The 230,686-nt window shown below is 56.1% G+C and carries 156 protein-coding genes, 3 tRNA genes, 1 other RNA gene and 2 pseudogenes (2 of these 162 only partly in view); 106 read left to right on the top strand and 56 right to left on the bottom strand.

What is annotated here, in order from left to right; all coding sequences use genetic code 11:
- Positions 1 to 1,034, bottom strand: partial view of a hexose-6-phosphate:phosphate antiporter gene (gene uhpT / locus OZX62_RS08820; RefSeq protein WP_277175813.1) — the 5' portion only. 379 nt of this gene lie to the left of the window's left edge; 1,034 of the gene's 1,413 nt are visible here — the first part of the coding sequence; its start codon is at positions 1,032 to 1,034; its stop codon lies beyond the left edge, outside the window.
- 335 nt (positions 1,035 to 1,369) lie between these two features.
- On the opposite strand from uhpT, the gene OZX62_RS08815 reads away from it, so the two are divergent.
- From OZX62_RS08815 to OZX62_RS08805, 3 genes are all read left to right on the top strand, one after another.
- Positions 1,370 to 2,404 (top strand): LacI family DNA-binding transcriptional regulator, encoded by a 1,035-nt coding sequence (locus tag OZX62_RS08815; RefSeq protein WP_277158192.1) that lies wholly within the window; start codon positions 1,370 to 1,372, stop codon positions 2,402 to 2,404.
- Positions 2,405 to 2,521: 117 nt separating this feature from the next.
- Positions 2,522 to 2,815: a phasin family protein gene (locus tag OZX62_RS08810; RefSeq protein WP_277175812.1), complete on the top strand. Its 294-nt coding sequence runs from the start codon at positions 2,522 to 2,524 to the stop codon at positions 2,813 to 2,815.
- A gap of 104 nt (positions 2,816 to 2,919) precedes the next feature.
- The gene (locus tag OZX62_RS08805; RefSeq protein WP_277175811.1) at positions 2,920 to 4,902 is read left to right on the top strand and encodes a lipopolysaccharide core heptose(II) kinase RfaY; all 1,983 of its coding nucleotides are present in this window, start codon (positions 2,920 to 2,922) and stop codon (positions 4,900 to 4,902) included.
- Positions 4,903 to 4,993: 91 nt separating this feature from the next.
- Here the strand turns inward: OZX62_RS08805 and upp are convergent, their stop codons facing one another.
- From upp to OZX62_RS08785, 4 genes and pseudogenes are all read right to left on the bottom strand, one after another.
- Positions 4,994 to 5,632, bottom strand: a complete 639-nt coding sequence (gene upp / locus OZX62_RS08800) for a uracil phosphoribosyltransferase (protein ID WP_277175810.1) — start codon at positions 5,630 to 5,632, stop codon at positions 4,994 to 4,996.
- Between the two features lie 1,005 nt (positions 5,633 to 6,637).
- A pseudogene (locus OZX62_RS08795) lies at positions 6,638 to 7,210 on the bottom strand (hypothetical protein); the annotation flags it as partial.
- A gap of 4 nt (positions 7,211 to 7,214) precedes the next feature.
- Complete coding sequence (locus OZX62_RS08790) at positions 7,215 to 8,702, bottom strand: NUDIX hydrolase (protein ID WP_277175809.1); 1,488 nt, start codon at positions 8,700 to 8,702, stop codon at positions 7,215 to 7,217.
- A gap of 21 nt (positions 8,703 to 8,723) precedes the next feature.
- Complete coding sequence (locus OZX62_RS08785) at positions 8,724 to 10,952, bottom strand: RNA degradosome polyphosphate kinase (protein ID WP_277175808.1); 2,229 nt, start codon at positions 10,950 to 10,952, stop codon at positions 8,724 to 8,726.
- Between the two features lie 314 nt (positions 10,953 to 11,266).
- On the opposite strand from OZX62_RS08785, the gene OZX62_RS08780 reads away from it, so the two are divergent.
- From OZX62_RS08780 to OZX62_RS08770, 3 genes are all read left to right on the top strand, one after another.
- Positions 11,267 to 11,617: a type II toxin-antitoxin system RelE/ParE family toxin gene (locus OZX62_RS08780; RefSeq protein ID WP_277175807.1), complete on the top strand. Its 351-nt coding sequence runs from the start codon at positions 11,267 to 11,269 to the stop codon at positions 11,615 to 11,617.
- 5 nt (positions 11,618 to 11,622) lie between these two features.
- Positions 11,623 to 11,898 (top strand): helix-turn-helix transcriptional regulator, encoded by a 276-nt coding sequence (locus tag OZX62_RS08775; protein ID WP_277158185.1) that lies wholly within the window; start codon positions 11,623 to 11,625, stop codon positions 11,896 to 11,898.
- 897 nt (positions 11,899 to 12,795) lie between these two features.
- Positions 12,796 to 13,884 carry a phosphatase PAP2 family protein gene (locus OZX62_RS08770; protein ID WP_277175806.1) on the top strand — a complete coding sequence of 363 codons (1,089 nt, stop codon included), beginning with the start codon at positions 12,796 to 12,798 and terminating at the stop codon, positions 13,882 to 13,884.
- A gap of 104 nt (positions 13,885 to 13,988) precedes the next feature.
- Here the strand turns inward: OZX62_RS08770 and OZX62_RS08765 are convergent, their stop codons facing one another.
- Together OZX62_RS08765 and OZX62_RS08760 are read right to left on the bottom strand one after the other, a co-directional pair.
- Positions 13,989 to 15,410, bottom strand: coding sequence for an MFS transporter (locus tag OZX62_RS08765; RefSeq protein WP_277175805.1), 1,422 nt, complete (start codon positions 15,408 to 15,410; stop codon positions 13,989 to 13,991).
- A gap of 118 nt (positions 15,411 to 15,528) precedes the next feature.
- A complete protein-coding gene (locus OZX62_RS08760; protein WP_277175804.1) occupies positions 15,529 to 16,245 on the bottom strand; it encodes a TetR/AcrR family transcriptional regulator in 717 nt (238 codons plus the stop codon).
- Positions 16,246 to 16,422: 177 nt separating this feature from the next.
- Between OZX62_RS08760 and OZX62_RS08755 the strand changes: the two genes are divergently transcribed.
- The 6 genes from OZX62_RS08755 to OZX62_RS08730 all read left to right on the top strand — a co-directional run bounded on the left by OZX62_RS08755 (position 16,423) and on the right by OZX62_RS08730 (position 23,815).
- Positions 16,423 to 17,310 carry a lysophospholipid acyltransferase family protein gene (locus OZX62_RS08755; RefSeq protein ID WP_277175803.1) on the top strand — a complete coding sequence of 296 codons (888 nt, stop codon included), beginning with the start codon at positions 16,423 to 16,425 and terminating at the stop codon, positions 17,308 to 17,310.
- Positions 17,311 to 17,581: 271 nt separating this feature from the next.
- Positions 17,582 to 18,580: an NAD(P)H-dependent glycerol-3-phosphate dehydrogenase gene (locus OZX62_RS08750; RefSeq protein WP_277175802.1), complete on the top strand. Its 999-nt coding sequence runs from the start codon at positions 17,582 to 17,584 to the stop codon at positions 18,578 to 18,580.
- A gap of 421 nt (positions 18,581 to 19,001) precedes the next feature.
- A complete protein-coding gene (locus tag OZX62_RS08745) occupies positions 19,002 to 20,204 on the top strand; it encodes an IS1249 family transposase (RefSeq protein ID WP_277175552.1) in 1,203 nt (400 codons plus the stop codon).
- A gap of 132 nt (positions 20,205 to 20,336) precedes the next feature.
- Positions 20,337 to 20,501 carry a hypothetical protein gene (locus OZX62_RS08740; protein ID WP_277175801.1) on the top strand — a complete coding sequence of 55 codons (165 nt, stop codon included), beginning with the start codon at positions 20,337 to 20,339 and terminating at the stop codon, positions 20,499 to 20,501.
- Between the two features lie 201 nt (positions 20,502 to 20,702).
- Complete coding sequence (locus OZX62_RS08735) at positions 20,703 to 21,851, top strand: D-alanine--D-alanine ligase family protein (RefSeq protein WP_277175800.1); 1,149 nt, start codon at positions 20,703 to 20,705, stop codon at positions 21,849 to 21,851.
- A gap of 131 nt (positions 21,852 to 21,982) precedes the next feature.
- Positions 21,983 to 23,815, top strand: a complete 1,833-nt coding sequence (locus tag OZX62_RS08730) for a type II CAAX endopeptidase family protein (protein ID WP_277175799.1) — start codon at positions 21,983 to 21,985, stop codon at positions 23,813 to 23,815.
- Positions 23,816 to 23,907: 92 nt separating this feature from the next.
- Here OZX62_RS08730 and OZX62_RS08725 read toward each other — a convergent pair whose 3' ends face one another.
- Positions 23,908 to 24,660 (bottom strand): mechanosensitive ion channel domain-containing protein, encoded by a 753-nt coding sequence (locus OZX62_RS08725; RefSeq protein WP_277175798.1) that lies wholly within the window; start codon positions 24,658 to 24,660, stop codon positions 23,908 to 23,910.
- Positions 24,661 to 24,718: 58 nt separating this feature from the next.
- Entirely contained in the window at positions 24,719 to 25,513 is a 795-nt protein-coding gene (locus tag OZX62_RS08720; RefSeq protein ID WP_277175797.1) for a TetR/AcrR family transcriptional regulator, read from the bottom strand.
- 495 nt (positions 25,514 to 26,008) lie between these two features.
- On the opposite strand from OZX62_RS08720, the gene OZX62_RS08715 reads away from it, so the two are divergent.
- From OZX62_RS08715 to rsmD, 11 genes are all read left to right on the top strand, one after another.
- Positions 26,009 to 27,289: a beta-propeller fold lactonase family protein gene (locus OZX62_RS08715; protein WP_277175796.1), complete on the top strand. Its 1,281-nt coding sequence runs from the start codon at positions 26,009 to 26,011 to the stop codon at positions 27,287 to 27,289.
- 1,441 nt (positions 27,290 to 28,730) lie between these two features.
- Positions 28,731 to 28,925, top strand: coding sequence for a 50S ribosomal protein L28 (gene rpmB, locus OZX62_RS08710; RefSeq protein WP_277158174.1), 195 nt, complete (start codon positions 28,731 to 28,733; stop codon positions 28,923 to 28,925).
- Between the two features lie 335 nt (positions 28,926 to 29,260).
- Positions 29,261 to 30,166, top strand: coding sequence for a glycyl-radical enzyme activating protein (locus tag OZX62_RS08705; RefSeq protein WP_277175795.1), 906 nt, complete (start codon positions 29,261 to 29,263; stop codon positions 30,164 to 30,166).
- A gap of 186 nt (positions 30,167 to 30,352) precedes the next feature.
- Positions 30,353 to 31,099 carry a DeoR/GlpR family DNA-binding transcription regulator gene (locus OZX62_RS08700; protein WP_277175794.1) on the top strand — a complete coding sequence of 249 codons (747 nt, stop codon included), beginning with the start codon at positions 30,353 to 30,355 and terminating at the stop codon, positions 31,097 to 31,099.
- 354 nt (positions 31,100 to 31,453) lie between these two features.
- Positions 31,454 to 33,880: a glycyl radical protein gene (locus OZX62_RS08695; protein ID WP_277175793.1), complete on the top strand. Its 2,427-nt coding sequence runs from the start codon at positions 31,454 to 31,456 to the stop codon at positions 33,878 to 33,880.
- Positions 33,881 to 33,928: 48 nt separating this feature from the next.
- Entirely contained in the window at positions 33,929 to 34,606 is a 678-nt protein-coding gene (locus tag OZX62_RS08690) for a transaldolase family protein (RefSeq protein WP_277175792.1), read from the top strand.
- Between the two features lie 292 nt (positions 34,607 to 34,898).
- Positions 34,899 to 35,915 (top strand): ROK family protein, encoded by a 1,017-nt coding sequence (locus tag OZX62_RS08685; RefSeq protein WP_277175791.1) that lies wholly within the window; start codon positions 34,899 to 34,901, stop codon positions 35,913 to 35,915.
- A 5-nt stretch (positions 35,916 to 35,920) separates the two neighbouring features.
- Positions 35,921 to 37,132: a PTS transporter subunit EIIC gene (locus OZX62_RS08680; RefSeq protein ID WP_277175790.1), complete on the top strand. Its 1,212-nt coding sequence runs from the start codon at positions 35,921 to 35,923 to the stop codon at positions 37,130 to 37,132.
- A gap of 311 nt (positions 37,133 to 37,443) precedes the next feature.
- Positions 37,444 to 39,021 (top strand): MDR family MFS transporter, encoded by a 1,578-nt coding sequence (locus tag OZX62_RS08675; RefSeq protein WP_277175789.1) that lies wholly within the window; start codon positions 37,444 to 37,446, stop codon positions 39,019 to 39,021.
- Positions 39,022 to 39,316: 295 nt separating this feature from the next.
- Positions 39,317 to 42,112: an ATP-dependent DNA helicase RecG gene (locus tag OZX62_RS08670; protein WP_277175788.1), complete on the top strand. Its 2,796-nt coding sequence runs from the start codon at positions 39,317 to 39,319 to the stop codon at positions 42,110 to 42,112.
- A gap of 28 nt (positions 42,113 to 42,140) precedes the next feature.
- Entirely contained in the window at positions 42,141 to 42,716 is a 576-nt protein-coding gene (gene rsmD, locus OZX62_RS08665; RefSeq protein ID WP_277175787.1) for a 16S rRNA (guanine(966)-N(2))-methyltransferase RsmD, read from the top strand.
- Positions 42,717 to 43,026: 310 nt separating this feature from the next.
- On the opposite strand, the gene trmD is transcribed toward rsmD, so the two are convergent.
- The 4 genes from trmD to rpsP all read right to left on the bottom strand — a co-directional run bounded on the left by trmD (position 43,027) and on the right by rpsP (position 45,662).
- Complete coding sequence (gene trmD / locus OZX62_RS08660; RefSeq protein WP_277177089.1) at positions 43,027 to 44,049, bottom strand: tRNA (guanosine(37)-N1)-methyltransferase TrmD; 1,023 nt, start codon at positions 44,047 to 44,049, stop codon at positions 43,027 to 43,029.
- A 223-nt stretch (positions 44,050 to 44,272) separates the two neighbouring features.
- A complete protein-coding gene (gene rimM / locus OZX62_RS08655; RefSeq protein WP_277177088.1) occupies positions 44,273 to 44,923 on the bottom strand; it encodes a ribosome maturation factor RimM in 651 nt (216 codons plus the stop codon).
- Positions 44,924 to 44,937: 14 nt separating this feature from the next.
- Positions 44,938 to 45,171, bottom strand: coding sequence for an RNA-binding protein (locus OZX62_RS08650; RefSeq protein ID WP_277142488.1), 234 nt, complete (start codon positions 45,169 to 45,171; stop codon positions 44,938 to 44,940).
- A gap of 2 nt (positions 45,172 to 45,173) precedes the next feature.
- Positions 45,174 to 45,662 (bottom strand): 30S ribosomal protein S16, encoded by a 489-nt coding sequence (gene rpsP, locus OZX62_RS08645; RefSeq protein ID WP_277175786.1) that lies wholly within the window; start codon positions 45,660 to 45,662, stop codon positions 45,174 to 45,176.
- A gap of 221 nt (positions 45,663 to 45,883) precedes the next feature.
- Between rpsP and OZX62_RS08640 the strand changes: the two genes are divergently transcribed.
- Positions 45,884 to 46,822: a 3-hydroxyacyl-CoA dehydrogenase family protein gene (locus OZX62_RS08640; RefSeq protein WP_277177087.1), complete on the top strand. Its 939-nt coding sequence runs from the start codon at positions 45,884 to 45,886 to the stop codon at positions 46,820 to 46,822.
- Between the two features lie 166 nt (positions 46,823 to 46,988).
- On the opposite strand, the gene OZX62_RS08635 is transcribed toward OZX62_RS08640, so the two are convergent.
- On the bottom strand, positions 46,989 to 47,219 hold the full coding sequence (locus tag OZX62_RS08635) for a DUF1778 domain-containing protein (protein WP_277175785.1): 231 nt from the start codon (positions 47,217 to 47,219) through the stop codon (positions 46,989 to 46,991).
- A gap of 578 nt (positions 47,220 to 47,797) precedes the next feature.
- Between OZX62_RS08635 and OZX62_RS08630 the strand changes: the two genes are divergently transcribed.
- Positions 47,798 to 48,580: a hypothetical protein gene (locus OZX62_RS08630; RefSeq protein WP_277175784.1), complete on the top strand. Its 783-nt coding sequence runs from the start codon at positions 47,798 to 47,800 to the stop codon at positions 48,578 to 48,580.
- 89 nt (positions 48,581 to 48,669) lie between these two features.
- Positions 48,670 to 49,113 carry a hypothetical protein gene (locus OZX62_RS08625; protein WP_277175783.1) on the top strand — a complete coding sequence of 148 codons (444 nt, stop codon included), beginning with the start codon at positions 48,670 to 48,672 and terminating at the stop codon, positions 49,111 to 49,113.
- 77 nt (positions 49,114 to 49,190) lie between these two features.
- On the opposite strand, the gene OZX62_RS08620 is transcribed toward OZX62_RS08625, so the two are convergent.
- From OZX62_RS08620 to cysS, 4 genes are all read right to left on the bottom strand, one after another.
- The gene (locus tag OZX62_RS08620; RefSeq protein WP_277175782.1) at positions 49,191 to 50,195 is read right to left on the bottom strand and encodes an endonuclease/exonuclease/phosphatase family protein; all 1,005 of its coding nucleotides are present in this window, start codon (positions 50,193 to 50,195) and stop codon (positions 49,191 to 49,193) included.
- 16 nt (positions 50,196 to 50,211) lie between these two features.
- A complete protein-coding gene (gene ffh, locus OZX62_RS08615) occupies positions 50,212 to 51,873 on the bottom strand; it encodes a signal recognition particle protein (protein ID WP_277175781.1) in 1,662 nt (553 codons plus the stop codon).
- A 141-nt stretch (positions 51,874 to 52,014) separates the two neighbouring features.
- Entirely contained in the window at positions 52,015 to 54,270 is a 2,256-nt protein-coding gene (locus OZX62_RS08610) for a BspA family leucine-rich repeat surface protein (RefSeq protein WP_277175780.1), read from the bottom strand.
- Between the two features lie 243 nt (positions 54,271 to 54,513).
- The gene (gene cysS, locus OZX62_RS08605; protein ID WP_277175779.1) at positions 54,514 to 56,355 is read right to left on the bottom strand and encodes a cysteine--tRNA ligase; all 1,842 of its coding nucleotides are present in this window, start codon (positions 56,353 to 56,355) and stop codon (positions 54,514 to 54,516) included.
- 102 nt (positions 56,356 to 56,457) lie between these two features.
- Here cysS and OZX62_RS08600 point away from each other — a divergent pair, with 102 nt between their 5' ends.
- Positions 56,458 to 57,186 (top strand): type 1 glutamine amidotransferase, encoded by a 729-nt coding sequence (locus OZX62_RS08600; RefSeq protein ID WP_277175778.1) that lies wholly within the window; start codon positions 56,458 to 56,460, stop codon positions 57,184 to 57,186.
- 217 nt (positions 57,187 to 57,403) lie between these two features.
- Complete coding sequence (locus OZX62_RS08595; protein WP_277175777.1) at positions 57,404 to 59,647, top strand: ABC-F family ATP-binding cassette domain-containing protein; 2,244 nt, start codon at positions 57,404 to 57,406, stop codon at positions 59,645 to 59,647.
- A 41-nt stretch (positions 59,648 to 59,688) separates the two neighbouring features.
- Here the strand turns inward: OZX62_RS08595 and OZX62_RS08590 are convergent, their stop codons facing one another.
- The 5 genes from OZX62_RS08590 to OZX62_RS08570 all read right to left on the bottom strand — a co-directional run bounded on the left by OZX62_RS08590 (position 59,689) and on the right by OZX62_RS08570 (position 63,271).
- A complete protein-coding gene (locus OZX62_RS08590) occupies positions 59,689 to 59,877 on the bottom strand; it encodes a hypothetical protein (RefSeq protein WP_277175776.1) in 189 nt (62 codons plus the stop codon).
- An 18-nt stretch (positions 59,878 to 59,895) separates the two neighbouring features.
- On the bottom strand, positions 59,896 to 60,321 hold the full coding sequence (locus tag OZX62_RS08585) for a type II toxin-antitoxin system VapC family toxin (protein ID WP_277175775.1): 426 nt from the start codon (positions 60,319 to 60,321) through the stop codon (positions 59,896 to 59,898).
- Positions 60,318 to 60,593, bottom strand: a complete 276-nt coding sequence (locus tag OZX62_RS08580; protein WP_277175774.1) for a DNA-binding protein — start codon at positions 60,591 to 60,593, stop codon at positions 60,318 to 60,320. The genes OZX62_RS08585 and OZX62_RS08580 overlap by 4 nt, the downstream gene beginning before the upstream one ends.
- Before the next feature lie 167 nt (positions 60,594 to 60,760).
- Positions 60,761 to 61,315, bottom strand: a complete 555-nt coding sequence (ilvN, locus tag OZX62_RS08575) for an acetolactate synthase small subunit (protein WP_277158158.1) — start codon at positions 61,313 to 61,315, stop codon at positions 60,761 to 60,763.
- Between the two features lie 21 nt (positions 61,316 to 61,336).
- Positions 61,337 to 63,271 (bottom strand): acetolactate synthase large subunit, encoded by a 1,935-nt coding sequence (locus tag OZX62_RS08570; protein WP_277177086.1) that lies wholly within the window; start codon positions 63,269 to 63,271, stop codon positions 61,337 to 61,339.
- A gap of 373 nt (positions 63,272 to 63,644) precedes the next feature.
- On the opposite strand from OZX62_RS08570, the gene OZX62_RS08565 reads away from it, so the two are divergent.
- Complete coding sequence (locus OZX62_RS08565; protein WP_277175773.1) at positions 63,645 to 65,750, top strand: leucine-rich repeat domain-containing protein; 2,106 nt, start codon at positions 63,645 to 63,647, stop codon at positions 65,748 to 65,750.
- A 101-nt stretch (positions 65,751 to 65,851) separates the two neighbouring features.
- Positions 65,852 to 68,092 carry a leucine-rich repeat domain-containing protein gene (locus OZX62_RS08560; protein ID WP_277175772.1) on the top strand — a complete coding sequence of 747 codons (2,241 nt, stop codon included), beginning with the start codon at positions 65,852 to 65,854 and terminating at the stop codon, positions 68,090 to 68,092.
- A gap of 11 nt (positions 68,093 to 68,103) precedes the next feature.
- Here OZX62_RS08560 and rnc read toward each other — a convergent pair whose 3' ends face one another.
- The 5 genes from rnc to coaD form a co-directional block, all read right to left on the bottom strand.
- Positions 68,104 to 68,901 carry a ribonuclease III gene (gene rnc, locus OZX62_RS08555; protein WP_277175771.1) on the bottom strand — a complete coding sequence of 266 codons (798 nt, stop codon included), beginning with the start codon at positions 68,899 to 68,901 and terminating at the stop codon, positions 68,104 to 68,106.
- An 85-nt stretch (positions 68,902 to 68,986) separates the two neighbouring features.
- Positions 68,987 to 69,181, bottom strand: a complete 195-nt coding sequence (gene rpmF / locus OZX62_RS08550) for a 50S ribosomal protein L32 (RefSeq protein WP_277142447.1) — start codon at positions 69,179 to 69,181, stop codon at positions 68,987 to 68,989.
- Between the two features lie 72 nt (positions 69,182 to 69,253).
- A complete protein-coding gene (locus OZX62_RS08545; RefSeq protein ID WP_277175770.1) occupies positions 69,254 to 69,877 on the bottom strand; it encodes a DUF177 domain-containing protein in 624 nt (207 codons plus the stop codon).
- A 62-nt stretch (positions 69,878 to 69,939) separates the two neighbouring features.
- Complete coding sequence (locus OZX62_RS08540) at positions 69,940 to 70,872, bottom strand: cell division protein (protein WP_277175769.1); 933 nt, start codon at positions 70,870 to 70,872, stop codon at positions 69,940 to 69,942.
- Complete coding sequence (coaD, locus tag OZX62_RS08535) at positions 70,872 to 71,366, bottom strand: pantetheine-phosphate adenylyltransferase (RefSeq protein ID WP_277175768.1); 495 nt, start codon at positions 71,364 to 71,366, stop codon at positions 70,872 to 70,874. The genes OZX62_RS08540 and coaD overlap by 1 nt, the downstream gene beginning before the upstream one ends.
- A 268-nt stretch (positions 71,367 to 71,634) precedes the next feature.
- Between coaD and OZX62_RS08530 the strand changes: the two genes are divergently transcribed.
- Positions 71,635 to 71,970, top strand: coding sequence for a DUF3039 domain-containing protein (locus OZX62_RS08530; RefSeq protein ID WP_277175767.1), 336 nt, complete (start codon positions 71,635 to 71,637; stop codon positions 71,968 to 71,970).
- Positions 71,971 to 72,085: 115 nt separating this feature from the next.
- Here the strand turns inward: OZX62_RS08530 and OZX62_RS08525 are convergent, their stop codons facing one another.
- Positions 72,086 to 73,408, bottom strand: coding sequence for a nicotinate phosphoribosyltransferase (locus OZX62_RS08525; RefSeq protein ID WP_277175766.1), 1,323 nt, complete (start codon positions 73,406 to 73,408; stop codon positions 72,086 to 72,088).
- A gap of 232 nt (positions 73,409 to 73,640) precedes the next feature.
- On the opposite strand from OZX62_RS08525, the gene OZX62_RS08520 reads away from it, so the two are divergent.
- The 3 genes from OZX62_RS08520 to rdgB all read left to right on the top strand — a co-directional run bounded on the left by OZX62_RS08520 (position 73,641) and on the right by rdgB (position 76,140).
- Positions 73,641 to 74,279 (top strand): Pr6Pr family membrane protein, encoded by a 639-nt coding sequence (locus tag OZX62_RS08520; protein ID WP_277175765.1) that lies wholly within the window; start codon positions 73,641 to 73,643, stop codon positions 74,277 to 74,279.
- A gap of 269 nt (positions 74,280 to 74,548) precedes the next feature.
- Positions 74,549 to 75,313: a ribonuclease PH gene (rph, locus tag OZX62_RS08515; protein ID WP_277175764.1), complete on the top strand. Its 765-nt coding sequence runs from the start codon at positions 74,549 to 74,551 to the stop codon at positions 75,311 to 75,313.
- A gap of 152 nt (positions 75,314 to 75,465) precedes the next feature.
- Positions 75,466 to 76,140 (top strand): RdgB/HAM1 family non-canonical purine NTP pyrophosphatase, encoded by a 675-nt coding sequence (rdgB, locus tag OZX62_RS08510; protein WP_277175763.1) that lies wholly within the window; start codon positions 75,466 to 75,468, stop codon positions 76,138 to 76,140.
- Between the two features lie 218 nt (positions 76,141 to 76,358).
- Here rdgB and OZX62_RS08505 read toward each other — a convergent pair whose 3' ends face one another.
- A complete protein-coding gene (locus tag OZX62_RS08505) occupies positions 76,359 to 77,360 on the bottom strand; it encodes an AEC family transporter (RefSeq protein ID WP_277175762.1) in 1,002 nt (333 codons plus the stop codon).
- Between the two features lie 299 nt (positions 77,361 to 77,659).
- Here OZX62_RS08505 and OZX62_RS08500 point away from each other — a divergent pair, with 299 nt between their 5' ends.
- From OZX62_RS08500 to OZX62_RS08490, 3 genes are all read left to right on the top strand, one after another.
- Entirely contained in the window at positions 77,660 to 78,325 is a 666-nt protein-coding gene (locus OZX62_RS08500; RefSeq protein ID WP_277175761.1) for a GNAT family N-acetyltransferase, read from the top strand.
- 184 nt (positions 78,326 to 78,509) lie between these two features.
- Positions 78,510 to 78,590, top strand: a tRNA-Leu gene (locus tag OZX62_RS08495).
- 291 nt (positions 78,591 to 78,881) lie between these two features.
- On the top strand, positions 78,882 to 79,358 hold the full coding sequence (locus OZX62_RS08490; protein WP_277175760.1) for a flavodoxin: 477 nt from the start codon (positions 78,882 to 78,884) through the stop codon (positions 79,356 to 79,358).
- A gap of 89 nt (positions 79,359 to 79,447) precedes the next feature.
- Here OZX62_RS08490 and OZX62_RS08485 read toward each other — a convergent pair whose 3' ends face one another.
- Positions 79,448 to 80,467: an aldo/keto reductase gene (locus tag OZX62_RS08485; protein ID WP_277175759.1), complete on the bottom strand. Its 1,020-nt coding sequence runs from the start codon at positions 80,465 to 80,467 to the stop codon at positions 79,448 to 79,450.
- A 236-nt stretch (positions 80,468 to 80,703) separates the two neighbouring features.
- Positions 80,704 to 81,249, bottom strand: coding sequence for a MerR family transcriptional regulator (locus OZX62_RS08480; protein WP_277175758.1), 546 nt, complete (start codon positions 81,247 to 81,249; stop codon positions 80,704 to 80,706).
- A gap of 135 nt (positions 81,250 to 81,384) precedes the next feature.
- On the opposite strand from OZX62_RS08480, the gene nhaA reads away from it, so the two are divergent.
- Positions 81,385 to 82,569 carry a Na+/H+ antiporter NhaA gene (gene nhaA, locus OZX62_RS08475; RefSeq protein WP_277175757.1) on the top strand — a complete coding sequence of 395 codons (1,185 nt, stop codon included), beginning with the start codon at positions 81,385 to 81,387 and terminating at the stop codon, positions 82,567 to 82,569.
- Positions 82,570 to 82,632: 63 nt separating this feature from the next.
- On the opposite strand, the gene OZX62_RS08470 is transcribed toward nhaA, so the two are convergent.
- On the bottom strand, positions 82,633 to 83,568 hold the full coding sequence (locus tag OZX62_RS08470) for an EamA family transporter (RefSeq protein WP_277175756.1): 936 nt from the start codon (positions 83,566 to 83,568) through the stop codon (positions 82,633 to 82,635).
- 78 nt (positions 83,569 to 83,646) lie between these two features.
- On the opposite strand from OZX62_RS08470, the gene OZX62_RS08465 reads away from it, so the two are divergent.
- From OZX62_RS08465 to OZX62_RS08450, 4 genes are all read left to right on the top strand, one after another.
- Positions 83,647 to 84,552, top strand: coding sequence for a LysR family transcriptional regulator (locus OZX62_RS08465; protein WP_277175755.1), 906 nt, complete (start codon positions 83,647 to 83,649; stop codon positions 84,550 to 84,552).
- Positions 84,553 to 84,727: 175 nt separating this feature from the next.
- Positions 84,728 to 85,207 carry a MarR family winged helix-turn-helix transcriptional regulator gene (locus tag OZX62_RS08460; RefSeq protein WP_277175754.1) on the top strand — a complete coding sequence of 160 codons (480 nt, stop codon included), beginning with the start codon at positions 84,728 to 84,730 and terminating at the stop codon, positions 85,205 to 85,207.
- 72 nt (positions 85,208 to 85,279) lie between these two features.
- Entirely contained in the window at positions 85,280 to 86,785 is a 1,506-nt protein-coding gene (locus OZX62_RS08455) for an MDR family MFS transporter (protein WP_277175753.1), read from the top strand.
- 368 nt (positions 86,786 to 87,153) lie between these two features.
- A complete protein-coding gene (locus tag OZX62_RS08450; RefSeq protein ID WP_277175752.1) occupies positions 87,154 to 87,492 on the top strand; it encodes a carboxymuconolactone decarboxylase family protein in 339 nt (112 codons plus the stop codon).
- 199 nt (positions 87,493 to 87,691) lie between these two features.
- On the opposite strand, the gene gap is transcribed toward OZX62_RS08450, so the two are convergent.
- The gene (gene gap / locus OZX62_RS08445) at positions 87,692 to 88,708 is read right to left on the bottom strand and encodes a type I glyceraldehyde-3-phosphate dehydrogenase (protein WP_277175751.1); all 1,017 of its coding nucleotides are present in this window, start codon (positions 88,706 to 88,708) and stop codon (positions 87,692 to 87,694) included.
- Between the two features lie 285 nt (positions 88,709 to 88,993).
- Between gap and OZX62_RS08440 the strand changes: the two genes are divergently transcribed.
- Positions 88,994 to 89,752, top strand: coding sequence for a LysR family transcriptional regulator (locus OZX62_RS08440; protein WP_277175750.1), 759 nt, complete (start codon positions 88,994 to 88,996; stop codon positions 89,750 to 89,752).
- Here the strand turns inward: OZX62_RS08440 and OZX62_RS08435 are convergent, their stop codons facing one another.
- The 6 genes from OZX62_RS08435 to OZX62_RS08410 all read right to left on the bottom strand — a co-directional run bounded on the left by OZX62_RS08435 (position 89,753) and on the right by OZX62_RS08410 (position 96,021).
- Entirely contained in the window at positions 89,753 to 90,898 is a 1,146-nt protein-coding gene (locus tag OZX62_RS08435) for an XRE family transcriptional regulator (RefSeq protein ID WP_277175749.1), read from the bottom strand. It lies immediately after the preceding gene.
- Complete coding sequence (locus OZX62_RS08430; protein WP_277175748.1) at positions 90,882 to 91,574, bottom strand: hypothetical protein; 693 nt, start codon at positions 91,572 to 91,574, stop codon at positions 90,882 to 90,884. Before OZX62_RS08430 ends, OZX62_RS08435 begins: the two co-directional genes overlap by 17 nt.
- Before the next feature lie 222 nt (positions 91,575 to 91,796).
- Positions 91,797 to 93,602: a hypothetical protein gene (locus tag OZX62_RS08425; RefSeq protein WP_277175747.1), complete on the bottom strand. Its 1,806-nt coding sequence runs from the start codon at positions 93,600 to 93,602 to the stop codon at positions 91,797 to 91,799.
- Entirely contained in the window at positions 93,599 to 95,137 is a 1,539-nt protein-coding gene (locus tag OZX62_RS08420) for a hypothetical protein (protein WP_277175746.1), read from the bottom strand. Before OZX62_RS08420 ends, OZX62_RS08425 begins: the two co-directional genes overlap by 4 nt.
- Before the next feature lie 67 nt (positions 95,138 to 95,204).
- Positions 95,205 to 95,759 (bottom strand): hypothetical protein, encoded by a 555-nt coding sequence (locus tag OZX62_RS08415; RefSeq protein WP_277175745.1) that lies wholly within the window; start codon positions 95,757 to 95,759, stop codon positions 95,205 to 95,207.
- A gap of 189 nt (positions 95,760 to 95,948) precedes the next feature.
- Positions 95,949 to 96,021: transfer RNA gene (locus OZX62_RS08410), tRNA-Thr, on the bottom strand.
- 281 nt (positions 96,022 to 96,302) lie between these two features.
- Here OZX62_RS08410 and OZX62_RS08405 point away from each other — a divergent pair.
- From OZX62_RS08405 to OZX62_RS08380, 6 genes are all read left to right on the top strand, one after another.
- Positions 96,303 to 97,727, top strand: coding sequence for a sugar phosphate nucleotidyltransferase (locus tag OZX62_RS08405; RefSeq protein ID WP_277177085.1), 1,425 nt, complete (start codon positions 96,303 to 96,305; stop codon positions 97,725 to 97,727).
- Positions 97,714 to 99,075, top strand: coding sequence for an acyltransferase family protein (locus OZX62_RS08400; protein WP_277175744.1), 1,362 nt, complete (start codon positions 97,714 to 97,716; stop codon positions 99,073 to 99,075). Before OZX62_RS08405 ends, OZX62_RS08400 begins: the two co-directional genes overlap by 14 nt.
- Positions 99,076 to 99,382: 307 nt before the next feature.
- Positions 99,383 to 101,077: a glucose-6-phosphate isomerase gene (pgi, locus tag OZX62_RS08395; RefSeq protein WP_277175743.1), complete on the top strand. Its 1,695-nt coding sequence runs from the start codon at positions 99,383 to 99,385 to the stop codon at positions 101,075 to 101,077.
- Between the two features lie 356 nt (positions 101,078 to 101,433).
- Positions 101,434 to 104,256 (top strand): DUF2207 domain-containing protein, encoded by a 2,823-nt coding sequence (locus OZX62_RS08390; protein WP_277175742.1) that lies wholly within the window; start codon positions 101,434 to 101,436, stop codon positions 104,254 to 104,256.
- A 245-nt stretch (positions 104,257 to 104,501) separates the two neighbouring features.
- A complete protein-coding gene (locus OZX62_RS08385; protein ID WP_277175741.1) occupies positions 104,502 to 106,715 on the top strand; it encodes a DUF2207 domain-containing protein in 2,214 nt (737 codons plus the stop codon).
- 259 nt (positions 106,716 to 106,974) lie between these two features.
- A complete protein-coding gene (locus OZX62_RS08380) occupies positions 106,975 to 107,553 on the top strand; it encodes a LemA family protein (RefSeq protein WP_277175740.1) in 579 nt (192 codons plus the stop codon).
- A 211-nt stretch (positions 107,554 to 107,764) separates the two neighbouring features.
- Here OZX62_RS08380 and OZX62_RS08375 read toward each other — a convergent pair whose 3' ends face one another.
- Complete coding sequence (locus tag OZX62_RS08375; protein ID WP_277175739.1) at positions 107,765 to 109,405, bottom strand: nitrate/sulfonate/bicarbonate ABC transporter ATP-binding protein; 1,641 nt, start codon at positions 109,403 to 109,405, stop codon at positions 107,765 to 107,767.
- 58 nt (positions 109,406 to 109,463) lie between these two features.
- Positions 109,464 to 111,227 carry an ABC transporter permease subunit gene (locus OZX62_RS08370; RefSeq protein ID WP_348519293.1) on the bottom strand — a complete coding sequence of 588 codons (1,764 nt, stop codon included), beginning with the start codon at positions 111,225 to 111,227 and terminating at the stop codon, positions 109,464 to 109,466.
- Between OZX62_RS08370 and OZX62_RS08365 the strand changes: the two genes are divergently transcribed.
- From OZX62_RS08365 to OZX62_RS08340, 6 genes are all read left to right on the top strand, one after another.
- On the top strand, positions 111,226 to 111,453 hold the full coding sequence (locus OZX62_RS08365; RefSeq protein WP_277175738.1) for a hypothetical protein: 228 nt from the start codon (positions 111,226 to 111,228) through the stop codon (positions 111,451 to 111,453). The genes OZX62_RS08370 and OZX62_RS08365 overlap by 2 nt on opposite strands.
- Before the next feature lie 535 nt (positions 111,454 to 111,988).
- Positions 111,989 to 113,596: a DUF2207 domain-containing protein gene (locus tag OZX62_RS08360; protein WP_277175737.1), complete on the top strand. Its 1,608-nt coding sequence runs from the start codon at positions 111,989 to 111,991 to the stop codon at positions 113,594 to 113,596.
- 371 nt (positions 113,597 to 113,967) lie between these two features.
- The gene (gene rplS / locus OZX62_RS08355) at positions 113,968 to 114,336 is read left to right on the top strand and encodes a 50S ribosomal protein L19 (protein WP_277158126.1); all 369 of its coding nucleotides are present in this window, start codon (positions 113,968 to 113,970) and stop codon (positions 114,334 to 114,336) included.
- Between the two features lie 195 nt (positions 114,337 to 114,531).
- A complete protein-coding gene (lepB, locus tag OZX62_RS08350) occupies positions 114,532 to 115,287 on the top strand; it encodes a signal peptidase I (protein WP_277175736.1) in 756 nt (251 codons plus the stop codon).
- Positions 115,288 to 115,441: 154 nt separating this feature from the next.
- Entirely contained in the window at positions 115,442 to 116,194 is a 753-nt protein-coding gene (locus OZX62_RS08345; RefSeq protein ID WP_277175735.1) for a ribonuclease HII, read from the top strand.
- Positions 116,195 to 116,350: 156 nt separating this feature from the next.
- Positions 116,351 to 117,466: a LacI family DNA-binding transcriptional regulator gene (locus OZX62_RS08340; protein WP_277175734.1), complete on the top strand. Its 1,116-nt coding sequence runs from the start codon at positions 116,351 to 116,353 to the stop codon at positions 117,464 to 117,466.
- 11 nt (positions 117,467 to 117,477) lie between these two features.
- Here the strand turns inward: OZX62_RS08340 and OZX62_RS08335 are convergent, their stop codons facing one another.
- Positions 117,478 to 118,446 carry a helix-turn-helix domain-containing protein gene (locus tag OZX62_RS08335; protein ID WP_277175733.1) on the bottom strand — a complete coding sequence of 323 codons (969 nt, stop codon included), beginning with the start codon at positions 118,444 to 118,446 and terminating at the stop codon, positions 117,478 to 117,480.
- A gap of 149 nt (positions 118,447 to 118,595) precedes the next feature.
- A pseudogene (locus OZX62_RS08330) lies at positions 118,596 to 121,025 on the bottom strand (DUF6020 family protein); the annotation flags it as partial.
- A gap of 220 nt (positions 121,026 to 121,245) precedes the next feature.
- On the opposite strand from OZX62_RS08330, the gene OZX62_RS08325 reads away from it, so the two are divergent.
- The 5 genes from OZX62_RS08325 to OZX62_RS08305 all read left to right on the top strand — a co-directional run bounded on the left by OZX62_RS08325 (position 121,246) and on the right by OZX62_RS08305 (position 139,023).
- Complete coding sequence (locus OZX62_RS08325) at positions 121,246 to 122,388, top strand: biotin--acetyl-CoA-carboxylase ligase (RefSeq protein WP_277175732.1); 1,143 nt, start codon at positions 121,246 to 121,248, stop codon at positions 122,386 to 122,388.
- Positions 122,389 to 122,603: 215 nt separating this feature from the next.
- Positions 122,604 to 124,571, top strand: a complete 1,968-nt coding sequence (locus OZX62_RS08320; protein WP_277175731.1) for a biotin carboxylase N-terminal domain-containing protein — start codon at positions 122,604 to 122,606, stop codon at positions 124,569 to 124,571.
- On the top strand, positions 124,571 to 126,178 hold the full coding sequence (locus OZX62_RS08315) for an acyl-CoA carboxylase subunit beta (protein WP_277175730.1): 1,608 nt from the start codon (positions 124,571 to 124,573) through the stop codon (positions 126,176 to 126,178). Before OZX62_RS08320 ends, OZX62_RS08315 begins: the two co-directional genes overlap by 1 nt.
- Before the next feature lie 144 nt (positions 126,179 to 126,322).
- Positions 126,323 to 135,754, top strand: coding sequence for a type I polyketide synthase (locus tag OZX62_RS08310; protein WP_277175729.1), 9,432 nt, complete (start codon positions 126,323 to 126,325; stop codon positions 135,752 to 135,754).
- 614 nt (positions 135,755 to 136,368) lie between these two features.
- Complete coding sequence (locus OZX62_RS08305) at positions 136,369 to 139,023, top strand: BspA family leucine-rich repeat surface protein (protein WP_277175728.1); 2,655 nt, start codon at positions 136,369 to 136,371, stop codon at positions 139,021 to 139,023.
- 188 nt (positions 139,024 to 139,211) lie between these two features.
- Here OZX62_RS08305 and OZX62_RS08300 read toward each other — a convergent pair whose 3' ends face one another.
- Positions 139,212 to 139,787: a hypothetical protein gene (locus OZX62_RS08300; protein WP_277175727.1), complete on the bottom strand. Its 576-nt coding sequence runs from the start codon at positions 139,785 to 139,787 to the stop codon at positions 139,212 to 139,214.
- Between the two features lie 2 nt (positions 139,788 to 139,789).
- Positions 139,790 to 140,278: a LytTR family DNA-binding domain-containing protein gene (locus tag OZX62_RS08295; protein WP_277175726.1), complete on the bottom strand. Its 489-nt coding sequence runs from the start codon at positions 140,276 to 140,278 to the stop codon at positions 139,790 to 139,792.
- Between the two features lie 331 nt (positions 140,279 to 140,609).
- On the opposite strand from OZX62_RS08295, the gene OZX62_RS08290 reads away from it, so the two are divergent.
- The gene (locus OZX62_RS08290) at positions 140,610 to 141,200 is read left to right on the top strand and encodes a hypothetical protein (protein WP_277175725.1); all 591 of its coding nucleotides are present in this window, start codon (positions 140,610 to 140,612) and stop codon (positions 141,198 to 141,200) included.
- A 13-nt stretch (positions 141,201 to 141,213) separates the two neighbouring features.
- On the opposite strand, the gene OZX62_RS08285 is transcribed toward OZX62_RS08290, so the two are convergent.
- A complete protein-coding gene (locus OZX62_RS08285; protein ID WP_277175724.1) occupies positions 141,214 to 141,822 on the bottom strand; it encodes a DUF3021 family protein in 609 nt (202 codons plus the stop codon).
- A gap of 2 nt (positions 141,823 to 141,824) precedes the next feature.
- The gene (locus OZX62_RS08280; RefSeq protein ID WP_277175723.1) at positions 141,825 to 142,313 is read right to left on the bottom strand and encodes a LytTR family DNA-binding domain-containing protein; all 489 of its coding nucleotides are present in this window, start codon (positions 142,311 to 142,313) and stop codon (positions 141,825 to 141,827) included.
- 664 nt (positions 142,314 to 142,977) lie between these two features.
- On the opposite strand from OZX62_RS08280, the gene OZX62_RS08275 reads away from it, so the two are divergent.
- The 23 genes from OZX62_RS08275 (at position 142,978) to leuA (ending at position 178,767) form a co-directional block, all read left to right on the top strand.
- Entirely contained in the window at positions 142,978 to 146,196 is a 3,219-nt protein-coding gene (locus tag OZX62_RS08275; protein WP_277175722.1) for a BspA family leucine-rich repeat surface protein, read from the top strand.
- 653 nt (positions 146,197 to 146,849) lie between these two features.
- The gene (locus OZX62_RS08270) at positions 146,850 to 151,109 is read left to right on the top strand and encodes a BspA family leucine-rich repeat surface protein (RefSeq protein WP_277175721.1); all 4,260 of its coding nucleotides are present in this window, start codon (positions 146,850 to 146,852) and stop codon (positions 151,107 to 151,109) included.
- A gap of 350 nt (positions 151,110 to 151,459) precedes the next feature.
- On the top strand, positions 151,460 to 154,471 hold the full coding sequence (locus tag OZX62_RS08265) for a BspA family leucine-rich repeat surface protein (RefSeq protein WP_277175720.1): 3,012 nt from the start codon (positions 151,460 to 151,462) through the stop codon (positions 154,469 to 154,471).
- Positions 154,472 to 154,726: 255 nt separating this feature from the next.
- Positions 154,727 to 155,326, top strand: coding sequence for a 4'-phosphopantetheinyl transferase superfamily protein (locus OZX62_RS08260; protein WP_277175719.1), 600 nt, complete (start codon positions 154,727 to 154,729; stop codon positions 155,324 to 155,326).
- A gap of 365 nt (positions 155,327 to 155,691) precedes the next feature.
- Positions 155,692 to 157,947 carry an exo-alpha-(1->6)-L-arabinopyranosidase gene (locus OZX62_RS08255; RefSeq protein ID WP_277175718.1) on the top strand — a complete coding sequence of 752 codons (2,256 nt, stop codon included), beginning with the start codon at positions 155,692 to 155,694 and terminating at the stop codon, positions 157,945 to 157,947.
- 186 nt (positions 157,948 to 158,133) lie between these two features.
- Positions 158,134 to 158,204 (top strand) — tRNA-Gly (locus OZX62_RS08250).
- Between the two features lie 149 nt (positions 158,205 to 158,353).
- Complete coding sequence (locus tag OZX62_RS08245) at positions 158,354 to 159,118, top strand: hypothetical protein (RefSeq protein WP_277175717.1); 765 nt, start codon at positions 158,354 to 158,356, stop codon at positions 159,116 to 159,118.
- Positions 159,119 to 159,240: 122 nt separating this feature from the next.
- A complete protein-coding gene (rpsO, locus tag OZX62_RS08240; protein WP_277142331.1) occupies positions 159,241 to 159,510 on the top strand; it encodes a 30S ribosomal protein S15 in 270 nt (89 codons plus the stop codon).
- A 313-nt stretch (positions 159,511 to 159,823) separates the two neighbouring features.
- Positions 159,824 to 162,574, top strand: a complete 2,751-nt coding sequence (locus OZX62_RS08235; protein ID WP_277175716.1) for a polyribonucleotide nucleotidyltransferase — start codon at positions 159,824 to 159,826, stop codon at positions 162,572 to 162,574.
- A 328-nt stretch (positions 162,575 to 162,902) separates the two neighbouring features.
- The gene (locus OZX62_RS08230) at positions 162,903 to 164,399 is read left to right on the top strand and encodes a hypothetical protein (protein WP_277175715.1); all 1,497 of its coding nucleotides are present in this window, start codon (positions 162,903 to 162,905) and stop codon (positions 164,397 to 164,399) included.
- Positions 164,399 to 165,388 carry an ATPase, T2SS/T4P/T4SS family gene (locus tag OZX62_RS08225; RefSeq protein ID WP_277175714.1) on the top strand — a complete coding sequence of 330 codons (990 nt, stop codon included), beginning with the start codon at positions 164,399 to 164,401 and terminating at the stop codon, positions 165,386 to 165,388. Before OZX62_RS08230 ends, OZX62_RS08225 begins: the two co-directional genes overlap by 1 nt.
- A gap of 22 nt (positions 165,389 to 165,410) precedes the next feature.
- Complete coding sequence (locus OZX62_RS08220) at positions 165,411 to 166,091, top strand: pilus assembly protein (protein ID WP_277175713.1); 681 nt, start codon at positions 165,411 to 165,413, stop codon at positions 166,089 to 166,091.
- Positions 166,092 to 166,326: 235 nt separating this feature from the next.
- Complete coding sequence (locus OZX62_RS08215; protein WP_277175712.1) at positions 166,327 to 166,974, top strand: hypothetical protein; 648 nt, start codon at positions 166,327 to 166,329, stop codon at positions 166,972 to 166,974.
- Positions 166,975 to 167,269: 295 nt separating this feature from the next.
- Positions 167,270 to 167,557 carry a DUF4244 domain-containing protein gene (locus OZX62_RS08210; RefSeq protein WP_277175711.1) on the top strand — a complete coding sequence of 96 codons (288 nt, stop codon included), beginning with the start codon at positions 167,270 to 167,272 and terminating at the stop codon, positions 167,555 to 167,557.
- A gap of 66 nt (positions 167,558 to 167,623) precedes the next feature.
- On the top strand, positions 167,624 to 168,196 hold the full coding sequence (locus OZX62_RS08205) for a TadE family type IV pilus minor pilin (RefSeq protein WP_277175710.1): 573 nt from the start codon (positions 167,624 to 167,626) through the stop codon (positions 168,194 to 168,196).
- A 227-nt stretch (positions 168,197 to 168,423) separates the two neighbouring features.
- Positions 168,424 to 168,891: an Rv3654c family TadE-like protein gene (locus OZX62_RS08200; protein WP_277175709.1), complete on the top strand. Its 468-nt coding sequence runs from the start codon at positions 168,424 to 168,426 to the stop codon at positions 168,889 to 168,891.
- Between the two features lie 230 nt (positions 168,892 to 169,121).
- Positions 169,122 to 172,121, top strand: coding sequence for a DNA polymerase III subunit gamma/tau (gene dnaX, locus OZX62_RS08195; RefSeq protein ID WP_277175708.1), 3,000 nt, complete (start codon positions 169,122 to 169,124; stop codon positions 172,119 to 172,121).
- A 3-nt stretch (positions 172,122 to 172,124) separates the two neighbouring features.
- Complete coding sequence (gene recR, locus OZX62_RS08190) at positions 172,125 to 172,727, top strand: recombination mediator RecR (RefSeq protein WP_277150168.1); 603 nt, start codon at positions 172,125 to 172,127, stop codon at positions 172,725 to 172,727.
- 276 nt (positions 172,728 to 173,003) lie between these two features.
- Positions 173,004 to 173,768, top strand: a complete 765-nt coding sequence (locus OZX62_RS08185; protein WP_277175707.1) for an aspartate kinase — start codon at positions 173,004 to 173,006, stop codon at positions 173,766 to 173,768.
- 170 nt (positions 173,769 to 173,938) lie between these two features.
- Positions 173,939 to 174,481 (top strand): ACT domain-containing protein, encoded by a 543-nt coding sequence (locus tag OZX62_RS08180; protein WP_277177084.1) that lies wholly within the window; start codon positions 173,939 to 173,941, stop codon positions 174,479 to 174,481.
- Between the two features lie 367 nt (positions 174,482 to 174,848).
- Entirely contained in the window at positions 174,849 to 175,919 is a 1,071-nt protein-coding gene (locus OZX62_RS08175) for an aspartate-semialdehyde dehydrogenase (RefSeq protein ID WP_277175706.1), read from the top strand.
- A gap of 147 nt (positions 175,920 to 176,066) precedes the next feature.
- Complete coding sequence (locus OZX62_RS08170) at positions 176,067 to 176,687, top strand: DUF5701 family protein (RefSeq protein ID WP_277175705.1); 621 nt, start codon at positions 176,067 to 176,069, stop codon at positions 176,685 to 176,687.
- A 169-nt stretch (positions 176,688 to 176,856) separates the two neighbouring features.
- Positions 176,857 to 178,767 carry a 2-isopropylmalate synthase gene (gene leuA, locus OZX62_RS08165; RefSeq protein WP_277175704.1) on the top strand — a complete coding sequence of 637 codons (1,911 nt, stop codon included), beginning with the start codon at positions 176,857 to 176,859 and terminating at the stop codon, positions 178,765 to 178,767.
- A gap of 223 nt (positions 178,768 to 178,990) precedes the next feature.
- Here leuA and OZX62_RS08160 read toward each other — a convergent pair whose 3' ends face one another.
- On the bottom strand, positions 178,991 to 181,339 hold the full coding sequence (locus tag OZX62_RS08160) for a transglycosylase domain-containing protein (RefSeq protein ID WP_277175703.1): 2,349 nt from the start codon (positions 181,337 to 181,339) through the stop codon (positions 178,991 to 178,993).
- A 285-nt stretch (positions 181,340 to 181,624) separates the two neighbouring features.
- Here OZX62_RS08160 and OZX62_RS08155 point away from each other — a divergent pair, with 285 nt between their 5' ends.
- Entirely contained in the window at positions 181,625 to 182,767 is a 1,143-nt protein-coding gene (locus tag OZX62_RS08155) for an inositol-3-phosphate synthase (protein ID WP_277175702.1), read from the top strand.
- A gap of 90 nt (positions 182,768 to 182,857) precedes the next feature.
- On the opposite strand, the gene OZX62_RS08150 is transcribed toward OZX62_RS08155, so the two are convergent.
- Positions 182,858 to 183,571 carry a hypothetical protein gene (locus tag OZX62_RS08150; protein WP_277175701.1) on the bottom strand — a complete coding sequence of 238 codons (714 nt, stop codon included), beginning with the start codon at positions 183,569 to 183,571 and terminating at the stop codon, positions 182,858 to 182,860.
- A gap of 121 nt (positions 183,572 to 183,692) precedes the next feature.
- Complete coding sequence (gene glf / locus OZX62_RS08145; protein WP_277175700.1) at positions 183,693 to 184,874, bottom strand: UDP-galactopyranose mutase; 1,182 nt, start codon at positions 184,872 to 184,874, stop codon at positions 183,693 to 183,695.
- A 279-nt stretch (positions 184,875 to 185,153) separates the two neighbouring features.
- Between glf and ffs the strand changes: the two genes are divergently transcribed.
- The 13 genes from ffs (at position 185,154) to OZX62_RS08080 (ending at position 215,035) form a co-directional block, all read left to right on the top strand.
- Positions 185,154 to 185,250, top strand: an RNA gene (gene ffs, locus OZX62_RS08140) — signal recognition particle sRNA small type.
- A 106-nt stretch (positions 185,251 to 185,356) separates the two neighbouring features.
- Positions 185,357 to 190,132 carry a PD-(D/E)XK nuclease family protein gene (locus tag OZX62_RS08135; protein ID WP_277175699.1) on the top strand — a complete coding sequence of 1,592 codons (4,776 nt, stop codon included), beginning with the start codon at positions 185,357 to 185,359 and terminating at the stop codon, positions 190,130 to 190,132.
- A gap of 1 nt (position 190,133) precedes the next feature.
- A complete protein-coding gene (locus tag OZX62_RS08130) occupies positions 190,134 to 194,780 on the top strand; it encodes a UvrD-helicase domain-containing protein (RefSeq protein ID WP_277175698.1) in 4,647 nt (1,548 codons plus the stop codon).
- Positions 194,781 to 195,022: 242 nt separating this feature from the next.
- Complete coding sequence (locus OZX62_RS08125; protein ID WP_277175697.1) at positions 195,023 to 195,727, top strand: GNAT family N-acetyltransferase; 705 nt, start codon at positions 195,023 to 195,025, stop codon at positions 195,725 to 195,727.
- A gap of 283 nt (positions 195,728 to 196,010) precedes the next feature.
- On the top strand, positions 196,011 to 197,369 hold the full coding sequence (locus OZX62_RS08120; protein WP_277175696.1) for an MFS transporter: 1,359 nt from the start codon (positions 196,011 to 196,013) through the stop codon (positions 197,367 to 197,369).
- A gap of 203 nt (positions 197,370 to 197,572) precedes the next feature.
- On the top strand, positions 197,573 to 198,025 hold the full coding sequence (locus OZX62_RS08115; protein ID WP_277175695.1) for a hypothetical protein: 453 nt from the start codon (positions 197,573 to 197,575) through the stop codon (positions 198,023 to 198,025).
- 113 nt (positions 198,026 to 198,138) lie between these two features.
- Complete coding sequence (locus OZX62_RS08110; RefSeq protein ID WP_277175694.1) at positions 198,139 to 198,429, top strand: helix-turn-helix transcriptional regulator; 291 nt, start codon at positions 198,139 to 198,141, stop codon at positions 198,427 to 198,429.
- Positions 198,430 to 198,498: 69 nt separating this feature from the next.
- Complete coding sequence (locus tag OZX62_RS08105) at positions 198,499 to 199,716, top strand: type II toxin-antitoxin system HipA family toxin (RefSeq protein WP_277175693.1); 1,218 nt, start codon at positions 198,499 to 198,501, stop codon at positions 199,714 to 199,716.
- 1,247 nt (positions 199,717 to 200,963) lie between these two features.
- Positions 200,964 to 209,774 carry a leucine-rich repeat domain-containing protein gene (locus OZX62_RS08100; RefSeq protein WP_277175692.1) on the top strand — a complete coding sequence of 2,937 codons (8,811 nt, stop codon included), beginning with the start codon at positions 200,964 to 200,966 and terminating at the stop codon, positions 209,772 to 209,774.
- A gap of 272 nt (positions 209,775 to 210,046) precedes the next feature.
- Positions 210,047 to 210,799, top strand: coding sequence for a 4-hydroxy-tetrahydrodipicolinate reductase (gene dapB / locus OZX62_RS08095; protein WP_277175691.1), 753 nt, complete (start codon positions 210,047 to 210,049; stop codon positions 210,797 to 210,799).
- A gap of 156 nt (positions 210,800 to 210,955) precedes the next feature.
- Positions 210,956 to 211,867 (top strand): 4-hydroxy-tetrahydrodipicolinate synthase, encoded by a 912-nt coding sequence (gene dapA / locus OZX62_RS08090; RefSeq protein ID WP_277175690.1) that lies wholly within the window; start codon positions 210,956 to 210,958, stop codon positions 211,865 to 211,867.
- 158 nt (positions 211,868 to 212,025) lie between these two features.
- The gene (locus OZX62_RS08085; RefSeq protein ID WP_277175689.1) at positions 212,026 to 214,050 is read left to right on the top strand and encodes a ribonuclease J; all 2,025 of its coding nucleotides are present in this window, start codon (positions 212,026 to 212,028) and stop codon (positions 214,048 to 214,050) included.
- Positions 214,051 to 214,192: 142 nt separating this feature from the next.
- Entirely contained in the window at positions 214,193 to 215,035 is an 843-nt protein-coding gene (locus tag OZX62_RS08080; RefSeq protein WP_277175688.1) for a phosphatase PAP2 family protein, read from the top strand.
- Between the two features lie 685 nt (positions 215,036 to 215,720).
- Here OZX62_RS08080 and OZX62_RS08075 read toward each other — a convergent pair.
- Entirely contained in the window at positions 215,721 to 216,011 is a 291-nt protein-coding gene (locus tag OZX62_RS08075) for a hypothetical protein (protein WP_277175687.1), read from the bottom strand.
- Positions 216,002 to 216,466, bottom strand: coding sequence for a hypothetical protein (locus tag OZX62_RS08070; RefSeq protein WP_277175686.1), 465 nt, complete (start codon positions 216,464 to 216,466; stop codon positions 216,002 to 216,004). The genes OZX62_RS08075 and OZX62_RS08070 overlap by 10 nt, the downstream gene beginning before the upstream one ends.
- A 240-nt stretch (positions 216,467 to 216,706) precedes the next feature.
- On the opposite strand from OZX62_RS08070, the gene pepN reads away from it, so the two are divergent.
- From pepN to OZX62_RS08055, 3 genes are all read left to right on the top strand, one after another.
- Complete coding sequence (gene pepN / locus OZX62_RS08065) at positions 216,707 to 219,319, top strand: aminopeptidase N (RefSeq protein WP_277175685.1); 2,613 nt, start codon at positions 216,707 to 216,709, stop codon at positions 219,317 to 219,319.
- Between the two features lie 239 nt (positions 219,320 to 219,558).
- On the top strand, positions 219,559 to 220,947 hold the full coding sequence (gene glmM, locus OZX62_RS08060) for a phosphoglucosamine mutase (protein WP_277175684.1): 1,389 nt from the start codon (positions 219,559 to 219,561) through the stop codon (positions 220,945 to 220,947).
- Positions 220,947 to 221,717, top strand: coding sequence for a peptide deformylase (locus OZX62_RS08055; RefSeq protein WP_277175683.1), 771 nt, complete (start codon positions 220,947 to 220,949; stop codon positions 221,715 to 221,717). Before glmM ends, OZX62_RS08055 begins: the two co-directional genes overlap by 1 nt.
- Positions 221,718 to 221,862: 145 nt before the next feature.
- On the opposite strand, the gene OZX62_RS08050 is transcribed toward OZX62_RS08055, so the two are convergent.
- From OZX62_RS08050 to OZX62_RS08040, 3 genes are all read right to left on the bottom strand, one after another.
- A complete protein-coding gene (locus OZX62_RS08050) occupies positions 221,863 to 222,855 on the bottom strand; it encodes a LuxR C-terminal-related transcriptional regulator (protein ID WP_277175682.1) in 993 nt (330 codons plus the stop codon).
- Positions 222,856 to 222,969: 114 nt separating this feature from the next.
- Positions 222,970 to 223,392: a hypothetical protein gene (locus OZX62_RS08045; RefSeq protein WP_277175681.1), complete on the bottom strand. Its 423-nt coding sequence runs from the start codon at positions 223,390 to 223,392 to the stop codon at positions 222,970 to 222,972.
- The gene (locus OZX62_RS08040; RefSeq protein WP_277175680.1) at positions 223,389 to 223,604 is read right to left on the bottom strand and encodes a type II toxin-antitoxin system HicA family toxin; all 216 of its coding nucleotides are present in this window, start codon (positions 223,602 to 223,604) and stop codon (positions 223,389 to 223,391) included. The genes OZX62_RS08045 and OZX62_RS08040 overlap by 4 nt, the downstream gene beginning before the upstream one ends.
- Positions 223,605 to 224,109: 505 nt before the next feature.
- On the opposite strand from OZX62_RS08040, the gene OZX62_RS08035 reads away from it, so the two are divergent.
- The 5 genes from OZX62_RS08035 to OZX62_RS08015 all read left to right on the top strand — a co-directional run.
- Positions 224,110 to 225,744 carry an FGGY-family carbohydrate kinase gene (locus tag OZX62_RS08035; RefSeq protein WP_277175679.1) on the top strand — a complete coding sequence of 545 codons (1,635 nt, stop codon included), beginning with the start codon at positions 224,110 to 224,112 and terminating at the stop codon, positions 225,742 to 225,744.
- 285 nt (positions 225,745 to 226,029) lie between these two features.
- Positions 226,030 to 227,547, top strand: coding sequence for an L-arabinose isomerase (araA, locus tag OZX62_RS08030; protein ID WP_277177083.1), 1,518 nt, complete (start codon positions 226,030 to 226,032; stop codon positions 227,545 to 227,547).
- Between the two features lie 518 nt (positions 227,548 to 228,065).
- The gene (locus OZX62_RS08025) at positions 228,066 to 229,409 is read left to right on the top strand and encodes an extracellular solute-binding protein (RefSeq protein ID WP_277175678.1); all 1,344 of its coding nucleotides are present in this window, start codon (positions 228,066 to 228,068) and stop codon (positions 229,407 to 229,409) included.
- 136 nt (positions 229,410 to 229,545) lie between these two features.
- On the top strand, positions 229,546 to 230,475 hold the full coding sequence (locus tag OZX62_RS08020) for a sugar ABC transporter permease (protein WP_277177082.1): 930 nt from the start codon (positions 229,546 to 229,548) through the stop codon (positions 230,473 to 230,475).
- A gap of 176 nt (positions 230,476 to 230,651) precedes the next feature.
- On the top strand, positions 230,652 to 230,686 hold the 5' end (the start) of the coding sequence (locus OZX62_RS08015) for a carbohydrate ABC transporter permease (protein WP_277177081.1). It continues 898 nt past the right edge of the window; only the first 35 of its 933 coding nucleotides appear in the window; its start codon is at positions 230,652 to 230,654; its stop codon lies beyond the right edge, outside the window.

Genomic DNA, 230,686 nt, shown 5'->3' with positions numbered 1-230,686 from the left:
AAGACCATAGGCACGTTCACAGCGGCCAGGCAGATCAGCGAAACCAGAGCGGGACGTCCCTTAAGCGCGTCGGAGACCGCTCCCCAAGTGATGCAGCCGATCATGGAGCCAAGACCGAAGTAGAAGATGGCCTGGGCGCCGGTATCGGCGCTGAAGCCGAGCTGCTCGGTAAGTCTCAGAGACGACCAATTATCGACGCCGGTACGCATGATATAGGCGAAGACGTCGGAGAAGCAGAGCATCCAGACCAACGGGTTCTTCAACAGATACTTGCGGAAGATGGTCCAGGTGGATTCGCCTTCGGAAGAGACGTCCTCTTCTTTTGCGGGCTCGCCGAAAATGGTTTCTGCGGATTCCCAGCCAAGGTCTTCAGGACGGTTCTTGCCGACGGTGAAGCAGATCATGCCCATGATGAAGGCGACGATTGCCGGGGCGATGAACATGCCGGCCACGTTGCCGTGGAAGAATGTATTGGCGCACCACAGGGAGAACATGCCTGCCAGACCGCCGCCGATATTGTGCGAGGCGCTCCAGATGCCGTAATAACGACCGTAGTTCTTCTTGGTGGTCCAGTTCATGATGACGCCGGAACAGCAGGGGCCGGCCCCGCATTGGAAGAGTCCGTTGATGGCCCAGAACGCCAGAAGCCAGCCGAGCGGTATGTTGTTGAAAGTCAGCAGGAAGCCGAAGCAGGCGACGATAAGTGAAGCCCCCATCAGCATGATGGAAGCGGCCTTCTTGTTGTCCTTGTCGGTGACGATGTAGCCGACGATGATTTTGCCGATGCCATAGGCCAGGGAGAACGCGGTGCCGATTAGGCCCAGATCAGTGGTCGTCATATGCAGCTGCGTTTTCAGCAGCGGCTGTGCGGCCTTGAAATCATCGCGTACGAAATACATGAAGCTGTAGAGCAGGACGCTGATGATGAACGGTTTCATGAACTCCATGAACCATTTCTTGCGCTGTTCGGAAACCGGCATATTTATTTTTGGTACATGTTTGTCAAAAGCAAGATTGAATGTATTGCTTGACATGCGACCTCCTTGTGCTGTGTTCTCTTTTAGTTAACTGGTGCCGGCATCTTTGAAGGAGCCACTTTGCATACTGCTCTGTTATATAAAAGCGCATTTACAAAATATAAATAGTACTTTTATTATTTCCTTTTAAAAAGCCAACAATTTTAATAATAGCGCTTGCACAACGATTGTCAAATACCTGCATTCCCGGTTATTTGAGTAAGCCGTATGGTATCGGTGAAAGGGAATGTACGCGAGTTGCGCGATCGGCTGACGGCCTTTCTTCTCAGAAGTCGGAAAACCCGGTTGTAAGATATAGGAATACCAAGGAATCAGGGTGTTTTCAGGAGGCAATGTTGGGCAGAGTCACCATGCATGATGTGGCGCTTGAAGCCGGTGTTTCGGATTCGACGGTATCCCGTGCCTTGCGCGGGCTGGATCGCGTCGATGATTCTACAAGGCTGAAGGTACAAGAGGCGTCGAAGCGCTTGCACTTCCAATTTTCACGCAATGCCTCTTCGTTGGCGAGCGGCAAAACCATGCGGGTCTCATTGCTGTTGGCGGACTCGCTCAACACGTGGTTCGACTCCTCGGTGCTTGAAGGGGCATATGAGATTCTTTCCCCGGCAGGCTATGACGTGGTGCCCGTTGTCGCGGGCACTGCTCAAAGACTCAACAAGTTTTTCGACAGATTGCCTTCTGACGGCAACGTCGACGGAATTATGGTTTGTTCGATCAACCTCAACACCGGCCAATCCGATATTCTTAAACGACTTTCCATCCCCTCGGTCGGATTGGATTCACGCACCATCGACGGATTCGATGCTTCCGTCCTGCTCGATGATGGACAGGCCATGAGCGATGCCATTGATTTGCTTAGGAATATGGGACACGAGAATATCGCCTTTGTCGGTTGGCCTGCTCCCGGCGATTTGCAGCTGAGTTCTCAATTACGCGCCGAAATGTTCATGAAGGCGGCGTTGAGCCAAGGATTCGATAAAAACCAGGTACATAATCTTGTGCTGGGTGAGGCGAACGATTATCGATCCAAAGACGACGCCCTGGAGGTCGCCGTCGCGCAGTTGCTGGCGTTGCGTCCGCGGCCCACGGCCATTTGCGTGGAGACCGACGATTTTGCCGTACCGCTGATTGGTCGGCTCAAGCGCTTTGGCGTCCGTGTGCCCGAAGACATGTCAGTTATCGGATTCGACGACAATGAATTGGCGCCCATTGTTGGTTTGACGACGATTCGTCAGAATCCGGTTAAAATGGCGCGTTTGGCAGGGCGGAAGATGCTGGCGCTGATGAATGGTGAGAAGCTTGAACAACGACATTCGCTGATACGTCCCGTACTGATGATGCGTGATACTGCATTCGCCGTCAAATAGCAACGAGACAGCAGAAAGGGTGTTTATTGGCTGGTATTGCCGAAGTTCGTCTCTTGGCTATTTCGATAGTAAAGGCTTAAAATAATTACAGGTATCACTACTAACGAAAGAGGAATCATGGCTGATTACAAACTGGGTGACGGGCTGCGCACCATATTTCTGGCCGGCATCGGAGCGCTGGCAACCACTGCCGAAAAAGGGCAGGAAATCGTTGACGAACTGGTCAAGAAGGGCGAGCTGACGGTGGAGCAGGGCAGGACGCTCAACACCGAGCTCAAGCACAAGGCGCAGGAAGTCAAGGACGACATGAAAGAGCAGAACGCCAAGGCTGAGGCGGATGACGTTGACAAGCCCGGCGACGACAAGCCTGCAGCTGACACGTCTGACGAAAGCGGCGACAAAGCCGAGTAATTTTAGCATTATTGCCTCTTGTTTTTTAGTATCTTGTTTCGGCGCTGGAATGGCCAAGGGCAGGTGGCAATGTGCCGCATAACTATGTTTGATTTCAGGTGACGATGGCCGATAAGGTTTCCAATACCGCTTTGAAGGGCAACTATGCTCAAAATGAGCCCGAGGATAATGCCGAGACCGAAAGTCGCCTCGCCGGAACTGGAAGCCCCGCTGAGACCGAAAAATCCTTCCAAACTGAGGATACCGTCGAAACTCAAGATGCAGCTAAAACCGGAAGTTCTGCCCAAGTCAAAGGTGCCGCTGGGCCAACTGAATCAAAAAACGCTACTGGGCCCAAAAACTCCGCCAAATCTGAAGAAAACTCCAAGTCCCAAGATTCCGTTGAGCAAGCAGATGCTCAGTTTGCCGGCCCTCCAAGCGACGACGAAATCAGCCTGTTCGGCCGACGTCGCGAATCGTTCGCGCAACGCTATCACCTGACCCGGCGCGGAAAGGTCAAGCGGCTTGGCGAGATTTTGCGTATCATGGGCGAATTCGACATCACCAAAGGCCTTACGCCGCGCAAAATGCGGTTGATGCTGGAAGCGCTCGGCCCGACGTTCGTCAAGGTCGGCCAGATGCTTTCGATGCGTTCCGAGATTCTGCCGCAGCAATATTGCGACGAACTGGCGAAGCTGCGCGCTGATGCCGACCCGATGCCTTACCAGACCGTTGTCGATACACTCGCGCAGGAATACGGGCGCCCCGTTACAGAAATTTTCGCTGACATCGATCCCAAGCCGCTTGGTTCCGCCTCGCTTGCCCAGGTTCACCGCGCGACGCTGCTTACCGGCGAGGACGTCGCCGTGAAAGTCCAGCGGCCGGGCGTGCGACAGACGATGGCGCAGGACGTCTCGATCATGCGTTCCGTGGCCAAAGCCGCAACGAAATTTATGGGTTCGAGCATGCAGGTCGTCGACCTCGGAGGTGTGGTCGAGGAACTTTGGGATACGTTCGAGGACGAAACGGACTTTTTGATGGAAGCCCGGCATCTTGCGGAATTCAAGCGTTTCTGCGACCAATATCGCTATATGGACTGCCCGAAGCCGTATATGGATCTCTGCACTCAGCACGTTGTGGTGATGGATTATATCGAGGGAATTTCGCTTAACCATACCGACAAGCTCATCGCCGAAGGCTACGATTTGAAGGAAATCGGCACCAAGCTGGTTGACAATTATGCTGCGCAGATTCTCGACAACGGTTTCTTCCACGCCGATCCACACCCGGGCAACGTCATCATCGCCAACGGCAAGATCGTGCTGATTGACTTGGGCATGGTCGGCCGTCTCGACCGCAAGACTCGCAAGCTGCTGAAGCAGATGATTTTCGCCGTCGGGGCGCAGGATTCACCGGCGCTCGCGGACGGTTTGCTGCGTTTCGCCGATACGCAACCCGATCCGGAGGATTATCCTCATTTGTTGAGCGACCTTGACGTCATCGTCGAGGAATACGGCAAAGTCGACCTGGCCGATCTCAACATCGCCGAATTCGCGTTGGCGCTGACCAATCTCGCCCAGCGGCATGGCATCGAAGTGCCCTCGACCATCACCACCATGAGCCGCGCGATGGTCACACTCGAAGGCACGTTGGACGAATTCATTCCCGACGTCAACATGATTCAGATCATTACCAACCATGCCGCCCGAAGCAAGCGCCTGGACGAGGTGGCGGTCGACGAGGCCAAGACGCTTGCCATCGAAGGCAAAAAGGCGCTGCATGGTTCGCTCGACGCGCTCGCCGAGAGCAAGATCGCCATGCGCATGCTGACGCGCGGCCAGTTGCGGATGAACATGGAGATCGTTGGCAGCGAGGAACCGCTGAAGCAGATTTCCGACATGACCAATCGTCTGACGATGGCGCTAATCGTGGTCGGCTTGTTCGTTGGCTCGTCCATCGTCTATTACGCAGGAATGAAACCCATCGTTTTCGGCATTCCTGTCGTTGGTTTCATGGGCTACGTCATCGCCTTCATCTTGAGCGTCTGGATCGTCTTCGACATCTATTTCAAAGGCCGCAAAGCCAAGAAAGCCGCCAAAAACAAGTAGCGCTTACAATAATGGTGATGATAAAGGGGTTCCTTCCAAACGTTGTTGGAAGGAACCCCTTTTAAAAATGACTTATCTGTGAAAGACAGTCTTAGTCGATCAGGCCATAGAGACGGTCGCCGGCGTCACCGAGGCCGGGGACGATGTAGCCGTGCTCGTTGAGATGGTCGTCGACGCCGCAGACCACAACCTTGAGGTTGACGCTGGGGTCGAGCGTATCTTCGACGCGCTTCAAGCCTTCAGGGGCGGCGATGATGTTGATGGAAGTGATGTCCTTCGCGCCGCGCTCGATTAAGTAGTGCGTCGCCGCGATAGTGGTGCCGCCGGTGGCGAGCATCGGGTCGAGCAGGAAGACCTGACGTCCGGTCAGATCTTCGGGCAGACGGTTCGCGTAGGTGATGATGTCGAGCGTGTCTTCGTCGCGGCGCATGCCGAGGAAGCCGACTTCGGCGGTCGGCAGGAGCTTGGTCATGCCATCGAGCATGCCAAGGCCGGCGCGCAGGATCGGCACCACCATGGGGCGCGGGGAAGCGAGATGCTTGCCGGTCATCTTGCAGATCGGGGTCTCGATTTCCTTGTCGACGACGTCGAGGTTGCGCGTCGCTTCGTAGGCTTCGAGAGTGACGAGCTCGCTGACGAGCTCGCGGAAGATGTTGGAAGGGGTGTTCTTATCCCGCAGAACAGTGAGTTTATGTTCGACCAGCGGGTGATCCAAAACTTGAAGTTGCATACTTCTAGGATATGCCCAGCCGTGGTTTTTTTAAAATCGAAAACTGAATATTGTGTGTGCCGTCACAACATTGCGGATTGGCAAGTTATTGGCTTTCGACCAGATTCTCTAGTGAATGGGTCTTTTCCAGCATTAAATGAGGTACATGTGCTGGGAAAGACGTATTTAACGTTGCTAGATACGTTGTTTGCAGCACATATACCCCTTGTGCTGCGGGGAAAGACGCATTTTGCAGTGTCTGTGACTTTTGCCTGCCTGATTAGCGTGATTATTCAGGATTCGTGATTCGCCTTACGTGTCGAAATCAAAGCTGAGTCGAAAGGCGATATTGAAGAGTAAAACGCTGAACCGCGAAAGCGCCTGTCGGCGCGAACGCCGCTCGCAGCGGCAAAAAATGAAGCCCGGGGCTTAAGCACGGTCCAGCGCGTCTCTAAGTATAACTGGTCATCCTACGTTTACACGCCGAGCGCGTAAAGTGCGGGTTTTAGGCGTTTGCGCGGTGCCGGATTACTCGAGTTTGCCTTGGCGCCAGAGGCTGGCTCCGTGGCGGAAATCCGCGGAGGTCGTCATCAGATTGCTGCCGGTGTGCAGCAGACGAGCGGCGACGGTACGCGGGTCATTGGATGCCGGGCCGGCCGAGCTCGCCGGGCCTTTGCCTGCACGGTAACGGTTGTCTGCGTCGTGCAGAGCGGAGTTGTAGCGATTGGCGGCGGGGTCGTTGCGGTCACTTTCGCCATAAGTCGTGCCATGGTCGCTATGGGCATTGTGGTGATTATGCTCGTCGTAATCGGCGGAGTTATTGCCATGCGCATTGTTGGCGGCTACCTGATTGGCCGCATTCGTGTCATTGGTGTGACCAGTATCGCTGTTTTCTTTTTCACCATTATCAGCGGCTTCGTTGGCAACACGTTGTGCGGCTTCGGCTGCTTCGACTTCGTGCTGCAAATCACGCATATGCGCTTCGCGGCGGGCTGCTTCGGCAGCTTCTGCCTTGCGTGCCTTTCCGGTCAGCATTTTCGCGCGAATCGCGAGGCCCTTGGCGATGACGTCGATAAAGGCGGAGGCGCGTTCGAGTGCGACGGCGAAATCACCGGTGAACGCGCCGGAAAGTATGGAATCGGCGGTATGCACGATGTCTTCGGCAGTCGGGGGAGTGTCGACGCCGGCAATGGCAGAAGCGGCCGTGTCCTCCGGCTCGGCGATACGGTACAGGCTCGCCAGCGACCGCTGGTTCTTGCGCATCCACGTGCGCAGCAGGTAAAGCCGCCAAAGGATGCCGGGCAGGGAATCGGGTTCCGACCTGCTCCACAGTTCCGCGATGATATCGACACCTTCGCGGTCGACCAGAGTCAGTACGCGCTGCACAATTTTCGGGTCCTGCGTGTGGTGCACGCGGTCAAGCATCGCCTGCGCCGAAGCATGGCTCATCTCGTTGATTTCCTCAGGGTCCATGCCTCCGGCCATCTTCTCGGTCAAAGCCGGGTCGAGCTGAGCAGGGCGTGCCGGGCGTGAGGAACCCGTTCGTGCGGGTGCGAAGCCGGGATGGGCGGAATTGACGGAACCGGAACTATAATGCACTGGATTAGTAGACAACTGGAGCCATTCTTTGAATATCGATGATGCGCGGGCCTTCCGCGTCTTTCACGATAAACAATGCTACCGCATTACCTGTCGGCATATAAGGTGACTTAGCGATGAGCTGTTTGGCCAGCGATTTCGAGGCGCACATGGTACGTAGATGTTCGAAAATCCCGCCGATGACAGGCCGGTGCATACAGATGGCGGTCGCACGGCTGTACTGTTTCGACGTGCTTTCAGGTGTAGAAGCTACTGTTTGGCTCCCAGCTGGGAGAGGGACTGCATTATCGGTGCCGTCTTTTTGGCTGGACAATTGGGAATCATCCGTTGATGCTGTTGAATCCTCTACATTCTTATCTGAATCGGATATCGCAGAGGCAGAGTTTTTGTTCTTGTCGGCGTTTGCCGATTTGTCGGTATTATCGCCAGATTGATTGCCGGAATCGTTGGTATCACTGATCTTGACCACGGCTTTGGTACCGACGCGTACGGCGCTTTTGGCAACGGATAGGCCATCGGTTTCAGCAAACAAATCGTCGATGACGTCTGAAACACACTGCCAGGATGCGTCGGGATCCGCCGCAAAGGCGTCTTCGGTCAGCGCCGGCAGCTGCTCGACTTCAAGCCCGGTATGCCAAGCGTAAGGTTCGAGCGTTTCCATGCAACGCAGCCAAGGGGAGGAAACCAGCTTTTGCGGGGCATAGCACCCCAGCTCCTGATTCAGCGCGAAACTTGCCGCTGCGCCGCGTGGGATGATGGGGCGATTGGCGTCGGTGCCGTTCCACTTTTTGCGTGCGACCGCCTTGCTGTGGCGCACGATAATCAGCTTCTGCGCCTTGAGAGCGCCTTCCTGGATACGGTCGACAAACTGGTCGAGAATATCGCGGTCGAGCGGGTGGGAAAGCAGCTTGCGAGCCTGCGGGATGGTCAGCCATCGTACTTCGTCGATTTCGCTGGTTTTCGCGGGCTTGATAGTGCCGACGGCCTGCTCCCGACTTTTTGCCGTTTCCGGCGAAATCGGATACGCCATCCAGTAGACGACATGCTTGGTGTAGATTGCCCCGCTGGTTTTGTTGTGTTTCGAGTTCTTACCCTCGGAATTGAGCGGATATTCGACCTCGCCGATGCTCGGGCCCAGCGCCACCGGTATGCCGGTTTCCTCTTCCATCTCGCGTATCGCGGCATGACGGCTGGATTCATGCTCTTCAAGCTTGCCTTTCGGCCAGCTCCAATCATCATATTTCGGGCGATGCACGAGGCAGACTTCCAGCTGCGTGATGATTGCGCGGAAATGAATCTCGGCTTCGGTCAGCGGCAGTTTGTGCTTCCGCCGCTTGCGTTTGCTGGTGTTGTGGGAAGCGCGAGCCTCGGCGAACTTGCTGGCCTTTACGGCACGTTCGTCGACGCTCGTAGCCTTGCCCGCTGCAATCCAACGGTAGGGAATGCCCCCCGCCGATTCAACGATATGTGATGGTTTAATCTCGGAGGTCATTTATCGCCCACTTCTTGATTGTTATTTACGGCCACGCTGGTGGGTCTTGATCAGCAATTCCTGGCAATCGACCAGAGGCTTGCCGTCTTTATCGTGCGAATGGCGGATATAGGTACCGTCCGGCTGCATATGCCAGGACGAGGTGGTATCGGCCATCTGCAGATCGACGTAGTCAATCAGCGAGGTGATTTCCTCGGGGTCGGTGATGCGCACCAGCGCCTCCACGCGACGGTCGAGGTTGCGGTGCATCAAATCGGCCGAACCGATCCAGACTTCCGGGCCGGAAGCCGGACCTTCGCCGATTTGCGGACCCGCGGAATTCGCGAAGGCGTAGATGCGGCTGTGCTCGAGGAAACGGCCGAGGATAGAATGAACGCGGATGTTCTCGCTCAAGCCCGGAACCCCTGGCTTCAGACCGCAGATACCGCGTACGACGAGGTCGATTTTCACTCCGGCCTGGCTGGCGCGATAGAGCGCGTCGATGGTCTTTTCATCGACGATGGAATTGACCTTGATCTTGATCCAGGATTCGTGACCAGCGCGTGCAGCGTCTTCCTCACGGCGAATACGCTGGATGAGTCCGCTGCGGCAGGTGCGCGGGGCGACCAGTAGCCGATGGAAGCTGGAACGCGGCGCGTAGCCGGAAAGCTGGTTGAACAGGCGCGTCAAGTCCTGCCCGACCACCGGATCGCAGGTCAGCAGGCCAAGGTCGGTGTACTGACGGGCGGTCTTTGGGTTGTAATTGCCGGTGCCGACGTGGCAGTAGCGACGCAGTCCATCCGCTTCCTGACGCACGACCAGTGAGAGCTTGCAATGGGTCTTCAGGCCTACGATGCCATAGACGACGTGGACGCCTGCACGCTCGAGTTTGCGGGCCCAAGCGATGTTGGCATCCTCATCGAAACGAGCCTTGATTTCGACCAGCGCCAAGACCTGCTTGCCGGCGTGCGCGGCATCGACCAGCGCGTCGATGATCGGCGAGTTGCTGGAGGTGCGGTAAAGCGTCTGCTTGATGGCCAGCACCTTCGGGTCGGCGGCGGCCTGCGCAAGGAAGGCCTGCACCGAAGTGGAGAACGAATCGTAAGGATGGTGCAGAAGGATATCGCGCTCGCGGATGGCGGCGAAGATGTCTTGTGCGCGGCTCGACTCGACCGTTGCGATCTGGCGGTTCGTGGTCGGGATGAACGGCTTGTTCTTGAGATCCGGCCGATCGATATCCTGCAGCTCGAACATCAGCTTCATGTCGAGCGGTGCGGGCAGACGGAAAATCTCGTCTTCGCTAACGCGCAGACGGCGCGCGAGCAGCTGGGAAAGGAACGGGCTGGTGGCGTCGCTGATCTCGAGACGGATCGGCGGTCCGAAACGACGGCGCAGCAATTCCTTCTCCATCGCATTCAGCAGGTTTTCGGCATCATCCTCTTCGACGTCGATGTCCTCGTTACGGGTGACGCGGAATGAGCGCGCTTCCTTGATGATCATGCCGGGGAAGAGCGATTCGAGGTGGGCGATGATGAGGTTCTCCATGGTGATGAAGCCATAGCGTTCCTCGCGGCTTTCCTCGTCGGTCAGGTCGTCGACGGGAACCAGGCGGTTCAGGTTGTCGGGAACCTTGACGCGAGCGAAATGCGTTTTGCCGCTGTTCGGATTCTCCACCAGCACGGCAAGGTTCAGCGAACCGCCGGAAATGTAGGGGAACGGGTGTGCGGGGTCGAAGGCGAGCGGCGTCAAAACAGGGAAGACCTGCTGACGGTAATAACGCGAAAGCCGTTCCTGCTCGGCACTGGTGAGCCTGTCCCAGCTCAGCAAGACGATGTGTTCCTTCGCCAGCTCGGGAAGGATGTGCTTGATGGCTTCGTTGGCGTGCTCGGCCTGTAGCTCGTGCGCGGTCTCGCTGATTGAACGCAGCTGTTGGCGCGGGCTTAAGCCCGAGGCCGATGTCACCGCGATGCCGGTGTCGATACGACGCTTGAGGCCGGCGACGCGAACCATGAAGTATTCGTCGAGGTTCGAGGCGAAGATGCCGGCGAAATTGGCGCGTTCCAGCAGCGGAACTTCGGGGTCCTCGGCCATCTCGAGTACGCGTTTGTTGAATTTCAGCCAGCTCAGCTCGCGATCGAAATAGCGGTCTGCGGGCAGCGGCTGTTCTTCCGGCAGCGCCTTGCGCTTGTCGGACTTCTCGGTTTCAGCGATGTGCTCGGCGATCTGACTGCGGAGCAATGCCTTCGAGGGTGCGTCAAAAATCTGTGCCATATATCTACTCTAAGCATTGCCATAGAGCTATGGAAGCCAAGAAACGCAGAATTCATCATATTGTGGATAACTAATTTTTCTTACACCGTGATTTGCCCTAAATGTGTATAATTTCTCGACTCAAACCGCGACACGCCTCAAATGTGGATAACCCCTATCATCCGACCACAGTGCCCGTTTTAGCTTGCTTTTCGGCGTATAGCAGTGTTTTGCTGGAAATGGAATACAAAACGGACGAAAGAGGTGAATGAAGTGAATTTGCAAAACATATCAAAAATGATAATATCAAAATTGATAACTGAATAGGTGACGTCATGGAAAATTTTGAAGTTGAGTTCTATGCGTTGCCTAATGGCAAGGAACCAATGCAAGAACTGCTGAGCTCGTTGGATGAAAAATTAGCGCGGAAATTGTTGGATGACATCGACATGTTGAGGGTATATGGCAACCATTTGCGTGAGCCATATTCAAAGCGCGTCTCTGACGGTATTTTTGAGTTACGCGTTCGGCAGTCGAGGAATGATGTTCGTGCTCTGTATTTTTTCATGGAAGGTCGTCGAATCATCATCACCAATGGTTTTGTGAAAAAGCAAAATAAACTGCCGCTTGTCGAGTTGTCTAGGGCAAAACGGTATCGCAAAGATTGGTTGGAAAGGAAGGCGTAATAGCGATGGATGATTTGGATAGGTATATAGCCGAGCGCAAAAGCCGAGACCCGAAATTTGCGGAGGAGTATGAGCGCACCAGGCCAGAGCACGAAGCCGCGATAGCGATTATGGGTGCTCGGATTCAGGCTCATATGACGCAGGCTGAAGTGGCGAAAAGGTGTGGTATGAGGCCTTCGAACTATTCGCGCATCGAAAGGGGAAATTCCATTCCAACGGTCCGAACGCTTGCGCAAATCGCCAAGGGGCTGGGTCGCAAACTCAAGATCGAGTTTGTGTGAGTTTTGCATCGCCATTTTGCGGGTACCGGTGCCTCGTTACGCTGCAGGAATAGCGAAACGACAGAAACGCACAATCGGCTTTTCTCAGGGACCAAAATATGACATTTCATGTGCATAACAGGCTTAAAGGAAACGTTAGTTACCATTAGCGCACAAACGTCGTTTTGGGTTTGTATTAACGAGGCGGATGGTACATAATATGAATTACAAGCACAATTGAACAGAGCAGATCCACAAAAAGACAAGGTCTCGATGACTATTACGTTGAACGGGCCGATGATAAAGCTTACCGTTACGACGATGGAGTTGTGAAGTTATCTGCTTTTCAGTTGGACTTGTTGGGAGACCCGCTTCGGCGGGTCTCCTTTTACGTTCGGGGCAGTTTCGCCTGCCCTGCGAGCTCGAGTGGCATCTTGCCGCCTAGTGCCGATATATTTGACGGACTTGTAGATATTCCGCTTTGAGATTTGCAAGGACCCGTCCTCGTAGTCTGTGCCATCTAAACTGAAAACCATGACTGACGATTCCACTGGACAGGTTCCACAAGCAGCACAGGCCGGCAATTCCGGCGAACCCGCACCGCGCAATCAGACCAAAGTCGAGATCCCTGCGCCTCCTCGAGCCCAAGCCGAGGCTCCGGCTCCTCCCCAAAGTGCTGCGCCGGCACCTGCGGGGGCTTCGACGGGGTCGTCTTTGAAAGGCCAATCCGTTGGTAATTCAACAAATGTTCCTACTGGAAGTTCGGCAAACGTACCCGCCAGTAATCCAGTAAACGCAACTGCCGGTAATCCGGCAAATGCCGTTGCAAGTCAACTGTTAAATGGCCCGGTAATCCAGACTCAACCAGTAAATCAGCCGTCAGCTATGCCGCCAATTGAGAATGAACCGGTAAGTTTTGTGGCTTTCGGCAGTGAAAGCGCCACGTTTGACGATGACGACAATGCCTTGCCAAGCGGCGTTTTCACGGCAGGTACGAGTACAGGCAAGTCCGGCATCAAATCTGCCGACGAAGCCTCAAACGAGACCGCTTCCGAGGCCGTTGACGACATCGAAAAAGGACTCGCTCAAATCGATCCGCTGACCATCCGTCCGCGTGTGTCCAGCTGCGTTCTCGCCGTCGTCCTCGCGCTGCTCTGTTTTGCCTCGGCCGCCGCGATTTATTGGTTCGGCGTGCACACCATGGAGGGGCAGAGCTTCGACGAAATTGTATGGCAAAATTTTAACATGAGTGCCCCAAGTTGGATCATCGCGGTTGCGCATGTGCTTAATCGTGGCGTGGTGATAGTGGTGACCAGCCTGACGATCGCAGTGATTGCTTTCATCATCGCGGTGGTCCGCAAACGCTGGTGGCTGGTTGGCCAGATGGCCGTGTTCGGTGGCGTTGCTTACGCTGCAGCGTGGCTCAAACGGCTTTTGCCGCGGCCAATGATTATCCGTGTCCTTTCCACGCACGAAAACAGCGCGCCTTCCGGGCACACCTTGCTTGCGGTGGGGTCGGTGCTGGTGCTGCTTATTGCCGTTCCGCGCGTCTGGCGTGCGCTGGTCGCAGTGCTTGGAGGAACGTATAGCATCCTTGTTGCTGCGTCTGTGATTGTCGGTCGCTGGCACCGCCCGTCCGACGTGCTGATGTCGCTGTTCATCGGTGGCGGGCTGGCGATGCTTACGCTCGCGTTCACGCGCAAGTCCGGTATGGACAGCCCCGGAAGTCGCATGTCGTCGGCCAGCATACAGATTGTCGGCAGCATCATGATCACGTTCGGCATGGTCTCCTGCGTCTACGCTGGCTACATGCTTTGGCAGATTTATCCCGGGCTTGACATCATGGCTATTTGGGCCAAGAATGGCGCGTGCGCGTTGACCATGGCCGCCATCATCGGCGTCGGCTGCCTCATGTCCGGTCTCACGCTCGCCCTGCGCCAGTTGACCGCATCCCCGCTGACACGTCTGGGCTTGGTTGGGGCTCCTCCGGCCCCGCCGCAAGAGTAATAGCGCGGTTGCGTTATTCGTCAATGCGCGGGTGGCACCTTCTAAGCAAAAGGCACATTTAACTGCCGGTCACGTTGGGAAAGTGAAAAATTCGGTCGGTTTGATTACTGCCTCGCTGCTTCTTCACGCCCAAATCTTTTGCACATCGGCGTGAGCATGAATGCGCCAATTGCCAAGCAAACGCCGGTGCCGACCATAATCGGCGCAACCGCGAGCCGATCGAACAGCAGGCCGTAGGTCATCTGTCCCAGCGGTGCGGCGCAAAGGCTGGCGGCTGAAATGAATGCGCCGATTTTGCCCATCAGCTCGTCGGGAATCAGCGTCATAAAAGTCGGGGTGGCGATGATGTTGGTGAAGTCGATGGAAAGTGTGACCAAGCAAAACGCGACAATGAACGTGACCAATTTCGTCCACCTCCCCATGGGTAGCGCAAAAACTACAGCAATCGGCGCGAAACAGAGGGCGGCGGCGTAAATGGTTGCCGGCATGTGACGCATGAACAGTTTCGCGGCCAGCGCGGTGGTCAGCAAGGTGTCAAGCAGCGAGACGATACTCATGATTCCGTCGCAATAGCCGTAGATGTCGGCTCCGAAATGCAGCGCTGTGCGAATGATATAAGGTGAACCGACGGATGAGACCCCGTTAAGAAAGAAGTTGAGGGCGGCGGTGACAGCAACGAGTTCGAGCAGCGTCGGGTTGGCTCTGAGAAACGCGACGGCATCGCGAATGTCAGCCAGAAAAACCTTGAAGATATGGTGGTGAACAGTTGGCTTGGTATTTTGGAATTTTGATAATTCTGAATCGTTCATTCCTGCTGTATCAGAGAATATCACCGTTGCAGATGCGCAACCTGGGTTGGTTTGTTTGTCTGATGGCGGTTCGTTCTTATTCCCATTTGTAGCTTCATGGTGATGCACTGTATCGAGTTTGATGAAGCATTCCAATCCGGCGGTGACGAAGAAACAGACAGTGGTGGTGGCCATCATGGTGCGGATGCCGATCAAAGCGTATAGCGCACCGCCGGCGAAGGTTGGGATGATTTGCATGATGGAGTTGACCTGGCTGGAAATCGCTTGGGCGCGCCGCAATAATACGGTGTCTTTTCGGCCGAGCATCTGGGGGATGGCGGCGCTGACGGTAGGGGATTCGAGTGCGTCAAGCGCTGAGAGAGTAATGAGCAGCATCGCGATTGAGACGATGGTATGGGTTTCCATAACACCGAACGCGAGAGTTGCAACCAATACGACGCTTCCACTGACGGCATCGAGCGCGACCATCATGGTCCGTCGGTTGACGCGATCGGCGACAACTCCGCCGAATGGCATGAGCAGAATGGTCGGGACAATGGAGACGGAGAGCAGCGTCGCAAAAACGGTGGCCGAACCGGTTTTGTCAAGCACCCACATCGACATGGCGAAGCGCAGCATGGTGTTGCCGAAGAGCGAAAGTCCTTGTCCGGCAATGAGCAGGATAAAGTTGCCGGAACGTAGCGGTGAAACAGTCGGTTTGTAAATCTGTTTGTTCATTGTTTCTTAACGTTTTCTTAAATACATACCGACCGACGGTATGTAAATTTGGTAATGATTGATCAGTATGTTGTCAGTGAGAAATTGTTTCGGTTGTTGAGGTCGTGGCTAAGTGGCGTTATTTTTGGGCTTTCTTACGGTCAGCCTTTTGAGGTTTCGTTTCTCCGTTTTTGGAATCGTCTACGGGAGCAGGAATCTGAATCTGCGAGTAGAAATCGGCCAGCTGGTCGACCATGTCGTGTGTAATCGCGGGCACGCCGATGGAGACGCAGATGGTGGCCAGGCATTGTGCGCGGTGCCGCAAAACGCTCCGGGTACCGGGGTAGAAATTCGGCATGAACCATATATTCATCAGCAGCGTGAGCAGTTCGGCGGCCTCCTGCGGATAGTCTGTGATGATGGAACCATCCTTGATGCCACAATCGATGAGTTTGCGCATGCCGACCGGCAACGTGTGCGTCCATGCGCCGACACTTTCGCTGAGATTCTGCGGGTCGTCGGCTGTGGGGAGCGTGCCCTTGAGCCTTTCGACATGTTCCTGGTCGGTCATGGTAGCCAAGAAAAGCTCGCGGATTTTCTGCAGGCCGTTCAGGTCTTTGCGCTCCAGAAGCGCGTCGTATTGGGCATAGGATTTCTTGTTGTCTTCGTCGCTGATGGCATCGAGAATGTCCAGTTTGGACTTGAAATGGTGATATATCGCGCCTTTGGAGAGATCTCCTAGTTTGTCAAGAATGTCCTGCACTGACGTGTTTTCGTAGCCTTTGGCGGCGAACAGCTTCTGTGCGGCGTCGAGTATACGGCGTCTGGTCACTTCAGGGTGTGCGTTGCGTGCCATGCTTTGCCTTCTTTTGTGATATCGATGGACTGGCGGTAAGTGGAGCGTAAGCCTAACCGATTGCATGCCTCGTTCGTAACCAAGCTAATCTTGTAATCAGTATACATACCGTTGGTCGGTATTGTATAAGGTGTGTCGCTATAAGGGGAGTTCGCAGCCCCGAGGCACAATAGGGGCATGACTTCCAAAGGAAAACCGTCGCCGCGTTCGAGCGTTTTGCCCTTGAGCGATGCGCAAGTGGAGCTGCTGGGCAAGCGTCACCATTTGGTGGATCCGACGCAATACCTCCCGACTGGCCCCCGCAAGGTAAACACCGCCGAAATCGAGGCGCAGAACCCCAAGGGTACGAAACGTTTGCTCGACGCCGTTTCCACGGTGCTTCGTGCGCACAGCAAGGTCTATGCGTGGGGGCTTGAACACGTTCCTGAAACCGGCCCGTTCATCACGGCCGCTACGCACGTGACGATGTATGACGTTTTTATTCCCATGGATGCACTGTTCCACATGGGCCGACGCCCGCGCTATATGGCCAAAGCCGAGATGGCGCACTGGCCTCTCATCGGTAAATGGTTCCAGCTGGTCGGCATGCAGCCGGTGCCGCGCCGCAGCGGCAAGGCCATTGAAATCGAGAAGGAATCCATCGATATCCTCACATCGGGCCGCCCGCTGACCGTCTGGCCGGAAGGCACGCTCTCTCGTGACCCGTTGAAGTGGCCGATGAGTCTCAAAGACGGCATCGGCATCATCGCGCTCGAGTCCTCACGACGGCTCGGCTATCAGATACCGCTTTATTGCTCGGTGACGTGGGGTGCGGCGAGCATCAACCATTGGTGGCCGTGGCCGCGCAAGAACGTGGTGATGTGCTATGACGATGCACTGGATTATGGCGACCTGCTCAAAGACACCGACTCATGGGGCGCCGAGCCGCCGATGGAGCTGGTCACAGAACTCACCACGCGCATCCGCGAACGGATGGAGACCATTATGGCCGAAATCCGTGGAGAGCAACCGCCGGCTGAAGGATATTGGGATTTCCGGACGATGAGCCGCAAGCCGCGCCGTTAAGTTCAAAGTGGTCGAAGCGACAAACGGTTGGTGAGGGGCATTTCGTGCGGAACCTATCGATGATTGTGCCTATCAAAAGTGACGATTGTCGGAAATTATCTCTAATAATCTCGTATAGATGCAATGAGACGAGCCGCGGAATTGACGAATCCGACAATGCTGCGGCACAATGGTTGAGTTCTTGACGGAAAGCATGCGTTCGATGAATCCATAACGGAAGGCGATGATCGTCACTATTATGGAAGAAGCTATCGGCGCAAAGGAGCAGATTATGAAGGTGACGGTACTCGGGGCAGGCGCTTGGGGAACGGCGTTCGGCCAGGTGCTTGCGGATGCAGGCAACGACGTGACGATGTGGGCGCGCGAGCCGGGAATCGTCGCAGGCATTCGCGACAACCATCACAATGAGGCGAGGCTCCCCAGCGTCAAGCGTCTTCCCGACAATATGACCGCCACCGGCGATCGGGCAGAAGCGGTAAAAGACGCGCAGATTGTCGTCGTTGCCATCGCGGCCCAGCACGCACGTGAGGCGCTGGAACTTTTCGCGCCGCTGATCGGCTCGCAAGCCATCGTCGTTTCGCTGATGAAAGGCATTGAACGCGCCACCGGAGAGCGTATGGATGAAGTGGTGCGTGAGGCGCTGGGCGGTTTGCCGGTTGAGCGTTTCGTCGCGATTTCCGGGCCGAACCTGAGCAAGGAAGTGGCCGACCGCCAGCCGAGTGCGACGGTGGTCGCCTGCGAGGATATCGACAATGCCAAAATCGTCGCGCAGGCCTGCAAAACCCCGTATTTCAAGGCGTTCGTTACCACCGATGTCATCGGTGTGGAAATGTGTGGGTCGCTTAAAAACGTCGTGGCGCTCGCGGTCGGCATGGCTCGCGGTGCCGGTTACGGCGAAAACACGGCTGCAATGATCGAGACCCGCGGGCTTGCTGAACTTGCCGCACTGGGCAAGGCCGCACACGCCGAATCCAAGACATTCCAAGGACTTGCGGGTGTCGGGGACCTGATTGCCACTTGCGGTTCGCCGTTGAGCCGCAATTACACTTTCGGCGCGAATCTTGGCCGCGGCATGAGTGTGGAAGAGGCGACGAACGTCAGCAATGGCGTGGCCGAAGGTGTGCCCACGACGGAAGCAGTGGTCCGCATGGGCGAGCAGCTCGGCGTGCCGACCCCGCTTGCCAGCGCGATGAACGATGTATTAAAGCGCGGCCTTACCTGTGAACAGATGCTTCACGAGCTGGTGAAAGGCGATGTCACCGAAGAGTGACGCTTAACCCCGTTACGCGCAAAACTAACACGAGATAAACCTCGGCCCCGGTGTTTACTTGCAAAGCACCGGGGCCTGTGGCATGTAGAGAAGGGGCTCATAGAATGTCCCTTATCGGTTGCGGCCTCATTAGATAAAAGCTTTAAAGGCCACCAAATTCTGATGATTCGTCCTGCCTCAACCAATGGAATCAGTATACCACTTATCAGGATATATGTCTTACGCGATAGGATGAGTTTGTTGCCAAGCTCTCTAGTCCGGATCTTGGAGTTAAGTAAACAAAGGTGTGTCTTATTTTCGGGGTTTGGTGTTGCGGGAGTAGGCGTGCGGGCCTGTGTTTAACGCCCGTGGTGTTAAACACGGGTCTTTTGCTTCCCGGGTTGACTTTCGTGCGGTTGTGTGCTGGCTGTTGCATGGCGGTATGGCCAGGAGGAGATCATCGAGGGCGAGGCGCTGCCCGCTGTGCGGGCTGCCGATGCGCAGGAACGGATACACGAAGGCCGGGCGGCAGCGCTGGAGGTGTGACGCGTGCTCGGCGAGCGGGGTCGCCGCAAGGCCGGACGCCACGCGCCTGGCCGAGTTCCGCGCATGGCTGCCGTGGGTGCTGGGAAGGACGGACGTTCTGCAGGCCGCCCGGGCGATCGGGGTGACCAGCCGTCAGGGGTTCGCGAAACGCACCGCCTGGTGCTGGAGCGTCAGGCCCAGGCTTCCGAAACCGGCCAGGGCGCATTGCGTGGAGGTGGACGGCACGTACCTGAACGGCTGGTGCCTGCTCGTGGCCGTCGACGCCGGCGACGGCAGGCCGCTGGCGTTCCAGTGGTGCGACACCGAGAAGAAGGCCGCCTGGCTCGCCCTGTTCAGGCGCATCCCGCGGCCGGACGTCATCGTCTGCGACGGCGGGCGCGGCTGCCTCGCCGCCATCGGCGCGCGCTGGCCGGGCATGAGGGTCCAGCGCTGCCTCGTGCACGTGCTCAGGAACACGAGGACCGACCTGACCTCCAGGCCGCGCACCGAACCCGGCAGGGCGCTCTACCGGCTGGCCAAAAGACTCGTCGACACGGAACGCTGCGGCACCCCGGAACAGGCGCGGCAGTGGCTGGCGGACCTGAACGAATGGTACCGGGAGAACCGCGACTGGCTGGGCGAGCGGACCGTGGCCAGAGACCCCGACACCGGGTTCCACCGCACCTGGTACACCCACCAGCGCGCCCGCGACGCCTACCACCGGCTCGCCAGGCTCAACGCCGCCGGCATGCTCTTCACCTGGCTCGACCCCGCCCTCAATGCCGGCGGGCCGGTCGCGTGGAACACGAACATGCTCGAGGGCGGCACCAACAAGCCGATCAAGGACGCCATGCGACGCCACAACGGGCTCAGCCCGGAGCACGCCAGACGCGTCTGCGAATGGATCCTCTACATGCGCACCCGGGACCCCGAACCCGAACGGCTCGCCAAAAACGCACTCCGCCGCGGGGAACCGGAACCAAGGAAGGCCGGCGACGCCATCGCCCTGCCCGGCCTCGACCGCCGATCTGTGCAACAACCGGCCCCCGACGACCCCGGCGTCGACCCCTACGAATCAGGATTCGGCATCAGAAAAGGATGGGCCGGACAGTCAACATGACCACCATCCGGACAGAATAAGACACACCTTTGTTTACTTAACCCGGATCTTGTGCAGCCGTGCGGCTTCCCGGCCGTATCGTCCTCGCCACGCCTCTAGTGGCGTGGCACGTAGAGAAAGGTAGGTATTCCTATGCCTACTAATAGAAAGGGCTTTGACGGCACGGAAATCATTCAGGCCTTCGCGGTAGTTGCAGTTGCGTTGGCAGCCAAGGCGGATAACGCTGTAGCTGACGTGCTGCTCGTGACCTTGACTGGTTGCGTAGTGGTGACCTGCTGGATGCATCGACGGGAGTAATCGTTGAAGCCTGCCTGGCTCGGAGCGATTCGGGCCAGGCGTTTCTGTTTTTGCGCTGGTTCGCACTGTCCGCCAATCGGCATGCTTGCGTCGGGTCTGCATCGGCTTTGTGAATGAGCAGTATACGTATCGGAGTGTCGCTGCTTTGCCGTGTAGGCTTGGGGTTCAGGTTCGATTTCGGACGAGGTAAAGCGAGGAAATATGCGTAAGCAGCGTGTGGTGGTTTTGTATGGTGGCAGAGCGGACGAGCATTCGATTTCCTGCCTTTCTGCGGCCGGGGTTTTGAAGGCGATGGACACTGAACGTTTCGAGCCGATTCCCATTGCCATCACCAAGGCAGGCGAGTGGGTGATGGGCGGCACCGATCCCCGCGATTTCGAAGTTGCCAACGGCGCGATGCCCGTGGCCGAGGGGACGGAAGCGAATGAGGCCGTCAAACCGGTCGTTCTTGATATGTCCCGCGGCAACAATGGCTTCTATGTTCGCGAAAAGAACGGCAAACTCACTTCGCTGGGCTATGTCGATGTGGTATTTCCGGTTTTGCACGGCCCGTACGGCGAGGACGGCACGGTGCAGGGCCTGCTCGAGATGATGGGTGTGCCGTACGTCGGCTGCGGCGTCTTTGCTTCGTCCGCTTGCATGGACAAGGCGTTCACCAAGATTATTTTGAGCGAGGCCGGCATTCCGGTGGCTCCCGGTGTGACCTTCGATACCCGCGATTTCGACGGGTCTGACAAGTTCAAGAACGATGCTGCAGAAGCGATGAAAAGTATCAAGTCGGCTAAGCTGCGTTATCCTCTGTTTGTCAAGCCATCCCGCGCCGGTTCGAGTTTCGGCGTGACCAAGCTGGAACGTGACGGGGACACGGAAGAACTCGCGGCGGCGCTTTTCGAGGCGTCGCATCACGACTGGAAGGTGTTGGTGGAGCAGGGCATCGACGGCCACGAGATCGAGTGTGCTGTGCTCAACCCGGTTGCCGGTGAGGAGCCGAAGTGCGCGTTGCCCGGCGAGATCGTGCTCGACCGCCGTGACGCCGATGACGACCAGTTCTACGATTTCGACAGCAAATACACCGATTCCGAAGCCTCGCACGTTGAGGTTCCGGCGAATCTGCCCGATGAGACGCTGAAGCGCGCGCAGGAAGTCGCGGTTCGAGCGTTCAAGGCCGTTGACGGGGCCGGGCTTTCGCGTGTGGATACGTTCGTGACCCCGCGCGGTGAAGTGATGGTCAATGAAATCAACACCATCCCTGGATTCACCCCGATTTCCATGTATCCGAAGGCTTGGGAAGCCACCGGCGTGAGCTATACAGAACTGATTACCAAGCTCGTCGAAGGTGTGGTACGGTGATTCTATATATCGAAAATCGCTGAATTTAGTTTGAAATAGATAAGTCGCTTTATATTATTTATTATCACGATTAATATAATGGATAAATATAATTGGATTGATCAATAACTTGAGAGGGTATGTGCCGCACTATGAATGACGATAACCGTCCTGAAAAGCAGACTTCGCAGTCGGACGAGCACGAAGAATCCAGTGCGTCGCAGCCGCCACAGCATCAGCAGCATTCGGAGTATCATGCGTTGCACGCCAAAGCGCAAACAGAGCAGAAGTCGCAGGAAACTCCGCAATCTGAGCGTTCGGAGGGTTTCTCTGTATTCCATCGTCATGCTTCGTCTCAGACTCAGACAAATCAGGCGGAATCCAGATCTCAATACGAACCGCAATCGGCCTATCGGACATTGAACGAGCAAGTGCAGGCTCGCTCTGAGCCGCAGGCATCGCAGCCGCAGTCTTGGAGAGCTGAAGCCGCGCCTTCGCCGCAATATCAAGGTCAGCCTTACAACCCTCAGACCCAGCCGAATCAACAGTCTCAGCCGCAGACGTACCAGCAGACTGGCCAGTATGCATCGCAGCAAAATCAGCCTCAGGCCAGTTATCAGCAATCCCAGTACCAGCCCTATCAGCCTCAATACCCACTGAACCAGCAACCCCAGTCGCAATATCAGCAGTACCAGCAGTCTGGTCTATATCCGCAGCAGTCCGGCCAATATCCTCCCCAGCATTACTCGCAGCAGCAATACCTGACATACCAATACCCGTCGTATCCGCAGCAACAGTTTGGGGTGCAACCGCAGTACCAGCAGTACGGTCAACCGCAGTACCGGCAGTATCAACAGCCCCAGCCTCAGTACCAATACCAGCAGCCCGGCATAGGTTATCGGTATCCTGCGCAGCCTCAATACGTCCAGCAGCCTGTGCAATTCGCGCGTCCGGCCTTCAACGGCGGTTACTTCTACCAGCCGAACCCCGCGTGGCAGACCGCGATGTCCCGCTGGCTTTCCGCGGTCCGCAAGCGTTTCTCCAACATCGGCTTCATCTTGGCCATGGTCATTCTGGTTTGGAATGTTCTTGCGTTGGTTATCTCGCGCATGTCAACCTTATTCATCGACCCGAAAAAACTGCCGATGTGGGCTGTGCTGCTGATGGGCAACGGCCCACTCTATGTGATTGCCATCCCGCTTGCCTTGCTTATTTTCCGCACAATGCCGCAAGTGAAGCGCAAGACGAGCAATATGAGTATCGGCATGTTCCTTGCGGTGATGGCCATATCGTTCCCGCTGGCGGATATCGGCAATTTCATTGGCAACATTCTCTCAGCCATGTTTTCCAGCGGGCAGGCGGAGAACAGCGTCAGTGAACTGACGCAGCGTCTTGACCCGGTGAGTCTCCTGCTCTTCACCGTGATCATCGCCCCGATTTTCGAGGAATGGCTCTTCCGTCGCCTGTTGATCGACCATATCCAGCAATTTGGCGAGAAAACCGCGATTCTGGTTTCCGCCTTCGCTTTCGGTCTGTTCCACGGCAATCTCTTCCAGTTCTTCTATGCCTTCGCTTTTGGTCTCCTGCTGGCCTACGTTTATGTGCGTACCGGCAAGCTGCGCTACACCATCGCCATGCATATGACGTTCAATTTCTTTGGTGGTTTCCTGCCGCAGATGGCATTTTTGGCGATGAGCAAGTCCACTCTGGACACGATCGGTACATCCGGCGGGATGAGGCAGATCCTTGCAACCGGCCATGGTGCGGAAGTTGCGCCATACCTGTTTTATCTGGTATTCAATGGCGTGATGTTCATTGTCGGCATCGTGGTCGCCATCCTGGAGCGCAAGAAACTCGTGTTCTATTCCGCGCCCGAGGAACTGCCCAGAGGCGCGCGTGCCAAGACGGTGCTCGGCAATCCCGGAGCCATCGTATTCATCGTGCTATGCGCGCTGGAGATGATTGCCGCGCTGTTCAACATATAAAGGTCGCGGATTAAAGATTCGAGATTACCGTTACCGCGGAAGTTGTCTGGAATATGACCATTGCCGCGGTAACGGATTTTAAATAGCGAAGCCTAGATAATGAAGTTTTCCTTCGCCAACGCACGTACGGCGCAATCGCGCACCCGATCCTGGCTGATGCCGGTATTGGCGAACAACAGGGCCTCGCCTTGCACTCCGTCTGGTGAGAAGCCGGTGAAGTTGATTTGCGGCGGGTTTCTGCGGTCGGTGATGTTCGCCGTCGCCGTTTTGAGCACGCTAGCTATACGTTTTGCAGCCATTTTGATATCGGTACCGGGTTTCACCGCAAAAGCCACGCTTACGCAAGCCTCACCCTCCCGGGTGAGACGTTCCAGTGAAGAGGTGTTGAGCACCGAATTGGGAATGATGAGCTGATTGCCGTTACGCTCGCGCACCACCGTTTGCCGCCAGGTGATGTCTTCGACGGTTCCGGTGATGTTTTGGATGCGCACGTGGTCGCCCGGGTGGATGACATGGCCGATCATCAGTCCGAATCCGGAGATGATATTGGCGATGGTGTCTTTCAGACCCAGCGAAATCGCAACGCCGCCGACGCCAAGCGCCGTGACGATGGTGGTCGGATTGATGCCGAAAACCGGCTGGAGCACCATGGCCACGGCAATGGTCCAGATCGCCACCAACGAAAGGTTGACGAAAATCGACACATTGGGAATGCCGGAATGATTAAGCAGTTTTTTGAGCCATCGCGAAACGACTTTTGTAGCCACAAAGGCGACGGCGAGCACGATAATCAGAAATGCGATGCGACTATCGTGCGCCTTGAGCCAGTCCAGCAATGTTTCCATAAGGCTTTAGCTTACCCCCGTAGGCCTAGACCTGTTGGACCGGCTTAAAATCCGAAAATCAAGCAGAGTGACTAATGCCACCCATAAGCGCGGCGTTTCCCCTGAAGCCGTCGGTATGTTGATGCTGCATAGCTTGAAGGTCCTCAAGCAAGGCATCAACCTCGTGCTTGAAGTCCTTGTCTTGACTTTCGGCTTCGGCAATGCTCTTGAGCAGGGAACCGTCGCCATTCTCCAGCGCGCTGCGGAACATCTGCACCCAGAAACCGGGCATGCTGTCCCCGGAAACGGCCATGTAGAGCGTGCGAGCGACCACTGCCGCATCGAGATTGCTCCACTGTTCGACGCTCGTCTCCTTGGAGAGCTTGGGCCACATCGCAGAAATCGAGAGCAGACCACCCACGGAGAACTCCAAAAGACAATTCTGGGTGATAGTCATATCGCGGTCAAGATGCTGCCATTCAATGAAGCTGTCGCGAATCGCGTCGTGCACCGTGAAAAGCAGGAACGGGGAGCCGTGCTCGCTGACCGTCAGCGCAATCCGGTCGAGATAGACACGGTTGGCTGGCACGCCGATGAGCTGCATAACGATGCCGTTCCAGGCCTTGGCCGGGTCGATGGTGAACTCGGGCATTGCCCTGTTGATTCCTTCGACGGCATGCTGAATCGCGGTTTCGGCGAGATTGTTGAGCTTGCAGTAATGGTAGTAGAAAGAGTTACGGTTGACGCCCGCCAGGTTGACTATGTCAGTGACGGTGATTTTGGGATAATCCCGCTCCTCAAGCAACTTCCAGAACGCATTCTCCATGCGCGTCGTAGCCGGCAATTGATTTGAGTCTTGTCGGGGTCTAGACATTCTGATGCCTCCTGATGATTGAGAAAATTCTATGTGAAGAATTTCTGTATTGATTCTAAAGGATAACGGTTGACGATTTTCGTTAAATCGCGATTATCGCGTAGAGAAAACTTTTCGGCGGTTCATTATACAGAGAGTTGTGCATATTAAACTAGATGAAATTATTATTTAAATCTAGTTCTTTATGCGTAACTTTGTAAATTTATAAATTAAAATGTGATGTAAATCACAATAATTAAAAATTCGCTTTTAAATTTGAGGTGAACATTCAAAGCGCGATAGATTGAAAACATGGATATTCAAGCTTATCAGCTGCTAGTTGGCGGGTTCGGGGCAATACATCACGAACAAAGCAAAGGTGTCGAGCGATATTTGTTGATGTTGCCTAATTCGATAGACATAAAAACGTTTGACATAAAAGTCCGTTCGAACGAGTCGATAAATGTCAAAAACGGTGAAAAACTATCTGGAGATGATATAGCGCAGGAGTTGCCAATGATCAAGGCCGCGGGTGTGGCTTCGGATGTGCCATCACCTTCGTGGCTTTTGCGTGAAGGCGATACGGTTTTCGCGGTTCTCGAGGATACCGATGAAGTCGCTTCGTTGCGCATTGTATATAAAGGAGCGAATTCGGATGGGCAGGCCGGCGATAAGTCTGGTGGATTTGCTCGTGGAAGCATCGGCGGCAATTCGGATGAGTTGTCTGGCAATGACTCTGCCGATACGTCCAGCGCAAGTGCGCGCGAAAATGTCGACAATCGGTTCGGCGAAGTGACGCTTCGCGAAATATCCCGAGTGAAATTGCCTGCGAAATCCGGTCCCACTCATGCCGCCATTGCGGTTGATTCAGTGCTCGGACGCCATTTGATCACCGCCGATTATGCGGATGGCACGGTATGTGTTCTGCCGATTGGCGCGGGCGACGTGCTGGGTCCGGTGGCGCAGGTGCTGCACGGCGACCCGGAGCACCACGGACCGTTGCCGGCGCAAGAGGCGCCTCATGCCCACTGGATTCTTCCCCTGGCCGACGGCCGTGTGCTGACCACGGATTTGGGCGCGGATCGCATCTATATCCATCGTTGGCAGGGTTCGCGTCTGGTGCGCACAGGCTTTGTTTCTTTGGCTGACGGCACCGGCCCACGTGATATGCACGTTTTGCCCGGGCCATCCGGCAAATTCGGGGAGAGCGGCGACTGGCGTATAGCAGTCGTCGATGAATGGGGTTGTACGGTGACGATTCTCGAACCGGTCAGACCGGACGTTGAAGGTTCTCGAGATGTTGGGGACGATAATAAGGACGATAAAGATAAAGGAGCGAAAGGCCGGTCGGAGGAATTCCGGGTGGCCCAAACCGTCAGCCTCGGTGGCGACAAAGGGAAACACCCGGATCAGGCTGCGTCCTTGGCCTTTGTGCCCGATGCCCTGCGTCTTACTGGTTCAACGGAAGACCAAAAAAACACGGCGGTCTCGCCGTTCTCGCGTGGTTTTGTCTACGTCGGGCTGCGGGGGAGCGAGCGCATCGTGACCCTGTATTGGGACGGTAGCAAGCTGAGTCGCTTGGCCGACGAAAGCGAGCCGGGTTGGAAAGGTCGCGGCGTGCAAAGCGGGGGCAAGCGACCGCGTCATCTCCTGGCTGTCGGCAACATGTTGATCGCAGCCAACGAGGTGAGCGATAATCTGAGCCTCTTCCGTGTGGCAGCCGACGGAGAACCGGTGCATCTCGGTGACTACCCGGCCGGTTCGCCGACCGCGGTGCTGCCCCTGACCGGAATTTAAATCTCGTTTTTCATCTACAATGCAAAGGTCGTTTGCCATATCCATAATGCTTCAGTGAAATTTTGATCGTGTTTTCGTTTATGGTCTATCGGTTCGTTTGCTGTTGGGGCGACCTTTCATCGGAATCTTGATGATGCCCCTTTATTTCCGGGCCATCGGCTTGCCAACCGCTTGACATGCTCTTGACTGGTGACTAAACCGCGTTTTTCCATTTACAGTTCATCTGCTCGACTGAGGCCGAGATGTCCTTTCATTGGAGTTTTGATGGAGTTTTTGCGTTAAATAAGGTATTCCCAAGAAGTTAATTAGGCAGTTGTGTAATGGGGTATTTCGTCGTTGCGCTTTAAAATCCGTTATTGTCTTTTATCGGGTTTGGACTGTATAGAATACACTGATCCAAAAATATCGCTTCATGATATAAAATAACTTCCTATGTCAAATCGTAATCAAGCTGCGCTGGTTTTTGTTGACGTTGCCGAAGTTTTAGTTGACGTAACGAGTGTGTAAAAATTGTTGTGAGTGGTTAAAATTGGGGGTTAAGCGGTTAAAAAGACATGGTGAATTGTGAGACCTACCCACTTCAGCAGGTAATTTGTGCCTGGTCCGCTGGCTGCTTGCGATGCTCTAAGCGGGCTTTCGGGTCCGAAATGCCGGGCTGCAGGCGTTTTTGAATGCCGGTTGCATATCTGAGGTTTTTGGGATAAGTAGGATAAAGTCATATAGCTGAATATTATACATGCTAAATTTATAAAAATTGTATAAATATTTTTTGAAAATACTTTCCAGGATATATGCTGTAAGCAAAATTCTAGATAGATTTAGACAGCCGAAATGGCAAATAAATTTTTCGCAGCCGTAAAAGTGCCGTTCGTCGTCATATTACAACCGGATAGCCATAAATGTGTTTGTAGTGCATTTGCTGCCTTTGACTGCTCCCGGATGTACGACTCGGCGAACTATACATTATTGTTATACATTTTTATCGATGCTACCGAAGAGTTGCGTCAAGTCATCGGCAGGTCGTCTTCAACCCATCGTCATCCATAACGATCTGTCGAGAGCATCATTGAACGTCACGATTCGTCATGAGCTGTCGTCAAGTCGTCACGAAACTACAGAGATCCAACGTCGAAGTGTAACGAGACCGCTTCGGGTCGTCGTCAACTCGCCGCAAGATATCGCCAAGCCCCCGCCAAGACTTACGGCCGACCGTATTGCCTACCTAGTTTAAGGTGACAATATGTATGAGTGGATGTCATTTGATGAGTGTTGAGGGGTTCGTGCGAGCCAATCATCTGCTTTCGCTGGATCATGGATAACCCAATCTTGCCCTTGGTCGGCCCCGGTTGTATACTTGATAAGTTGTGTGTCGTTGTTGTGCGCCAAAACGCAGGATAACGGCATCAAGACTTGCAAGTCAAAACAGTATAGGGAGTCCATTATGGCAGCTCGTTGCGCAGTGTGCGGCAAGGGACCGCAGACCGGTTACAGCGTTTCGCATTCACATATTCGCAATAAGCGCACCTTCAGCCCGAACCTTCAGTCGGTTCGCACCACTATCGACGGACAGAACGTTCGCGTTCGCGTGTGCGCCAAGTGCATCAAGGCTGGCAAGGTTCAGCGCGTGGCCGCGTGAATCGCGAGTAGCAAACAGCAATTTAAAGCCTCCGTACGTCGTTTGGCGTCGGAGGTTTTTTCATACCCGGGCTGCTCGCATTTTCTATAGCTCATGGTGAGGTGCCGGGGAATGGCGAATGGACTATCTGATGGCTACTTTTGCGTAGTCGGCAACGTGACGTATGCAGAAAGTGACATGTAGTCGAATCGCATGGTGGAAACAAAGATATAAAAGTACAGATTTAAAACTCTCTGCTGTAATCTTGATTTATTTTCGAACGTAAGTTATATTTATTTTGAACGTAATTAATGATGATGTAATGCGTTTGTATACACCGTTCGAAAGAGGCAACGTTGGAATCCGCGATTGTATTCAATGTACAGAAATTCAGTCTGAACGACGGCCCCGGCATACGTACCGTCGTCTTCCTGAAGGGGTGCCCGCTGCGGTGCGGATGGTGCTCCAACCCCGAAAGCCAGAAGAAGACACCGGAAATCGAGTGGGACGAGCGTTCTTGCGACGGGTGCGATGCCGATAATGCTCTTGCCGGCAAATTTGGTTTCATCAAGACGGGGTCGCGCCGGGGCCCGGACGTGACACACCTGCGAATAGGGGATGCCCAAGTCGATGCCGCATTGAAGGCCTGTCCCGGTCTCTCCGTGGTTGGCGTCAACCGAACGACTGACGATGTGCTCGCAGAATGCCTTCAGGACGAGCCGTTTTACGAGGAAGGCGGCGGAGGGGTCACACTTTCCGGGGGCGAGCCGCTGGTATGGGGGCATTTCTGCGTGGAATTGCTCGACAAACTGAAGACCCACGGTATCGATACCAGCATGGAGACCACCGGCCATGTGCCTGAAACAACGTTCAGGGCTGCTATCGGGCATCTCGATCATATTTTCATGGATCTGAAACAGTACGACACGAAGCTGCACAAGCAGGGTACCGGCGTTGGTAACGAGCTGATCCTTAAGAACATGGCTTATGCTGCTTCTACCGGAAAGGATCTTCTGATCCGTACGCCGGTCATCCCCGGTTTCAATGATTCACTTTCCGACGCCAGAGGCATGGCCCGCAAACTCAAGGAAATCGGGGTCGGGAAAGTTCAGCTCCTGCCTTTCCATAACTTCGGTGAATCAAAGTATGAGTTGTTGGGGCGCGAGGACTATGCATTCAAAGGCGTGCCCAACACGCATCCCGAAGAGATCGAGGATTTCAGACAGGTGTATCTCGATGAGGGTGTGGACGCCTTTTTGTAACGATGGTTCCCTAGCTCTGTCCCCGAGATGAGTGGTCGCTGCTTTCTCGCAGCCGGGATTGACAAACAGTTTGGTTTGATAAGACAGATGCTTCCGTTTGAAAAGTAATTTGCTTGTGATTGCAGGACACAAGGTGTTAGGCTTGCAATATAGGCAAGTGCGGATCTCACTACGGAAGGCATACAGATGAAAACGAGGACGAATCGTATTCTCGAGCTTCTTACCGAGCATAAACGCATAGAGGTCACCGCACTTGCCGAAGATCTCGGGGTTTCTGAAGTCACCATGCGCAAGGACCTGAGCGAACTTGAAAAGCGCGGCATCATCGATCGCGAGCACGGGTTCGCGGTGCTGAAAAGCGCCGACAACATGGAAAGCCGACTCGCATACCATTACGAGGAAAAGCTGAAGATCGCCAGGCGCGCGGCCGAGTGCGTCCATGACGGCGATACCGTGATGATCGAGAATGGCAGTACCTGCGCCTTGCTGGCGGCCGAACTGGTTTCAACTAAAAACGACCTCACCATCATCACCAACAGCGCCTTTGTCGCCGGTTACGTACGCGGCAAATCCCAATGCCAGATCATTCTTTTGGGTGGCATATACCAGCAGACGGCACAGGTCATGGTCGGGCCAATGGTTGAGCGTTGCTTGAAAGGGATGTACGTCGATATTCTCTTCGCCGGCACCGACGGCTACAGCGAGGAGACGGGATTCGCCAACCGTGATTCCCTGCGTGCCGAGACTGTTCGCGATATGGCACAGCATGCCGGCCGCGTGGTCGTAGTCACCGAAAGCAGCAAGTTTTCGCACCGTGGCACCGTTCCCCTTGATTTTGGGCACAAAGATGTGGCGACGTTTACGGATGAAGGTCTTTCCGATTCAGCCAGAAAAATGTTGGATCGGCATGGTGTCGAGATCGTTACGGTCTGATATTTCGCTGTAAGGAAATTTTTACTTACATTTTAATTCTTTGATGCCAGCCTCGCGATTTTATGTCGGGGTTTCGGTCGTATCCAAAATGGATGTCTGCTGGTGTTGGCGTCAAAAGCACAGAACGATAATTTTTAATGGTTTCAAGGTATTTGTGGCAGAGTGATTTATCTTTGCCTTTTCGATAGCAATCGTTTTATGGATTTAAGCGTAAGTTGTCGAGAATCAATCAAATCGAAAGTAATTTATTTACGAACAAAAGATAAAATAGTTACGAAGTTGACAAAAAAACTTCCTTTCGTTATTCTGAAGCTGCGTAAGTGATGTAGCTTACATTTATGAAAGGAAAGTACGATGAGTGATTCACATTTTGGAAAGCTCACTGACAGGATGAACTCTTTCCGTGATCAGCTGCTCGACGCAGTGCCGCAGATCGATGTCGATCGCGCGATGATCACGACCAAGGTCTATCAGGAGCAGCAAGATCAGCCCTTGGCCATCAAGCGTGCGATCATGCTCAAAGAGATTCTTGAGCAGATGCCGATTTTCATCGAACCCGAGACGGTCATCGCCGGCAACCAAGCTTCAAAGAATCGTTCGGCGCCGATTTACCCCGAATACGCCATGGACTGGGTGATTGACGAACTTGACCAGTTTGAAAAACGTGATGGCGACGTATTCACCATTACCGAGGAAAACAAGGAAAAGCTGCGCTCCATCTATCCGTTCTGGAAGCACAACACCCTTCAGGACCGCGGACTGGCGGCATTCCCTCCCCATTCCAAGCTGTTCTATGATCTCGGCATCATCAAGTCCGAGGGCAACATCACTTCGGGCGATGCCCATTGCGCGGTCAATTATGGTGGTTTGCTGAAGCTCGGGCTGAAGGATTACGCCCGTCGTGCACAGGAGAAGCTGGATGCGCTCGATCTGACCGATTATCGTAACATCCACAAGAGCTATTTCTACCGTGCGATTCTCATTGTGGTCGATGCGGTCAAGGAATTCGCTGGCCGCTACGCCGCATTGGCGCGCGAGCAGGCTACGGAGTGCTCGCAAAAGGGTGACGAGCGCCGTGCTTCGGAACTCCGCGGAATGGCCGAGGCCCTTGACCATGTGCCGTATGAGCCAGCGCGCACCTTGCGTGAGGCGGTGCAATCTGTGTGGCTGATTCATCTCACCTTGCAGCTCGAGTCCAACGGGCATTCGCTTTCCTACGGGCGCATGGACCAATATCTGTGGCCGTATTATGAAAACGATCTGAAGACCGGTCGGATCACGGCTGATGAAGCCGATGAGCTGATGTGCAACCTCTGGCTCAAGACCTTCACCATCAACAAGGTCCGTCCGTGGAGCCACACTCAGTTCTCTGCGGGTTCGCCGCTCTATCAGAACGTAACGGTCGGCGGCCAGAAGCTGGTGGATGGCGAAGCTAGGGACGCCACCAACCCGATGAGCTGGCTCATCCTGAAGTCCGTGGCACAATGCCATTTGACGCAGCCGAACCTCACCGTTCGCTATCACGAGAACCTTCCCGACGATTTCATGAACGAATGCATCGAAGTGGTGCGTTGCGGTTTCGGTATGCCGGCGTTCAACGATGACGAGGTCATCATCCCCAGCTTCATCGAAAAGGGTGTGGCCCGCGAGGATGCCTACAATTATTCGGCCATCGGTTGCGTGGAGACGGCGGTGCCCGGCAAATGGGGCTACCGTTGCACCGGCATGAGCTTCCTCAATTTCCCGAAGGCGCTCCTGATCGCGATGAACAATGGCGTCGATCCGCAAAGCGGTACGAAACTTGTGGAAGGCACCGGCCATTTCAAGGACTTCACGAGTTTCGACCAGGTTATGAATTGCTGGGATAAGGTCATCCGCGAGATGTGCCGACAGTGCGTCATCATCGACGCGACCTGCGATATGGTCCTTGAACAGGACACGGCCGACATCCTCTGCTCCTGCCTGACCGACGATTGCATCGAACGTGGCCTGAACATGAAGGAAGGCGGAGCCGTCTACGACTTCATCTCCGACTTGCAGGTGGGCATCGCCAACCTCGCCGATTCCCTCGCCGCCATGAAGAAAGTGGTCTTCGAGGAGAAGAAGGTTACCCCCGAAGAGCTTTGGGATGCGATGCAGGCCAACTGGCAGGGCGAGAAGAACCAGCATATCCGTGAGCTGATGAAGGCGGCGCCGAAGTACGGCAACGACAATGATTATGTCGATTCGCTTATTCGTCAGGCCTATGACATCTACATCGATGAGATGAAGAAGTACCACAATACCCGCTACGGCCGCGGCCCGATCGGTGGAATCTACTACGCCGGCACGAGCTCGATTTCGGCGAATGTGCCGCAGGGTGCGGGCACGTTGGCCACCCCTGATGGTCGTGCTGCAGGTGAGCCGCTCGCCGAAGGTTGCAGTCCTTCTCATTCCGCGGATCAGCACGGACCGACCGCCGTGTTCAAGTCGGTTTCCAAGCTTCCTACGGAAGACATCACCGGCGGTGTGCTGCTCAATCAGAAGATGACGCCGCAGGTGCTTTCCAAGGTCGAGAACCGGCAAAAGCTTGCTTTGCTGACCCGGGCGTTCTTCGACAAGCTCCACGGATACCATGTGCAATACAATGTCGTTTCCCGTGAAACATTGCTTGATGCCCAGGTCCATCCGGAAAAGCATCGCGACCTGATCGTTCGCGTCGCCGGCTACAGCGCGTTCTTTGTCGTGCTTTCCAAGGCGACTCAGGACGACATCATTGAGCGGACCGAACAGACCTTGTGATTCGCAAATCGCGATTTTCTTAAATGTTGGCAATGAAAGGAAATAACCATGAAACTCATCATTGATGATGCGGATACCGAGGCCATCAAACGTTTGGTCGAGTACTATCCGATTGATGGTGTGACGACCAATCCTTCGATTCTGGCGAAAGCCGGGCGGCCTCCCTTCGAGGTGCTGCACGAGATTCGTTCCATTATCGGGCCGGACCGCGAGTTGCATGCGCAAGTGGTCGCCAGGGACGCCGAGGGTATGGTTGCCGACGCCCACCGGATTGTCAAGGAACTGGGAAACAACACGTTCCCCAAGGTTCCCAGCATTCCGGAAGGATTCAAGGCAATCAAGCAGCTGTCCGCCGAGGGCATCAATGTCACTGCGACGGCGATCTATACTCCGCTGCAGGCGTTCATAGCGGCCAAGGCCGGCGCGGTTTATGCGGCGCCGTACATCAACCGCATCGACAACATGGGTTACGACGGCATCGACGTCGCGTGCAAGATCCACGACATCTTCAGAGCCAACAATCTGCACTGCGAGGTTTTGGCGGCGAGCTTCAAGAACTCCGAACAGGTCCTCAAGCTGGCGGTCCACGGTGTCGGTGCTGCCACGATTGCGTCTTCGGTCATCGATTCGTTGACCAAGAACGCAGCCATCGATGCAGCGGTGGATGATTTCACCGCTGACTTCGAAGGACTTACGGGCGCAGGAAAGACCATGGCGACCGTATAGGCTCGTCGGTTTTATACTCCGGTCAAAGCGGTTCGGTGACTTTCAGCAATAATCTGTGTCATCGTGGTCATCGAACTGTTAGGGTTAAACCAGTGGGTTTCAGAGTTTTGTGATACTGAAATCCACTGGTGAGGCCCGACGATAAATAAAAAAATACGATGATTCAATTAATGGTAATGTAATCGTTAAAGCTATGTTGCTTTCACGATTCGATAAAAAATTCGATTTTTTGATGGAATTCAAGGTTGAACTCTGCCTCAAAGTTCCAATAAAGATATCGCAAGGAAACATCATGAAAATTTTGGCTATTGATATCGGCGGAACAAATATCAAATACGCATATATGCTCGAAGACAGCTCAATTACCTCACGTGGCTCGATTCCCACCCCGCAAACGGGCCGCGAGGAATTGATCGCCGCGCTGACCCAGCTTTTCAAGCAGGAGCCTGGCGTGCAGGGCATAGCGATTTCGATGCCCGGCATCATTGATGCGGATGAGGGATACTGCGCCATGGGCGGCGCGCTGCGCTACAATGACGATTTCTATCTTCGCCATGAGCTTTTCAGCCATTGCCCGGTGCGGATCGTGATGGACAACGATGCGAAGTGCGCCGCGACAGCAGAAGCTACCGTCGGCGCGCTGAAAGATGTCAGCGACGGGTTCGTTCTCCTGTTCGGCACCATGATCGGCGGCGGCATCATCAAGAACCACATGCTTCATCGTGGTCCGCACTTCTCTGCCGGAGAAGTGAGCTACATCATCACTTCGCGCGATGAAGGCCCGACCCGTGAAGGCGTGTGGGGCAACCAATGCGGCACTCCTGCTTTGTGCGCCAACTATGCAAGCGTCAAGGGCGTCGATCCGGCTTCCATCGATGGCGTGAAATTCTTCGAGGCCGTCAACGCGGGAGAGCCCGAGGCGTTGGATTGCCTGGACCACTATGCCCATGACATCGCGGTTCAGATATTCAATATCCAGAACATCGTCGACCCGGAACGGTTTGCCATCGGCGGCGGCATTTCGGCCCAGCCCGCCTTCATCGAGGCCATTCGTGCCAATCTGCAGAAACTCTATGCGACCTGCCCGTATTTCGTCTCCCAGGCGGAAGTGGTCAGCTGCAAGTTCCAGAACGACGCAAACCTGGTAGGTGCGCTGCAGTGCTACCTGCGCGGCGTTGACGAGCGTGAATACTTCGTCAACAAGGAAGACGTGGACGGCTCAATCAAGAAGTCGGAAGAGCAATCCGACGACGAAGAACAAAAAGCGCCTGAAGGCAAGGTGCTGGTCAACAACTTTACCAAGGAGTGAACGGTATGGCCAAGAAAAAGAGTCTGCTGAATATCGTCATCGACGGTATTTCCGGCATTTTCCTTCCCATTGTGAACCTGCTTTCGGCAGCCGGCATCATGAAGGGCGTGCTGATCATTCTGACTAGCTGCAAGGTGCTGGATGCTTCTGGGAATACGTATCTGGTGCTTGACGCGATGGCTTCGTGCGTGTTCACGTTCCTTCCCGTCATGCTCGCTTACACTTCCGCCAAGCAATTCAAGACCAACCCGTATATCGCCGTCGTCATCGCTTGCCTGCTGCTGTATCCCGCACTCGTAAAAGTGCAGGAAAAGGGCACCACCCTCTCGTTCTTCGGCATACCGATGCTGGGCGTCAAATATGCCTCGAGCGTGCTGCCCATCATTCTGGCGATTGGTCTGCTCAGATTCGTGCAGCAATGGCTTGACAAGGTCCTGCCGGAAGTGATTCGCGGGTTCCTTACCCCGCTGATCTGTGTACTGTTCGTCGGCTCGGTGACGTTGCTGCTGTTCGGTCCGTTCGGTAAGGTGGTCGGCGACGGACTCGCCGCCGGATACGAATGGGTGTACGCACTTTCTCCGATTATCGCAGGTCTGCTGTTGGGCGCTGCGGTGCAGCCGATGGTCATCTTTGGCTTCCACTGGAGCCTGATTCTCATTGGCATGAACAATCTTGCGGTATCCGGACATGATACGGTACTCGCCCTGATGGGTCCTCCGGTGTTCGCCCAGGCCGGTGCTGCGTTGGCCGTGATGCTCAAGAGCCATGACGCTCCGTTCAAGACAACCTGCATTTCCGCCAGTATTTCGGCTTTGTTCGGTATCACCGAACCTGCGATGTTCGGCGTGAACCTTCCGCGCAAGATGCCTCTTGCCGCCGTGTGCATCGGTGGTGGTGTCGGCGGTGCGATAGCCGGATATTCCGGGGTCCAGGCCCATGCGTTCGCTCTTCCCAGCATCGCGACATTGCCCGTGTTCTTCGGCCATGGCTTCGTGACCTACGTTATTTCCTGCGTGGTCGCCATGGTGGTCGCCTTTGTCTTGACTCTCGTGTTCAAGTTCCCTGTGGACGATCTGAAAGTCGAAAAGGACGAGGTTCGTTCCGAAGAGGATCGTGAGCTGCTTGAGGAAAGCTCTGAAACCGAAGCCGCTTTGAATACCGAAGTTGGTGTTGCCGTCGACGAAAAGGCGGCGGCCGAAGCTGCGGCAACGGCTTAGTCGTGTAAAAGCGAATAGCCAATAGTCAATAGCAATTTAAAGCCTCCGTACGTCGTTCGGCGTCGGAGGCTTTTTCATGTTTTGTGTAGCTATGTCTGTGTACTTGTCTTCGCAGTGTTGTCCAGTGAGGTGCTAATAATAAGGTTTCGCTTTGGGAATTGAGGGGTTCCTGCCAACATAAAGTGGGCGCGTTCGGCGCCACCCTTGCAATGGAAGCGCGCTCGAAGGCGCGATGCACGAATGTCCTGTGCGACCGTAAACGGCGATAAGACGCAGGAATGAAATGGAGAAAGAAAAACATGGGCTCTGCCATGTCTAGGTCAACTGCGCCTGAAAATGGGACGTTGCGGGAAAACAGAAACGGAAGCGGTGCTTCGGTAGCGCTCAACGCCGGGGCAGTATCAATGCCTCTCGGAAGCACCAAAGGAAAGTCGAAGCGCGCGGAAGAAGACCCGACATCACCGCACAAACCGTTGAAAGCGCGTATCGATGTCAAACATCCGAACCTGACGATGCTCGGACTGTATCTCGGTGCGTTCCTTGGAATGCTCAGCGAGACCGCGATGAATATCGCGCTGCCTGACCTGATGGTCAGTTTCCATATCAGTTCCGGCACCGCGCAGTGGATGGTGGTGGGCTACATGCTCGTCATCGGCATCGTGTTGCCGTTCACCAGCCTTCTGCTGAAGTGGATTCCGTCGAAGCCGCTGCTGCTGTTCGCGCTTGCGATGTTCTTCGTCGGGTCGCTGATTTCTGGCTTCGCACCGGGCACTTCGTTCGGCGTCCTGCTCGCGGGCCGTATGATCCAGGGCATCTCGACCGGCCTGGTGCTGCCGATGATGTTCTCCGTCATTCTTGAAGTGTTCCCGCTCAATAAGATCGGTGCGGCCATGGGTATGGCCGGTCTCGTAGTGATGTTCGCTCCGGCCATCGGCCCGACCCTCGCCGGTGCGCTCATCGGTGCGTTCTCGTGGCGTGCGATTTTCTTCTTCTTCGCTGCAATCGCGCTGGTTGCGCTGGTCTGCGCCTCGATCTGGATGGTCAACGCCTACAAGCTCACTAAGCCGAGCATCGACGCGCTTTCCTGCATCACCTCGATTGTCGGTTTCGGCGGCTTCGTGCTCGGTGTCAGCCTGATTAGTGACTTCGGTTTCTCACTGCCGGTTATCGCCATTCTGGTCGTCGGCATCGCTGCCATTGCTACGTATAGCTACCGTCAGCTGCACATGAACAACCCAGTCATCGACCTGCATGCGTTGGGCATTCGCCAGTTCACCGTGGGCGCGCTTATCGTGATGATGAACTTTGGTATTACGTTGGCGACGATGTACTTGATGCCTCAGGAATTGCAGAACGGCCTCGGCGTGAAGGTCGCGCTCACCGGCCTGGTGATGCTGCCTGGCGGCGTGGCCAACGCGGTGGTCTCCATGTTCGCCGGACGCCTCTACGATGTCGTTGGCGCAAAGTGGCTCGTACGTGGCGGGTTGGTGCTCTCCATGATCGGTGTCGTCCTGCTGATGCTGGCAGGCCCGTCGACTTCTGTGGGCTACATCATCTGCGCACATGTCATCCTGATGATCGGCATCCCGATGGCCATGAGCCCGGCCCAGTCCTCGGCGCTCGCCTCGCTGCCGCAGCACCTTTCGACCGATGGCTCCACCATCCTGAACACCATGCAGCAAGTTGTCGGCGCGGTCATCACCGCCGTCGCCACCATTCTGCTCGGCGCCGGTCAGGCTGCTTCCCATTCCGGTGGCAAGGCGATGGCTTTCGTCACCGGTTCGCGTTGGGGATTCACCTTCGCTCTGGTGCTCGCCATCATCGCGTTCATCATCTCCTTCGGTCTTTCCAAGCAGACTTCGACGGATGACGCCTCCAAGCGCCAGTAGTCGGTGAATCGAGGTCGGGAAGTCGTTGCGTAAGCGGCTTCTTCCGATCAATCCCGCACAAGTAGACAAATAGGTTTGGCAAATTGGCTGAATAGAGCCGTTTGAGAAATGTATTTGCTGGTTGTGCGGGATTTCCGTATTGGGAAAGTCATTTCAGCTGTTTCGCGATACGAATGAATGTGTATGATCTCATATTCATATTACGGCTCGCTTCCATGTATCTGTGTTGGAAAGATGCAAGGTCGGATTTGTCAACGTTTTCAAGGCGTTCGTCGGCCTTCAATAGAATAGAGATATGAGCAACACCGTCACCCTTACCACCCCGATTTCCGCACTAATCGCCAACAAACGGCGAGTCAGCGCGCTCAAGGGGCTTGGCATGGTGACGGTCGGCGACGCCTTGACCTACTACCCGTTCCGCGTCACCGAGCCTGTGCCGCTGCGGGCGATCCGTGAGGCCAAAGTCGGCATGCCGATGGCGTTCGCGGCCGTGGTGCGCTTTGCGCGGGTCATTCCGATGGGCGGCAGACGCGGGTACCGACTGGAAGCGGTTGTTGACGATGGTGCGTTCGCCGCAAGCCGCCAGGTTCCGGCGTCGAATTGCCGGTTGGTCTTTTTCTCGCATAAAAAGCAATATATGGACTGGATGAGCGGACGCTTGCATTCGGGCGCCGACGTCGTTCTTGCAGGCACGCCCACGGAGTTCAACGGCCAGTTGCAATTCACCCATCCCGAAGTGCTTACCGTGATGCCGCAAGGCGCGAATGTATTCGCCAACCCGGCAGCAGCGTCGGGCTCCGCAAGTACTGGTGAACTTTCTTTCGACGATATTTCTAATCACTCCAATACACAGTTGGAACCGCAAGGTGTCGTTTCAGCCAGTGTTGGTGCTCCCACTTCGCATTCTCAGCCGGTTCGGGCTCCCAATGCCTTGAAATTCGACGCTTCCACCGCTTACGAAGCTCTGCGGCACGTCTGCCGCCCGCGCCCTGTCTATCATGCTACTTCGCGCATCTCGACCGAACATATCCATGAATCCATTGTCGCGATGCTTGATGCCTTGCGTGCCAGTGGGGAAGCGGCGCTCAGAAGGAGTGATGATGCTGGCAATGGTTCTGCTGAGCAAGATGGCGGGTTATCGGAAAGTGATAGCGAAGATAATAATGTTGGCTCTGTTCCCGATAATACCATAAATGATGACGGCGGCAATGGTCTTGCAAATAATAAAGTAGATGACCTTGCCTTGCGTGCCGCGATTCCCGACGTGCTGCCACAGGATGTCATCGATTCCAAGCATCTTATGCACCGAGCCGATGCGTTTGCGGCCATTCACGATCCGCAATCAACCAAGGCGTTTCATGCGGCGTTGGCAACGTTGCGCTATGAGGAGGCGTTCGTCTCCCAGATTTCCGTGCTGCAGGAACGCGAGGACGCGCGTAAGGCTGAGACGTTCAAATGTAGGGATGCTGGGTTGCGTGATAGGTTTGTCGCCTCGCTGCCGTTTACCTTGACCAAAGGCCAGCAGGATGTTATCGATACCATCTGCGAGGACATGGGACGCAGCTATCCGATGCAACGGCTGCTTCAGGGCGAGGTCGGAAGCGGCAAAACTGTGGTGGCGCTCGCAGCCATGCTGCAGGCCGTGGGTTCCGGCAATCAGGCCGTGTTGGTGGCGCCTACGCAGGTGCTCGCCGAGCAGCATTTCGAGACCGTCAGCAGTATGGTTGCCAAGATTTCCGGTGGCAATGACGATAGAACAACGGCTTTTGACCTCGATTCCGATGGCAAAGACAACAGCAAGGATAAGGGAAAGCTCGATAATCAGTCTTCGACTATTCCGGTGACGCTGTTGACTGGGGGGATGAAACTGGCGGCACGGCGCAAGGCGCTTGCGACGGCGGCCAGCGGTGAACCCGGCATTATCATTGCCACGCATGCCGCTTTTTCCAAGATGTTTCAGGCGCCAAACCTCGCGCTGGTGGTCATTGATGAGCAGCATCGCTTTGGTGTCGAGCAGCGCGAGATTTTGCGTTCGAAAGGCGAGAAGACCCCGCATCTGCTCGTCATGACGGCGACACCGATTCCGCGCACCGCGGCGATGACATGGTTCGGCGATCTTGATATTTCATGGCTCACCGAGCTGCCCGGCGGACGCAAGCCGATTCGCACGTTCATCGTGCCTGAAGCCGATGGCAATATGATGGCCCAGATGTTTGTGCACATCCGCCGGCGTATCGACGCAGGGGAGCGGGCGTACGTCGTCTGTCCGAGGATTGACGCGGACGAAGCCGATGCGGAAGTGGCGGCTGCAGCTGCAGGCAAAGCCGGGGGAGCTTCTGCGGGTGTAGGTTCCGACACTGGCGGTCGACGGAAATCTTCGGCGGCTGGCTTGGGCAGCGATGATACCGAAAGTGGATTCGTGGAAGTCGATGATTACGGTGACGAAAACGATGATGGCACGCCGCGCGAGCCCAAGCCACCGCTGCATGCCGTCGATGAAATCGCCCAGCGGCTTTCGTCGCTGCCGCAATTTGCCGGCATCAAGTTTGCGACGTTGACTGGCCGTGATGATGACGAAACCAAGCGACAGGTGATGGCTGATTTCGAATCCGGCAAGACGCCGATTCTTGTGGCGACCACCGTTATCGAAGTCGGTGTGGACGTGCCGCAAGCAAGTTGCATTACTATTTTCGATGCTGACCGTTATGGACTTTCCCAGCTGCATCAACTGCGTGGCCGCGTGGGCCGAGGCGGCACCGATTCTTGGGCGTTCCTCATCTCGCGCGCCGAACCGGGGAGCATCGCCGAGCAGCGCTTGAAGGTCATCGAAGGCTCGCTCGACGGTGCTGAAATTGCGCAGGCCGACCTTGAACTGCGCGGTGCCGGCGATGTGTTGGGCGACGCCCAGTCCGGTGGCAAGTCAGGCCTGAAGCTGCTGCGTGTGGTCAAGGATGCCAAGATTATCGCCGATGCCCGCGAACAGGCGGAAGCTTTGCTTAAGCATGATCCGACACTTGCCGACCAGACCCAGCTTGCCGGTGCCGTTTTGGACTTCACCCGTGGCGGCGAATCCGAAATCTTGAGCAACTGAGCTCTTTATATAGCTATAAGGTGGAATTATGCGTGTGATTGCGGGACGATTCAAAGGGTTCGAGCTGGCCAAGGCCAAGCCGGGCACTCGACCGACGACAGACAGGACAAAAGAGGCCATTTTCTCCAAGCTTGATGCGTGGGGAGTGCTGGATAATGCCCGTGTGCTCGATTTGTTCGCTGGAACCGGAGCTCTAGGCATTGAGGCGCTTTCGCGTGGTGCCGACGAGCTGGTGGCCGTGGAGTCAGCAGGGCCCGCCGCTGCGTTGATTGACAAGGAACTGAGCAATCTCAAACGCAACCGTGCGTGGGATTCACGCACGATGAAGGCCCGCGTGATGCGCAAACGAGCCGAACGTATCGCTTCCGGCTACGATGGCCCTGCCTTCGACGTGATTTTCGCCGATCCGCCTTACGTACTTACGACCGAAGAGTGCAACCAGCTCATTGCCGACTTGGTCGCGTCCCCGGCCGCAGACGAGCAGACAGTCCTGGTTTTCGAGCGCTCGACCCGCTCAGACGCACTGACGATGCCGGAAGGCTGGCAGGTCTCCGACCAACGTCACTACGGCGAAACCGAGGTCTACTACATCGATCACAGCTAAATGGCCGCTGGTAAGAGGTTCATTGCAGATTTGCCTAATACTGAATTAATAGCTGTATAGCATAGCTAGCTGTGAATGTTATTTATAAATAACAAAATACCTTAAAATCGCCGTTTATGTTATTTATAAATAACATTGAGGGGTCAATAGGGTGGTTATGTTATTTATAAATAACATTTTCTTGTTGGGTGTGTTGAAAATCATTCTTTCTGATTATCGAGAAAGTATAGAAGGCTTGTTTGTATGAAGTCCAAGTATTGGCTAATTCTAGTTTGAAACCGGTGATGAGGTAGAAGGAATTGTTCTGCGTCTAGGCGTCCAACTTGCGCGGGTGGAAACCAGAGACCTCCCAGCCTAGGGACATCAGGGTTTTGCGGTCGGCCTTGTCGAGGGACTTGCAGTCGAGCTGTTGGATGAGGTCGGGGCGGAGCTGGGCGGTGTGGGCAATGGCCTCGTCGCGGCGGAAGCGATCGACCTTGCCGTGGTCGCCGCTCGTGAGCACGTCGGGGACGCCCATGCCGCGCCAGACGGCCGGCTTCGTGTACTGGTAGTGCTCCAGAAGCGCGTTTTGGCCGGTATAGGATTCCTCCACGATGGAGTCGGGGTTGCCCATGAATCCGGGCATCAGGCGGGTGATGGCTTCGAGCATCACTGAGACGGCTACCTCGCCGCCGTTCAGTACGTAATCGCCGATGGAATATTCGCGTACGTCAACGCCCTGCGCACGGTAGTAGCGGGGGATACGCGCGTCATAGCCTTCATAGCGTCCGCAGCCGAACAGAAGGTGGCTGGCTCGCGAAAGTTCGGTAGCGTCGCGCTGGGTAAACAGCGGTGCCGAAGGATTCGGGAAAATCAGAACGGGCTTGGTGACGGTTTGGCCAGTTGTCACGGAAGTAGTCGTTTCGTCATCTGAATCGTTCTGTGCGTCGTCGGAAGTGCCATTGTGAATTTGGAAAGATGATGCTGCGTTTTCTGCCATTACATTATCTGCAGCCAGATCCGATTTATCGAATGAATAGGGTTTTGACTCGGAAAATGATTGAGAATTGTTGATAGCTGCTAAAGATTCTTGGGTGTTGTTGCCATCACTGATTTCAGCAGGTTCCAGATTAAGCAAGTCGTCCAAACATTCGGCCCAGACCTCGGGTTTCATCACCATGCCGGCGCCGCCGCCGACCGGTGTATCGTCAACGGAATGGTGCACGTCGTGGGTCCAGTCGCGCAAATCGTGCGTTTTCACGTCAAGCAGCCCACGTTCGATGGCCTTGCCAAACAGGCCGACTTTGAGAGCTTCAAAATACTCGGGAAATACAGACACGATATCAATCTTCATGCTTTTAACCATATCGTGACCCCATCCATCTGGGTAACCACCCATTTCGGTAACCGCCCAGATGGGTAATAGATGAAACTTCTAATTGGATAATGCATACCTGATAAATGGCATCCAAGGCATGAGGTCACTTCTGTGATTGGAAATATTGTCGAACAAAAAGGTGTAGGCATCAGACGAATTGTCGCTGATACCTACACCTTATGTGAAGGTTGAAATAGCTTTACAAATCTGGAATCAGACCAGTTGGCGGATCCAGAGTGAGATAATGTTCGTCAAGATTGATGTCTGGCACTAATTCATCAACGAATGGAACTAACACTGTTTTTATGATTTTAGTGTCATTGTTCTCGTCATTCTCGTCAGAAGATGCAGGAATATAGCTGCCGTCTTTTTGCTCGATAACCGGCGTGGCCAAGCGGATTTTCAGCAGCGATTGCGCAGGTCCGTCGATGACGTCCACGACCTTGCCGATGACGTTACCGGCTTTTCCGCTTTCGATTCCGTTAGCAGGGTTGTCGGCGACGCGAGCCTCAAGTCCGATAAGATCCTTGGGGTACCAAGCATCTTCCTCGGCCATTTCTTCGGGATCGTCGGCTTCGACGTAAAGTTCCAAGCCGTTCAAAGCCTCGGAAGCGTCACGGTCGTCAACGCCTTCAAAATGCAGAATCCAGCGGTCTTTAAACGTGCGGGAACGGGCGATGGTGTACGTCCGCGAGCCATCTTTGGTATACAAAACCGAACCAGGGGCAAACCGCAGCTCCGGCTCGTCGGTGAACGTGCGGACGGTGACCTCGCCCTTGAGCCCTTGCGCACGCCCGATACGGCAGACCCTCAACAGTTCACGCTGCTGAGGGTCTGCCTGCTGCGAAATTGTTTCGTCGCGATTCACTTGCGAACATCCATGATGTCGACGCGCACCTTGTGGTCAGACAACGCCTGCACCACGGTACGGATCGCATTGGCGGTGCGGCCGGAGCGGCCGATCACACGTCCGATGTCTTCAGGATTCACACGCACCCGCAACAGTTCGCCGCGGGCGTTTTCGTGGGACTTCACCGACACATCATCGGGAAAGTCGACGATATTGGAAATGAGATGTTCCACAGCTTGCGCGAGCATGATTACTCAGCCTTCTCGGTCTCAGCAGCTTCGGCCTTGGCCTCTTCAGCGCCGGCTTCCTCTGCCTTGGCTTCGTCGGCCTTGGCGGCTTCCGCGGCCTTCTCGGCCTCGGCCTTTGCCTTGGCTTCGGACTGCTTGGCCTTGAGCTTCTGGGCGTCAGCCTCAGCGGCTTCGACGCGAGCAGCGGCATCTGGGCCGTCTTCAGCGGTCTTCAGCGTGCCCTCGGCACCCGGCAGACCCTTGAATTTCTGCCAGTCGCCGGTGATCTTCAAAAGATTCAGGACCGGTTCGCTCGGCTGTGCGCCGACGCCAAGCCAGTACTGAGCACGATCGGAATCGATCTTGATCATCGAAGGCTGTTGGTTCGGATCGTACAGGCCGATCTCCTCGATCGACTTGCCGTCACGCTTCTTGCGCGAATCCATGACGACAATGCGGTAGAAGGCATAGAACTTCTTGCCCATGCGCTTCAGACGAATCTTGGTAGCCATTGTGGCTCTCCTTGTTGGTTCATTGCGGTTTCGAACTCGTATGTGGGGCATACTTGCTTGAATCCGCGTTGTCCCTCACGGCCTGCGGGATTGAGAGGGCCCCGCACCCGTGAATAACTTTTCAACTATATCGCGCCCGCTGGATAGATTCCGGTGCCGGTCTATCCTTGAAAAATGAAGCTGCACCATGATGCCGCTTTCAAGGAGATATATCTATGGAAATGACGGATATCAAGAAGATTGGCAATCTCGGCGCAGGCACGATGGGTCACGCTACAGCGCTGCAGTTCGCGATGAAGGGCTATGAGGTGACCGTGGTCGATACGGCTCAACCGGCGCTGGACCGTGGCCGCAAGCTCATTGAGCGTGACCTCGATACGTTCATCAAGTCCGGCATGGTCAAAGCCAAAGATCGGGATGCGGTACTTGGCCGTATTTCGATGACCACCGACTATCAGGCGCTTGCCGACGTCGATTTCATCATCGAATCGGTGCTTGAGAATCTTGAGGTCAAACATGATGTGTGGGAAAAGGTCGAGGGTATCGTCTCCGACCAGACTATTCTGGCCACCAACACGTCAGGGCTGAGTCCGTCCGCAATCGCGAATGGTTTGCAGCATCCCGGCCGTTTTGTCGTCGCTCACTTCTGGAATCCGGCCCAGCTGATGCCTTTGGTCGAGGTGGTGCCAGGTGAGAAGACCGATCAGGCGACCGTGGACGTCACCGTCGAGCTGATGAACCACATCGGCAAGCACGCCGTGCCGCTCAAAACCGAATCGTTGGGATTTGTCGGCAACCGCATCCAGTTGGCGGTCGTCCGCGAATGCCTGAACATCGTCAAGCGTGGCATTGCCACTCCGGAGGCAGTCGACGACATCGTCAAATACAGCCTTGGCCGTCGCTGGGCGATTCTTGGCCCGATCGCCAGCATCGACCTCGGCGGGCTTGATGTTTTCGATAATATCTCCAAGTACCTTTACGACGATCTGGCCAACGAAACCGGCGAGGACACTGTTCTCAAAGCCAAGGTCGATGCCGGTGAACTTGGCTCGAAGAGCGGCAAGGGGTTCTATGACTGGCAGGGCGAGCAGGCTGCCCAGACCGTCCAGTCGCGTGACGATCAGCTCCTTGAGGCGCTCAGCCGCGATAAGGACGAGTAATAGTAATCCAGATATTCGAGTAGGAGCATTCGGGTATACGAAAAGCGGGAAACAGCTATAAGGTTGTTTCCCGCTTTTCGTGATGCTTATTAATATAATCGGATTCTGCGATTTCGTACGTATCGGTGCGGGGTCGCAGAGTTTCGGTAACCGTTCAAAAAAATTATCAGACGTTCGCAGGCGCCTCGAACGTCGCAAGGATCTTGTCGAATTCCTCGTTGACCTCCTGAAGCGTCACCTCCTGCTCCACGCCCATGCTTGCGGCCTCGAGCAATTTGTCCATCGCCCAGTCCTTTACCGGCCTTTCCTCAAGCGCCGCAGCCCGTTTCATAAGCGTGAGCTGTTCTTTGCTGACGGGAATATTGAATTGAATGTCTGCATTTTGTGTGTCGTTCATAATATGTCCTTCTTTGCATTCGACATTGAATTCGTACTTTTAGTATCGGTTCAAGTCGTCTACATAGCAACCAAATGGACAGCATATGGACACTCTTATGGAAAGTCAATAGACAGTCATTTTATGACTAGTTTTATCTTTTTTTGATTACCTTTTCGATGAAAGCGATACGTCGGCAAAAGCCTTGCGCTGCTTATGTTATGAAATGGTTTTAAAGGTAAAAGACAGCCGAATTGTTCTCTGTCTCACCTTTCGTGTTTATCTTAGAGCGCAGTAATACAATTTGCGGCAAACAAGCTGCATCGGCTGGCGAGCAGTGCAAAATGATCATCCGGGAATGGGTGTGAAACTGTTTGGTTATTGCGCTTTTGTCTTATTGTGAACGAGCTGTGGAACCTTACGTGAAGAAGCGATGAAAACGTGGATATGGGGTGTGGGCTTCGTCGATGCCGTGAATCTTTACATTTGGTGACGCATAGTGGAATTTATCAAACAATGTTGATTTGATCGTTGCCGGGTGACGTGTCCCGTGCTTCATTCGACAGACCCGGTGATGGGTCGGTAAGGGGAGTTGCCCAATGGGTGAGCGTTATGGCTACCAAGCGACGGGTGCTGGTTATCTTCCCACGAGTCAGCCGGCGGGACAAGGCGGGTACGGGCCCGGCAACGGATACGTGCATGCTGAGAATCGTCCTGGTAATGGTACGATCCATGGTGGTTGGAAACCACGGAGCCTTAAGGGGGCTCTCGAACTCGTCGCTGCGGTTTGTGTGATTGTCGCGCTGTGTTTGTTCGTCTTTGGTCATTACTTCCCGGTCCTGCTGCTGGGGAAGATCTGTCTGAATGTGAGTATCATCGCCTTCAACCTCTGCGGGGTGGCGGTCGTTTTGGTGGTTGTCGCTTTGATTGTGGCAGGCGTGATGCCACGGGAGAATGCAAAACCGTTTTCTCGGCTGCCTCGCTGGGGTCGCGTGACCGCATGGACCTTGGTGTGGGCTATGGGCGCGGTGTGGCTGCTCGGGTCGCTCTTTGCGGTTCGGGTTCCCCGCTATCAGATTCTCGATTCAGCCGACGGGCCGGGCTGCCGTGTGGTGGTCGCGTACACAGGATTTGCCGATGAAGATGTCATGGATGGCAACACCTACGCTTATCGCGCATATGTGGGTAAGCCGGGGTCGGTTCTTCTGCACGATACCCATATCCGATGGGCTGGTTTCAAAGCACGGGACACGTTCCAGGTTGTCTGGCGCGACGGGGAAGGCCATATCAAGTCACCTGATGACTCGATACTGACCGAGAATTCGACCATGGATTTCAATAAGGATTATCGTCCGCCGGCCATCACCTGCGAGGGGACATGAGGCGATGGCCTTGCCTTGTGTGAGGTTTTGCTGAACGGTTGGGGCGGTTGGCTGGCTGCTTACTGACCGATGAAAGGAGGGTTATCCCGATGACCATGGGAAATCGGATGCCGAATGTAGGTATGGGCTATCTTCAACGGAATGATATCCAAGTGGAGATATGGCGTCGCCAAGGCTCGCCGAACCTCAGTGGCAGGCCGACGGCGCTTCAGTGGTTTAGGTTCATCATGCCTTGGATGTGGGTGCTGAGTCTGGTGGTGACGGTCGTCTCTTGCCAGTTCGACGTTGCCTCCCCGCAGTTTTGGGCGGACACCGACGGTTTAGGATTGCCGATCTGCGTACCGCTTCTGATCTTTACCTTGGTGCTTGTGGCTCTTTCGGGCCTGCTGTGTTTCTCGACGCCTGCTGTGCATCTCGAGCGGGTGCCTATGTGGCCGCGTGCTCAGGATTGGGTTGAGAACCTGGTGCTTGCGTTCGTCTATGCGTTTCTCATTTTGCTTTTCATTGGCATTCCGATATTTTTGAGTTTGTGAGACAGGTTTGCAGGCATTTTCGAAGTAGTTCGAGTGGCAAGGAAAGCGGAAAAGGGGAACCCAAACTTACGTTCCAGCTAGGCGAGCCGGGCAATTAAGGCAAGATGGTCGCTGCCGGGAATGTTAATGGTCTGTATCGAAGATATAGCGATTTCTGAGGTCACCAGAACGTGATCAAGTTCCAAACGGGGCCAACGCAACCAGGTCGGGAAGCTCGCGGCGCTGCCGTGCGAGATGTCGAGACCGGCATCGGTGAAGCCGGAGTTGAGCAGGCTACGGAAACTGGGATGGTCGACGTTTGAATTGAGGTCACCCATGATGACGGTTGCGCGTGTGGGGGCGGATGGCGCTGTCGTTGCGATAGCGAATACGTCTTGGTCGACGAGTTCGCCCAGTTTCCTGATGCCGAGCGACCATTCTCGGCACCCACGCATCGGCGATTTGGGGTGCGCGCTGAAGTACGCCACGTTTCCCACGGTGATGCTCGGCACGTCGGTGGCGGCGATGTCGACGGTACGCTCGGTTTGCGCCCCGGGCTGGATGCGTGCCCAGATGCCGTTGAATCCACCGTTGTCGCTTTCCTGCGCCTTACCCAGCTGACGATAGGGGAGCAATGCGTTCATTCCGGCTTTGTCGAGCGCGTCGACGAGGTCTGGCGTAAGTTCCTGCAAGGCCAATATAGATACGTCATTGTTACGTACGGCGTCGATGATGGCTTGAGGGTCAGCTAGTCCGTAACGGCAGTTTAGCGTCATTACATTATAGTAATTATCGCTATTTTGGATTACTGAATTATCGGCTGTTTGCCTTGTGCTGCCAGAGTTGGCGGGAGTATTGCGCTTCCTGTACCAAGGCGAAGCGAATACGCCGGTAAGCAATGTCAGCATTGCGGCAAAAATGGCGATAATCCAATGCTGGGAAACAAGCGTCGCCGCCAAAACCAGCGCTGATGGCATCCACAGAAAGCGGACGAACGCGATGAGATAGGGCAGCGGTCCGTGCCCATCAACGCCCGCCGGCAGGAAACGCAGCACCCACCACAGGGCGATGAGGCCCAGCAGTATGGAAAGAGCTATAGCCATGGGACCTATTCGCGGTTCAGCCGAGCAGACCGGCAAGGCCTCCGCCGAAGTTGGGCGGAAGGTTCGGGGTGCCGTTTTCGTCGGAGCCGGCTGCTTCCATGGCTTCCTGCAGACCGGCCGGAAGGGCGGGATTCTGTGGCTTCTTGGCGAAGGCCGAACCGCCGGAGTTCTTCTTGCCGGCAAGCTTCTGGCGCAATGCTTTTTCTTCTGCCTCGCGCTTCATCGGGTTACCGGACTTGGACTTGCCCTTCTTCTTGCCTTTCTTGCCCTTTTTGCCGCCGTAGCCTCCGCCCATTGCCGGGCCGCCCATACCGGGGATGCCGCCGCCGACCTTATTGGTCATGCGCTTCATCATCTTGGCCGCCTGCTCAAAGCGTTGCAGCAGGCCGTTGACGGAGGAGACCGTGTTGCCGGAACCGTAGGCGATGCGGGCGCGGCGGGAGCCGTCGATGATGGAGGGGTCTCGGCGTTCAGCCGGGGTCATTGAATGGATGATGGCTTCGGTGCGGTCGATCTCGTGTTCGTCAAGAGCCTCGAGTTCCTTGCGGTGTGCGGCCATGCCGGGGATCATGCCCAGGAGGCTTTTCATCGAACCGAGCTTGCGCACCTGCTCGAGCTGCTCCATGAAGTCGTCGAGGCCGTAGGTGCCCTTCGCCATCTTCTTGGCGGACTGAATCGCCTCCTGCTCGTCGAATTCCTTCTGCGCCTGCTCAATCAGGGTGAGGATATCGCCCATATCAAGGATGCGGGAGGCCATGCGGTCGGGGTGGAAGACCTCGAAGTCCTTGAGCCCCTCGCCGTTGGAGACGAAAAGAATCGGTTTGCCGGTCACGGAGGCCACGGAAAGCGCCGCGCCGCCTCGTGCGTCGCCGTCGAGCTTGGAGAGCACCACGCCGGTGAAGTCCACGCCCTTGTTGAATGCCTCTGCGGTCTGCACTGCGTCCTGGCCGATCATCGCGTCGATGACGAAGAGGATTTCGTTGGGGTTCACGGCGTCTCGGATATCGCGGGCCTGCTTCATCAGCTCCTCGTCGACGCCCAAACGACCTGCGGTATCGATGATGACCGTGTCATACAGTTTGTCTTTGGCATACTGAATCGAGTCGCGCGCGACCTTCACCGGGTCGCCGCTGGTCTGGCCTGGAGCCGCGACGGCCTCGCCGCCGTCGGACTGCACACCCTTTTCTGGAGCATAAACAGGCACCTCAGCTCGCTCGCCGACCACCTGCAGCTGGGTAACGGCGTTCGGGCGCTGCAAATCGGCCGCGACCAGAAGCGGGGTATGTCCGGCGTCTTTCAGCCAATAGCCAAGTTTGCCTGCCAACGTCGTCTTACCGGCACCCTGAAGGCCGGCTAGCATGATAATGGTCGGCGGGTTCTTGGCGAAGTTGAGCGGGCGGTCAACGCCAGCACCGAGAATCTGCGTCAGCTCGTCGTTGACGATCTTCACTACCTGCTGCGCGGGGTTCAGCGCCTGCGAGACCTCTTCGCCCAGCGCACGTTCGCGCACGCGGGAAGTGAAGGAGCGCACCACGTCGAGCGCCACATCGGCGTCAAGCAGGGCGCGACGAATCTCGCGAATCGTCCCGTCGATATCCGCCTCGGAAAGTTTGCCTTTGCTCTTCAGGTGCTTGAACGCGTTGGAGAGCTTGTCTGTCAAAGAACTGAATGCTGCCATAATGACCCAATTCTAGCGGTTCGTAAGGAGAAAAAAGAAGCTCCGACTCAGTTCAAAACTGGTCGGAGCTTCTTTTTAGCGGGGGCGCAACCTTCTGTTATTCGACGTTGGCCTCTAAATCAACGCCGCACTGGCTGACTGTCAATCAGTGGTTGCTGCGGCGCGGTGTTGCGCGGCGAGGAATGCATTGTGGCGCTGGTAGAGGAACATGGCCACGAAGAACAAGACGGCAAGCACGAACATGAAAAGCCATGCCGGGGCTGGTGCGGTCTGGGTGGTTGCGCTGGGTACTGCGCTCACGACGGACTTCTTGTTGTCGTTCTTGCAGATTACCGCTGCAGGTGCCACGGAGCCTTCGCCGTAGTAGGTGATCTTGCAGATCTTTTCTTTCGGGGTCTCGCCGGAAGCGTTCGGGGAAGCACCGTTGAGGGTGTGGTCACCAGTGCCGGGAGCTGCAGGGCCGGGGGTGCCAATGCCAGGGGCCGCAGCAAACAGACGTGCGGCGGGTGCCAAGGTGGGCGTTGAAGGCGATGCGACATTGCTGGCTGCGGCAGGAGCCGGGCCCTGGGTGGCAGGATGGGAGATCATGCCGTTCGCGCTGCCTGTGCTTGACCCGGAAGGCGAGGTGGATGAGCCTGAAGGGCTGCTTGACCCGGAAGGCCCGGAAGGTGAGGAAGACCCGGAAGGCCCGGAAGGCCCGGAAGGTGAGGAAGACCCGGAAGGCGAAGTGCTGGGAGGCGTGACGTGGATGGGCTTGGCGTCTTTCTTCCAGATCGCGTAGAGCGTTACGTCAGCGCTGGCGAGGCTGATTGCGTCACCGCCGTGATGGTCGGCGCCTGTCGCACTTGGCGTGGTGTTCCAGCCCATGAAGGTGTATGTGTCAGTGGTCCCGGGCGCTGCGGAAAGCGTGTACGGGTCTGAAGCGGGCAGGGTCAACGTGGACCCGTCTGTTCGGGTGATGTTGCGCTTGCTGCCACGATTGGTCAGAACTTGCGTGGCATCGTAAGTCGGGAACGGCACGTTCTTGGCGCTCGTTTCAAATGCGCTCTGTGAAAGATTGCCGCTGCCATCGTCGGTATATCCGCTGGCTTCAGCGCTTGCCGTGTAGCCTGCGGGAAGGTTGGCGTTGAGGTTGAGCGAATGGCTCTCGTTGTTCGCGCGCGTATAGGTGCCTGCGCGGGAGGGATCGGTGGTCAGACTTGCCTGGAATTCCGCCGTGGTCTGCGGGGTGGAGTCGGTGACTTCCTGTGTGGTTCCGGAGGTGCCGGCAGACAGATGGGTGACTTTCAACCAGTTGGCATTGCCAAGATCGCTCAAATCGATGACGCTGGTCTTGGGGCCGACAGCCAATGTTTGAAGTCCGCTTCCCATGAACATATTTCCTGTATCGGTCACATTGCTGGTGTCCCAGCCGCTAAGATTCAACGTCTTGAGCTTGGTCGTGTTATAGAACGCCTGATGCATCTGCTTCAGGGAATGGGTGTCCCAGCCGCTCAAGTCCAAATCGCTGAGGCCGGTGATATCGAACATCGAGTATATGCTTTCAAGCCTGCCGGTGTTCCAGCCGCTCATGTCAAGATCCGTCAGATTTGTTCCGGCTTGGAACATTCCTCGCATGTTGGTGGTTTGGCTGGTGTCAAGGGCGTTATTGCTCTTGAAGCTTTTGAGGGTGCAACTGGAATAACCGCTGCCGTCGCATCCCCAATCGCCGAACATGAATGCTGCATTTTCCGGAAGCTTGGTTTTGCCTGGGCCTTCGAAGACGATATGCTCGGCCTGTCCGAATTCCTTTACCCGTGAGGGGTTGAGCATATAAACTGTGCTTTCGGGAATTCTTGTTCCAAAGTGCTTGTACGGGCCTGTTAGACTGCCGGAGCTTGTTATGGAGGCAGCCGCTGAGGGGGTGTAGGATTCCAAACCTGCGAAATCGTTTTCCTGCAAGGGGTCGTTGGCCGTGAAAGTCAGCGTACATTCTCCGCCGTATTCGACGCCAGGAGCCAAGGTCCAATAGCCGTGGCTCATGGTTCCAGTGTCACTGCACTCGCCGCCTTGGGTGCTGGGTTCCAGGCCCCGTGTCGCTATGCTGGCGGTCTTGTCGCTGTGGAGCCGCGAAGAGGGTAGGGTCGCAGATGAATGCGATTTTGATTTGGGTGTTAGAGTTCCGAGGGCGGGCGTCGCGCTTGTAGACGACGACCCCGATGCGCTGGTTCTGCTAGTTTCAGGAGCGGATGCCGAGGCGCCTGGGGCTGAGGTTGTGGCTCCTGAAGCTTGTGTACTGCTCGTGCTCTCTTGTGGCTGCTCGCCGGGTTGGGCGGGATCGGCTTGCGCGATGGCAGGTACCAATAGCGTCGCCGCGGCCACCGCAGTTGCGAATATCGTTTTAATCTTGCGATTCATTATTGCTTCCCCTGTCTCTTACTCTCAGTGTCGTCAAATAATCCTCAAAATATATTTATAAATAGAAATTATTATATTCGAATAACTGTAAGCAACTGTACGACAAAATCGCAGGGTATGCAAGTCAATTGCAATAATTGATATTACTTTTTAATAAATCTGGTTACGAAAATAAAAGGTGAATAATTTATTGGAAAGTAACCGTCATTTGTAATATCTGCCGCACTTTCGGCGGATGCTACCTCAGGACTTCAGACTCCAGGTGGAACCGGTAGGCTTGTCTTCGACTATCACGCCCATGGCAGCAAGGGCATTGCGGATCTTGTCGGCCTTCTCGAAGTTCTTGGTCTTGCGGGCGGCGTTGCGGGCGGCGAGCTGATAGCCGATCAGGTTGTCGAGCAACTTGCGTTCGGCTTCGGTGCTAGAGCTGCCGTTGGCGTTCTGAGCACCGGGGCTGCTTTCGGAGGTCCCGGCGTTCCAAGGCTCGGCCAACGGATCCAGGCCTAAAGTATCGAGCATCGCTCGCACCGAGAGCAACGTCTCCTGCAGAGCTACCCGGGAAGTCAGCGCGTCGATGATTTCGGAGGGAACATTGCCGTGCGTGAAGGCGAACCGAGCCTTCGCGTCGTTCTGAATGGCCTCTTTGGGCATGTCGGCATAGCGCTCGCTGGTCTCTTCGAGAACCCGGCGGAATTCGTCGGTCAAAGCGGTCATATCGGCATCGTCCAACATGTCGGTGTTTTGGTTGCCCTGCTCCGACTCAAGCTTGTCAGCCAGGGAATTGCCGTGTCGGATGGCGGTGAAAATTGCGGCGGTGGCACCCGAAACGTTGATGTCTTCGTTCATGGCCTCCACGAAATCGGCCGGCAGCTGGTCGGCCCTGACGGCTTCGACTTCCTGACGGCTTGGCTGGCCGTCGGCACCCAGAGCCTTGCCAGCGCGGCCGATGAAATTGCTGATGCGCTCGTAGGCAGATTTCGCTTCAGCGAGCGTCTGGTCGCTCCACTCGAGCATCGAACGATACTGCACGCCGCCCAACGCGTAACGCACTACCCACGCTGAATTATCCGCTAGTACGCTCGGCACGGAAAGGCCGTTGCCCAGTGACTTCGACATCTTCTCGCCCTTGGCCGTCACCCATGCCGAGTGCATCCACACGTTGGCGGATTCGTAGCCGGCCGCGCGAGTTTGCGCCATCTCGTTTTCGTGGTGGGGGAAGCGCAGGTCGAGCCCGCCGCCATGGATGTCGAACATGCCGTCGAGGTAGCGGTGACTCATCGCGGAGCATTCGATATGCCAGCCCGGACGGCCGGTGCCGAATGGCGTTTTCCAGCGGGCAGTCTCGGGGTCGCTCGGCTTCGAAGCCTTCCAAAGCGCAAAATCGCGCGGATCGTGCTTGTCGGGGGAGTGGTCGGCCGGGTCGAGCGGATTGTATTTGTCGTCGCCGGACTGGTCGACGCTCGGGCCCATTTCGTCGGCCACAGCCGCCGCGGAATCGAAATCGGAAGTCTGCTTTTGATGGGTCAGTTCGCCATAATGCGGCCAGCTGGCCACGTCGAAGAACACATTGCCAGTCGGTTTGCCGTTGGCATCGGTAATGACGTAGGCGTGACCGCGGTCAACAAGACGCTGGATTAAATCAACCATGTCGCCGATATGGCCGGTGGCACGAGGCTCGTAGGTTGGTGCAAGCACGCCGAGCGTGTCGTAGGCGCGAGTGAATTCCCGCTCATAATAATAGGCGCGCGCCCACCATTGCTGGCCGGCAGCTGCTGCCTTGTCCAAAATCTTATCGTCGATATCGGTGACATTGCGGATGAAAGTGACTTCGTAACCCAGCTTTTTGAGCCAACGACGGACAATGTCGAAGGCGACGGCGGCACGAATATGGCCGATATGCGGCGAACTTTGCACCGTGGCACCGCAGACGTAGATGCCCACTTTACCAGGCACAATCGGTGTGAACGCGGACACTTCGTGTGTGGCCGTGTTGTAAAGTCTCAGATCGTTGGCAGCTTTAGAGAGAGCCTTCGGCTGGTCTGTTCCGGAAAGGTTGGAATTCTGCGGTTTCGTGGCGTTTTCCATAATAATCAAGAATATTGGGTTTAGCCGACAAAAATGGATAAGTTCCGTTCGCTGGAAGTCAATCGTTATAAATTTGGGGTGGCGAAATGCCACAATAGAATCATGACGATGCCGAAAGTGCTTATTCTGCAACATGTCCCCTGCGAGAAGCCAGGACGAATCCTTGATAATCTTGACGATCTTGGCATGGCCAGCGAGACGTTGAGCATTGCGGCTGATGCGAACCCTGACGTGCCGAAAAGTGAGGAGATTGCTGGGCTCGTCGTGATGGGCGGGCCGATGGGGGCCCAGGATTACAAGGAGTATCCGGGGCTCAAAACCGAAGCGAAACTGGTGCGCAAGGCCGTGAAGGCCGGTAAACCGGTGCTTGGCATCTGCCTTGGCCACCAGATTATTTCGACGGCGCTCGGCGGCAAACTGCAGAGCGGAAAGTGCTCGGAAATCGGGTTCGCGCCGATCAAACGTGTCGCCAAAAACGATTGGTTCCCGATGTGGACCGACCAAATCAATGTGCTCAACTGGCATAACGACGTCGTTTCCGTGCCCGAAGGCGGGCAGCTTCTTGCGTCGTCGAAATATACTGAAAACCAGGCGTTTTGCTACAAAAGCGCGCTCGGGCTGCAATTCCATCTCGAGGTTACCCCGACGCTGCTGGACGAATGGCTCAGCGAGCCTTCCATGGTCGAGGGTATGAAGAAAAGCGAGATTGCGAAGATTCGCGAGGACTTCAAGCGCTACGACGTCGAACTGCAGCCGCTCGCCGAGCAGGTCTTTTCCTCGTTCGCCGTGCGTTGCGCCGCCAGCGCCCGCGCAATGAGTGAACAATCCTGACACCGAGCTTGCAATAGAAATCAAGGAATCGCACTATAAAGGCTGATTTTTAATCGCATCTCCAATCGAGGACGCGATAGAAATCAGGAAAATGAGGCCAAAATTGTGATTTTTGTCTCATGTCCGAATTGGTGTGCCCGTAATCGTGAAAATGTGCGGGACTCGATTTGGTTGCTGGCTAAAGGGTGTTGATAGGCGGCGGTACCATCGAATCACTATGCCGACTTATGACTTGGGACTTGAACACGTTTCGCTTGATTTCGCCACCAAAACCATTTTCACTGATGTGACGCAGGGCGTCTTCGAGGGCGACCGTATCGGCATCGTCGGCAAAAACGGCGATGGGAAGTCCACCTTGTTGCACTTGCTGGCTGGCACGCAGCAACCTGATTCCGGACGCGTGACCACCCATAACGGGCTGACTTTTGGCATGCTCGATCAGCGTGATCCGCTTGACGATAACGCTACCGTACGTGAAGCCGCGCTCGAAGGACGTGAGGATTACCAGTGGGCTTCCGATACCCGTTCGCGCGAAATCGTCGAGGCGTTGCTCGGCGGCCTGAGCCTCGACGCCAAGATTGGTTCACTTTCCGGCGGGCAGAGGCGTCGTGCCGATTTGACGCGTTTGTTGCTGAAGGATTGGGATATTCTTGCGCTCGACGAACCTACGAATCACTTGGATATCGTCACTATTCACTGGCTTGCGGAACACTTGAAGAACCGCTGGGCCGCGGGGCAGGGCGCGTTGCTGCTGGTCACCCACGACCGCTGGTTCCTTGATGAGGTTTGCGAGTCGATGTGGGAGGTGCACGACGGGGTGATCGACCCGTTCGAAGGCGGCTACAGTGCCTATATGCTTCAGCGCGTCGAACGCGACCGGCAGGCCGATATCCGCGAGGAACGTCGTCGCAATCTCGCTCGCAAAGAGTTGGCGTGGCTGACCCGCGGTGCTCGTGCCCGCGCCACCAAGCAGAAATTCCACGTGAAGCAGGCCAACGAGCTCATCGCCGACGTGCCGCCGATGCGTAACACCTTGCAATTGAAGCAGATGGCGACTTCGAGGCTCGGCAAGCAGGTTGTCGATCTTAACGACGTGACTCAGATTTTTGAGCACCTTCAAGGTGAATCTCCCAACTCGTCAGATTCTGCGAATAATGCAGAAAATTCTGCGTCTCGCGTCGATGTGGTCCCTGCTTTGTACGAGGAACCGAAAGTCATGGGCTCCGTAGAGCTGGCCGTTGATGACTTGGATGATGAACGGTTGGTGGATGCGAAGGCGCAAAAAGCCGAAGCCGCAAACTCAAAATCTGAAGTCGAGGCCAATAACGCTATCGCCAATGATCTTGCTGAGACGACTTCCGATAGCGGCAGCCAGGCAGACGGCATAGAGCATGATGCGGAATCTGACGAACAGGCGGTCCCTGCTGTCACCTCTTCGGCGCAAAAGGTGACGGTCAGTGGACGCAAGATTCTTGATGACGTGACTTGGCTGATCGGACCGGGAGACCGGTTCGGCATCGTTGGGGCGAATGGTGCAGGCAAATCAACGTTGCTGAAGATTATCGACGGCACGTTGACGCCGACGGCCGGGCATGTCAAAATCGGCAAAACCGTGAAGTTCGCGGTGCTTTCACAGCGGCTCGATGAGCTGGAGAAGCTTAACAAGTACAAAATCAAGGAAGTGCTGAGCCGTTACAAGCCGACTTATGAGGTCGATGGCAAAGAGGTTTCGACCAGCCAGCTGATGGAACGGCTTGGGTTCTCGGCGGCACAGCTAATGACGCCAATCGCCGATCTCTCTGGTGGTCAGAAGCGCCGCATGCAGCTCTTGCTGATTCTGCTGGACGAGCCGAACGTTCTGATTCTTGACGAGCCGGGCAATGACCTCGACACCGATATGCTGGCTGTGATGGAGGATTTGCTGGATTCCTGGCCCGGCACCCTGATTGTCGTTTCCCACGACCGTTACTTGCTTGAACGCGTGACCGACGAACAGTTCGCGCTGATTGGCGGGAAAGTCCGTCATCTTCCTGGTGGTGTTGACGATTATCTCGAAATGGTTCGCAAAATCGAAAACGGCGAAACACTTGATGAGGTTACCGGAGGCGATCGTCGCGGAAAATCATCAGGCAAGGGCTCGTCTTCAAGTAGTGCGTCTGAATCTCAATCGTCAAATGTGGATGCAAATGCTAATGGCAACAATGCCGATTCCGATTCGCAATCCGGCGAGACTAAGCTGACCGGCAAGGCCTTCCACGACGCTACTCGTCGTCTCTCAGCCATCGAGCGCAAACTCGCCAAACTCGAGACCGAAAAGTCGAAAATCGAGCAAAAAATGGCCACTCACGACCCGTCTGATTACGTCGGCCTAGGCAAGCTCAACGAGCAACTCTCCGCCAACTCAGCCGAGTCCGAGTCCCTGGAATCCGAGTGGATGGACCTCTCCGATCAGGTCGAATAAGTCTTCTTGATTTATTTGATTATTGTCGAAGTGCTTCACCGTTACGATTGCTTATCTACTCGAACCAGTTTTCCGCTTGCGTAGTCTTCGATTAGAGAACGGGCTTCATCTTCGGCAGTTTTGCCGTCGGCATGGGCGATATTCGTAAACTCGGCCAAGATATCGTCATCGATATCGAGCAGTAAATCATTGGATCCGCATTGTTGATTGTTGGGTAGGGTTTGAGTCATAAGTACCTTCTTCGGTTTTTAATTTTCGTATTCCCAAGGGTTGATGATTTCCACTCCTGTATCTTCAAAATCTTTGACATTCCTTGTCGCGACTTGCATGCGATTTGATTTTGCGATTGCTGCAATCATGAGATCTGGTGTACTCACCTTGCGACTGGCGTGATATCTCCGTGCTGCCATCGCCGCGTAATAACCAGTTGCAGAGGTGGCGAATGGCAATGTTCGTTGTTGGAATTGAGTGAAGAGCGGAGAAAGAGCACTCTTTAATTCGTCTTTCCGGTGTCCTTCAGGCAATAGTGCAATGCCATATAAAAGTTCTGCCAAAGTGATGGTAGAAATATACATATCCGTTAAGGAAGTTTTGAAAAACCACGACAATACATGAGTGTCTGGTCTTTTTTTACTCGAAATCTCACTGATAACGTTGGTGTCTAGCAAGATCATGATTCACCACCGAAATCGACTGGCCTTGCATCGTCTTTTTCGCGCGGAGGAACCAATTCCTCATCGTCTTCAAGTCCGCCATCTCCAAGAAACTCGCGCATCTCGGCATATAAGTCAGCTGAGGTCATTGTTTTATGTGCCACCCATGCTGCTGTCCACTGTGCTACATTGGAACGCATTTCAGCTTCCATTGAACGGTTATGTGCTTTCGCAGCCTCTTTCACAATGTCAATCTGCTCGTCAGGAACATCGCGAATCATCATTGTGCCCATCAGTACCTCCAAGTTTGACACGTCAATTATCAAAATGCTAGCAAAGTGCTAGCAGAATGTCAATACGACAATGACTTGCTGGGAATTCATAAAGGCCAAGATGAAAAGGTGGATATGGCTTGAAGCCATATCCACCTAGCAAATTGTGATGTTAATGAATTACTTTGTCACCTTCCAGTGATCTCGCTGCCGACCACCTTTTCGCTCAACGCGTGCGGGCCGCGGGTCACGGCGACAGCGCCGGAGCGGACCAGCTCGATGACGCCGTAGTCGTCCAGCAGGCCGAGCAGCGCGTCGATCTTGCCTTCGTCGCCGGTGGCCTCGATGGTCAGTGACTCGGGGTGCACGTCGACCACGCGCACGCGGAAGAGGCGGACGATCTCCAGCACGTCGGAACGATTCGTCTCGTTGGCCGCGACCTTGATGAGCACCAGTTCGCGCTGGACGGCGTCGGTGTTGTCGAGGTCGACGATTTTCAGAACGTGAAGCAGTTTGTTGAGCTGTTTGATGATCTGCTCGAGCGGCACTTGCTCGACGTCGGCGGTCACGGTGACGCGCGATATGTCGGGGCGTTCGGTGGGGGAGACGGAAAGCGAGTTGATGTTGAAAGCGCGGCGGGCGAAAAGGCCTGCTATGCGGGCCAAAACGCCGGGGCGGTTTTCGACTAGAACAGACAGGGTGTGACGCTCGCTATGCGGAGTGGATGCAGGATAGATTGCCATGATATTCCTTTCGCCTTGTCCTTACTTTTCCGCGGCCGCAGCACCGGCGGCTTCGGATTCATTATTGTTATCGCCTTGTTCGTCATCGGCAACGCGATCCGTCGAATCATGATGCAGGAGCGGTTGCACGCCAGGCTTGTAGGTCACGGTGTCATTGGACTGTCCGGCGGCCACCATCGGCCAGACCATCGCGTCCTTGTAAACGCGGAAATCGATCAGCACCGGCCGGTCGTTGATTTCGTTTGCGCGCTTGATGGCGGCCTTCGCTTCGTCTTGCGTTGTGGCGCGGATGCCGACGCAGCTATACGCCTCGGCCAGTTTGACGAAATCGGGGACGTTGACGATGTCTTCGGTGTTTTCACCGTCCTGGATGCTGGTCTGCGAATAATGCTTGTCGTAGAAGAGTGTCTGCCATTGGCGGACCATGCCGTAAACGGAATTGTTGAGAATCGCGATTTTCACCGGCGCGTTGTCGATGAACGCGGCTGCAAGTTCTTCGGAGGTCATCTGGAAGCTGCCGTCGCCGTCGATGAGCCAGACCGGCTTTTTGCCGCCGAAATCACGGGACGAACCGACGCGCGCGCCGATGGCTGCAGGCAGGCCGAAGCCCATGGTTCCAAGCCCGCCAGAGGAAATCCAGGAGTGCGGATTTTCGAAATCGATCAGCTGCGAGGCCCACATCTGGTGCTGGCCCACGCCTGAAACCCAGATGGTGGAAGGCGCGGCCTGGCGCGAAAGTTCCTCCACGACCCATTGCGGGGAAAGCGAACCATCCGGCGTTTTCTCGTCGTATTTCATCGGGTACTTTTCGCGCCACGAGTTGATGAGCCTCCACCAGGCCGCGAGATTCGGCTTGCCTTGGATGGCTTGGTTCCGCTTGATTTCGGCGTTTAGCGCGTCAAGCACTTCAGCCACGTCGCCGACGATCGGTACGTCGGGCTGGCGGCGTTTGCCGATTTCCGCGGGGTCGATGTCGATATGAACGACGCGGGCTGCGGGGGCGAAAGCCTCCATCTTGCCGGTCACACGGTCGTCGAAACGCGCGCCGATGGCCACCAGCAGGTCGCATTTCTGCGTTGCCGCCGTGGCAGCTAACGTGCCGTGCATGCCGAGCATTCCCAACATCTTCGGATCGGAATCCGGCACGATGCCTCGGGCGGGAAGCGTCGTGACGATTGGGGAATCGGTCAGGTCGGCGAGTTCTTTGACCTGTGTCCCAGCGTTGGAACGCATGGCGCCGCCACCGACGTAGAGCACCGGACGATACGACTGCTCAAAGAGTTTCGCTGCCTCGCGCAGCACGTGGCCGTGCGGTTTGGTGGTCGGGTTATAGCCGGGAAGTAGCAGTTTTTGCGGCCATGTGTAATACATGTCGCCGATCTGCGCAGTCTTCGAAACGTCGACCACCACAGGCCCGGGACGGCCGGTGCGCGCGATATAGTGCGCTTCGGCGAGCACGCGCGGGATGTCCTGCGCGTCGGTGACAAGGTAGGAATGCTTGACGACCGGGTAGGTAATACCAACAGTATCGGCCTCCTGGAAGGCGTCCGTGCCGATGGCGTCCACGCCGACCTGCCCGGAAATGACGACCAGCGGTACCGAATCCATATTCGCGTCCGCGATCGGGGTGACCATATTAGTCGCTCCCGGCCCGGAAGTGACGATGCATACGCCCACGCGCCCGGTGGCCACGGCGTAACCCTCGGCGGCGTGCCCAGCCGCCTGCTCATGGCGCATCAACACGAAACGGAACTTGGTGTCGTCGTGAATCTGATGATAAACCGGCAGAATCGCACCGCCCGGAATACCGAAAACGTCCTGTACGCCCAGATCTTCCAGCGTGCGGATCAGCGCCTGCGCGCCGGTCATCTTCTCGCCGTTTATGAGAGTCTGTTTGTTGCTTTTCGGTGCTTTCGGCACCGCGCTGAATGCCTGTAAAGGCGTTGGTGACACCATCATTCCTCTTGTCTCTTCGGGGTTTATAAGGATTGTCGGTGACCTGCTGCGTATGGTGTACGCCCGCATGGCTGTGACGTTCGGCGTTCGCATCGGCCGTTCTTGGCAGGCCGCGGCGCTATGTCGATGTGGTAGATATGATAACGCCTGACTCGCGGCAAACCTGTTTATTGCCCAAATATTGGCGTCGAGACGGCGATTTATTACTTATAACTCGCAAAAAATACGCGCCCAAGGCTGTTGTCATTGTTCTGTGCGGATGATTCTTATTGTTCGTGATACACGTGTGTGTCTGGTTTACGGTTATACGTACGTACGTTGCGAGTGGCTGTTGTGATAACCGGGAATATCAAAGCAAATAAAGGAGCGGACTATGGTCAAGGAAGACGTTGCGGTGATGGCCGATCGGTCTGTTTCGACGGCAACCAAGCGACCGGTTCTGGCGTTCCTGCAGACATTGTCGGTTGCGCTCCTGGCATTCGTGGCGATTGCATTGGTATTCGCGCCTTGTTCCGTTTCAGCCGCGCAAGTGCGGCACGATTGTAAGGTCGGCAGCGACAGCATAGCCGATTGTTTCCCCGATGAGGCTCTTGCCAAGGACGTCGCGAGAGCCGAGCACGTCAAGACCACTAATGTCTTTACCCAGAAAATGGTTGATGCCACCACGAAACTCAACGCTTTCAAATCGCTTAGCGGAGAAGTCGAAAGTCTTAAGGGCATCGAGAATCTGGTGAATCTCACCTATCTCAATATTGACGGTAATGATATCCAGAGCCTCGCAAGCCTAGTTAATCTCACCAAACTGCAAACGCTGTATTGCAACGGGAACGAGGTAACCGATTTCTCACCGCTTTCCAAGCTCACCTCGTTGCAGGTGCTTTCCCTGAATACTCAACAGGATAATTCTGGTTCAAATCCTGACTCCCGCTCGTCGGTTGATCTTGCTCCGCTGGCAGGTCTTACCGGGCTCAAGGTCCTTCGGCTCAATAACCTTAGGTTCAAAAGCGTTGCTCCGCTTACCGGGTTGGTCAATCTGAACGAACTTGATATCGAGAGTGCAGGCATCATCGATGGCTCGCCTTTGGCCGGCTTGGTAAATCTCACCCGGCTCGACATCAGCAGGAATGATCTCGGTTCGATTGATATGGTGCGGGGCATGACGAATCTGCGCAAGCTGTACGCGGGGCAGCAAAACACCGGGGGCAGCCTGCAGATCCGCGATGTCTCCGCGCTTGAACCGCTCGTAAACTTGCAGGAGCTGGATTTGAGTGGCAACGCGATAGCCGATATTTCGCCGTTGCGTGGAATGGCCAATATGCATGTGCTGTGGATCGGCGGTAACCGTATTTCCGACATCAGCCCGATTTCCGGGATGACGGCGTTGACGTCGTTGTCGATTGACTACAACGAGATCCAAAGTCTGGAGCCCTTGCGCGGTCTTACGCAGCTGCGCACACTCAAAGCCGACGACAACAAGATTTCGGACATCTCCCCTCTAGCCGGACTTACCAAGCTTGAAGAAGATCTCGATCTTTCCGACAACCGGATATCGGATATCTCCCCTCTCGCCAATTGTGACAAGATAAGGGACTTTGAGGCTGAAAACAACAAAATCAGCGATATCTCGGTTTTGGCGAAGATGTCAAGCATCTGGATCGTGGAGCTCGAGGGCAATGCGATACGTGACGCCACTTTACCTGCCAAAGTGAGGGATGCGGCGGCAATAAATTTGAACAGGGAATATACATTGCTTGACGACGCCGCCCCCGACCAGTTGACACTGCAGACCGGGAAGGATTTTGACGGTAAATATATCAAACCGAAGATGTATCCGAAAAACGGCCATTACGACCCGGCGACCGGGGTGGTGACATGGAAATCCGTGGGGGATGCCGACCATATATCCCTGACTTTCTGGGATGCCAAAGATATGCATGACGCCGACTTCATCGGAATGGTCTCGCGGCATATTCAAGGAGTGACGCCGAAACGGATGCACACGGTCTCGTTTACCAACGGATGCGGCCTTGATATTCCCGACCAGCAGGTGCGTGACGAAGATGTGGTGAGCGTGCCTGATGTCCCGATGACGTGCGACGGACGGGGATTCAACCGATGGCGGGTGAAAGACAGCAAGGACGAGGGTAAAGACATCTCATTTGGGCCTGAGGCTATCAATGAGCCCGTCACTGAGGATATGGAATTGAATGCCAGGTGGGATGAGGATCCGTCCAGCATCTTCTACAACGAGGAAAGAACGCGGAGCGGGAAATACTGTGATGGTCCGGCCGACGAGGATGAATATGTGGGTACCCATCCCGACGGTGGTGACGAGGGCGGCAGCTGGGATTTTTCATGGCGTGAATTGGCTTTGTTCTTTTGGCCGATTGTACTTGGGGTAATCGTTATTGTTCTTGTTGTGTTGGCCTGTTGCTTACGTGCTAAAGAGCCGAGCACTGTTGAAGACAAGGTGCAATAGGTCCGGGAATCTCATGAATTAGGGTATATAGGGGTTTTATGGATGGAGGGTTTATGGTCGATAGTGATTACGGTCGTCCGATGAACCGATGCACTGCCTCATTGGTCAGGCTGGCGTTGGCAGTATTGGCATTGTTTTCGCTCTTGCTGGCTCCGGGCGTCGCTTTGGCCGACGTGCAGCACGATTGTGTGGTCGGTCAAGATAGCATTGCCGAGTGTTTTCCCGATGAAGCGCTTGCCAAAGATGTCGCGAAGGCTGAGCACGCTAAGACCGCAAATATTTTTACCCAGCAAATGGTAGATACTACTACGAAACTCAACGCATTTGGTGAGTTGAACGGCAGGATCAAGACGCTCAAGGGCATCGAGCAGTTTGCCAACCTCACCTATCTCAATATCGACAACAACGATATCCGCGATATCAGCGACCTGGCCAAGCTCATTAAACTGCAGACGCTCTATTGCAGCCACAATCAAATCAGCGATCTATCGCCGCTTGCCGGCCTTGTATCGTTGCAGACGTTGTCTGTGACACGGCAAAACAGTTCTGCCCAGATTCTCGATTTGGTTCCTTTGGCTGCGCTTACCGCCCTTACCCACCTCAATATGTCAGGTAATATCGTAAAAAGCGTTGCCCCTCTTTCCGGTCTGATCAACCTCAACAAATTGGACATCAGCGAAGACAATGTCAGCGATATTTCGTCGCTTTCCGGTCTGGTCAATCTCACCAGTTTGGATGTTACGGGTAACTCTCTTGATTCCATCGAAGCAGTGCAGGGCATGACGCATCTGCAGGAGCTGTATGCCGGCGAGCAGCATAATGAAAATTTTGCAGAGAGAAGTATCGAGGATGTTTCGCCTCTCAAAGATCTCACTGATCTTCGTAAACTTGATTTGAGCAGCAACGCGATAAAAGATATTTCGTCGCTGCAGGGGCTGGTCAATTTGCGCGAACTATGGGTTGGCTGCAACCATATCGCTGATATCGGAGCGTTGGCTGGCATGCGTTCGTTGACGTTATTGTCGATTGACTACAACCAGATTCAAAGTCTGGAGCCGCTGCGTGGCCTTTCGCAATTGCAAGAGCTTGACGCGTGCAGGAACGAAATTTCCGACATCTCCCCGCTTTCCGGGCTTACCAAGCTTGAGAACACGCTCGATCTTTCCGACAATCGGATATCGGATATTTCGCCCCTTGCCAATTGCCACAAGCTGGAGGAACTTGATGCTGAAAACAACAACATCAGCAATATCGCGGTCCTGGCGAAAATGCCCCATACTTACAACGCACAGCTTGATGGCAACTCGGTTCGCGACGCTTCGTTGCCGGCCAAATTCAGGGACTCTCCCTTGTTGCGAAGGCAGTATGTACTGCTTGCCGATGCCGACCCGAGCGATCTGAGCTTACAGACGGCGAAAGATTTCGATGGTACCTATATCAAGCCGACAATATATCCGAAATCGGGCCATTACAATCCTATGACGGGTGTGGTGACGTGGAAGTCTGTGGGGGACGCCGACCATATATCCCTGACATGGTCTGACGCTTCGTCCAAATTGCCTACCGCAAGAATGGCGGGTACGGTTTCGCGGCATATTCGCGGAATACGGCCGGTGAAGATGCATAAGGTCTCGTTCGTCGCCCGATCTAACTCACATGTTTACGGGCATATTCCCGACCAAAAGGTGCGTGACGGCGATATAGTACGTTTTCCTAAGCTTCCGATGACATATGACACGCACGGATTCGATGGCTGGTGGTATGGGCGTGATAATTATCCGGAAGATGCTTTCAACACGCCAGTGGTTTCCGATATGAAATTGGAAGGCCGATGGGATGAGGTGTCGGCTCGGACCGTGTCAAGTATCGAAAATGGCGAAGTAGCAGGAATAGGTGATTCCCCTGCTGACGAGCAGGAATATATACAAAAGCATATGCACCAAGGGAGAGGCAATTGCGTGATTTCGGGGCACAAAGTAATAGACATCGGGTATCCGGTATTGGCCGTTTTCACGGCTTTGGTGACACTCGTGGTGACGGTTTGCTGCGTGAGGCGCGTCCGCAAATGTTTCGGATACTGGCAAACGGCTACTCGGATTATGAGGGATATTGGTATACCCGAGTACGTGGTTTCTGGCGAAGGGGTAGGAGGCGACTCCCGGATTGCTTTGGGTGATTCTGGAGAAATGGACTTGGGAGAAGAAGATACCCAGCCTGCGTTGAACGAACTTACGGAAATAGGTGAAGGAGAAGAGGGTCCTCAGACCGTGTTGGACGAATCTGCGAAAGAAAACGGAGGAGAGGGTACTCAGACCGCTTTAGGAACGAGTGAAGCAGAGTGAAGTGGTGGCTCTTAGTTTGCTTTAGATGAGTCTGCGCCAGAATTATCACGATGATGGTGCTTTTTCGCCTGATGTTTGCTCGGGTGGTCATCGAGTTCGTGCCAGGCTTCGCGGGCAGCGGCAAGTTGGGCCTTGCGTTTGCTGGAACCGGTGCCGACGCCGAGCACTTCGTCATCTTCGCCCACGACGGCGCGGGCAGTGAAGACTTGCGCGTATTCCGGGCCTCCGACCGACATGCGGTAACGCGGGTCCTCAAGTCCCATGCCGTGCGCCTTGACGGTCAGCGAGGTCTTCCAATCGAGCGCTGGCCCTTCGGTGGCGACTTTCTTCAGTTCATCGTCGACCAGATGATGCACGACTTTGCGCGCCTCGTCGATGCCGTGCTCCACGAACGTCGCGCCGATCAGCGATTCGACGATGTCGCAGAGAATCGAGCTTTTCTCGGCGCCGCCGGATTCCGCTTCGCCATGGCCGAGCAGAATATATGGCCCTACTTGAAGTTTTTCGCGCGCGATCTGCGAAAGTGCCTTTTCAGAAACAGCCATCGCCCGCATCTTCGCAAGCTGGCCCTCGTTCATGTCTGGATGGACGCGATACAGCGTTTCGGTTGAGACGAACTCAAGTACCGCGTCGCCCAGGAATTCCAAGCGCTCGTAGTTCGGCGCACCCTCGTGCTCGTGCGAGAACGAGCGGTGGGTGAGTGCCTGCACCAGCAGATCCCGTGAAAGCGTAGTGCCCAGGCGCTTGAGCAGTTCTTGCTGCGGCGACGATGTTTCTGAAGTGGTGTTGGTATTGGTATCTTGAGGCATAATTCCTTATTTCAAAGATGCAAAAGATTTTAGAGATGCAAAAGCCCCGCCACCCGTCGATGGCAGGGCTTTTATTGCTAGCGTTTCACTTGCTCAGCGACTTGCTGATAGCCTCGCGATAGACGCGGCCGCGGAAGGATCCGCAGCTCGGGCAAGCCATATGCGGCAGGGTCGGCGCACCACAATTGGGGCAGGCGACGGTCTTGGCCGCGCTGGCCTTCCAGTTGGAGCGGCGCGAATGCGTGTTGGCTCGCGAAGTCTTGTACTTTGGCAGTGCCATGGTATTCCTCTATTTCGTTCGAACAATTTGAGCTTAAGCGTAGACAAGTCTAACGCCATCTCGGTACAAGCTCTATTTGCTTTGTTCCTCTTCCTTTTCCAGCTCGGCTTTCAGGCCGGCCAGGGCGGCGAAACGGTTGTCGACCACGTCGTGATGATGGTCGGGATTGTCGTTCAGATTGATGCCGCACTGCGAGCACAGGCCCTTGCAATCCGGCTTGCACAGCGGTTGCAACGGCAGGTTCTCAACCAACGTGTCGCGCAGCAGGGCTTCGAGGTCGGCGAAATTGCAATCCGCGCTCAGCGGGTACGTGTCTTCCGACTCGTCTTCGCCGGCGATAATGTCGATATCCTCGTCGTGCTTGCCGCGTCCGTTATCTTGGTTGATGCTGGTTTTGGCAGAATCGTAAGGGAAGAACGCGGTGACGTCCATATTCCAGTCACGCTTGATCGTAGTGAGGCAACGCACGCATTCGGCGTGAACCGGCGCATTGAAACGGCCGGTGAAAATCAGTCCGTCGACGATGGAATCGAAGGAGCCGCTTACCTTGACCGGCGCTCCCTCTTTGACGCCGATGACATTGTCACCGATGCCGCTCGGGGCGGGAAACTCGGCGTCAACGGTTTTGCTTTGGCCGGGACGGGAGATAATCTGCCCCACGCTCACGGCCCATTGCGAATCTTCAGGTCTGCTCATATATCGTTATCGTTCTTTCGAATCTGGCTGTTTATTGCTGTGTAATACTACAGCTGTTTACGTTATTCGGTTTTCTGGGCCGAAGTCTGCGCGTGTGCGAGGGCGTCGGCTTGGGTTGCTTCCAGTTGCGCCGCGGCCTCGTGCTGGCGTTTGTCGATGACGTCGATGCCGTTGCGGATGTCGCGGTCGTAGGTGGTGACCTGGTCTTTCAAGGCCTTCATCACGTCGGCGCAATAGGCGTTGGCACCTTGCACGAGCTTGGTCGACTTGGCTTGCGCATCGTCCAGGATCACGCGGGCCTTCTGCTGCGCAATGTCAACCACACGCTCCTGCCCGGCGAGAATCTGGGCCTGTTCCTCGGCGTTCTGCTTGATTTGTGCGGCCTGGCTTTGCGCCTTGGTCACGATGGCCTGTGCTTGGCTTTGTGCGTTCTGCAAGCGGCGCTCGGCCTCTCGCATCAGAGAGGAGGCGCGTTCGAGCTGGACGGGAAGCATGGCCTTCAGCTGGCCGAGCTGGTCCAAGAACTCGTCGCGGTCGAGGCGCACCATGCCGGGCGCAAAAATGCTCGACTTGGTCTCCTCGATGGAAGCGCTCATCTGGTCGATGATGTCATAGACCGTGGTGAATTCGTCGCGGCTTTTGCTTTCGGCGTCATCCGCGGCATCGGTGTCGGCCGAATCGTCGATATCGTCATCGTCGGCAGATGTATCGTCATGGTGTTCCCGCAGGTCGGGGAGTTCGGAAGGCGAAACGAAAAGCGGCTTGGCGGTTTTCGGGGAAGATGAATCATCGTTCTCGTTGGTTTCGTCGGTTGTGTTCTCGCTCGCTTCGACGGTTTCGTCGCCGACGTCAACAGAAGCGCTGGAAGCGCCGGAAGCCTCTTGATCGCCGTCCTCTTCATTATGGTTATTATGGTTCGACGAGAGATTGTCGACCGGAATGACCTTCGAAACGGTATCGTCTTCCTCGTCGCTGAGGTTTTTGTCTTCGGCCATCATTGACTCTTTTCTTTCTGAAGTTGCTCGGCGAGCATGCCGACCACGCAATCGGGCACCATGCCGGTGACGTCGCCGCCGTGACGCGCCACATCCTTGACGATGGTGCTGGAAATATGTTCAAGTATCGGGTTCGCAGGCAGGAACATGGTCTCGACGCCGGAAAGCTTGCGATTGACCAGAGCCATTCCAAGTTCGGCCTCGTAGTCGCCGTTCTGGCGCAGACCTTTGACGATAACCGATGCCCCGACCTTGGTGCAGTAGTCGGTGATCAATCCGTCGGTCGAAGCGACTATCACGTTAGGATAACCGTCTTTTACCAATGCCCGCTTGATGACGTCCACGCGGGTCTTTTCCGAAAACATCGGGGTTTTTGCGGAATTTACGGCCACGACGACGTGAACCGTTTCGAAAATACGCGCACTTCGTTCAATAACGTCCAAATGCCCTGCCGTGACTGGATCATACGAGCCCGGGCACACTGCAATAGTCATATTCACAAGAATAACGCCTGACGCTGATTTTTAGGCTTTATTCGGGTCTATAGTGCTGCGCTGAAATTTCTTGTCGAGTGATTTTTCGTTGAAACCGATAACATATGAATCCGTTGTGATGCCGAGAGATGAATGACGGATGAATCGTCACCTGCGGTAAAGCGCCGACGTTATGATATATGCAGTATTCCGATGTGTGATGTATAGCTGGATGGCCGGATAGTCGGATTTGGATGGTCGGATCCGGATAGCCGGACGAGGAGACGTTATGGCTGACTTTTTCGATAGGTTTGATGTTGCGGGGCTGCGCGACGTTTGGCGCGACGCGGCCGGATTTGAGAATCCCTCGCAAGACCCGGATTCCGGCGCCGGGACGGCGGTTTTGGAACGTCCAGAAACCGATGAGGAGACCAAACGCAGCGACAACGGCGACGCCGACCGCTTCGCCCACTATGTTTCGCGCGACCGCATGCGCGAGTCCCAGCTTACCGGGCGGCCCGTGGTGGCGTTGTGCGGCAAGATCTGGGTGCCGAAGCACGATCCCTCGCAATATCCGGTTTGCCCGGATTGCAAGCGTATCTACGAGGAAATGACCGGCAAGTAAAGCCCACTCTGGCTTTCGTGGCGGCAAGATTGCTCATCGTTGCTAAAGGCTGTATATACCAAGGAATGAATGGTATATACAGCCTTTAGCAACGATTATGTGTTCGTCTTGTTTTCTACAGCACGTCGATTTGCGTGGGGATGGACGGATCGCCTTTCATCAACGACTGCGCGGTGATGGGCAGCTCGGCCAAAGCCTTGGCGTGGTAGTCGTGCGCGGCGGTGATGGCGTCGTGGCCCTGATATTGCGAATCGGCCTTGCCGTGGTCCATGTAGTTGACCATCAGATCTTTCCAGCCGGCTTCGGGCCGGAACTGGGCCAACTTTTCTTCGGAACCGGAGATGACATGCTCGGCGTCGGCCAGACCGTATTCATAGGAGCGGAATGCGAGCTTGCGGCCGGGGACGGTGGCCTTGTTCTCGGAGTGCTTGGCGACCGGCACCATTTCGCCGTTGTCGCCTTCGCGCTCGGTGAGCTTGTAGACCATTGCGCAGGTCGGAGCGCCGGAACCGGTGACCAGCATCGTGCCGACGCCGTAGGAATCGACGGGTGCGGACTGCAGCGCGGCCAGGGCGTATTCGTCAAGGTCGTTGGTCACGGTGATTTTCGTATTTTTGGCGCCGAGGGCGTCGAGCTGATTGCGCACGCGCTGGGCCAGGGCGGCGAGGTCGCCGGAATCGATGCGTACGCAGCCGAGGTCGGGGCCGGCCACTTCGACGGCAGTCTTGATGGCCTTCTCGATGTCATAGGTATCGACCAGAAGAGTGGTGTTTGGGCTCATCGCGGCTACCTGCGAGGCGAAAGCGTCGCGCTCGGAATCGTGGACGAGGGTGAAGCAGTGGGCCGAGGTGCCGATGGCCTTCAGACCGTAAAGCTGCGCGGCGAGCAGGTTCGAGGTGCCCTGGAACCCACCGACCACTGCGGCGCGTGCTGCGGCGACGGCGGCCCACTCGTTGGTGCGGCGTCCGCCCATGTCCATGCAAGGACGATCGCCGGCGGCGCTGACCATGCGCGAGGCGGCGGAGGCAACGGCGGAATCATAATTGAGGATCGAAAGCAGCAGCGTTTCCAGCAGCGTGCATTCGCCGAACGTACCCTCGACTTCGAGAATCGGGGAGTCCGGGAAGAACATCTCGCCTTCGCGATAGCCCTTGATCGAACCGGTGAACTTGAAGTTTTCAAGCCATTTGATGGTCTCGGTGCTCACGATCTTGCGGTCGGAAAGGAATTTCAAATCGTCGTCGTTCAGGTGGAAACGCTCGAGCGCGTCGAGAATGCGTCCGGAGCCGGCGACCACGCCGTAACGGCGGCCGAGCGGAAGGTGTCGTGTGAACACTTCGAAAACGCACTTGCGGTTCGCGGTGCCGTCCTTGAGCGCTGCGTCCAGCATCGTGTATTCGTACATATCGGTCATCAAAGCCGGTGAATAATCCAGCATCACATGCCTCCCTGAGGTGTGTTTTTCGTGCCCCTTGCGTTGCCGGTATTGCCGGCGCAGCCACGAGATTTGCGTCGCCGGATTTCCCGGCCGCGTTGCTTTCCACCTTGAGTCTAATCCGACACGGCGATTAATAGTAATAATGACTATAAGTAGACATTTCGGCATCGAATTCATGAAGAGATGTCAGCGAATCGAATCGTTTTCGCGCGCTATCCATAGACTTGAACGCATGAAATATTTTGTTGGAATCTACCGTATCGTCATCGCCTTCCTGTGCTTGGCGTGGACGAGCGTGGCCTGGGGCGAGACCAGCTACTGGGTTTACTTCACCTACGAAACCAACTTCCTGTTGGGCTTGGTGATGCTGTGGGCCGGCATTGCCTGCCTTATCGACGGCAAACAGCCGCCCGCGTGGCTCAAAGGCGTTCTGACACTGTATATATTGATTACCGGCGTTGTCGCCGCAACGCTACTGCCCCCGGCCAATCCCGCGACCGCGAAGTATGTATTCGGCATCATGACCAACGTCATCCTGCACCGGGTCGTGCCGATTCTCGCGGTGATAGATTTCATCCTTTTCGACGCACATCGCCGCTTCAAATGGCACTATGTGCTCACGTGGCTCATCTATTTCCCGTTCTATCTGGCGTTCGTGCTCATCCGCGCCCATCTCTGGCCACATTCCGGGCCCGAAGCCGGCGGCAACCCGTACCCCTACGGCTTCATCGACGTCAACAAGATCGGCTGGAACCAGATGTGGCTCAATATCCTGATGTGCATCGTCGCCTTTGCCATCATGGGGCTTGTCATCTTCCTCATCGACCGCGTTCTGCCGAAGAAACCGTTGATTGGAAGCGTGCGCAACTGAATAAATGCGCTTTTCCCGCACTCCACACACATTTGTGCGGGAAAAGTCCTAAATAAAAACTTTAAATGCGCTTTTCCCCGCATAAAACTGTGGGGACTGCGGGAAATGTCGCATTTAGGTGCGTTTGCATTTGTATTTAGGGGTATTGGCTGCTTCTGAAAATGCCAAAAGCGCTGAAGGTTACAGCTGGATTGTCTTGGCATGGCGCTGCTGCCGTGCAAGTGGCCAAGTTTACGGTCGACGTGACTGGCTGATGGTAGGTTGGCGGTATGGCTGAAATCAAAGATTTATTGGATAGCAATACCGTGGTGCGCCCCGACGGACGTGCCGTCGACGAGCTGCGTCCCGTCAAGATCACCCGTCATTTTACCGATGCTCCCGAGGGCTCTGTGCTTATCGAATGCGGCAACACCCGCGTGATGTGCACCGCGACGTTCGCGCCTGGCGTGCCGCGTTGGCGCAAGGATTCCGGGCTCGGCTGGGTCACCGCGGAATACGCGATGCTGCCGCGTGCCACTTCAGAGCGAACCCCGCGCGAATCCGTGAAGGGCAAGGTCGGCGGACGCACGCAGGAGATCAGCCGTCTGGTCGGCCGTTGCCTGCGCGGGGTCATCGATATGAAAGCGCTGGGCGAGAACCAGGTGCAGCTGGATTGCGACGTGCTGCAGGCCGACGGTGGTACACGCACCGCATCGGTGACTGGCGCTTACGTTGCGTTGGTCGATGCACTTCACTGGGCCGAAAAGCACAAGCACATCCGTTCAGCCGAAAAAGCCATCAAAGACCAGATTTCTGCAGTTTCCGTCGGCATCATCAACGGCACCCCGATGCTCGACCTGCCGTATATCGAAGACAGCCAAGCCATGACCGACATGAACGTCGCCATGACCGGCTCCGGCAAATTCATCGAGATCCAGGGCACCGCCGAGCATCGTCCATTCACACGCGACGAGCTCAACGTGCTGCTTGAGCTGGCCGAAAAGGGCAACAAGGAGTTGCAGCGTGCGCAGAACGAGGCGCTCGCCAAGGACTAAGTTCGTTCAGGAGAAGTTGGGCTAGAGAGCTTTTCCGTTTAAAGGCGTGGCGTCGTTTGATGATTTTGACACCACGCCTTTTATTCATGATCTGCATATGTAATAAACGCTACTATTGCAATCAAGAAACTTGAAAGTGAGAAGGAAACGCCATGAAAATCGTCGTTGCCACGCATAACGAAGGCAAGCTGCCGGAAATTCGCACCATCATCGAGGAAGAGATGGGCGAAGCCGCGCAGCACGTCGAGCTGGTTTCCGCCGGTTCGATGAACTTGCCGGACCCTGTTGAAACCGGTGTGACGTTTGAAGAGAACGCACTGATCAAGGCGCGGGACGTGGCGAAACGGACCGGACTGCCGGCGCTCGCCGACGACAGCGGGCTCATCGTCGATGTACTTGGCGCGGCTCCCGGCATCCTTTCGGCGCGTTGGGCAGGTGCTCACGGCCACGACAAGGCCAATAACGCCTTGCTGCTTGCTCAGCTTGAGGACATTCCTGACGGCAAACGCGATGCGCGTTTCAATTGCGCGGCGGCGCTTGTGGTACCAAAGCACTGCGGCGAAGAGCGCCCGGATGGAACGACGCCGAAAGCCGAGGAAACCGTTAAGCTTGGCGAGATGCGCGGCACGGTCATTCGTGAGCCGCGTGGCGAGAACGGTTTCGGCTACGATTCCATCTTTGTGCCCAACGACCAACCTGGCCGGTTGAACGATGACGGCGAAAAGCTCACCAGTGCCGAAATGAGTGCCGAGGAAAAGAACGCGATTTCCCACCGGCACAAGGCTTTCGTCGCTCTCGCTCCCGCGATCAAGGCGCTTATCGGCTGAGCGACATCCATAAGCTGCCGAACGTCCGGCCAGAAAATGGTGCTTTTCTCCATCGCGAAACAGCAAACCAGTGAGAAAAGTACTATTTCGGCCCTGATTTGGTGCTTTTCCCACTGGTTTAAGGTCTTACTGCGGTGAAAAGCACTTTTTCGGCCCCCTTTTGGTGCTTTTCGCACTGGTTTGGGACGCTGGTTGCCGGTCGACGATGACGGCACCACTTACATGTGAATGATGAAGTGGGCAACGGTCATCAGAATCGTGCCGACAACGGCGGTCAGGCAGAGGATGAAGCCCGCGAGTTTGGCGTTGCCGAGCACCTTGTCGGTGAACATTGTGGAGAAAATGGCCGTCGGTGCGAGGCAGCACATCGCCGCGGTCTCGCGAACGAGCGGGCTGAACGGCAGAATGTACCATGCCAGCAAAGCGAAAATAATGCCGCAAGGCAAGCGCCAGGCCATGACCTCGCCGACGAATTTAAGGTCTCGCTTGGAACCGGGCAAGTCGGTCAGCATGCCGACCATGACCATCGAACAGAACGCGTTGGCCGCCGAGAACGGCTGCGACACCTGCGCGATCCAGGTGGGGAAGTGGAAATTGAAGAGCATCAATACCAACATCAGAATGTAGGTGTCGAATGCCGGCGAGGTGACGAAGCCCTTGACGATGTTGCGGATCAAAGCACGGCGCTGGAACCGGCGTGCATCGCGGTCGGTCGCCTTGATGCGGGGCAAAGTTGGCGCGTCACCGGCGTTCTGCTCGGCCAGTGTTTTGCCGGGGGCGATGTGCAGGAGATTCTGCGTCATTACGTTCGTTCCGGCCGCGACCATGATGTCATTGCCGATGTCGAACATCGCGGCGGGAACCAAAGCCGCGGGCCCAAGAAACGCTTGGACCATTGGGAAGCAGAAGCAGCCGATGTTGAACCCGCTGCCGTTGAGCATCAGAAATGCTCGGTCGGCGACGGGGCGGTGGCGTGTGGCCACGAAAATCAGCAGCGGCGGAATCAGCGCGGCGAAAAACGAGAAGCAGGAGAGCAGCAGAAGGTTGAGCTGATGCGGATTCGTGGCGAACGAATAGATGATCGCCCCTGGCAAGACGATGTCAAACTCGAGCACCTGCACCACGCGATAGTCTTTCGGTCCCAAAATGCCGGTCCGCTTGAAAAGGTATCCCAGCAGAATGATGAGCAGCAGCGTAGCCGGTTGAATGAGTGCTGACATAGACTTGATTCTCTCTCTTTCGTACGTCGCGATATGGCCGATTGGTCGCTCTACTCTGACATATCATAGACTTCGGTGCTGCCTTGACGGCGCGAAATGTCTATAAAATGTTGCTGATTTCAATATTAGGAATGCTTGACGTTGCGATGGTGCGTCTTTTGACTTTTGTTTATGTGGTCCATTTAATGAGATGATTTTACGGTATTTGTTGGTTTTGCCGAGATTGTCTGAATTCGCTGGGCTGAAAAGTCCGCAGAAACCGTAGGATATGGAGAAGGCTGAAACAAGGAGATTATCTGATGGGGAATGCGGCAAATTCCGATTCGCGGGTTTCTGGGGCTATCCGCAAGTGCGGCATTGACGATGCGGCGATGTTGCATCAGTTGAGCGTCGAAACGTACGTTGACACTTTCGACGGCACGAGCTCGGACGAGGATATGCAAAAATTCCTTGAGGAGACGTATTCCGAGCCGATTCTGCGTGAAGAACTGGCGAATCCGAATTCGGTATATTTCGTGATTTCGATGCCTGCGGGTGCACGAAACGGAGTGCGACAGCGGAATAAACAAAATGGCGGCGAGGCTGCCGGTTTCGCTGATTCTGATAACGCTGATGATTCCAATAATTCTGATAGTTCTGCCGTTTCTGCAGGAATCCCCGCGGGCTATATCAAGCTGAATTTCGGCGACGCACAGATTGAGGATATGGGCCCGGATGCTATGGAGGTCCAGCGACTCTATATTCAAAAGGCGTTCAAGGGCTGTGGGCTGGGTACTCAGCTGATGAACAAGGCGTTCGATTTGGCGCGCGAACGCAAGCTTAAGAAGGTGTGGCTCGGCGTGTGGGAGCACAACGAACCGGCCAAGCGTTTTTACGCAAGTAAGGGTTTTGTGCGCGTTGGCCAACATGCGTTCTGGCAGGGCGATGACAAACAGACCGACTACCTGATGGCTCGCGATTTGTGACGGCCGCACGGTGCTGTTCGGGTTGTGGACGAGGTCTGGCACTGCGATAGAGACTGCGTCTTCGTACGTCAAAATGTGTGCAATATCAAGCTTTTGGCCTCATTGTCCCGGGTTTCGTTGTAACTCGCTTTGACGCTTTTACCGCAGGATTGTGCGGGACGTCTGATAGATTGAATCTCGTTACGCGAGCATGGCGGAATTGGTAGACGCGCAGGATTTAGGTTCCTGTGACTTTGTCGTGAGGGTTCGAGTCCCTTTGCTCGCACTTTTGAGTAGTGTTTGAATGCTAATTGAAAATGGATTTAGGCGCACTCCCGACTGATGTTTCGGTTGTTTAGCGCCGCTGCTGAGTTTGTAGTGAATCGCGTTAAATCTTTTTGAATAACGGCAAAATAAATTCCATTATTCATGGTCAAATTCTGGTCGGTATTCCGGTTTTTCATCACGGAACAGAAAAATGTGACCCTGATTACATTATTTGTCCGGCACGGTTTAGACTGTTCTTTGACGTCATTGATTTACAGATGGTCAATGATTAGCGGAGAAAGGGAACTTCATGGCTGACAAAGTTTTGGTAACGTATTTTTCTATTACCGGGAACACACGCGCCGTGGCGCAAAAACTGGCAAATGCCACTAAAGCCGATCTCAAGGAGATCAAGCCGGCGGCGCCTTATGCCGGATCTGATCTCGATTACGAGGATGAGAAAAGCCGCGTGAGCGTGGAGCATGCCACCGATGCCCGCCCTCAGATGGCGGCTCCAGTTGACGTTGGCGCTTACGACGTGGTGTTCGTGGGCTATCCTCTTTGGTTCGGCGTGGCGCCGCAGATTGTGCGCACGTTCCTGGAAAGCCAGGATTTCACGGGCAAGACCATCGTGACATTCGCTACTTCCGGCTCAAGCGTGGAGGGTGCGAACGGCGAGCATTTGCATGGTTATGCTCCCAAGGCGACGTGGAAGATGGGTCGTCGCTTCACGCCGGACGTGAGCGAGGAGACGCTGGCGGCTTGGGCTAAGGAACTTGGGCTGTAAGAACCCCTGAAATATAAAAGAGCCTCGCCGCGGATAAAGATGTTCGCGACGAGGCTTCTACATTCTCAACTCAGTTGTTGAGGCTCAACCTACTTGGTTTCCGGGGGAACAGTGGTGCCGGCCAGCGGCTTTTCGCCCGGACGGGCCAGAGGACCGACCAATTCGTGGGCGATGTAAGGCTCTTCGAGGTAGTTGACTTCTTCGTCGCTTAGCTTGACGTCGAGTGCTGCTACCGCTTGGTCGACGCGCTTGGGGGAGCTGCAGCCGACGATCGGGGCGGATGGGCCGTGGGCCCAGTGCCAAGCCAATGCGATTTGCGACATGCTCACGCCGCGTTTTTCGGCCAATTCGGCAACGCGGTCGACGATGGGTTGGTCGATGGTGCGGTCGCGGTCGTATTTGCTGTGCTCGACCTTGTCGGTTCTGCTGCGCAGGGAGTCCGAATCCCAGGTCTTGCGCGCGAGATGGCCGGAAGCCAGCGGGCTATACGGAGTGGGAACCGCGTTGTACTGGCGGGCCACCGGGATGAGTTCGCGTTCGTCTTCGCGATAGATCAGATTGTAGTGGCATTGCAGCGTCGAGAGCTTCGTCCAGCCGTTCTCTTCGGCGATGACCTGCAGATTGTGGTACTGGTAGCCGAACATTTCACTGGCGCCGATGGCGCGGACCTTGCCGGCGCGCACCAGTTCGTCGAGCGCTTGCATGGTCTCTTCCATCGGGGTGGTGTAGTCGAAACGGTGCAGGATGTAAAGGTCAAGATAGTCGGTCTGCAGACGCTTGAGGCTGCCTTCGATTTCGCGCTTGATAGCGGCTGCCGAGGAATGGCCTTCATTGAAATAGACCTTGCTGGCGAGCACGACCTGGTCGCGCGGAACGTTGAGGTTTTTGAGCGCCTGGCCGATGTATTCCTCGCTGGTGCTGCGTGCGTAGCAGTTCGCGGTGTCGATGGCATTGACGCCGAGTTCGAGTGCTCGCGCGATGACGGCCTGCGTGCCTTTCTGGTCAATGGTCCAAACGTGTTGTTCCGGGTCGGGTTCGCCGAATGACATCCCGCCGATGAACATCGGCGAGACTTTGACGCCGGAATCTCCTAAAGTGATGTGTTCCATGATGTACTACTTTCTGTTGCTTGATGATTGTTTACGATGCTTTGCGCTTGATTACGTCTTGTGTTGGTATTGGATATGGATTGTTGAATTGAGAAGTGGGTGCAGTCGCGTTGTGTCGCTGATTGTTTGACCGATTCTGCAAAGATTATCCGTCAATTACTAAGCGTTTTCGATAACTGCTGCTAATCATCGGCATTCGTCGTCTCCGAATTGGTTCACGACTTTTCTGTGCACAATCAGGCTGCTGCTCTTTCTGTTTTGGCATGTGGGCACATCGGTTGCGCAAGTTTCAGCGGATCCGAATCTGTGTTTGTTTCCGTTTTGCCGCCTTGGTTATCATGCCAATGGCTGAGTTCCTTGACTTTCTGCTCGGCTCGGGCTCCAAGGCTGGTGGCCTGCGCGTCGTCGCCGTCCGAAACCGCTTGCCAATACTGGATTTTGAGATTGACGTATTCCTCGCGGGCCATAAGGAATCGCCGTTCTTCGTTCAGCCGTCGTTTTTGGTCGCGCAGCAGGTCGATTTCGGTTGGTGCGCCTTCGCTTCCGCGCTTGCGATTGGCCATATATTCTTTCATTTTGGCCAATGGCATGCCGGTTGCGGAGAGGCAGGAAATAATCAGCAACGCCTGCAGGTCATCGTCCGAATAGGCGCGGTGGCCGCTTTCCGGGTCGCGTGCAATCGGCGTAATGATGCCGACGTCTTCGTAGTAACGCAGCGTGCTTTCCGGCAGCCCGCAATACAGCGATGCCTCGCCGATCGAATGCCAAGTCTGAGTGTTCATGCCCCTCACTCTATTGACTTAAAGCACTTGAAGTCAAAACGAGTTACGTTATTTCTTGGCGTAAATCCTCTGCGTTGATTTACCATGGGAATGATGGGCATTTTAGAGAGAACAGAACGACTGAGGCAGGCTTTGTTGCGTTTCGCGCGGGATGGCAGAAAATCCGGTGCGTTGATGCTGGCTGCTGCAATCCTAGGCCTGGTCTTGGCGAACTTGCCGATGTCGGCTGGCATCTATCGTTTTCTCTCCGAATATCGTCCGCCGATTGCGTTGCCTGGGCTGACGATGAGCGTTGGCGATTGGGCTCGCGACGGGCTTTTGGCGATATTCTTCCTTGTGGTCGGCCTTGATCTGAAGTGCGAACTGACTACGGGTTCGCTTTCGCGGGCGCGTGATGCGATGGTCCCTGTTCTGGCGGCAATCGGGGGAGTCGCCACGCCTGCTCTCCTTTATTTGGCGGTGAACGCCGGCTCACCTCAAACCTTACGAGGCTGGACGGTGCCGACCGCGACTGATATCGCCTTTTCCGTTGCGGTGCTTGCCATGGCAGGCGGTGCCGGTGCGCTACGGCTTCGGCCGTTTCTTACGACGTTGGCTGTGGCCGATGACGTGATTGGCATTCTTTTGATTGCTGTGGTCTATGCGCATAGCGGCAGTGTTTGGGCGTTGCTGGGACTTGCCGTCTGTCTCGCTGTGTGGTTCGGATTGGTGCGTTGCCGTCGTGTTATATGGATCGTGGCCGTGCCGATTGCCCTGTTGGCTTGGCATGCGGCGCTTTTGGCCGGTATTCATCCGACCATCGCCGGAGTTGCCTTGGGGCTGCTGGTGCCGGGGCGTCCGGTTCGTGGAGAAGTTCGGGCGAGAACGGAACGTTGGTCGAATTTTATCGGTCCCTTCTCGTCATTGCTGGTGTTGCCGATTTTCGCGTTTTTCGCGATGGGTGTCTCTCTGCAAGGCATGGGCATCGGCTCGTTGGTTGGTCCCGTTTTTCTGGGCGTGTTCCTCGGGTTGGTTGTGGGTAAGCCGGTCGGGGTTTCCATCGTTGTGGGAATCTGCCGTTTATGTGGTCTGGCCACTTCCTCCGACCAAGATTCGCAGGCCGCCGCTCCCAGTCGGCTGGAACGTTTGGGCGTGGCCCAACTCTGCGGTATCGGTTTTACCGTTGCTTTTCTGATGGCCGATTTGGCGTTCGCTGATCCCGTTCACGCTGGTATCGCTAAAACCGCTGTTCTTGCAGGTTCCGTTGTCGCTGCACTTATTGGCAGCGCCGAATTGATAATCGCCAGAAGGTCTTGCAATCATCAATCCGCTACGGCGTGAAATGTTGCCGGTAATCGGTAATCGAAAACAATATCGATTTGTGTGCCTAAAGAGTGGCTAAAATCAGCCGATATCCTTCTTGCTTTGCGTTGTCGATTGCCCGAAAAGCATGGCCGCAAGAGCGATGATGAAACCTAGAATCTGAATCGGCGTAAGGGTTTCTCCGGCGAGCAACACACCGAGCGCCGCGGCGGTAAGCGGGGAGAGCAGGCCGAGCATGCCGGTGGAAGTGACCGGAAGGCGGCGGATGCCGGCCGTCCAAATCGTATATGTGGCCAATCCTCCGATAAGCCCCAGCCAAAGGTATCCGCAGACGGCTTTGGTCCCAATTCCCGAGGGCACGCCGTCAATGCAGAATGCCGGGATGAGCAATACGATACCCGCCCAAGTCAGTTGCCAGCTGGTCATTGCCATGGCCGAGGTGTTTTCGGGTTGGCCCCAGCGTTTGGTGAGTGTGATGCCGGCTGCCATGCCTGCGTTGGCGAGTATGCCTGAGATTATGCCGATGACATCGAGTTTGGCTCCCGGTCCGAGGACGACGCAGGCCACCCCGGCAAGTCCCGCAAGACCCCAGACGAAACCGCGTTTTGAGAACGATTGGTGCAGCAAGGGTGGGGCCAAGAGAGTGATGAGAATTGGTTGCGCCGCAGTGAACGTTGCGGCGACGCCGCCGGGCAGGTGTTGCGCGGTGACGAAAAGCAGCGGGAAGAACATGGCCATATTGAGCACACCCAAGATGAGGCTCTTCCACCACCACGAACCGTGCGGCAGGCGGCGGGTGATGATCAGGCCGATGATGCCTGCGGACAGTGAACGCATCAGGCCCGAAAACAGCGGGTGACCGGCTGGCAGCAAAGCCGTGGTACTCAGGTAGGTCGTGCCCCATACGATTGGCGATAGCGCCGTCAACAATGTCCATTTGATTTCACTGCTTGGGCGGCTGCGATGGTTGCTTGGTTGCGTGCCGGTTTGGGACGAAGACGGTTTTGATATGCTCATAACTGTAATAATGCATGATAAAAATTGATAATTCCAAGCGTTGAAAACGGTCTTAACTATGAATTAAATTCATTAATTATGCAGTTCCAGCAATTGAAGTATGTCATTGCGGTGGCCGAAGAATGTAATTTCACCCGTGCGGCCGAGCGTTGCCTTGTCGGCCAATCGGCGCTCAGCCATCAGATTCGGGCTCTTGAGGAGGAACTGGGCGTCGAACTGTTCGCCCGCACCAGCCGCAGGGTCGAACTGACGCAAGCCGGTGAAGCGTTTCTGCCTCATGCCAAGGAATGCCTCAAGCAAATGAGCGCGGCAAAACGTTCCGTCGCTACGAAAGCCATAGAAGGTTCCTTGACAATTGGCGTGATTTCAACGGCTACCGCGATTGATTTTCCGGAAGTCCTCAGCCGCTTCCATGCGGTTCACCCGGCTGTAGGGATTAGCCTGCAATCCGGCGGTTCCGACACTTTCATCGAACAGATTAGGAAAGGTTCGATGGACGTTGCTCTGTTAGGGGTGTCGGCGGATACCGACTTGCATGGGTTGCGCAAGCATGAACTCATGCGCGAGCGGCTTGTCGCCGTTTTGCCGGTTGGCCATCGACTGGCTGGCAGAAGAAATCTGCACCTTTCGGAACTTTCGGGGGAGCCGTTCATCGATTTTCCCGCGGGTGGTCCTGGGCGCAGGCAGACTGATTTGGCGTTCCGCAAGGCCGGCCTCACCCGCACCGTGGCGTTTGAGGCGATGGAAGTCGGGCTCATGGTTGAGCTGGCCGCGCATGGCTTGGGTATCGCCCTTTTGCCGCCGGGTTCCGTCCCCGCTTCGCCCGGCATACGCGCGGTGCAGGTAATCGACGGGCCTACGCGGGTGCAATATCTTGCGTGGAGCCAGTACAATTCCACTGCTGCCGCCCAGGCGTTCGTGGATGATTGCATCTCCTTCGCCGACCCGCTTCTCTCGCTCTCCCGTTCGCCAAAGCGCGACTAGAGAATGACCAAACGGCCGAAACTTTGATAGTCGTTGATTGTATGGGTGCTCTTAGTTACACAACTTGCCGAGGAAGTGGTTGGCTTGCTCTGCCGAACAATTCCCGCAGTGCGCTGTAAATAGCAACACATATAAATTTAGGATAAGTCGGGAGAAGCGATTAGTGTAGCAAGCTATGGATATGAAAGATGCGGAAGTCGACGTGACCGGAGCTGATAGTTTGGGGCCTCTGATCAAGGTGGCGAATACTTTGATTGAGAAGGAACTCAATAACCGTGTCGCTTCGATGTTCGAGGGATATAGCCTCACCGGGCCGCAGATTACATTGATGGTGTACCTGCACGACGCGCACGGGCATACAGTCACCCAGCGCGAGATTGCCGATCGGTTCGTGTTGAGCCATCCTACGATTCGGGGCATTGTCAAGAGGCTTGAGAGCGCGGGGCTTATCAAGACTTCTCAGCTGCAAACTGACCGGCGGCAGATTCTCCTCGAGCTCACCGCCGAGGGGCGGCGGTTGATGGATGCGCATGTCGACGATATTCACACGGTGATGAGGCAGATCAACACGAAGATTACCGATGGCTTGGGGAGCGCCGAGCAGAAGAAATTGGTTGCCGCGCTCAAGAGAATCGTCGCGAACTTCTCTGAATAATCGCGATGTCGTTCACCCAGTTAGTTTTATTTTTATTCAAACTGTAGCTTGCTATAAATAAGGAAGGTATCAATGGTAGATCAGCAATCGGCAAAACAGAAGGACGGGGAGCAAGATACTGCGTCTTCGCAACCTGAACCCGGGCAGGAAGGCGGCGGCTTCACTTCGTCGATCACCTCGAGGCAGCGCGGGCTGATGATGGCGGTGCTGCTGTTGGGATCGTTCACGGCACTTATGGCCGAGACGTTCTTGAACAACGCGCTGCCGACGATTATGAACGCATTTTCCGTGAGCCAAGCGACCGCGCAGTGGCTCACGACCGCCTATCTGCTGGTGGTCGGACTGATGATTCCGATGTCCGCGTGGGTGTTCGAGTCTTTTAATCTGCGCACCACGTTCGTTACTTTGATGGCCGTCTTCTTCGTCGGCTCGATCGTCTGTATTTTCGCGCCGAACTTCTGGGTGCTGCTCGCGGGCCGCATCATCGAGGCGATCGCGGCCGGCGGGCTCATGCCGTTCATCCAGAACGTCATTCTGATGATGTTCCCGCCCGAGAAGCGTGGCATGGCCATGGGTATCACCGGCCTGGTCATCGGTTTCGGACCGGCGGTCGGCCCCACCATTTCCGGCCTCATCCTCAAAGTCTCCAGCTGGAAGATGCTCTTTATTATTCTCGCCATCGCCAGCGTCATCACCGCGATTCTTGCCGTTCCGCTGGTGCGCAACCTCACCTCGCCGCACCACAGCACGACCGACGTCATCTCTTTCGCCGAGTCCATCTTCGGCTTCGGCCTCATCCTTTACGCGCTTTCCGAAGTCGGCAACACCGGCCGCATCACGGTGACGCTCGCGGTGCTCTTCATAGTCGGCGTGGTCATTATGGCGCTCTTCTGCGTCCGTCAGTTGAAGCTTTCCAAGCCGTTGCTCGACATCCACGTCTTCGGCAATGCCCGCTTCAACCTCTGCACCCTCTTAAGCACCATCAGCAACATCGCCATGGTCGGCATCGAACTGGTACTGCCGCTCTACCTGCAGACCACACGTGGCGAATCCGCGTTGGCCAGCGGCCTGGTGATGATGCCGGGCGCGCTCGTGATGGTGATCTGCAACCCGATTTCCGGCACGCTTTACGACAAGCTTGGTATCAAGAAGCTCTCACTCTTCGGCTTCCTGATGCTCCTGATCGGCTCGGTGCCGATGCTCTGGTTCAGCGCGAAAACAAGCCTGTTCGTGATCGGCCTCTGCTACGCGCTGCGCATGGTCGGCATCTCCTTCACGATGATGACCACGTTTACCGCCGGCATCAACCTGAGTTCCGCCCATCTCACCGCGCACGCAAACGCCGCTTCGTCCACGGTCCGTCAGGTCGGCGGTTCGCTGGGCACAGCGCTTGCGATGCTCGTCATCTCCTTGGCCGCGACTTCCCAAGCTTCTGCCGGCAAGGCCGCAGCCCAAGCCATCGGCTATAACTGGGGTTTCATCCTCATGGTCATCTTCGCCGTCATCGGCCTCGTCGCGTCGTTCTTTCTTCCCAATGCCGACACCGAGCGCGAGGCCATCGCCGCCGAGAGCAAGTGATGCTGTGGGAAACCACATTTCTGAGTAATTCGACAACCTAGCCAGTCATGTGTTACAGTCAGAAAATCAGTTGAATTCGTCTCGTATCGAGATAAATTTGTGGACTTGAACTTTATCTCGTTGGGTTTAGCTGAAAGGTGCCATCTCTGGTCTCTATTAATTAAAGGTTTGTGTGGGCCGTCGGTTTCGGCCGGTGACCCGCACAAGTTTTTATTCGGGCCGCAGAATCTGGTTTATTTCTAGATGATTGTTCTCTTCCTGTGAGCTTGAAGGTAGACCTATTTCGTTTTGACCTCAAGTGCTTGAAGTCTTTAGGATTTAATGGCGACGACGATGTCGTAATAGACCATACGTGAAAGGAATCGATTATGGCCAAGAAGCAGACAGCAGGACATGAGCAGCTTGGCGAGTTCGCGCCGCAGTTCGCGCACTTGAACGATGATGTGCTTTTCGGTGAGGTGTGGAGCCGCGAGGACGAGCTTTCCGCGCATGACCGCTCGATGATTACCGTCGCCGCGATCATCGCGATGGGCGCCACTGAGCAGATGGACGCGCACCTCAATATCGGCAAGGCCAACGGCATCACCAAGGAAGAGATCGCCGCCGAAATCACTCATCTCGCCTTCTATGTCGGCTGGCCCAAGGCATGGTCCGCATTCAACCGCGCGAAGAAGGTGTGGTGCGATGACGAAACAGCTGAAAAATAACGTTTGAAGCTTTAAAGATTCGTTTTCATCTATCTGATTTTGATATGAAAATCGGTGTCATGACGGGTAAAGTCATGGCACCGATTACTTTTATTTTTTTGGGAAAAGATTACGTGAGTTTTATGTAACTTTTAGGTTGGATTTATGCTGTGCAAAATTCATCCGGATTCATCCTGATACCTAGATGTCGCGCCCGAATTTACAGCCTCACGAAGTGCAGCAACGTGCGCACCATGTTGCAGGTGAAGCCGTATTCGTTGTCGTACCAGGCGTTGACCTTCACCAGTTCGCCCTTGCCTTCACCCAGATTGATGACCTCCGTCAAGGTCGGATCGAAAATCGCGCCGTGGGTGTCCCCGATCATGTCGGAGGAGACCAGACCGGTGTCGTCGTAGCCGAAGGAGTCGTTGTCGCGCGTGACCTCGCGGAACATCGCGTTGATTTCCTCGGCTGTCGGTGCCTTCTTAAGTACCAGCGAAAGCTCGGTAAGCGAGCCGGAACGAACCGGCACGCGGCGGGCTTGGCCCTTCAACTTTCCGTCAAGTTCAGGCACAACCAGGCCGATGGCTTTCGCGGCGCCGGTGGAATGCGGAATGAAGTTCTCGGCGGCGGCGCGGTTGTTTCGTGCGTTCTTGCCCTTCGGCCCGTCGGTCAGGCTTTGCGAGGCGGTGTAGGCGTGGATCGTGGTCATCGAGCCGGCGCGGATGCCGTAGTGGTCGTTCATCGGCTTGGCCAGAAGTGCGACGGACTGCGTGGTGCAGGAACCGGGGAAGATGATGCGGTCGTCGGCGGTCAGGACATCCTGATTGACTCCATAGACGACGGTCGGCATGTCGCCGGCCGGTGCCGAAACGAGCACCTTCTTGACCCCGGCCCGCAAATGCACCGCGGACTTTTCGGTATTGGTGTAGAAACCGGTGGATTCCACCACGAGCTCGACCCCGTCGTTGGCGACCCACGGAATGTTCGCCGCGTCGCGCTCGGCGTAGACGGTGTAATGTTTGCCATCCACGATGATGCCGGTCTCGTCGCTGGAGACTTCCGCCGGGAAGCGCCCTTGTATGCTGTCGTGCTGCAGCAGATAGGCGAGCATGGCCGGGTCGGTCAGGTCGTTGATGGCGACGACTTCGACCTCGTCGCTTTTGAGTTCGAAAAGCCTGCGGAACGTGAGCCGGCCGATGCGGCCGAATCCGTTAATACCAATCTTCACTGTCATAATGGCTCCTTGCCTTATCTTTCGTTTTCTAACAGCTTCAAGATACGACTTCGAGCCAGTCCTGCATAGTATCTGAAATAGATATAGATATCACTAAATATGATATCTATCGTAAATTATGAGTAGACAGAACCATTGTGTCTACTGGGTATTTTATTTGTTATTTACTAATAGCATATCAATACAGCAGATATAATAAGTTGATTATCGTAGATGATTTGACGGAAGTCGATCCATAGCGACAACGGTGCTATGGCCATCGCTGGTACAAGCAAGGGGAGTGCGATGAATCTCAACGATCTGGAGATTTTCGAGGCCATTATCGAAACCGGTTCGCTCAACAAGGCCGCAAAGGCGCTCGGCTACGCGCAATCGAATATCAGCGCCCGGCTCAAATCGCTTGAGCACGAGTTTCATACGACGTTGGTGGAGCGAAGCGCGAAAGGTGTGGAGCCCACGAAGATCGGCAAGCGGCTTTATCGTGCGTCGCTGCGCATCACCGCTGAACTTGACGACGTGAAACGCGAGGCGGCGGGGGCGCCGGGAGACCTGCTGATCACCGAAACGCTGTTACATTACATGATGACCAACGTGCCGTCCTTCCATCCGGAAAGTTACGGCACCATCGTCGTACGGCGCCAAAGCGATATCGTGCCCGAGACGCGGCGACACCAGTACAAATCTGTAGTGGCATTTGTGGATATGGGTGAACTTGATAATTACCGATTGATATGTAACGAGACGCTGGAAGCCGCTTATCTCGCGGCGAAAGATGGATTAGAAGGTTTCCCTGGCGATGTGCCGCTTCTGATTAATCACGACAAAGAATGCGCCTTCCGCAAGCGTTCGTTGCGCGACCACATGGCGACTCACAATTCGCGCCGCCTGATGGAGGTCGATTCGCTCGAGACTATCGTCACCATGGTGGAGCAGGACAAGGGCATTGCGTTGCTACCGTCGTATCTCACCGCACAACGTAAGTTGCGCAAAATCAGCACAGAGCCCATCAGGCTGCCCTATCGCGTATACAGCGAAGTGGAGTGATTATTGGAAATCGAAGTCGTTCCAATCGTTCTTTTCCGGGGTAAGGCCGTCCGCCCACGCGGAAACCATGTCAAAGGGAAGACCGAGGTATTGCTCGACAGCGGGCGGTGCAACAGAGACTTCCGTGGCGGTTTTGATTGTTCCCAAGGCGCTGCCAACAAGCTGCTTCAAATAGATGGGATGCTCTTGTTCCACCGTTACGGGTTCTGCCCGTCTCCAGTGCATCTGATTAATCTGGATTTGCAATGACTTATAGCGGTCGGGCGTGATGATGTCCAAGTCCCTTGCTCTTCGCACGGCTGCAGCGATGGAGATTCCCCATTGCGCCTTGACGTCGGCATATTCCATAAGTTTCATGGAAGGTCTAATAGCCGCGAATGCGTCATATTTGGGCAGAAGGAACGCTGAAGCAAACGCCGATGCCTCAGCTTCGGTAACTTTCCCGGAAACCGGGTGCCGTTTGCGTTGAAGGATGGCATGACCGAGTTCGTGTGCGATGGTGAACCTTGTGCCGTCTCCAGGTCGCGCCCCGGGGAAATATCCGATGGTTAACGGAGCGTTCGTTGACTGCGGGTGGGTGACACCTTCCATTTTCGCGTTTTGCGTGGGATCTTCGCTGGGCGCTGTGGCCATGGCGGCGATGACGATTCCGCCTTTTTCAAGAGAGCGAATGACATTATCGACACGACCTCTTGCCGTAATCCCGAGTTGCTTTCGAGTCGCTTGTGCGAGTTCTTCAATGTCCGTCGAAGTAGGGCTCGTGTTTGGCGCGAGATTGTCTATCCAATCCGCCCTGCGGTCGGTACGGCACATCTTCCCTAAGGATGTCACGGCGCTTTCCATAAGGGAATATTCAGCTGACATTGATTTAATACGTGTACGGCTGACGTTGCTCGTTTTTCGGAACGTCAGTTGGTCGGGTGATATGGCTTGGCTAGGCAGCACAAAAAAGTTCAGAGGCAAGCCTGTAGCCATGCTTGCCGTTTCCGCATGGGCAGTGCTGAATGGAAGTTTCGCATTCATGATGAGGCTCAGGGTGGTGGATGTGATGTCCATTTTCGCGGCCAGTTTTTTCTGCGTCCACCTTTTTAGTTCTAGAGCGAGCTTCAGTCTCTGCGGGTTGAACTCATTATTTTGCGTCGGCATGTTGTATAGGATCTTTCTCGATTATGCGTTCCTCGATGAGGTTTGACTTGGGAACCAGTATGGGTTCTTCAGTACTGTTGTCTGGCTCGAATCTCTTGCCGAAGAGGGAACTACTAACGCCAATGGGAAACATCATGCTTGATTTCGGTGCGCGTGTGAAACTCCCTGCGTTTAGTGGTTTCCAAGCTGCCATTTCAAAATGGCCGTCGGCATAACGGTTCCAAGTAATGAACAGTGTGTCGTCCGCCAACAAATCGGTAGTGAGGATATGCGGTATCGCTTCCAGCTCTTCCTGCGTGCGCAACCTACCTTGTGTATATGCTTCCTGTCGTGCAAGATTATGGCCCGCCGGAGCCAGTTGAAGCCCTTTTGCAAAAGCGAAGGATTTATTGAGTCTTACATGGAATCCGTATTCCTTGTTTAATAAATCAATTCGATCAGTATGTGGGTCCAGCGTGAAATCTTCAATTGGACTGTCTTCGAGAAGTTCATGGATGACGGACATCAGATTATTGGCATATTGCTTTCGGAATTTTTGCGGCTTCCGCAGCATCGTCTTCATGCCTTTTTCAACTTTGGAGGAAGCTTCTTCCATGATCGATGGGAGTGCAAGGTTAATAGGCGCACATCCGTCGTGCAGCAGATTTTCCTCGTAATTATCTGACATGATAGCCATAGTAGCGTTCCTTTATTCTGAGTTAAATAGTATTCATAAATTTAAATTTTCTCCATTGATTTAAATAATATACCATAAAATTAAGTATTCTGGCATGAAAATCGTGAACATATAAAGCAGAATCTGCTGTTCTGTATCTATCTTCGTATCGATATAAATTGATAAAGTTGGACAAGATTTTCTTATTCTTTTCCGTTACCAATTTGCGCATCAAAATGTTGTTTATAGGGCTTTCTTTGTTGTTTTTAACTTCGTTCTATCGATATGAAGTAACTTATCCATAAGCGTATCAAGAGTTGTTTTAATTTCCTCTAAATACTCTTGATCCTGATTTCCTTTATCTTCTTGTTCATTAATCATTTGATTAAACAGCTGGAAGTGCAAGGATATAGGATCTTTCAGCAATTCTTGGTTAGAAAGTTCTTTCGGAGTTGTAACTCTGTCTTTTTCTTGACCTGGACGTTCATATTCACATGTAGGCTCATTGAAAACCTCATTAAAATATTTGCAATATTCAGCAATATTTGAATATGAAAATTGGAATACTTTATTTTTAGCGAATCTTCCAAGGAGGCTCAGAGTTTGCCAGTCTAAAAGATTATTACCGTCGTTTGTTGAAGATTCAGTCAGATTAGCATCTGTCTTATTGCTGTTCGTTGCGTTTCTTAGTTTTTTCCAAAGTTCCAAAAAGCCTGACAAGCTGTATAACCTATCAAAATTCTTATCGTGATGGCTGAGGATTTTATTAAATTCATCATTCGCGAGGAATTGTGTGACGTTTTGAGGTAAGTGATTTAATAAGTCATTAATAATTTCTACAAGCTCCGCAGTGTTGTCTTCCTCTGGGAGTCGAGACAGTGTTTTTTCTCCATTTTTGCTGTCATAGCTTGAAGTAACTTCCAGAGCATAATTATTAATTCTAGAATCAGCAGTAACTGTTTTGTTTTCTGTTGAATCCAAAATCGCAAGATATTGTGGAAGGCTGCACAGTAAAGTGTCATAAATTGAATATTGAGATTCGCTTAGATCCTTGAGTCTAAGGAAGAAATTCAAAGAATGTTTGACTGACTTTTTTGTTGAGTCGTATATAGCTTCTAAAGCAATAGAAAGATTTTTAGCATCAACACTAAAAAGTCCGCTTAAAGCTAGTGATTTATCTGTTTTATCAGGATCGAGACGATAGATATGAGATTGGTAAAGTTTGATAAGCTTCCATTTGTAAGTGTTGTCATTTTCCGCTGTTGTATTGCCGATTACGAAATGGGCCAGGCTGTAGACATGTCTATAAGTGATTGTCGATGATTGGTACTTAAGGGCTGTTTGTACCATTCGGTACTTTTCGTCATCGGGTAATTGATTTTCAAGAATAATTGCAAAAGTCCAGTTGCTGTTAGCTTGATTAATGCTGGAATTATGTGCTAAAAGTTTTATTGCTTCGGTTCTAAAAGAGTCATCGTATTTTCTTAATATTTCTGGTAAGAAACTGCGTCCCCATTTAGAGTAGTTATTTGCTGAGGTGATGAGCATCTGCTGTGCTTCATCTGGCAATCCATCTTTCTTGGTACGCTTTAGAAAGTCAAATAAGTCAAAATTAATTGAATATGGTTGAGTAAAATCAATATCAGCCCACTTGTATAAATCCTTGATTGCTTTTTCCCCAGATTCGTCATTTCTACTGCTGAAGGAAAAATGTAAGGACGGAATTTGCGTGTCAATGATTTGATGAATAAAAAGAGCGGCTTTGGGATTAATATCGTTAATATGTAATGCATATATAGGATATTCTTCATCTATGTAGCCATTTTTAAGAAAATCTTTAAGCAGGGAACTTATTACAAGGGAATTAGGGTCTGATCCAGTGAACGCTGTAACTGCGTCAGAAAAAGTTTCTTTTACATTTTGGTCATGTGTCGTTGTGTTCTCGTCAAGGGTGCCATTCAACCCGATTCGATTGGAATCGGGATTAGCTTTGTAGTCCTTATAAGGTGCCTCAGTCATCAACTGTTGAAATGTGAAATCAGAATTCATCGTGAAGAAGCTTCCTTCTGGAGATTGAATGATTCGACTATTTTATTTCGGAATTGATATAATTTATCTAGATTGCTATTATTGGCAGCTATCTTTTCGAAATCATCTGCGGCCACAGCGTGATAAATACACATGGCAAGAATTTTGGCATTTTCGCATTTTTCTGATTTCGCTGTGCTATTTTCGAAGGAGGCAGGTTTCTTGTAAAGATTATATTCTGTTACGATTGCCTTAAGCTGTCGCATATCAGATAAGTATTTTCCAGCTATTTTTGCCACTTGTAATAGTTGCTTATCTTCCTCGGTTACTTCTTGATTGTTCTCTGAAGAAATGTCATTGATATTAAGATGAAGCAAATATGCTAGTTGTTCATATGCTGAAAGTGTTGAGACGAAGGGCCGGACAGGAATAATAACGTCAAAGAATTTTGTCCTGGCTGTTCCTGGCTGTGCAAACGTAGAATCAGTAGTTTGCTGTTTTCCTTCGATGTCAGTGAATAAACTGTCCCGGACAGCATAGATGAATCGTATGTCCTGCCTATTTGCGTTTTTGAGAGTTGGAGCATTGTTCAGTATCGTATTGAGTTCACGTAAACTATCGAATATTTCTGTGTTTTTAAATCTATCAAGGTCTTCAAAAACGATAATATCTAACAGCGGATTTGTTTCGAAAAAATAAATGATTTCGTCTAGATTCATATTGAAATATTGTTGTCGATTTTCGAGTTTTATATTATTCTCTCCTTTCCCGAGGGAAGCGCTGATATTTGAAAATCCAATTTTAACGGTTGAATTTTTAATGATTTCATATGAAAGCCACCAGAGCATCGCGAAGACGAAAACATAAAAAATAAAAGATAAGCAAGAATAAGTATAGGCAAATATGAAAGATCGTATCTGTTGGTCTATTTTTGGGTTTGTAAGCTTGGGGATCAAATAAATTAAGACGTTCCATTGTGTAGAAGAATTCGCAATATTCGTTATCAATTTTTGTATCTGTTTACTTAGAAATAGTGTGAACAATAGAAATATGCTAAGACCAGTGAAGAATGAAGCAATCCATAGACGACTTGAAATTGGCTTATGTAATTTACCAAATCTTGATTTTGGTGCCTCATGCGAATCGTTACTATAAATCAATTGAGTTACAATCGTTTTTTGCAGTAATTCATTGATATGCCTATTATGTTTGTTTTTCGCTTTCTTGCCGGAAGGCTCTGAATACGTAGCAATAGTTGACATCGATAATACCCGTATTCGGTTTTCATATTTGGGGTCTTCGCTCAATCCTAAGATAATGCTGCTTTTGCCTGATCCGTAAACACCTGAAATTGCTATATTGCGATTATGGCGAGGGTTGATATGCTCGTCGTTTGGTTTCATAGTGTCATCTAATACCGATTTAAGAGCCGCGAGTGCTTTATTGTTAGTCGTATCTTCGGGGTTATAGCAAGGTTTTAAACTATAGATTTCGCCAGTTTCCTCAGCCGGTATTTCTGAGTCTTGGTTTGTGTTTGTTCCACTTTGAACGCTCATAATTGCCAATCTTTCTATGACCGTATCAGATAAAAAAATAAATATAGATATTGCGTTACTCTAATAATCAAGTTTGATCGATGACCTTTTCCCAGTGGTTGTAGCAGGGAGGTAGAAGCTGCTCTGACCTTTTATTTTGTCGTTCGTCTTTTACTATTTCAGGTTTGTTGGGATCTTGATTTAGATAGAACCATAGAACGCCGTTTTTATCTAGTCCGGGGGTGCCCCTTTTTGTTGTTAGAATTTTTCGCATCTCAGAATCTCTGAAAATAAAGAATTGAGGTATGTGGAGGGAATCTTCAACGCTAAGAATGTAAATTTTAATTGTTGAATCAGAAAGGAGCTTTTCGCTGAAGGTGTTCCATGAGCTTATTTTCCCCTCTTCGTCTCTGCCTGCTGAAGATGAAAGATAGATGTCAAAAGTTGCATGCGAATTGGTGGTGCGAAATCTATTGCGTCCATGTGGAGAAGTTTGGATACTGAACGATGCTAATACGGATTGGAGAGTTTCTTTGGCCCAAGTTAATGTATTATTGTGATCACCGGTTAGGGATGCAGTTTTTGCCAACCACGAAGCTTCCATTTTTAGGGCTTCACTTAAATTTGGCAGTTTGTCATTCATGGATGCCACCTAATACCGTTAAAGGAGACTGAAGTTTTAAGCTTCAGATTCATTTTTAAGTTAACTCATATTATATTATGTAAAGAAAAGTAAAAGATGATATTTCCACTATCCAATCAATAATATATTGATTAATTTGTGTAAAGATTTTTCTTCAAAAATAAGAAAATTTCAATAGCATTAGATGAGAGCCGCTTGACAGAATCGAACTGTCGACCTTCTCATTACGAGTGAGACGCTCTACCAACTGAGCTAAAGCGGCAATGCCCGGGCGGTATGCACCACTCGCGCACAAAACAATAATACTACTGGATGATTTGCATTTTGTCCACGAGCCTCGCGTCCGGACGTGTCTCGTCGGACGGTGCGGGCTGGAATGACGCGGTTGGGTCGGCAAAATGGCGGAATCGTAGGAATCTGAATCTGTCGTCTTGCCGCTCGGAAAGAAGGGGCGCAGCTAATGACAACGGGATGCGCGACAATATAGAAGAATCAAACAGGCTGGAAATCGCGCGAAAAGGGATGGGCAACTTGGAAAATACAATGCCGGACGTGTTGACACCAAGCGACGGTTTCGAGGACTTTTATGCCATCATCCCGGCCGGGGGCACCGGTTCGAGGCTCTGGCCGCTGAGCCGTGGGGCCAGACCTAAGTTCCTTTACGATTTGATGGGAAGCGGGCGGACGCTGATTCAGTCCACGTTCGACCGGCTTGCACGTCTTGCAGGTCCGGACCGCATCGTCGTAAGTACCGGCTGGCGGCACGTTGCAGCAGTTGAGGCACAGTTGCCGGAATTGAAGGAATCCAACATTTTCGCAGAGCCGGTTCCGCGCGATTCGACAGCGGCCATTGCACTGGCAACAGCCATTCTTGCCCGTCGTCATGGTGAGCATATCGTGGTGGGATCGTTCGCTGCCGACCATGTTATTCGCGGCAAGGATTCGTTTGCCGATGCAGTGCGTCAGGCAGTGGCCGCGGCACGTGCTGGATACGTGACCACTATTGGCATCGCGGCTTCTCGGCCATCGACGGCTTTTGGCTATATCCATCAAGGCCGTTCGTTGGGCGGCGAAATTCAGGGGGCTCCTAGCGCTCGTTTGGTGGAACGTTTCGTGGAAAAACCCGATTCGGCCACGGCTCAGGCCTACCTTTCCACGGGCGAATATCGTTGGAACGCTGGCATGTTCGTGATGCGTGCCGATGTGTTGCTCGATCATCTGCGCGAATACAAGCCGGAAATGTATGATGCGATTTCGCATATCGCCGATGCCTACATGGCCGTGGATCATGAAGACGGCGCCGACACCGCCGGTAACGCGGAAATCGCTGCGGCGCAGTACGTCGGTCAGGAAACTATGAGTGGTGCCGCCGACGCTTCCACTTCCCTGCAAAATATGAATAATCGTAATGTCAAGAATTCTGAAAATGCTGTGAGTAACGCCGGGAATGATGACGATGCTAATGAGGCATCGGAGTACGGGAGCGAGAAAACCGCAGAAAATGATGGCGGCGACATCAGCAATACTGTTGACGATGATGTCGATGATGATACTGCTGATAATGACGTGATCGATGAGGCTATGGCGACCTACTGGTCGGGCATCGAAAAGATTGCGTTCGATTATGCGGTGGCCGAGCCTTTGAGCGTGGCCGGAGGAGTGGCAATGGTTCCCGGCGATTTTGGCTGGGACGATATCGGCGACTTCAATTCCGTGGCGGCGCTCCTGCCCAGTACCGGTGCTCGCAATATCAAGATTTTGGGCGATAGCGATAAGGTCGTAAGCCTCGACAGCGCAGGCGACGTGGTGATGCCCCTTTCCGAGCGCACCGTCGCCTTGCTCGGTGTCAATGATATGGTCGTTGCCGACACCCCCGACGCGCTGCTCATAGCCCCGCGCGCCCGTAGCCAGGAGGTCAAGGATTTGGTCGCATACCTCGACCGCGAAGGCCGTGATGACATCCTCTAGTGTTTCTGTCTCCGGACCAGCGATTCCGGCACGTTCCGCACATCGGCGCCTGCGCATTTTCGCTGTCGAGTTGCTGCGTTTGCTGGCCATCGTCGGCATCGCGGTATTTCATACGTTTCTACTGACCTTCGAACAGGTCGCGGTCGCAGGGCCGCATGCGCTTTCGGCAACCACCCAAGCCGGCGCGCCCCCTACGTTCATCGCCATTATTTCGTCGACCCCTCTGGCGGTGTGGTTGATTGCGATGCTCATGTTCCTAGGCGCTTGGGGCAACCACATCTTTTTCATGATTTCGGCGTTTTTCCTCGTGCCTCGCTTGGCCGAGCGTTCGTATCGTAAAGGATTTGCCCGCGATGAATGGAAACCTACCGTAATCCGTATCGTGAAAATCCTTGCGGCAGTAGCGTTCTACGTTGTCATATTGGTTGTGGTCAACCGCTGGGTGGTGCCGATTCAGACGGTCGGTGGCTTGCGCGAAGTCATGTTGAGCCTTGAATTCGTGTGGCTTTATGTCTTGTTTGTATTACTTGCACCTTTCATTGGCTGGTGTATCGAACGTTGCCGCAAAAGATGGTGCGTGGCGTTGTGGGTTGTCGCGCTCGCGGCGGTTTACGGTCTCAATGTCTATGTAGCGGTAAGCGGGCGCAACTTTTTCAATTCGTTGAGCGTTCTGGACTGGCGCAAGCAGATGAGTGCCGTCACCTATTTCGCCTCGTATATCTGCGCGGGCGCTCTGGGTTGCGCATGGCAGCGTTGGTATGGTGAACGAAACTCTTCTGCCCATAATGATGTGCCGCGTTGGCTGACCCGTCGTTTCTGGGCCATCGCCTTGGTCACCTTGGTTGCTGTTACTGGTTGCGTTGTCGCTTTCGCCGCGTTTGGCGGCCATTACGGCTTCCTGACCGTGCTTTCGTTCAAGTCGACTTCGGCCATTTCGTTCTTGCTTGCGGTCTGCTCGTTGATGTGTGCCGCGTGTCCGAGTGTGCGTGTCCGAAGGCCAGATGAAGCCATACCGAGTCGTGGGGGCAGTACAAAAAGAACGTTCTGGACAAGTGTGAAAGCCTTCGGTCGCCGTGCTGTCGGAGCGCTCGCTTCCGGCATTCTGGGCTTCTACATCGTGCAAGCGCTCACCTATTATTCTTGGATAGCCGTTCAGAACCACTTCTCCGCCCCTGTTATTTCTCATATTATTAGCACCTTCGCAGCCGGTGGCATGTCTGCTTGCACAGGGTGGCTAATCGCTTGGTTTTTGGTCGAGGTCGTTTTCTCGCTGGCGTTCGTACTTGTAGTCTGTCTCGTCGATCGTTTCGTCCGCCAGCCTTTGCTACGGTTGGTCAAGTTGGCGTAGGTAAATCCAAGATTGACTCGAAAGAAGCCGTTGATGGCACCGCTCAAGTAGCGGGCTCAAGGTGCGATGTGAACGCTCTCTTTCCTTTTGACAAGCAATCAAGGATTTCGGGAATCGTTCTGATTGCGCTGTTTTGATATCAAATATCGTGTTATATCAACGTTGACAGGCACGACGCTTTTTGTGCTGTTGTGTCCGCTTTTGTGAGTAAATTGATATTTGTAGCAAGCGGCGGGAACAGCACCTTCAGATAAGACTGACGAGACTACGAAACCCCCGCGGCACTGATGAAAGGACCTTAAGAATTATGGCCATCAATCCTCCTGTCGACGCCACGAAGACCCCGGAATGGGCGGCGTTGCAAAAGCATTTTGACGAACTGAAAAGCGAAGGCATCGACCTCAAAAAGTGGTTCGCCGAGGAACCCAACCGCGTTGAAGAGCTGAGCTTCGACGCCGGCGACCTGCACTTCGACCTCTCCAAGAACCTCATCAAGCCCGAAACGCTCAAGTTGTTCGCCGACCTCGCCAAGGCCGTGCATCTCGAAGACCGTCGCAAGGCCATGTACGAGGGCGTTCATATCAACAACACCGAGGATCGCGCTGTGCTGCATACCGCGCTGCGCCGCCCGAAGTCCGATGAGGGCAAGCTCATCGTCGACGGTGAGGACGTGGTCAAGGACGTGCACGCCACGCTCGACAAGATCTACGCGTTCGCGGACAAGGTGCGCAGCGGTGAATGGCGCGGTGTGACCGGCAAGAAGATCAAGACCGTCGTCAACATTGGCATCGGCGGCTCTGACCTGGGTCCCGTTATGGTTTACGAAGCGCTGAAGCCTTACGCGGATGCCGGCATCTCCGCCCGTTACGTCTCCAACATCGACCCCAACGACATCACCGAGAAGACGAAGGATCTCGACCCCGAGACCACGATGTTCATCATCGTCTCCAAGACCTTCACCACTCTTGAGACTCTTACCAACGCGCGTGAAGCCCGTACTTGGCTGCTGAACGGTCTCAAGGCCTCCGGCGCCATCGACGGCTCCGACGAGAAGCGCGCCGAAGCCATCCGCAAGCACTTCGTCGCCGTCTCCACCAACTTGAAGGGCGTCGAAGAATTCGGCATCGACCCGCAGAACGCCTTCGGCTTCTGGAACTGGGTCGGCGGCCGTTATTCCGTCGATTCCGCGGTCGGCACTTCGCTCGCCGTCGTCTTCGGGCCGAAGCGCTTCGAGGAATTCCTCGCCGGCTTCCACGAGATGGACGAGTACTTCGCCAACACCCCGCTTGAGCAGAACGTCATCGCGATGATGGGCATGTTGAACGTCTGGTACCGCAACTTCTTCCACGCGGCCACCCACGCGGTGCTGCCTTACGACCAGTATCTGCACCGCTTCCCGGCCTACCTGCAACAGCTCACCATGGAATCCAACGGCAAGTCCGTGCGCTGGGACGGCACCCCGGTGACCACCGACACCGGCGAAGTCTTCTGGGGCGAGCCCGGCACCAACGGCCAGCACGCCTTCTACCAGCTAATCCACCAAGGCACGCAGCTCATTCCGGCCGACTTCATCGCCTTCGCGAACACCCCGAACCCGGCCAAAGACGGCGACCAGGACGTGCACGAGCTCTTCCTCGGCAACTATCTGGCGCAGACCAAGGCGCTCGCGTTCGGCAAGACCGCCGACGAGGTTCGCGCCGAGGGCACGCCCGAAGCCATCGTTCCGGCCCGCGTCTTCTCCGGCAACCGCCCGACCACCTCGATCTTCGGCGACGCGCTGACCCCGTTCTCGCTCGGCGAACTCATCGCGCTTTACGAGCACATCACCTTCACCGAGGGCACCGTCTGGGGCATCGACTCCTTCGACCAGTGGGGTGTCGAGCTCGGCAAGCAGCTCGCCCGCCAGATCACTCCGGCGATCTCGCAGGACGACAACGCTCTGGCGCAGCAGGATGCTTCCACGCAGAGCCTCATCCGCTTCTACCGTGCGCATCGCAAGTAATCGCGCAGCGGGCTTGAGCTGATGCTTGGCTGAACGCAACGATAGAAATGGGCACTCCCCGTAAGGTGGGTGCCCATTTTGTTGTAATTGGCATGCAAAAGTTAATAAACCAGCGAGAAAAATACCATTTCAGGCAAGGGAAAGGTGTTTTCCTCTAGTTTGTGGTTTCAGGCGTGATGAAGCGCCGAAAATGCCCTAAAAAGATGTTTTTACCCGTGGCATTCGCAACATTCCGTCAGTACATTCGACAGCATTGTGTGCAAACGGATACTTTGGGTTTGCTACGATGAACGCGAAGAAGAGACGGTGTGTGGAACGCAGTGACGCTGCGATTGCCGTTATCGGGGGAGGAAGCCATGAAGTTAAGTCAAGGTCTGAACCCTGGGCGGATTGGCAGGGCCGCGGTATCGGCACTGGTCGGTACGGCCGTCGTCATCGTGTTTTTCGCTTTCTGCGGTTTCCAGTCCGGCGATATCGGTTTTCACCGTGCCGATATGACCTATCGGTCCCTTGATTATGATGCCACGGTGCGGCCCGACGGCGACCTGCGAATCACGGAACATGTCGATATGAAACTGGGCAAGCGTGCGGGCGGCAAGTTGTGGCGTCAGGTATTCCAGCGCTATACGCTTCGCAATGGTGTAGGCAGTGACGGCGTGCTCAGTGCTATCACCGACGTGTCGGTCACCAATGTTTCGACAGGGCAGAGGTACCGGCATGGCAGCGGCATGGCCACGCGTGATCTTGATAATCTCAATTGGAACATGAGATATGCGGGTCAATGGTATGCGACCGCTTTGGCCTCCGCAAACGATGATGAAGGTGACGAATACCTTCCTGCCAATATGAACGACAGCCAATATGGGCAGAAAAAGGCGGAACTGAATCAGTCAAAGAAAAGCGGTGCGACGGGACCTCAGGCGCAGAATGGTCAAGCGCAGGCCGCGTCAAGTCAATTGCTCGATGAAAACGGCGCATCGGCAAGCATGGGCAAGTCCGGCGACACGGTGGAGATCGGTTGGAATATCCCCGCCACGCGGTCTGCGGAAAGCATCAAATTCGACATCTCGATGACGTTCAAGGACGTGGTAAAGGTCTACAACGACGTCGCCTACTTCAAGTGGGAGCCGCTTGGTGATACCAATGGCGTGCCGATTGACGATTTCCATGTGAAGGTCGCCCTGCCCAAAGGTGTGAAAAACGCGGATTGCCGGCAATGGATGCATTATGCGGGCAAAGGTTCTGTCGTCAAGTCCGGAAGCCGGGAACTGACGATGCAGGCGCAAAACGTGCCTTCGAGCGAGCATATAGATCTTGTCTCGATGTTTTCGGCCTCGCCAATGAATAAAGACGTGGTGTATCGCATCAAAAAAGACGGCAAAGACGCGGTGATTAAGCACGAAGAGGCGGAGCGGCAGAATGCCGGAGTCGATGTCGCCATGCGTCGCAAGGTGATTCTGCAATATGTGCTCGGCGAAGGCGCGGTGCTGCTGTTCGCGCTACTTGCCGTAATCGTTACCAATTGGCGGGCGTACTATCCGGAGGAACAACGTCCCAGCCATGCCAAGGCTGGTTCGAGACGTCGGAAGAAAGCCGCTCAGAAGAAAACCGGACAGAGAAAAACCGTGAAATCCCCGGGGCAGGTGCCGTATTCGCAGGCCATCCCTGACATGACACCTGCATGCGCCGCGAAGTTCAGCGATTTTCTCGATTGGGGCGAATATTCCCACGATTATCGATTTCGCCAGATGAGTTCCACATTGCTTTCGTTGGTTGCCAAAGGCGTTATTTCGGTCTATCCCGGCCAGGCAAAGTGGTTCCGTGGAATGGATCTTTCGCAAGCCAGCGACGAAGAGGTCTCGCAGCGGCTTCGTGAGGTGAGCGAGGCGCAAGAGAGAGGTGATGTTGCGTTCCAGCCGTCTGAAGAAAGTGAGAGTGAAAAGGCGGAAAGGGAAATCGAGGAATCGCGAGATGAAGCATATGTTAAGCGCGCCAAGGCTCGAGGAGTCGCCGAAGGCAAGGAGGCGGAGCAGGAAATTCTCGCCGAAGCCGCGGAATATAAGAAGCACGGCAAACCGACTTCGACGGTGGTGTTGTTGCCCGCCGCGTTTGCCGAAAATGTCGATCAGGCCCACAGTCTCACTGCTACCGAACGGGCATTGCTCAATTTGTTGAAAGCTATGTCGCTGAAACTGGACACTCCGATTTTCGATTTCCGCACTGTCGCCCACGAACTGGACGGCTGGTGGAAGGTCGAATGGTTGCAAACCCTCTTCAACTGGACCGCCGATTACGAATACCTGAAATTGTGGGTGGTCACCCCGCTGTTGCTCGGTTTTACGGCCGCCGCGGCGATTGTGGCCGCCGGAGTGGTGGGAGCGCTGTGGGCTCAGGGGCTTGCGTTCAGCAAGATCGGCACCGGCACCGACGATTACGGGCATGTCTGCGATCAGCTGCATGGGCAGTGGGGAGTTTCGCTGCTGCTCGGTGCGCCGGTGATTTTCCTGCTCATCCTTCTGTTTAAATTGTTGCGATATCGCGGGCTTACACGCAGGGGAATGCGGCTGGTCACGCCGATGCTGGGCTTTAAGGCGTATCTTTTGAGCGGCGGTGACAACGCTGACGGCAGTGAACAGAAAGTTTCAGGTCGGCATTCATCGCCGGTTTCGCCATCGTCGGTATCCTCGGCGGCATCTCCTGCCGCTGTTTCAGCATCGCCTTCCGTACCTGCTTCCGCTGTGTCTTCCGACACGGCTTCGAACGTTTCGAATACGGTCTCGAACGCTGCGTCTTCCGGCACAGCCGCAACTGCCGCGTCAGCCCCTCTTACTGCGCTGCCGTCAGACAAGTTCGACGAGTACTACATTTATGCCAACGCGTTGGGGTTATCCGATCATCAGATGCAACGCTTCAGTGGGCTGTTCTCGTGGCTTGGTGATGAAGGCGATGATTCGTTGAGTTATTGGTATTGGTACCCATACGATCTTGGCGCTTCAACGGGGTTGGGCTCCGATTCGTCGTTGACCGCTCAATTCAGCGATCTGGCTGCCGGCATCAGCAACGGCATGGATACTTTGGAATCCTCTTTCGCCATTTCCATCGGTTCGGACGGTGGTGCCGGCGGCAGCTTCGATGGTTCGGGCGGCGGTTCCGGCGGCGGCAGCTTCGGCGGCCGTTGAGCGCCTGCTGCATCGGTCCGAAGCGCTTAGGGGAATTCTTTGCTGGCTTTCACGAGATGGATGAAGCTGGAGGTGAGGTATTTTCGGTAACGTGGCAATCCGCAATAAAAACGCCGGCTTGTCTAATATACGATTGGCTTTTTGGTGCATAGACAGCCGACAGGTATGATTTGATAGCAATGATTATCCAAGGTTGATAGTTTTCTGAAAGCAGTAAAACGCCTTCGAGACGGATGGGTTGGGCAATGCTGAGTTTGAGAAGAGTGGCGAGAGCTGTTGCCATATCCTTGGCGGTTACGCTGGTGCTGGCCCTCACTGTCGTCTGGGGCGCGGCGCAAGGCGGTACGTTCCGGCAGGATATGTCGTATCGTTCTTTGAAATATGATGCGTCGGTATCTACGGACGGGGATTTGCGATTCACCGAGCACATCGACATGAAGCTCAACCAGCGGCCAAATGGCAAGCCTTGGAGGCAACTGTTCCAGCAATACAAGATCAACGATACCAAGCTCACGGCAATCACGGATGTGTCCGTCAAGGACGTGACCCACGGCAAGACCTACCGGCTCGGTACCGCCAAATCCACGAAGGCGCTGGATGACGAGAGTTGGGACGACGATTACGCAGGCACGTGGTACGCCATGGATACTTCCGATAACGACCAGGACTATGCCCCGGCGGCCAAAGGTGAAACCGCTGCCGACAGTCCCGCCGCCAATGATGGCAAAACCGAAAATGACGCCAACGGGCATACTGTCGAAATAGGCTGGAATATTCCTGCCACCGAAAGTGCGGGCAGTCTGCGATTCGATATTTCCATGACCTTCAGAGGTGTGGTGTCGGTCTATAACGACGTTTCGTATATGCAATGGGAGCCAGTGGGTGACAACAATGAGATTCCCATCGATTCCCTTCAAGGCCACGTTTCGCTTCCCAAGAGTGCCGCAAGCGGCCAGACCTGGCAGTGGCTGCATTACGATGGTAACGGCAGCGTGCATAAAAGCGCCAACCACGGCGTCGATTTTTCCGCAAAATACGTAAAGGCTCATCAGCATGTGGATTTGGTGTCGATGTTTGGCGTACAGGGAATGAAGCAGCCTTTGGTGAAGCTGCCTGACAACATCGACATGAAAAACATGGTTTTGAACGATGAGCGGATTGAGGCCGAGAACTATCAGCGTCAGCTGCAGAAACGTGACGATGAGCTGAAAGACGCGGTGGCGCTCGCGTTGATTGCCATGGCGGTGGCCGTTGCCATGGTGATATACAACAACCGGAAGATTCGTTACCGCGGAACTGTGGATTATTTCCGCGATATACCTCCGATCAGTCCTGCCGCGGCCGCCAAATTGATGGGTGTGCTTGAGCCGATGGGCAATCACGCCATGCGTTCGCGTCGTATGTCGGCGACCTTGCTTTCACTGGCCAGCAAGAAACTCATCGCCCTTTACCCCGGCCGGATGCAATGGTATGAGGGCATCGATATGGGTGCGTCCAGCGTCCAGCAGATCGACGCGGCGGCCAAAGACCAAAATCGTCCTCGTTCCCGGAAGGCCACGGGCGTCGTCAAGATTCTTCCGTTGGCTTATGCGGACAGCTCGGCTCAGCCCGAATTGGCCGACTCCGAACACGCGTTGCTTGACTTCCTGACCAGTGCTGCCGTTCAACTTGGTGCGAAGGTCTTCGATCTGTCCCAGCTCAACGATTGCTTAAAGGAATGGAGTGGCGGCATTGCCGCCAAGCAGCGCTTTGACGACGCCGCCGACGCCGAGTTCGATCAGATGCAGCTGACTCGTTTCCAATGGCAATATCTTCTCTTCACTGCCATCGCAGTGGGTCTGATCGTCTTGGCTTTCGTCGGCAACCTCGCGCTGGTGGTCTATGGGGGTATCGCTTGGATGGTGGTGTTCGGCATCCCGCTGATGTTCTTCTTCGTTCTCGCGATTGCGCTGATGCAGAATCAGGAGCTCATCGGTTCCGGCCAACAGGCTGCGGCATGGATTCTCGGATTCAGGAAGTATCTGGAGGACTTCAGCAATTTCGTGAATCGCGACATTCCCGACCTCGTGTTGTGGGACAAGTATCTGGTATATGCGACCGCGTTCGGCATCAGCAAACGATTGGTCAAAGAGCTTTCGAAGGCTTTCGCGGAGGTACCACAAAATGTCCAGTTCAGCGACGATTCGAATGATTCGCTGACGTATCGGTACTCTGTCGGCGCCTCTGATGCGGCGAACACGGCATATGGGAGCGGGCTCGGTGATCTGGGTTCGCAATTCGCTTCCGGTTTTTCGGATATTCAGGCCACATGTTCCAGAATCTCGGCCTTCTCGAACAATGGTGACGGTTCCGGTGACGGCTCCGGAGGTGGCTTTGGCATCAGCGCCGGTGGAGGTGGTGGCGGTAGCTTCGGGGGCTCTGGCGGTGGTTCCGGCGGCGGTTCGTTCGGCGGCCGGTGAGTACTCGCAATATTGCCCCCCTGCTGTCCTAACTAGTGGGAAATGCATCTTTAACGACTCTTTTTAGTGCTTTTCTCACAGGTTTCGTGCGAACTGTTGTTAGCTGAGTGGGCAGCGATGCTTGCTGTCATGAGATGTCAAATCTCAGTATCGTGTGAGTGTGGAATAATAACGTTTAACCGACCGGAATCGGGCGAATCGTACAAAATGGGTCTAAGAAACCTCGATTTCGGATGAGCCCAAGTAAGAAGAGAAAATAATGAGTGTAACTACAACCGTATTGCTGGTCATATTGGCCATCGTCGTCATCATTGTGGTGTGGGGCGTGGTGGCGTATAACCATCTGGTCACGCTGCGCAACCGTGTGCAGAACGGTTTCTCGCAGATTGACGTGCAGCTCAAGCGGCGCACCGACCTGGTGCCGAATCTGGTCGAAACCGTCAAAGGATACGCGACCCACGAATCGCAGGTCTTCCAGAATGTGACCGAAGCTCGCGCCGAAGCCGTCAAGGCGGCTGGCAGCAGTTCCGCCACGACGGCAGATCGCGCCCAGGCCGAATCGACTCTGAGCAACGCTTTGATGGCACTGCAAGCCACTGCCGAAGCCTATCCTGATCTCAAGGCCAACCAGAACTTCCTGCAGCTGCAAGAGCAGCTTTCCGATCTCGAACAGAAAATCGCCTACGCCCGTCAGTTCTACAACGACGTCGTCCAGAAGCTCAACACCAGCATTGAAACCTTCCCGTCGAATATCATCGCCGGTATGTTCCACTTCAATCAAGCCCAGTATTTCCAGGTTCCCGAGGCCGAAAAGCAGGTCCCGCAGGTCAAGTTCTGAAAAAGCCGCAACTATACGGCTTTATAAGGTGAAACGTCGAAAGAGAGCTGTTTGTAATGAGAGATTCTATGGTGTCGTCTGTCCGTCGGCGAACCATGGTGTCGGCGGTAATCGCTGCGTTGGTGGTTGCCGCGATTACCGGTTTGGTGCTTTTCTCATTGGCTTTGTCCGATTAATGAAACGTGACTAATATCTGGCGACTACAGACGGCCTACTTATTGGCCTCGTCGAGGGTGAGCTGATCGTCGTCGGCGTCGTAGTCGAAAAGTTCGCCGTAGCGGCCCCAGGTCACGGCAATGTCGAACTGCTGCTGCGCCTCTTCGTCAGTGTGCTGGCTGCGCAAGAGGTCGAGGATGAGCTCGCCGCGCAGACCGCGGTCCGGGTGGTTGCGCAGCGCCCGGTCGATGGTGCGCACCAGCGGGGCGTGGTCCATGATGAGCTGGGCGAAGAGCTTCTTGGCTTCCAATACGTCGGCATGGCACCAGCGGTCACCTTCGCGGGTGATGGTGCAGTGGCCGTTGTTGACGGTCAAAAGTCCCAGCATCGTGCCGGCGTCGATGAGCGGGAAGAGGTCATCGACTTCGAAGGAAAGGTCGGCCGCGAGGTCTGCCAGATCCACGCCTCCCTCGTAATTCGACACAACGTCGAGCAAACCGGCAAGTCCACCGGGGGTGGCGTTCGGGAGCAGTTCGGTGCGTGCGTTGTTGTCTTTGACCTTGGTATCGTTCTCGTGCGCTGCCAGCTTTTCGTTGGCTTTGGCCTGTGCTGCGGCATGGTCATTGGCCGTGCCGGATGTCTGACCGGAACCTATGCCGTTGCCTTGGTTATCGCTTGATTTGCTCGAATTGGCCGATTTATTGCCGTTATCGGATTTGGATGACGATGACTGGGTTGTCGGGTTCTGTGCGGCATCCGAAGTCGCACCCGCAGCATTTTCGGCCTTCTTCTGGGCAATTTGCCGGCTACGTTGCGACTCCTGACCGGTCAGGATGGCGTAGAGCTTGTCGACCATCGCCTCGAACTCGGGGGAGTGCTTGTCGCGCGGACGCGGCAGGTTGACCGGCACCTGTGCGATCAGGTGGCCGGGGTGTGAGCCCAAGACGACAACTCGATCGGCCATCTGCACTGCCTCTTCGATGTTATGAGTAACGATCAAAATGGACTTCATGCCGCTCTGGTTGTTGTTCCAAAGATTCAAGACTTCCTGACGCAGGTTCTCTGCGGTCAAGACGTCCAAGGCGCTGAACGGCTCGTCCATAAACAGGGCGTCCGGGCGCAGCACGAGCGCACGGGCGATGCCGATGCGCTGCTTCATGCCGCCGGAAAGTTCCTTCGGGTAGGCGGATTCGAAGCCGTCCAGGCCGATGGCATCGATGGCTTCGAGCGCGCGCTTGTGACGCTCCTCGCGCGGCACCCCGCGTGCCTCGAGTCCAAGCTCGACGTTGTCTTCGACGGTGAGCCATGGCATCAGCGCGAAGGTCTGGAAGACGAGCGCGACCCCGGGGTTCGGCCCGTCCAGCTCCTTGCCTCGATAAGAGACCTTTCCGCTGGTCGGCTGGATGAGCCCGGCAAGAATGCGCAGGAAAGTCGACTTGCCTGCGCCGCTGCGCCCGAGGATGGCGACGATTTCGCCTTCGTGCAGGTTGAAGGAGATGTCGTCGAGGACGGTGGTTTCGTTGCCTTTTTCGGAGGTGAAGCTCTGGCTGATGTGGCTGGCCTCGATGACGGTGTGGGTGCCGTTGGCATCGAGGTCGGCGTACTTCGGATTGTGGCGGCTATGGGTGCGGGTTGCGGTTGCGGTTCCGGTTTCCGTGCCGCTGGCGACGGTCTTGTAGAGTTTGTTGAAGTTCATCGTGACTTCCTTTAATTAAGTATTGATATATTCCGATATTGATAGATGATGATGGGTTTCATCCGACGACGAAACGACGGTCGGCGAGACGTTGCAGCGGGTTCCAGAAGAGACGGTTGACGGCGACCACGAAGATGGCCATGACGGCCACGCCGATGATGGTCTTCATGCCCTCAGCATGCGCGGTGGCTTCGGCGATATATGAACCGAGGCCTTTGGCGACGAGTGTATGCCGTCCGTAGCTGACGATTTCCGAAACGATGGAAGCGTTCCATGCCCCGCCCGCAGCGGTGATGCCGCCGGTGACCCAGGAGCCGAAGACTGCCGGTAGGATGAGCGTCTTCCATTTCATCCATCCGGTGATGTGGAAGTTCTTGGTCATTTCGATGAGGTCGTCGGGGATGGCGGATGCGCCGGCGATGACGTTGAAGAGGATGTACCATTGCGTTCCCAGCGCCATCAGGAGGATTGAGCCCCAGTTGATGTCGACGCCGCAGGCGACGAAGACCATGACCACGAACGGGAAGATGAAGTTGGCCGGGAAGCTTGCCAGCACCTGCACCAGTGGCTGGACGAGGCGTGAGATCTTCGGGTTCATGCCGATGATGGCGCCGAGCGGCACCCAGATTACCGAGCAGACCACGGTCAGCAATGCCACACGGAGGAAGGTGATGCCACCGAGACCGAAGGCCGTGCCGAGTTCGCCCAGGCCGGTGGTCTTCATGATGGTGACAATGAGTTCTGCGGCTCCGGCGATGACGGCAACGCCTACGATGACACCGAAAACGACATCACCGGCGCGGCGACGGCCGGGCTTGGCGCCCCACTTCGAACCGGTTTGGCCGAGCGGACGGGTGATCCAGTTGAGGAATTCGCCAACGGGCCGGAAGATGCGGGCGACGAAATCATCGATATGTGACTGGCGAATCAGCGTCAAGACCGCGCTGCGCTTGGGTTCCGAGGACTCGCTTTGCGTGATGCGGAACTTTTCGGCCCATGCGGTTAACGGCTTCCAAACCAACACATCGATGGCGAGCACGACGATGACCATGGTCAGGATGGCCCAGCCGATTTTGCCGGGATTTTCCTCCGCGGCCGCAGCTTCGACGTAGCTGCCGATGCCGGGCAGTGCGTACGTCTTGTTGTTGACGGAAATCATCTCGGAGGCGGTCAGGAAGAACCAGCCGCCGCCGACGCTCATCATCATGTTCCACAAGAGCGGAATCATGGAGTTCGGCACGTCGAGCACCCAGAAGCGCTGCCAGTGCGAAAGCCGTAGGTTGCGTGCCGCCTCGTCGAGCTCCTTGGGTTCGCTTTTGAGCGACCGGTAGAACGAGAAGGTCATGTTCCATGCCTGCGAGGTGAAGATGGCGAAAATCGAGGCGGCCTCGACGCCCATCATAGAGCCGGGGAAAAGTGCGAGCCAGATGGTCACGGTCGCCGAAAGGAAGCCCAAAATCGGTACAGACTGCAGGATGTCGAGTAGCGGGATGAGCACCTTGCCGAGCCTGCGCGAGCGTGCCGCGGCCAGTCCGTAGACGAAGGTGAACACCAGCGAGAAGAACAGCGCTATGGTCATGCGGAAGACCGAGCGCAGCGCGTAGTAAGGCAGGTTGCGCGGGTCGGTGGAGACGGTGGAGGGGATGCCTTTCGGCCCCACCGGCGCGTTGATGGCGGGCAGAACCCAGGCGATCAGGCCGAAGATGGCGAGGATGCCGACGGCCACCACGCAGTCCGAGACCACGCGCTTGGTGAAGCTGGTGTCCCGGCCGGCGTCCGATGTCGCCGGTGCGCGGTTGAAGTTGAAGGAGAAGTTGGTCATGATGATTCCTCATGAACGGCGTATCTTGACGCTCGCGAATTTTCAGGGCAAGTTTCGCTGCGGTTGCGGCGTGTATCGGGCTCGGCTGTTGGACTTCAGCTTGGTGCTGGGCCATGGAGTTCATATTGCGAGCAACAGCAGCCGTGCATCAGAAATGTACGATTCCTGCAATGCCGACCTCGATTTTGGCCAGTCAGGTGCAGACTATGAATTGCGAATCGTATAGCCTTGATGCGTGGGCACCGATATATCTGCGGGTTTGCGGCACGTTAGGATACGTTGAATTGAATTTAAAATGGGAATCTCGAAATCGGAGTCATCTGCATGCCGGAAGAATCGTTTCACATCGTCTTACGCTCGTAGCGTGACGGGCCAGAAAGCGAAGGTGGAATTTACATCCAGCGCCGAGTCATCGTGTCGAGATGAGGTTGCGCACAGCTGCACAAATGATGCAGATCGTTGATACTACTAGGAAGATCGTCAGCCATGATCCCCACCCCCTTCGACTCGGTGTGCCAAGCACAGGAATTATTACCGCCTCTAAAATAAGGGCGTTGCGGCCGTTTGTCAACTTGGTTTGTTTCCGGCGGGTGTCTTCTTATCTTTATTGATTTGGCTATCGCGCTTTCAGGTATTTTGCGTCGTTGAAAGGTTATTGGTGTTGCTTTTCGGACATTGCTGAACGGCCACCACGTAGTTGGCCGACAGGCTGGGTAATCTAGGTAATTTAGTTGGATAAATATTTTTCGCAAGGAGCAATCATGAAGCCGTTGAACCTGAAGCGAGTCCTGAACGCCCTTCTCGTCTCCTTTGCATTCACCTTGGTGTTCACCGTCTTCCTCGTCGCTTTCTACGCTTTAGTGGGAAGTTCTGACGACGACGCGTCGAGCAGCGATGCGATGGTTTACGTTGAACAGGATCGCAACCAGTTCCTTGTGATTCTCGGACTGTATACGCTCGTGGCGCTCGGCGTGGTCATCGTCACGAATCTGGCGGCGCGCCTTCCCGGCGATATCGATTACTTCCGTGACACGCCCGCGATGAGTCCGGCTTGCGCCACGTTCCTCAACAATATCGTCGATCCGGCTCCTGAAGGATTCTCGACACTGGATGATGTCGCGGTGTCGTCCATGGCCGCCACGTTGCTCGCCTTGCAGGAGAGGAACATCATCGCCATCTACCCGGGGGCCGTCGCCGATTACGCGGGTTTTGACCTGCGTCGTCCCGATGACGCCGGTTTGCAGGGTCGCGCACGTGAGGTCGCCGAAGCGCAACGTTCGGTTGCTGCCGCGCAAGTTGCCGCCGGAACCGCAGCCGAGACGACAAACGAAAGCAATACTGAACTATCCTCACGTCGTGCTCGTGCTCGCGCCCATCACAAGCGTCCCGCACCGATGGCCGGCGTGCGGGGCATACTGTTGTGGAACACGCCGCTGGGCCCGGGTCTGCGCATGAATCGCAATGGGCAGGATTCGCGGCGTGATGTCAGCCAGAAGTCGGGCCTCGTGAGCACGATTTCCCTGTTGCCCGTGGCGTTCGAAAATCCGCGGACGTCGAGCGATCTGGCCGGCCTTTCGCCCAGCGAGCAGGCCTTCCTCGAGTTTCTGAAGGATTTTTCGCATTGGCAGGGGAGCACCGTCTTCGATCTGAACCAGCTTCGCGCCGCCTGCGCCGCCGAGGATGAGGCGTTGGCGGAAAAGAAAAGTCAGGAGGAAGACGACAACCGCAAGCTGAGGGTGTCGAAAGGGTTGGAAGCGCCGGTCTCCCTCGATGGCCTGTTCCGCGGTTATGCTCCCCAAGCCCGCTTTTTCCGCCGGATGCGCGATGAAGCGAAGAAGCCGAAGCTGGTCGACTATCAAATGGGTATCCTTCTTTTCCTGCTCTCTGCCGCGTTTCTGGCCTTCTTGATCGGTTGGAGGCCTTTTACGGATTTGTGGGACCGCCATAATGGCTATACCGCGATTGAGTTGGGGGCGTTGGGTATTTTCATCGGTATCGCCACGCTGTTTTGCACGCAGCCCTACGCGTTGACCGCGGAAGGCAAACGTGCAGTGATTCAACTGTTGGGTCTTAAAAAATACCTCCGGGATTTCAGCGATTTCAAATCCCGCGGCGCCGATGCCGTCGAGGTGTGGGGACAGTACCTCGTCTATGCCACCGCGCTTGGGCTGAGCAGGCAGACGTGCCGCCAGCTTTCGGTCTATGTTTATTATCCCGCGGCGATGGAAGCCTACAATTATTACAATTACGATTACGAAGGCATGGTCACCGGCGGGTCCTCGAATTCAGGCGGCTCCGAGACTTCCGGCGCAGCATCCGGCAAGGTGGCGGACAGCCCGTTCTTCCATATGACGTCTGACCTCGGTTGAGAAGCGTGGCGCAGCCATTGTGTCCGATTGTCTTCTGTCCATAACTATGGTCATGCATCAACTCTTATCCTCATTTATCCTTTCCTGCCCTTGTCTGTATTCATTTCTTGTTTTCTGTCTCCGTATTTCGCTAAAATAAAAGTTTGTTATGCCAAGAGGCGGGCTGCCGCATGGGTCCGCTTCTTCATTGGGTTCAGCCTTGTGGCCGCGTCTGTTGGTTCCGACGTCCCCGCAATGGCGAATCGGCAACATTTCGCCGGGTTTCGGCGGAATACGATAGTGGGCGCGTTCGGCTCCATCAGCCGCTGGGCACGAAAGTGCGGCGCCGCCCCTGACATGTACGCTGATATGCGGCAGCGACAGGTGAAACAATGGTTAACGCTATTGAGGCATTTGATGCCAAGCACATGAAGTCCTCGGACTCGATTCCGGAGTTCCGTCCCGGCGACACCGTCGAGGTCAACGTCAAGATTCAGGAAGGCAACAACTCCCGTCTTCAGGCGTTCACCGGCGTGGTGATCGCGCGTTCGGGCGCGGGCCTGCGCGAGACGTTCATCGTCCGCAAGGTCAGCTTCGGTTGTGGCGTAGAACGTCGCTTCCCGCTGCACTCCCCGTCGATCGATTCCATCAAGGTACTGCGTCACGGCCGCGTTCGTCGTGCCAAGCTCTACTACCTGCGTGCCCTGCGTGGCAAGGCCGCTCGTATCACCGAGCGTCAGGACAACAGCGCCAAGGCGTGAATGCAGGCCTAAAGGCTATGTGCTATGCGGCAGTCGGGATTCAATTCCGGCCGCCGTTTTGCTTTATTCGGTGATTCGGTCGCATATGTCGTAATGCATGACATTCCTGTACGGTGCTGCATACTATGATGGTTTTCGGTTATCGTTGGATTGTCGTTTGGGGCGGCAGGGATATGAACATGGCGGGAGGCCCGGATGGTGGGAGACGATACGCGCGACGATGAACGGCGCGAGACGGATTCGCATATCATCGAGGTCGCGGATTACGGGGTAAGCCAAGAGCCCAAGCCGCGCAATCTCTACGCCAATCCGGAACATGCCGACCCGGAATCACAAGGCTATACATTCCATGATCTTTTGAGCTTTGTGGTGCCGTTTGCGGTGTTTGTGCTGGTCTTGGTGCTGCTGCGGGTATTTGTCATCGGCGTTTACGAGATTCCTTCCGGCTCCATGGAAGACACCATCCAAATCGGCGATCGCCTGGTCACCAATCGTCTCGCTCGGCCGATGAACAAACTCAAGCGTGGCGACGTCATCGTTTTCAAGGATCCGGCGCACTGGCTTGCCGGCACCGACAACCACGGCTCCGACGACCTCATCAAACGGCTGATCGGCATGCCCGGTGACGTGGTGGCATGCAAAGGCAGCGGTTCCCCGGTCACCGTCAACGGCGTGGCGATCGACGAGACCTCGTATATCAAGCCCGGCACCGAGCCGAGCAATTTCGCGTTCAAGACCAAGGTGACTGCCGGCAACGTTTTCGTGATGGGTGATAACCGTGCCAATTCGGCCGATTCGCGCTACCATGCCGACGACGGCAATGGCGGGCTGGTGCCGATGGCCAACATCAGCGGGGTTGCGATGTTCACTTTTTGGCCGTTCAGCCATTTCAAGGCTATCAAGTCGTATCGCGAGGTTTTCTCCGCCGTCCCGGGTGTGCCGAAATCGTAGGATTATAAACGGCTGGCATTGGTTTCGTTGCTTCGTAAAGGTGCTTCTTAAAGTTGCTCCATAATAGTGTATTACGTTACGGATATTTGAGATGATTCAGGCATGATGGAGTATCCTCGTTTTAGTAATGGAAAATCGCTGAAAGGCAACGTATATGGGCGTCAAAGCGACTCCGGAATTTCAAAGCGCGGTTACTGAGAGGCAAAGCCGTGCCGTTCGCCATTTCGTCGCGCCGACTCTGGATTTGGAACGCGAGCTGGCAGGTCAGGGTTTCGATTTGATTGTCGGATTTGACGAAGTGGGGCGTGGTGCGCTCGCCGGGCCGGTGATGGTGGGGGCGGCCGCAGTATGGGCCCGCGATCTGGAAGGGCTCGACGTGCCTGACGGCGTGGCCGATTCCAAACTGCTGACGGAACACAAGCGCGAGGCTATGTTCGAGAGTCTGCGTTCGTGGTGCACGGCCAGTGCGGTCGGGCAGGCCAGCAACAAGGAAATCGACGAGTGGGGTATTTCCTACGCTTTGGGCATCGCGGCCCTGCGCGCGGTCAATGAGGTCGAGCGTGAACTCAAAATCGACTCCGGTCAGCTTCGCGTCGGTGCGATTTTGGATGGACCGAATGACTATATTTCCAAGGCTGCTGGGACGTTTGACGCGCCTGCTGTTTCCATTCTGCCGAACGTGACTACCAAGGTGAAGGCCGACCAGAGCTGCGCGCTCGTTTCCACGGCCTCCGTCATCGCCAAAGTGACGCGAGACCGGCTGATGGTCGCACTGGCGCAAGGCAACCCGAACTACGCGCCTTACCAATGGCAACACAACAAGGGCTACGGATCCGCCGCCCACCGTGCCGCCATCGCCAAGTACGGTCCGACCCCGTTGCATCGCGTCAGCTGGCACTTGGTCTAAGTGCTTCTGTCCCGTTGATTCAATGTCTAAAGGCTTGGAACAGAACATGCGAAGTGAGTTGAAACCTCCCCGATAGGCAAGGTCGAGTAGACTTGTGAGCGTTCACTATGGAGTGTGTTTCGCGTAACGCACGCGAGCTGGCAAGAGGAGGCAGGAATGAGCGCTCAACGCAATTCGGGCAAGCGGCCGTCAATGTTCGAAGTAGCCAAAATGGCGGGGGTCAGCCACCAGACGGTTTCGCGCGTCATCAACCATTCCTCCGAAGTCTCCGATGCGACGCGCACCCGCGTCCAGCATGCCATCGACGTGCTCGGCTATCGCCCCAGCAATTCCGCGAGAACACTGGCTTCTCACCGTTCGCGCACCATCGGGCTGATCGCCGGGGGTCTCAATTTTCTCGGTCCGATTTCGGCGATCGGTGCCATCGAAACCATTGTGCGCCGTCATGGCCTTTTCCTCATGGTCTCCATGGTGCACGAGGCGCGCTGCACGCAAAGCGAGTTCGAGAACCTCTGCCGTACCTTCGAAGAGCAGAACGTCGACGCTTTCATCTTCCTGACCCCGACGGATATCATGTTTTCGGCGGCCTGCCGCACCAAACTTCCCGAGCCGCGCGTCCTGATTACCTCCACACACGGCAATCTTTCGATGAGCCGGGCGGGCGGGCTGATGGATGCCGAAGGCCGCGGTCGCACGGCTTTGGTCGGTATCGATCAGTGGGGTGCGATGCATGAGGTGGCGCGTCTGATTGCCCGGTTCGGTCACCGTTCCGCGCTTTATTTCGTCGGTCCGGTGCAATGGCGCGATGCCGTGACTCGTTTGCTCGGTTGGCGCAAAGCGGCCAAGCAATATCACATCGACTCGCGCGAGATACAGTGCAATTCCTGGGATTCCTCCGAGGCCTACGCGCGTATGAACCACGAGTTGGAAAGTCTCGGTTCGGCCGGAGCGGAGAAGCCCACCGTCATCGTCACCGCCAACGATGCACAGGCAATCGGCGTGACCCGTGCCCTGCATGAGCACGGTTTTCGCATTCCGCAGGACGTCAGCGTGGTCGGTTTCGACGATATGACCGGTGTCAACGATATGTGGCCGCCGCTGACGACGGTGCGTCCCGATTTCGAGGGGCTTGGCACAGCTTCGATGCGCGAGACCTTGCGGTTGCTCGGAGAGGGGCTCGAGACCACGTTCGCAGCCAACGCTCACGGTGCCGGCCTTATTCCCGCCGAAGTCATCCAACGCCATTCGTTGGGTCCGGTTCCGCGGCTTTAAATATACAGATTTCAGGAGTTAAGGTGGCTTTCGGCGTCGCGGATGGCGCCGATGGTGATGGCGGTGCGCAGCACGTAGGCATCGCGCGGGTCATTGGCGTCCCAGCCGGTGGCATCGGCGGCGCGCTTGATGCGGTAGCGCACGGTGTTCGGATGCACGTTCAAGGCTTTGCCCGTGGCATCGAGCGATCCGCCGTAGGTGAGGAACGCGGAAACGGTCTGAAGTGTCGGGTCGTTTTCGTTCTCGCTTTTGAGGCTCTGATAGACGGTCTGATAAAGCTCATCGATGGCATCGATGTCGCCGACCAGCGCGCGTTCGGGCAGCATGTCCGCCGCTCTGGCAGGCCTGGGCAGCGGGTGAATCGCCGGAATCACATGGAACGCGGAAAGCACAGCGCCCAATGTCCGCGCGGCTCCGGTTACGTTGCGCCGAGTAGGCCCGAGGCACATGGGTTGTTGCGCGTCGAACGCCTTCATCACCGCTGTGCAAGTTACTTCCGGCGTTGCCGCGCTTTGGACCACGACAAGGCTGATCGTCAATCCGTTGCTGCGCCCGACCAGGCAAAATTGGCTGCCGAGGTCGTGGGCGCCTTTGACGATGATGGATTTCGCCGTTTCAAAAGTGAGTGCAGCAGCGCCCCCGATGGCGAAGCAGCTGAATGTTTCCGGCCAGCCCAGCACGTGCAGCAGCGAAACGACGCGTTTGTCGTGGATCCCATTGGCCAGACACTCGAAGGCGATGGACTCAAGGTTTTCTTGGCTGCCTAGTTTTTCGAAGATTTTCGTCTGTTCGGCGTCTTTTTTGTTGTCGTGTGTATCGGCGATGACGGTGATGCGCCGTGTCTGGTTTTCGCCATCGGCAAGTCTTTGATCACTTGTTTTTTCTTGGTGCGCGATATCGGCCGCCCCTTCGGCAAGGCTCAGAAAATCGGCCTGCTGTGCCGATTCCATGCCTTTGTTGTCGTTGTCGTGCATGCTCATACTTATGATTCTAGTCCAGCGACTTCGCGGCTACCAGTGACACCGGTATTCGGTTGATCGGAGAAGCTGAAAGCCGTTTGCCTGTCTGTTTTATCTGTATCGCTCAACTTACCCGAGGAACCGCCGGCCCTACGCAAGCGTGCCTGCGTGCGCTGCGTCCGCGAGTCCTGCCAGAAGGTCAGGAGCACAAAGCCCAGCACGAAGACCAGCGGAAGCATATGACGTTCGAAATTATTGGCCGGCGAGGTGACCATGACTCCCATCAGAAGCAGCAGCGGGAGGTGCGTGGCCAGCGTTTTCCAGCGGCGCAGAATGACTTCGGCCGCGCCCAAAAGCAGCGTGATGATGACGTAGGTATTGCCGTGGATGAGCCAGCCGAACAAGGGTTTCGAACTCCAGTTTTCCACGAAAGTGGTGATGGATTTTCGCCAGTCGGCGCACCAGTTTCCGATCCAATCGGTGAAATTCCCGTTGCCTGCGTAAACGACGTAATAGGTCATGTCGATATACGGCGGATCCATGATGTCGAAATAACCGTAGCTTTTGGCCAGCAAAGCGTCTAGCGAGATGCGCGGATTGGCTTTGACTATTTCAAGCCATGCGGAGTTGAAATTTTTCATGTCCGTTTTGGTAACGGTACGCCAGCGGTAGCTGACACGTTTCGTTTGGATTCCCGATGATTTCACCGGGTCGGCGTCTTGCTGGGAGTAAGCTTCGGCCATTTGGTCGAGGTTGAAAATCGATGAGAGCTTGTTTCTGGCGTCCTGCGGGATTCCATTTGGGTTGAGAACGGCGACACGGGCGATTTGCTGCAGTTGCACGCCGTGGCTTTCGATGGGGTCGCCGTTGATGATGGCTCCGTCGCGAGTGGCCAGACCGACTGCCCCCTCAAAGAGGATGACCGGCAGCAGCATGCCGATAATGTAGGTTTTCCAACGTTTGTGGTCTGCGAGTATGGCTATCAAAAGCTCGAAAAGGATGATATACAGTGCGTATTTCGCCGAAATCATCATCACGACGGTCGAAAGAAGGAGCGCGATGAATGTGCGTTTGCGCAGGTGCAGGACGATCCTGTCATAGGAAGGGACGGAGCCGTGGTTCGCGGTTGCGGTGGTGTTGCTGTCGCTGTACTTCTTTATGCCATTGTCAGATTCAGTGTCTAATTTTTGCGTTGTGTGTGATGTTGTTGATTTCTTACGTAATGATTGTTGCCGCAGTTTCGCGGTGCAAAGCACTTCGTAGCCCACGCCAAACCACCAGACGAACGCGAAGGCGAACAACGGTGATTTCGTCAGGCTTATCGTCGAAAACAGGACCAGCGGGCAGACCAGAAACAGCAGCATGATGAAGAAACGGGGGAGAGGGCCGACGAATCTCGCAGCGTCGGCTTTCTGCGACGCTGAGGCGGGAAGGTCCTTTTTCGGCGTCGGGGCTGAGAGGAATTCGATGAGCTTTCTGCGCGGCTTGAGCCAGGGGTGATTGAAGAAGCGGTTTGCGGTGGCGGCAAGGCAGAAAGCGGCGAACAGCAGCTGGCCGGCAGCGAGCACGGCGATGCCCCAGTCGTTGGCACCGGTGAAATAGCGCGAAATCGTTCCCGCACCGCCGTAGATGAGCGTGAGCACGATGTTGTGTTGGTCGGTCAAATAGGTCGGTTTGCTCGGCCACAGATAATGTGCGGTGGGGTAGATATCCATCGGAACGAACGAGAAGAAGCCAATATAAGGCTGTTTCAGGCCGGTCCATTGGTTCCAGGCCCAGCTGAACTCGCGGAACTGGCTGCGAATGTCCGCGCCGAACGCGGCCACCAGTGTGATCGGGATCCAGAGCCAACCGACGATGAGGATAAGCGCGATTTTCCACCATTTATCGGTGATGGCCATGATGCCGCGATGTGCCCCGGAACGGATGCTCGAAGCGATGCGCCGTAAGCGTTGCCAGATTCTGGTGCGCAGCCAGATCCTGTTGTCTAATTTTGCATTGTTTTCGGTAGAAGTCTGGCTGAATGACGCACCAGCAGAGGAAGTATCTGGTTTGTTGGTGTTCCTGGTTTTCTTATTTGCGCTTACCGTCCTACGGGTTCGCCGATGCTCGTGCCAAGTCCTGTATTTTGCTCGAATGCCGAAATCATAGGGGATCAGCAACTGTCCGCGCCCGAAACGGACGAGTTCGATGATGACAAGCAGACAGACGGCGAACGTAAAAGCGAAGATGGCCGCGTTGTTCCATGAAAACGCTCGGATTGTGGCAACCGCGGGATTGAACTCGTATTGCCGGTAGAGCGGCCCCAACGAAGTGCACAGTGCGATCCACAAGCACGCTGCCACCGCCAGCGTCCAGCGCAGGAACGCGAAAAACTTGCTGAAATGCGTTGGCGCTGCGGACCTCGTTAAAGTGTCTTTATTATTAATGCCATTAGCTGAGGAATTACTGGTTTCGCTATTGGCGCTCGTGGTGGCAATGGTTATCTCGGTTGTTGAAAGTACGCCGCCAGATAACCGTTCATCCCTTTCCGTCCCCTGCGGATACGCTTCGCCGTCATTTTGGCGGCTGGTTTCGTCCGCAGGATTGGGATTGCTCATAACGGGCATTCTATCGTCTTCTATCAACCTCGCCCGTGTCGTCCGCCGAACGATTTGTAGGAAACGACAAAGTTTGACGAGGAGTCAAATAGGTTGATTCCGCACTAGTCCCCAGATAGGTTTTGGGGAATGTCAATATTTCGCCATTCTTAAAAACCTATCTGCCGAGTTGTGCGAAAAGACAAAGCGAAACGGCGAAGTTACGCATACAGTGGGGTGTATGGATAACGAGACTGATTCCCCAATCGCGCAGCGCGTCAAGCAAATCGAAAAGCAATATGCCGATTTCGCCAAGAAGGTCGGAGCAAGCAAGCCACAGATGCCGGAAACCGCTGGAGCCGTGGACGAGTTGATGGCGTTTGCCACGCTCGATTCCACCAATATTCTGGCGCGAAAGATGCTGGCAGAGGGGGAGTTGGGCGTTATTGATGCGGCAGGCAAACCCCGAATGGCTGCGATGTGCGCCGATGCACAGACCGCGGGCCACGGGCGCCTCGGCCGGCAATGGAGCGACAAGGCCGGCGGTGCTTCGTTCCTTGTTACTTATATCACCGCGTTGCCGAAACGTCTGGTGACCGATTCACATTACAATGGCTGGTTCACAATTATCGCCGGGCTTGCCGCGCTTGACGCTTTGAACGACGCTCTGGCAAAGTGCGGTGCCAAGCCGCTTGATCCCGAGCATGGTCTCGAGCTCAAGTGGCCGAACGACATTTTCTACAACGGTCACAAACTTGGAGGCATCTTGGCCGAACTGGTCCAGTTGCCGGAAGGTTTGAACCGTCTGGCAGTACCGCAATCCCAGCTTTCTTCGCTACTTCAGGAACAACGTGGCGACGGAAAGATTACGCCGGCAGCTTCGGTGCCTAATCCCGATAACACCGCCAATTCGTCTGATACTGTTTTGCAAAGCAACGATGCGGAGTCTTTCGCAGGAAATGCTGAAGAAAATTCCGATGACACCGGCAAACCAGCCGTCGGCGTGATGTTCGGTATCGGTATCAACCTCGACCTTGCCGCAGAAAGTCTGCCGACCCCGATTTCCACTTCCCTTCAGTTGCTTTATGCTCCATTGCCTGATCCGCCGACGATGCGCGACATGGTCGCCGCACGCCTGGCCATGGCGTTGAAGCGCCGTCTTGCCTCTCTCGTCGCCGATCCGGAAACCGAACTTCCGAAATTGCTGGAAGAGACGCGAGCCAAATGCTGGACGTTGGGTCGCCAGGTCGAGGCGAAATTCACCGACGGCTCGACGCTCGCCGGCCAGGCCATATCGCTCAATTCCGATGCCTCGCTGACGATTCAGGACGCGCACGGCGCCCCTCACGTCGTCAAAACCGGAGACGTTGGAGTCTTGGCCTGAGCCAAAGATCATCTTCATTTTTCACTGTGAGGCGAATGGTTACTGGGAAATAGGCACTGTCGGGACGTTGTTACCTAAGGCTAAGGCAAATCTGCGCGATATGGTCGAATATTTTTCCCGGCTTTCGGGATTTGTGCAAACCTACAAAAGCGGTCGGGCGATTTTGTCGATTTACGTGGTTTCATAGGTGGGGGATAGGCGATAGGTTGGAACCTATGGTCAAAAATGTCAATAAACTGCTGGTGGCGAACCGCGGCGAAATCGCGTTGAGGGTCATCCGCACGGCCCACGAAATGGGAATTCCGACCGTAGCGATTTACGCCGAGCAGGATAGAGATGCGCAATATGTGGAGATGGCCGACGAAGCCTATCTGCTGCATGGAGATTCCTACCGTTCCTACATGGACGAGGACTTGATTATCGACGTGCTGCACCGCAGCGGCGCGGACGCGGTTCACCCGGGATACGGCTATCTTTCCGAAATCGCTTCGTTCGCCGACAAGGTCATCAAAGCCGGCGCGACGTGGATTGGCCCGAGCCCGACGGCGCTGACCGACCTCGGCGACAAGATCACCGCCCGCCGTGTGGCCAAGCGCGCCCACGTTCCGCCGGTCCCGGGACTTTCCGAGCCGGTCAGCAACATGCGTGAGCTCCTGACCTTCGCTCAGATCAACGGTTACCCGGTGATGATGAAACGCACCGACGGCGGTGGCGGCAAGGGCATCACCCTGATCCACAACGACGACGAGCTGCGCAGTTTCTATATGAACCACGATGCGCTCGAAGGCGGCGACCTCAACGAATACTTCGTCGAGCTGTTCATCGACAGGGCGCGTCACGTCGAAACTCAGTCCGGCCGAGACAGCCACGGCAATTTCACTGTCTACTCCACGCGCGATTGCACCGTGCAGCGCCGCAACCAGAAGCTCATCGAGGAGGCTCCGGCCCCGTTCCTTACCGACGACGAGCGAGAACAGCTTGAGCGCTACTCCCGCAGCCTCTTTAGCGCCGTCGATTATGTCGGCCTGGGCACCTGCGAGTTCATGGTTACCGAGCAGCACAAGGTCTACTTCCTTGAGGTCAACCCGCGTCTGCAGGTCGAACACACGGTTTCCGAGCAGGTCTCCGGTCTTGATTTGGTGCGCGAGCAGATCAATATCGCCAACGGAGAGGAATTGACCAAGGCCCCGCAAAGTCATGGCCACGCCTTCGAGCTGCGTATCACCAGCGAGGATCCCGATAAGAACCTCACCCCGAGCGGCGGAACGCTGACGCGCCTTGATTGGCCCAGCGGCCCCGGCATCCGCATCGATTCCGGCGTGAAGGTCGGCGACGTGGTCTCTCCGAAGTTCGATTCGATGATGGGCAAGCTTGTTGTCACCGCGCAGGATCGGCCCACCGCCGTTGCCCGCGTGCGTCGTGCGCTCAAAGAGTTCAAGCTGGAAGGCGTGCCTACGCCGAAAACGCTGTTCGAGACGATTTTCAACGACCCGGAATTTACGGCTGAGGACCATCCCTTCTCCGTGTATACCAAGTGGCTTGAGCGCAAGTACTTGAACCGCAAGCCGAATACCGCTGGCAGTGGCCAGCCCGCCTCGCTTTCAGGCGGCGAAGAAAAGCCAAAGAAGCAGGAAACCGATTCCTTCGTCATCGAGGTCGATAACAAGCGTGTCAAACTCACCGTTCCGCGCGACATCGTCGACAACCTCACCGGTTCGGCCCGTGCCCGCGGTTCGCGCCGACCGACCCAGCCGCTGCGTGGTTCTTCCTCGGGAGCTGTCGAAGAGCGTGCGAAAGTCAATGACGGCAAGTCCGGTGTTATCGATTCCCCGATGCAGGCCATCGTCACCCGCGTCAATGTCGCCGAAGGGCAGAACGTCAACAAGGGCGACCTGCTGGCCGTGCTTGAGAGCATGAAAATGGAGAATTACGTCTACGCGCCTGTCAATGGCACCGTGCAGAAGATTTTCGTTGGCCCGTCCGATTCCGTGGATGCCGGAACAACATTGATGAAGATTGACGTGGACGGAGCTGCGAGCCGCGAGAAGTCCGGTGCGAATGACGCTTCGGATAATACGGATAACGCTGGTAACGACGGTAATAAGCCAGCCGATACCGCTTCTGCCGCAGGCGCCGCGCCTCCAACATCAGCCGCTGACACCGAGAAGGAAGGGGAGCGCTGATGACTGACATCATGACCACCACGGCCGTCGAAAAGGCCATGTCCAGCGACAAACCCCTCGACCAGCAGCCCATCCGCGCCTCCGTCGCCCGTGCCGCCGAACTGGCTCGCGACGCCGAAAACCACGCCCATGCCCGCCAAAGCGCCAAAGGCAAATTCACCGCCCGCGAGCGCCTCGACCTGCTCTTCGACACCGGCACTTTCCAAGAGATTGGCCGTTTCTCCGGCGGCAATATCAACAAGGGCATCGCCGGCTCGGCCGTCATCACCGGTTTCGGCGACGTCTACGGCCGCAAGGTCGCCGTCTACGCGCAGGACTTTTCCGTGCGCGGCGGCACGCTCGGCCATGCCGAAGGCGAGAAGATTTGCCACTTGATGGACATGGCGCTTGACCTGAAGATTCCGGTCGTCGCGTTGATCGATTCCGGCGGCGCCCGCATTCAGGAAGGCGTGGAAGCGCTGACCCAATACGGCCATATCTTCCAGAAGACCTGCGAGGCGAGTGGCTTCATCCCGCAGCTTTCGCTGATTCTCGGCCCCTGCGCGGGCGGCGCGGTTTATTGCCCGGCGCTCACCGACCTCATCATCATGACCCGCCAGAATTCCAACATGTTCGTCACCGGCCCCGATGTGGTCAAATCCGTGACCGGCGAGACGATTTCCATGGAGGATCTCGGCGGCGGCAAGGTGCACAACACCGTTTCAGGCGTGGCCCACTACCTCGGCGAGGACGAGGCCGACGCAATCGATTACGCGCGTACCGTGCTTGCCTACCTACCTTCCAGTTCAGATGCGCAGCCGCCGGTTTACGCCTACGCGGCCACCCGCGCCGACCGTTCCACGGCCGAGCGCCTGGGCACCATCGTTCCAGACAACGACCGCCAGCCCTACGACATCAACGAGGTCATCCGCTGCATCGTCGACTACGGCGAATTCGTGCAGGTGCAGGAGCTTTACGCCAAGTGCGCCGTGGTCGGCTTCGCCTGCATCGAAGGCCATCCGGTGGGCATTGTGGCGAACCAGCCCAACGAACAGGCCGGCATTTTGGACGTCGATTCCAGCGAGAAGATCGCCCGCTTCGTCCGTCTGTGCGATTCGTTCAACCTTCCGGTGGTCACCTTGGTTGACACCCCCGGCTACAAGCCCGGCAGCGATCAGGAGCACGCTGGCATCATCCGCCGTGGCGCCAAGGTCATCTACGCCTACGCCAACGCGCAGGTGCCGATGGTTTCGGTAGTCTTGCGCAAGGCCTTTGGCGGTGCTTACATCGTCATGGGTTCCAAGGCCATCGGCGCGGATGTCAATTATGCCTGGCCTTCCAGCCAGATTGCAGTGCTCGGTGCGGCCGGTGCGGTCAACATCATCCATCGCAAGGACCTGCACAAGGCCAAGGAGCGCCGTCAGGATGTCGAAGCGCTGCGTCAGCAATATATTTCCGAATACGAAAGCGAGACCTTGAACGCCAACCTTTCGCTGGAAACCGGCCAAATCGACGCGATGATCGACCCCGAGCAGACGCGCGAGGCCATCGCCGAATCCCTGCGGCTTTTGCGGGGTAAGAAACGCGTTCGCCGCACCAACAAACACCATGGAAATCAACCCATGTAACGTTTGAGCCAAAAGAGCGATTCCGCCGTGGGGCAGCTAAGATTGTCACCGGTTGCCTCGCGCCGGTTTCGCTCGACATTGATAATTTTAAGTTTTGTGTAATATCTGTATCCATGAGAATTTCAACCAAATATAAGGAAGATAATGACTGAAAACACCTTCTTCTTGAACCGCCTCAGCACCGAGCCCCACGCGCTCGTTTTCGGCGGCCAGTCCACGCCGTGGGTCAGCTCGCTTGCGGACGAATGCACCGACCCGACGCTCGCGGAAAAGCTCAAGGCGCACGCCGACGCTTCGTCCCGCCTGCTCTCGGCGGTCACCCCGGATCTCCTGGCCACGATGGGCGGCACGGTCGACCTCTTCGGCTTTACGGCTAACTCCGCCAAGCTCGGCCCTGCTGCGGACGCGGCGGCGAGCGTTCCGGGCATCGCCTTGGCTCAGCTGGGTGCGTTGATCGACGCGGAAGGCCTTGGCTATAGCGTTGCCACGGCCAAGCCGGTCGCTGTTCTCGGTCATTCCCAGGGCATCATCGCCGAGCATATGGTCGACGCCATCGAAGCCGCTGGCTCCATTGATGCGGCCAGCGACGCCATCGACGAAATCCTTGCCATCGCGCGCCTGATTGGTGCCGCAGGCACCCGCCAGTCCCGTCTGCTTCCTGTTTCCACGAAGTTCGGAGAGGCCACCCCGATGCTCTCCGTTCGCGGAGCCACCAAGCGCCAGATCGAGGTTCTGGTCGACCGCGTGGTCAAACCCCGTGGTCCGATTGCGTTTGCCGTCACCAACGCCACCGATAATTATGTCCTTTCAGGCCATCCCGAGGATCTTGCGGCCTTCGCCGTTGAGGTTGGCAAGGAGCATCGTCGTCAGGCCAAGTTGCGCGCCGACAAGGTTCGCGGCGGCGAGGTCTTCGATCCGATCCTCGAATATCTTGAGGTCACTGTTCCCTTCCATTCCCCGCTGATGGCCGAAGCCGTCGAGTCCACCGTCAAGTGGGCGCAGGCTTGCGGCCTGGACGCCGAACGCGCCCGCACGCTGGCCAGTGAAGTGCTGGTCAATCACGTTGATTGGGCCGCGCGTACCGACGCGTTGCTCAAGAGCAACGACCCCACCAAGCTGTGGATTGTGGACATGGGCCCGGGCAACACCGTCGGCAAGCTCGTCAGCGCTCTGGTGCAGGGCACCGGCGTCGGCGTGGTCGAGGCTGACAGTGAAGAGGCCCGCGCCGCGCTTTCCACGATGGAAGAAGACCCCGTCCGCACGCAGGATTGGCGCAAGTTCGCTCCGAAGGTGATCTCTACTCCCGCAGGCGACAAGATTCGCACCAAGTTCAGCGATCTGACCGGCAAGCCGCCGGTGCTGCTGGCCGGCATGACGCCGACCACCGTCAACGCGGACATCGTTTCCGCTGCCGCGAACGCCGGTTATTGGGTTGAAATGGCCGGTGGCGGCCAGGTGACCCCGGCCGTCTTTGACCGCAACGTTGCATCCCTCGACAAGCAGCTCGAAGAGGGCCGCACCATCGAGTTCAACGCCATGTTCATGGATCGTTATCTCTGGAACATGCAGTTCGGCCCTGCCGGCATCGTCGCCAAGAAGCGCGCCTCCGGCACCCCGATTGACGGCGTGGTGATTTCCGCCGGCATCCCCGAGCTCGACGAAGCCAAGCAGCTCGTCGCCTCGCTTAATGAGCAAGGCTTCCCGTATGTCGCCTTCAAGCCCGGCACCATCGATCAGATCCGCCAGGTCGTGCGCATCGCCAAGGCCGTCGCCCCGGTCTCCGTCATCATGGAGGTCGAAGGCGGAGCCGCTGGTGGCCACCATTCTTGGGAATCCCTCGACGTTCTTCTGATGGACACCTATGCCGATGTGCGTGCCTGCAGCAATCTCGTGCTGGTCGCCGGCGGCGGCATCGGCACTCCCGACCGCGCTGCCGACTACATTTCCGGCCAGTGGTCCCGCGTCTACGGCAAGCCAGATATGCCTGTCGACGGCGTCTTGATCGGCACCGCCGCGATGACGGCCAAGGAGGCCCATACCAACCCCGACGTCAAGCGCATGCTCGTCGCGACCCCCGGCATTTCGCCGAAGCCCGACGATTCCGACCCGTTCGCTCCTCTCGGCGAGAACTGGGTTCCGGCCGGTCAGGTCGCCAAGGGCGGCGTCGCCAGTGGCCTGAGCCATCTGCATGCCGATATCTACGAGCTCGAGAACGCCTCCGCCCGTTGCGGCCGCCTCCTGGTTCGCGTCATGAAGCACCCGGAAGAGCTGGAAAGCCGCCGCGGTGAGATCATCGAAGCACTCGACAAGACCTCACGCCCGTACTTCGGCGACCTCGACAAGATGACCTACGTCCAGTGGGCGCAGCGTTTCGCCGAACTGACCTTCCCGTGGGCCGACCCGACCTACGCCGACCGTTTCCTGCACCTCCTGCAGCGCGCCGAAGCCCGTGTCTGCGATCAGGAATCCGGCGAGTTCGCTTCGTTGTTCACCTCACGTGCCGACGTCGAAAACGACCCGCAGGCCGCCATCGATAAGCTGGAGCGCGCGTATCCGCGTGCCGCCGAGGTCACCGTGACCCCGACCGACGTGGCTTGGTTCCCGACGCTGATTCACGAGTATCACAAGCCGATGCCCTTCGTGCCGCAGATCGACAACGACCTGTTGCGCTGGTGGGGTCAGGATCAGCTTTGGCAGTCCGAAGATCCGCGTTATTCCGCCGATTCCGTGCGAGCCATCCCCGGTCCGATTTCCGTGGCAGGCATTACCACCATCGACGAGCCCGTCGGCTCCATCCTCGGTCGCTTCGAAGCCGCCGCGCTCGACCGCACCCGCGAGATCAACAGGGGAGTGGAGCCGCAGCCCGCTTACGCCGAGCTCGATGCCGCATCCACTGCTGAGGACTTCATTCGCAAGTCCCCGAACATCTCCTGGGTCGGCCACCTGATGACCAACCCCGCTTTCGGCACGCCGAACGGCGATAAGTATTACGAAATCCGTGAGGTGGGCCAAGAGAACGGCACCCAGATGTTCGATCTGGATATCCACCTCGACACCTTCTGGGACAATGATCCGGATGGCGGGCTTTCCAAGCACGCGGTGCGCGATATCGTCATCCCGCTCAACGTCCGTCCCTCCGAAACCGGGCTTTTCCCGGTGGTCGACCGCGAGCGTCTGCCCAAGCACGTCTACGCGATGCTCTCCGACACCGCCGGTATCGGCAACACCGCCATCACCGGTGACAAGCTCACCGCGATGCCGGAAATCGAAGAGATGAGCGACAAGGTCGCCTTCCCGTATGGCCAGGCGCACACCAGCTACACCCTTTCCGCCAATCTCGGTTACGATCACGAAGCCGCCACCGCCGGCAATATGCCCGGCTCCCTGAACGCCTCGCGCATCGCCCCCGACGCCTTGGTCGGCCCGGCTTGGCCTGCGATCTACACGGCGCTTGGCTCCGTGTACGTCCACGGTTATCCGGTCATCGAAGGCCTCCTGAACGCCGTCCACCTCGATCATCAGATGGAACTCGAGGTCACCGAGGATGAGCTTCTGACTCATACCGGCGAGAAGATCGACCTGACCAGCTGGGCCGACGCCTACGCCGAGTCTGCTTCCGGCCGTATCGTTACGATTCACGTCACCCACACCGCCATCGACGGCACCGTTCTGGCCCACGAGGTCGAGCGTTTCGCGGTTCGCGGCCGTTCCTATTCCGACGAGCTTCCAGCCGACGTTCCCGATTACGGCGACTACCTTTCCTATCGCAAGAGCCATAAGGGCGCTGGCACGCCGTTCGACGAGAACGAGGATAAGGGACTTGACCCGGTGGTCGCGACCCCGCGCCGCATGCTCCGTCGCGTCACGTTGACCGCCCCGAGCGAGATGACCGCGTTCGCCCGTACTTCCGGCGATTTCAACCCGATTCACACCTCGCATCGCGGTGCCGCGGTCTCCGGCCTGAAGGCCCCGCTGGTGCACGGCATGTGGCTCTCCGCCGCCGCCCAGCACGTGGTGCAGGCGCGTGACGACAAGGGTGCGCATTACGAGATTGTCGGCTGGACCTACAACATGTACGGCATGGTGCAGCTGGGCGACAAGGTCGAGATCAGCGTCGAGCGCATCGGCAAGCTGCGTCACGGCGGGATGACCCTCGAGGTCACCTGCCGCATCGACGGCAACATCGTCTCCCGTGGCACCGCCGCGGTTCGCGCCTCGCGTTCCGCCTACGTCTACCCGGGCCAGGGCATCCAGCAGCAGGGCATGGTTTTGGACGAGCGCGCCAAATCGGCCGCCGCCCGCGAGACCTGGGAGCGGGCCGACAAGGTCACCCGCGAAAAGCTCGGCTTCTCGATCCTCGCTATCGTGCGTGACAATCCGAAGACACTGACTGCCAACGGCGTGACCTACCATCACCCCGACGGTCTGCTCGACCTTACTCAGTTCACCCAGGTGGCGCTCGCCACAGTCGCCTATGCCCAGACCTCCCGCTTGCGCGAGGCCGGCAGCGACATCTGGCCCGCCTACTTCGCCGGCCATTCGCTGGGCGAGTACAACGCGCTGAGCTCCTTCGCCGGCATCATCCCCTTCGAGACGGTGCTTGAGCTGGTCTTCCAACGAGGGTCGGCGATGAACAGCCTCATCGAGCGTGACGAGCAAGGCCGTTCCAACTACCGCATGGCCGCTTTGCGCCCGAACCAGTTCGGCGTGGGCGACGACGGTGTGGATGACTACGTGAAGTCCGTGAGCGAAGCGAGCGGTGAGTTCCTGCAGATCGTCAACTACAACCTCTCGGGTGCTCAGTATGTCATCGCCGGAACCATCAAGGGCCTCGAGGCCCTGAAGGCCGATTCTGCACGCCGCGTCAAGGAATACGGCGGCAAGCCTGCACTCATGTATGTGCCCGGCATCGACGTGCCATTCCACTCCATGCTGCTGCGCAAGGGTGTGCCCGACTTCCGCAACAAGCTCGACACGCTGCTTCCTGCGCATATCGACTACCAGCGCTTGGTCGGCCGTTACATCCCGAATCTGGTTGCATCCCCGTTCGAGATGACCAAGGAATTCGCGCGTAAGATCGTCGCGGTCGTTCCGTCCACCCGCATCCAGGAAGCCCTCGACAACCCCGAGATTTGGGATTCCTACGCTGCCGATGAGCAGAAGCTTGGTCGCCTGCTCTTCACCGAGCTTCTGGCTTGGCAGTTTGCCTCCCCGGTTCGTTGGATCGAGACGCAGGCCATCATGTTCGGCGACCCGGCCCAAGGCGGCCTCGGCGTTGAGAACTATGTCGAAGTCGGCCTCGGCAACCAGCCGACGCTCGCCAACCTCGCCACCAAGACTTTGCGTCTGCCTGACTTCTCGGGCAGCGAGGTTGCGGTCTACAACCTGGGTCGCGACGAGCAGCGCGTCTATATGACCGATTCGGATAGCCTCGTCCCCGAAACGGACGATGATACCGAAGAGGCATCGGCCTCGGCTCAACCAACCGCTGCGGCTTCGGCCCCAGCTGCACAAGCTGCAGCCGCTCCTGCTGCTTCGGCACCGGCAGCGCAGTCCGCCGCTCCTGCAGCTCCGGCTGCACCTGTCGCCGCTTCCGGTGAACGTCCGGCTGATCTGCCCTTCAAGGCATCCGACGGCATCGAGATGCTTCTGGCTTATGCAGCCAAGGTGCGCCCCGATCAGATCGGCGACAGTGATACCACCGATACCCTGACCAACGGCGTCTCCTCACGCCGTAACCAGCTGTTGATGGACATCAGCTCCGAGCTTGGCGTGGCATCGGTCGACGGCGCCGCCGAGGCGTCAATCACCGACCTTTACGCTTTGGTCAACAAGGTGGCTCCGAACTACAAGCCGTTCGGCCCGGTGCTTTCCGACATCGTGCGTGACCGTATCCGCGGCCTCTTCGGCGCTTCCGGCGTCAAGCAGGCTCAGGTCGTCAAGCGCGTCACCGACACCTGGCAGCTTGGTCAGGGCTGGGCTGATTATGTGCTTGGCACGCTGGTCCTTGAAACCCGTGAAGGCACGTCTTCGCGCGGTGATGATCTCGCCAGCCTCAGCACTGCCCAGGTCTCCAATGCCAACGACGCCAACGCGCTTATCGATGCGGCCGTGCAGAAGGTCGCCGCCGATCACGGCGTTGCCGTGGCGCTTCCGAGCGCCGGTGGTGCCGGCGGTTCAGTGGTCGATTCCGCGGCGCTCGATGCCTTTGCGGAAAAGGTCACCGGTGCCGACGGTGTGCTCGCCAAGACCGCACGTTTCGTGCTCGATGAGCTTGACATCAAGGCTCCTGTTCCCGATGAAGATGAGGACGAGGATGCCGCTGTGGTCGAAGCCGTAGAGGCCGAGCTTGGCAGCGACTGGGTCGATCAGGTCGCCCCGCGCTTCGACGAGCGCAAGGCCCTCCTGCTCGACGACCGTTGGGCCACCGCTCGCGAGGATCTCGCCCGTCTTTATTACAACCACGACCAGAAGGTCTCCAAGCTGAGCTTTATCGGCGCAGGCCATGAGGTCGCCGACCAGGCTACTTGGTTCGCTTCCAAGGCTTCAATGGATGGCGACACGATTCTGGCCTCCACCTTCAACCGCATCGCGGTCGAGGCTCGTAGCAATGCCAAAAACGATGCGAAGGCGTCCCGCTTTGCCGGCGACGTCGCCGTGGTCACCGGCGTGGCTCCGAACTCCATCGCAGGCCAGATCGTCGAAGGCCTTTTGGCTGGCGGCGCGACGGTTATCGCGACTTCCTTCAACTTCACGCAGCCGGTACGTGCGTGGGCCGAGCAGGTCTATCGCGAGTACGCGGTCGGCGATGCCAAACTCTGGGTGGTTCCGGCCAACCTTTCCAGCTATCGTGACGTCGATGCCTTTGTCAAGTGGGTCGGCGGCGTAAGCAAGAAGACCACCGGCGCCACCACCACGATCCTGAAGCCGGCCTACGAGCCGAGCCTCTTCTTCCCGTTCGCGGCACCTCCGGTGCACGGCACCATGTCCGATTCCGGCCAGCTCTTCGAGTCGCAGGCTCGCCTGATGCTCTGGGGCGTCGAGCGCGCAATCACCGGCTTTGCGGCCATCGGCGGCGACACCGACGTGCAGCACAAGCTCCACGTCATCCTGCCTGGCTCCCCGAACCGCGGCGTTTTCGGCGGCGACGGCGCGTACGGCGAGGTCAAGGCCTCGTTCGACGCCATCGTCAACCGTGCCCGCGCCGAAAAGGATTGGTCCGGCCGCGTCACTTTCGCCCATCCGCTGATCGGTTGGGTGCGTGGCACCGGCCTGATGGGCGGCAATGACCCGCTGGTCGATGTGGTCGAACGTCACGGCATCCGCACCTATTCCACCGCCGAGATCGCGCAGCAATTGCTCAACCTGGCCGACGCCAGCGCCCGCAAACAGGCCGAGAAGGCCCCGCTTCGCGCTGATCTGACCGGTGGTTTGGGCAACGAGCCCATCGATATCTCTGCGCTTCGTGCCGAAGCCGAGGCCGACAAGGCCAATTCTGCTGCGGCAAACGCAGATGAGAATACGCAAGCCGACAGCTCCAGCAACAATTCCGGCAAGGCGACGCTTATCAAGGCGCTGCCCACCCCGAACCCGCCGCGTCAGGCCGAGGTCAACCTCGCCGACTGGCGTAACGTCACCGTCAAGCCCGAAGACGAAATCGTCATCGTCTCCATTGGCGAGCTGGGTCCGTGGGGCTCCGGCCGCACCCGCAGCGAGGCCGAGCTGGGCATCCATCCCGACGGCAGCGTCGATCTGTCCGCAGGAGCGGTGCTCGAGCTGGCTTGGAACATGGGCTTGGTCACTTGGCAGGACAGCCCGAACGCCGGCTGGTACGACACCGACGGCAACCTCGTGCCCGAAGAGGACATCGCCGAGCGCTATCACGACGAGGTCGTAGCCCGCTCCGGCCTGCGTCCCTTCGACAACGGCATGGGCAGCGGCGACTATCAGGACGGCACCGCCAGTGGCGAGGTGGAGATCTACCTCGACCACGAGGTCACCTTCAGCGTGCCCACCGAAGAGATCGCCCAGCAGTATGTCATCATGGACGCCGAGCATACGCAGATCGTGCAGGACGAGGAGTCCGGCGAGTGGAGCGTCACCCGCCAGCCCGGTTCGATGATCCGCGTGCCCAAGCGCTTCGCGATGACCCGCACCGTCGGCGGCCAGTTCCCGCAAGGCTTCGACCCGGTCAAGTGGGGCATCCCCGCTTCCATGGTCGGCGAGGTCGACGAGATCGCGCTTTGGAACATCGTCACCACCGTTGACGCTTACCTCTCGGCCGGCTTCAGCCCTTCAGAGGTCTTGCAGACGATTCATCCCTCGATGGTCGCCTCCACGCAGGGCACCGGTTTCGGTGGCATGGCCAGCATGCGCAAGCTTTATCTCGACCGCTTCCTCGGCCATGAGATTCCGACCGACATCCTGCAGGAAGCCCTGCCGAACGTCGTCGCCGCGCACGTCATGCAGTCCTACATCGGCGGCTACGGCAACATGGTTCAGCCGGTTTCGGCCTGCGCCACCGCCGCGGTTTCGTTGGAGGAGGGCGTTGACAAGATCGCCCTGCACAAGGCGGACTTCGTGGTCACCGGCGCGATCGACGACATTGGCGTGGATTCGGTGATCGGCTTCGGCAACATGGGTGCCACCGCCGATGCGAACGTGATGTACGGCAAGGGCATCTCCGACCGCTTCTTCTCCCGTTCCAACGACCGTCGCCGCGACGGCTTCGTGGAATCCGAGGGCGGCGGCACGATGCTCGTCACCCGTGGCGACATCGCGCTGAAGATGGGCCTGCCCGTCGCGGCCGTGGTCGGTTACGTCCACAGCTTCGCCGATGGCGCGCACACCTCGATCCCGGCTCCGGGCCTCGGCGCCCTTGCTGCGGCTCAGGGTGGTAAGGATTCTCAGCTGGTCCGTCAGCTGGCACGTCTTGGCGTTGCCCCCGACGATATCGCCGTGGTCTCCAAGCACGACACGTCCACCAACGCCAACGATTCCAACGAATCCGAGCTGCACAACTCCATTCAGCACGCTATCGGCCGCAACGACGGCAACCCGCTGTTCGTCATTTCCCAGAAGAGCCTGACCGGCCATGCTATGGGCGGCGCCGCGATCTTCCAGATCGATGGCCTGACCCAGCTCTTCAAGTCCGGCGTCATCCCGGCCAACGCGGCTTTGGACTGCGTCGACCCGAAGATGCGCAAGGACGACCATATGGTCTGGCTTCGCAAGCCGCTCAACATCGGCTCCGTCAAAGCCGGCCTGGTCACCTCGCTCGGCTTCGGCCATGTCTCCGGCTTCGTCGCCCTCGTCAACCCCGGCGCCTTCGAGGCTTCGGTAGCCAACGAGTACGGCCAGGACGCGCTCGACAAGTGGCGCAAGCGCGCCAACGAGCGTCTGGCCCGCGGCGAGCGTCGCCGCCTGATGGGCATGATGGGCGAGGCCCCGCTCTACGAAGAGATCGACAACCGTCGCTTCCATGAGGATACGAAGGTCTACGATTCCCACGAGGCCGAAAAGGCGATGCTCCTCAACCCGGACGCCCGCCTCGGCTCCGACGGTTACTTCGCGTAACCGATAACTCAAGCAAACAAGAGATTCCGCCGCCTTCGGTAAACGAATGGTGACGAAAAGCCCGCCGCTGGTATGCAATCCAGCGGCGGGCTTCTTGTTGTTGTGGCCGGGAATTGCGAGGGTTGTCTCAAGAAAAGCAAAACCTCGAAGCGAGCAAGACAGCCATGGGCAGTTTGCAGAATTATCGATACGCAACCTTCCACCGACGAAAGTGTCGAGATGTATGCCTGATTGGGTTATGCTGTGAGAAAAATTATCCGATTTGATTTTCATGTCGAAGGTTTTTACAATTCTATTATGTTACCTTTTGTTAGTTATCATCGCATTATTAAGAAAAGACAGGGGTTCCGTAACTCTTACTCCGGCAAGGGTTGTAAGACGAGACATTAAATTTCAGTTCATTTTGTCGCGCTGAGATGGTTGGTTTTGTTGCTTTTGGTGCTTGGAAAATCGTCGAAAACCGGTTTTTTATAGAAACGTTTGTAGTAATGCATTGTTATACTAATAATTATTACTTCGGAATATTTTTGAGCTGTGTAATAGCGATGGATGAGGTTCGCCGGTTGGAATGGAAACGGCGGACGGCATAAACCGCAGGGAGAGGAAGAGAAGCAATGAAGTCTTGGAACAAAGCGATTGTCGGTATGCTTGCCGCAGCCGCGATGATTGCCGCGCCATTCGCCACAGCGTCCGCCAGCGAGGGCGAGTCGCAGTCCGCCGCTGCACCGTCCGCCCAAGGACTTGCGTCGTCTGATCCTTCGGCCGCGTCGGGCAATTCGGCAGCCGGTCAGGCCCAATCCGCAGGCCAAGGCGGCAGTGCGGCTCAGTCTGGTGCACAAGCTGGAAACGGGAATGCAGCGCCGTCGTCCGGTGCCGCCCAGCAAGGTTCCGCAGCCGCCGGCAAGGATACCTCAGGCGCCCCACAGCAAGGCAATGGTAGTGCGCAGCAAGGCAGCAGCAGCGCAGCGCAGTCGGAGACCAGCGAAACCGCGCAGTCCCCAGATCACAAGGCGCAGCCAGCCCCCGCCCCGAAAATTCCGCAAATACCTCAGGTTCCGCAGGTTCAGGACGACGCTTGCCGGGGCGGCGGCTCGTGGGGCATTTATGGTGACTCCAGAGACTCGACATATACGTTCCAGAAAGACTCCGAGGGCGCCTGTACGGTCTATATCCATGGGGGGATTTTCGGTTACTACAACGTCGCTCCGTACCGTGACAACGACATGGTGACCCACATCGTCTTTGACGCGCCTGTTACTCCCGCTCAGCCCGATCTTTCCTCTATGTTCGGCGATTTGCCGACCGTTACCAAAATCGAAGGCCTGCATTATATTTCAGGCGTTACGGGTGGGGCCATGATGTTTTATGGCGATCCCAACCTGGTGAGTGTCGATGCCTCCGGTTTCGATACATCGGGGATTAAGGATATGACGCAGATGTTTGGCGCGGATCCCAACCTGAAAACCGTCAATACCACCGGTTGGAACACGTCCAATACCACGAACATGACCAGCATGTTCCAAGGAGCTTTGAAGCTTCAGGAAGTCACCGGCATTAATGATTGGAATACTTCTCACGTGACCTCATTAAACAACACGTTCTCATCCACAGGCCTGGAGTCCTTGGATTTGTCCAATTGGAACACGGGCAAAGTTACAGACATGGAATTGACATTCAATCGTATGTTGAACCTGAAGAGCTTGAATATCTCCAACTGGAATGTCTCAAAAGTAGAGGCAATGAGTGCGATGTTCAGCTACGATGCGCAGCTGCAGAACATTGATGTGCATCGTTGGAACACGCCCGCGCTGCAAGATATGTCCTCGCTCTTCATTGGAGATGATTTGCTGACAACCCTCGATCTGTCGAATTGGTCCACGCATAATGTGACTGGTTATGTCACCGGTTCGACAGCATTTCCGAAGACGTTGAACAAGCTTATTCTCGGCAAGAAGACCCTGATGTACCCGGAGTACTTCAGCTACAATACCGAACCATCCGACGCCGGTGCCACCGACGGGAACGGCTACAGCGGTCATTGGACGAAGGACGACGACAGTTGGGCGAGTGATAGCAGGGGTGGAGACGATGAATCGTTCTCCGATATGACCCACGCTTCCTCATTTGCCGGCGGCACTTACGTCTGGCAGGAGTTCGCCGAAGTGAGCTTCGAAAGCAACGCTCCGAGCGATGCGAACCTCACCGGAACGACTGCCACCAAGCGTGTGGAAAAGGCTGACGCGACGCGTATCAGTATTCCGATTTCGCCTTCAGGGTTCTCATCTACCAAGTACAACTTCAAAGGCTGGAACACGGATCCGAGGGGTGTTGGTACGCAATACGTAGGGGGCCAGATAGCCAGTGGCTTCACCCGTAGTAATCACAGTCTCAAGCTCTATGCCCAGTGGGAGCTCAAGTCCCAGCCGCAGACGTCTCAGCATTACATCATTCGTTATATGGCGAATGCCCCTGAAGGCTCTACGGTCACCGGAACCGTTCCCGATGACAGCTTCGATGTCACTCCCTCTGCCGGAGTCGATCTGAACAATTATCCGCGTACGGTTGCTTGGAATAGCGATAATGGCAAGAAGGATGGTAAGCCTGGATATCAGATCACCGGCTATGCATTCACCTCTTGGCGTTCCGATCGTGGCGACTATAAGCCGGGAGACATCATCAAGGTGGCACCGGGCACGACTGTGCTCTACGCTCAGTGGCAGGCTTTCGCCCCTGCTCCCGGACCTGTTCCGGTGATTCCGCCTGCCCAGCCGAACCCGCTGGTTACCCCTGCGCCGAGGTTGCCAGCCGCTAGGACCCCGTTGCCAGCCCCGGCTCCCGCAGCGCGTGCGGCTGCCCCCGCCCCGAGCAATAACGGTGCTGCGCCCACAGCTACCGCCCCTGCCGCTCCAGTCGAGCAGCAGCCATTGCAGCAGCGCGCCCGTCCGAAGTGCATTCCCGAGGATGTCTATCGTAAGATACAGGCTGCCAAGCGCAAAAACAACAGCAACGGCACCCAGCCCGTCGACTTGACCGATACGAGCGATGACACGGCAGATGCCGAGGCTGCGGCTTGGAAGCTCTCCGACTATAACGGTCTGTCGCGTTGCGAGGTTGAGGCTTCGGCCCCGAGCGCCATGGTGCGTCACTTCAGCTTCTGGTGGCTGCTCCTCTTCCTCATTCCTCTCTTCCTGTTGCTCCTCGCCTACAGGAACGGTGGATACATCGTTGCGCGCCATCGTGATTTCGATTCCGCCACGATCAAGAAGTAGTTTCCAAAAGTAACCTGGATGGTGGTTAGCCGCCTGAAAGGTTGCGAAAGCAAAGTGCCTGTCACTGATTCGTTCGGTGACAGGCACTTTTGTTATCGAAGCTGAAGAAGAGCATTTACCGATTGCATGGCTAAGGTCATGCCTGCGTTTTCTCTACTTTTTGCCAGAGGGGTCAAAGAGCAGATTATTTATATTGAGTTCATCTGGTTTTCAGTACCAGCCTCACCAAGACTTTCACTGCTTTCGACGCCTTCGGCAGCATCGCTCGCACTGTCTTTGTAGGTTTTGGCCTTGAAAGCAGAGAGACGTGCATTCAGATGTTCGTTCATTCCTTCGGTGATCGCCCGCGAGTAAAGCAAGATTACCAGCCAGGCGCAGATATAAAGCACGACAAACAGGACGACAAAAACAAGCATTTCGTCGCTGAACAGATGAGACTTTCCGCCGTTGATATAGACCCACAGCACCGAAAGCGCCAGAGTGGAGAACCCTTGCAGCGGAATGATGATGGACCAAGACAGGTCGCTCCAGAACAGCGCCAACGTCAGCTCTCCCAAGAAGACGTCGATGATAAGCATCGTGCCCATGCTCATTCGACCGATGGGCATCCATCCGGGCAGGAACAGTTCGATGACGACCACCGTCAGCGCGCCGATCATCGGCCCCTTGATGGCGTAGTTCAAAATCATGGCGAACTTGGACTCATTGTGCGAAGGCCGCAGCAAAGTGCTGATGCTACCGGCTGGGCTGTGCAATTTTTTCATCGTTAGGCTCCAATCACTTCACGAAGACCCGGCACATAGCGTCGGCCGACGATTTCTTCCTTGCCGCCGTCGAGGCTTGCGCTCATATTGCCGGAATAGCTGAGTTTCAGGGAGCGCAGGTGGCGTATGTTGATCAGCACCTGGCGCGATATACGAACGAATTCGGAAGGCAGCCGCGTCATGAAATGGACGAGCGTGTCGTGGGTAGTCAGAGTGGTGATCAGTTGGCCTTTTCGGGTGGTGTTGTCTTGGTTGACAAGAATCTGGATGTTCAGCATCTCGCCGTCGACCTCCACGGCGACGATGGCGGCGGTCGGTATGATTTCGTAGCTGCCGTCGGTTTCAATGGCGATGGTGGTCATGTTGCGCCGTTGCAACGTCTTGATCGACTGCATCAGCTTAACGGTTTCCTCGGTTGCTTCGCTCGCTTCGACAATGACATTCACGCTGCCTTTAGGCAAATCAGGATTCGCGCGGAACGTGATGCTCATATGCGCCACCTAGTCTTTCTTCTGGTCAGTAGGAAGAATCAAGCCGCTTATGAAAGGGCATATGTTGTCAGACCAACACTTTCACAAGTACTGACTCTACAATAATACATATTATGTATGAATAGCTACACAATTTGTCGAAATAATCTTGTTTTCACCGCTTATTCAATACCGCTTAACCAACGAAACGTGTGATTGGCCTGAGACAGTTGCGTGGTCTTCCGGTGTACCGTGGTATCTTTATTTATGACATAGTTAGCAAGATCCTTGGCCTCGAAGCGTAAGCGAAGAGGGTCTGAATAAAGGAAAGTGAGCTAGTCGAGGGGAAACGATGAAGTCGTTGAAGAGGATTCTGATCGGTTTGTGCGTAGCAATGGCTATGGGTGTTGCGCCCGTCGCCGCGAACGCAGCCGTGGATTCCAACGCCGTCGACGCCTACCCGATTGTCGCTGCCGTTCAGGGTGATAGTTTGCACAACATTCCTTCGAATGGTGCCGTTTTGCAGGATAATCCTTCTCAGAATGTCACTTCGAAAGCCGCCACTTCGCAGCCTTCGCAACAGAATGCTCCCTCGCAGAACAATTCTGCGCAGAATACTTCTCCGCGCAGTGTCCCGGCCACCCCGGTTCCGGAAGGCCACAAGGTTCCCGTCACTCCTATCGAAGGCCCGAATGACGGCGATGCCGCGGGTGACAACGCGATTTGTGACCAGGACGAGCATATCGAGATCCAGCAATGCCTGACGGGCCAGGCTCGCAGCGCGATTTCCGCAGACACGGCCTTGCGTTTCAACTGGTCGGCGCTGGCGGTGTTCGCCATTGTCGTTTTCGTGATTTTGGCCATGACCTATCATCATGAGACCAGCAAAGACAAGCGCAATATGTATGCGCATCATTGCAACGGCCGGTTCGTGGTCAGCTAAGTAGCCAGGTTTTTCAGTTCTTGCGGCGCATGTGCTTTCTGTCACTCAAGCGCCTGTTGATGTTGCTGGCGATGAAATTGAAATAGAAGAGTATGCCGGCCCAGATCACGACGTACACCACGATGAACCCGACCACGAAAAGGGTGAGCTCCTCGTGGAAGACATGCCATTGCCACCCGTTGATGCAGATCCAGCCGATGCAAACCAGTAGCGTGCAAATCAGGTGCGTGGGGATGATGACGAACAGCGGCAGGTCGGAACGCTGCAAGACGAGCGTGACGATGCCAATCAGTGCGTCGATCAGGAGCATCGTCAGCATTCCCAGCCTGGTGATCGGAATCCAGTTGGGAATGAATATCTCGATCAAGACCGCGCCCGCCGAGCCGAACAGTATGCCTTTGATGGCATAGCTCAGGAGAGCGTGCGGCCATGATTCGCCCCGCGTCGGTGATTGGTTGGAGTGGCTGTAAGCTCCGTCATGGTCGTCGCATTCGTTGAAATCGAAATCAATATCGACGGATGGTTGCATGCCGTCCGTTTTCGTACTGCTGGTTTCGGTATTTCCGATGTTTTCCGTATCACCGTTCAAAGAGTCCTCGGCCGATTTTTCTTGGTATTGCAAGCCTATGCTCCTATTATTTTTCTCAGGTCGGCTACGTATCGCCGTCCTACAGTCTCATCTATCCCGGCGTCAAGGCTGGCTATCATATTGCCGGAATAGCTCAATTTTAATGATCGCAGATGATTGATGTTGATGACGCTCTGGCGCGAAATTCTTACGAATTCGTTGGGCAGACGCCGTAAGAAGTGGGCAAGTGTGTCGCGTGTGGCGATCGTGTTGCTCGGGGCCCGCGGGTTTTGCATCGCAGCTTTGTTCTGTATCAGCCGCAGCAGCAGCATGTCGTCATGTACTTCGACGGCGATGATTGACGCGATGGGTATGAGCTCCAGCGATGTTTCGGTGTTGACCACAATCGTGGAGGTGTTCAGCCGGCTCAATTTCCTGATACCCTGCATAAGCTGCATTGCTTCGTCACTGGGCTTCGCCGCCTCGATGATGACGTTCAGTTCGTCGTCCGACAGGTCAGGATTTGCTCGGAACATGATACTCATAAAATGCCTGTTCTTTCCCTGTTATATGCCTATGTACGAGAAGTCCCCGTTCTTGCTTTCCCCAATTCATACGTAAGACATATTTATAAATATACACTTACCTGTTAATTAACCAATACTTTGTTTGTTCGAGTAGCCAGACGGTCCAGCCCAGACAATCTTGTCATGCTTGCGCAATATTCGGGGCCTAAATACTCCATTGCTGAACAACCACTACGTTGCTTCATAATATATGCTTTCGTTTCTCTCGGGTATCTCGTTGGTATAAATCGTGCAATAGCTCTTGAACCGTCTATCATAATTAAAAGGATTGACATGTCTAATAAATGAGAAATCGCATACGTTGCTTATAAAAAATAACGACAGAAATGGCTTTATTGTTGATATTCTTCGCGGATTTGGCGATGATGTAATTCTTTTTTGTGCATTGCAGCAGGAAGAACAAAGTTGCATGATAGATTTTAATTCATCTCGATATTTTTCGCCCTTATTTTTATACCGTTTACCAGCAATTTTCGACCGTTTGGCTTGAGGATTTTAGATAAGAATCTGATTAATGTAGCGTTAAACGATGTACGTAAATTTAAGGTTAGATTTATTGGTATGGTTTTAGGCTTCGCCGATAAATCAGAGTCGTATCACGATGTACGAGAGAAAGAGGGAAATGATGAAATCGTGGAACAAGGCGGTGATTGGTCTGCTGATCGCCTCGGCAATGGCTCTTGGAACCGGCGTGGTGGCATCTGCCGACGAGGCCAGCTCAAGCACTGCCGATGCACAACTGACCACTCAAGAGGTTCAAAAGTCTCAAAATAATAGCGGGGCTTCTGCGGACAAGCCCGGTGAAGTGAATATCGACGCGAAGCAGCCGGCCGGTTCTCAGCCGGGAACGACTTCCGCGATGTCGCAGGCAAGGCAGAGTGACTCCGCGACGCCGAAGACCGGCACTCAGCACGCCCCGGCGCAAACCTCGGCAAAGACCGGTACGCAGGCCAAGCAGGAGAAGCAAGCTCCAGCTGTGCAAACCAAGCAGACTCCGGCTCCGACGACGCAGGACGACCCGGATCCTTCCATTAAGATTCAAGGGAATTTCGGCGGTAACGCCGACGGCAGTCAAAAAGTGCACTGGTATGTAGAGGAAACAATGCCGAACCAGTATGTGATGCATATCGGTTCGGGTGTGCTTGGTGCTGACTTTAGTGGTTCGCCTTCTGACATGTTGTGGTCTTATTCATCGAACAAGGTAATAAGGGACAATATCGTCCGCATGGTGTTTGATGATGCTCCCAACACGCATTTCGTGCCCGGAAGCCGATTCGACTGTGGTGGATATGATAATCTGGAGAGCATCGACAATGTCGGCGACCTTGATTTCAGCCTCCTGCAAGGGCAGACCGGTACTTTGGATTTGACCTCGTTCTTCGCTAATAATCCCAAGCTCCAGACCGTCGACCTGACCGGTTGGGGCGCTGGTCGTACCGCACCGGGTGCAGGTCTTCCTGGTGTCAAGGCTTCCAGTAAATGGAAGACTCACGTGTCCATCAATATACGCTACTTGTTCAACGACGATACTGTATTGACTACGGTCACCGGACTTGACGATTGGGATACCTCGGCCGTCACCAACACGTCTATGATGTTTCGGACGGATACTGATTCTAATTCGAAGCTGACTTCTGTTGGCGATTTGTCTGGCTGGGATATGAGCAACAATACCGATACCCATGATATGTTTGCATATAATTCCAAACTTACCAGTGTCGGCGATTTGTCGAATTGGAATCTCGGCAAAGACAAATGTGCGGAATGGATGTTCAGTGACACCGGCATCAGCTCTGTTGGCGATGTTTCCGGTTGGGGAATGGGCAACGTCATGAATATGCAGGGAATATTCTACGATATGCCCAATTTGACCGCATTGCCAGGTCTTGAAAACTGGGACGTGAGCCAGAATACGTGGTTTACGAGTATGTTCGACGAAGATTCTTCGCTCACCTCCCTTGACCTGACCGGTTGGCATACCGATGCCGCCACGAGTATGCACTATATGTTCACTGGTGATTATTCATTGACGGAGATCAAGGGCCTTGACGATTTCAATACCAGCAAGGTAACTGATATGACGATGATGTTCTACTCCGGTTCCAATCATTCCGGCTCGTTGAAATCTTTGGACCTGACTGGTTGGGATACCTCGAACGTCACTGACATGAGTTACATGTTCGACGGTCAGCAGCAACTGACCGAAATCAAGGGGCTTTCACACTGGAATGTTTCCAAGGTCGCCGATATGACCTTCATGTTCAATGGCGATTTCGCTTTCACCACGATTGATCTTTCCGGTTGGGATACCCGTGCCGTAACTTCGGGCACAAATGTTTTCCCATATGGTGTGAAATCCCTGAAGCTTGGTCCGCATACCAGGATTCCGGGCTCGTCCTCCTTTGGTTTCCAGCCCGATGCTTCCGGTGCTGTTGAAACCGACGGCTATACCGGTCGTTGGACGAAGAGCGATGGGAGCTGGGTAAGCGATTCTTCTGACGATAACGCATCCTTGGCTGCATTGACCCAGGCTTCTGGATTCGAAGGCGGCACCTATGTCTGGCAGGAATTCGCGGAGCTGAGCTTCGACGGAAATGCGCCTCAAGACTCGACGCTCACCGGTTCTCTCGATACCATTCGTAAGGCTGGGCCTGATGCCTCGAAGATCGAGATCACGGTTCCTGATTCCGCATTCGGTGTTGACGGGTATGCCTTCAAGGGCTGGAATACCGACGCCAACGGCGGGCAGAAGGCCTACAAGAAGGGCGATGTCGTCAAGGGCTTCACCCGTGGCCAGAACATCAAGCTCTATGCCCAGTGGAAGAAGTCTTCCGTTCCGATTACCCCGATTCAAAAGCAGCCGGCACATTACGGCATCCATTACGTGGCCAATGCACCCCAGGGGCTGACGGCAACGGGTTCTATGGCCGATGATGCCTTTGACGTGCAACCTGTCAATCAAGTGGGCAACTGGATTAATCAGGATCGTCAGGTTCTGGCCAGCGGCTACGCGGTCGAAGGCTACACCTTTACCGGCTGGAGCACCGCTCGGGACGGTAGCCGAGGTATCTATCGGGTGGGCAACATTATCAGCGTCAAGCCTGGCAAGACCACGCTCTATGCCCAGTGGACGAAGACTCCTGCTCCTGCTCCTTCGCCCGCACCGACTCCTAGCCCGACACCGGAGCCGCCAGCTCCTAGCCCGGCACCGGCACCAGCTCCCGCACCGGCTCCAGGTCCGCAACCCGGTGACAACAACAACGGTGGCAATAACGGAAACAATGGTAACAACGGCAACAACGGTGGAGCAGTCAGCCCGCAACCCGCTGCGTTGGCTCCGCAGGCTTCTGTGGTCTACCGTTACACTCCCTACCGTGTGACCGTGGGCGTGTCCCCGAATGCAACCGCGCCGGTTCCTACCCAGCCCACCCAGACGCCTGCGCCTAAAGGTCAGCAAGACAGCAAGGTGAAGACGAATGCCCCGAAGAAGGCCCGCCCGAAGTGCATGCCTGACGACGTGGCCCGTAGGCTGAGCAACAAGAAGAAGAACGCTAACAAGGTCGCGTGGCTCGAGGCCGATGAGACGGCTTACGGCACGCCTGTTGAGTGGAGCGATTCGGATTACGAGGGCTTGCCGAGGTGCGCCTTCGCGAATCCTCCCGCCCCGGAGGTGAAGGCTCAGAACCATAACATCTTCAACTGGTGGTGGCTCCTGCTTCTTCTTATCCTTCTTGTAGTTGTGATCGCCGTTTCGGTTCACGCCTATGAGAAGAAAAAGAAGAATGACAAGAAGAACGCACAAGGTTACGGTGCTTCCAACGGAGGTGGCGTCGCGTTCTGATTGCTCGTGCCGTTTCCGGAAACGGGACGGTACTGATGATTGAGGAATTGGTGGACAGCAGTTTTGCTGCTGTCCACCAATTTTTTTGTTTGAGGCCGGTTTCTTCTCGTTTTTCTCGCTGAAGCGGAGTGCCGGTTGTCGGGCCGTCAGGGGCTGTATGCCGGCGGCATGCTCGCGCCTAGGCCGTCCATTGCCTCATTTGCCTTGCAATTCCTTGTTTTCCGGCCTTTTCAGCCTTGGCGAAAATGTAAAACGTCAACAGTAGGACGATTTGACGTCAATCAAAAATAGTTTGACGTACTTGATCGATGATTAGTTTTGTCTCGCTGGCAAAGGGCAAAAAGCCCTGATTTCCGCCGTTTTTAATCAATTCCTAATGATTTGGGACTTCTGTAATTTATTTTTTAGTGATTTTTAAGGTCAGAAAAATATCTGGTGATGGATTTTAACTAATCCTAATTTCTTTGACCCATGATTTTTAACCACTTACCGGTCGATTTTAACCGTTCATATTAGAAAGTCTCTGACGATAATGTGATGCCTGTTACGTTTAACGATGTAATGAAGTTTGAAATGCTGATTTGTGGGTATCGGTTTTAGGCCACGCTTGCGAATCGGAGAAACGTAGAGAAAGAGCAAGGAAGGGAGTAACGATGAAATCGTGGAACAAAGCGGTAATCGGTCTGCTGGTAGCCTCGGCGATGGCGCTGGGAACCGGCGTCGCGGCATCTGCCGACAATCCCACCATCGAGCCGTCCGGGGAGGCGGCTACCCAGGAGGTTCAACAAAACAATGCGGCCACGACGAAAGCCAGTAAGGCGCCCCAGTCGAATGCCGATCTGAAGTCGCAGGATAGTCCCGTGTCTGGTTCGCAGTCCAAGGTGGCCGCCCCCGACGCGAAAAAGGACGCCGCCGCCCCGTCGGCACAGTCTCAGACGCCGCAGCCGCAAGCGCAATCGGATCCGGCCCCGCAGCCGCAAGCCGGCCCGCAGTCCGAAGAGCCAACATCCACTCCGCAGGTCTCTGCACAAGGCGAGGGTGACTGCCAGTTGAGTGGAACACTCAACGGTGCGAGTTGGTGTATCAGGCACTCTTCTGATTTCGACGATCTCAGGATTACGGTGGGTGATTCCGACGTACCGGTATCAAGGGATGATTTTCGTGCCCTTCTCGATAAAACTTCGTCATTGATCGATGTGTTTGTTGAGGGAAAGGGCAAACTGAAGCTTAGCGGCGATCAGACTGGGTTGTTTGCGAATCTGCCGACGTTGCGTCGCATTGACATCTCTGGCTTCGACACCAGTGAAGTGACCAACATGTCGAAGTTTTTCATGAACGATAAGAAGTTGTCTGCAAATACAGGGTATTTCGATTATCGTGACTTTAACACGGGCAAGGTCACCGACATGAGCCACATGTTCGAAGGATGTGAGCAGCTTGAGTATCTGGAAACGTACCATCACAAAATTGGCTCTTGGGACGTCAGCAATGTAACCGATATGAACAGCATGTTCAAAGACTGCCAGAACCTCTATCCCAACGATTATGAGACGCCGTTTGATGGCTGGAACACCAGCAAGGTCACCGATATGAGCCACATGTTCGAAGGGTGCTTCCAAAAGGGCGGTTATCACGGTAGCAATAAAGGGCTTAACTTGATAGGGTTAGATACCTCCCGGGTCAAGGACATGAGTTACATGTTTAAGGATTGCGACAATATGTACATCTTGCGTTTTGGACCGAATTTCGACACCAGCAGCGTAGAAAATATGAGTTATATGTTTTACGGTGCTAGTTACGTCGACTTTGATGATTTGAGCGGTTTCAACACGAAAAATGTCACCGACATGAGCTACATGTTTTGGGGTGATAACTCTGTTAATCTCGCGAGCGCCCCGAATTTTATCACCTCAAAAGTCACCAACATGGACGGCATGTTTAGCTTCTATAATGGCACTACGCTTGATGTCAGCAATTTTGATACGCATAACGTAACTAACATGAGTAGCATGTTCTGGGAAAACAAGAACGTGAAGGTTCTTGATGTCAGCCACTTCAACACCTCCAAAGTCACGAATATGGAAGGCATGTTTCTCGGCTGTGAGCAGGTGAAGACTCTTGATGTCAGCCACTTCGACACCAGACATGTCACTAACATGATGATGATGTTTGAGGATATGTACAATGTCACCAAGCTTGATGTGAGTAATTTTAGGCTCGATTGCATCAGGCCGACGATCAGTGAAATGTATAATTGGTCCGGACTGTATCAGATGTTCTTCGGGACAGGAAAGGTCAAGAGCATTGACTTTTCCGGTTGGGATATGCGGTCGAAAGATGGTTTGGTTGTCGTGCCGCCCTCAGTGCAGCGTATAACCATTGGTCCTGGAACCAGGTTGTTCGATTACGAACCCGGCGACACTTGGGGTGTAAGCTATCCGGTTCTTAAGCCCACTCAAGACGATACCTATACCGGCAAATGGGCGCAAGTGCCTGTTGACGGTACCGATTCCGCATCCGTAGACCCCAGTGTCGGCTACTTCTCTGGAGATTTGGTGGCACGAGCCAAGGGAAATGATTCCGCACGCGCGGGCACCTATGTGTGGCAGCAAAGAAAAACCGTGGCGTTGGAAGGCAATGAGCCTTCGGAGGACTATAAGGTCGCGCTGAACGACGGTGCCGCCGCTTCAACTGACGCCAAAGGAATACCGGCTTTGACCGGCATACCTGCCGTCACCTTCGACCGTGACGGGAAAGTGACCAGCAATAGGCCGGTGAATACTGCGGCCCAGTTCAAGCTTGCGGCTCCCGAGAGTCCGTTCTCCATGACGAAACTCGACGGTTCCGACGGAAGCTACCAGCCGAATGAGGATTATATCTTCAAAGGATGGAATACATCTGCCGATGGTAGTGGGAAGAGCTACCAGCCGGGAGCGTCGGTGGCCCCCATTCCGGAGAAGCTGTATGCACGCTGGAAATTGGGCGATACCGTTTCGTTCACGGTGCGTTATAACCCGAATTCTCCTGCAGGAGCTGCGACTGGTTCCATGCCTGATGATACATACCACGCCGCGCGCGGTACTGAAACCTCCCACGGGTTCACCGTCAAGGCCAACGCATTCGCGGTTAACGGGTGGAAGTTCACCGGCTGGAACACGAAGGCCAACGGCACAGGCACGGCCTACAAGGCAGGTGACAGCCTGACGGTTCCATACAACACCGCGGTGAAACTCTATGCTCAGTGGCGCAAGATCAACTCGGCCGATTACTGCGTCTGGTATTACGGCAATGACGGTGACGCAAAGGCCATCGGCTTCCCGAACCAGACCTCGGGCTGTATCGTTCCGCCTCGTGGTCCCAACCTTGAGCCGTTGCACGGCGATGCCTTCACCGGTAACGACGCGAACGACGAGGACCTCAACAACTACCCCTACAAGGTGAGGGTCGCTGACGCGAACAAGTATTGGTTTACCATGAAGGACGGCTGGAAGGTCGTCGGCTTCACCGACGATAACGGCACCTTCTACAAGGAAGGCGACAGCGTCAAGATCAAGCCGAAGAAGAACGCCGAATGCCATATGGTTGGCTGGCGGCCGGTCTGCACGTCGGCAGCACCCAGCGGCAAGCTGTATGCACAGTGGGGCAAGGACGTGGATTACCGGCTGAACTACGACGCCAATGCGCCCGCCGGCCATACCGCCGGCGGTACTGGAACCGCGAACGAAACCGTGACCCGCTCCGTGCGTAAGAGTGACGATCTCGAGCACTACACCAGCGCAGCTGCGGCCAACGGCTGGACGGTCGAGGGCTGGATGTTCACCGGTTGGAACACTGCGGCTGACGGCACCGGGACGACGTATGTGCCCGGCAACCAGGTGCCTTTGCTCAAGAGCAAACCGACCACGCTCTACGCACAGTGGAAGGCCACTTCGGTGCCGATCACGCCGGTGACACCCACGCAGGCGAGCTATGAGGTCCGCTACAATGCGAACGCGCCGCAGGGCACCTTGCCGTCCGGCCGTATGGATGTCGAGCGCTATACGCTGAAGCTTGGCGAGAACGGGGTCACGGATGTGACGAAGTACCCGAACTATCAGGTCAAGGCCAGCGGCTACGCGGTTGCCGGTTACGAATTCAAGGGTTGGAACACCAAGAGCGACGGCACGGGCAAGTCCTATGCGTCCGGCGACAAGCTTGATATGGTGCCTGGTGTCATTCAGTTCTATGCAAAGTGGGAGAAGGTAACTCCTAAGCCGAATCCGACGCCGAATCCGACTCCAGGCCAACCGACTGTTCCTGGCGGCAACAACGGTAATAACGGTGGGAACCCCGGTAACAATGGCGGCGGTAGCTCCGGTAACAATGGCGGTAACGGCAACGGTGGCAACAACGGTGGTGGCGTGGCCAGTTCGCAGCCTGCCGTGTTGGCTCCGCAGGCTTCCGTGGTCTACCGTGCCGTGCCGTACCGCGTGACCATCGGTGTGTCCCCGAATGTCACGGCCCCGGTGCCGACGCCGGCTCCCAACAGCCAGCAGGATACGACGCTCGGGACGCCGAAGAAGAAGGCCCGTCCGAAGTGCATGCCCGATGACGTGGCCCGCAGGCTGGACACGAAGAGGAGGAACGCGAACAAGGTGGCGTGGCTTGAGGCCGACGAGACGGCTTACGGTACGCCTGCTGCGTGGAGCGATTCGGATTACATCGGTCTGCCGAAGTGCTCCTTCGCCCAGCCCACTACCAGGCCCGTGCAGTCGACCAAGCACAACGGCTTCAACTGGTGGTGGCTCATCCTTCTGCTGCTCCTTCTGGTCGTGATTGTCTCCTCGACGTACATTTACGAGAGGGGCAAGCTGAATGACAATAAGAACGCGCAGCATTATAACGGCGCGACCGGCGACGGGATCGCTGTCTGATTCGTCCTCTTCCCGGTAACGGGAAAGGCCCTGATGATTGAAAGAAGTGGCGGTTGGCATCACATTTGCCAGCCGCCACTTCCTATATTCTTCTATGTGTTGTGCATGGTCGGTAGAACGGCCATGCGTTTTTAGTTTTATTGCCGAGATCGATGCTTTTATACAGGATTCACGTGATAAGCGATTTATTCTAGACAAATCAAGAAACGCCGTCTAAAGCATTTCTTTCGATTGTGTTACAATCTGCTACAAGGGGAAATCTATATGGGGGTGATTTATGGGTACCGGCATATTCCAAGCCGGTACCTGTAAATCTAGTTTGCCCTGAATCCATATAGAAAGGGGGAATAGTGAAATCTTGGAACAAAGCGGCAATTGGGCTGCTCGTAGCTTCCGCAATGGCACTCGGAACCGGTGTTGTGGCCTCTGCCGATAGTGCCAACACTTCTACAGGTTCGTCATCCAGCACTTCGCAAGCGTCTCAAACGCAACCATCTCAAAGCAGTGATAAAGCGTCGGGGGATACAAGAAACAGCGCCAAACCGAATGCCGAGCTGAAACAACCTGAAAGCCCTGTGGCGTCGGCCTCGTCGCAGCCGGCGGGCGGAAAAGTCTCGACGCCGCAGCAAACGGAGTCCGAAACCAAGCAGGCGCAAGAGGCTTCCGGGGCGCAAGCCCAGCAAAAGTCCGGGGCTTCTTCGTTGACGCGCTCGCAGCAGCAGCCGCAGGCGCAGGATAGTTCCGACCCGTCAATCAAGTTCCAGGTCGATTGGGGTGGCAATGAAGATGGCAGCGAAAAGGTGCACTGGTATGTGCAGGAAACCGCCCCTCATGAGGATGTCGTGCATATCGGTCCGGGTGTGATGGGTTCCTATTATGATTCGCCGGCTCAGGCTCTTTTCACCGATCCGGTTGGATCGACATTGAGAAACGATATCGTTCGCATCGTTTTTGATGACGCTCCCGACACACATGTGGTGGCAACATCCGATTTCGACTTGAAAAATTACCCGAATCTCAAAAGCATCGACAATGTCGGCAATATCGATTTCAGCCGTTTTGACGGAACCGATGAGTTCTATATGGCCGAATGCTTCGGTTTCAATCCTCAAATGAAGACCTTGGACCTGACCGGATGGGGTGCCGATCGCACCGCCCCGGGTGCAGGTCTGCCCGGTTCCAAGCCCTCCAGCAAGTGGAAGACGGGTATGACCTTCAATATGCAGGACATGTTTGATGTGGATCCCGGCTTGACCACCATCACGGGGCTCGATCATTGGGATACGTCGGCTGTAACGGATATGGCCGGCATGTTCCGGACCGACGTTTACGGGCATTCTCAACTGCGTTCTATCGGTGATTTGTCGGGTTGGGATATGAGCAATGTGGTCTACACCTCAGATATGTTTGACGAAAATCTCAACCTCACCGATGTCGGCGACCTTTCCGGTTGGAATCTGAAAAGCGCCAAAATTGCGGAATGGATGTTTTCCAATACGTCCATCAGTACGCTCGGCGATGTCTCCAACTGGGGTATGGGCAACGTCACCGATATGCAGGGCATATTCGCGGGAATGAAAAACCTGACCGCATTGCCGGGTATCAAGAACTGGGACGTAAGAAAGAATACATGGTTCATTTGCATGTTCCAGGGTGATCATGCGCTGACGTCGCTCGACCTTACCGGTTGGCACACCGATTCGGCCACGAATATGTACTGCATGTTCAATGCGGATACCTCACTGACGCAGATCAAAGGGCTCGGGGATTTGAATGTCTCCGGGGTTACCGATATGTCGTATGTTTTTTATCACGACGCAAATCTGACGTCCCTTGATCTCTCCGGTTGGGACACGCGCCATGTTACTGACGGGTCGAAAGCGTTCACGCCTCATCTCGATGAGATCAAGTTGGGCCCGAATACCCGTTTGGATTCCTCCTTCTTTGACTATTCGAAGCCCCTTTTCGGCGGTGCGATGGAAAGCTCCGGCTATACCGGCCGCTGGACGAAGAGCGACAACAGCTGGACCAGTGATGCCAGTGATGACAACGGTTCCCTGTCGGCTTTGACCCAGGATTCCGGATTCGCCGGCGGCACCTACGTCTGGCAGGAATTCGCCGAGGTGAGCTTCAGGAAGAACGCTCCCAAAGGCGTGAAGGTCAGTGGGTCGCCTGTGACGATTCGCAAGGTCGGGGCCAAGGCCGAGGATATCAAAATCAAGGTTCCTCGTCTGATGTTCCACGCCAAGAATTTGAAGTTCCTCGGTTGGAATTCCGGCAAGCAGGGCGGTCAGATGTCGTTCAAGAGGGGTGATATCGTCACCAACTTCAACCGCGGCGAGAATATCCGTCTCTGGGCGCAGTGGCAGAGCAAGGGCGTGCCTTCCACACCGCTTGTTCCGGCGGCTTTGGAATACAGGATTCATTACGAAGCCAATGCGCCACAAGGCTTGACGGCTACCGGGAGTGTGCCCGATGACGTGTTCACCGTCGATCCCGCTTCAGGGGTCGATCTGCTTCATTATCGGCACCAGGTCACCAAGAAGGAGTTCAAGGTCGAAGGCTATAAGCTCCTGACTTGGACGACTCGGGAGGATATGCATGGTGGCTTCTATGACGGCGGCAGTGAGATCAGGGTGGCGCCCGGCACGACCACGTTGTATGCGGTGTGGGCCAAAGATACTACTGTGATTTCCGCTCCGACGACATCTGCTAAGCCGGTGACTCCTGTTGCGCCGACGGCTCCGACGAAGCCCGAAAAGCCTACGAAGCCGACGAATCCTACTACGCCGATACGTCCTACGCTTCCGGAAACGCCTACGAATCCTTCAACTCCAAAGGTTCCCACGGTGCCAACGCAAAATCAGGCCTCGCAGAATGTTGCCAATAATAGTAGGAATACTGTCACGCGTTCAGCACTCGCGCCGCTCACCGTGTTGCCTGTTGCCGCTCCGGCGTTTGCGCCAGCGCAGCGTGTGGCTGGTAATGCCGTGGCTCCGGCTCCTGTTGCCGGTTCCGACGGTGTGGCGTCTCTTCCGCAGCAGCAGCGTCCGCGCCCCAAGTGCATTCCTGAGGGGGTCTACCAGAAGATGAAGTTCGGCAAGCGCGGCAACGAGCCCGTTTACTGGATCGAACCCGATGGCAGCGCCTATGTGCAGAACTCTGCTTGGAGCCTTTCCGACTACAACGGTCTGCCTCAGTGCTCGATCGAGGCTTCTGCGCCCACGTCAGGAGGGCATATGAGCTTCAATTTCTGGTGGCTGCTGGTGTTCCTGGTTCCTCTGTTCTTGCTGTTGCTTGCATATAGGAACAACAACTACATCCTCGCGCGTCACCGCAACTTGGATTCTGTCAATATCTAGTAGGCTGTGGTTCGATTTCACCTTGCGATTCTGATTGATTGCATGGCGGTTTCGGGCTTATCCAAGCTATATCAAGAGGTTCTGCCGGAAACATCCGTCCGGCGGGGCCTCTTTGGTTTTCTTTTATCGCTAGTTTCGCGTTGCTTTCGGTGGTGCTAATCGACGTCAGCTCATTGCTGCAGGAATTTGCTTGATGATATGTGGTGATTGGCTGGGGTCGCCTTCGAATTCATGTCGGGCAGGTAGCATGAAACTGTGATAGACGTGAAAGTTGACGGGGGCGCGAGGCCGTACGGATCGCTAGTGCTCGGGGTGGGGCACGACGTGGTGGACGTTGCGGCGTTCGGCGATCAGCTGCGTGAACCCGGCTCGCGTTTCAGGGCGTTGTTTTCTGTGCGCGAATTGAGGCAGGCCGCGGCGCGTGCCAGGGTCAAGCATGACGATGAGGCTGCACATCTGGCCGTTCGCTGGGCTGGTAAAGAGGCTGTGCTCAAGGCGTGGTGCGAGGCGCTGGGGGAGCGGCCGTATCCGTATACCCTTGACGATTTTCCTTGGGCTCAAGTCGAGATTGTCGATGATCAATCGCGCTCGCGGCCACGTGTCATGTTGGCACCGGATTGTGAAGCTATGCTACTGAAATCGCTGGGTGCACAGCGGACGGAAACGACGGACACGGATAAGACCCCGTCGGGTGTGGCGGTGTCGGAAGAGTCGGCATCGGATGAGGATTTGCTTGCGTTTGGTGAGCAGCTGCTGGGTGCGGATCCGCCGAAATTGCGTTGGCATGTCTCATTGAGCCACGATGGGCCGGTCGCTTCTGCCGTTGTGTTGTTGGTGAGTGATTTCGAACGATAGTATGTATCAGGCTCAGAGCGAAACCATAACCCGTCACTATCGTGAATCGCCTGATTTTCTTGGGTTTCGGCAATCTTTAAAAGTTATTTTTGGTGACAGGTCATCGACCGAAATGACACGATGCCGCAACTTTGGCGGGAAAGAATCCCTGCAGAGCTGTGACATTGCCCATTAATGTTCATTTTCCTTAGATTTGCATGTTATCAAGGGCGATAGTTTATGTTAATATATAGCTACCTACCGGTCGGTAACTAAGCGGTTATCCTGGACTTCAGAGATGGCCGGGCCGGCAATAACTGAACGGAATATAGGTGTAGCGCAAGACTCAGGGATGAGACCTGCGAGAAATACAGAAAGGTTGCACAATGACCAATCAGACAACACCGGTAACGAGTGCCAAGGATCTCAGTGTTGAAGAGCAGGCGGCGCTGACCAGCGGCACCAACCCGTGGAGCATCGGCTCGGTGCCCGAAAAGGGACTGCCGAACTATACGATCACCGATGGCCCTCACGGACTGCGTAAGGCGCAGAACCTCGAAGGCATGGACGTGGAAAAGGCCGTTCCTGCCACCTGCTTCCCTCCAGCCGCGGGTATGTCATCAAGCTGGAACCCGGAACTGGTGAAGGAGACCGGCGAGGCCATGGGTGAGGAATGCATCCAGGAGCAGGTCGCCGTCATCTTGGGCCCCGGCATCAACATCAAGCGCAACCCGCTGGGCGGTCGTTGCTTCGAGTTCTGGAGCGAGGACCCGTATCTGGCCGGCCACGAGGCCGTCGGCGAGGTCGAAGGCATTCAGTCCAAGGGCATCGGCACCTCGCTGAAGCATTTCGCCGCCAACAACCAAGAGACCGATCGTATGCGCGTAAGCGCTGACATGACGCAGCGTACCCTGCGTGAGATCTATCTGCCCGCCTTTGAGCACATTGTCAAAACCGCCCAGCCTTGGACGATTATGTGCTCCTACAACAAGATCAATGATGTCTATTCTTCACAGAACAAGTGGCTCTTGACCGACGTGCTGCGCGACGAGTGGGGCTTCAAGGGCATCGTCATGTCCGACTGGGGCGCCGTGCACGACCGTGCCGCTGCACTGAACGCCGGCCTAAACCTTGAAATGCCGCCGACCAATACCGACAACAAGGTGGTCTATGCGGTGCGCGACGGCGAGCTCAAGCCCGAACAGCTCGAGAAGATGGCACAGGGCATGATCGATCTGGTCAACAAGACCCGCCCGGCCATGGAGAAGGGGCAGGCCGGCTATCGTTACGACGTCGATGCGCATGATGATGTCGCCCGCCGCGCCGCTCGCGAGGCCATGGTGCTGCTGAAGAACGAAGACGGACTGCTGCCTGTCAAGCCCGGCACCAAGCTGGCCGTCATCGGCGAATTCGCCCGCACCCCACGTTATCAGGGCGCCGGCTCCTCGCTGATCAACGCGAACAAGCTCACCAGCTTCCTCGACGCGTTGAAGGATCGTGGCATCGATGCCGACTTCGCGCCTGGCTTCACACTCGAAGATGACCCACAGGATCCGGCTCTGACTTCGCAGGCCGTTGCTGCCGCCAAAGGCGCCGACACCGTGCTGCTCTTCCTCGGCCTGCCCGCCTCCTACGAATCCGAAGGCTTCGACCGCACCTCGCTCGATATTCCTACCAAGCAGGCCGAGCTCTTAAAGGAAGTCGCTGCCGCCAACAAGAACGTTGTGGTCATCCTCTCCAATGGCTCCTCGGTCTCCATGCCGTGGGCCGGCGATGCCAAGTCCATTCTTGAAGCCTGGCTGCTTGGTCAGGCCGGCGGCGCTGCGACCGCCGATGTGGTCTTCGGCGATGTGAGCCCGTCCGGCAAGCTTGCGCAGACCATCATCAATGACCTGGACGACGACCCGACCATGATGAACTGGCCAGGCGAGGAAGGCCACGTCGATTACGGCGAAGGCGTCTTCGTCGGCTATCGCTACTACGACACCTTCCACAAGCCGGTCGTGTATCCGTTCGGATATGGCCTTTCGTATACCACCTTCGAGGTTTCGAACGCCAAGGCTGAGAAGACCGGCCCGCAGTCCGCTCGTGTCACTGCGACCGTGAAGAACACCGGGTCGGTGGCTGGTGCGGAAGTCGTGCAGTTCTATGTCGCCCCGCCGAAGGAGTCTGTTGAGCGTCCTGTCCACGAGCTCAAGGGCTTCAAGAAAGTCTATCTCGAGCCCGGTGAATCCGCCGAGGTCTCAATGGACTTCGATTCCCGTGCTTTCGCTTATTGGTCCGAGCGTTTCGAAGGCTGGAAGGTCGAGGAAGGCGAATACAAGATTGAGGTCGCCACTTCGTCCCGCGACATTGCCGACACCGTTTCCGTCGATGTCGATGACGACGGCAAGACGGCCAAGCTCACCAAGTGGTCCACTTTCGAGGAATGGAAGAATGACCCGATCGGTGGACCGATTGTCGACAAGGCCGTGGCTAAGCTTGATAAGCAGTTCGGCCACAACATCATCCCCGACAGTTCGCTGAGCGTGATGTTCCTCAATAGCTGCACCGTCGGTGGCATGGCGATGATGCTCGGCGCCGATGTGGCAGAGGCGCTCTCCAAGGAGTTGTTGACTCAGTATGCCGAAGTCTCGAAGTGACTTCTCGTTTCTGAAAATATATGAATGAATCTGACGTGCCGCCTCCTATCTCTCAGAGGTGGCACGCCTTTTCTTAAAGCCAACACCCTTTATTTCGCATGTTAATGCTGAAGTGGGCGTAAACGGCACGCCTCATTCCGTCCCTCGTGTATACTTAACCTTTGTCGTCGCAACGCTAGACGGCACGCGGATGTAGCTCAATGGTAGAGCCTCAGTCTTCCAAACTGATTACGCGGGTTCGATTCCCGTCATCCGCTCCCATTGCGGGGGTGGGTGTTCGAGCTTGCCATATATAAGGTATCGCTTCACTCTCGATTTTGGTGTCACGAAAGGCTGTATTTGACGTTTCGTAACGCCGGAAAGCCTTGATGGGGCAATGCGAAAAGATTCGTAAGATCAATGAGGCATGGCCATGACGAATGATTCGACAGATAAAGACCACGAGTCCTCAAAAAATTCTTTGCAGAAAGCTGGACTTCTCGAAAAGCCGGAAGAATCCGAAAAGCCGGAAGACAACGAAGCCGTCGAAATCGTCGAAGGCAAAGTCGAGAAGGTCAGCGTTTCCAAGCATCCCGAAGCTTCCATCCCGCAGACCGACCTTTCGCTGGCCGACATCCAGCGCAGGCAATTCCGGCCGGTGCGTTGGGTGGTGTATGTGGTCATCCTTCTGGCCGCCATCATTGTGCCGTATTGGCTCGGGCGTGTGCTTGCCGTGCAGCATACCAAGCAGATCATCAAGCTGTTGAGCCCGTTCGCCCCACAGGGTGTGGCGCTGGTTTCGTGGGCGGTCACCGTGTTCGCGTTGGCCACATTCGCGCTCTCCTTCGTGGAGGAGCATGCTTGGCTCTGGCGTAACCTTTTCCTGCTTTTGCTGGCTTTCGAGCAGCTGATTGCCGGCGTTTCGCTCCTGAAATTCAAGTTCTGGTTCTCCACGTACGTGATGTACGGCTCCTCGTCGGTGCTGCCGAACGCGGCAAACCTGGGCATCATCGCGGCGTTGATTGCGGCCGGAGTTTATGTGATTCTCTTCGTGGGTCTCTTGATCGGCATCAAGAAAGATTCTCCACTGAACGTCCTGACGCGCAGCTGGGCCTCGTTCCTCATGTACTTCGTCATCGAAGGCATCGCCATCCTGATTGTCCTCTTCAGTGGCCTGATCACCGCCGTGTGACGTTGCCGGCAATTCATCCGTACCTCTTTCTATACTTGAAACTTGGCGTGTATTCGCCCGCGGATAGAGAGCGCTTCGGCATCATGCCGATGGCACCGCGCAGCAACTATAAGGAGGATGCCGTGGCACTTACGGCTGAAGAAAAGCATGAGATCGTAACCAAGTATGCGACGCACGAAGGCGACACGGGATCTCCCGAGGTTCAGGTTGCGCTGCTGAGCAAGCGTATCTCCGATCTGACCGAGCACCTGAAGACTCACCAGCACGATAACCACTCTCGTCGTGGCCTGCTGCTGATGGTCGGCGATCGTCGTCGTCTTCTCAACTACTTGAAGAAGGTCGACATCAACCGTTACCGCTCTTTGGTCGAGCGTCTTGGTCTTCGTCGATAGCTGTTTTATGCCCGGGCTTCGTGCTCGGGCTTTTTCAGAGGTTTGATTGGACAGGGTGGGGCAATCCGCCCAACAATTTTCGCGTGTGAAGAAAAACCGACGGCCCTAAGGTGAGGGTCGATAATTGAAATATCTGGATATGTATTCCGGCGAGATCGCCGCCAATGCTGCTTCAGACTGAGAAGTGAAAGTCAACGTGCCGTCCACCAGCGTTGGTGAGGCCAGGTAAGCCTTACAAAAATACACAAGGTCGGACGTTGACAAAGCATTTTGCAGTATGTTGGAAATAGGAAATTAAACAAAGGAGGAACCCTTGGAGGGTCCCGAAATTAAGGCCGTAGAGGCCGTTATTGACAATGGTTCATTTGGTAAACGTACGTTGCGATTCGAGACGGGTCGTCTCGCGCAGCAGGCCGACGGCGCTGTAGCCGCCTATCTTGATGACGATTCGATGGTCCTTTCGACCACGACCGCCGGCTCAAGCCCGAAGGAAAATTACGATTTCTTCCCGCTCACCGTCGATGTGGAAGAGAAGATGTACGCCGCGGGCAAGATCCCGGGCTCGTTCTTCCGTCGTGAAGGCCGTCCTTCGAACGACGCCATCCTCGCCTGCCGCATCATCGACCGTCCGCTGCGTCCGCTCTTCCCGCACACGCTGCGCAACGAGGTTCAGGTCGTCGAGACCGTATTGGCCTGCAACCCGGACGATGCCTACGACATGATCGCTTTGAACGCTGCTTCCGCATCCACCATGATCTCCGGCCTGCCCTTCGAAGGCCCGGTCTCCGGTGTGCGTCTGGCGTTGGTCGACGGCCAGTGGGTCGCCTTCCCGCGTTGGAGCGAGCGTGACCGCGCGGTCTTCGAGATCGTCGTGGCCGGCCGCGTCATCGAAAACGGTGACGTTGCCATCGCCATGATCGAGGCCGGCGCCGGCAAGAACGCCTGGAACCTCATCTACGACGAGGGCCAGCAGAAGCCGGACGAGGAAGTCGTCGCCGGAGGGCTGGAGGCCGCCAAGCCGTTCATCAAGGTCATCTGCGAGGCTCAGAACGAGCTCAAGGAGAAGGCCGGCAAGACCAACGACAAAGAATTCCAGCTCTTCCCGGAATATACGGACGAGCTCTACAAGCGCATCGACGAGATTGCTCACGACGACCTCAACGACGCCCTTTCCATCGCCGCCAAGCTTCCGCGCCAGGAGCGCATCCACGAGATCAAGGAAGACGTCCGCGCCAAGCTCGCCGACGAATTCACCGATATGGATGACGCCGAGAAGGAAAAGGAACTTGGCAATGCCTTCAAGGAACTGCAGCGCCAGATCGTGCGCCGCCGCGTCCTCACGGAGGACTTCCGCATCGACGGCCGTGGCCTGCGCGATATCCGTACGCTTTCCGCCGAGGTCGGCATCGTGCCGCGCGTCCATGGTTCCGCACTCTTCCAGCGCGGCGAGACCCAGATTCTGGGCGTCACCACCTTGAACATGTTGAAGATGGAACAGACGCTCGATTCCATCTCCGGGCCGCAAACCAAGCGCTACATGCACAACTACGAGATGCCGCCGTATTCCACCGGTGAGACCGGTCGCGTGGGCTCTCCGAAGCGCCGCGAGGTCGGCCACGGTGCGCTCGCCGAGAAGGCGCTCGTGCCGGTGCTCCCCAGCAAGGAAGACTTCCCGTACGCCATCCGTCAGGTCTCCGAGGCCATCGGCTCCAACGGCTCCACTTCCATGGGCTCCGTCTGCGCTTCCACGCTTTCGCTGCTCGACGCGGGTGTTCCGCTGAAGGCTCCTGTCGCGGGCATCGCGATGGGCCTGATCTCCGGGGACGTCGACGGCAAGCACATCTACAAGACCCTGACCGACATCCTTGGTGCCGAAGACGCGTTCGGCGATATGGACTTCAAGGTCGCCGGCACTTCCGAATTCATCACCGCGCTCCAGCTCGACACCAAGCTCGACGGCATCCCCGCCGATGTTCTGGCAGCCGCGTTGCAGCAGGCGAAGGAAGCCCGCACCACCATCCTCGAGGTCATCAACGAGTGCATCGACGCTCCGGCCGAGATGAGCCCGTATGCCCCGCGCATCATCACCACCTCTGTTCCTGTCGACAAGATCGGCGAGATCATCGGGCCCAAGGGCAAGATGATCAATCAGATCCAGGAAGAGACCGGCGCTGATGTCAGCGTTGAGGACGACGGCACCATCTACATCGCTTCCGAAGGCGGCGACGGCGCGGAGAAGGCCAAGGCCACCATCGACGCCATCGCGCACCCGCATGTTCCCGCCGTCGGTGAGAACTTCAACGGGAAGGTCGTCAAGACCACGAGCTTTGGTGCATTCGTGAACCTCACGCCCGGTACTGACGGCTTGCTGCACATCTCGCAGATCCGCAACCTGACCAACGGCGAGCGCATCGACGCCGTCGAAGACGTGCTGAAGGAAGGCGACACCGTCGAGGTGACCGTCCAAGGCGTTGACGACCGCGGCAAGATCTCGCTGGCCATCCCCGGCTTCGAGGATCAGGAATCCGGCCCGCGCGGCGGTGGCCGTGGCGGACGTCGCGACCATGACGATCGTGGTGGCCGTGGCTATCGTGGCCACGGACGCGACCGTGAGGATCGTGATGACCGTCGTCGCCGTGATGACCGTGACGATCGTGATGACCGCCGTTCCAGCCGTGGGCGTGACGACCGTTCCGAGCGTGAGGATGTTGAATTTGAGGATCGTCCGCGTCGCCGTCGCGAAGACCGTGACGATCGTGATGACCGTCGCCGTTCTGACCGTGATGACCGCCGTGGTCATGACCGCGAGGATCGCGCCGAGCGTGATGACAACGATGATTTTGAGGATCGTCCGCGTCGTCGCCGTGAGGACCGCGACGATTACCGCCGCTCCGACCGTCATGAGGGACGCCGTGGTGGCGGCTACCGTGGTGGCCGTCGCAACGACCGCAACCCTCGCTACGCGACCGACGATCACTATGACGAATATCGTGAGGACCGCGAAGAGCGCAGCGAGCGCCCGCGTCGCCGTGTCCGCCGCGACTTCGATCCGTTCGATGACTGATTGAATGGGTGATTGGTCGTTTCCATCGGCTGATCGTTAGATAATCGATAACTGGTCTGCAACCTGCTTGATTTGGGTTGCGGACCAGTTTCTTTATTCAGTCACGTTTATTGTTTTTTAAAATAATTTTTATTTCTTTTGATAGTTTCTTGTTGTCTTGTAGCTATTCTCAATGATTTATGCTGATTTAATGCGTTTTTTGTGGATGAATGTGCATGGCTTGACGAGCCAACCCGCGACACGCCTCAAATGTGGATAACCCCTATCATTCGACCACAGTACCCGTTTCAGCTTGCGTTCCTGCACTACAAGTGGATTGAATGGGTATATGGAAAATGTACTCACGATTTCAAGGTCGAGCCGCTCAGATACCCCGTTCGCCCGGCACAAAAGGATACTGCTGCCCGCCGAGGCGAAAGGCAGGCCAGTCAGGAGGTTGCGGCCGCAGAAGCCGCCTTCCAGGATTTCTGTGGCTACGGAGATTTCTGCGATACCACCGCCGGCGAGGCTGCCGATGCGGTTGCCGACGTGCGTGAAACCACAGCCTCACCGGCCGCAAAGCCCGTCGCTTGTGCTCGAATTGCCGCGTTCGCCCCAAGTTCTAAATGCGCCCGACCTGCCTTTCAGCGCGCCGGCGGTGCAATTGCAAGGCCGCGATTCGTTGTGGGCTCCCGGCAGTGCGCAGTCGGGCGACCCAATGTCGCTTTCGGCTTTCAACGCCCCGATGCCGTGTCCTGCCATGACGCAGGAACTTGTGGTTCGCCGGCCTCAGAGCACCGCGATGGCCGCATTGACGCTTACCGATCCGCCGATGCCCCAAGTACACGTGGCGCGGGAGGCTTACGAGATCTCGGAGAAACGCAAGAGAAAGGCCGGTCTCGCACAGCTTGAGGAGTCGCCGAGCGTTAAGGGCATGACCGCGCAAACATTTGCCAAGCACACAGCCGTTTTCCTCTCGGCCAGCGGGGGAGTGGGGTTGAGCGCGCTCTGCTCGCTTACCGCATTGCAGCTCGCTGATCAAGGCAGGCGCATGGCGTTGGTGGATGCCGATTTCGGTGGCGGCGGGCTTGACATCCTGCTCGGTCTCGAAAACGACAAAGGCTTGCGGTTCGGCACATTGAACGCGCCTTTGGGCAAGATCGACGGTGACGTCCTGTGCAAGCGACTTCCGCATTGGGAAGGCGTGCCCGTCCTCGCCTTTGACTCGTGGAACAGCGAAATCCCGGAATGGTGGGAGGTCAAGGCCGTGATGGCGGCCTTGGAACGCAGCGCGAGTGTGGATATGGTTTTGGTCGATGGCGCTCGCGGCCAGGTCATCGACATGGTCCCTGATCTTCGCGCGGCACCGGTCGTCATCATCTCCGAACTTTCGGTGCTCGGCTTGGCCCGCGCCAAAGCTCTGCTGAATGCCCTCGCGTCAGGCCGTATCGGCTCGTCAGGTCAACGAAACGCCGGTCTTTCAAGCAATATTGGCGATGGCTCCCTTGAATCGTTAGCCCATCGTTCCTTCCAATCTCAGGGCGACGGTTTTGTACAAGACAGCGAGGCCGGATATTCTGACTCGGAAAACCGCGAAACCCCACAACTTGCAGCGATTGTCGGCATCGAGCCGAGAGGTACATCGCGGCGGCGCGGAGTCGTGAGCGTCAATGAGGCCAGCGAGTATCTGGACCACCGGGTTCTCGGGCCCGTATGCCCCAACAGCGCGAGAACCAGCGATGCGCTGGAAGGACTCGGGCTCAAGCTCGCGAAAGCCGATCGGGCGGTGATAGTTGAGCTGGCTCATGCCGTCAGTGACGCGGTTGAAGGAGGTGAGCGACATTGATGTTCGGGCCCCTTGAGGATCTGGCGCATGAACCGGCGTTGACCGATATCGCCGTGACCTGCGAGGGCCGGGTATGGGTCGACCGGGGTGGCGGAATGCGCGAATACCATCCTTCGGTGCCGTTCCGTTCGCCGCAGGTCGTGCGTGAATATGCCACCCAGCTCTGCGCTCAGCTTGGCAAGCGGCTGGACGACGCCTGCCCGATCGCCGATGCTTCGAGCGTCGAAGGCATCCGCATCCATGCAGTCATCGCCCCGATCGTGCCCACCGGTGCGAGCATCTCCATACGTTTTCCGAGCCGTACGGTTCCAAGGCTGAGCGGGCTCGGCGCGGGAGGCATGTTTCCGCCTTCCTGGTTTCCCCTGCTTTGCGGATTGGTGAGCAGGCGTGCGACGATTCTCATCACCGGTGGTACGGGAGCCGGCAAAACCACGCTGCTGAAGGCCTTGCTTGCCCAAGCCGACCCCGCCGAACGCGTCGTCAGCGTCGAGGAAGTCCGGGAGCTGGGCACGCTCGGTCGCGGCAATCACGTTTCGCTGGTCGTCCGTGAGGCCAACGTGGAAGGTGCGGGCGCGATAGGGTTGCCGGAATTGGTGAAAGCGACGTTGCGGATGCGCCCCGACCGCATCATTCTGGGTGAGTGCCGCGGCGAGGAGATTGCCGACTTGCTGCGTGCCTTCAACTCCGGGCATCACGGCGGCATGGTCACCCTGCACGCCGACAGCGTCGACCGCGTGCCTTCCCGTCTGGTGTCGCTGGGATTGTTGGCCGGTCTCAACCAACCGGCGTTGACGATGCTTGCCGCCGGTGCTTTCGACGTGGTTCTGCATATCGAGCGGAGCAATGGCAAGCGGCGAATCGCGCAGATCGGCCGGCTTTCCAAGGATATCGAGCATTTCGTCGGTGAGCCGATAGCGACTTGGAGCGGCTCGGGAATGCCGGTGCCGGGCCCCGGATGGGACGGTTTCGTCAGCCGTTGGTCGGAGTGATTTCATGGATTGCTATGCGTTGATGGCTGGTCTTTTGCTGATGGCCGCGGTGCTTTGCTTCGGCTGGCCAAGCGAAACCGATAAACACGGAACGCTCGATTCGGCTGCCGTTCTCGCTTCCACTTCCGCTGCGAGTTCGAAGCGTAAGGCGGGCATTCTTTCATGCATCGATGCGCTGAGGGCGTCCGTAAAAGCGGGTGGTTCGCTTGAAGAGGCCTTCGCCGAGCAGGCGCAGGGCGAACCGCTGTGTCAGACCGCCACCATGCCTGATCTCGCGCAATTGGAAGATATCATGCACGCGCAGTTGAGCCCGAAGGAGACACCGGCCCAGGCCGACCAAGCGGCGATTGAGCTGGATCTGGCCTGCAGGCTGAGCAAAAATCTCGGGTGCGAGGCCTCGCACTGCTTGGACGCCGTGGCTTCGTCCTATAAGCGCAATCGCATGATGAAAACCTTGAAAGACAATGCCTTCACCGTACCGAAATCAACCGTGAAGCTGCTCTCTCTGTTGCCGTTGGCCACACTCGTTTTGGCGCAGTTGATGGGCGCTTCACCGATCGCGTTCCTTTTCGGCAATAGCGTCGGCCGGGTTTGTTTGCTGCTGGGCGCGGGTACGTACGCATTGGGGATGATGTGGATGAAGGCGCTGATGGACGGTGTCGAGGCGGCTGAAGGCAAGGTCGGCGACGAGAAGAAGTCTTGAGCAAAGGGGCTGCATTTTCCGGGTCAGCGGAAGTTTTGGACTGGCATTGCGGCAGGAAGGTGCGGAGAAAATTGCATGGGGAGATCCTTCGTAAAACCGTATTGGGAAGTGCTGTGTAAACGGTGATGGGAATGTTGTGTAAACCGCAACGGGAAGTGCTGCGTCAAACCGTGATGGGAAGTGTCTGTGGAACATGCGGTTTGAAATGTATTGCAATGACAAAGGTGGGTGGGGAATGAACGCACTGATTTCAGGCTGTTTAGTGGCTGTGGCATGGGTTTTGTGGCGCTCGCCCGCGCAAGCGCTTTCGGGGCAACTGCGTGCGTTGGCTACGAGTTGTGCTGCGAAGCCGTCGCTCGGAGTCATTCTGGAGATGATGGCGGTGGCGATGCGTGAAGGCTCCTCGATTCCGCACGCGCTTGAGGTCATCGGCTTGATTGTCGGCGGAACGCTCGGTGACGGGCTTTGCCGGGCTTCGCGTTCATTAATGCTCGGGTTTAGCTGGGAGGATGCATGGTTCGCGGCTTCCCTGGCCTGTCAGAATGCGGGGGAGCAGAGCAGGCAGGGGGCTGAACCAAAAAACAGGCACGCCCGAAAACGCAAGGGAAAAGATGACGATCCGCCTTCGGATGACGTCGTTGCCGCGCTTGATGCGTTGAGCGTCATCGATGGCGCTTTGAAAAGCACGTGGATCCGCGGTGTTTCGCCGGTCGGCCCGTTGGAAAGCGCGGTCGAGCAGCTGGATGCGCGGGCCCGCGCGTCAATCGAGCAGTCAGCTCAGCGGCTTTCAGTCAAGTTGCTTTTGCCCACTGGCCTCTGCTTTCTGCCCTCTTTCATGCTCATCGGCATCATCCCGGCCATAGGTTCGTTCATCGGTCATTGAGCCTGTTTCGTACATACATGTCAACGTGCTTGGATTGCGGTCTGGAATTTTCTGCATAGGGTTTTTGTATTTCACTTTCGTGTGTTTTTGGGTGTGGATAATTTTCCGACATTCCACATTCCTGTACACATTTTTGGTGGACGAAAACCGCGACACGCCCGGGATGTGCATAACCCCGAGCATCCGACCACAGTGCCCGGAATCGTCACGGTAAACGACGAACTTCTGTCAGACTGGGGGTATCGCAATCGCAACGGTTGTGGTATCAAATTTCACAGAAATCAAAGGAGTAATCATGAGTAAAGAATTGATGACCATCGATCAGTCCGGCACCGGCGTCACCACGGGTTTCGCCTCCCGTCTTTCGGAACGTTCGAGGCAGGTCAAGGGACAGCTGTGCCTGATGGATGCCCGTTTCCGCACGGCAATGGCCGAACCCGACGAAGGCGCGGCCACAGCCGAATACGCGGTGGTTCTGGTGGCTGCCACCGGATTTGCGGCCGTTTTAGTGGCCTTGCTCAAGTCCGGTGCCGTCAAGACGTTGTTGATGCAATTGGTCAAGAAGGCGCTCAAGGTGGTCTGAGTTTCCGTGCCGCTATGTCAAGAAAATGAACAATAAACGATGTTGATTGCAGAGAGGATGCAGGGCATGATGTCACTTCAAAAGATGCAATCACATGGACCAGCTGACCGCCGTTGCGGTGGGGATCTCATCCCGGCGGCGGCCAATGCGGCAATCAGTACGTCGGGCAGCACTGGCACGGGCTGGTCGCTGGTTGCTTGGATACGAAACTTGCGTCAGCGGCTTCGCAGTCATGCTGCCGGTGACCGGCATCGGCTCTTCGGCCGCTTCAGTGGGTTTGGCCGGTTCGGTGCTCGCCGGTGCAAAGCCAGCGACGAAGGAGCTGTCACCGCCGAATTCGCCGTCGTGCTTCCGGCGGTGATGGTGATGGCTGTGCTGCTGATGATGCTGGCCCGGGCGGTCACGGTGGAGATGAACTGTCAGGATGCCGCCTCCGCCGCAGCCCGTGTGGCCGTGGTGTCCAACAGTGACACCGAGGCCCGTCTGGCCGCGCACGATGCCGCCGGCGGCGATGCCAATGTCTCCATATCCCGGGGCTTCAAGCAGGTCAAGGTGACGGTAAGTTGCCGCGTAGTGCCCGACCCTATGCATGTGCTGCCCATGGCCGTGGTCGGCAAGGCGACGGGAGTCGTCCAATGAACGGTTGGAAGAAACGCCGCAAGGCCAAGGAAAACCCAGAATGCAACGATTCCGGCAATGACCAGCCATGCTGGGCGGATCGTCGCAGGACCGAGTCGAGTATGGAATGCAACGATTCTGGCGAGGCAGTGCATGGTTGGGCAAATCGTCCCATAGCTATAAAGGAATCGGAATATGCTTGTCGCGGTAATTTTCGAGATTCCTGCCGGAAGCGTAATGGCGGTCTGATGTCACGGCGTTCCCGGCCGGTGGTGTCGAATCGGGTGAGGCGGTTTTTCGCTTCATTCATATTCGACAAGCCGGCTGCGGCACCGGCTTCGGTGATTGCACGTCATCGTCTATTGAACGCCGGTGCGTACGATGAAGGCTCCGGAACCATCAACGGGGTCATGCTCATTGCCGTCGCGGCGATACTGATATCGGCGGTTGCCCTCGGAGGTAATTTTCTGGTCTGTGTCTCAGATGCCCGATCGGCCGCCGACCAAGCTGCCATCGCAGGAGCTGAGTCCGCGCGAGACGGTGATTTCGATCCATGCATCAAATCCCGGCTGGCCACCACCCTCAACAAGGCGGCTCTGGTCATCTGCAAGGTGGATGAGGAGGACGTCACTGTCAAGGTCGCCGTGAAAACCGCGGTTCCGTTCGCGCCTCTGGTCTCCCGCATGGCTCGGGCAGGTCCGGTAGAATGTTCGTAGAAGCATTGGTGTTGTTCAAGGTGCGGTCGGCATGGCTGTGGTTGTGCGCATAAGGTAAGCTGTATTACGTTTTATAAACAACTCTATAGGTACGCGTGAATGCGGTTAGTGAAAAGGCCGTGGCACGGTGAGGCCTATCAGCGCTCTGACTCGCGCAAAACGGCGAAAAGAGAATGATTCCGCTCGTGAAACATCACCGAAAATAGTCGGGTAAAGGTAGGTTATAGAGTATGGCACTTGCATTGTATCGACGGTATCGGCCAGACACATTTGACGGCATCATCGGGCAGGATCAGGTCACCGTCCCGCTCTCCCGCGCCTTGGACGAAGGCAAGCTGACGCACGCCTATTTGTTCAGCGGGCCGCGCGGTTGCGGCAAGACCAGTTCCGCGCGAATACTGGCCCGATGCATCAACTGTGCCAAAGGCCCCACCTCGCATCCTTGCGGCGAATGCGAAAGCTGTAAGGACCTGGCCACCGGCGGCCCCGGCTCGATCGATGTGGTTGAGATTGACGCGGCCAGCCACAACGGCGTAGAGGATGCGCGTGAACTGCGTGAACGTGCCGCCTTCGCCCCGGCCCGTGATCGTTACAAGATTTTCATCCTCGATGAGGCCCACATGGTCACTCAGCAGGGATTTAATGCCCTTCTGAAGATCGTGGAGGAACCGCCGGAACATGTCATGTTCATCTTCGCCACCACCGAGCCGGACAAGGTCATTTCGACCATTCGCTCGCGTACCCACCACTATCCGTTCCGCCTCGTGCCTCCCGAGATTATGGGCCCCTATCTGGAAGAAGTGTGCGAAAAGGAAAGCATCGATCTTGAGCCGGGTGTGCTGAAGCTCACCATGCGTGCCGGCGGCGGTTCGGTGCGTGACACGCTTTCCGTACTCGACCAGCTGATGGCCGGAGCCGTTGACAACGAAGTGTCATACGATTCTGCCGTGGCCCTGCTCGGCTTCACCCCAGACGAACTGATCGGCGAGGCGATCGATGCGGTCATCGACAAGGACGGCGAGAAGCTCTACGGCGTGGTCGAAAAAGTCGTCGTCGGCGGTTTCGAACCCCGTCGGTTCGTGGAAGATCTGCTCTCTCGCGTGCGCGACTTGCTTGTGCTCACCCTTGGCGGCGAGAAGGCCGAAAGCGTATTGAGCGACGACTCCGCCGTTGAAGACATGAGCGATCTGCACCGTCAGTCCTCGGCGCTGGGGCTTGCCACGCTTACGGCGATGGCCGAGACCATCAACGAGACTTTGGGAAGCATGACCGGGGCGATTTCGCCTCGCATGCGTTTGGAACTTTTGGCTGCGAAACTGCTGGCCGGACGTGAGAACGGCTTTGCGCCAAGCATGGCTCAGTCCGGTTCCGTTCCCGCAGGTGCGGGCTCGGCAGGATCTGCCGTCGGCAATAATAACGGAGCCCGCCAAGGTAATAATGCTGCTCACGGTCGTGGCGGTTTCATCGGCTCCAGCAGGAATGCCGCAAATCAGCGGCAGGGCAACGCTCCGGCTGGTGCTGGATTTGCACCCGCCAACCAAGGTTCTGCGCCAAATGTCAACGTCCAAGCTCAGCAGGCCAGCAATAATGCCAATATGCAGGCTTCCGGCGCTCAAACGGCAAGTGGTGTCGGCGCCTCGGCTGCCAACGGGCAGACTCCACAGTCTTCTGCGAATAGTGCTGAAGCCAACGGGGCCAGTGCAAACGCCGCACAACAGCAAGCTGCTCAGGCCGCTGCGCCCGCACGGGTGAATATCGACCCGAATGCCACCGTCGAGGAAAAGTGGGACGCGGTGCTGACGTCGTTGCCTGAAAATGTGCGCGAATATGTCGCTCACAACAAGGTGCCTACGGTTTCTTTGGCGACCAATAACGCCGGCAAGTCGCGTCTGTCGATGACCTTCGATTGCGCGCTGAGCCAGCATGCCTTCGCGCTGGCACTCGCTTCCGATGCCGAGCACAACGGCCAGAAGGCCGCGAACGTGGTGCTGGATGGCGTGCGTTCTGTCTTTGGCCCGCACACGATGATCGCTCCCACCGGTGTGGCGGCGAATGGCGAAAAGGTCATTTCCACCAAGCGTATGAAGCCCGAGGAACTGGCCAAGGTCAAGCGCGATATCGCGGTTGCCAAGGTCTCGGCGACCGGCGGGTTGGGCATGGCTGCGGGGGCTGGCGGGCATAGCGCCTCGAGCCCGAAGGAACAGAAGAAAGCCGACGCCGATGCCGCCGGTGAATCCGATGATTCCTCCCATCGAGCGGGCTTTGCGGGAAGCGAAAACGGCAAGGGCAATGACGGCGTAGGTGGAGCCGGTAGCGGCAACGTGAGAACCGGAAACGACGTGTCGCAAAGTGCCGGTGTCGCGGCGAGTGCATCAGCTTCAGCGCAGCCGCGTGAAGGCGTAGGGTTTGCGAATCCGGTAGCGATGGGCCAGGGGTCGCAGAATCCTATGGATGACGATTACGATCCTTGGATGAATCCGCTTCCTGTTCCCGGTTCGCAGGGTGGCTTGGACGCCAATCCGATGGCTAAACAAGCCGTCGAAACGAACGTTGTGGATAATGCTGCGCAGTGTGTTGGCAGTAATGGTTCAGGTCTGCCTGCCTATGTTGATACATCCGAAAATCGTCCCCCGGAACATCACAAGAAGCATATCGCGGTTCCGGATTTAAGTGATGGCATCGACCCTTGGGCCACCCCTCCGGTGCAGGAAGAAACGGCCGGTTCCAACTCCGAAGCCTCAAACGCAGGCAATACTTCGGATACATCGCAGCCGGCGCGCAATAACGTGACACATGGTTCGTCGTCCACGGCCAATGTCGATAATTGGCAGACCAGGCCGCCGGATTCCTCTGGCAACGGTTCTCCGGTTTCGCCAAACGCTGCCAATGGCTCCGAAAATCTGGCTTCCGCAGTGGCTGGCAATTCCCAGCCGAAATCTGCAGCCACGAACGGCATGTCAGCCGTAAAGCTGGACGACAGGGGAGACGTGGCCGCACGCTTCCAGAATGTCGACACGACCGACGAGACGGAGCAGCATCCGCAAGTGGCTGCCGAAGACGATGACTATTCCCTGAACGATCAGTCGTTGGGCGACGCCACAGCGGTAAGCATGGATGAGCTTTCGAAACTCTTCGAGGTCAAGCAGGTCGAGGACTTCAAAGCGGATGACCCGAAGAATCCTAAGAACATCAAACCGGTGGAGAAGCACACGGACGAGGAGAGACGATAGCAGATGGCTTTGGCGTATGATGGCGCGATTCAGCGCCTTATCGACGGTTTCGCGCGCCTGCCGGGCATTGGCCCCAAAGGTGCCCAGCGCATAGCCTTCTACCTGCTTTCGGCCAGTGACGAAGAGGCGCAGGACCTGGCGGACGCCATCCGCGAGGTCAAGGAGAAGGTGCGGTTCTGCGAGATCTGCGGCAACGTGTGCGAAACGAGCCCGTGCCCGATCTGCTCCGACCCGCGCCGTGACCATTCCATCATCTGCGTGGTGGAGGAGCCGAAAGACGTCATGAGCATCGAGCGCACCCGCGAATTCCATGGTGTCTACCACGTTCTTGGCGGGGCCATCAACCCGATGGCGAACGTCGGACCCGGCGATCTGGCCATTCCCAAGCTTCTGGACCGGCTCAAAACCGACGAGGTCAAGGAGATCATCCTCGCGCTCGACCCCAATATCGAAGGCGAGGCCACGGTGACCTACCTGAGCCGTCTGCTTTCCCCGCTGGGGCTCAAGGTCACGCGGCTTGCCAGCGGCCTGCCGGTGGGCAGTGACCTGGAATATGCGGACGAAATCACGCTCGGAAGGGCCTTGGAAGGCCGGCAGGAAGCCTGAACGTTCGTTTGTGCCGATAATTGGACTAAAGAACTGAACTTTGAGTCGCGTTTGCCGTTCCAAACGTTCGAGCACGTGCAAGCGGTATGCCCGCATGGTGGTAAGCGACGCAATCAGGCGCGGGACTGGCATATAATTCAATCATTACTGTCGAAAGCTGACCGCAAGACCGGGTTGCGTTGTGTTGTTTCGCATCGTGTCATTTGCCAGTTGGCGTTGAGATATGGCGGCTTGCGTTTAAAAGCAACGCGTCCGTCAGGGGAGAAAAGGAAAATCGTGGCGCTTATCGTGCAGAAATACGGCGGGTCATCTGTGGCCGATGCCGAGTCCATCAAGCGCGTTGCCAAGCGGATTGTGGAGACGAAACGCAAGGGCAATAATGTCGCCGTCGTCGTTTCGGCGATGGGTGACACCACCGACGATCTGATCGACCAAGCCATGAGCATTGATTCCAATCCTCCCGCGCGCGAGATGGACATGCTGATGACAGCAGGCGAACGCATCTCGATGAGCCTTCTGGCAATGGCCATCCACGCAGCCGGTGAGCGTGCATACTCCTTCACCGGTTCCCAGGCCGGTTTCATGACCGATGCACAATTCGGCGCGGCACACATCAAGGCCGTCAAGCCGGAGCGCGTGGCCCATGTCGTGCATGATGGCAAGATCGCCATCGTCGCCGGTTTCCAAGGCATCAACGCGGACGGCGATTACACCACGTTGGGCCGTGGAGGTTCCGACACCTCGGCTGTCGCGCTCGCGGTGGCGCTCGGAGCGGATATCTGTGAAATCTATACGGACGTCGATGGCATTTTCACCGCAGATCCGCGTATCGTTCCCAGCGCTCGCCGCATTCCCTCCATCAGCTACGACGCCATCCTTGAAATGGCTTCCTGCGGTTCGAAGGTCCTGGCCTTGCGTTGCGTGGAATACGCCCAGCGTTTCAACATGCCGTTGCATGTGCGCAGTTCGTTCTCTCATCGGATGGGCACGTTGGTGGTGCCGGAAGGCGTGGACGCGCGCGAGTTGCCGAACCTGGAGTGAGCGGGCGGAGAGCCACGACGTTAGCGCAAAATGTAAAAACATATCGATAGAGACTTGAACGTAACCAGAGCAAAGGAAACACAATGAGCAGCGACACCACGAAAGACGATGACGTGAATCTGGCCAGTAACAGCAAAACCAGCAAGGCTGGCAAGACCGAAAACAAGTCGATGGGCGACATTTTCCCCGATCTCGGCCCCGAGACCCCGGTGATTTCCGGTGTGGCCCACGACCGCACCGAATCCCTGGTCACCGTGCGCGGCGTTCCCGACGAGCCGGGTATGGCCGCCCGCGTGTTCACCGAACTTGCCAAAAGCGGCATCAACATCGACATGATCGTGCAGGCCGGCGCGTCCACTGGCAAGGCCGACATCTCCTTCACCGTCCCCGATGCCACGGTCAAAACCGTCGAGAAGGCGCTTGACGGCAAGAAGGCGAAGCTTGGTTACGACTCCTATTTCGTCAATACGAACGTCGGCAAGGTCGCCGTGGTGGGTGTGGGTATGAAAACCCATTCCGGCCTCGCCGCCAAGTTCTTCGAGGCCCTGAGCGCCGAACACATCAACGTGATGATGATTTCGACTTCCGAAATCCGCATCGCGGCCCTCGTTCCGCTCGACCAGCTCGACGACGCGGTGCGTGCGCTGCATACGGCTTATGGCCTCGACGCCGATCAGGTGGAGGCTGTGGTCTACGGCGGCACCGGTCGCTGAAACGCGGCGTGCGTTGCGTTGGCGGTGGCCGTCGTATCTTTATTGATACGATTCCGGATGCGTTGTTGCCTGTAATGGAGGCCGAATTGCCTGGAATGGCGGGAACGCTGTCATATGCAAGTAATCGGGATAAGCATATTCGGTGCCAAGCGTCGTTCGAGCCGGCCTGTGTTTGACTGATGCGTTGTAGGTATTTCTGCGTTGCGTTATGTCTCATATAGTCATATGCAGCTGCCGGCCGCGCAGTACCTCGCGCTATGATATGGCACATAACGTCTAATGGTGTTTTGCGCGCTTGGGCGATGAATATGCTGTGAGAAGCGGCGGCGCAAGTCGGAAATAAACGGCCGTCAAACGGGAGGAACAGATGTCTGAATCAAACGGACAACAGCGCAAGGTCAACGTCGCGGTGCTGGGAGCCACCGGCCAGGTCGGCATGGTGATGCGTCGCGTGCTCGACGAACGGAATTTCCCCATCAATAACCTGCGTTTCCTCGCTTCCTCGCATTCCGCCGGCACCGTGCTCAAATGGCGTGACCGCGACATCGTGGTCGAGGACGTGGCCAAGGCCGACTTGAGCGGCATTGATATCGCCATTTTCTCTGCCGGCGGCGGCACTTCGAAGATTTGGGCACCGAAGTTCGCCGAAGCCGGAGCGTATGTGATCGACAATTCATCGCAGTGGCGTATGCACGACGACGTGCCGTTGGTTGTCGCTGAGGCCAATCCCGACGATCTTGATGACATTCCGCGCCGCATCGTCGCCAACCCGAACTGCACCACGATGGCCTGCATTCCCGTGTTGAAGGCGCTGGACACTCACTTCGGCCTCAAGCGCCTGATTGTCAGCTCCTATCAGGCGGTTTCCGGAGCCGGCCGCGCCGGAGTCGAGCAGCTGATGAACGAGGCCAAGGCCGCCGTCGATCAGGGCGCCGACAAGCTCGTTTTCGACGGTTCCGCCATCGATTTCCCCAAGCCCACCAAGGTCGTGCGCACCATCGCCTTCAACGCCGTGCCGTTCATCGGTGCCATTGTCGATGATGGCAGCGAAGAGACCGACGAGGAGCAGAAGCTCAGGAACGAAAGCCGCAAGATTCTGCACCTGCCGAACCTCGCCGCTTCCTGCACCTGCGTGCGCGTCGGCGTCTTCACCGCCCATGGCATGTCGGTCAACGCCGAGTTCGAGCGCGATGTCACACCCGACATGGCCCGTGAGGTGCTGAAGGACGCTCCGGGCGTCGAGCTCAACGACATCCCGACCCCGCAACTGGCTGCCGGCAAGGACCCGAGCTTTGTTGGCCGCATCCGTCAGGACCAGGCCGTCGATGGCAAGAAAGGCCTCGCATTCTTCATCGCCAACGACAATCTGCGTAAGGGTGCTGCCTTGAACGCCGTCGAGCTCGCCGAGATCGTAGCCCGCAAGCATTTTGGTGCGTGACGCTTTCCCAGCTTTCGCTTTTATTCTCTCTAATGCGGCCGCAAGCGCGAAACGGAAACATGGTCGAAAATCGTGCTTGTGGCCGCATTGTCGGTTCTGCTGTGATTGAATCCGCGCTTCATCATGAGCAGGTGACATACTGGAACCATGTCGAAGGCATCTAAAGAAGCGCAAAAACAACTGGACCGCATCGTGGCGTTGGGCTATCCCGACGTGGCCGATATGAGTGCGGCGGCGTTCCATGCTCTTGCGCGTCCGCTCATCGATGCCCTGAAAGACAGTGATCTGGGAGAGAACATCCTTCTCGTTCCTACCCACGAACTGGTGAGTCCGGAGTCGCTGATCGCCCGAACCAGCATCAACCGTATGGCCGGCTTCACCACCATGCCCCCGCGCGATGTCGCCAGTTTCCTCCCTCAGGACGGCTTCGAGCCGCCGGAGGGCCCGTTCTATCTGGTCGTTGACCCGCACACCGGCACTGCTTACGTCAACCGCGAACCGGACGTCGCCCGCAAGCTCATCGATTCCGACGAGCGCATGCCGCTGACCCTTGAAGAAGGCCTTGCCATCGCCACTCAGCACCCGGATTGGCTGGTGAAAAAGAACGGCTTCAACCTGCTCGGTTCCCGCAGCGCCGACGGCCGCGTGCCCAGCATCTGGATGAGCCAAAATGCCCCGCGCCTGGGCTCCGTCTGGCCTACTTCCCGCCACACGTGGCTTGGCAACGCTTACTGCCAGGCTCGTCGCGGAGTCTCGCTTTTCCGCTGAATTTCATTTTTCTCGTCAAATCTTGGAATATAGGCGGTTTGAACGCATCGAACCGTCTATCATTATCATTTATATGTTTCTTCAAGGTAATTAAGCCTATCAAAACATATAATATTTAGTTACATCGCGTCGCAACCTGCGGTGCGTAATACAAAGAAAAGGAGGAGTGATGGGTCAGGATCAACAATCATCAGTGTTTGATCTCGCGGCAGTTGCCGCACAATCCAATGGAGGTAACAACGACCTGCTGCTGCCTCCCCGTCGCTTCGTAGGAGAACCCCAAAAGCCCAGCAAGATGCCATATACCAAGTATGTGGCCTACGACAAGCAGATTCCGTTCGATTACCCCGAGCGCACCTGGCCGGAAAAGAAGCTGCGCCGCGCCCCGCGCTGGTGCTCGGTCGATCTGCGTGACGGCAATCAGGCGCTGGTCAACCCGATGGATTCCGAGCGCAAGCTGCGTTTCTGGAACCTCCTGATTTCCATGGGATTCAAGGAGATCGAGGTCGGTTTCCCGTCGGCTTCCGACACGGATTATGATTTCGTGCGTCTGCTTATCGAGCGCGAACTTATTCCCGACGACGTCACCATCGTCGTGTTGACGCAGGCCCGCGAACATTTGATTCGCAAGACTTACGAATGCCTGCGTGGCGCCAAGCGTGCCGTGGTGCATTTCTACAATTCCGTTTCCGTCCTGCAGCGCGAAGTCGTCTTCCGCAAGGACAAAGAGGGCATCAAGAAGCTGGCGACCGATGCGGCCGAGCTTTGCAAGGACCTTGAAGGCGCTGCCGGTGGCACCGACCTCTATTACGAGTATTCGCCTGAATCCTTCACCGGAACCGAGCCGGATTACGCCGTCGAAGTCTGCAACGCCGTTATCGACGTCATCAAGCCGACACCGGATCACAAGATGATCATCAACCTGCCGGCCACCGTCGAAATGACCACGCCGAACGTTTTCGCCGACGAGGTCGAGTACGTCTCCAACAACCTCAAAGACCGCGATTCCGTCGTTCTCTCGCTGCATCCACACAATGACGAGGGCATGGGCGTCGCTGCTACGGAGCTGGCCGTGCTGGCCGGGGCCGACCGCGTTGAAGGCTGCCTCTTAGGAAACGGCGAACGCACCGGCAACGTCGATCTGGTCACTCTGGGCCTCAATATGCTCACGCAGGGCGTCGATCCGCAGATTGACTATTCCGACGTGCCGAAGATTCGCAAGACCGTCGAATACTGCAACCAGCTCACCATTTCCGAGCGCCACCCCTACGCCGGCAATTTCGTGTTCACCGCCTTCTCCGGCTCCCATCAGGACGCCATTAAGAAGGGGCTCGAGGCCCGCGAAGCCGCGGCGGAACGCGCCGGAGCCAACCTCGACGACTTCGTCTGGCTTGTGCCCTACCTGCCTATCGACCCGAAGGACATCGGCCGCAGCTACAAGGCCATCATCCGCGTCAACTCGCAGTCCGGCAAGGGCGGTATGGCTTACTTGCTCAAGACCAACCACAACCTCGACCTGCCCAAGCGCTTGCAGATCGAGTTCGAAAAGGTCGTTCAGGATTACGCCGACAAGACCGACAAAGAGGTCAAGGACGACGAGATCTGGCGCCTCTTCAAGGACGAGTACCTCCCGGTCGAGGAGAACGGTGCGTTCGCGGCCAGTGAGGCCGTGGGCGACGAGGGCGACGAGAACCTCGAATCGTGGGGTCGCTTGAAGCTGCTCAACGTTTCGGTGACTTCCGGCGCGGACGGTTCCGACACCGTCTTGAAGGCCAAGCTGCTCGACCGCGGCGCAGAGCCGGGTGCCGATCCGATCGAGCGCGAGGTTTCGGGAGCCGGCAACGGCCCGCTCGATGCGTTCCTCAATGCGCTTTCCACGATTGGCCTTACGGTCAGCGTCATGGACTACGCCGAGCACGCCATGACCGCCGGCACCGACGCAATGGCCGCCTCGTACATCGAGTGCCAGATCGGCGGCGAGGCCAATGCGAAGATCATCTGGGGCGTTGGCATCGATTCGTCGATTACCACCAGCTCGCTCAAGGCGATCATCTCCGCGATCAACCGCTCGATGCGCTAGATTTCACGGTTTCATGTTTCCTGTTATTTCCTTTCGTTTTTGCCGCTAATGAGCGAAAACGAAAGGAAACACGAAACGGCATAAAGAACGATAACGTTAAAACAATAAAGATGTGGGCTTGCTCCTTTGAAAGGATGCAAGCCCACATCTTTGCTTTGGCCGGGTAATCCGAATATATCGTCGATATCCTTAAATCGTCAGCATCACGAATATCGTCAACCGATTACTGTTGCCCCTGAGAGTTCTGTGGCGACTCGGTGCCGCCGGTCGACCCCTCGGATGGTTTCTGCGCCGGCTGTGTGCCGCTGTTCGCATTGCCGCTTTCGCTGGGGGTGCTTGAGCTTCCCGGATTGCTGGTCTCACCATTGGTTGTGGTGCCGGCGCCCGTGTTGCCATTGGTCTCGGTGCCGGTGCTGCCACCGCCGGTAGTGCCGCTGCCTCCAGTGTTCTCATAATTCCTGCGAGTTCCCCAGCCGGAATACGATGACCTGGCGCCCGTGCCCCACGTGCCGTCGGACCCGCCGATCTTGCCCTCGTCCTTGGCCACGGGGAACGTCTCGTTCGGCGTATTGGCCAGCGCCTGCCTCATGTACTCGGTGAAGAGATGCACTGGATAGTTGCTGCCGTTTCCGAAGTACTTGATGTTCGGCATTTCCTGCGGTTTGCCGTTCTGGTCGGGATTCCACATGGCGAAAACGGTGACCGTGTTTGGCGTGAACCCGGCGAAACTGCCTGCGGTCGAGTCGTTCGCGGTACCGGATTTGCCGGCCACGGTCTTGCCGATCTTGCGCGCTTCCGTCGCGGTGCCATACTGCACGGTTCCCGTCATCGCCTTGGTGACCAGCGCTGTGTCGTTCGGGTTGAAGATGCGCGTGGTGTCGGTCGGGGAGCGGTACATGTCTTTGCCGTGCGAGTCCTTCATGCTCGCCACGATGTGCAGCGTCGGCTTGTTGCCCTGGTTGGCAATGGTGGAGTAGGCCTGCGCGATGTCCTCGACGTGCACGCCGTCGTTGCCCAGCACGGTGAATGGGTTGTCGCCCGTCACGAGCTTCGGGTCCATACCCGCGGCCTGCGCGGTCTGTGCCACCTTCTTGGCTCCCAGGTGCTGCTGGAGATCCATATAGATGGTGTTGACCGAGTTCGCCGTGGCGTTGTAGAGGTTGGTATAGCCGAAGCTTTCGTTGCCGAAGTTCTGCACGGGCGCGGTGATATTGGTGAACGTTCGCGGGGAATTGCCGTTGAAGGTCGTGCTGAGGTTGACCCCGGCCTCGACCGTCGCCAAGAGCGCGAAGGGTTTCATCGTCGACCCGGGTTCATAAATGGCCTGGGTCGCGTTGTTGAGCGGTTTGGCCAGGTAATCGTCGCCTCCATAAATCGAGATGATCGACCCGTCCTTCGGATTGACGCTCATACCGCCGATCTGCACGCCGGCAGGCACGATTCCGTTGCCGTCCTGCGAGGGGCTCGCGACCTTGAACATCAGATCCTGTTTGTTTTTATCGATAGTGGTGACGATAGTATAGCCGCCGGTGTCAAGGTCGTCGCGGGTGAACGCCCCGCTGCCGATCAGTTCGTCGCGCACCATCTGCAGGATGTAGCCGTTCGTGCCTTTATACGAGCTTTCCTGGGATTGCGGAGGGATGGTAGACGGCATCTGCGGATTGGCCGCCGCGTCCTTGGCGCTGATATACCCCTGTTTTTCCATGATTCCGATAACGCGGGTGTAGCGTTGCTGCGCACGTTTCGGGTTTATCGCCGGGTCCCAGGTCGAAGGTGCCGGGATGATGCCGGAAAGCAGCGCCGACTCGGGCATGGTCATGTCTTTGGCGTCTTTGTTGAAATAGGCTTTCGACGCAGCCTCGATGCCGTACGCCCCGCGTCCCAGGTAAATCGTGTTCATATAGTTGCACAGAACTTTGTCCTTGTCCTGCGACTTGGTGATCTTCATCGCCAGAATCGCTTCGCGTACCTTGCCGGAGTAGGTGTGGGTGTCGCCCATATAATAGCGTTCCGCATACTGCTGCGTGATGGTGGACGCACCTTGCCGCGCCCCGCCGCTCACATTGTTGAGCAGGGCTCGTGCGATGCCTTTGAAATCCACGCCGGTGTCTTTGTAGAACGTCTGGTTCTCGCTGGCCACCATGGATTGCCCAATGTATTTGGGCAAGGCGTCGCAGCTGATGATCTCGCGGTTCTGTGTGGCGAAATCGCCGACCGGGGTAGTGCCGTCAGCGTAATAGACCTTGGTTTTTTCGGCCATGGCGATTTTTTCCGGCTGCGGGATTTCGGTGGTGGCGTAAAGATAGGCGAATACGCCGATGCCGGCGAGGATGAGGGCCGCGATGATGCCCAGCGTCCACTTGAGAATGCGATGCTTATGCTTTTTGGGCGCCTTACGCTGCGGGCCATGTCCGTTCGGTCGGTTGTAGCCGTTTGAGCGTTTGTGCGAGGTAGCCGTGCTGTGGCGCGAATGCTGGTTGCGCGGTTTCTGAGCGCTTTTATAGGCACGTTTGGGCTTGGCTCTGCCTGAACCTGCGGCGCGCGCCGAAACTGTGAGAAACTCTGTGACCATGCCAACTACCGTAACGGTTGCCCCTGAAAAACTACTGGGATTGGAGGGCAGAAGTGGCTTTTATGTGTAGTTTTGGTATCAAAAAATCGAAGAGTGATGTAATTCATATCGGATTTTTCAAATTCCTGCTCGTCATGGGCGCTCAATATATTTTCGTACACATTTACATTCATTTATATAATTGCTGTTACATTGTTGTGTGTGCACTGCGTGTACTGATGCCCTTCTCGTTATGAGGGGCTAAACTTACAAGTGGAATTTTGCACGTGAAATAAAGGAGTCGATATGAGTATTCGCGTGGCAGTGGCAGGTATTGGTAACTGCGCCTCGTCCCTGATTCAGGGTGTCGAGTATTACAAGGACGCGAAGGACGATGAGAAGATCCCTGGCCTGATGCACAACAACTTCGGTGGCTATCGGGTTCGCGATATTGAGTTTGTGACGGCGTTCGACGTTGATGCCCTCAAAGTGGGCAAGGATATCTCCGAGGCCATTGGAGCTTCGCAAAACAACACCTACAAGTTCTGTGACGTGCCGAACAAGGGTGTTGAAGTGCTGCGCGGGCCGACCTATGACGGCCTTGGCGAATATTACCGTCAGATGATCACCGAGTCTGACGCTGAACCGGTCGACGTGGCCCAGGTGTTGAAGGACAAGAAGGTCGACGTGCTGGTCAGCTACATGCCCGTCGGTTCGGAGCAGGCGGATAAGGCCTATGCTCAGGCCGCGATGGATGCCGGCTGCGCCTTTGTCAACTGCCTGCCGGTCTTTATCGCTTCCGACCCGGAGTGGGCCCAGAAGTTCCGCGATGCCGGTGTGCCGATTATCGGCGACGACATCAAGAGCCAGGTTGGCGCCACCATCACCCACCGTGTGATGGCCCGTCTCTTTGAGGATCGTGGCGTGCGTCTCGACCGTACGTATCAGCTCAATGTCGGCGGCAACATGGACTTCATGAACATGCTGCAGCGTTCGCGTCTCGAGTCCAAGAAGGTCTCCAAGACCCGTGCCGTCACCTCGATCGTGCCGCACGAGATGGATCCGCACAACGTGCACATCGGCCCGTCCGATTACGTGGCGTGGCTCGACGACCGCAAGCTCGCGTTCGTGCGTTTGGAGGGTACCACCTTCGGCGACGTGCCGATCAGCCTCGAATACAAGCTTGAGGATTGGGATTCGCCGAACTCCGCCGGCATCGTCATCGACGCCGTGCGCGCCGCCAAGATCGCGCTCGACCGTCACCTCTCCGGACCGATTCTTGCGCCGAGCTCCTACTTTATGAAGTCCCCGGCCGTCCAGCATGAGGATTCCGAAGCTCGTCAGCTGGTGGAGAAGTACATCGCCGGCGAGGTCGAAGCCGACGAGTCCGAACTCGATGCCGATGTAAAGGCCGCGAAAGACAACGGCAAGGACGTCTGGCACGCCTGAGTCGTTGAGTGTTAGCTGATTTAGTAGTAGTGGGGTTACGACTTTTCTAAGTCATAACCCCACTAGGTTTTAGTACTCTTCCTAAAGTATTTACTTTAAATTTGCCAAAATTGCATCTCTTTGTTTTACGGCGTTTCTGATGGCTGCGGGGTCGAACCAGCCATGAGTAAAGTCGTCATCGATAGCGTGGAGCAGGAATAGTGAAGCATTGATGATGCGGCGTTTATGTTTAGCGGCGTCATCAAGATTGTCGAAGTGTGCAGCTCGATTGCGTATCTCACGTAAATAGCATAAATTTCGTGAGATTTGCTTCCGCCCGTTCTCGTCTGGTGTGACATTAGGAAATGCATTGGCCAATGCTGTTTGCCACAGCTGTCGTTGTAGTTCGTTTTCAATCTTAATGTCTTCGCCGACCAGTTTTATCCATGTGCCCCACATCAAGTTTGATACAACATCATCATGTGTAATTGTGGATCCGTGTTTTTTATATGCGCGTTTCCGGGCATTGGCGATTGGTGCTCTGATGATTTTGTAAATGATTGTTGGTGCGTTATCTTCCTCTGTCCATAATTCACTTCCGTTTTCTTGCAGAGAAAGTTGGCGGAGTGCTCGATCAATTGTGTTACGAACCGCTATCTCAACATAACCAATCTGCTGATGTAGCGTTCCCGCAAAAGCATGATTTTGTTTGCAAAGTAGGATAGCAAGATTTTCGTTACCGTTGGTTGCGCGGAGGTAGCGGCTTAGTCGTGCCTCGCTACAGAGTTTTAACGCTACCTGCAAATCTGATTTGCTTTGTTCCATGAATTCATGATACCCTGTGTCATACGGGATGGGGTGAGTCCCATCCAAAATCTCATTGGCCTCCTTGGAAAAGGAGGCCAGTTGCTTTTCTGACTTGGCTACGGCGTTGTGGCCGAGTTGATTACTGCTTGCCCAGCAGCGGGCCGACTTGCTTTTCGTAGGCGATGAGGGCGCTGTTGATGACCTGGTGCATGTCGTAGTAGGCATAGGTGCCGAGGCGGCCGCCGAACACGACCTGCGGTTCCTTGGCCGCGAGATCCTTGTACTGCTGGTAGAGCTTCTGGTCGGCGAGGGTGTTGATGGGGTAGTAGGGTTCGTCGTCGCGTCCGGCCGAGCGGCTGTATTCCTCCCAGACCACGGTCTTGTCTGGGTTCTGCTGCTCGCGGCGCTCTGGGTTGAAGTTCTTGAACTCGATGGCGCGGGTATAAGGCACGTCGGCGTCCACGAAATTCATCACCGGGCAGCCGAAATGGTCGCCCTCGTCGTAGCGCTGCTCCTTGAAGTCGACGGTGCGCCACTTGAGGTCGCCGAGCGAATAGTCGAAGTACTTATCGACCGGACCGGTGTAGACGATCGGCACGCGGCCGAGCAGCGCCTTCTTGTTGAGCGGCTGGCTTTCGTCGAAGAAGTCGGTGCCCAGGGTGACGTGGATCTTCGGGTCGTCGATCATGCGCTGCATCCACGCGGTGTAGCCGTCCTTGGGCAGGCCCTCCCAGGTGTCCTTGAAATAGTGGTTGTCGTAGGTGAAACGCACCGGAAGGCGCTTGATGATCGAGGCCGGCAGCTCGGCCGGATCGGTCTGCCACTGCTTGCCGGTGTAGTTCTTGATGAACGCCTCGTAGAGCGGCCGGCCGATGAGCTGGATGCCCTTGTCGTTCAGATTGCTCGGGTTGGTGCCTGCCAGCTCGCCCGCCTGCTCCTTGATGAGCTCCTGCGCCTGAGCCGGCGTGTAATGCGAATGGAAGAACTGGTTGATGGTCCCCAGATTGATCGGCATGGGGTAGACCTCGCCGTCGTGTGTGGCGTAGACGCGGTGCTGATAGTCGGTGAATTCGGTGAAGCGGTTGACATAGTCCCACACGCGCTTATTTGAGGTGTGGAAAAGATGCGCGCCGTACTGGTGGATTTCCGCGCCGGTTTCCTTGTCCATATAGGAGTAGGCGTTGCCGCCGATATGCGGCCGGATGTCGATGATTTCGACAGTGTGTCCGTTCTCCGCCGCCTGCTGTGCGATCGTAAGTCCAAAGAGCCCCGCACCCACCACGAAAAGATCGGGTAGATTCTTGTTTTCGTCGTTGGCCATTACCGTTCCTTTTCTTGTCGTTCGTCACGTCGTTACTCGCTGCACGCGTTTGTACATGTCTGCGGTGATTGTTGTTTCCATAGTACTCGCCGGGTTGTTGTTACCTCCCGTTCTCTCTGCAGTGTCCGTTTGCTGAAGTGATAAATTTTTTCGAGTATAGGGAACTCGATTTTCTTGTTTTCTTGAATTTGTCGGCTGCCTTGGGCATTGAGGATTTTCGTTCACGATTATTTTGCCTTGGCAAGGCTCCGACGCACAGTCCGGGCATGGGGTATACTGGTTAAGCCTTCACGTGGCGTTATGTCACCCAAACCCCCCAGGGCAGGAATGCAGCAAGGGTAAGTGGCCTCTGTCGGGTGCGTGAAGGTTTTCTCGTCTTTGAAACCAGCTGGGTCGGCGTCGATTTTGGTTGGCGGTTTAATATGTCTGCTGGTGAATTTCTGGGGAGCGACCACACCGGCCTTTAGACTGAAAGAATGGTTATGAGTGGGAATGATGCCTTGGATTTCAACGATAATGCCGCAATGGACGCGGTGAAAGCGATGCTGGTTGATGGTTCCGAGACGGTTTCCCGTGCACTACTGGTGGCAGGGGCGCCAAGCTCCGGGAAGACCGAGTTCGCGCTGGCGGCGACGCTTGAGGGGATTTCGCGATTCGGTGATTCCAAGGTTTTTATGGCGGTTTCGGGGCGGCAAGTAGCCGATAAGCTTTCTGACCGGATCATTCGTGCCGTCGGCTCCGTTTCCAGTGCTCGGCCGGTGACCACGCTTTCGGCGATTGCGTTTCGACTGCTTTCTCAAGTTCGTGAAAGCAAGCAGGAACCGTTGCCGAAACTGTTGAACGGAGCGGAGCAGGATGCGCTGTTGCGTCAGGTGGTCGCGGTGCACGTCGGGCACGCCCGTAGTGGGGAGTTGTGCGATACCTGCGAGCTGATGCGCCAGTATTTCGCCGCCGATGACTGGGTGAATACCGTTTATGGCGATGACGGGAGCGAAACGGGTGGCAGATCGCGTGGCGTGGATGACGGGGCACGCGTGCCCATGTCGGGTCAACATGCCGAGAACGTTTCGAGTGTTGATGGTCAGGTCCATCCGACTTCTGGGATCCAGCCTCGTTCAACCTCGAAAGGCATCGGTTCCAGCGACGTGCTGTTTGCTCGTGGAATTAACGACGCTTTTGTAATGCAATTACGTGACATGCTGGCGCGCATGGACGAGCTGGGGCTGGGTTCCGAGCGTGAGGGTGAGGTACTCCAAATGCTTGCCGATTCGCAGGACTCCGGCGAGGGATACAGTCTGCGAATCGAGCGGCTTGGCGTTCAGTGGAGACTTGCGTTCGCGTTGCGGCGTGAGTATGCGCAGGCCACGATTGACGCCTATCCGGGGGAGTTCCGGCTGGATTCTTCGCGTTTGCTCGTAGAAGGGGCACAGGCCGCCGCACAGGTGGCTGACGAAACGTTGCCGAAGTTTGTGGTCGTTGATGATTTTCAGGATCTGACTTTGGCTGGTTTGTCGTTTCTCGAGGCGCTGGCTCGACGCGGTGTGAAGCTGCTGCTGGTCGGCAATCCTGACGAGGCCGTTCAGACCTTCCGCGGTTCCTATCCGGAATATCTGTTCACGCGTGCGCAGCAGCCTCCGCTTTCCGCCGAGCTGGTGACGTTGCCTGCGCGCCAGATTCGCAAAGTTACAAGCGTTTCTGGCGGCATCGACGCTGGGGCGAAACTTGGCCGCAATCCGATGGATAAAGACAAAATCGCTGAAACTGAAGTTTCTGAGGCGATTGACAACGAGAATAATGCCGAAGCGAGTCCTGAAAATGGTTCTTCTGCTTCGATTTCGTATCTCGATCTGCTGGCTTCGCGCGTCTCGTTGTCTATTGCCGCGAACGAGGATACTTCCGTAGCGTTGCCGGATAGGCCGGGGAAATTGCCGCGTTTGACTGCAAGCCTTCCTATTGCACCGCTCGATGCCAACGATTCCAAACTGAAGGATGGCAGCGTCAAAACCGCGCTGTACCGTACTTCACGCGAAGAACTGGACGACGTGGTCTGGCGCATCAAAGAGGCGCATCTTGGCGCCGGCCGCGATTGGAACGATATGGCGGTGATCGCCCACGACAACGACACGGTGCGTGCGTTCGGCGAACGGTTGCGCAGTGACGGTGTGCCGGTGCGTTACTCCGCGGTCACCAAGCCATTGAAGGACGACCCGAGCGTGCAGGGGCTGTTTGCGTTGTTGGAGCTGGCGAAACTGCGTCACGATGGCGTCGACGCTTCCAACATGTCGTTGCCTGAAACGGCAAAGTATGTACGTGGTCGTGTGCAGGCCGTGCTGGAAAGTCCGTTGGTGAGCCTGCGTTCGTCTTCGACCTCTTATGGCCCGTCTTCGCCGGCGCGCCTGGCGCCTGTGGAATCGGTGATGAAGGCCATCGCGTCGCTTGCGCAGGTTGCCGAAAATGGAACAGACAATGTGGTCAAGGCCGATAATACAGGCGGAATAACGAAAACGGATAAACCGGACAAGGCGGATAAATCAAGCAATATCGATCAAGTTGACAATACCGACACCGCGAGCAATCAGGGCAATTCGGATGCTTCTAACGTTGTGGCGAATTTGCCGAAAATCGATGCCGCTTGGCAGGCTTGGCGGCAGCAAGTGATCGCACGTCGCCCGGCATCCAGCGTTGAGGTGGACGAGACGCTTGTCGGTGGCGCAAATCAAAAAGATGAAAATTCGATGCCTTTCGGCCTTGATGCCATGTATATCCTGCTAGCGTTCAACGACGATGAAGCTGAGAATGCGGGCGCTGACGAGGTAGTGGAGCTGATTTCGAACGTCGGTGGCGATGCCTCAGCGAGAGCCTTCGCGCACGTCTGGGATTTGGTGGCGAAGGTCGAGCAGGGAATGGCGGCTTTGCCGAGCCGGGAACCGCAGTATGCGCTTTCCGTGGCATGGGACGCGTGCCATGTGGCCAACGTCTGGCAGGTTCAGGCGCTCGCGAACAATGCTGATGGCCGTGCCGCCAACGATCGGCTCGACGTGATGATGCGGCTTTTTGCCTACGCTTCGGGTTCTGGCGCGAAGCAGAGTGTCGAGGATTTCATTGCCAGCGTGCGTTCGATGCGCATTGAAGCAGATTCGCTGGCGAAAGTTGCGCCTATCGATGAGGCGGTCACGTTGACCACCCCTGCCGGCGCCGCAGGCGGTCATTGGCGTTTTGTGTTCATTACTGAGATTCAGCAGGATGTCTGGCCGAATCTAGCGGCTCGCAACACCATGTTCGGTGGCGAAAACCTTGCCGATATCGTATTGCATAATGGGATGCGCGACGAGCACGAATCGGGGATGACTGGGGGAGATCCGGAACTCGCTCAGGTGCTTTCGGCCGAGCAGAAAAGCTTCCTGGTGGCTCTGACGAGGGCGAGCGAACAGGTGACGTTGAGTGCTGTGCTGAGCGATGACACCGTGCCGTCCGATTTTCTTTATACCTACGTTCCAGAGCGCTTCGACCGCCTACGCGACGCCGGCCTTCAGACCCGTGATTACACGCAATTGGCGGATTCCGGCCGTTTTGTTGGCCTTGACGCCGACCCGCGCGGGCTCGTGACGGCTTCGCGTATCGAGCTGATGCGTCAAGCTGATAGCAGCGGAAGTGGAATGGATAAAGTCACTCGAGCTACTGGCGGTGAGGCCGATAAGAATACGGATACGGCTGGCGTTGGCGGCGTCGAGATTGGCAAGAATACGGATATGGCAGGCGGCGTTGCCGGCATTGAAAACGATTCCTCACATTCGGCCGCTGGACTTGATGCCGCGTCTTCCGCGCGTGTTCGCGACGCTGCTGTGTCGCTGGCGCTGCTTGACGATGCAGGACTCGAGGCAGCCGATCCCGATAGTTGGCCGTATACTTTCGGTGTGCCGAACGGTAGTAGTGTCAGTGCCCAACCTGAGACTGTGCAGAATGTAGATGTTTCTGAATCGTCGTCTTCAGCTCCAACGGTGACGCTTTCGCCATCGCAGGTCGACCGCATCTGGGCTTGCCCGGTCTGCTGGATGCTGGAAAACCAGTTCGCCGGCCCGCGTCCGTCAAATGCCGCGACCAGTTTTGGAACGCTGATTCACAAGGTCGCACAACTTGCCAGCGAGGCGGGCTTGGATACCCCTGATTTCATGGCGGGCAGTTCCGAAGACGAGCGTATAGCAGCAATCGCCGCTCAGATGATGGAGATGTACCACGAGCTTGCCGATGACCCTGATGCCATCGACGACCCCGAGCAGCGCTATCGTGCGGAAAGCAAGGATGAAGGCGCGCAGCAGACGCTTACCGATATCGCGACCTATTTCGTAACTTCAAGCGATAAAGATTATCCGTATGGAAATCTCAAGAACTTTGCCGTGGGACGTCTGCAGCATGCGGATAGCGAGTACGAGTTCGCCGCAAGATTTAGTCTCGACGATATTCGCGCGGCCTATAACGCCATCGAAGGCATAGACCCAATTGGTGCTGACGACCTTGCCGGCATCATGGGCGAGCTCAATGGCGGCTGGCCGGAAGGTATGAGCCCTGATTTGCAGATACGTTTGACCGGACGTATCGACCGCATGGAATGGCGGGATCTGGGGGATGGCAAGCAGCACGTGCGCCTGATTGATTGGAAAACCGGGCATGCGCACAACGGCAAGCAGATGTTCAACGATTTGCAGTTGGTCTGCTATCAGCTCGGTCTCGCCTTCCCCGAGGCAAAACGGCCAGATGAGAACGATAACGGTAGCGGTACTTCGGCAGTTCTGCCGAACGCTGGATTGCATGGTGTTGAGGCGCTCAAAGCCATGCCCGACATTGCTCAAAGCTCGCTGTTCGATGTCGATTCCGCAACGGCACCCGGGCAAAGCTATGGGGCTGCGGAAACGCTTTTCCAGCCGTCACTTTTCCATGCCGGCGCGTTGAACAGCAGCGGTTTCACACCTCGCAGCCACTATTCCAATCTGCAAAAACTCGCTGATTTGCCTGATCTGCCAGCTGAAGCGCCGAAGGGCGTGAGCGCTCATGCCTGGCAGCAGTTCCTTTCGTTGCGTGGCACCCAGGCGGTGTGGGCGCTGACCATGATTTCGCGTATCTTCTATGCCGCAGCAGCCTCGCGTTCCAGCGTTTTGGTCGCCCGACCGCAACCCGATCATGTGGCGTGGTGCCGGATGAAAACGGTATGCCCGGCCTGCGCCGGCGAGGTGGACACGGTCTACGAAGTCAGGAGGGGCTGAAATGACGAACGACGATAAATTGTCCCGATTCAATGGCATCGACGGCGTGCGCGTCGGCATGGGATTATCGGATAGTAATAACCGCGGCGGTAATGAGGTCGAAAGCGGAAACAAGGCCGGTAACGTTGACGGGAACTCTGTAAAATCCCCGATACCAACGCAGGCATCAATCCGCAAATCGGCTCACGATTCCGGCGTCGCGTATCAGGCTCCGACCGACAGTCCCGAGCAGGCTGCCGTCATCAACGCGCCTGAAGACGCGGACGTGCTGGTGGTCGCCGGTGCCGGGTCCGGCAAGACCTACACCATGACCCGTCGCATCATCAACCTGATCAAGGTCGGCGTGCCGCCCGAGAAAATCCTCGGTTTGACGTTCACGCGCAAAGCCGCTTCCGAGCTCTTAAGCCGTGTGTCGAGCGCGGTGGCTGAAAACGCCCGAATGGCCGAAGCCGATGCGAATACTGCTGGCACGAATGCCGCCGGTAACCCGCATCGTCCCAATGTTTTCCTCAAGCCGCAGGTCTCCACTTACGATGCCTTCTTCCAATCCATCGTGCGTCAGTACGGCCTCTTGGTTGGCTTCGACCAGAACACTCAGCCGTTGAGCGAGGCCGGGGCCCATCAGCTTGCCGTCACCGTTATCGACGAAAACATGGACATTCTACGCGGGCAGGGCTTTGGGAGTTTTTCGGATATTGTTTCGAAAGTCCTGAGCCTTTCCAACGCCATCAGCGGCTCAATGATCGGTGAGCATTGTGCCAGCGTGCCCGAGGCCATTGCGCGTATCCGTGAATGGGATCAGGCGTTCATCGCGCAGATGAATGCCGCCATCGGCGACGAAACGGTGCCTGAAGATGAACCGAAAGCCAAACCGCCGAAGCGCAGGAAAAAGGACACCGATGAGCAGTTCGTAGGCCGCATCGCCGAATACCATGAAGCGTGCCATCAGCTGGCCGTCTATCGCAGCGCAGAGCTGCGTGACGTCGCTCAAAAACGCGAGATCCTGCTGACTTTGGTCAAGCGTTATCATGAACGCAAGCAACAGCTCAATATGGCCGAATTCAACGATTTCACCGTGGCCGCCTACGCCTTGATTACCCGTTTTCCATCAATCGGGGAGCGGCTTCGCCATCGCTATACGCACGTCCTGCTCGACGAATACCAGGACACATCCACCACCCAAGCCGCGCTCATTGCCGCATTGTTCCATCCTGATGATTCTCAGCTGGAAACGATGGGCGATTCGGGTTCGTCGGGAAGCGTCCCCTCGACGCATTCTCGCAGCCAAAACCCGGTATCAGACAGTTCCGCGGTCAACGCCGTGGGCGACCCCTTCCAGTCCATTTACGCTTGGCGCGGTGCAAGCCCGGGCGCGTTCCGCATGTTCCAGCGTGATTTCGGCATGAACGAAACCGACAGACCCTATTCGCTGAGCGTCACCCGGCGCAATTCCCGCGTGGTCCTTGAAGCCGCCAACGACCTGACCCAACCGTTGCGCACCCCAGACCGCATTCCCTCAAGCTCGCCGATGCGTGAGGTCCCGGTGCCGGCGCTGACGACGATTGAGGATGCCAAGGAAGGTACGCTTGGCGTGCTCGGTTTCGACACGCTCGGTCAGGAAATCGATGCGGTCGCGCGTTTCGCCAAGACCTCCATCGCACGGCATACCCCGATTGACCCGAGCCAAAAAGACGTCCGTCCGCACGTCGCCGTTCTCTTCCGAGGCAAGCAGAACATGCCCCAATTCGCCGAGGGCCTGCAAAAAGCGGGATTGACGACGCTGACCGTAGGATATTCGGCGCTGCTGGACCGACCTGAAATCCGCGACGTGCTGGCCTTGCTTCACGTTGTCGCCGATCATGCCGATTCCGGCGCTCTGATGCGGCTTCTGGCCACGCCACGCTTCGGCTTGGGTAGCAACGATTTGAGCGCGTTGGCCAAGCTGGCCAGTCGCCGCAACGACGAATACCGCTTCCGTGCGCTGGCCGAAGCCGGTCTTGTTCCGGCTGATGCCAAGCCGAGCGAGCAGCCGAAACTGGTCGCCGAGCACCGCGACCAGGTGCCCAACATGGTCTTCCTTGCCGATGTTCTGATGGACGACAAGCTCGAATCTTCGCTGGATTCGCCCCGTGTCGCCTCGCTTTTCAGCGCTCCCGGGCTTGCGGCCATCCGCCACGTCTCGCAGGTCTTGCGGCAGGTCAACGCCGTCGTGAACCATTCGCTTACCGAAGTCATCGAAACAGCGATAGAAGCACTCGGTCTCGATATCGATACGGTCGTTTCGCTTGCGCTGCAGGAGTCCGGCAGGCCCGTCGAACCGGCGTTGGCGCGCTCGCCGATGAACGCGCTAGTGGACCTGGTCAACACCTATACGCAGGAAATCACGGAAGGCGCCACGCCCACGTTGCGCGGGTTCATCTCCTGGGTGGATTCGCTGAGCAGCATTCCCGACGAAATGGCGTCCGTCCCGAGCGATCCGGTGGACGTGGTGCTGATGACCATCCACCAGTCGAAAGGCCTCGAATGGGATTCCGTGGCCATCGTCGGCATGAAAGCCACGAGTTTCCCCTCCAACCAGGGCGACAGGCTCAAGGTCGAATTGGACGAGGATCATATCGGCGGATTGCGGGACGGTGTCTGGCAATCGCCGCAATATCATGAAACGGCCAACACCTGGCTTGACAACCCGGCAGCCGTGCCCGTGCCGGTACGTGCCGACGCCGATATTTTGCCGCGATTCCCGCACGATGCCGGGGTAGGTGAAGATCCACTTGCCGCTTTGCAGGAACTTTCCAGCGTGGAAACGGTGACGAATGAGTCCGAAGGTCTGATGCGCACTTTCGACGCCATCGACGGGGGCGACGGTGAAAGCATCGATACTGATGGGGTTTCCATATCTGGTGACGGAGCCGAGGCTACGTATCTTTCCCAGCAGGAGGAATACGGCCGCAGGTTGCACGCCGATGAACGCCGGCTCGCCTACGTCGCGTTGACGCGCGCCCGTGAAGAAGTGCTGATGACCTATAGCCGTCACGCCGAACTTTCGCGCGACCCCAAGGCTGCGGGTACGGGCCACGATTCCAAGCCGTCGAATTTCTTTACCGAGGTGCACGACGCTTTGGCGTATAGGGATGATGTGGTCGTGGTTGAGGCCGATGCTGATGGCAACGATTCCGATGAAGCTCAGACGAATCTCAACACCAGGGCTGTGGCTATCGAAGGTATATCACAAAGCGATAATTCAGCGGTTGCGGGAATCGTCGATAGCGCTAGTGATACAAACACCGAAAATGCTACGGCCTCCAATCCGTCGGTTCCACAGACATTGTCAGAACTGAACGCCTCGAAACCGGACGGCCTTTTCGTCGGATCGCACGCCGAAGAATACGAGCGTGCCATCGTCGAGGAAGCATGGCAAACACCTCTTGATGAAAGCGAAAGCCAGCGGGAAGACGAAACGCTGCCGTGGCCCGCTTCGATGAGCGAGACAATGGCGCGTCGGTTGCGTCGCTCGGCCGTGCTGACCAAGCAGATGCACGAGCGCCTCGTCTCTGAGGCTGAGGAGAGCAAAGCTCAAAGCGGCAATGATATCGCGGGCGGTCGCGAAACCCAAGCTTTAAAGGGAGGCGAAAACGATGCTGTCGGGCAAGCCGTCGACCGTATAGCCGCCGAGCTGCCGGAAGGTCAATCGTTGGCGAAACGTACACAGATGCTGTTGGCTGATAACGATTTGATGCCATCGATGGAAATCAAGCAAAACGGCAACACCTACGATGACACCTTCGACAAGGCCGACAAAAATTCCGGCAACTCTCGCGCAAACGGTTCGAGCGCTGGAGCTGAAAGCACCAATGCCCTTGATGTCGAAGTGCGTCGTCGCGGTGAGCGGATTCTTGCCAGCAGACGCCAGAACGTCACCTCGTTGCAGGCCAGCGCAGGCAACATGAGCAAGCGGGAAAGCGAGAATTACTGGCGCGCCCTTGTGCGTCCGATCCCTCGCGTGGCTTCGCCCGCCGCCGAGGCCGGCACCCGTTTCCACGCTTGGGCCGAGCGTTTCGTAAATGCGTTCGGTGCTGATGAGGTTGCCGATATGCCTACAGATGATGGCGTTTCGTCGATAGCCGAGGGCAGCCAGGCCGAGACCCGAGCCTCGCTGATCGCCGGTCTCGTTGAAGCCGAGCAGCACCCAGAAGCCAGCCAAACCGCCACGGACCGTAAGATTCTGACCTGGCAGCGCCGGCTGGTCGACGGACGCTGGGCAAACCGCCGTCCATATGCCGCCGAAGAGCAGATTGTCGTCGCCGTTCCCGAACTTCAGAATCGCATTGTCAATGGCAAGCTTGACGCGGTGTTCTATGGAGGGCTTGATGAAAGCGACTCTGGCAAACGTTTCACGATAGTCGATTGGAAGACAGGCAAAAAGCCGACAAAGCAGGAGGATGTCGACCAGAAACTGGCCCAGCTCGACATGTACCGGCTGATGTTTGCGCAAATGAAGAACATTCCGCTCGACAGTATCGACGCCACTTTGTATTATGTTAGCGTCGCCAGCGAGGAACTTCGGGGGGTAGAAGCGCAGCCTAAATCCAAGCCGGAGATTTTGAAGGAACTGAACGCGGGAATTCCTGTGGTCAGTGACGAGGACTAGACATTTATGCAATTAATGTATATCTATTGGTAGTATATTACACGTTGTTTGTCTAACAACAGGCTTCAAATGCCGCCGATAGCGCGTGTATGGCTTGTAGCGTAATGGACTATGGGTATGATGTAGTGGTTTTGACTTTTGACTGGGCTTTCGGCTGGAGTTTCTGGCCGGAAGACGAATCGCTGTGTCGGTAGGGGCCGGCAGGCGGCGTAGGGCAAACAACTATGAAGGGATGCGAACGTATGGAAAATGTTGCGAAAGGTGATGCCGGAATCGGAGTGGTCTATTCCCCGATGATCTGGAGCGATGTCGAGGCCATCACCCGACAGTTCGATGAGACGTGGGGCAATTACGCGCCTCTTGGCAACGACAAGAAGCTTTCGATGTTGCTTTCCTATCATTTCGTGTTGCATTACATTGAGCCTGCCACGCGCGGTGAGATCGCCCATAAAAACGGTGAGTTCATGGGCGTCGTCCTTTCGCGCGTCGTCGGCCAGCCGGTGATGTTCGGCAACGTGGCCGAGGAGATGGCGAAAATCGACGAACGGCTTAACTCCACCCCGGCCGGTCACAAGGCGCTCGCGGACCTCGAGCTTGGTTTCGAGATCGAACGGCGCATGGAGCGCCAGACCGGCATCAACGACAAGGCGCCCGCCGAAGTCGAACTTTTCCTGGTGTCCTCGGCTTCCCGCGGCCAGGGCGTCGGCGGCGAGCTGTGGAAGCGCACGATGGAATATTTCGAACGTTTCCATGAGCCGATGTTCTATCTGCATACAGATTCAGATTGCGATGTCACCTTCTACGACCGTCACGGCATGAAGCGTATTGCCGAGCGCGAGGAGCAGCGTCACCCCGACGACGGCCGCGACCAGCAGATGGCCCCGAACAAGATGTACATTTACGCCGGCGTCCCAGGCAAGGTCAAAACAACCGTTTCTCAAAAATAATTCCATGCTGTCATACATTGATTCATGACTGTGAATCAGGGGCTTCGTAAAAAGGGATCCATCGTTTTTGATGGGTCCCTTTTTGTTGTGCGAACCGATATGTTTCCCTTGGTTACGCTGCAGGCTTCTCGTCCGCGCGGGTTGGATAGACTGGATATATACACTGGAAATATCGAATTATGTGGTTGACAAGTGTGCGATGATTCGACGGTTTTCGGCATTGAATCATGCAATTTTGATGCTGCCATTATCATCGCGTCTTATCGGAAAGGATTGATGGGTAGTGAACAATGCAGGTCGTAGTGTGCCGAGCCAGCGTCATAAGTCACCTTACGGGCGGCTTTTCGCCATTCCCGGTTCCAAGGCGTTCTGTATTTCCGGGGCGGTCGCGCGTCTCCCGATTTCGATGATGAGCCTTGGCATCGTGCTGGCGCTGAACCATATGTATAACAATTGGACGGTCGCCGGCACGATGAGCGCCGTCTATATTCTGGCCGTCGCAGCCGTCACGCCGCTATACGCCCGCCTGTTTGACCGTTTCGGCCAGCACAAGATCGGTTGGGTGGCCTTGGGGCTTTCCGTGGTCTTTATGCTCGTTTTCGCCCTCGCCGCGTGGGCTCGCGTTCCCATTGCCGTCTTGTTTGTTCTCGCGATTTTGATGGGCTTAACGCAATTCTCATTCGGAGCATTGGTGCGTACCCGCTGGGCCTATGCGCTGCGCGATCCGAAAGATGCCGACCTGCTCGACACGGCCTATGCGCTCGAAGCCGGAATTGACGAGATGGTCTTTATCTTGGGCCCGATTCTCGCTGCGTTCCTCGCGACTTCGGTGAGTCCTGTCTCCCAGCTTTTTGTGCCGACAGTTGCCTGCGCCATCGGGGGAGCGGTCTTCTTCTCGCTGAAAGACACTCAGCCTCCCGTCATCGAAACCGTGTCCGTTGTTGCCGCCTCGCCGAGCGACGAGGATGTGAAGGCCGCTTCCGAAAACCTTGGTGGCACCGCCGGCTACCGGCTTGACGAGGACGGCGTGAGCCTGCGCCAGCTGCACACCCATGCGGCCAAACCAAAGAGCGTGCTGCTATACGCCGGCATTATCCCGCTTCTGGTCGTTTTCGTCGTCTTCAACATGAGCTTCAACGAGTTCGATGTTTCCGTCACCGCGATGATGAAGGCCATCGGCCGCGAGCAGCTGCTCGGCCTGCAGCTGGCGATGTTTGCCGTCGGCTCCTGCATAGGTGCCTTCATTTTTGGCTCGAAGAAACCGAAAGGCTCCAACTGGCAGCACATGGTGGTTTTCCTCACCTTACTGACCATCGGTTATGTGTTCTGCCGCTTGGTGATGGACAACCTGATTCTGCTCGGAGTCGCTTCCGTGCTTTCCGGCCTATGCGTCTCGCCGCTTTTCGCCACCGGCAACCTCATTGTCAAAGACATCGTCCCGCCTAGCTCGCTCACCGAAGGCCTTTCATGGGTGACGACTGCCGGTTCGGTCGGCACTTCGTTCGGCTCGTCGCTTGCCGGCATGGTGCTGGACGTCTCGAGCCCGCACGTCGGCCTGCTCCTGCCCATCGCCACCACCTTTGCTGCCGTGCCCCTGGCCGTTTTGGGCTGGTTCCTGGCTCGTCGCAAGCAATCCGAGTGAGTCGAGATTGCTGTTTTGGGGACGGGCATACGTCAGCTCCGCCGCCGATAAAGTCTGCGTGTGGAGTGAATTGAGTGGCGCTTCCAGGCATTCGTCTCTGGTTTGAAGCAAACGGAAACGCCGAAAAATATTTGCACTTTTTTCTTTATTACGTTACAGTATTTTTTGTAATCACCGATACCTAATTACAAATAGAAAGTGGTATGGCGATGGAAATTCTAACGCAAAAAGACAGAACTAATGTTTTCGTCGGTACCAAAGAGGTGCGTCAGGCGGCACGGGAGACTTTGGAATCAATCGGCGATGTGCGTTCTTCTTTGGCGCTGATGGAGGGTGACACTCGAATCGATTTGCCGGATAATCTTTCGCGGTTGTTAGTCAGCCTTTTCAGTGCGCTTGGTGATGGCAGTGTCATTTCTATTGAAACGACTCCGGAAGAGGTGTCAGCCAGTACTGCTGCGGAGATGTTAGGTATTTCGCGCCCCACGTTTTTGAAGAGAGCCAAGGAGCAGCATATTGATTCCTGCCCGTCTCCGTCCGGCAAACAACAGCGTTTCAAGACCAGCGACGTCCTTCAAATGCGCAAGGTACAGCGGCAAGCGAAGATCGAAGCATTCAACGCTTTGCGCGACGAGTTGGATCAGATGAACATCTGATGCAAAAGTAATATTCGTCAGGATTGTCGCCAGATGATGACCAATAACCACTGATATTTCATGTTATACTTAAGTTAAGCATTGAAATTTCAGTTCTTAAAGGTTTAGATATCATGAAATATGTGCCGGTTACTGCGAGGCGAGACTTAAGGACGTTGGGCAGGCAGTTCGCGACCCAGCGCAAGCTGCTGAAGTTGCGGGTCGCCGATGTGGCCCAGCGTGCCGGAGTCAGCCAGAGCACGGTGGCGAACCTCGAACACGGCAAGGCCGTTGGTTCCGATGCGCTGCTGGCCATCGCCCGAATCCTCCAGCTGGCCGATTACATGGTGAAGTCAACGGATCCGTATTCGCACACTCTGGGCATTGTCCGAGCAACTGAGAATCTGCCCAAGCGCGTGCGTTGAGGGGTGGTGGCTTAGTCTTGGGCGTTTCGGTACGATTGGTGTGATGCGTGATGAAGGAAGTGGTTGCGTATGAGCGAGCGGCAGGTTGAAGTTCGCACAGGACTTGGTGACGGCCAGGAACTTGTGGCCGGCACATTGTATTTCCAAGGGAACACGTCCACTTTTCTGTATGCCGATGAATATATACGTGATCCGAGGGCGTTCGAGCTCACGCCTTTCCTGCCATTCGCGACACGGTCGTTTTCGTTCGATAAGCTTGGGCAGTTCTCTGATGCCGCTCCCGATCGTTGGGGTAGAAGGATTATCGACCGTAACCGCAAGGGCCGTAATCTTCCTGAATCGGAATATCTCCTCGGCGTCAACGATGTCACAAGGCAGGGAGCACTGAGGTTTTTCAGTGACGGTAAGCCGTTGGCAGGTAATGAGGGCGTTCCCGTTCAGGCCAATTTGCCGGATTTGCTGGACACGGCAGACGCGGTGCAGAACAACCAGGACGTTGATGACGCCTCGTTGCGGCGTCTTTACCAAGCCACGGGTTCGTTGGGTGGTGCGCGGCCCAAAGCGTCGGTGTCTGACCGCAACGCCTTATGGATGGCCAAGTTTCCCAAGCCTGACTGCGAGAATTGGGACATCATTGGTTGGGAGGCGGTGACGCTTGAGATTGCCGAAATGGCGGGGATTGATGTGCCCGAGCATCAGGTTGTCAAAATTAAGGACGCTGCCCGGAGACAACGGACGGTGCTGCTGACGAAACGTTTCGATCGTGCCGGCGAAGGCACGCCTGAGCACTTGGTGCGAATCCCTTATGTTTCGGCGTTGACTGCCTTGCAAGCCGTGGACGGAGAGGGCGGCGACTGGGAGGACTTGGTGGAATTCGCACGGGCCGTCGGGGCCGATACCCATGAATTGTGGCGACGGGCGTTATTCGGCGCGGCCATCGGCAACCGAGACGACCATCTGCGTAACCATGGTTTCCTGCGTGTGGGCAACGGATGGCAATTGTCTCCGGCTTTCGATCTTAATCCTGAGCCTTACTATGGCGAGGATGACAATCTCCATGAACTTTCGCTGTTCGGAGACCCGCATGTGGACATCGCGGCGTTGGTGACTGATAAAGCGTTGGGTTTGTTCGGCGTCAGTCATCCGGAGGCCAAAAGTTACGAGTCGTCGTTGCGTTCGGCGCTCAAACAGGCCATCGGGCGGGCGCGAATTCGGGGCCTCGACCATGCTTCCATCAAAGCGATGGAAACGCGATTTGCTTGGGCGTTGGAACAGCTGGGGGATTAAGAGGCCGTCAAAGAGAAGCTACGAAACGCGGATTGAGAAGGCGGCTTTGGTGTGTTTTGCCGTGTGAGCTGCCGTGGGCTATTGCTGGCGAGCTAGTCAGCCATCTTCGCTTCCTTGATCGGACGCGTACATCCTTGTATGACCGATATCTTCAAAAGCCCACATTCTGACAAATAACCCAACCGTCAGACACGCGACTTGGCCTATAACTCTGAAGAAGGGCATTGCGATCTTTTCTAGATAGCTCATGCCCTTTTATGATGGTGAATCTGCCGGCATCAGTCGGCAATTTTCTTTCTGCCCGGCCTGTTCAACGCCGATGCGCGTAGCGACATCCATTTCGCGTCGTCAGCATTTCGTGCTTTACCATTGGCCGGTGGCGTATATGCCTTCATGCGTCGTACCGTTGTGACGGTTTTTGTCATTATCCTGTCCGCTTCCAATATTTATATTGCTACCACTGGTTATTGTATTCGTAAAATTATGAATTCTAAAGCTCTCGAATATCAAGATTCTGTGCTGCGAGTGATTTTGATATGTTGGATATATGCTCTTCCACCATCATGCTTTCAGCCTTTCTCTTGACTATTAACAGATTTCGACTTTCGGCGCCGCAACCGAATAATTGCCATACTACGCGTCGGTGACGATTGCACCAGAATTTGAGCTCAGACCTTAAATGTGCTTCGTCGGCTTATATGGTGACCCCTGGCCCATAAAACGGGTTTTATTGCTCGACTGTTTTTGGGTGTTCGGCGTGTCTAATTATTTTGTCAGGGAATTTTTTTGAAAAAAATTTGGGATTTTTCTTAAAACGTTATACATAGATAGGTTGGCGGAAGACATTCGGATGGTGGGGCGGTGAATGGGCGGATACGGCGTGAATGGCTGAAGTGTTGCAATGCAAAGCGTCCGGGGTGAAATAGATGGTTTGGAAAGTGGTGTTGCCGATATTTTGCAAATCAATGATTATTGTCTGAATATAAAAATTCAGAAAGTCGTATTAAACGTTTGAAAAATAAAATTATGTTTTATTAATTAGGCAAAAATCCGATACTCGAGTACCGCTCGTGTTACAGTTTTGCGTGTTTATAGTGTGTTCCGCATAGGGGTGGTTTGCCATGCGGAAATTTCCATTGATACAGGGAGAAGAAGGATATGTCACGTTTCACAAAGTGGTTGCGCGGCTTGCGTAATGTTGCCTCCAATCGCGGGGGGGGGGTGCGTTTAGGGCTTTAGTTTGCCTTGTGGCTGGTGTGGCGATGGTGCTGCCCGGCACGGCGACGGCGGTCGAGCCCGAAAGCGGCGAGGCCTCGCAGCAAACGCAATCACAGTCTTCTTCTTCGCAGCAGGGTCAGGCAGCGTCGCCTGGCAAATCCAAACGGGGACAAAAGTCGACCGAATCTTCAAATTCAGTCAAGCAGGGCAAGTCCGGCCTCCAGCCGCGCGGCGGCGGCATCAGCCCACGTAGCAGTTGCTATGTCAATGTAAGTACGATTGCCCAGTGTTTCCCAGATACGTATCTGGCGGCCAAAGTGGCCTCTGCAGAACGGGTAAACGTGAACTCGACCTTCACTCAAACAATGGTTAACGGGACCACGAGTCTGAACGCGGCTTTTTCGGATATTGCGAGCCTTGAAGGCATGCAGAATTTCACCAATCTGAGGACTCTGAGCTTGGACCACAATCAGGTGACTAGTTTGTCGCCATTAGCTGGTCTGGCTCATCTGACGACTCTGAGCTTGGACTATAATCAGGTGACTAATTTCTCGCCGTTGGCTGGCCTGCCAAACCTGACATCACTGTCAGTTGTTGATAACAATATCTCGGATCTCAATAGCAGCTACATCCAGTATCTTACGCATTTGACGGGCGTGAACTTGGACACAAATCTGTTTTCCGATATATCGCCGTTGGCTGGTCTGACCCAACTGACAAGTTTGGAAATGGCCAACGTTCCGGTATCTGATTTGTCGCCGTTGGCTGGTCTGACCCATCTGACCGCCGCCGGTCTGTATGGTGATCGCATTACTGATTTGTCGCCGTTGGCGGGTTGGGCCAACCTGCAAGTTTTGAATCTGCAGAATTATGCAGGCTGGGCGAATCATAACAGTATTGTTGATGTGTCGCCGTTGCGTGGTCTGACATCGCTGACGGACCTGCGACTAGGGGGCAACAAGATTACCGATTTCTCGCCGCTGAACAACCTACATCTCAATTACCTCGAAGCTTCGGGGCAGGTGGCGACCGAGGCCGCGTATGATGACGGCTCGCATGTGACGATGTCGACGGTGAAGAATATCGATGGGACGTTTATTACAGCGTCGAACATCAGCCCGTCGGGCGGCACGTATGATTCCACTTCCCGCGTGGTGAGCTGGCCTTCCGGCACCACCAACCCCAAGTTCGATTTCACGGGCACGCTTCCCAACGGAGTGACGGGCAGCGCCCCTGCAGGTACGGTGACGGGCGATCCGGTGTCGCATGTCACCGGCCACCCGACGGTGCGTTTCGATTCGCAGGGCGGCGACAGCATACCGGACCAGAAGGTGCCGTGGGGCGGTACGGCGTATGCCCCAACGAACCCCGCGAAAACAGGATGTACTTTCGGTGCCTGGCATACGGGCAGCGCAACGGGCCCGGTGTACGGTTTTGACATCGTTTATACCACGGCTTCCACGGTGACATTGTATGCCTCTTGGGTCCCGGCCCATTATGATGTCAGGTTTGATACGAGTGGCGGCTCGTGGGATGGCACAGCGCAGGGCCCAGTGTCCACGGAATATGACGCGACGATTTCCGAGCCGGCGAACCTTGCGCATTTGAAAGCTCCAACGCACAAGCAGCGCAGCGGCTGGGAGTACCGAAAGACGGACAGTATGGACGGCTGGGCGACGTTCACGTTTGGCACCACGCACATGCCCGGCTGGCCGATCACGGTGCGGCCGGTGTGGGAGGGGATCCCCCACCACATGACCTATGACAAGAACGGCGGCTCGTGGTCGGACATGCCCGCTTCGCCCGTTCGGGTTGGCGAGGACGACACGGTGTCTCAGCCGAGCCTGACCGATTTCGCTCCCCCGGCGAACAAGCATCAGGATACATTGACGAGCGGCTGGGAATATCGCAAGACGGACAGTACGGAAAATTGGGCCGAGTTCAAGTTCGGCGTGACGCATGTGCCGGCCTATGACATCACGGTTCGGCCGAAGTGGGTGACTGATCAGTACAACGTGTCCTACCAAAAGGGCGAGGCGACCTCGTGGGGGAGCAAGCCCACGGCTGAAGACCATGACTACGGTTCGACATTGGCGTCTGCTCCGCCTATCGCAGATTTGGCGTCTCCTGCGAACAAGCATCATGCTGCATGGGAATATTCGAAGGACAACGGTGCAACTTGGGGCCCGTTCGTGTTTGGCGGTCCGGGTTCCGGTACCGCGATTCCGGCTCATGACATCATCATTCGTCCGACGTTTGCTTGGGATCAGTACGGTGTCTCCTACGAGCTTGGCGATGCGACTTCGTGGGCCGGCAAACCTGGCGCGACCAATCATGATTACGGTTCGACGTTGAGCGAGCCTCTCACCTCTGATCTCGCTGCTCCGGCGAACAAGCACCATGACGCTTGGGAGTATTCGAAGGATAATGGTGCCACTTGGGGCCCGTTTGAGTTTGGTTCTACTGGTACGCACATGCCGGCGCATGCGATCATTATTCGTCCGACATTCACCATGGATACGTATAGCGTTTCCTATCAGCTTGGTGAAGCGACGTCGTGGACCGGAAAGCCCGGTGCTGCTGACCACGCCTACAATTCCACGTTGACCGAGCCTGGCATCTCTGGCCTGAATGCTCCTGCGAACAAGCATCACGATGCCTGGGAATATTCGCAGGACAATGGAGCTACGTGGAATCCGTTCGAGTTTGGTTCGACGGGTACGCATATGCCGGCGCATGCGATTGTCATTCGTCCGACGTTCGCTTGGGATCAGTATAGCGTCTCTTATGAGAATGGCGATGCTACGTCGTGGACTGGCAAGCCTGGCGCTGTGAATCATGATTATGGTTCGACGTTGACCGAGCCTGGCATCTCCGGTCTGATGGCTCCTGCTAATAAGCATCATGACGCTTGGCAGTATTCGAAGGATGGCGGCGCCACATGGGACTCGTTTGAGTTCGGCTCGACGGGCACGCATATGCCGGCGCATGCGATTGTCATTCGTCCGACGTTTGCTTGGGACCAGTACAGCGTGTCCTATCAGCTTGGTGAGGCAACTTCTTGGACGGGCATGCTTGGCCCTGTGGATCATGACTTCGGTTCCACGCTGACTGAGCCCAGCATCTCCGGTCTGACGGCTCCTGCGAACAAGCATCACGATGCCTGGCAGTATTCGAAGGATGGCGGTGCCACATGGAATACATTTGAGTATGGTTCCACCGGTACGCATATGCCGGCGCATGCGATTGTCATTCGTCCGACGTTTGCTTGGGACCAATACAATGTCTCTTACCAGAACGGTGAGGCAACGTCGTGGACGGGCAAGCCCGCGGCCGTGGATCATGATTACGGTTCGACGCTGAGCGAGCCGGGTATCACCGGTCTGACGGCTCCTGCTAATAAGCATCATGACGCCTGGCAGTATTCACAGGATGGCGGTGCTACGTGGAATCCGTTCGAGTTCGGCTCGACGGGCACACATGTTCCTGCACACGCGATTGTCATCCGTCCGACGTTCGCTTGGGATCAGTACAGCGTCTCCTATCAGCTTGGTGAGGCGACTTCTTGGGCCGGTATGCTCGGCACTGTGGATCATGATTACGGTTCCACGTTGACTGAGCCCAACATCTCCGGTCTGACAGCTCCGGTGAACAAGCATCATAATGCTTGGGAGTATTCGAAGGATAATGGTGCCACTTGGGATCCGTTTGAGTTCGGCCCGACGGGTACACATATCCCGGCGCACGCGATTATCATCCGTCCGACATTCTCGTCCGACCAGTACAGCGTTTCCTACCAGCTTGGCGAGGCGACGTCGTGGACTGGCAAGCCCGGTGCCGTGAATCATGACTATGGTTCGACTCTTAGCGAGCCTGGCATCTCCGGTCTGAATGCGCCCACGAACAAGCACCACGATTCTTGGCAGTATTCGCAGGACAACGGCGCGACGTGGAACACGTTCACGTTCGGTTCTACGGGCACTCATGTTCCTGCACACAGCATTATCATCCGTCCGACGTTTGCGTGGGACCAGTACAGCGTGACATACCAGCTCAACGGTGCTACGTCGTGGGCGGGCAAGCCCGGTGCCGTGGATCATGACTTCGGCTCCACGCTGTCTACTCCGAGTATTTCGGATTTGATGGCGCCTGCGAACAAGCATCACGACGCGTGGCAGTATTCGAAGGACAACGGTGCCACGTGGGATACGTTCACGTATGGTCCCACTGGTACTCATATGCCTGCTCATGCGATCATTATTCGTCCGACGTTTGCTTGGGACCAGTACAGCGTCTCTTACCAGCTTGGTGAGGCGACCTCTTGGGCGGGTATGCTCGGCCCTGTGGACCATGACTATGGTTCCACGTTGTCTGAGCCGAGCACATCCGATTTAGCGGCTCCTGCCAACAAGCATCACGATGCCTGGGAGTATTCGAAGGACAACGGTGCCACTTGGAACCCGTTCGAGTTTGGTTCCACGGGTACGCATATTCCGGCTCATGCCATCATTATTCGTCCGACGTTTGCGTGGGACCAATATGGCGTGACCTACCAGCTTGGTGAGGCGACCTCTTGGGCCGGCAAGCCCGGTGCCGTGAATCATGATTACGGCTCCACGCTGAGCGAGCCGGGCACGTCCGATTTGACGTCTCCGTCTAACAAGCATCACGACGCCTGGCAGTATTCTCAGGACAATGGCGTGACGTGGAATACGTTTGAATATGGTTCCACCGGTACTCATATGCCTGCGCATGCGATTGTCATTCGTCCGACGTTTGCTTGGGACCAGTACAGCGTGTCTTATCAGCTTGGTGAGGCAATTTCTTGGGCGGGCATGCTTGGCCCTGTGAACCATGACTTTGGTTCCACACTGACCGAGCCGAATATTTCGGATCTGACCGCGCCTATGAACAAGCATCATAATGCTTGGGAATATTCGAAGGACAATGGTGCTACTTGGGACCCGTTCGAGTTCGGTCCTACGGGTACGCACATCCCGGCGCACGCGATTATCATCCGTCCGACATTCTCGTCCGACCAGTACAGCGTGTCCTATCAGCTGGGAGAGGCAACGTCGTGGACTGGCAAACCGAGTGCTACTGACCACGCCTACAATTCGACGCTTACCGAGCCGGGCACGTCCGACCTGAACGCTCCGACGCACAAGCATCATGACGCTTGGGAGTATTCGCAGGACAACGGCGTGACGTGGAACTCGTTTGAGTATGGTTCCACCGGCACGCATGTTCCCGCGCACAGCATCATCATCCGTCCTACGTTTGCTTGGGACCAGTACGGCGTCTCTTACCAGAATGGTGAGGCGACGTCGTGGACCGGCAAGCCCGGTGCCGTGGATCATGACTATGGTTCGACGTTGGCCACCGAGCCTAGTACGTCTGGTCTGAATGCGCCCGCGCACAAGCATCATGCTGCGTGGCAGTATTCGAAGGACAACGGCGTGACGTGGAACGCGTTCAAGTATGGTGCCCCCGGTACGGGCACTGCGATTCCTGCTCATGACATCATTATTCGTCCGACGTTTGCTTGGGATCAGTACAGCGTCTCCTATGAGCTTGGTGAGGCGGCTTCTTGGGCCGGCATGCCTGGTTCTGTCAACCATGATTATGGTTCGACGCTGGCCTCTGAGCCTGGCACCTCCGATCTGACCGCTCCTGCGAATAAGCATCATAAAGCTTGGGAGTATTCGAAGGACAATGGTGCGAGCTGGAGTGCGTTCAAGTATGGTGCCCCTGGTACGGGTACCGCGATTCCTGCTCATGACGTCATTATTCGTCCGACGTTCGCGTGGGACCAGTACAGCGTCTCCTACCGGCTTGGTGAGGCGACGTCCTGGGCGGGCAAGCCGGTGACTGATCGTCATGACTATGGCTCGACGCTGGCTACCGCTCCGCTTACGTCCGATTTGACTGCTCCGGCGAATAAGCATCATGCCGCTTGGGAGTATTCGAAGGACAACGGCTCCACGTGGAGCCCGTTCACCTACGGTGGTCCCGGTACTGGTACTGCGATTCCTGCTCATGACGTCATCATTCGTCCGACGTTCGCTTGGGACCAGTACAGCGTCTCCTACCGGCTTGGTGAGGCGACGTCCTGGGCGGGCAAGCCGGTGACTGATCGTCATGACTATGGCTCGACGCTGGCTACCGCTCCGCTTACGTCCGATTTGACTGCTCCGGCGAATAAGCATCATGCCGCTTGGGAGTATTCGAAGGACAACGGCTCCACGTGGAGCCCGTTCACCTACGGTGGTCCCGGTACTGGTACCACGGTTCCTGCTCATGACGTCATCATTCGTCCGACGTTCGCGTGGGACCAATACAGCGTCTCCTATCAGCTTGGTGAGGCGACCTCTTGGGCCGGTATGCTCGGCCCCGTGGACCATGACTTCGGTTCCACTCTGGCCACTCCGAGTGTTTCGGATCTGACGGCGCCTGCCAACAAGCATCACGACGCGTGGCAGTATTCGAAGGATGGCGGCGTGACGTGGAATGTGTTCGAGTTCGGCTCGACGGGTACGCATATGCCTGCGCATGACGTCATCATTCGTCCGACGTTCGCGTGGGACCAGTACGGTGTCTCTTACCAGAATGGTGAGGCGACGTCGTGGACCGGCCGGCCTGGCTCCACGAACCATGATTACGGTTCGACTCTGGTCACGGCTCCCGTCACTTCCGGCCTGACGGCGCCTGCGCATAAGCATCACGTTGCTTGGCAGTATTCGAAGGACAGTGGTGTGACGTGGAACTCGTTCACCTACGGCGGCCCGGGTACCGGCACTGCGATTCCGGCGCACGCGATCATCATCCGCCCGACCTTCGCTTGGGATACATACAGTGTCTCCTACCAGCTTGGTGAGGCGACGTCGTGGACGGGCATGCTTGGCCCGGTGGACCATGATTACGGTTCGACGCTGGCCGCCGCTCCAAACACGACCGGTCTGACGGCTCCTGTCAACAAGCATCATGCTGCTTGGGAGTATTCGAAGGACAACGGCGCAACGTGGAGTGCGTTCAAGTATGGTGCCCCCGGTACTGGTACTGCGATTCCGGCTCATGACATCATCGTCCGTCCGACATTCGCGTGGGATCAGTACGGTGTCTCTTACCAGAACGGTGAGGCGACGTCGTGGACCGACAGGCCCGGCTCCACGAACCATGATTACGGTTCGACTCTGGTCACTGCTCCTGTCACTTCCGGCCTGACGGCGCCTGCGCACAAGCATCATGCCGCCTGGGAGTTCTCTCAGGATAACGGCGTGACGTGGAACACGTTCACCTACGGCGGCCCGGGTACTGGTACTGCGATTCCGGCGCACGCGATCATCGTTCGTCCGACGTTCGCTTGGGACCAGTATCGTGTGGGCTACGCCGCCGGTGACGGGGCCAGCTGGGCCTCCATGCCGGGCGCGGATTTGCACGACTATGGCTCGACCATTGCCACGGCTCCGGGTACGGTCGACCTGACCAATCCGGCGCACAAGCACCAGGAAGGCTGGGAGTTCAAGGCTGCGTCTGGTGGATGGCAGGACTTCGCGTTCGGCTCGACCACGATTCCGGCTTCGAACATCACGATTCGCCCGAAGTGGGTTATCGATCAGTTCAATGTGACGTTCGACGCTGACGGCGGCGCATGGCCGACCATGCCTGGCGTCTCCGCTCACAACTACGGCTCAACCATCGCGACCGCGCCGGCCGGCGGGTTCTCGAAGACGGGCTTCCTGCCCCGTGGCTGGCAGTATTCCACCAACGGCATGGACTGGAACGCGTTCACGTTCGCGAATGAGGATGGCACCGCCACCGCGATTCCCGCGCACGATATCACGATTCGTCCGGTTTGGAAGACGCAGCTGACCATCACGTTCGACGTGGAAGGCGGTGACCCGATTGCGCCGCGCATGCTGGCCGACGGCGATCCGATCGGCGAGCTGCCCACTCCGGTGCGTAGTGGCTACCGTTTCGACGGCTGGTATGTACAGAGCATGCTGCGCAGCCTGGTGCCTTACGACCCGACCGCGATCGTAACCGGCAACATGACCGTGATGGCCAAGTGGACGAAGCTGCAGGTCACTGAGCCGCCGAGCCAAGGCTGGCTCGAGACTCCGGAGGGCCACCACTGGCTTGAAACGCCTGAGGGCCAGCATTGGCTCGAGAGTTCTAAGGGTCATGCGTGGGTTTCTACTCCAGAGGGCCATGCTTGGTTGCAGACGCCTGAGGGACAGCACTGGCTGTCGTCGCAGGATGGCCATGCCTGGGTCTCGTCTCCTGAAGGCCATGCGTGGCTGCAGACTCCACAGGGTCATCAGTGGCTCGAGACTCCGCAGGGCCACGCTTGGCTGCAGACGCACGAAGGTTCCGCATGGCTCGGTACGAATGGTGGTCATGCTTGGTTGCAGACCCCGCAGGGTCATCAGTGGCTCCAGACCCCTGAGGGTCATGCTTGGTTGCAAACGCCTGAGGGCTCGGCTTGGCTTGGCACGAATGGTGGTCATGCCTGGCTCGCGACGGCTGAAGGCCAGCACTGGCTTTCGACTCCCGCCGGGGCCGCTTGGCTGGCGACTTCCAATGGCCATGTATGGCTTGCCACCTCTGCTGGCTGGGCTTGGTTGAAGACTCCGGCCGGTCAGGCTTGGCTGAAGACTCTGGCCGGGCAGGCTTGGCTTGCCACGCCCGAGGGCCGGAAGTGGCTCGCCTCCCAGTCGAAGCCGAAGGCCGTTCCGGCCACCGGCTCGGCGGTCGCGGTGCCGATGGGCCTGATGGTGTCCGCCCTGATCATGGCGTTGGGCCTGCAGCTCATCCGCAGGCGCCGCCGTGACGAGTAATTAAATACTGGCCGCGTCTCACACACCCAACCTAGACGCGGCCTCAGCTGGCAGCTGCATCCTGCCGGCTCTTCTAGGGCCGGGCGCTGTTGGAAGGAAACGGGGTTCTGCCCCTTGTGTTCCTGAAGACAGCGCCCGGCTTTCTTTTATTTGTTTGGACTTGTTGTGTTGGCGCTATTCGATTTTCACCGCTTGATCCTCGTTGTTCCCTTGCCGCCGTATTGTTGCTATATAGATAAAGGTATAAACCGTGCAGAGAGGGCGAGGTTGTTATGATTCGAGTTTCAGTGGTTGGTGCGCTTGGACGCATGGGCGGCAGTGTGGTCGAAGCCGTCAAGGCTGCGGATGATATGGAAATCGCGCAGCAGATCGGCGAGAACGACAGTATCGCCGCCATCACGCCGGACAATACCGACGTAGCGGTGGAATTCACCGTTCCGACTTCCTCACTGGGTAACGTGTTGAAGCTCGTCGCGCAGGGCGTAGACGTGGTGGTCGGCACCACAGGCTGGACCGACGAGAAGCTCGATGAGGTCAAGGTCGCACTTGCCAAGGCCCCGCGTGAAGGTCAGGCCGTGTTCGTCGCGCCGAACTTCGCCATTTCTGCCGTTTTGGCTGACAGGTTCGCAGCCGAAGCCGCCAAATACTTCACTTCCGCCGAGGTCATCGAGCTGCATCACCCCGACAAGGTCGACGCGCCTTCCGGCACTGCCATTCACACCGCCCAAGCCATCTCGGCCGCCCGTAAGCAGGCCGGTTGCGCCCCGATGCCCGATGGCACGCAAGGCGAGGCGGCTTCCCGAGGCCAGGTCGTCGACGGCGTGCACGTTCACGCCGTGCGTCTGCAGGGCCTCAACGCCCACGAGGAAGTGCTGCTGGGCAACACCGGCGAGCAGTTGGTCATCCGTGCCGACAGCTTCGACCGCGCCTCGTTCATGCCCGGCGTTCTGCTGGCCGTGCGCAATATCGCTTCCGGTGCTCATCCCGGCCTGACCGTGGGGCTCGACGCGTTCCTCGACCTCTGAAGCCAGGTGCGAATAGGTTTCGATATACCGCTGGATGCAGGTTTTGTTTTGTATCCAGCGGTTATTTTTATATTTCCGGGAACTTTGTAATGTATTGCAATATTTCTTATGTATCGATTACTGATAAGCGTCCCGCCCGAGAAGTAGCGTTAAAGTATGAGTGAGTCTTCTATGCATCTACTTGATCCAGCGCCATTCGGCCGGGTTATCCCCGCAATGGTGACGCCGATGCACGATGATGGTTCCGTTGATTTCGAAGCATCCGTGGCATTGGCCAAGCATCTGGTCGCCTCCGGTGCCGATGGCCTGTTGGTCAACGGCACGACCGGTGAGTCGCCGGTCACCCACATGGATGAGAAGGTCAAGCTCGTTCAGGTCGTCAAGGCTGCCGTCGACGTGCCGGTGATTTCCGGCGCGGGTTCCAACGACACCGCCCACACGGTTCGCATGGTCGAGCAGACTCAGGAAGCCGGGGCCGACGCGGTGCTGGTGGTCGCTCCTTATTATTCCCGTCCTTCGCAGGAGGGCATTTTCCGCCATTATCAGGCGGTCAATGAATCGGCGGACAAGCCGATCATCGTCTACGATGTTCCCGGGCGCACCGGCGTACATCTTGAGCTCGAGACCTATTGCAGGCTTGCACAGCTCGACCATATCAAGGCCGTCAAGGACGCGACGGGAGATATCGCAGGTGCCGTGCGCAAACGTATGGAAACCGGCCTGACCTGGTATTCCGGCGATGACGCGCTGTTCTTGCCGTTCCTTTCCATCGGAGCGGTCGGCATTATTTCGGTCATCGCGCACGTCGCGTCGAACCCGATGCGACAGCTCGCGGATGCCTTTGATCGCGGCGACATCCACGAGGCCCAGCGTCTCGCGGTGCTTCTGGCCCCGCTGGTAGATGCCGTTAATGGCACCGGATTCCAGGGAGTCTTGGCCAAGGCCGCGCTGCACGAGCGTGGATGGCTTGACGAAACCACGATGCGCCTGCCGAATGTCGGTCCGGGCAAGCCCGAATTTGAGCGTGCCCACAAGGGCATGGTCGATGCAGGTATCTTGGAAGCCTAGTTTTAAGAGGTTTTTACGATCAGGCAAGGCAAAAGCATAACTCATTACAGCGGGGAAGTCGGTGGCGCGTTACGCGGCTACGGGCTTTCGTCCGCTGTTTTTATTCCTCGTCCACACAGAGGTGCGGACACTAAGTAAACAGAAGTTCAGTAATAGATATGACAGATACAGAAGAAAAAACCACTGCGTCTACCACGCATCGTCGTGGCAGCGCCAGCAAGGCACGCGCCCGCAAAAGTGAGACCGCTGCCGAAAAAACCTCAAAGCGCAGCAGCGCTAAGACCAGCACGAAAAGCAGCGAAAAGCGTACGAGCAGCAAGCGCAGCGAATCCCGTGGTTCCTCACGTTCGGGCGGACGCCGTTCCGGCACTTCCAGCTCATCTCGCGGCGGACGTGGCGGCAACCGTTCCAACAGCCGTCGTTCCAACCCGCGCGCCGTTTCGCGCACCCCGGGCACTTCGCCCAACCAGGATGCCGTGCTGATTGCCCCGCCGAAGTACCGCAAGGGCTCCATGCGCATCGTGCCGCTCGGTGGCCTCGGCGAAATCGGCCGCAACATGAACGTGATCGAATACAACGGCCACCTGCTACTGGTCGACTGCGGCGTGCTCTTCCCTGACGAGGAGCAGCCCGGCGTCGATCTCATCCTTCCTGATTTCAGCTATATCAAGGACAGGCTGGACGACATCGAAGCGCTCGTCCTGACCCACGGCCACGAAGACCACATCGGCGGCGTGCCATACCTCTTGAACCTGCGTCCGGACATCCCGCTGATCGGCTCCAAGCTCACGCTGGCTTTCGTCAAGGCCAAGTGTGAGGAACACCATCAGAACCCGCGCTGCGTCGAGGTCAGCGGCCGCGACAAGCTCAAGGTCGGCCCGTTCAACCTCGAATTCGTCGCCGTCACCCACTCGATCCCCGACGCGCTGGCCGTGTGCATCAACACGCCCGCCGGCACCGTCATCGACACCGGCGACTTCAAGCTTGACCAGCTGCCCATCGACCATCGCATCACCGATTTGGTCGAATTCGGCAAGCTCGGCGAGAAGGGCGTCGACCTGGTGATGGTTGATTCCACCAACGCCGAGGTTCCTGGTTTCGTCCGTCCCGAAAGCACCATCGGCCCTGAGCTCGAGCGTGCCTTCAGTGAGGCCACGCGCAAGATCATCGTCGCCTCCTTCTCCAGCCACGTTCACCGTGTCCAGCAGGTCGTGGATGCCGCGCACAAGGTCGGCCGCAAGGTCGTCTTCGTCGGCCGTTCCATGGTGCGCAACATGTCCATCGCCGCCGATCTTGGCTACCTGCACATCCCGGAAGGTACGGTCGTTGACCTCAAGAAGGCCAAGGACATCCAGGACAACAAGCTGGTCTACATGTGCACCGGTTCGCAGGGCGAGCCGATGGCCGCACTCGGCCGCATCGCCGACGGCACCCACCGCGACATCACCATCAACGAGTTCGACACCGTCGTGATGGCCAGCTCCCTCATCCCCGGCAACGAGAACGAGGTCTACGGCCTGATCAACAAGCTCGTGCAGAAGGGCGCGCGCGTCATCAACCGCGACAACGCGAAGATCCACGTTTCCGGCCACTCCAACGAGGGCGAGCTCACCTACTTCTACAACATTCTGAAGCCCAAGTGCGTCATGCCGATCCACGGCGAGAACCGCCACCTGGTCGCCAACGGTCTCGTGGCCGTCAAGACCGGCGTCGACCCGAAGAACGTCGTGCTTGCGGAAGACGGCGACGTGGTCGATCTTTATCATGGTCAGGCCGCGGTCGTCGGAAGTGTGCCGTGCGGCTACGTCTATGTTGACGGCGATACCGTTGGGGAACTCACGGACGAAGAGCTCGAGAAGCGCAAGATTCTTGGCACCGAAGGCTTCGTCTCCGCGTTCGCCGTGGTCGATACTGACGCCAAGAACGTCATCTCCGGCCCGAAGGTCTACATGAACGCGATGCCCGAGGACGAAAGCGAGTTCGAGAACGTCCGTCATCAGATCGTCCAGCAGCTCGAAGACGCGATGATGGATGGTACTCACGACACCCACAAGCTCCAGCAGATTATGCGCCGCACCATCGGCAGCTGGGTCTCCCGTCAGCTTCACCGCAAGCCGATGATTGTCCCGGTCGTCGCCGACATCGCCCACGATGTCATCGACGGCACCGCCTACGGCGACTGAAGTTGAGGCTGAATTCGGCTTGTTGATGTCTTGTTGATATTTGTGTGGGTTTATCCCTGAAAATCTTCAGCAAGTTGTTATAGGATTTCCCCGGTAGGTTTCGCGCCTACCGGGGATTTTACGGATTATGAGGAATGAACGTATGAAAAAACTGTTTCCTGCCACCGCGATCGGTGCGCTTGTTCTGCTGATTGTCGGTACGTTTGCCGATTTGCGCATTGACCAGGCGCTCTACCAGCCTGGTAATGGGTTTTCGGCTTTCTTCGAACGTTTGGCACCTCTCATCGGCGCAACCGTACTGATGATCGGTGCGGCGCTCGTATTCTGGACCTATAAATTCATCAGGGAGAATCTGGCAAAGCTGGTGCTTTCAGGGCTTGTCTATCTCGGTTCGACGCTGGTAGGGCTTGCGCTTTGTTATAAATACTGTCACCTGTTCGGTGTGGCCTACGGTGTCATCGTCGCTATTCTGATTGCCTGTATCGTTTACAAAATCCCAGACGAACTGAAGCAGCGCTATCGCTGGGCAGGCATCGCCATCGTGGCGGTATTCCTGATTTCGATGGGCATGCTGGAAGTCGCCAAAATCATCTGGGGTCGCGTCCGTTTCCGCGCGATGCAAAGTAATCTCGATCTGTTCACGCCTTGGTTCCACCCGAACGGCAAGCATTATCTTTCGGCTGTGACGGTAGCCGACAATATCAAATCCTTCCCTTCCGGCCATTCGCAATTTGCCGGCGCGACCTTGTTGCTTTGCCTGCTCGCGTTGGTGAACCCACGTTGGAAAAACAAGGAAAGCATGGTTTACGGCATCGCGCTGGTCTACGCGCTGGTCGTGATGTTCAGCCGCATGATGCAGGGCGCCCATTTCCTCTCCGACGTCACCGTCGGCTTCGCCCTTCCGTTCTTGGGTCTTTGGCTGGCGCATCACCTGTTGCTCAAGCAATTGTCACAGCACTATCCGCAAGAATACGAACTTGCGTGATTCTATTGTTAGGTAATGAGTGAGAGCGGTGCTACCTGAATTTCGGTGGTCGCCGCTTTTGTTTTAAAAACTTATGCGGGTTGACGGCCGAAGCCAGCGACCCGCACAAATTCATTCAACAATTAGGACGTGAAAATAATAGCGCCCTGCCGATGAAGCCCAACGAGGCGAAGCTTTGAAGACCCGGGCAATTGCCTCGAAGCGAACCGGCTTTAACCGACATTTCGAGCGTATCACAGCTGTTTTGAATCCACAACTTTTCTCAAGGTTTCTTGATTTTTTCTTGATATTGTCGTTTTAATTTGCAATTCAAATTGTTCTGTGACACGTTGGTTATGCCGCACGCACGCGGCAGGCAATCCCCGAACCGGAAAACCGAAAACGTGCGGGCGACCGGCTTGGACCAAAAGGTCGGCTGACATTCAACTAAGAATTGGAGGTCAGAAATGACACCCGATGAAGAGGATAAGCCTGGGAACTCTGGGCTCTGCTGGCTCGTGACAACGGTGTTGCTCACGATCGTGCGCAAGGTTGGCTCACTTGTAGCTGCGGCAATTTTGCTGATTTGCTTGCTGTATGCGATTAGCAGGATGGACTAGTGCCAGTACCTCATTGTTTTAACGGATAGTGAGGCAGGATTGGCGGCGGAGCAATCTGCCGCCTTTTTATATGTTTATATGGATTCTCATTTCGCCGCAGAAACATAGACCTTGTGACTGCGGGGGAATTCGCGTTTGAATGCCTGCTTGACGGCGTGCTTGCATTCTCGGGTGGCTTCGGAATCGGTGCCGACGCTGAAAGCCGTACTTTCGTCGCGATAACCCTGTTCGCACAGAATGACACTGCTTTCGCTGTGTTTGAGGCAGAGTGAACGGTCCTTTTTCGCAGTCAGAAAGGTGAGTTTCCTAAACTCCGATTTCGCTGTCGACGCGTTCTCCATCATGCTCAGTGCCTGTTTGACGGGAATCAGTCGCATAGTCCGGCCTCTTTCAGGTCATGCTCCAATAGATGTGTGAACTCGTCTTTTTGCAACGTTGAGGAGATGAACAATACGGTGACATTGCTGTCGCCACTGTTAGCATGACTTGTCTCGTCGCTTTCTTGCTTGTGTAAGTTGTGGTTTCTATGCTGGCTGTGGTCGGTTGCGTCTACGGTACCTTTTTCATTATTGGAAAAGTGATTGCCGGCGTCATCATAGTTTCCGTCGATAATAAAGGCGACGCGCGCCGAACCGGTGCGTTTGAGATTGACGCGAAATTCGTACACGCATTGGCCGTCGACCCGAGCCGATACCGCCCGCTTGACTTTCGACATCCCGGTTCCCAGTTGCACATTCAGCGCGTTTTCGATGCAGGTTTTGATGGTTGTCTCATCATCGCGATGTTTCTTGAAAAACTGCTTACACCCTGAGCGTTCGTACGTAATGTTCATATTGGTGCAGCTTTCCTAACGATTCCCCAACTGTTTAAAGCATAGGAGCCTGGCAGACATCGATTCTTGAGCCGACGCTGTTGCGTAATGATGATGTGGAACGTATGGACGCATTGTTTGAAAGGTATCGATTGACGCAGTAGACCGGTCTTCATGGCTTTCGCTGAAAGCACTGTCTTGTGACGGCTCCGGCTGGCATAATGGAATCATCATATTATTTCCAATCCCAAAAGGAGCGAAATGCCAGGAGCGAATCTCACACGTGTCGAAGCTGAGGAACGCAAGTCCGTTATCACCGGACCGGTCAGCTATCATGTCGATTTGGATTTGACGAAGGGACCGAAGAATTTCCCGTCGGTTTCCGTTATCACGTTTGACGCGAAGGCGGGTTCTTCAAGCTTTGCCGATCTTATCGCCGACGAGGTAGGCGAGATTGAGCTGAACGGCGAGAAGCTCGATCCGGCGAAATATTATGTCGATAATCGCGTTGAACTGCCGGTTTTGAAGGAACACAACACGCTCAAGGTGGTTTCCTCCTGCCAATACTCCACCACCGGCGAAGGACTGCATCGCTCTGTCGACCCTGCCGATGGCAACGTTTATCTCTATTCCCAGTTCGAAGTGCCGGACGCCCGCCGTGTCTACGCCGTTTTCGACCAGCCCGACATCAAGGCCACGTTCGATTTCGAGGTCACCGCGCCGCAGTCTTGGATCGTCACCTCTAACATGCCGGTCAAGTCGACCGAAGACCTCGACGAAATGACCGCCGAGGGCACGTTGGGCACGCACCCGGCCGAGACCACCAAGCGTTGGGTCTTTGAGACCACGCCGAAGATGAGCTCGTACCTCACCGCCATCTGCGCCGGCCCTTACGCTGAGTGGCATACCACCTACGCTAACGAAGATGGCCGCACCGTGCCGATGGCCCAGTATTGCCGTCAGTCCCTCAAAGACGACTTTGCCAAGGACGCCGAATACCTCTTCGACATCACCAAGAAGGGCTTCGCCTTCTACGCCAAGACCTGGGGCGTGCCCTACCCGTACGCCAAGTTCGACCAAATCTACGTGCCGGAATACAACGCCGGCGCGATGGAGAACATCGGCATGGTCACTATCCGCGACTCCTACGTTTTCGGTTCCAAGGTTACTGACGCGCTGGCCGAGCGCCGCGTGGTCACCGTGCTGCACGAGCTCGCGCACATGTGGTTCGGCGACCTAGTGACGATGAAGTGGTGGAATGATTTGTGGCTCAACGAATCCTTCGCTGAGTTCATGTCGACCCTCTCGACCGCCGAGGCCACGGAATGGAAGGATTCCTGGGCCACGTTCACCTCCGGCGAGAAGAGCTGGGCTCTCAATCAGGACCAGCTGCCGACCACTCACCCGATCACCGCGCCGATCAACGACTTGCACGATACCGAAGTGAACTTCGACGGCATCACCTACGCCAAGGGCGGTTCCGTCTTGAAGCAGCTCGTGGCCTATGTCGGGCGTGACAAGTTCTTCAAGGGCATCAACAGCTACCTCAACAAGCATAAGTATGACAATGCTACGTTGAACGACTTGCTGGTCGAGCTGGAAGCGGCGAGCGGACGTGATCTGAAGACTTGGAGCAAGCAGTGGCTCGAGGAAGCCGGCATCAATACGATTGCGGCTGACGTTGAAGAAAACGGCGACGGCACCATCAAGTCGTTGACCCTTACCCAGACGGCTCCGGCCGAACACCCTGTGCTGCGTGTCCATCGCATGGCCATCGGTTTCTATAACCGCGATGCCGCAACCGGCAAAGTTGTGCGCACCGACCAGATTGAGCTCGACGTTGATGGCGAGACCACTGTGGCTGTCGAAGCTGCGGGCAAGAAGCGCCCCGACTTCATCCTGCTGAACGACGATGACCTTACCTATACCAAGCTGCGTTTCGATGACAAGTCTCGCGAGTTCGCCGCCGAGCATCTTTTCGAATTCGATGACGCTTTGGCGCGTGCCGTGGTCTGGCTGGCGTTCTGGGATATGACCCGCGACGCCGAGTTCCCGGCTGAGCGCTTCATCGACCTGAGCCTCAAGATGCTCTCGACCGAGCACGAGTCCACCACGTTCCGCTATGCCTTGAGCTGCCTCAAGATCACGGCCACCCACTATGTCGCACCAGCACGTCGTGAGGTCGTCGACAAGCATGTCGCCGAAGGTCTTTGGGACTTGGCCAATAAGGCCGAGGCCGGTAGTGACGAACAGTTCCAGCTGGTCACCGCTTACTTGGGTTACGGCGAAATCGGCGATGCGCTGTTCATCTCGAACGTCAAGAATCTGCTTTCCGGTTCGCTCAAGCTCAAGGGTCTCGAAATCGACAACAACATGCGTTGGGCGCTGGTCAAGGCGCTCGCCGCCGTCGGCGAGATGGATGATGAGGCGATTGACACGGAACTCAAGCTCCGCGACACCACCGACAACCGTGAGTTCGCATACGGTGCTCGCGCATCCGTGCCGATAGTTGAGGCTAAGGCTTGGGCTTGGGATGCCTCGATTCACGACCTGAACCTCACCAATTCGCAGCTTGCCGCGGCCGCGCTCGGCTTCTCATCGAACCTCACTGGCAAACTCGCCGAGCCGTATACCTCCAAGTATTACGACACCGTTGATTGGATTTGGGAAAACCGCACCTTCCATATGGCCGAAACGCTTCTGGAAGACCTGTATCCCACTTATGCAGATCCGGCTGAGCTGGTGAATCTGGGCGACGAATGGCTGGAATCCCACAAGGACGCCGCCCGCGCCCTGCGCAACATCGTCATCGGCAATGTCGAATCCTCTCGTCGTGCCCTCAAGGTGAGCGCCTACAATGCCAGCCTGAAATAAGCCCGGTGGCTTGGCGGTTCCGATGATGGTGAAACGGATCTGAAGAACCTCGTCAATAACGGACATCTTCGCCGCTTGCCGCAGATTGTTTTTGCTCTGCAGCAAGCGGCGTTGTGTATAAACGTCAAGAAAATGAAATGCGACGAAATCGGGCAGTGTTGGGGCGTGCGCGGCAATCGTGAAGGCCGCTGAGTAAGATGAGGTTCAGTAACATTCGTGCAAACGGAGGATGTGGCACTATGCCCAATATGTTTGGTACCGATGGCGTTCGCGGACTGGCGAACAGGGATTTGACCGCAAGACTGGCGCTCGACTTGGGAGACGCTGCGGTGCGTGTGCTGGGCGATTCCTCAGGAACCGAAGAGGAACATCGTGAGGGTCGTCGGCGTGCGTTGATTGGTCGCGATACCCGCGTTTCCGGTGATTTCCTCGCTTCGGCGCTCGCTGCGGGTATGAGCGCCGGCGGTTTCGACGTCATCGACGCCGGCATCATCCCGACTCCCGGCGTGGCTTACCTGACGAGCGAACTCAACGTTGAAATGGGTGCGGTCATCTCCGCTTCGCACAACCCGATGCCCGACAATGGCATCAAGTTCTTCGCACGCGGCGGTTTCAAGCTGCCCGACAAGAAGGAAGACGAAATCGAAGCGGTGCTCGGCAAGGATTGGGACCGTCCAACCGGCGCCGGCGTGGGCCGCGTGAGCCATGACATCAACACCGCTACCAATATGTATATCGATCATCTGGTCTCGGCCATCGCGCCGATTGCACCAGACAAAACTCAGCCCAAACCGCTTAAGGGTCTGAAAATCGTGGCGGATTGCGCCAACGGTGCCACTTCCGTGGTAGCGCCGGAAGCTTTGCGTCGCGCCGGAGCCGAGGTGCTGGTCATCAACGCTTCGCCGGACGGCTACAACATCAACAAAAAGGCCGGTTCCACTCACCCCGAGCAACTGCAGGCCATGGTCAAGGCTTCGGGTGCTGCCATGGGCGTGGCGTTTGACGGTGATGCCGACCGCTGCCTCGCTGTGGACGAGGATGGCAACATGGTTAACGGTGATCAGGAAATGGGTATCCTCGCCCGTGCCAAGAAGCGTGAAGGCAAGCTCAATCACGACACGCTCGTGGTCACCGTGATGAGCAATCTCGGACTGAAGCTGGCCCTGAAAGACATGGGTATTTCGACCGTGCAGACCAACGTCGGCGATCGTTACGTTCTCGAGGAAATGCTCAAGGGCGATTATTCCATCGGCGGTGAGCAGTCCGGCCACGTTATCAACCGCGAATTCGCCACCACTGGTGACGGCACACTGACCGCGCTGACATTGTGCAATGAGGTCGTCAAGTCGGGTAAGTCGCTGAAGCAACTGGCAGCTGACTTCCCGCAACTGCCGCAGCAGCTCATCAACGTTCCCAAGGTCGACAAGAAGGCCGCGCCCACCAACGCCAAGGTACAGGACGCCGTGGCTCGCGAAGAAAAGCTGCTTGGCACCACCGGTCGTGTGCTGCTTCGTCCGAGCGGCACCGAGCCACTGGTCCGTGTGATGGTTGAGGCCGAAACGCAGCAGCAGGCCGATGAAGTCTGCCAGCGCTTGGCCGCCGTGGTCGCCGAGGAGCTTGCTATCTGATGTTCTCCCGCAATTCCAAAGTCGATACCGAACTCAATCATGCCGTCGAACAACTCATCAAAACCGGCGGCAAGGAGAAGATTCTTCCCATCGTGCAGATGGGGGAGCCTGTGCTGCGCCAGAATGCCGCGGAATACGACGGCCAGTTAAGCAAGCGGACGTTGAACAAATTGATTGAGGCCATGCACGTGACGATGCTCGAAGCGCCGGGCGTTGGTTTGGCCGGTCCACAAATCGGCTTGGGATTGCGTATCGCCGTGGTCGAAGACCATGTCCGCGTTGGCGGCAGGGGAGTCGACGACAATCCCGAAGGGCATGTCGGCAGCAAAGACGGTGGTGATTCATCGAATCAGCAAAACGGTTCAGACGATGATGAAGATGAAGGCGTAATCGACGATACGAACGATCCGCGTGAAATCGCCGAATTCCCCTTCCGAGCCATCATCAACCCCACCTACGAACCCATCGGCACCGAGCAGCGCAGTTTCTACGAAGGCTGCCTGAGTTTTGCCGGCTATCAGGCGGTCCGCCCCCGCTGGCTTGACATCACTGCCCGCTGGCAGGATGAGGACGGCAACAAACACGAAGAGCATCTGCACGGCTGGCCCGCTCGTATCTTCCAGCACGAGACGGATCACCTGAGCGGCGAGGTCTACATCGACCAAGCCGAAATTCGTTCACTTGCCACCGACGAAAATCTCGAGGACTATTGGTGCGAGGATCCTGTCCCAACCGATGCCGCCAGAGAGCTTGGTTTCAAGCTTGCCTGAAGCGATGTGATTAACCGACTGCCTACCTGTATTCGCGCATTCACAAGCCTTATATTAGAAACGTAGTTTGTTTTCTGCCCATTATTCGCGTTTACTATTGGCGTTAAGTTTCCTCAAGGTAGCGCAGAAAGCGTCCGTGCCTGACTTACTTTGTTCCGTTTGCTCTCTGGCTGATGAGCAAAGCTCCAGTCCAGGTCTGCGTGTGGCATTTGCCTTTGATATGGTTTCGATGAGAATAAATCGTGTTGACCGAAATGCCGAGCCGCTTTGCGACTTCGCGAGGTTTCAGACCTTTTCTGCTCAGCTCGACAACACGCAATTCCATGGGTGTGAGCGGGACTACAGGTAAACGCTTCTGTTTGGCGGCTTTCATGCGGTTCCGTTCCACTGCTAAGTCATGGCCCGTGGGTCTTGATTCCGAGAAATCTCTGTTATGTCTTCTTTGATCGCTTTCTCGTAGGGAGATTTCACTTCGTTGTGAATATTTCCCTTTATGAGACGTTGGAATTTGGCCCCGCTCAAGTGCTCTAAACTCTGCTGCGTTTTTGGTTTTATCTGAACTGGCGAAGCCGTTCAATGGCTTGCCGTTGCGTTTTGCAGTGCTTTGACAATAAGGTGTTCCGCGCGAACAAGACAATTGGCCACTGGATTCTTTATCGCCTTGAGCAGATGACGATCCCCTTTTCTTGCTGCCGCCAGTAGCGGACAAACGGCGACGAGGTGTTTTCTCACGATAAATGGCATCGATGATTCGCGGTAGTTCGTGATTCAACTTGTCTTTGCTGACAACGCATCGCACTTGCAGCGACTTCGCCGATGGTCGGGTATAGCGTTCGATGTGCGAAGCGATTCCGATAATGACGACATCGGGTCGCAGTCGCTTGATTTCGCGCGGAATATTCCTTTTGGTTCTTTCCAAAAGCGACAGTTCCAGGATGACGGCATCGGCCGGATGGCAATCGTGCGCACACTTTTCTAAGCCATCCTTGAGATTGACGGTGCCCCATACCTGCAGGCGGAATCCGTTGTAATTCTGCAGGTTGCTCAGATAGACCCTTTCGCAGTTCAAAGCCAACGGATCATCTTCAATGATGACAATGCTCAGTTCGCGTCGTTGCGATATCTTTTTCTTTCTCATATCTCGATTTTAGGCAATATATTACAAATTCGCCAATTTATCGGGCAAAGTTCAAGCTTTCTTGATTTTTTCCTCCCTGGTTTGACTTTTATGAAATTTCGTGCAAATAAAGAATTAACAATTAATCAGTTGACTTGCACGTTGGTAGGAGATCCCTAGAGCCTGGCCGATTTGACGTAGGGTAAGGCCGACTTGTCGTAATCCTTTCGCAGCTTTCCGAGACTCCTGCGCCGCCAACGTGTTCGCTTTCTTGGATTGTTCGCGATAGCGCTTCATAGCCTCGAGATGTTCCTCCACCTCTTCGGGGAACTTCATTTCCTGCTTGAGCGCGAAATCCCTATCTCCGGTCATGATCTCGATCAGGTCGCGGGCCATGGTGTCTACTTCGCTCAGAGTCCGTGCTTGCGTCACTCCGACACCGGGAATGGTAAGGAACCAGTATTTCTCATCTGGTTCGACAGTCACGGAGTAACTTTCCTTGTGGACTGTTTTGTTGCCGTATGCGTCATAGCCTGCTTTAAGTTTCTTTGGCCTCATTGTGTATCCTTTCTCTCTAAGGCAGATGCGACTTCTTTCATAATCATTTCCGCTTGGTGCTTTGCTATTTCCTTGTGTCGGGGGATGGGAATCATCCGATTATTCAGATAATAGATTTCATGGTTTCCTCCTTGTCGTCGGTGATAGAACTTCACCCCTTTAGTTTTGGCTTCTTTGCGTATTTGTTTGATGAGCAACTTCCTTTGAACCATATACTAAACTCCAATCTAGACTAAAAACTCAACTCCGCACTAGAAGAAACTGATATTGCGTCTCACCGTCGTCGTGTTCTTTGTAGCTTAGGGAATTCGAGACGTTTACCGTGTCAAAAACGACTGCTGTGGTCGGATGCTATGGGTTATCCACATCTCGGGCGTGTCGAACTTGATTCATCAACATCTGGTGGGTGTTGCGCTTTCTTTATCCACATTGTCGGGATGGGCGAGGGTTTGATGCATTGCCTAAGTCCGATTGCGGAATCGTAAATTGACGAAATTCGTTGGAATAGACACTTGGCAATAGTTACGTGTAAAATATTGTTTAGCAAAATGTGAGCGTTCACATTACTGAAAACATAGCCAATGACGGTAATGAGAGGCTTGCAGACACGAGGAATGCGGCTCGTGACAGCTGATAGAGCGTGAACTTTTATCGGCTGCAAGAGCGGATTCCGAGTAAAGGCAGCAGTCCGGACGACAGTAAAGGAGCTAGATCACGATGGCAGTTGCAACAGACACCACAGAGCATGTGGCGGCGATAGCGGAGAAGATACGCGCAGGCAAGACCTCGCTGGGTATCGAATTTGGATCCACCCGCATCAAAGCCGTGCTGATCGACGATACCTATTCCACCATCGCCGCAGGCGACTATGGCTGGGAGAATCACCTGGAAAACGGCTTGTGGACCTACTCGCTTGACGAGGTATGGTCGGGCCTTCAGGCCGCGTACGCGGCGCTCGCCTACGATGTTGAAAATGCGTACGGCGAAAAATTGACCAAGATCGGCACGATGGGCTTCTCCGCGATGATGCACGGCTACCTCGCCTTCGATAAGGACGGCGAGTTGCTCGTTCCGTTCCGTACGTGGCGTAATTCCAATACGCACGAGGCGCACGAACAGCTCTCTGAACTGTTCCAATACAACATCCCTGAGCGCTGGTCGATTGCCCATCTCTATCAGTGCATCCTCAATAAGGAGGACCACGTATCGAACGTCGCGTTCTTCACCACGCTCGCCGGCTATGTCCACTGGAAGCTCACCGGCAAGAAAGTGCTCGGCGTTGACGATGCTTCGGGCATGTTCCCAATTGATCCGGAAACCCATAGCTGGAACAAGCATATGCTTGCGCAGTTCTCGGCGCTTCCGGAAGTCGCGGCGCAGCCTTGGGAGATCGAGGACCTGCTGCCCACCCCGTTGGTGGCCGGAAGTGACGCGGGAACACTCACGGCCGAGGGCGCGAAGCTCCTCGACCCTAGCGGCACCTTGCAGCCCGGCACCCCGTTGGCTCCTCCGGAAGGCGATTCAGGCACCGGCATGGTCGCGACGAACTCCGTGCGTGTGGGCACTGGCAACGTCTCTGCTGGCACCTCGATTTTCGCTTCTGTCGTGCTTGATCATCCGCTCGAACGTCTGCACCCCGAAGTCGACTTGGTCTCGACCCCGGCCGGCGACCCTTGCGGCATGAGCCATGCCAACAACTTCACGTCCGACCTGAACGCCTGGATGAAGGTCTTCAGTGAATTCGCCAAGGCCATCGGCACGCCGCTCGATGCCGGCACGCTCTATGGCACGCTGTTCCGTACGGCCATCGGCCCCGACGCCGACGACAACGCAGGCGGGCTCATCAACTATTGCTTCTATTCCGGTGAATTCCTCGCGGGGCTTGAGGAAGGCCGTCCGGTCTTCGCACGCGGCCCGGAAAGCCACATGAACCTGGCGAACTTCATGCGTGCCCAGCTCTTCGGCGCATTCTCGCCGGTCAAGATCGGCATGGATATCATGACCAAGGACGAGCATGTCAAGGTCGACTCGATGGTCGGCCATGGCGGCATCTTCACCACCCCGAAGGTGGCGCAGAAAATTCTTGCTGCTGCATTCGATACCCCGATTAAGGTCATGTCGACGGCGGCGGAAGGCGGCGCGTGGGGCATGGCGGTGCTCGCCGATTACCTCTGGCATAAAGACACTCCGCTCGATGCTTATCTCGACGAGCGCGTCTTTGCCGATGCGCAATCGACCACCGAAGAACCCGACCCGCAGGATGTGGCCGGATTCGAGGACTTCTTTGCCCGGTTCACCAAGGCGCTGCCGATTGAGCAGGCCGCCATCAAGACCATCGATTTGGAAAGCTGAATCCTCATGGCGATACCGCTGGTGTGTATGGCAGCGGAAAGTGCAGCTGGAAAACTGCGCGTCAGTCTCCGTCAGATGCCGTTTACCTGCATAAGAAGGTTGATAGTGCAGGTAAACAGCGTGTGAGGTCGGTTGAGATGCAGTCTTCCAGCATGAAAAGTTGGTGATGCTGAAAAACGGCATGTAAGTCCGACTCAAGTGCAGTTCATCAGCGGTAGATGCGTGAAACGACGCATAGACATCTGTAATACGCAAATATGGTAACTACAACAAAAGGAAGTAATGATGGTATTCGAAAATCCATTTGAAGGCAAGACCGTCTGGTTCGGCGTCGGCTCGCAGGACCTCTACGGTGAGGAAGCGCTGCGTCAGGTCGCCGAGCAGTCCACGAAGATCGTCGACGCGCTCAACGCCACCGGCAAGATTCCGGTCAAGCTCGTCCTGAAGCCCACGCTGAAGTCCTCCGATGGCGTCAAACAATTCATGACCGAAGCCAGCGCCGATCCCAGCTGCATCGGCGTCATCGCGTGGATGCACACGTTCTCACCGGCCAAGATGTGGATTCGCGGCCTCGAAGTGCTGACCAAGCCGCTACTGCAGCTCAACACGCAGTTCCACAAGGAGATTCCGTGGGACACCATCGACATGGACTTCATGAACTTGAACCAGTCCGCCCACGGCGACCGTGAGTTCGGCTATATCGTCACCCGCCTCGGCATCCCGCGCAAGATCGTCGTCGGCCATTACACCGACCCCGAGGTCGCCGAGAAAATCGCCACCTGGGTTCGCGCCTGCGCCGGCTGGAACGAGTCGCAGAACATGCGCGTGATGCGCTGGGGCGACAACATGCGCAACGTGGCCGTCACCGAAGGCGACAAGACCGAGGCCGAGCGCGTTTTCGGCACGCAGGTCAACACCTGGGCCGTGGGGGAGCTGGTCGGCTATTACGAGAAGGTCAAGGACGATCAGGTCAAGGGCATCATCGAGGACTACAAGGCCAAATACGACGTGGCCCCGGAGCTGCTCGATTCCCGCTATGAGGAGCTGTTCATCGCCGCCAAGGAAGAGGCCGCGATGGTCAATATGATGAAGGACAACGGTGCCACCGCCGCAGTCGACAACTTCGAGGACCTCGGCACCCTGCCGCAGCTGCCGGGCGTCGGCGCCCAGCGCCTGCCCAGCGAATATGGCTACGGCTTCTCCGCCGAAGGCGACTGGAAGACCTCCGTGCTCGTGCGCATCGCCAGCGTGATGGGCTACGGCCTTGAGGGCGGGTCGAGCCTGATGGAGGACTACTCCTACAACTTCGTGCCGGGCCATGAGATGGACATGGGCTCGCACATGCTCGAGGTCTCGCCGTCCGTGGGCACCATCGCCAAGCCGAAGCTCGAGATTCATCCGCTCGGCATCGGCAACAAGTCCGACCCGGTGCGCTTGGTCTTCACCGTCGCCCCGCACAAGGCCGCTACGGTCATCTCCATGGCCGACATGCGTGAGCGCTTCCGCCTGCTGATGGACGTGGTCGATGTGGTCGAGCCCGAGGGGTCCTTGAAGGCACTGCCTTGCGCTCGTGGCCTTTGGCAGCCGCGTCCGTCGCTCAAGACCGCTGCCGAATGCTGGCTGCGTGCCGGCGGTTCGCACCACACCTGCATGACCACCTCCTTCGGCCGCGAAGGCTGGGAGGACTTCGCCCGCATTGCCGGTGTCGAGTTGGCCACCATCGATGAGAACACGACCCCGTGCGAGTTCGAGCGCGATCTCGAGATCTCCGAGATGTATCATCGCCTCGACAATCGCTGCTGAAGTTGACCGGCCGTTTGAATGCGGTTGGATTGCCGAATGCGGTTGGATCGTCGAATACGGTCGAGCATGCATAGCTTTCACACGGCTATTTATCAGTTAACAGCTATGCTGCCGAATACCGCTGAAAGCGTGTGGTATTCAAACCGCTGTTACCCCGATGATGCCTACTCTGCATCATCCTTGATTGGCCGCTTGAGGCCGTACCGATAAACCAAGTCGGACACTCTGTGGGAATCCACGGGGTGTCCGACTTTTTGTTGAAAGCTCCGTCAAGAGCAATGGCAGGGCTTCGAATCTCTTCTTGAATACGTTTCGTTAAAAATTACTGTATTACGATAAAATAGACATACCGACTCGAATTGACAAACTGATGCTCCTGTGTAATATGGAAATTGAAGCTGATACACAGTTGTACCAAACAATTGAGTATCCAAGGAGAAGTGCCTTACCGAGGCGATTCTACCGACAGATAACCCAAGTAAAGCTAGGCAATGACAGCACCAAGCAAAGGAGCCGAAATGAATAACGTAAAGAAGGTAGTCGCGGTTGTAGCCGCTGCGGCGACGATGGTAGGCCTGGCAGGATGCGGTTCGGGCAGTCAGGGAAGCAAAGGCTCCGACTCCAAGGCCAATTTGGTCTTCTGGGGCTGGGACACCGGCAACTCGATGAAGAAGATCATCGCGAACTTCGAAAAGGAAAACCCGGGCGTCACCGTGAAGTTCAATAACACCGGCACTGCCGAGAAGACCTCCACAGCGTTGACCAATGCCGTCGCGGCCAAGAAGGGCATCCCGGATGTGGTGATGCTTGAGGACCCGACGGTCACGCAGTTCGCGGTCACCGGCGACCTTTCCGATTTGAGCCAGTTCGGTGCGGACAAGCTGGCCAATGATTTCACCGCCGGCCCGTGGAACAAGCTGCAATATAATGCCAAGCCCTACGCGCTTCCGATTGACGCCGGCCCAGAGATGTTCTTCTACAACAAGGCCGTTTTTGACAAGGCAGGTGTTGATGGCGAATCGATTAAGACCTGGGACGATTATTATGAGGCCGCCAAAAAAATCAAGGCCGCTGGCTCTTACATCACCAACAGTTCAGGCAGCTCAGGCGATTACCAGCCTTTTACCGCGCAGGCCTGGCAGGCCGGCGCAAAGCCTTGGAAGGTCGACGGCGAGAAGATCACTATCGATATGACCAAGGACGAGGGTATGAAGCGCTATATCGATTTCCGTCAGAAGCTCATCGATGAGGACCTCATCGATACCAAGACCGCGAACTGGTCGGACGAATGGAACCGCGAGCTGAACGACGGCACCCTCGCCTCGTTGACCATCGGCGCTTGGATGCCGGTCAACCTCATTTCCGGCGCTCCGGATCAGAAGGGCAACTGGCGCGTAGGCTCGCTGCCACAGTGGGAAGCCGGCAAGCAGGTATCCGCAGAGGATGGCGGTTCGGCGCTCGCCGTGCCGAAGGCCGGTAAGTCGCAGGCCGCGGCCTATAAGTTCGTGCGTTATATGACCCACGACGCAGGCGCTCAGCAAATGGCCGATTCCGGTACGTTCAGCAGCTTGAAGAAGATCCTGAACTCCAGCTCCTTCACTGACCCGACCACCGCTGCCAACAAGAAGGTCAATGACTACTTCGGCGGCCAGAATGTCAACAAGATTCTGGCCGAAGGCGCGCAGCGTCCGGTCGAGAAGTTCCAGTATCTGCCGTACAACCCGTTCGCGCAGACCGCTTACGGCGACGAGATTTCCAAGGCATATAGCAAGAGCATCACTTTGGAGAAGGCCATGGAGAATTATGCGCAGAAGCTCGCCGACCACGGCAAGCAGGAAGGCTACTCCGTAACCGTCAAGTGACGCGCGCAGCAGCATAAATAAATGAGCGGAGAAGATCGTGGCATTGCCGACGTTCTTCTCCGCTATTACAAAGGAGTGAATTTTGTCAACGAAAATAGCTGAGGAAAGTGCCGGAGGTGTTTCTGCCGGTACCGGCTTGGCAAACGTTGGTACCTCGGCTGTTGCGGCTTCCGGGAAATCTGCCGTTCCATCTAATCGTCATCGTGTGGATTGGCGTGGTTGGAAGTTTTTGTGGCCGTTTGTTCTGGTGTTCCTGTTCGTGTTCATCGTGCCGATCGTCTATGCGGTGTTCCTGTCGTTCTTCCAGACGAGGATGATCGGGGGGACGGTGTTCGTGGGCTTCCAGAACTACGTGCGTCTGTTCGGTGACGGGCAGTTCTGGGGTTCGGTGTGGCGGGTGACGCTGTTCACGCTGGTGCAGGTGCCGGTCATGCTGGCCCTGTCGGCCCTGTTGGCCCTGGCGTTGGATTCGATGAGGCTTCATGGCACGCGCTTCTTCCGGATCTCGACGTTCCTGCCGTACGCGGTGCCGGCGGTGGTCTCCACGTTGATCTGGGGGTTCATGTATGGGGCGAAGTACGGTCTGGTCGGCTCGTTCAACACGTGGATGGGCACGCACCTGGACGTGCTGCAGCCGAGCGTCCTGCTCGCCTCGATCGGCAACATCGTCACGTGGGAGTTCACGGGCTACAACATGCTGATCTTCTATTCGTCGCTGTCGACGATCCCGCATTCCCTGTATGAGGCGGCGGCGATCGACGGCGCCTCGGAGTGGCAGATCGTCAGGAGGATCAAGATGCCCGAATTGAAGGGGAGTCTGGCGATCACGGTGATCTTCAGCATCATCGGCAGCTTCCAGCTGTTCAACGAGCCGTCGATCATGCAGAACATGGTGCCGGGCAACGCGATCACCACGTACTATACGCCGAACATGTATGCGTACAACCTGAGCTTCACGGGCGGGCAGTCGAACTATGCGGCCGCTTTGGCGATCGTGATGGCCGTGATCACCATGGCGGTGGCGTATGCGGTGCAGCTGAACAGCATGAAGGAGCAGATGAAATGAGCGGGGAAGCGACCATCATGCAGGACAAGACGAATACGAATACGAATGCGGTGACGGCTGCGGCTTCGGGTGCCGCCACGGTTTCGGGGACGGCCGCTGGCACGGCCGTGGCCGCGGCCGCCGGGGTGTCGCGCCTGTCGCCGTCGGAGCTGAAGGCGCAGGAGCGCCGGGCGAGGATGGACGAGAAGGCGCGCCAGCGCCGGGTGTCCCG

The organism is Bifidobacterium sp. ESL0690 (assembly GCF_029392315.1).
Classification (GTDB): Bacteria; Actinomycetota; Actinomycetes; order Actinomycetales; family Bifidobacteriaceae; genus Bifidobacterium.
The sequence above is the reverse complement of the archived record's forward strand: the minus strand, read 5'-3'. Positions and strand labels throughout refer to the sequence as shown.

What these genes read in the sequence shown, in the direction of transcription:
- OZX62_RS08815 (WP_277158192.1), top strand. Translation starts at nt 1,370, where the DNA reads ATGTTGGGCAGAGTCACCATGCATGATGTGGCGCTTGAAGCCGGTGTT.
- OZX62_RS08810 (WP_277175812.1), top strand. Translation starts at nt 2,522, where the DNA reads ATGGCTGATTACAAACTGGGTGACGGGCTGCGCACCATATTTCTGGCC.
- OZX62_RS08805 (WP_277175811.1), top strand. Translation starts at nt 2,920, where the DNA reads ATGGCCGATAAGGTTTCCAATACCGCTTTGAAGGGCAACTATGCTCAA.
- upp (WP_277175810.1), bottom strand. Translation starts at nt 5,632, where the DNA reads ATGCAACTTCAAGTTTTGGATCACCCGCTGGTCGAACATAAACTCACT.
- OZX62_RS08790 (WP_277175809.1), bottom strand. Translation starts at nt 8,702, where the DNA reads ATGACCTCCGAGATTAAACCATCACATATCGTTGAATCGGCGGGGGGC.
- OZX62_RS08785 (WP_277175808.1), bottom strand. Translation starts at nt 10,952, where the DNA reads ATGGCACAGATTTTTGACGCACCCTCGAAGGCATTGCTCCGCAGTCAG.
- OZX62_RS08780 (WP_277175807.1), top strand. Translation starts at nt 11,267, where the DNA reads ATGGAAAATTTTGAAGTTGAGTTCTATGCGTTGCCTAATGGCAAGGAA.
- OZX62_RS08775 (WP_277158185.1), top strand. Translation starts at nt 11,623, where the DNA reads ATGGATGATTTGGATAGGTATATAGCCGAGCGCAAAAGCCGAGACCCG.
- OZX62_RS08765 (WP_277175805.1), bottom strand. Translation starts at nt 15,410, where the DNA reads ATGAACAAACAGATTTACAAACCGACTGTTTCACCGCTACGTTCCGGC.
- OZX62_RS08760 (WP_277175804.1), bottom strand. Translation starts at nt 16,245, where the DNA reads ATGGCACGCAACGCACACCCTGAAGTGACCAGACGCCGTATACTCGAC.
- OZX62_RS08755 (WP_277175803.1), top strand. Translation starts at nt 16,423, where the DNA reads ATGACTTCCAAAGGAAAACCGTCGCCGCGTTCGAGCGTTTTGCCCTTG.
- OZX62_RS08750 (WP_277175802.1), top strand. Translation starts at nt 17,582, where the DNA reads ATGAAGGTGACGGTACTCGGGGCAGGCGCTTGGGGAACGGCGTTCGGC.
- OZX62_RS08745 (WP_277175552.1), top strand. Translation starts at nt 19,002, where the DNA reads ATGGCCAGGAGGAGATCATCGAGGGCGAGGCGCTGCCCGCTGTGCGGG.
- OZX62_RS08740 (WP_277175801.1), top strand. Translation starts at nt 20,337, where the DNA reads ATGCCTACTAATAGAAAGGGCTTTGACGGCACGGAAATCATTCAGGCC.
- OZX62_RS08735 (WP_277175800.1), top strand. Translation starts at nt 20,703, where the DNA reads ATGCGTAAGCAGCGTGTGGTGGTTTTGTATGGTGGCAGAGCGGACGAG.
- OZX62_RS08730 (WP_277175799.1), top strand. Translation starts at nt 21,983, where the DNA reads ATGAATGACGATAACCGTCCTGAAAAGCAGACTTCGCAGTCGGACGAG.
- OZX62_RS08725 (WP_277175798.1), bottom strand. Translation starts at nt 24,660, where the DNA reads ATGGAAACATTGCTGGACTGGCTCAAGGCGCACGATAGTCGCATCGCA.
- OZX62_RS08720 (WP_277175797.1), bottom strand. Translation starts at nt 25,513, where the DNA reads ATGTCTAGACCCCGACAAGACTCAAATCAATTGCCGGCTACGACGCGC.
- OZX62_RS08715 (WP_277175796.1), top strand. Translation starts at nt 26,009, where the DNA reads ATGATCAAGGCCGCGGGTGTGGCTTCGGATGTGCCATCACCTTCGTGG.
- rpmB (WP_277158174.1), top strand. Translation starts at nt 28,731, where the DNA reads ATGGCAGCTCGTTGCGCAGTGTGCGGCAAGGGACCGCAGACCGGTTAC.
- OZX62_RS08700 (WP_277175794.1), top strand. Translation starts at nt 30,353, where the DNA reads ATGAAAACGAGGACGAATCGTATTCTCGAGCTTCTTACCGAGCATAAA.
- OZX62_RS08695 (WP_277175793.1), top strand. Translation starts at nt 31,454, where the DNA reads ATGAGTGATTCACATTTTGGAAAGCTCACTGACAGGATGAACTCTTTC.
- OZX62_RS08690 (WP_277175792.1), top strand. Translation starts at nt 33,929, where the DNA reads ATGAAACTCATCATTGATGATGCGGATACCGAGGCCATCAAACGTTTG.
- OZX62_RS08685 (WP_277175791.1), top strand. Translation starts at nt 34,899, where the DNA reads ATGAAAATTTTGGCTATTGATATCGGCGGAACAAATATCAAATACGCA.
- OZX62_RS08680 (WP_277175790.1), top strand. Translation starts at nt 35,921, where the DNA reads ATGGCCAAGAAAAAGAGTCTGCTGAATATCGTCATCGACGGTATTTCC.
- OZX62_RS08675 (WP_277175789.1), top strand. Translation starts at nt 37,444, where the DNA reads ATGTCTAGGTCAACTGCGCCTGAAAATGGGACGTTGCGGGAAAACAGA.
- OZX62_RS08670 (WP_277175788.1), top strand. Translation starts at nt 39,317, where the DNA reads ATGAGCAACACCGTCACCCTTACCACCCCGATTTCCGCACTAATCGCC.
- rsmD (WP_277175787.1), top strand. Translation starts at nt 42,141, where the DNA reads ATGCGTGTGATTGCGGGACGATTCAAAGGGTTCGAGCTGGCCAAGGCC.
- trmD (WP_277177089.1), bottom strand. Translation starts at nt 44,049, where the DNA reads ATGAAGATTGATATCGTGTCTGTATTTCCCGAGTATTTTGAAGCTCTC.
- OZX62_RS08650 (WP_277142488.1), bottom strand. Translation starts at nt 45,171, where the DNA reads ATGCTCGCGCAAGCTGTGGAACATCTCATTTCCAATATCGTCGACTTT.
- rpsP (WP_277175786.1), bottom strand. Translation starts at nt 45,662, where the DNA reads ATGGCTACCAAGATTCGTCTGAAGCGCATGGGCAAGAAGTTCTATGCC.
- OZX62_RS08640 (WP_277177087.1), top strand. Translation starts at nt 45,884, where the DNA reads ATGACGGATATCAAGAAGATTGGCAATCTCGGCGCAGGCACGATGGGT.
- OZX62_RS08635 (WP_277175785.1), bottom strand. Translation starts at nt 47,219, where the DNA reads ATGAACGACACACAAAATGCAGACATTCAATTCAATATTCCCGTCAGC.
- OZX62_RS08630 (WP_277175784.1), top strand. Translation starts at nt 47,798, where the DNA reads ATGGGTGAGCGTTATGGCTACCAAGCGACGGGTGCTGGTTATCTTCCC.
- OZX62_RS08625 (WP_277175783.1), top strand. Translation starts at nt 48,670, where the DNA reads ATGACCATGGGAAATCGGATGCCGAATGTAGGTATGGGCTATCTTCAA.
- OZX62_RS08620 (WP_277175782.1), bottom strand. Translation starts at nt 50,195, where the DNA reads ATGGCTATAGCTCTTTCCATACTGCTGGGCCTCATCGCCCTGTGGTGG.
- ffh (WP_277175781.1), bottom strand. Translation starts at nt 51,873, where the DNA reads ATGGCAGCATTCAGTTCTTTGACAGACAAGCTCTCCAACGCGTTCAAG.
- OZX62_RS08610 (WP_277175780.1), bottom strand. Translation starts at nt 54,270, where the DNA reads ATGAATCGCAAGATTAAAACGATATTCGCAACTGCGGTGGCCGCGGCG.
- cysS (WP_277175779.1), bottom strand. Translation starts at nt 56,355, where the DNA reads ATGGAAAACGCCACGAAACCGCAGAATTCCAACCTTTCCGGAACAGAC.
- OZX62_RS08600 (WP_277175778.1), top strand. Translation starts at nt 56,458, where the DNA reads ATGACGATGCCGAAAGTGCTTATTCTGCAACATGTCCCCTGCGAGAAG.
- OZX62_RS08595 (WP_277175777.1), top strand. Translation starts at nt 57,404, where the DNA reads ATGCCGACTTATGACTTGGGACTTGAACACGTTTCGCTTGATTTCGCC.
- OZX62_RS08590 (WP_277175776.1), bottom strand. Translation starts at nt 59,877, where the DNA reads ATGACTCAAACCCTACCCAACAATCAACAATGCGGATCCAATGATTTA.
- OZX62_RS08585 (WP_277175775.1), bottom strand. Translation starts at nt 60,321, where the DNA reads ATGATCTTGCTAGACACCAACGTTATCAGTGAGATTTCGAGTAAAAAA.
- OZX62_RS08580 (WP_277175774.1), bottom strand. Translation starts at nt 60,593, where the DNA reads ATGGGCACAATGATGATTCGCGATGTTCCTGACGAGCAGATTGACATT.
- ilvN (WP_277158158.1), bottom strand. Translation starts at nt 61,315, where the DNA reads ATGGCAATCTATCCTGCATCCACTCCGCATAGCGAGCGTCACACCCTG.
- OZX62_RS08570 (WP_277177086.1), bottom strand. Translation starts at nt 63,271, where the DNA reads ATGGTGTCACCAACGCCTTTACAGGCATTCAGCGCGGTGCCGAAAGCA.
- OZX62_RS08565 (WP_277175773.1), top strand. Translation starts at nt 63,645, where the DNA reads ATGGTCAAGGAAGACGTTGCGGTGATGGCCGATCGGTCTGTTTCGACG.
- rnc (WP_277175771.1), bottom strand. Translation starts at nt 68,901, where the DNA reads ATGCCTCAAGATACCAATACCAACACCACTTCAGAAACATCGTCGCCG.
- rpmF (WP_277142447.1), bottom strand. Translation starts at nt 69,181, where the DNA reads ATGGCACTGCCAAAGTACAAGACTTCGCGAGCCAACACGCATTCGCGC.
- OZX62_RS08545 (WP_277175770.1), bottom strand. Translation starts at nt 69,877, where the DNA reads ATGAGCAGACCTGAAGATTCGCAATGGGCCGTGAGCGTGGGGCAGATT.
- OZX62_RS08540 (WP_277175769.1), bottom strand. Translation starts at nt 70,872, where the DNA reads ATGGCCGAAGACAAAAACCTCAGCGACGAGGAAGACGATACCGTTTCG.
- coaD (WP_277175768.1), bottom strand. Translation starts at nt 71,366, where the DNA reads ATGACTATTGCAGTGTGCCCGGGCTCGTATGATCCAGTCACGGCAGGG.
- OZX62_RS08530 (WP_277175767.1), top strand. Translation starts at nt 71,635, where the DNA reads ATGGCTGACTTTTTCGATAGGTTTGATGTTGCGGGGCTGCGCGACGTT.
- OZX62_RS08525 (WP_277175766.1), bottom strand. Translation starts at nt 73,408, where the DNA reads ATGCTGGATTATTCACCGGCTTTGATGACCGATATGTACGAATACACG.
- OZX62_RS08520 (WP_277175765.1), top strand. Translation starts at nt 73,641, where the DNA reads ATGAAATATTTTGTTGGAATCTACCGTATCGTCATCGCCTTCCTGTGC.
- rph (WP_277175764.1), top strand. Translation starts at nt 74,549, where the DNA reads ATGGCTGAAATCAAAGATTTATTGGATAGCAATACCGTGGTGCGCCCC.
- rdgB (WP_277175763.1), top strand. Translation starts at nt 75,466, where the DNA reads ATGAAAATCGTCGTTGCCACGCATAACGAAGGCAAGCTGCCGGAAATT.
- OZX62_RS08505 (WP_277175762.1), bottom strand. Translation starts at nt 77,360, where the DNA reads ATGTCAGCACTCATTCAACCGGCTACGCTGCTGCTCATCATTCTGCTG.
- OZX62_RS08500 (WP_277175761.1), top strand. Translation starts at nt 77,660, where the DNA reads ATGGGGAATGCGGCAAATTCCGATTCGCGGGTTTCTGGGGCTATCCGC.
- OZX62_RS08490 (WP_277175760.1), top strand. Translation starts at nt 78,882, where the DNA reads ATGGCTGACAAAGTTTTGGTAACGTATTTTTCTATTACCGGGAACACA.
- OZX62_RS08485 (WP_277175759.1), bottom strand. Translation starts at nt 80,467, where the DNA reads ATGGAACACATCACTTTAGGAGATTCCGGCGTCAAAGTCTCGCCGATG.
- OZX62_RS08480 (WP_277175758.1), bottom strand. Translation starts at nt 81,249, where the DNA reads ATGAACACTCAGACTTGGCATTCGATCGGCGAGGCATCGCTGTATTGC.
- OZX62_RS08470 (WP_277175756.1), bottom strand. Translation starts at nt 83,568, where the DNA reads ATGAGCATATCAAAACCGTCTTCGTCCCAAACCGGCACGCAACCAAGC.
- OZX62_RS08465 (WP_277175755.1), top strand. Translation starts at nt 83,647, where the DNA reads ATGCAGTTCCAGCAATTGAAGTATGTCATTGCGGTGGCCGAAGAATGT.
- OZX62_RS08460 (WP_277175754.1), top strand. Translation starts at nt 84,728, where the DNA reads ATGGATATGAAAGATGCGGAAGTCGACGTGACCGGAGCTGATAGTTTG.
- OZX62_RS08455 (WP_277175753.1), top strand. Translation starts at nt 85,280, where the DNA reads ATGGTAGATCAGCAATCGGCAAAACAGAAGGACGGGGAGCAAGATACT.
- OZX62_RS08450 (WP_277175752.1), top strand. Translation starts at nt 87,154, where the DNA reads ATGGCCAAGAAGCAGACAGCAGGACATGAGCAGCTTGGCGAGTTCGCG.
- gap (WP_277175751.1), bottom strand. Translation starts at nt 88,708, where the DNA reads ATGACAGTGAAGATTGGTATTAACGGATTCGGCCGCATCGGCCGGCTC.
- OZX62_RS08440 (WP_277175750.1), top strand. Translation starts at nt 88,994, where the DNA reads ATGAATCTCAACGATCTGGAGATTTTCGAGGCCATTATCGAAACCGGT.
- OZX62_RS08435 (WP_277175749.1), bottom strand. Translation starts at nt 90,898, where the DNA reads ATGCCGACGCAAAATAATGAGTTCAACCCGCAGAGACTGAAGCTCGCT.
- OZX62_RS08430 (WP_277175748.1), bottom strand. Translation starts at nt 91,574, where the DNA reads ATGGCTATCATGTCAGATAATTACGAGGAAAATCTGCTGCACGACGGA.
- OZX62_RS08425 (WP_277175747.1), bottom strand. Translation starts at nt 93,602, where the DNA reads ATGAATTCTGATTTCACATTTCAACAGTTGATGACTGAGGCACCTTAT.
- OZX62_RS08420 (WP_277175746.1), bottom strand. Translation starts at nt 95,137, where the DNA reads ATGAGCGTTCAAAGTGGAACAAACACAAACCAAGACTCAGAAATACCG.
- OZX62_RS08415 (WP_277175745.1), bottom strand. Translation starts at nt 95,759, where the DNA reads ATGAATGACAAACTGCCAAATTTAAGTGAAGCCCTAAAAATGGAAGCT.
- OZX62_RS08405 (WP_277177085.1), top strand. Translation starts at nt 96,303, where the DNA reads ATGCCGGACGTGTTGACACCAAGCGACGGTTTCGAGGACTTTTATGCC.
- OZX62_RS08400 (WP_277175744.1), top strand. Translation starts at nt 97,714, where the DNA reads ATGACATCCTCTAGTGTTTCTGTCTCCGGACCAGCGATTCCGGCACGT.
- pgi (WP_277175743.1), top strand. Translation starts at nt 99,383, where the DNA reads ATGGCCATCAATCCTCCTGTCGACGCCACGAAGACCCCGGAATGGGCG.
- OZX62_RS08390 (WP_277175742.1), top strand. Translation starts at nt 101,434, where the DNA reads ATGAAGTTAAGTCAAGGTCTGAACCCTGGGCGGATTGGCAGGGCCGCG.
- OZX62_RS08385 (WP_277175741.1), top strand. Translation starts at nt 104,502, where the DNA reads ATGCTGAGTTTGAGAAGAGTGGCGAGAGCTGTTGCCATATCCTTGGCG.
- OZX62_RS08380 (WP_277175740.1), top strand. Translation starts at nt 106,975, where the DNA reads ATGAGTGTAACTACAACCGTATTGCTGGTCATATTGGCCATCGTCGTC.
- OZX62_RS08375 (WP_277175739.1), bottom strand. Translation starts at nt 109,405, where the DNA reads ATGAACTTCAACAAACTCTACAAGACCGTCGCCAGCGGCACGGAAACC.
- OZX62_RS08365 (WP_277175738.1), top strand. Translation starts at nt 111,226, where the DNA reads ATGATGATTCCTCATGAACGGCGTATCTTGACGCTCGCGAATTTTCAG.
- OZX62_RS08370 (WP_348519293.1), bottom strand. Translation starts at nt 111,227, where the DNA reads ATGACCAACTTCTCCTTCAACTTCAACCGCGCACCGGCGACATCGGAC.
- OZX62_RS08360 (WP_277175737.1), top strand. Translation starts at nt 111,989, where the DNA reads ATGAAGCCGTTGAACCTGAAGCGAGTCCTGAACGCCCTTCTCGTCTCC.
- rplS (WP_277158126.1), top strand. Translation starts at nt 113,968, where the DNA reads ATGGTTAACGCTATTGAGGCATTTGATGCCAAGCACATGAAGTCCTCG.
- lepB (WP_277175736.1), top strand. Translation starts at nt 114,532, where the DNA reads ATGGTGGGAGACGATACGCGCGACGATGAACGGCGCGAGACGGATTCG.
- OZX62_RS08345 (WP_277175735.1), top strand. Translation starts at nt 115,442, where the DNA reads ATGGGCGTCAAAGCGACTCCGGAATTTCAAAGCGCGGTTACTGAGAGG.
- OZX62_RS08340 (WP_277175734.1), top strand. Translation starts at nt 116,351, where the DNA reads ATGAGCGCTCAACGCAATTCGGGCAAGCGGCCGTCAATGTTCGAAGTA.
- OZX62_RS08335 (WP_277175733.1), bottom strand. Translation starts at nt 118,446, where the DNA reads ATGAGCATGCACGACAACGACAACAAAGGCATGGAATCGGCACAGCAG.
- OZX62_RS08325 (WP_277175732.1), top strand. Translation starts at nt 121,246, where the DNA reads ATGGATAACGAGACTGATTCCCCAATCGCGCAGCGCGTCAAGCAAATC.
- OZX62_RS08320 (WP_277175731.1), top strand. Translation starts at nt 122,604, where the DNA reads ATGGTCAAAAATGTCAATAAACTGCTGGTGGCGAACCGCGGCGAAATC.
- OZX62_RS08315 (WP_277175730.1), top strand. Translation starts at nt 124,571, where the DNA reads ATGACTGACATCATGACCACCACGGCCGTCGAAAAGGCCATGTCCAGC.
- OZX62_RS08310 (WP_277175729.1), top strand. Translation starts at nt 126,323, where the DNA reads ATGACTGAAAACACCTTCTTCTTGAACCGCCTCAGCACCGAGCCCCAC.
- OZX62_RS08305 (WP_277175728.1), top strand. Translation starts at nt 136,369, where the DNA reads ATGAAGTCTTGGAACAAAGCGATTGTCGGTATGCTTGCCGCAGCCGCG.
- OZX62_RS08300 (WP_277175727.1), bottom strand. Translation starts at nt 139,787, where the DNA reads ATGAAAAAATTGCACAGCCCAGCCGGTAGCATCAGCACTTTGCTGCGG.
- OZX62_RS08295 (WP_277175726.1), bottom strand. Translation starts at nt 140,278, where the DNA reads ATGAGCATCACGTTCCGCGCGAATCCTGATTTGCCTAAAGGCAGCGTG.
- OZX62_RS08290 (WP_277175725.1), top strand. Translation starts at nt 140,610, where the DNA reads ATGAAGTCGTTGAAGAGGATTCTGATCGGTTTGTGCGTAGCAATGGCT.
- OZX62_RS08280 (WP_277175723.1), bottom strand. Translation starts at nt 142,313, where the DNA reads ATGAGTATCATGTTCCGAGCAAATCCTGACCTGTCGGACGACGAACTG.
- OZX62_RS08275 (WP_277175722.1), top strand. Translation starts at nt 142,978, where the DNA reads ATGATGAAATCGTGGAACAAGGCGGTGATTGGTCTGCTGATCGCCTCG.
- OZX62_RS08270 (WP_277175721.1), top strand. Translation starts at nt 146,850, where the DNA reads ATGAAATCGTGGAACAAAGCGGTAATCGGTCTGCTGGTAGCCTCGGCG.
- OZX62_RS08255 (WP_277175718.1), top strand. Translation starts at nt 155,692, where the DNA reads ATGACCAATCAGACAACACCGGTAACGAGTGCCAAGGATCTCAGTGTT.
- OZX62_RS08245 (WP_277175717.1), top strand. Translation starts at nt 158,354, where the DNA reads ATGGCCATGACGAATGATTCGACAGATAAAGACCACGAGTCCTCAAAA.
- OZX62_RS08230 (WP_277175715.1), top strand. Translation starts at nt 162,903, where the DNA reads ATGGAAAATGTACTCACGATTTCAAGGTCGAGCCGCTCAGATACCCCG.
- OZX62_RS08225 (WP_277175714.1), top strand. Translation starts at nt 164,399, where the DNA reads ATGTTCGGGCCCCTTGAGGATCTGGCGCATGAACCGGCGTTGACCGAT.
- OZX62_RS08220 (WP_277175713.1), top strand. Translation starts at nt 165,411, where the DNA reads ATGGCTGGTCTTTTGCTGATGGCCGCGGTGCTTTGCTTCGGCTGGCCA.
- OZX62_RS08215 (WP_277175712.1), top strand. Translation starts at nt 166,327, where the DNA reads ATGAACGCACTGATTTCAGGCTGTTTAGTGGCTGTGGCATGGGTTTTG.
- OZX62_RS08210 (WP_277175711.1), top strand. Translation starts at nt 167,270, where the DNA reads ATGAGTAAAGAATTGATGACCATCGATCAGTCCGGCACCGGCGTCACC.
- OZX62_RS08205 (WP_277175710.1), top strand. Translation starts at nt 167,624, where the DNA reads ATGATGTCACTTCAAAAGATGCAATCACATGGACCAGCTGACCGCCGT.
- OZX62_RS08200 (WP_277175709.1), top strand. Translation starts at nt 168,424, where the DNA reads ATGTCACGGCGTTCCCGGCCGGTGGTGTCGAATCGGGTGAGGCGGTTT.
- dnaX (WP_277175708.1), top strand. Translation starts at nt 169,122, where the DNA reads ATGGCACTTGCATTGTATCGACGGTATCGGCCAGACACATTTGACGGC.
- recR (WP_277150168.1), top strand. Translation starts at nt 172,125, where the DNA reads ATGGCTTTGGCGTATGATGGCGCGATTCAGCGCCTTATCGACGGTTTC.
- OZX62_RS08180 (WP_277177084.1), top strand. Translation starts at nt 173,939, where the DNA reads ATGGGCGACATTTTCCCCGATCTCGGCCCCGAGACCCCGGTGATTTCC.
- OZX62_RS08175 (WP_277175706.1), top strand. Translation starts at nt 174,849, where the DNA reads ATGTCTGAATCAAACGGACAACAGCGCAAGGTCAACGTCGCGGTGCTG.
- OZX62_RS08170 (WP_277175705.1), top strand. Translation starts at nt 176,067, where the DNA reads ATGTCGAAGGCATCTAAAGAAGCGCAAAAACAACTGGACCGCATCGTG.
- leuA (WP_277175704.1), top strand. Translation starts at nt 176,857, where the DNA reads ATGGGTCAGGATCAACAATCATCAGTGTTTGATCTCGCGGCAGTTGCC.
- OZX62_RS08160 (WP_277175703.1), bottom strand. Translation starts at nt 181,339, where the DNA reads ATGGTCACAGAGTTTCTCACAGTTTCGGCGCGCGCCGCAGGTTCAGGC.
- OZX62_RS08155 (WP_277175702.1), top strand. Translation starts at nt 181,625, where the DNA reads ATGAGTATTCGCGTGGCAGTGGCAGGTATTGGTAACTGCGCCTCGTCC.
- OZX62_RS08150 (WP_277175701.1), bottom strand. Translation starts at nt 183,571, where the DNA reads ATGGAACAAAGCAAATCAGATTTGCAGGTAGCGTTAAAACTCTGTAGC.
- glf (WP_277175700.1), bottom strand. Translation starts at nt 184,874, where the DNA reads ATGGCCAACGACGAAAACAAGAATCTACCCGATCTTTTCGTGGTGGGT.
- OZX62_RS08135 (WP_277175699.1), top strand. Translation starts at nt 185,357, where the DNA reads ATGAGTGGGAATGATGCCTTGGATTTCAACGATAATGCCGCAATGGAC.
- OZX62_RS08130 (WP_277175698.1), top strand. Translation starts at nt 190,134, where the DNA reads ATGACGAACGACGATAAATTGTCCCGATTCAATGGCATCGACGGCGTG.
- OZX62_RS08125 (WP_277175697.1), top strand. Translation starts at nt 195,023, where the DNA reads ATGGAAAATGTTGCGAAAGGTGATGCCGGAATCGGAGTGGTCTATTCC.
- OZX62_RS08115 (WP_277175695.1), top strand. Translation starts at nt 197,573, where the DNA reads ATGGCGATGGAAATTCTAACGCAAAAAGACAGAACTAATGTTTTCGTC.
- OZX62_RS08110 (WP_277175694.1), top strand. Translation starts at nt 198,139, where the DNA reads ATGAAATATGTGCCGGTTACTGCGAGGCGAGACTTAAGGACGTTGGGC.
- OZX62_RS08105 (WP_277175693.1), top strand. Translation starts at nt 198,499, where the DNA reads ATGAGCGAGCGGCAGGTTGAAGTTCGCACAGGACTTGGTGACGGCCAG.
- dapB (WP_277175691.1), top strand. Translation starts at nt 210,047, where the DNA reads ATGATTCGAGTTTCAGTGGTTGGTGCGCTTGGACGCATGGGCGGCAGT.
- dapA (WP_277175690.1), top strand. Translation starts at nt 210,956, where the DNA reads ATGAGTGAGTCTTCTATGCATCTACTTGATCCAGCGCCATTCGGCCGG.
- OZX62_RS08085 (WP_277175689.1), top strand. Translation starts at nt 212,026, where the DNA reads ATGACAGATACAGAAGAAAAAACCACTGCGTCTACCACGCATCGTCGT.
- OZX62_RS08080 (WP_277175688.1), top strand. Translation starts at nt 214,193, where the DNA reads ATGAAAAAACTGTTTCCTGCCACCGCGATCGGTGCGCTTGTTCTGCTG.
- OZX62_RS08075 (WP_277175687.1), bottom strand. Translation starts at nt 216,011, where the DNA reads ATGCGACTGATTCCCGTCAAACAGGCACTGAGCATGATGGAGAACGCG.
- OZX62_RS08070 (WP_277175686.1), bottom strand. Translation starts at nt 216,466, where the DNA reads ATGAACATTACGTACGAACGCTCAGGGTGTAAGCAGTTTTTCAAGAAA.
- pepN (WP_277175685.1), top strand. Translation starts at nt 216,707, where the DNA reads ATGCCAGGAGCGAATCTCACACGTGTCGAAGCTGAGGAACGCAAGTCC.
- glmM (WP_277175684.1), top strand. Translation starts at nt 219,559, where the DNA reads ATGCCCAATATGTTTGGTACCGATGGCGTTCGCGGACTGGCGAACAGG.
- OZX62_RS08055 (WP_277175683.1), top strand. Translation starts at nt 220,947, where the DNA reads ATGTTCTCCCGCAATTCCAAAGTCGATACCGAACTCAATCATGCCGTC.
- OZX62_RS08050 (WP_277175682.1), bottom strand. Translation starts at nt 222,855, where the DNA reads ATGAGAAAGAAAAAGATATCGCAACGACGCGAACTGAGCATTGTCATC.
- OZX62_RS08045 (WP_277175681.1), bottom strand. Translation starts at nt 223,392, where the DNA reads ATGAGGCCAAAGAAACTTAAAGCAGGCTATGACGCATACGGCAACAAA.
- OZX62_RS08040 (WP_277175680.1), bottom strand. Translation starts at nt 223,604, where the DNA reads ATGGTTCAAAGGAAGTTGCTCATCAAACAAATACGCAAAGAAGCCAAA.
- OZX62_RS08035 (WP_277175679.1), top strand. Translation starts at nt 224,110, where the DNA reads ATGGCAGTTGCAACAGACACCACAGAGCATGTGGCGGCGATAGCGGAG.
- araA (WP_277177083.1), top strand. Translation starts at nt 226,030, where the DNA reads ATGGTATTCGAAAATCCATTTGAAGGCAAGACCGTCTGGTTCGGCGTC.
- OZX62_RS08025 (WP_277175678.1), top strand. Translation starts at nt 228,066, where the DNA reads ATGAATAACGTAAAGAAGGTAGTCGCGGTTGTAGCCGCTGCGGCGACG.